The sequence below is a fragment of the Flavobacterium sp. 102 genome, assembly GCF_003634615.1.
In the GTDB taxonomy this organism is placed as follows: Bacteria; Bacteroidota; Bacteroidia; order Flavobacteriales; family Flavobacteriaceae; genus Flavobacterium.
The window spans coordinates 1,268,773-1,499,458 of the sequence record NZ_RBKX01000001.1 but is presented as its reverse complement, the minus strand read 5'-3'; the positions used below and the strand labels follow the sequence as shown (position 1 = coordinate 1,499,458).

The window sequence follows — 230,686 nt, the reverse complement described above, 5'->3', positions numbered from 1 at the left end:
CAAAAGGACATTCACTTTTCTAATGACATCGTTTCAATAGATCATACACAATCCTTGCTTCTTGCATCGGGAAATTTTTTAACAACAGAAATTGTAGGGGCAAATAGTTATAGTTGCCTACTCTTTTTCTTTTCTCAAAAAAACATTAAGGATTTTTTATTGAAATATGGGCATCTATTTAACCCAAATGACTTAAATAAAGCAGCGGCCAGTAGTCCCTATTTCCTTATTGAAAAAGACAATTTTATTATCCATTTTATTAATTCTATTCAACAAATTTATGGCTTGAATCAAACAATCTCTCAAAAGATTCTGGAATTGAAATTTGAGGAAATTATGTTGTATCTCGCTGATAAGTATGGGCAAAGTTTTTTTGTTTATCTAAATTCATTGTTAATCAATGAAAGAGAATTATCTTTTAAAATGGTCATTGAAAAAAATCTGTACACGAGTTTGAATATTGATGAGGTCGCTTTTCTATGCAATATGAGCCTGTCTACTTTTAAGCGAAAATTTATACAAGTATATCAAGAGTCTCCAGGAAAATGGTTTCAACTAAAACGGCTCAACAAAGCCAAAAAATTATTGCTTAATAATAAAGCGACACCATCAGAAATCTATATGGACTTTGGTTATGATAGCTTATCAAATTTTAGCACAGCCTTTAAAAATGAATTTGGATACAGTCCAAAAAACATTATGAAAAATTGACCTTTTTTCATAAGTTTTTGAACTAAATAAAAAAGCCTCACAAGCTTAAATGAGCTAAATTTGTTAAAACAAAATTGGTTTAATTTAAAAATAAAAAGACATGAAAAAATTAGGATTATTAGTTCGACTAGAAGCAAAAGCAGGAAAAGAAAAAGATGTTGAAGAGTTTATTACAGGTGCATTGCCACTTGCTAATGAAGAAGCGGGTACTATTACATGGTATGCGTTCCGTATTGACGCTTCTACATTTGGCATTTTTGACACTTTTTCAGATGAAGAAGGCAGAGAAGCACATCTTGGTGGTAAGATTGCAAAGGCGTTAATGGAAAATGCACCTGAATTGTTGGCTACTGCACCATCTATTGAGAAATTGGACGTTTTAGCGGCTAAATAAATACACCACAATTATTATAAAATGGCTGCCTGTCAAAGTTCTGTAAAGGAATTTGGACAGGTTGCCTTTGTTTACAACACAGCTTGATAATAAATTAAGCGTAGGCTAACGAATAAGCCCAGCACACAACAGCGGGTTCGGAAAATAAAAAGCCTGCTTCAAGTTGAAACAGGCTTCTTTATTAATCCGGAAAAGGTTACCAATCAAAACCGGATTATTTTTTGTTTGTTTTAGTAAGCATCTTTAATAGCAAAGTCGCGGTAAAACTTACAACTGCTCCGAGAACCGCCAATATAATTGTTTTGGCAATGTCTTCAGAATGAAGATTGGGCAAAATGCTCAACAATGTTCCCGCTGCGGTTCCTGTTTTAAGGGAAATGTTAGCTTCCATCGCGCGAACCGTTTTTAGCTTCCGGCAAATCCTTTGCCGCATCGTCAACAGTAATTTGACTCACTGCCGATAAAACGCCACCCGCTACCGCCGTGTAACCAGCAACAGTTACAATCACCGCTGGCAAAGCTACCGGCGCGGTAAGCAATGCGCCGCTAACGGCGAGCATCGCGAGTCCGATGGTGCGAAGCAATTTAAAAAATTTTGGTGTGGGCGCTTGCGCTCTTTCTATGATTTTCATGATGATCAATTTAAGATTGAATAATTAAAACTACTTTCTCATTTTTGTCTAAAGCTTTGTAAATTAAAGTTTTCAAAGTTGTACAAGCCTTTCGTGACATAAGCCCTAAACCGGCTCCCGAAATTTTTGTCACCGGAGCAATGCAGCCATTCAGTTCCTTCAAGGCATTGTTGGCCGGATGAAATAAAATGCCACTTCTGCCAGCCACATTTCTAACTTCAATATGCCATTGATGCTTTTTGCTATACCTTTTGGATAAAAAATATTTCCCTTCAGGAACGCAGGAAACTCTTCTCTCATTCTTTTTCCAGGGCAGCTCAATCGTGTTGCAGATCAGCTTGCCTTCGCATTCGAGTTTTCCATTTGTTCCGTCCGGGAAATAATTCCTTTTCAGGATAAGGACCATTTTACAAGCCGCTTACTTTTACCAATGCCAGCGGGTTAAATGCACCATTTTTCAATGGATACATCGAGCCGTTCACTTCTTGGTAAAACTCAATCCCAAGCGCTAAGAATAGCGGCTTGGTACTCGCAGCTGTAACTTGGTTCGTTTGCGCGACCGCAACGGTCAACGTCGCATCCCAAGGCAGGATTGCAGTTTCCGATGTGGCCACCGTGAAAACCTCATTCTCAAAATCAATCTCGGCACCGCCGGAGATAATTTTGTAATGCGTAGTTCCTGATGGTGCCACGATCATGTTTGCCGGGATAAACGGCGCAATGTCAACCGTGATTTCACCCGAAACCCTGTCGATCGCTCCAACGAACGGCGCATACAAAGTAGTTCCAAGTTTTCCGCGCAGATTGAACTCAAAGCCCAAAAGCAATTCGGCTTCGCCGTCAATCACATTTCTAAGGCCTCTTTCATTCACCAAATCCGCTTGGATCACTTTTACCATTTGCTGCGTCAGCCTGCTTACCATTCTGCTGTCCGCAGAATTAATCAGCAAAGCACGCAGCGCCGTTCTGAGCATCTTGCCGGCCTTTCCGGCTCGCCCGAATTCCGCGCCGTTCTCGCGCGTCCTTTGAAACGCAGGATCGCTCTCAATCCTGCTTTTCTCGATTCCACCTTTCTCGCGCACCAAGTGCCCGTCTGCGGAAGTCTTGTAGAAGGTCATACCACCAATGGTTCCCTTCAGCTTGATTATGCCAGTCTGTCTAGCCATAATTTCTACATTTTACGATTAATACTCACTTTCATTTTCAATCCTCATTTCGATTATCGTTGCAACATAATTTCGACTGATTCGAGAACAAAAGTTGTATTAATGCATCACATAAAAAAGCCACCCATGTACCAGGATTACCAAACCGACAAAATTGGCATCAATCAACAAAAATGGCACAGAAACGAGCCACAATTAACCCGTAATTTGCCCTTGCCGAAGCAATTACAATTTTTCTTATTTTTGGAAAGTTCTTAGAAATGGTTACTAGCGCTTTGAAGAAACTCAAAGCCTAGTCAAAGGTATGGTTAGAGTATGAAAACTATGGGAAGGCGTATATGCATCACCACAAACGACGTAGAACTCGTTACTGGTCAAAGCTACCGCCAAAGTCTTAGACTATTGCATGAGATCGCAAACAGCCTAAATAAAGCCGTAAAGTTTGTTACTATACAAGAATTCTGTAATCACACAGGGTTAAATATTGAACAGGTTGAAAAGACAATATTTGGGTGATGCTGATAAATGCCAAAAGCGGAGAAAATAAACGTCTCCCGAACCTTTGAACGCTTCGCAAACCCATTCATTTTTTAGTGTAGTTCTTGCCATTTCATTTGGATAATACCTTATTAATCAGTAAATTTACACCATAAGATTTAGTGATGTTTGCAGTTCGCTGAGGTGCAAAATCGAGACCCTTAGATTTTAAACTTTTCAATGTATTGATATAGGCGGGATTACAACAACGGTTCGAATCCCTCATCGCCCACAAAGAAAACCGATTAGGAAACTAATCGGTTTTTTTATTTTCAATATGTGACAAAAGCTTGCTTTTAGGCTCAGATTGGAAATAAAAAAACAAGGCTGAGCAGCAGCCGCAGGTTTTCTTTGTTCAGGGCTCCTCAGAATGGGATCTCCGAAGGTAATCCTTCATTGCCTACCGATTTAAAGCGAACTAAAGTTCGCATATCTAACTGCCACAGACAGTCCTCCTCTTAATATCAAATCTGTCACCATTGATGGCTTAGGGTGGACTTTCCCTAGGCTTTCCTATATAGGAGTTATATAGCAGGCGTTAGAATTACGAATTTGAAATTACGAATTACGAAGTATTGCGTGCAGTTTATTTTTCCTGTATTTTTACGATACTTACTTATATACCATGTCTACAGTTATTATTGACCCTGAGTATTTAAAGCAATTAGCCAAATTGGACGCTAGTATACGGGTGCTGAATGTGGAGAAGATTAAACTACTATTTAAAGCACTTGACATAAGCCTCACTGATGCTGATTTTGAACGGCTGATGGCGTGGGAACTTGTGCTTGTTACCGTACCGGATAAACAAATGGCTGTGCAACTTAATAAGCTTGCTGCCTATGTACCCAACCTTAAGTTTACTGTTGACGAGACACAGCCGATATTTACGTTGATGCAAGGGAGTAAAACAAGGCGTGTCTGGAAGGAGCGTTGAACATTAGGTAAGCACGGATTCCTGCGGCAGTCGCTACGCTCGTGTACAAATCCGCGCCATCGGGATTCACTTATTCTAATTACGAGACCGCTGTACTTATGATTCGTATCGTACTGAAATTATACTCCGGCAGTGCTTCGGGTTGGGTATCTTCGTCAGCAAGTATCTCATTTACGTTATCCAAAAACTCGGGTACGTTACTCGGCATCAGTTGTATCGCTAGTTCCATAATATTGGCCAAATCAATATTCGGGTTACCAACGGTCGATGATACATAGGGCTCTTCCGTAAGCAACGCAACGGTGCACAGCTTCATCAAATCTTGCACGGTTCCATATAATGAGGCATAACCTGAAAAATTAACAGTCACCTGCCACACATCTTCTCTTTTTGGATGTGCTTTCATCCCGGCCAACAGCCAATCTGCTTTAGCACGGAGTTGTTCTATTTTGGTTTCCATAGTAATGTTGTTTTAGTTCTGAAATGATATTGGTAGCGTTAAAAATATATTTTCTAAAATGTAATCCTCTCGTTCCTCAGTTTTTTCATTGCTGGGTTGCAATACAGCTTCTCGAATGTGGTCAAGTAAATCGGCCTCTTCATAAGGAACTAAGTCCAAGATTATACCCAATACTCCACTGATGTTAGTTGTTGGTTCCGGAATCCTATTACAACTAGTATCCCCTTCCAAGGCAAGAATACATACTTTCACTATATCAGCAATTAAGAACATCACATCCGAATAGCCAGACAGATTGAGTTGAATAGTATCACGTTTCTTTTTTATATTCTGAGATTCCAGCAATACAAAATGTTTTTCGGCCAGTTGGCGCAATGGTTCAGGCAAATGGTTTATTTTAGTATTCATATCCTAAGTTTTTAAAGTTTCCAATCGATTCAGTTCTGCTATAGCCAATGCTCCGGCTTTCTCCAAAAACCTCTCGCAGTTTTGTAATAAAACCTCAAAATCGTTTTCTTCAACACCAAGCTTAGTCCAGTGAAGCAGCATACTGGCCGGCGCACAAAGCATTTTATAAAGCCGTATGTCATTTTCCGTGTTACAGGCAAACACTTGTTGTGGCAAATCGGTAAAATGCCCACACAACTGCAACAAGTACTTCAATCCAAATTCATTTGGCGTATACCCTAAGAAAACCCTAATAAGTCCAATGGCCATCTGAACGCATGCCGTGTTGAGCAACGCTATTTTGCAAAGCCCTACCTCCGCTTGCGGACTGTCTTTCGCAGCATGAATATTGAATTGCGCTACCGCAACACATTTGTGCCAAAACCGTGTATCTGTTTCCAAATCCCTTTCTGGATTATGGTTAAGTATATAAGGCACATTGGCTTTATCAAGGGCAATCCGCTGTCCGTATCGTAGCACTTGGTCAAAAAAATACTGCTGGCTTTTTTGTTGGGTAGTAAGCTGTGTTACTTTATGGACTAATACCGTTGCAGTGATGGTTTTGTCGGTTCGCATTTTTATTTCATTCATAAGGTGCGAGCCTGTTACCTTCGTGTTTGCGAAAACAAGGATATCATAGTGACTTTTCTTAGTTTCAGGTTGTAAAGTACTGGTGCCACGAGAACCGAAGACATAAATACTGCAAGGCGCAGCAGCTTTCAATAACGTTTCCAATATGAAATCAGTTTCTGAATTTGAGGTGGTTATAGTTCGCATAATTTCTGATTTTTGAAGCAAGTTAGTGCGGCTTCAAACTGTACTAAACCAAAAATGTTGGTATGTTACTAATCTCGTTAGTATTTTACCTTTCTACAACTTCACATTAAAAACATTCGCAAAAAGTCACTATCTGTTATTTTTTTCTTACTTTCGTCTTACCCACTTCACTTCAAATACCACAAAGATTTTAAGCGTTATCATTATTGTAGTCTTCGTCAATAGTCTATAGTTATGCTATTCATTTCAATAAAAATATGAGCAAAAAAAAACCATTTAAATTAAAGAAAAACGAACAAGTATTTTTGGCGTACGCGTTTTTCATTTGTGCTTTAATTTCATTAGCGTCAATTCTGATATTAAAACAAGTTTACAAAGGCACTCCGGCACAAGACCTTGCTACTGTAATTGGCGGTGTATTAGGAACCTCCTTATCATTTTTCGGATCCATACTTGTTTACAAAGCATTAAGGTCGCAGATAAAGGCGAATAAAATAATCAGTGACCAATTTAAAATCCAACAATTCGAATCCAAATTCAATCAAATGTTGCATTTACACAATGAAAATGTAAAAAACTTAAAACTGGAATTGACTGAAATTGAATATGAAGGAGGCGGTGTAGAAAAAAAAGCTATTGAATTAAAGGGAAAAGAAGTATTTGAAATATTGTGCTTGGAAATCGAAGAGCTGTTTAAAACTATTTTACCGCTCAGAATAGACGAAGAATATTCTTTTATGGCTGCCTATGCTATTTTCTTTAACGGGAAATTCACTGATACCGACAAAGACTACATCGCAGCTTTGGAAAACATTAAAATTAGACGATTACTAAACAAAAAACTAGTTGAACCATACATTCTCGAAGGATTTCTTATCCACAAGCAGTTTGTTATCAACTATGAATTAATCCAAGGCCATTCCGAAAAACTGTCTCAATACTTTAGGCATTTGTTCCTTACAGTCAAATTTGTAGCTAATCAAGATGAGGACTTTATTAGTTATGAAGAAAAAAGAGAATATCTCAGAATGTTAAGGGCACAGTTAACCAACTATGAACAGGTTCTTATGTTTTACAATTGGCTATCTGGATTCGGAAAAGAATGGGAAAATGAAACAAATAAGTTTTTTACCGATTACAGAATGATACATAATGTGTTTGGAGTCTTTCTAATTGAAAATGAATATATAAGAGAGAAATACGAAAATTTAAAGACAAAAGATTATAAAAAAATACAACATAAATCTGATGATGATTTATTTGAATCAGAGAGATGGAGGCGATGATTATGATGTCTCCTGATGCTCCATAAAGATAAAAGGTCGAAAATGATTCGCAAAATGCAATGCCAATTAATTTTATTCGAACATCAGTCTCACCCACATCGAAATAAATGCCACAAGCAATTATTTGCTATTTATAGCATACAAATTCATAATCAACTATTTTTATTGCTATTACTATTTAACTCGTAAAATCAATTATGAAAATCAAAAAACTTTACATTGAGAATTTTAGAATCTTAGAGAATTTTACTATTGACTTAGAAGATGAGATATCCTTAATCATTGGAAAAAACAATTCTGGTAAAACTTCCATACTAACTATTTTAGACAAGTTTTTAAATCAACCTGATAGCAATCGATTTAACATAGAAGATTTCAATTTAAACTTTGTTGCAGCGCTAACTGATATAATTGAAGACCCAAATGAACTTATAGAAGAAGATTTCATTAAAAAATTTTGCGGAATAAAATTAAGAATACTTATTGAGTATTTTAATTCAGATAATTTCAGTAAAGTTCAAAAATTAATGTTAGATCTTGACCCTGATAATAATTTTATTGTTTTAGGATTCGACTACTATTTAAATTATGAAAATTACCTAAACTTAAGAAATGATTATAGTATTTTCAAAGCGAAGGAAGTTGGAAAAAAAAGTAAAGCTGGAAGTGCAACACCTCCAAAAAAATACATTGAGAAAACATTTAAAAACTTTTTAAAATTAAATTTTCAAGACTATTTTTTGACTAAACGAAAATCTATCTTCTATGATAGGATTAATGATGATATAATTGAAGAAAATTTCATATCGATTGAAGATGTAAAACTTTCTGATTTAATAAACTTCAAACATATTTCAGCTAAAAGAGATGTAACTAATAAAGAAACAGACAAAACCCTTTCACTACAAACATCAAAAATTTACGAAAAGAAAGAAACAGAAGAAAGTGAAAAAGAAAAAATTGAAGAGTTTCAGGATACTATTATTAATACAGACGATGAATTATCAAAAATATACGAGTCCTTTTTTGGAGACATAATTTCCAAAATTAGAACATTAGGAGGCATTAAGGAAAATGATTCAGTCCTTTCAGTTCTATCAACCTTGCAATCTAAAGAACTTCTCAAGGGCAATACCACTGTATTCTATAAACACGATACTCATGATTTACCAGAACAGTTCAATGGATTGGGATATTTGAATTTAATAAGTATGATTTTTGAAATTGAGATAAAAAAATATGAATTTCAAAAGTCTTTACTGGAAATTCCATCAGAAATAAATCTGTTATTTATTGAAGAGCCCGAAGCTCACACCCATCCCCAGATGCAATATGTTTTTATAAAAAACATCAAAACCATAGTCGGAAATGTAATTGAAAAACAGATAAAAAATTCAGCAGGAACAGACATTACTTTATCAAAAAGTCTACAATGTGTTATCAGTACACATTCCTCACATATTGTTGCAGACAGTAATTTTGATGATATTAAGTATTTAAGAAAAATTGAATCAAATGTCGAATCTAGAAATCTTAAAGAACTTAAGGTATATTATGATAAGGAAGGTAAACACTATCAGTTCTTAAAACAATATTTGACCATTAGCAGGGCAGAAATATTTTTTGCCGACAAAGCTATTTTAATCGAAGGTGATACTGAGAGGATTTTGTTGCCTACAATAATGAAGAAAATAGACATTGAAAATTTAGCATCAGATAAGACAAACAAAAAAATGCCTCTTTTATCTCAAAACATATCAATTATTGAAGTCGGAGCATTTTCGCAAATTTTTGAATTATTTATTGATTTTATAGGAATAAAGTCTTTAATCATTACTGACTTAGACGCTACCAAACTAAAAATGGTAAAAAATAAGAATGGTAAAGATCGATCAGTCCCTGAAGCTTGTAGAGTTTCAGATGGAAATGATTTTTCGAATTCTTCATTAAAATATTTTTTAAAAGGGAAAACACTTTCAGATTTAAAAACGTTACCATTAAATCAAAAATGCCTAATAAAAGATCATACAGGATGGGTTCAAAACGACAACGGAATATTATGTTTAGTTTATCAGACAGAATGTAATGGCTACTTTCCAAGAAGTTTTGAGGACTCTTTTTTTGCTATAACAAACAATTTAGATTTCGTAAAGAAAAAGCTTGGAAGATTTAAAGGAATTAAAAATCCAAGATATTTTGTTGATGCAACAAAGGACATATATGATTTGGCAAATGAATGTATCGATAAGAAAACACACTTTGCTCTTGATATAATTTATAATAGTAATGAAGATTATTCAAATTGGGATATCCCTGAATACATAAAAGAAGGTTTATTATGGCTGAAGGAGAATTAATTAAAACCGAAATAGATGAAATTATTGAGCAAATCGATAATGGTCATAATTTTCTTTTAAGTGGTGGTGCCGGTAGTGGTAAAACTTATACACTTGTGCAAACAATACGAACTATTATTGGTAAGTACCCAACTGAACAAATTGCCTGTATCACTTATACTAACGCAGCAGTTAAGGAAATTGAGGAAAGGATAGATGATAAAAACCTTCATGTATCTACAATTCACGATTTCTTATGGGACAGTATAAAGAACTATCAATATGAGTTAAAAAAAGCATTAGTTGATTTAGCAAACAATCCCGATGTGACCACAATAAATATTATAAATCCCACTATTCAAATGTTTGCTGAAAATGGGATACAATATAAAGAAAATGTCAGTTTAGCAAATGGTATTATTTCTCATGATGAATTATTAATAATTGCTGAGCATTTATTTGAAAAATATATCAAGCTTAATGATATTGTTAAAGATAAATTTAAATTCATTCTGGTAGATGAATATCAGGATACCAATGAATTAGTAATTAAAATATTTTTAAATCATTTTAAAAAAAGTAAAAAAACAAATACTATCGGTTTTTTTGGCGATGCAATGCAATCTATTTATGATAATTCAATAGGAAACTTGGATACATATAAAGGCAATTCAGATGATTTGGTAAGAGAAGTAAAAAAAGAGCAAAATCGTCGTAATCCTTTACTTGTGATTACACTAGCAAATAAACTACGGAATGACGGTTTAACTCAAAAAGAATCGCAAGACCTCTCAGCTCCTAATATGGATACCAATGGTAAAGTAAAACTCGGAAACATAAAATTCATTTATTCATCTGAATATAAATTAGAAGATGTTAGAAATTATCTTGGATGGAATTTCAATAATGCTCCAGAAACAAAAGAACTAAATCTAACTCATAATCTAATTGCAAAACAAGCTCAATTCTCCACTTTAATGAGCATCTATAATGACGATCAAATTCTTGAATATAAACGTATGATTGTTTCACATTTAAAAGATCATACAGATATCGAAATAGAAAATTCGGAAACTTTTGATGACGTAATAAAAAAAACAGGCGTAATTCCCCGCAGTGGCAATATGACAGATTTCATTACCTCAAATGCAGATTTGTTCAAAGAAGCAAAATCGTATTCTTTTAATCTTTTTAAAAAAATTTATCTTGAGAGTGATATACTTACTGATGATAAAAAACAAAATGAAAATGAAGAAAGCAAAAAAGGTTCTAAACGCGATAATCTTTTAAAACATTTATTTAAAATTCAAAATTGCATAAGATTATACAATGAAGGTTTATACAACGATTTTTTAAGAATCACAGACTATAAAATTAATTCGATTAGTGATAAAAGTATTTTAAAACAAAGTATCGAAGAATTAACTATTACAGACTCTAAGACAATAGGAGAAGTTATTGAATTAGCTCATAAATACAATATTGTTTCAAAAGATCAGAGACTCAACGAATTTATAGCAAAAAGGGAGTATGTATATAATAGGGTTTGTAAAGTTAATTACAAAGAATTTTTAAATCTGTTCAACTATTTAGAAGGTTACACGCCATTTTCTACTCAGCACAAAACTAAAGGAAACGAATTCGACAATGTATTAGTTATCCTGGATCGTGGGAATTGGAATAAATACAATTTCGAATATGTTTTTGATGACGGAAGTATTTATAAAAGTTTAGTTGACGGTAGATCAAAAACAAAATCCAAGCTTGACAGTTATCCTAAAATTAAAGAAAGAACACAGAAAATTTTTTATGTCTGTTGTACTAGAGCAAAAGAAAACTTAGCTGTCTTCTTCCATCTCCCGCCTGCTGCTGTCCTAAAAACAGCAGAAGATTGGTTTGGAAAGGACAATCTAATTAATTTGGATAGCCTAACTATTACTTAATCAAAATTGTTATCCAAAGTATATGACAACAAATATTGCAGAACAAATAGCCAATCTTCTGAATGAAAGAAATCAACTCACTATTCAATATACAGCAGACAAAATTTTAGAAAATAGCGAGAATTATGTTTATCTGTTAGAAGAAGAAAAGATAATTGCATGTGCTGAAAGTAAATGTGTTCAATGGTACCAATGGGAAATCTCACATGTATTAGTCGCAAAAGATTATGAAGGCAAAGGATTTGGAAATAAAATTCTTAATGAAGCGGAAATAAAAGCAAAAACCGGAAATGCAAAAATTTTACAATGTACAATCAGGACAAATAATGAAAATAGTATTCGTCTTTTTTCTCGAAATGGTTATGTGCAAGTCAATAGATTTTTTTATCCAAAAAGTGGGAATTGGGTGTATGTATATCAAAAATCAATAAGCCAGAATTGATCAATTTTATTTCTTCAACTGCTCTAATAAAGCAACCTTATCTTTCTCCGCCTGAAGTAATCTTTCATAAAGCTCAACTATTTTGTCAACCGTATTAAAACTTGGTTGAATATTAATTGCATTCAAAGTAGAAGTATCATTACTGGTAAAAGTATTTGAAATAATATTCAAAACAGTTTCCTCATTAAAATTTCTAATTCCTTCAACAGAAACTTCCAAAGCCTCAGCAATTTTCAATAATACTTCCTCCTCCACTTCCTCGCTGTTCTCGATATTGCTTATGGTCTGTTGACTCACGCCTATTGCCATGGCAAGTGCTTCCTGCTTCATCCCTCGGAGTTCACGGATTTTAGAGATTTTGCGGCCGATGTGGTTGGGTTTAACGGAAGTGTTCATGGTTTAAAAGCTTTGAAAGGTTAATATCAAGATTAAAACAAAAATAGTGATTTTTGGTTAGTATAAAGTAAAACAATTTTTATAAGAATTACTATTCAAATCGGAATTATTGTTATTCAAAAATGGATTATTCTACCCTTAGGTTGAGCCTCTTTATGGGGGCTTTATTTGTGGGTTGCGAATATCGAAACGTAGTTGAAGGTCACAAAAGCTCTTCGACTCCCGATAGCTATCGGGATAGTGTGACAGTTGTGCTGACGATTTGGTTTTTGATTAATGAATGTCCTTCGACAAGCTCAGGATGACAGTTGTGCTGACGATTGGGTATACTGTTTCGAGGAGAGTTGAGCCCTTCGGCATCTCGATAGCTATCGGAACAGGATAAAATCAGCTCAGGGTGACGGTTGTGTTATTAATTGTGTTTTGTCAATATCGTCGTAGAGACAAGGATTAAAAAGTTAAATTTGCATTCTCGACCTTGATTATGCTAACAGACACCTTTTTACAACTAGTTAAAAAATACTCCAAAGACCACGAAGTGGCTAATAATCTGTGGTTGGAAATATTTACTAAATATTCTGAATCTAAAAGACACTATCATACTGTTGACCATCTTGAAGCGATGATAACGGACTTAAAAGCAGTGAAGAACAAAATTGAAGATTGGGACACTACCCTATTTGCTGTTTTCTATCACGATATTATTTACAAAGCATCGAGCAGTACTAATGAAGGCGATAGTGCTAAATTAGCCATGAAAAGGCTTTCGGAAATTGGTTATCCCGGCGACAAAATCGCCAAGTGCGCCAATATGATTATTGCCACCAAGCAGCATGAACTTTCGGAGGATAGTGACACCAATTTTCTTATTGATGCGGACTTGACGATACTGGGTAAAAGCGCAGAGGACTACCAAAAATATACCGAACAGATACGAGAGGAATATTCTATTTATCCGGATTTTATGTATACCTCCGGGAGAAAGAAAGCGCTTCAACATTTTCTTCAAATGGAAAGCATATATAAAACTGAATATTTCCAAAGAAAATACGGAATAGAGGCTAAAACAAATATTGAAAATGAACTCCAAAGTTTCAAACAATAATTAAAATCAGACGTTAGAACGTTTACTCTATTATAATAAATACTTATCGTTTGTAACCTTATTTCATAATTAGCATCAAAATTGCAAATCAAAATTTGCAAAACCATGGGTTTTATTTTCCCTTACAAAGTCAAAGTCGTTAAAAAAAGATTCTTAAACGAACGGATTGTCAAACTATCAATCGAGAAACCATACAACTACAATTGCAAGTTCGGTCAGGTAATTGATTTAAGCATTGATGCACCAGAATTCGGATTAGAGGTGGACACTTTTACAATTATAGACGTAAGCGGAAAAACTTTTTTCGATATAATCGTTAAGAGTTGTCCAAATGACAGTAAAATTTCAGATTACCTCAGTATAATAAACACTAATGAAAGCATTTTTATATCCGAAGCATGGGATGCACAGGAATACGAAGGTCCGGGGCTGTTTATAGTGGAAAATATTTTTACAGCACGGGTTTTAAGTGTCCTAAAAAAAATTACTCCGGAATCGACAACCATTTCAAATCACAAACTTTTGTCGTTGAGCGAGACAAAATCAGATGTTTTTTTTGATTTGGAATTAAAAAAAATCTTAGGTACAAATTACAAAAACATTTATGCTGAGAATGGCATAGATTATTATACCTTACTTAAAAGAAGAGTAAAAAATTCAGGTCAAAACATTTACATATGTGGTTCTTATAAATTTGAAAAGAGGATAATCACTGCACTTCTAAATATTGGTTTTACTCACGAACAAATAAATACAGGAAAGTAATGAAGAACAAAAAGTTATATTTATTGGAAGAATCGCAGCAACAACGTAAAGAACTATTAGATAAAACAATAACATTCGGCGAGAATTTCCTCGATAACTTAACACATTTAAAGGCATATAATAAACCCCTAAGTGCTACTGTCAGTACAAATAAAAAATTGTTAATTAATGATAACACTGCTAATATAGAGGAAATTTTATTGCTATTGGAAGAAGAAGTATTGAAACCTGGTTTGAATACCGCTTCCGGAGCTAACATGGGATACATTCCTGGAGGAGGGATTTTCAGTTCTGCGCTCGGTGATTACATAGCCGCTATCTCCAACAAATTTGCAGGAGTATTTTATGCCTCTCCGGGAGCAGTAAACATGGAAAATGAATTAATCAGATGGACAGCAAATCTTGCCGGGTATACTGAAGGTTATGGTGGTAATTTGACTTCAGGGGGAAGTTACGCAAACCTGATAGCACTCTTAACAGCAAAAAGAGCAAAAAATATAAATATCCGAAATGTAGAGAAAACAGTTGTTTACTGTTCGCATCAATCACATCACAGCATACAAAAAGCCATTAATATTATCGGCCTAGAGGACTGTATTATTCGGTACATTAATATTGATTCTGAATTACGTATTGATGTGAAAGAATTGGAAGTACAGATTACAGAGGATTTAAAAATTGGTTTGAATCCTTTTTTAGTTATTGCCAATGCAGGATCAACAGATGCAGGTATGATTGATCCTCTACTTGACATTGGGAAGATCGCAGCGAAACATTCGATATGGTTTCATATAGATGCTGCCTATGGCGGATTTTATCTTATGACAAATAGGGGGAGAAAAAAGTTAAACGGTATTTCAGCCGCAGATTCTATAATCATGGATCCGCATAAGAGCCTATTTCTTCCCTATGGTTCCGGTATAGTTTTAATAAAGGATATCAAACATCTTATTGCAGCCAATCAGTACACTGCTAATTATATGCAGGATGCCGGTGAAGATGGTAATAGCTATTCTCCCTCCATCCTTTCACCCGAACTTAGTAAACATTTCAGAGGATTGAGAATGTGGCTACCATTAAAGCTATATGGCCAAAGTGCATTTAAAGAATATTTAGACGAAAAATTAGACCTTGCAAAATATTTTTATTCTGAGGTAAAAAAAATCGGTTTTGAGGTAGGCCCAAAACCAGATTTATCAGTTGTAATTTTTAGATACGTACCCAGAAATGGTAATGCAGACCATTTTAATCGCTTTATCGTAAAAGAAATACAAAATAATGGAAAGGTTTTTATTTCAAGCACAATCATTAACGGAAACTTTACTTTAAGAGCAGCTATTGTCTCTTTTAGGACTCATAAAACAGAAGTTGACTTTTTGTTAAATATGCTAAGTGAAATAATTAGTTCAGAAGGAGTAACATTGTAATGTGACTAAAGAAGGAATTATTCTAAAAGGACTTAACAATTCCTATTCTTACTCTAACTCCCGCGTCATTTTGTTGCCCATTCACATTTTGAATAATGGGACTCGAAAAAGTCAATGGAAAGCTCCATTGGTCATAACTGAAATTGGCACCCAGATTTAGAAAGCCAAGATAATAACCGGAATCTTGATCTATAATGTCATCTTCTCTTATTTTATCGAGCCATTCACCGTAGTAACCGCCAAAAATTGTCCATCTGTATTTTGTTTCAGTGATTTCATATGGTGAATCTTCAGATATCTGTTCTCCTTTAACTTGTAACTCCTTTATGCTATAGGAGATTGAAATATTTTGGACTGATATATTTCCATAATAATTTCCTTTAAATCCATTGGTGGTAAATTTAAAAGTGCCATTACCTTGAAGAGTGATATTGTTCTCCCATCGCTTTGAAATAAGTAACCCAATCATTGGGTCAAATGAGCCTGAACCGACAACAACAGTAGTATTATCAAAATTCGAACCTTTCTGAATTCCCGTAGGCAATTCGAGACCTCCTTGTAAGGCTAGGTTAAAATTATTTTTAGAATAAGCATTAAATGTGCTCACTACCATTAAATCACCAACACCATTATCATTACCACTATTGGTTTGCAAAAAGACATAAGGGATTAAGGCAGATAAAGTGAGCTTATCAGTAATCCCATAACGAGCTCCCAAAGAATTTACAAAAATACTCTTGAGTGGAGTTTCTTCCTCTTCATGCTTTTCTTGATTTTCAATTGAGTGTGATTTCAAATTGATATTACGGTATTCAGTATAATTTTCAATGATAAACTGTTTTTTTTGAAGTGTTAACTTTCCGTTATTATTACTATTGAAACTCCCTGACGAGCCGGTTGCAGCCCCGGCGCAGCAGGCACATTGACCATTAACATAGTTTACAGAAAAAAAAACAGACATAAGTAATAGTTTATATCTTTTCATAGATTTTAAATTTAGTTGAGAAAAAAAGGTAATAATTTTAAGGTTTTAAAAAGGCCTTTTGTTTATAGAAAGAAAATACTGCCAACACCAGTAATCCGGCCAACGAAAGATATACATACACTGGCGTAATTACTTTGTCCCCTTTTGCATAGGAATGCAACCCCGACAAATAAAAGTTAACCCCAAAATATGTCATCAGTATCGAATAATAAGAGAAAACACTAAACAAAGAAAAGAGCCATTTGCCTTTTAGAATTGGGACTAATCTCATATGGATAACAAAAGCATATATCATTATGCTGATTAATGCCCAGGTTTCCTTAGGATCCCATGCCCAATACCTACCCCAACTTTCATTAGCCCATTGGCCGCCTAAAAAATTACCGATAGTTAGCATAATAAGTCCGACAGTCATTGAGATTTCTGTAATCAGCAGGACTTTTGTTATCGATAGCCCTAATTTATCTTTATTGGAATCATTTAAAAAACACATCATAAGTAATGAAACTATTCCTAGCATCATTGCCAACGTAAAAGGTCCATAGCTTGCCACAATTATAGCTACATGAATCATCAGCCAATAGGAATTTAAAACCGGTTGTAAATTGGCAATAGAAGGATCAAGCCAATTCCAATGAGCAACCATTAGTATCATTGAACAAACAAAAGCAGTTGATGCAATCGTCAAACTTGATTTTTTGCCTAATACTAATCCGAATAACATGGTAGCCCAACTTATGTAAATGATTGTTTCGTAAGCATCGCTCCACGGTGCATGACCCGAAATATACCATCTGCAAATAAGCCCTAAAGTATGTAAGCCAAAAAGTAAAAGAATCAAATAATGCATTACTTTTAGATAAACTCCTAGTGGCTTTGAAGACCTGAAAATGCTGATTATTGAAAAAACAAGCATAAGAATTCCAACATACAGGTACCATTTAAATAGTCCTTTGAATACATCATAATGATTGTAAAGCAATTCAGCACTTATTTTAGAATTAGAGGGTCTAACTTTACTTCCAAACCTTAATTGATATCTTTCAATACTGTGCAACAGTGAGTCAGATTTAGCGTAATTAGTGTCATCGAAAGCCGAGTTTAAAGAACTTAAGTAAAGAGGTATGATATTTTCCACAAAAAGCAAATCTTTACCTTTAATTTTCGAACGCCTAGCGTCAGAGGCTGAAATCCATTTATTATTAGCATCATTTGGAACTGGAAATATATTGAGCACTCGACCACTCAAAAGATTATAATAGATATTAACCCGCTTGTCTGTTTCTATAAAATCCTTCTCATATTGATTGGGTAGTGCGGAACGATAAGAATCTTTAGCTTGATTTGCAAGTTTATACAGTCCACTGTCATCAAAAAAATCTGCTAGAGCCGCAAATTTTTCACCCGCCTCTAAACCAATTAGTTTTCTTAGGCTATCATTATCTTTTTTCAAATATATCAATGGGACATTATACCATACCTTTGGTTGTTGCAAAATCGAAATCACAACCTGGTCAGAGTTCAAGGTGTTATAATGATCATTTTTACTTATCTTCCTTAACAATTCAGACGAATAAGTATTTAAGGGTTTCATTCTCCCAACTTCATCTTGTACAACTAATCTACTGAATAAATCAGCATGCTGGGGAGGAACAGCATAAAAATTTATAATCGAATCCAAGCGTACTTTAATAGCAGCCCTTTCAGAAGTCTTTATTGATTGTCCATGAGATGCTACACTTGATAACAGGAAAAAAAGCATCGTCATAACAAAGCCAATCTTTGAGAGATTCTTAAGTTTTTTTCGGGCAATTCCAAATCTTGATTTCTTATCAAACAATAATAAGATCAATCCTAAATACAACAATGTGTATCCGAAGTAAGTGATGTTAGTCCCTAGACGGTCATGATTTACTGCCAAAACAGTCCCTTTCTCATCGGGGTGGTAAGAAGCCTGAAAAAAACGATAACCATCATAATCTAAAACGTGATTCATATAAATTCTTTCTTTCATTTCTTTATTCTTATCCAAAACAGAAACCTTGCTTTCAAATGAGGAATAACTGTTTAACGTGCCAGGATATTTTTCTGCAACAAAATCATTTAGCCTAATTTTAAAAGGGATCTTAAACTCTCTGCTTCCATAACATAATTTTAGTCTCAAATTATCAAGTATCACAATTTCTGGAACTCCTTTCTTCTTTTCCTTTCCAAACAAAATCACTTTTCTGACAATATCTCCAACTTTGATTTTGAGTTCAAGAGCGTCATTTTCTTCCCTCCTTTCATTTTTCAGATCTGAAATAACATCCAACATTCCTCTCTGTGGTAATTGTGGAACAACAAATTGTATAGTATTAAATTGATAAAGGCTTTTTATACGGAGTAAAGAGTCAACATTGGCAACAATACTACCGCTTGCTCCGGTAGCCATTTCCAAAAAACTACCCGTAACAGGTGCTTTAACCACTAGTTCTCCATTCTTACCTGTTATAAAGTTAATGGCATTGAGCATGGGTTTATTAAAGGTAAACGTAACATTTGATGTCTTAAGAATGTCTCCTTCACGGATAAAGTGATCAACTCTTTCATTATCCATTATCGTGACAATTGCCAGGTATCTCTGTCCATTCTCATCCTGTCTCAAAACTTGTTTTGCATTTACTACAAAACGACTGTAGAAAAGCTCAACTGGTTTACCTTGATGATTAACACGAATACTAAAATCATTGTTACGTTCAGCAAATTGAGATAATAACAATGGTTTATTAATAACAGTCCGCTCTTGTAATCCTTTAGTTTCAATTTCAGCCGTTAAATAAGCTTTGTCAGACACTATTTCTTGTTTACTTTCCCCTTCTCTTAATGAGACTGTTCCCTCAAGTCCAAAATATCTAGTGATAAATGCTCCGGTTATAATAAAAACAAAAGCTAAGTGTAGCATTAAGATTATAATTTTTTCTTTTCTGAATAAGTTAAACCTCAATACATTACCAATAAAGTTCACAACAAACAAAAACAAAATTAACTCGAACCACCATGCATTATATATGATAGTTCTTGCCGTGTTCGTATCATAACTATTCTCGATAAAAGTCCCTGCTGCCATCGAGCAAGCAAATATCAAAAACAAAAGGGACATTAAATACGTGGACGAAAATAGTAAAGCTAGTTTTCTTATCATGAGACTTAATTTGGTGTGAGAAATATTCAGGAATTGAATGTAATACCGTAGAAAGATTTAAAGAGTATAAAAAAATCCCGTGACCAAACAATATGTCATGTCAATCACGGGACCCAATCAAAAACAAGTACTAAGATTAGATAGATTTCAGGTATTCCACTAGATCACTCTTCTGTTGTGAACTAAGCTGTAGATTAAAATGATTGTTGTAGTGATTCACAACATCATTCAAAGTAGCAAATCTTCCATCATGATAATAACCTCCTCTACTTCTGGCAAACAATCCTCTAAGCGGAGTAGTTCTGTACATTCCCGTTGGGGATCTGCTCGCTTCAAAATCATCAATCCCTATCTCGGCAGCTGAATGCAAGTTAAAGCCTGCATCAGTCAAAATTGGTGAAATATGACAAGTAGCACATTGTCCTACACTTTGGAATACAATCTTACCAGCTGCCGCACCGGCTGCATCATAGCTTCCTGCTGGAGGCGTAGGTGCGAGCAACGATAATTGATAGGCTTGTAAGCCAGGTAATTTTGGAGTTATCAAGTCTGGATTGTTCGTAACATTCCCAAAATTATTTTCACTAGCTATAGGAAACTGTGCTGCATTATTTAAACGAGAATCAGAAAAATTACCTTTTCCATGCATTTCTAAATTAGCAACAAATGCATTCCAATAAGTCATATCTCCCCAACCGGTATAAGTTGCTAAATTAACGCCTTGCATCCCGAAAGCAGCAGGGATAAGATTAGCGGCTATAGTACCATCAGGTTTCAATGCTTTACCATCCATAAACAGACCTGCATTAAATTTCCCAGGTCCCCATCCTTGTAAAACAGTCATTACTGTCGCCTCATCTACATGAAGCAAATTAGCTAAAAAAGCAGCATTATCAGTTAATGAAACTATCATTCCTACATTTAAGTCCCTATTTGGCCAACCATCGAGTCTTTTGCCAATCCCGGCTGAAAATGAATCGTCAACCGTTGAATGACACAGTGCACAAGTAATTCCAACTGATGTCATATCTCCGTTAGAATTGAAGTTCCCTTTTAACCCTACCACTGCATCTAATTTTAATAGGGCAAGTGTTGTAGCAGGACTAGTCAAATCAACTTGACCTGCTTGTATGCTTTGAACAAGCTCAGCTGGCAATGCTTCTGAATCAACTTTTAGTCCAACTGCTAGTGCCGTAGCAGGACTTACACCTGAACCATATCCACCATTAGAAGAGCCTTTTATTGCTTTATCTAGGTGCAAAATACCACTCCAAAAGTCTTCATCTCCAAACGTGTCGTGTCTGAAGGTTTCCTTTCCTTCCGTTACCAGTGCCGGATCTAAAGTTTCAGTAATTGTCTCGGTTCTTATCTCTGTCTCTGTACAACTACTACTAAAAACACCCACAAGTACCACCGATAACAGACTGTAGATTCTATTGATTTTCATTTTTTAAATTTTATAAGTTAGCTTTATTTAGTTTTAAATTATCTACTTCACAATAATTTTACCTTTCATTGTTTTATGAAGGTTACAGAAATAGCTTTCATTCTTTGTAATGATTTTACTCCAACTTTGATCTTGGTTTAATGGCTTCGAAGACCATGTTTTTTTTAACTCATCAGTAACATCATGCGGATAAAATTCTTTATTGATCCAAACAACCTTAGATCCTTTTTCAACAACCAATTCAGAAGGCGTAAACTTCATTTTTGAAATGATTACCGTATACACTTTAGGCCCTTTAACCTTTTTTTGAGCACTAACGTTCAAAACGAAAACTGTCATAAAAAGCAAGCATAAAATGCCTCTAAAGTGATTCATTCTGATAGTCATCATTTTGAAAATTTATGTTGTACCATTTCAGCATGAGCCAAATGAGACTCTAAAGCAGGCAAAACCGCCTGTAATAATGACTTCAATTCAACATTCTTAGATTGTGGAATCAAAAGATCTTTTACGGCATTAATAACTGCTTTATGATAAGCAACCTCATTGTCAATATAAGCTTTGTCAAAGTCTTTTCCTTTTTTTGCTTTCAACTCTTTCTTAGTTCCCTCCGAAGCACTCAATAATGACTGACTAACAGCATTGTCTTTGGGGGTAACACCCAATTTTTTCACAAGGGCTACAGCTTGTCCAATAACAGCCTTGTGATCCGTCATCATCAACGTCGCAAACTCTTTAATTTCTTTGTTTTTACTTTTTTCAATTGCTATTTCCGCATAGCTGATATCTATTTGATTAGCGACTACGGCAACTGATGCAATTTCAGGATCTGATAATTGAGGTTGTTTTTGCCCGAACGAATAGGATGACACTAATAAAATCAGTAGTGCTCCAAGTGTTTTTTTAATTGAATTAATTCTTTTCATTTTTGAATAATTTAAAGTTTATAGGCTTTTGATGAAAATTCTAATGCTAGGTTACAAATCTTTTCATTTATTTTTTGGTAATGCTTTACTATGCAACCTGGATTTTTTCTTCAGCAATTCCAAGACTAATTAAATTTTCCTTGACACTATAGTTAAATCCCTCAGGACCGCAGATGTAGAAAAATAATCTTTTATTACCAATTCTAGATTCTAAGAAAGGTCTATCAATTCTGCCATGTAAACATGAATCAGTTACTTCTCTGCTCAAGACATTCAAAAAATTATCGCCCAACAGTCCGGTAAGCTCATTTCTCAATATAATATCCTCTTGCTTTTTATTAGCATAAATCAGAGTATTATTCCCAAGCATATTTGCTTTTGACAAATTTCTTATCATTGGTATAAAAGGAGTGATTCCTGAGCCAGCGGCAATAAACACGCCACTACCTTTATATTCATAAGAGTCCCAAGCCTCAGAAATTATTATTTTGGAATCAAGAGGCATCTCCGAAAGCCAGAACGTCAACCTTTTTTTTTCTGTGTACACTTTAACTATTATTTCAAGAAAGTCGTCTTCATTTGTATTAGTTAAAGTAAATGGGGCAAAGTGCTTAAATGATTCTAAAATATCTATTGACAATTCGATTGCCTGTCCAATCTTGCATTGAAATGTTTTCGGCTTTTCTAATTTCAATTTCAGTACATCGTGCGTTATCCATTCTTTATGGATGATTTTTGAGTCGTAATACATTTTCTGGATTTTTAATTTGTAAATTTGAAAGAGCTCTTTTTTCCCGCTAATCAGATATTAAACGATGTAAATACCAATTCGCAACTGCAAAAAAGCAGAGCCCTTTTATTTTTTTGCATCTGTGAAACTTCGACTTAGATGCATTAAGTGATTTAATAGTTACATTATGTAACCTTGTGTTCCTGATTTGCATCTAATCAAAAAAACAAGAACATCACCATGGAAACAAACAAAACAAAGAAATCGGTACCGCCGTTAACGGACGAAGTTATAATTGAACGAATCCTGCAAGGTGAGACTGAACTATTTGAGATTCTGCTTAGGAGATACAATCAAATACTTTATAGAACCGTAAGAAGTTATTTGAACGATGAGAGTGAAATTGAAGACGTTATGCAGGACACATACATCAACGCATTTCAAAAACTATATCAATTCAATAATAAAGCGTCGTTTTCAACTTGGCTAATACGAATAGGAATTAATGAAGCATTGCAAAAAAACAGAAAACTCAGTAAAGTAAGAATGCGAACGACATCATTAGAAGAAAAAACATATCAATTACCAGACAATACGAGTATGAATCAGGAAAATAAAATTGCACAAACAGAGAAAGCGGGTTTTATTGAAAGAGCATTCGAAAAACTTCCCGAAAAATACCGGCTTGTTTTTATGCTTAATGAAGTGGAAGGAATGAATATCTCCGAAATTTCAGATTGTCTTAAAATAAGTCAAAGCAATGTCAAGGTAAGACTTCACCGCGGACGAACAATGATGAAAGAATCACTCCTTAGTATGGTCAATAAAGCTGAGCTATTTGAATTTGGTAATTCAAGATGCGATAGGATTGTTGCTTACGTAATGGAAACAATTATTAAATTATAAATCAATAAAATAAAATGAAAGTTGTAATTCTAGATGATTATCAGGAAGCTGTAAAAAACTTAAACTGTTACAGACTTTTGGAAGGACATGAAGTGACAGTAGTCCAAGATCTTCACAACATCTCTGCTACCTCTTTCGCAAAACTTAAAGAAGCAGAAGTATTAGTACTAATACGCGAAAGAACAAAAATAACGGAAAACTTTTTATCCAGTTTGCCAAATCTTAAACTAATCAGCCAAACTGGGAAAATTGCAAACCATATCGATATCGAAGCATGTAACAAATATAAAGTGTTGATTGCAGATGGAGTAGGTTCACCGATTGCCCCGGCTGAATTAACTTGGGCACTAATTCTAAATGCCCAAAGAAAAATTCCACAAGCAATTGAAGATATGAAGAACGGTCTGTGGCAAACAAACATTGGGACAACACTAAAAGGCCAAACATTAGGCATATGGGGCTATGGTAAAATTGGCAAGAAAATAGCAACCTACGCAAAAGCTTTCGATATGACTGTGCAAGTTTGGGGTAGTGAAAAGTCTTTGACCAATGCTGAATCCGATGGTTTTATAAAAGCCCAAAGCAAAGAAATATTCTTTAAAACCTCTGATATAGTGTCGCTTAATTTAAGATTAGTACCGGAAACAACCGGCATAGTCAAATTAACAGATTTACAGCAGATGAAAAGTGAATCAATCTTCGTTAATACTAGTCGGGCTGAATTGGTGGAGAAAGACGCTTTAATAAAGGCACTAAAATCAGGAAAACCTGGTTTTGCAGCTTTAGATGTATATGAAGACGAACCTGTTTTCGACAAAGAATTCCCATTATTAAAAATGCCTAATGTAATATGCACGCCTCACTTGGGATATGTCGAAAAAAACGGGTATGAACTATACTTTTCAAAAGCATTTGAAAACATCAATAATTTTGCTAAGGGAAGACCTGAGAATATAATTAATCTTCATATTTTAATGTGAGCTAATGATCATTTGTTCTACTATTGAACTACTCCTTTTGTAACTTTTTGAAATTTTGTAACCTCTACATAGTTTTTTTCATCTAACATCTAAATAATTAAAAACTTAGATAATGGAAGCAAAAATTTCACAAACAATCAGACAAACGTCAGACTTGCTCAGATTGACATATGGTATAGTTCCAATTGTGGCGGGGCTAGATAAATTTTTTAATTTACTCACACATTGGGAGGATTATGTACCTCCAGCATTATCTTCCTCTTTACCTTTCTCTCCACACACACTAATGATATTAGTTGGGATTATAGAAATTGTGGCTGGTCTTATAGTCCTGGCAAGACCAGTTATTGGAGGTTATATAGTTTCAGCATGGCTTGCCCTTATTGGTGTATTATTATTAGCTGGCGGTTCATTCTTTGATGTGGCCGTTCGTGATTTTGTAATGGCTATTGGTGCCTTCTCGTTAACAAGGATAGCAAAGCTTGCCCATAAATACTAGCTATAAAATCTTAAGCTTTCAGGTGAAGTTGGTAACGTCTTTACTTGTTAGCTTATCGTGTTTTATTGTTAATCCTCTTTGAAAAATTAAATTAAAAAAACAGTAACTAGTATAAATAATAATAAATGGGTGACCAGATACTAAAATTAAATATAATGGTTGATAAGAAATTGCATGCTGATATACAGACACCTATGCACGCGGGGGCATTTGATATTAACGATGAGTCAAAAATAGAAATAATTGAAGAATGCTTCTATAAAATCATGCATACTCTCGGGCTCAATCTTGAGGATGATAGTCTAAAAAAAACGCCCCATCGAGTGGCCAAAATGTTTGTCAAAGAGGTATTTAGCGGCTTGAATCCTTCTAACAAGCCTGATATAAAGCTGTTTGAAAATAAATATATGTACAATGAAATGCTTGTTGAAAAAAACATAACACTTCATTCTTATTGTGAACATCATTTTGTCCCTATCATCGGAAAAGTGCATGTTGCTTATATCTCAGGAGGGGAGGTAATCGGTCTTTCTAAAATTAATCGTCTTGTTCAGTTTTATGCCAAAAGGCCACAGGTACAGGAAAGACTTACTAAGCAAATAGCTGATGGGTTGGTGGAAGCGTTAAAGACTGAAAATGTTGCAGTAATTATTGAAGCAGATCACCTTTGTGTAGCCTCTCGCGGAATTAACGATACCAACAGCAGTACTGTTACATCTTGTTTCTATGGCAAGTTCAAAAAGAAATCTGTCAAGTCCGAATTTAAAGCCTCCATTGTATAGTGTTGTCTTGTTCACCAAAAGATATTTCATATTATGAGTGATAAAAAAGCCTTTATAATTACGATATTATGCCTACTTATCTCAATGGTGTTCTGTTATCTTCGCTATCATTCTAGTTAAAACAAATATGACCAACGGCATTTTACAAACAGCTATGCTAAGAAAAACAATAATGACAGCAAGTTCTGTTACCTTGGGAGTGTCTGGTGTGATTTTAAGTTTTGCTCCTGATTTTTTGTGGGAGAGTCAAAATATTAAAGCTACTCCAATTATTTTAGTATTTACGCAGATTCTTGGAGCTTTATATTTTTCATTTGCTGTTCTTAATTGGTTTGTCAAAGGGAGCATGCTGGGCGGAATATACAATCGACCCGTTATCCTTGCAAACTTTACTCATTATCTCGTCGGATTTATATTCTTATTAAAGGGACAAATTTTTCACTCTAATGAAAATTACAAGATCTGCTTATTGGTTTTAATCTATTGTTCGTTTAGCATTTCTTTTGGCATAATGCTTATAACCAATCCTAATCTTGATGAACCTAAGTCTTTTAAACTTCAAAAATAAATAAGTAAACAATTTAAATTTATATTTATGAAAAAAACAGTACTAATTATTACAACCTTTTTATCCGTTACAACTATCAGCGCTCAGGTAACAGAAACTTTCGAGTCACAAACAGACAATGCACTTTCGTTTGCTAGTGATACGAAAACATTCAATCTAGGCGGTGTATTTCATATCGAACATTTGCAGGACTATGGATTAGGCCCTTCAAATTATTATATTGACAATTCAAACTCGTGTGGTACTCCTGGAGTTACTGGCATTATATCTACCAGCGATGGAAATAATGTCCGGTTGAATAGTCTTTGGATGTTTGTTTCTGCTGATTGCATTTACGCAGGTTCAGGAAATATTCTGGTTTCATGGTACCGAAATAATAATCTGGTTTCTTTCATGAGCTATTCTATCACTTCAGTAATTACTGTGAATAATGGATATGTTAAGCTTGATTTTGATGCTGATGGACAAGCCGCTATTGAAGCAGATGAATGGCGCTTTCAGGTACCTGCTTCACTTAATTACATGGCGATAGATGATTTTAAATGGACAGACCCAGCATTACAAACATCCTTTAGCAGTTTTGAGTCATCAGTAATTTATTACCCAAATCCGGTAGCAGAAACCCTCAACATAGATGTTGCTCAGGAATATGAAAGTGTTACCGCTAAAGTGATGAATACATTGGGCCAAGTCTTATATGAAGAAAAGATATTGTCTACAAAAAATATTAAATTGAAGATTAATGGTCAAACTGGTCTTTACTTAATAGAACTAAAAAATAACTTAGGGGAAAAAACTGTCCTTAAAGTTTTTAAATCCTGATTTCAGGAAACTTTTAAGATCCTTCGGCGATCATTTCTAATAATTTGTTATTGATAATCCGAATGCTCCTGCCATTATTAGTTAATAATCGCTGTTTCACAAAAAATCCGATAACCCTGACTACTGTTTCTTCGGTAGTGTCACTATAACGGGCTATGTCCAATTTGGTCATAGTTATAGCTGGTGGGTTATCGTTTTTATACTTTTCGCTCAGAATAAGTAGCACCAATGCTACTTTTGCTCTAGCAGTTTTATGTGATAATGATGAGATAAAATTAACCCATACATTGAATTCATAACTAAGTATCTGAATAAGAATACCAGACAATGTTACTGACTCTTTGATGATACGGAGATATTTTTTTCCTTCATAGATTTCAACTTCACCATCTTCCAAAAAAATTGCACTAACTGGATTTTTTTCATTGCTGAATAGTGTCCTAAATCCAAAAAAATCTCCTTTCGTATATATGTATATAATGCGAATTCTTCCATCAGTGTTTAGTTGTTCAATTTTAATTTTACCCCTTTTGAGCCTGTAAACAAACGATGTTAGACTTCCTTGAGCATAAAGAACTTCTCCTTTATTACATTGCCTTAAAGTTTTGATGGATTCGAGCTTTCCGCCTTCCTCACTTGTAATATTTTCAAATAGTTCATTACTCTTGAAACGATAATTGTAAAGATTGAAACTCATAATTACGAATTATTGGTTGACAAGCATCAACCTGTTGTATTGAAACGAAAACTAAATTTGAAATCAACTTAACCTACTACTCCGTCTATAAAAACAATGATTTATGAAACTCAATTGTAATAATATTTGTGTCCCAATGGATTTCTCTCCTTCAGCACGAAATGCCCTAAGAATGGCGTTCCGGATTGCTGATTTCAATAAAGCCAATTTGTATCTTGTACATATAACAAAACCCAGATACAAAACCCAGTTTTTTAATGTTCGTCGCAAGATAACAGCAATGATAGACCGAACTGCAAAAAGTGTTTTATTAGAAATGGATCCAAATGACCTAAACAAAATAAATAATAACAAACTCCCTTTTACTATAATAGTTCAAATGGGCGCAGTCGGTAGTGGTATCCAAGAAATTGTAATGTTGAACAAAATAGATTTAGTCATTTTAGGCACATCTGGTAAGAACAATATCTTTGGGACGACACACTTTTCCTCATCATTGGAAATAATTAAGCATATAACCTGCTCATTTTTGACAATCCCGGTCGTTTTTAATAAACAAAAAATAGAATCAGTATTGTATCCCTTTGCCAACAATACAAAAATAACAGACTACTTATCTTTTATAAATCCCTTAATAAAAATCGATGACTTATGGATTCATTTTCTTACTGTAAAGGATTATTCCCAGATTGTAGAATTAACCAATGTTTCTTATCAGCTAGATTATGCTATCGACAATTTAAAACTCAAGATTACCGGCATTTATGGTAATGTTCAAGATGGCCTGTCTATTTCTGATAAAATAAAATATCTTGCTGTTGTTTTAAAAGTAGATGTCATAGTAATGTCTTATTCCTTCGTACAATTATTCAATATAATGGATCATACAATACAAAATGATAAAATGAGTGACAATTCATCTTTCCCAATCTTGTGTTTAAATTATTAAAAAATCTAACATAATAACTATGTTTAGCATCACAATCTCAAGTTTTAACTTAGATACAAGACAACTTTTTTTCTGATATTTTCATTCATTAGCATAAGGTTCGAAATCATGTTATGTTCTATAGGTAGTAATGATAAATTTGTTTTACGGTATAATGGCTTAATATAAAAATAATAGTATAGAGCATAGCATGTACTCCTCGACATAGTCTCCATTTCTTTCACAACATTACCATAAAAATCAATTCGTTGATTAATAAGAAGCTCCAAATCAAAATGTTTAACCAATTGGTGCTTTTCAAGATAGAAAATTAACAATCTTATCAAATCGTTTTGAATTCCAGAAAGTTCTATTTTAGAATTATCGAGATAATTCATTATCAACATACAATTGAAAAAAAGTATCTCAAACTTGCCTTCGATACTAGCCCTCTCTATCTTATCCATGACAAGCATACCATTCCATGCAATACAAAAGATGATGACTGCCTCACTTTTTTGGAGAGTTAGTTCAAAAAAGTTAACACCCATGTCTATGTTCACAGGATGCTTCCTCAGATTCATTGTTTTCAACAAGCTTGGATTAACTCCTTTGCTGATAGGATGATTTAAGGTATCATTGATTATCTGTCTAAATATTAGTCTGGAATCTTTATTATCGGCAAAAATCCATTCGTATTGCATACTTTTTTCGCCGGCTATTATAAATTCTACAGATATAATACCTGGGAATTGCACAAGAAAGAAAGCACATACATTTTCAGTCTCCGGAAAAAGTAACATAATCGAATCATCTGTATGAACTTGAACTTCAGCATTAGGATCCAATCTAACTATATGATCAACAAGCTCTCGATATCTTTCAGTTATCGGCTTCTTATTGCTGTTAATTTTCACATTGGATGTAATTTGAGTTAAAATAATATTGTAGCTATCAACTACCTTTTTACAGGATTTCATATTACTGTTTATTTATAAATTTTAGTTTATCAAAAATGCCTTAAAATAGATGTTTGATCCATTATAAACACAAAGATAAAGCCCAAAAATTCAGTGATTTTACAAAAAACAGCCTATTATTTATTCATTCAGGCCAAAAGCATTTATGTTTAGAAATGTTGCCATAAATTTGCCTTAAAGATTGTTTTTTCAAAATTATGAATCGCAATCATTATTAATTATGGGACAAATAACATCGTACGCTTAGGTTCCTTAATGTTCGATAAAAAAGAAATAAATCTCCATTGCAATTGCTCCAATGTACTCAAGATAGATTGTAAGAATTAAAATAGTGGAAATAATGGTGTACAGATTGTTTTTATTTGGCTTATGGTTAAAAAATTTTGAAATCGAAATACAAAATTTATCACAATAAGTTATGGAATTACAACTAAAGGATTTTCCTAAAAAAATACCCCTAGACAGTATTGCTGTAAAAAGTATATACGAAAGCAAAGATTCCGATGGCACCTACAGAATATTCATTGACCGTACACTGCCAAGGGAAATAAAAAAATCTGAAATCACAATAGATGAATGGAATAAACAAGTTGCTCCATCTCCGCGACTTACAAAATGTCTCAAAGAAAAAATTACAGATTTTGACCTTTTTTCCAAGCTATATGTTCTTGAACTATTAGCAAATGAGAAGGAACTTGACCGAATAAGGAAAATAGCAAAACATAAAAAAATCACTCTACTATGCAAGTCGCAAAATCCATCTCGTAATCATGCATTAATTTTAAATAGAGTTTTATTACAATCACTTTAAAATTTAGACAAATGAAAATCAGTTTAAGTAAAAAACTATTGATTGATTTCATGTATGAAACTGAAAATGCTTTTATAATAGTAATATTAAAAAATATAGTAGACATAATTGTCCATTATTCCCAATATTATTATTTTTGTAAAAAAAATTATGTTTTCAAAGGCATGTGAATACGCAATTAAAGCATCAATTTATATTGGGCAGCAGTCGGTATTAAATAGAAAAGTAAGTCTAAAGGAGGTTTCAACAGAAATCGATTCACCATTGGCTTATACTTCCAAAATACTTCAGCAGTTAACAAAGAAGAAAATGATTAACTCAGATAAAGGTCCTACAGGTGGATTTTCGATGGATAGTTTAGCATTGTCATCTTTGAGGTTAAGCGATATTGTTTTAGCAATTGATGGAGACTTGATATATAAAGGTTGTGGTTTAGGTTTAAAAAAATGCAACGAATTAAAACCATGTCCAGTTCATTTTGAATTCAAAGCTATCCGAGAAGAATTAAAAAAAATGTTAGAGAACACTACTATTAAAGAACTTGCCGAAGGAATTGAAACCGGTCTTACCTTTCTAAAAAGATAAAAAAATTTAAAATAATAATGGACATTTTTGTCCACTAAATAAGTAAGTATGAACAACAACATTTTTGACGAATACGGAATTATTATTATATTATTCTTAATTGCCATACCGGTAATAGTTGCATCTATTATTCTTGTAATTAAAGCAAATAATGTTTTAAGAAGATATATAAATAAGAACAAGCAGGAGAAATTTAACAACTATCTACATAACCTAAGCGAGAAGGAAATTAAACTTCTCAAAAAACGTCAAAAAGAAATTGAATTTGAGTTGACTAATAATGAACTCCGCGGAAATTTAAATTCAAATGACAATAAAGGATTACTCAGTAATATAAACAAGTCAGAAGAAATCAGATTTGTAGAGCAGAAAAAAAAGAGCCAGCCCCGTCCATACATTGAACCCAAATTAACAAAACTGATACTTTGGTATCTTGCTTGTGCAACATTTTGGTTAGTAATTGGTACAACTATAGGCGAATACCTGGGTATTAAGTTCGTTGCTCCGGACTTGGATCATAATAGTTGGTTAAGTTTTGGTAGATTACGACCAGTCCATACGAATATGGTCTTCTGGGGCTGGGCTTCTTTAGCAATGATTGGACTTGCCTACTATGTTGTCCCTCGCGTCAGTAATGTCGATATAGCAAGCACAAAAAAAGGATATCAATCATTAATCCTCATAAATGCAGCAGTATTTCTTGGCAGCATTTCCTTAATGAATGGTATAAATAATGGTGGAGGAGAATATCGAGAGTACGTATGGCCAATAATGAGCTTATTCGGCATTGGTATTGTACTTACACTAATAAATTTTTGGAAGACCGTAGCTATAAAAAAAACAAAAGAAATTTACGTTTCAAATTGGTATATTGTAGCATCACTGATGTTTGTACTCGTAATCACATTTGTTGCTTATTGGCCCTCTTGGCAAGATGGTTTGGGGGAAACTATAATTCAAGGGTACTACATGCATCAGGGAGTTGGTATGTGGTTTATGCTCTTTTCCCTTGGCCTTATGTATTACTTCCTGCCACAACAACTTAACAAACCTATTTACTCATATAGCCTTGGTATTTTGGCCTTTTGGTCGCAAATATTATTTTATACGCTCATCGGAACGCATCATTTTATCTTTAGTGCTATACCATGGTGGATGCAGACTATAGCCATCGTGGGTAGTATGGGAATGATAATACCGGTTGTCGCAGGAACTACAAATTTTTTAATGACAATAAATGGGTCTTGGGGCAAACTAAGTACCAGCTATACACTCCCATTCTACGTTATTGGAATTATATTTTATTTTACCGGTTCTTTACAAGGTACCGCTGAGGCTTTCAGATTTACCAACCTGATATGGCATTTCACTGACTTTACTGTAGCACACTCTCACCTAACCATGTACGGTATTATAACTTTCATGTTATGGGCGTTCATCTATACCATCGTACCGCGCCTTACTGGGAATGAACCACCGCAAATTACAGTTGGAGCCCACTTTTGGCTTGCCTTATTAGGCCTCTTATTCTACACATTTCCCTTAATGTACGGAGCAACTATGAGAGGACTATTGTGGTTAGAAGGTAAACCATTTATCGATACTGTATCATTTATGGCTCCATATTGGTTATGGCGGGCAATAGGAGGTTCCCTAATGTGGTTATCTCATATTTTATTTGCCTATAACTTTTATAAAATGGTAAACCCTCAAAATGATTACCGTATTCCGACCTCACCAAGCGAAATATTAAAAGCAAAAGAACGGAAAGAGTATACAGTCGAATAAGTAGTAAACAGCATCCCTATGGAATTATTCAACAATCATAAGAAACTATTTTTAAGTGCTCTAAGCCTTTTTATAATACTGACGCTTATAATGGCAATAATGCCGGCACTTTATAACCAAGAGTACAACGCAATTTTACCAAATGCAGCGCCACCAAGTGATGACGCTATAAAAGGCAAAGAGGTATACATAGCAAATGGTTGTGTGGCTTGTCACACGCAACAAGTACGTAATGTCGACATGGACAATGTTTGGGGTGATCGACCATCAATTGCTGCAGATTATGCTGCAAATAAACGAGCGGATCTATGGCGAAACACGGCAACTCTAATGGGTACAGAACGAACAGGGCCAGATTTAACAAATATTGGTAAACGCCAACCAAGCCTGATGTGGCATCTACTGCATTTATATCAACCACGTGCAACTGTCCAAAAATCAATAATGCCGGCATACCCATGGCTGTTTGAAGAAAAGAAAAGTATAGGCAAAAATGACATAGAGATAATCTTACCTGATAATTTTAATAATAGGACAAAGAGAAAAATAGTAGCCACTAAAGAAGCCCTTCAATTAGTAGCCTACCTCCAAAGTTTAAAACAAACAGAGTTACCAGATGGAAGTCCTACAAATTCATTTCTCTATAAAAAAATAGAAAATAAAAAACCTAAGGAACTTGTAGATACCTCGATGCCAGACGGTGAATCTCTATATGCCAACAATTGTATGAGCTGCCATCAGGCAAATGGTGAGGGACTAAAAGGAGCCTTCCCACCTCTAAAAAATAGTCCGGTAGTCCTTGGCGATAATTTAGAATTATTTGTCACCATAATTATGCAGGGATATGATCCCAGACCTGAGTATGCAACCATGAACGCAGTCGGGACTGATAACAATCTCACGGCTGAAGAAGTAACCGCTATCATTAATCACGAACGAACGAGTTGGGGCAATAATGCAAAAAAAGTAACTATAGAACAAGTAAAAGACATCATTGAAAAGCTAAAACTAATACCTAAAAAATGATACTATGAGAATTCAAATTTCAACAATAATTATTATACTCTTAGTGCAGCAATCCGCGCTGGCTTGTCCCGCTTGTGAAAAGGCGCAACCAAAAATAACTCGTGGAATAACACATGGTGTTGGACCACAAAACAATTGGGATTGGATAATTGTTGCTCTAATAAGTGTAATAACGGTTATAACATTTTTTTACGCTCTTAAATACATTTTTAAGCCGGGTGAAAAAGACGATAAACACATTAAAAAAACGATATTAAACTTGTAACAAAAAAACAAAATGAATGATGACAAAGCCAAAATAATATTGTTTCTAGACAATGACATTCAGCCCATTGCAGAATTTGAAACGCCTATTCAGTTTGAATTAGATACTAATAAGCTGATAGATGGTGATCATATCTTAAAAATCGTAAGTAAATCTTCGACAGGTCGAGAAGGGATTAAGAAAATTAAATTCACTGTTCGCAACGGTCCTTCAATAGCAATTGAAGGGATTAGGGAAAATGAAACCGTAGATGGAGTTATTCCTCTGATGATTAATGCCTATGATAAGGGAGATCAAAAAAAATTCATAATAATTGGAAGTGAAACGCCTCATAGTATTCCAAGTTGGTTGTGGATACTATTAATTGCTTTTATAGCTTGGGCGCTGTATTATTTGATCACAAATTTTAATCTAAACTAAGTAATTTAACTCAAATGAAAAAAGAAATTTTAAACATAAAGGAGATTGTGCTACTAGTTGATTCTTTTTACGCACAGGTACAAAAAGATGACATTCTTTCTGAAATATTTGACCAAAAACTTCATAATTGTTGGCCCGAACATCTTGAAAAAATGTATCGCTTTTGGCAGACAGTTCTTCTCGAAGAGTATACATATAAGGGTAGTCCGTTCCCTCCACATGCTGAACTATCTGTTGATAAAGAACATTTTGATCGTTGGTTAGAATTATTCTGCTCAACAATTGATCTTTTATTTATAGGAGATAAAGCTGAAAAAGCTAAATGGCAGGCAAATCAAATGGCAAAATTATTCCACGCCAAAATTGAGTTCCAAAAAAATAGTGAATCACACTCCTTACATTCAGTAAAGGAGCATAATAAAGAATAGCGTCATTCGCTATTCGTTGACTACTTAACAACAAGAACTAATTGAATAATAATTATAAATTTAAACATTATGAAAATACATATAAACCAAACTGTGGGCCATCTGGTGGCACAAGACTACCGTTTAGCATCCGTTTTTAAATCTCTTGGAATCGACTTTTGTTGTCACGGTAATAAATCTTTAAAAGAGGTTTGTAACGAAAGAAACATTTCATTCGAAATGATTGTTCAACAACTAGAACTAATGCTCCTTCATGAAAAAAAAGAAACAGTTGATTATCAATCTTGGAGTGTAGACCAATTAGTAAATCATATAGAAATTAAGCATCATCGTTATGTTGAAAAGGCCATTTTAGAACTCAAACCCTACCTAAACAAAGTTGTAGAAGTTCATGGAGATAAGCATCCTGAATTATTTGAAATTAAAAATTATTTCAATACTGTTGCTGAAGAACTTTCAAAGCACATGATGAAGGAAGAACTTATGTTATTCCCTTACATCTCTAGACTAGCAAAAGCGATGAAAACAGGAGCATCTGTCGGTAAACCTGCATTTGGAACAGTAAAAAATCCAATAGAAATGATGCAACGCGAACATAGCGATGAGGGAGATCGGTTTAATGAAATTGCAATCTTAACCAATAACTATAATCCTCCACAGGATGCCTGTAATACATTTAAAGTGACCTATGCTTTGCTTAAAGAATTTGAAGAGGATCTTCATCTCCACATTCACTTAGAAAATAACATTCTGTTTCCTAAAACTATTGCTCTGGAGGAAGAATTAAACAGCATACTTCAATGATGATTCAAATAAAAAGAGTATATGATAATAAAGGACCCGATGGATCATATCGGGTCTTAGTCGACCGGATTTGGCCTCGTGCAATAAAAAAAACTGATTTATTCGTAAATGAATGGAACAAAGAAATCACTCCTTCACCAACATTAAGGAAGTGGTTCGACCACAAAGAAGAGAGATTCGCTGAGTTTGCAATCCGCTATCGCCAAGAGCTTTCATCAAAGAGTAGGGAGCTACAACGACTTAGAGAAATTGCCAGAAATCAATCGGTTACATTACTTTTTGGTGCTAAAAGTTATCAAATTAACCATGCCGTAATTTTAAGAAATGTACTCCTTCTAGACCAAGATGAAATTCAAATTAAGTGAGTTTAAGCCCAAAATAGCTTCCATTTGAAACGGTAAAATCTCAGTCACTCCATTTTTCAGTGGTAAGAAATGTAGCAAAAAATTCAGATACAGTAAACTCTTTAAGTACTTTGTCAATCAAATTATGTTTATTTTTTATTTTAACTACCTCCCAAAAGTAAGACTCACTTTTTGGAAAAGGTACTTCTAAACACACTGAATTGAATTGCGAAAAATCTTCGCAGTCTATGATCCCTATTATATAAGCTACTATATCTCTTTCATTGAAATTATCCCGGTACTCTACCCTAACATCATTATTATTCGCAAAGCAGACATTCGAATTACTCGTATATGCAGAAATAAAAGGCAGATTTAATAAAACTTCAAGTCTAGTTACAATTATGTTAGTGCTCATAATAATATTTTAAAGTGTTATCGCTTTACCTTCCAAAACGGATCAGACCAATCTTTGCAAGCATGAGAAAGTTTCGGAGACAAATACTCTCGTTCAAAAAACTCACTTAAACAATAATCAAACTTTAATTCCTTAAAAACATAGTGGTCCTCAAATCGAATCAAATTTTCTAACTCTTCCTCTATCCTATGCAATGATCTTTCAACATCTTTATTGCTTAAAAAAACCCTCTTAATTCGTCTATGTTTAGTTAACATTTTTTTTGTCAATATATGATCATTCCCTAAAACAAAAATTGCTATTCTCAGTTTTCTTTCTAATTGCAAATGTAAAAAATTTGAAAAGTACCAATCCGTGTAATTTTTAATCCTTATAAAGCAAATTTTTTGCCTTAGTCCCTCACGCACTTTCCAACAAAACTGTATGGCTTCGAGATTTTCAATATACAAAAGTTGAAAAAATGTTTCATCAGATATAGCCGTTTTTTTGTCTTTTGTAACCATCATATTTCTTGTTGCTGCGTTTAATTCAGAAACCTAGATTCATCTCTCCGTATGCAATTAAAAAATTGTAAAATTGTAAACAATGTCACTTACTTGCTTTTTGCAATTTGGTTCTCCAGCACTAATAATTTGCTTTCAAGTTCTACTAAAATAGGCATTAATATGGACGAAAACTTGTTTTGTTGGCTAACCACTAATAGCGAAGCTGACTTAAGACCAAGCGGTTTAACAAAAAAATAGTAATATAAAACACCAAAATTACAATTGAAATCATCTTTTACGACATGAACCTGCTCAGTATACATACCAATTCTATGGTTAACCAGCTTTGGAACATCTTTGATTTCTATTAACAAATTTCGAGTTTCAAGGAAGTATAGCAGATAGTTAACAAACATGCTCATTAAGTTAGATTTACTTCTCTTTTTCAATCTTTCAAAAGTGACCATACAAAGAAAAAAAAGTACTTCAAAAGACTCGGCATCATCTAAGCTTTGTTTCTTTTTTATAGCATTAAGGCTCTGGTAAGCCAAGCAATAGGCAGCTGCAGCCCTGTTGTAATTAAAGAATATGTTTTCAAGTTTAACATTGGCTATACTTTTGTTACTTTCATTCAATAATGACAAAATGTGATCTTTTCCAAGATTCCAATCAGTAGAAATTTTATATAAGTCCTCTATGACTTCATTAAATATCAAATGTTGGTCCATGACATCCAAAAAAATCCAATCCTTCCTTTTACTTTTAAAATCATGCACTCCTTTTTGAATAGAAATAAAAATAATTCCACCATACTGGGATAAATTTATTCTAATAGTTCCCCGGATACTTATCCACACAAGATGAACTTCATCTTTAGAACTATCTTCAATTTTCAAGTGTTTATTAATGCGAAGAAATAACCCTATTAATACTTGATTTCGTTTCTTTAGAGTATTTCTCTTTTTTTTGGATAAACCATAGTATGTTATACTAGCTATTGTTAGCAAAAAGATGATATATACAATCTCCATAATATTAATTTTAATATGAAATACTGCTTTTAAAACTCATCAAAAAGGTGAGGGCTGTTTTTTAGATAATGTTAAAATAGTTCTGTTTATATAGGGAAATAGTGCCACCAAGGTTAAGGTTAAGAGTAAGAGTACACATATTCCCTCATAATAATCAATTGCGTACCTTATATGATTTTGTGCTTTTATGGCATCAACTATTAATTTATTTACAGCTTTTGTAGCATACTCTGCACCAACTCCATGATTCATTAAAGCATTTTCATATTTTGAAATAGATTCACTGGTAACACTATTCGCTAGCGATACCTTGTCCTGAAAAGTATTATAGTGCTTACTCTTAGAATACAACTCATAGTAATTCATGAGTCCGATACTGACATAAAAACCTAAACACCTCATAAATAAGCATACACCGGCAGAGGTTACACTCAACTTTTCTGGTACAGATGAAACCATGAATATTATAGAAGGAGTCATTAAAGTACCCACTCCAAGTCCTTGAACCAGCAACGGAATATAAAAACTACTTTCATTTGCCTGCGTTGTAAAAAGGAAAACCATCCAGGCGTGGTAAATAAATAATAGCGTAAACCCGTATATCCAAAGTAAACGTACTGGACGTTGATGTAGGACAAAAACGGCTGAAACTATGACCCCAATTATAAGTCCAACAATATTAAGTAAGGTGATGTAACCAATATGAATTGGATCTAACCTCAAAACATCTTGGAAATAAGTCGTCGTGATTGAAAATGCAAATCGGCAAATGTAAAAGATGAGAATAATTAAGGCACCTATTTTAAAGTTTCTGTACTTAAATACTTCAAGATTCAAATAAGGTCGTTTTAAGCCCAACTGTCTTATAACGAAAAAAAAACTAGAAACTATAATCGCAACTATACTCCAAAAGATTCTTTTATCTTCAAACCAATAGTATTCCTGTCCATAAACCATAACATATCCTATCAAACAAATCGAAATAGCATAAAATAAAAAGCTTGCCCAATCTAACTGATACAATGGAAACTTTACATCAAGCCTCACATTATTCATAAATAATAGTAAGAACAACAAACTGGGCAAATAGGAGAACATGGCACATTTGTATAGAATATTAAAATCAAATGAGTCTACAACATGAGCCGTGACAAAATTGTTGAAAGGAATCATGGCAGCTAACATTCCGAAAAACACAGAGTAACCTATAACCCTTGCTCTTTGGCTTCTTAAACGTGCATATATAAGTGATAAAGACAGGTTTACCGTCATTGTAAAAGCCATCCCCTGTATAAAGCGGAAAACGAACAGGATGCCTACCTCCTTAGTACAGTAACAGATAAAAGAGCTTACAATCTGTATAATGGTAATTATTATAAAGTACTCCTTTGCAGCCAAAAATTTAAAAAAACGTCTTTCCAATGAAAAAAAACTCACATAGCCGGCATAAAACAGAGCAACCGAAAATATAACATCGTAGGTTTCTATGCCGGTATTTCCGGCAGCTGCATTAATATTGACCATAGGCAGAAAGAATAAGACTAAACTAGGCAGCAACACAATAAATAGCGTTATCTTAACTAGCCATTCTGGAACCCAACCTCTAAACAAAAACCCTTTTGGTAACATTTTTATTATTGTTTTTTGGCAATTGATACATTCACATTCATTCCTGCTTTTAGAAAATTAGCTTCTTTTTTCGGGCTGGTAACTTTTATTCTTACTGGCACACGCTGGACGATTTTTACATAATTCCCTGTTGAATTATCAGGAGGAAGTAAAGAAAAACTAGACCCTGTTGCCGGTGAAAAAGAGATAATAACACCTTTAAAAATTTTGTCAGGGTAGGCATCCGCAGTAAATTCAGCACTATCTCCCAGAGTCATCGAACTAATTTGGGTTTCTTTATAATTTGCAACTACCCATTTATCGGTCTCAGCATTTACAATATAAGCCAATACCTGTCCGGCATCAATCATTTGGCCTTTTTCAACAGTCCTTCTACCCATAAATCCATCATAGGATGCAGTCACTACTGTATAAGTTACATCTAGCTTGTGACGGTCTAATAATGCTTTAAGTCTTTTTATTTCTGCCTTCGTTACTATTTCTTGGGCTCGCGCTTCATTTATTTCCAATAAGGAAGCTTGGTAATTATCCTCGGCAGACTCTGTCTGTGCCATAGCAGTACTATAATCGGATTCAACTTCTTCTAATTTTTGTTTAGTTGCCGACTCACTACTAACTAATTTTTTATAGCGTGAGTATTCTAGTTTCTCTTTCTGCAACTCAGCTTTTGCTATATCTATTTTAGACAGGTTAACCTTTGCAGATTTAATGAGCGTTTGAACCTTATTCTGCCAAACGACCAACTGTGCCTTTGCATTCAGCAAGGCTGCTTCTGTCTGTTCTTTTTGAATTATATATTCCTGACTGTCGATAACCAAAATTGTGTCACCTCTTTTTATAGGCTGGTTTTCTTCAAATTTAACTTGCGTAATAAACCCTCCTGCTCTCGCAATAACTGGGTTAATATATTCTTGTACCTGTGCGTCATTTGTCTTTTCATTTTTAGAAATATCAAGAAGTGTTATGACTCCCCAAATGATCAATATCAGCGATATAATGCCAGCAATCCATGCAGTGATTTTTGTAATAAGCTTATCCGTTACAGTGTATGTGTTTTTATTTTTCATTCTTAAAGAGTTCCTAAAATATTTTGAAGTTGATAATATTGAATTTGAGCATTAATCTTTGCCGAGGCAAAACTGAATTTGCTTTGAAGTAATTGTATATCGGCATCCAGCAAATCAGTTATCAATGATGCTTGGTTAAAATAATTTTCTCGAACAATCCTTGCACTTTCCATAGATTGTTCAATATCTGCTTTTGCAACATCTATCCGGAGTAACGATTCCTTAAAACGTAGGTAATTTTCATAAACCTGTTCTCTCATCTTATCATCAGTATGGTGATGCTCTAACTCTTCTTTTTCCAAGTTCAATTTAGCAACCCTTTCTTTCGGTTTATTTACAAATAACTCAGAAAGTGGAATGGATGCCCTTATTCCGAAAATTCCAAGTGTATAATTGCTGGGAGAATAAGGATATAAGAAAATTTGAGGGTTTGCCAAATAAAATTCCCCTGAGAAGCCTATTTTAGGCCTCACATTAGCTTTTATATTTTTTAGTTCTATTTTTTTAAGAGCTACTGTTCTTTCCGAAATATGATAGTCATAGGAATTGTTTTCGGCAATTTCTAGGTAATCATCATATGATTTTAAATCAAATAAAAAAGGATTTAATTCTTCGTATGGGTCAACAATTTCCTGATCCGGCAACCCAATTAGTATATTTAACCTTTGATTAGCAATGGAGATATCATTCTCAATCTTAACAAGTATCATTTTTTGATTGGACAGTTGTAACTCCACTCTAAGCACGTCACTTTTTAGAATAACTCCATGCTTGTAAAGCTCTTTTATTTCAAATAATTGTTTCTCCTGATTGGCAATCTCTTTTACCATTAATTCTTTAAAAATTAAACTTTTTTGTAAATTCAGATAATATACAGAGGCTTGCAATTTAATTTCAGAAACGGTCAATCCTTTTTGTATTTCAGCAATTTCATTTAGGACTTTCTTCTTATCAATTTTTAGATTCAATTTGTTACCATTATAAATGTTTACATAAAAATCCGCACTTAATTTGTAAAGCAAATGAATAACTTCATGTTGGACCGGACTGTGAAAGAGACCGTTTTCATATACAGGTATGTTAGTTGCATACTCATAATTCCCTTTGAAACTTACTTCAGGAAATCGTTCATACTGACTTTCTTTAATTTCTTCTTTACTTACTGCAGCCTCTAGAACACTTAAATTAATTTTTTTACTCGATTCGATAGCCTTTGACCAAGTTTCGCTTATAGAAAGCGGAGTTCCTTGTTCATGCCTTAATAGAGGATTTTGTGAAAAAAGAAGGGCAGATTGAAAGAAAAACAAACAAAATAGTAGATGCCTTTTGTATTGGAAAAACATTATGATTTAATTTTAATGTTGCAAAAGTAAATCCCCGAAATACTTTAAGTTTACGCAAAATAGACTAATACTTAATTAATCCAGCCAATGAAAAAAATCTGACGGAATACTACTTTAAGTTGCTTTAAATTTCTCATAGAAACAAACATAAATTTCAAGATTTAAAAAAATATACCGTCTGATTTTTTGTATATTTGATAGAATCGAATACTTTAAAAACAAACATTAATGAGTCTGATTGCTTCCTTACCCGACATTGATAATTTTTCTTCTTCAGTTTTCGTAATGCACGAAAAGTTTGAAAAGTACATTCCTTATCATAGTCATACCAAAGGTCAACTGTCTTATGTAGAAGGAGGACTTGCCTATTTACAAGTTAATGATAAGCATTATGTAATTCCTGCCCGACATTATTTTTGGGTGCCCAAAGGTTTAACGCACATCTTAAAAATGGGGCATTCAGCAACAGTTTTGAGGTCTTTGTTTTTTTACACTCATGACGATGACAAAGACCCTTTCTACACTGAGGTTGGGATTTATCCAATTAACGACTTATTAATGGAAATGATTAAATATTCGGAAAGTTGGGATGGACACATAGCTCCTGACGACAATAAATATCGTTTTTTATCGGTAATAAAGGATATCTTACCGGAAATAAGCCATAGGACGCTCCCTATTGCTCTTCCTTTTACAGAAAACGAACGAATGATCCCAATTTTGAAATTTTTGAAAAAAAACATTGCAGAAAGTCATTCGTTGGAAAGTATAAGCAAACAATTTGGAATAAGCCCAAGAAGTCTTTCTAGGCTTTTCCAACAGACTTTGGGCACTTCTTTCCTTCAATACATTAAGCTGTTAAGAATAGTAAGAGCTATCGAACTCATGCTTCAGACTGACTTATCGCTTAGTGAAATTGCTTATGCTGTTGGTTATGGTAGTCTACCTTCTTTCAGCAATACTTTTTTCCAACTTACCAATTTCAGGCCTTCAGACTTTAAAAAGAATCTTTAATTTTAAAAAACATAATTTGCCGTAATACAAAGAATTGAGAAAAAAATAGAACTAACTTCATCAATACTAAGTTTTTTTGACTTCATTGTTATAACTAAGGACCTCTTTGGCTTAGCAAATCATTTTCTACCTGACCAATTATACTTTGATTTACGGAAAAATACCTCGTTGTCTGTAAACGGTTTCAATTCTAGTAATAGCTATAATGTAAGCCGCCGAACGCCAATCAATATGACCTTCTTTAACTTTTAATTCTACCTTCTTAAATGCCTCTGTCATTTTTTTCTCCAGCTTAACCATCACCTCATCTAAATGCCATATTTCCCCATTCCTATTCTGCAACCACTCAAAGTAGCTGCCAATAACTCCTCCTGCGTTGCATAATATATCTGGTATAATGGTGATCTCTCTGTTGAGCAAAATAGCTTCTCCTTCAAAATCGGTAGGTCCATTAGCACCCTCCGCTACTAATTCAGCTTTAATTTTGTGGGCATTATTTTTCGTAATTTGATTTCCCATAGCTGCCGGTATAAGAATATTACATTCTAGCCCAAAAAACTCTTCGCTAGGAATTTCTTCAGCTTCTTTATAACCTTTGACTGACCCTTTTCGTGGTTTACAGTGAATATGCAAATTAGCAACATCAATCCCATTCTTACTGTAAAGAGTAGCATGGGCGTCCTGTACACTTATCATTATCGCCCCTTCTTTTGTCAAAAAATGCGATGTCCAATATCCAACATTTCCAAAACCTTGCACGATGAATGTTTTACCATCCAACTTTTCATTTCGGCTTTCATACCATAACTTAATATTTAAGAATACACCAAATCCTGTCGATCTGTCTCTTCCCTCAAGTCCACCCGATCCTACTGGTTTACCGGTTACTATGTGTTTATTTCGAGATCGCTCAGAAGTAGGCTTAGTCGACATATATGTATCTGCAATCCAAGCCATGGTCTGCTCATTAGTATTCACATCTGGTGCAGGTATATCATAGTCCGGACCAATATTGTCTCCCAGTGCGTAAGTAAATCGTCTCGAGATACGCTCCAATTCTAAAAGTGAATACTCTCTTGGGTCCAATTGTATCCCTCCTTTTGCCCCTCCATAAGGCAAACCAACTAAAGAAGTTTTCCAAGTCATCCATATAGCCAACGCTCTAGCATCATCAATATTAAGAGACGGATGGTACCTCAAGCCACCTTTATATGGTCCCAATACATTATTGTGCTGCACTCTATAGCCTGTAAAAATTTTGATGCTACCATTATCAAGTTTAACAGGAAAATGGACAACAATCTCGTTAGTAGTAGCTTCTAATATTTTTCTTATTTCCGGATCTAATTTAATAGTATCGGCACTTTTGGTAAATTGTTGCATAACAGTACTATACATGCTCTTCTTTTCTAGATTACTCATGATTTTAATTAATAATGATTGCTAGTTCTTGTTTTTTTCTCATCTTTTTGGCTCAATACTAATGCTGTTTTTAATTACAATTTTCAGTAATGATATCCTACTACTCAACGGATAATTCCTGAACACGCAATCCTAGCACCTGCATTACCAGAAGGTTGCGAAACATAATCATCGGCATCCTGATGAATGATGAGGCTTTTCCCTAAAATATCTTTAGTGGAATCTCCACAACCAATGCACCATTCAGCAGTATCAACCGAAAGCATAGCATTACCATCTTCGTTCGCTATAAGATTTCCTATATCGCCTTTATGACATGATATAGAGCCCCACTTGCCATGAGGCTTAAAAGTGGGATTCCAATGACCTCCGGCCGAACTGGCATCTGTTGCTGAACAATCCGCTTTTTCATGAATATGTATCCCGTGTGTCCCAGGTTTTAAGCCTTGCATTTTTACATCCAGCGAAACAATCTTATTCAGTTCAGTAAAAATTGCCGTTCCCTTAGCATTACTTGCACTACTTGGTTCCAAATCAATCTTTAGAAGAACCGATTTTGATGATGTATCAACTTTACAGCTCATTACAGTCATTAAAACCAACAAATAATATATTATTCTCTTTTTCATTCCTTAATCACTTTTTTAATTGAAACTAAATTTTCGATAGATGTAATTTCTATAAAATATATACCCTTAGATAAATCAGAAACAGCAACCTGTCCAATTGGATTATAATGTGTGGTGACTAGTTTACCATACATATCATAGATTTTTACCATACGAATTCCAACATTAGAGGTGATAGTAAAACTATTATCCACCGGGTTTGGAGATATTGTGGTGGTTTCTTTTGGCTGTTCTATTTCATCTGTCCCTAAAAAGGCGAAAGGCACATTAAGCAGATATCCTTTGTTATTAGCCCCATGATATGCCAATGTGTAGCTCGCAGTACTCATTCTAGAAAAAGCAAAATCTATATCAGGATTTGCATATACAAAATCATAATCATTTGGATTACCAGTATTAAATGCCCTTGTGGCAATTATGGTTCTTGTTCCTCCGTTAACTGTGTTCGATAACATTGTCCAATCATTGGCATCCTGTGTTGGTGCTATGCCAATACCATTATGTACAGCATCAATTAACGTACTTCCATTATAATAAACAACATCCTGTCCACTCTCCATACCCTGTCCGTTGGCAAATGACCCTATTTGTAGAGCAAACCAGCGATCAGTTGGGCCGGTTAATGTCAGGGTTGCTGTTAAATCAGTGTTATTAAGATCTAATTTGGCCGTCATTCCCGTTAAAAGGTTCACAGTATCAGTTGATTTAGTTTGTGCCTGCAAACCAATTATTGAAAATAACAGATAGTAAAATAATAGTTTTAATTTCATAAGATTATTGTTTAAGTAAATTGATTATCTCCTCATCTTTTGTAAAAACAGCATATTCAAATGGTGTCTTGCCAGTCTTATCTCTGACAGTTTTATCAGCTTCATACTCTAATAATAAACGTATCAGCTTTATGTTCTTAAATTGAACCGCATACATTAATGGCACTACTCCTTGTTCATCTGATAAATTTGGGTTAGCTCGGTAAAGCAGTAATTTTCGGGCTAAGTGATAATTGCCTTTTACAACAACAGCTGCTAACGCAGTCCCACTCGGACTCACATAATTAATATTATTCACTTTTTTCATTAAATATTCAGCCACATCGTTATTCCCTTTGTAGCAGGCAAGTAATAATGGTGTAAAACCATTAGCATTGACTGCATTAATAGTATCTTTATTTTTTTGCATCAACATTTCGATGTCTCTAATAGATCCATTCCGCGCTACATTGAATATGTTTTTGTTGTCTATAGTCTGTCCTACACATGTCGTTGATACAAAAAAGAGTAATAGCATTAGTAGTTTCATAACTTATTGTTTGGTTAAAGTCAAACTATATCTAATAATCACCTTTTCAGCAATCTTATTCCACAGTATTTTTGGTATTTCAATCCCATAATCCTCAGGTTTAGCTTCAAAGCTTCCGGTAAGTAATACGTTATCAGAGGACATAGATACATTGACTATTGTACTCACTTTTTTTGTTTTTCCATGAAGTGTAAGGTCACCAGACAGCTTATAGCTTTTTGCTAATGAAGCAATATTGGAGATGTTAAATCCATCAATTTGCCCAACAAAAGTTGCTCTCGGAAATTTTTCGGACTCTAGATAATTTTCATTAAAATGCTCTTCCATAAGAGCCGATTTAAAATGAAAGCCTTTTATGAGTGCCAGCACCGCTAAATCTCCTTTTAAAATTTCTAGCACCGCTGATGTTTCGCTATTTACAGCTTTAACTTCTTCAAAACTTGAAGCTGAAGCTTCAAACTTCAAGCTCCCACTTTTTGTGATGTACTTCTGACCATATCCCATAGCAGAGAGAAGCATTAACAGTAAAAATGTAACAATTTTATTCATACATAAAGTTTAAAAAATTCATTATTCTACTAATCCATCCGAATTCCATTGGATGATACTATTTATTTTGTTTTGTGGCATACGACCGGTTTGAGGCATCTGGCCGGCTTCTCCATTTTGGCGTTGAATTCGGTCTAACAGATCAGTATTTTGCATGGCATCCTTTACTTCTTCATAAGTGGTAAAAGGTCTGAAAGAGGCAGTACCTCCTGTATGATGGCAACTCGAGCAATAAGTACTAATGATATTTTTAACATGCGAAGTATACGTTATCGGTCCAGTTATGATTTGATTTTCTTGGATATCATCATAAGTTGTCGTTTCACAAGAGCTTACAACAAAGGCAACAATGCATGTAAGTAGAATTTTTTTCATAAGCTAATTTTTAAAATACCCTATATAAATTAAATCCAAAAAAAACTTCTCCTTTTTCCCAGTTACCACTAGCAGCCGTAAGATAACCACTCTCCGTCATTGCCTGTGAATTAGTAAATATCAATTGAAAAATATGTCCACCAGTTTCAACATCTAGTCCAACAGATAAAGGGTTTTGATAATAATCCGGCAAATTGAAATTATTTAGATACTCAAATGTCAAAGACAGCCTTTTAGTAATTTTCATTCGTCCGCCCGCTCCTACAGTAAACTGATTATCGTTTTCAATTATAGGACTGTAAACATTCTTATGGATAAAAGACGAAGCAATTTCTAAGGAAAGTTTTTCAGAAAATTTACGTGATACAAGAATCTGATTTATATAAGTAAGACGGTGTGAAAATTCTAATCCGGGATATTCCTCTTTCCTGAGAAAACTGTTAACGTCCAATGTGTTATATCCAACAATATCGAAAGGAAGCTGGTCTCCTTGTCGCATGACTCTGTACTTCAAACCCGCCTCATATACCTTTAGTAAAGTATGCCGTGACCCACTGACTGAAAGCCAGTCTGTAGCACCATAGACACCTCCTATTTTAGTTGTGGCACCATCAAAACCAAAAAACTCAGAAATACCTCCCCTCACTGAACCAAAGCGATGTGAAACAACAAAATAAAATTCCTGTTTAGCAGGCATCTTTGTGGATTGCAGTGTAACAATCTGTAAACCTTTGAAAGTTGCAGTTGCATAAGATGGCTTCTTAGAGACGGTATCAAATTCAGCCAATAAATCACTTTGGGAATATCCCTGAAGTACAAATAATACCAAAGTAGCTTTTAAAAAAAATTTTATCATGTAGTAAACTCAATTAAACAGAATTCTTCTTTTTTTAGTATTTATTAAAACCTACTTTCTTCAAAATAAAGAAAGGTCATGGTCTTTAGAGGAATTTGTCACACAAAAGGTTACAAAATAATGCTAAGAAGTGGAAAAAATTATAATTTACGATATGAGACTGCCCTTTTTATAAACCTAAATAATTATACCAATTAATAAGTTATTTTAAAAGACAAGTAACCAATATAGAACAATACAAAAAACTATTTTAGCAGATTAAGAATATATTAGGCTATTTCTACTCTAGCTCTAAAAATTATGAATTATAACAATAATACTCTTGTCGGGACTTCTGCAGTAACTTTTTACTAACTCCTATCGCATCACCCGGCTATTCAAAAAAAACATAACTTCACCGCGGTCATAAACAACATTCTTCTTTTCAATTGAAAATCTCCGGTTATCAATATTTCTAATAACTGTCTCGTAAACTGTCTCTATCAGCTAACCGTTTAAATCGGTAATGTTTGAATTGCTTTTATAATTTCTTACTTAATGCTTCAAATTGTAAACTATAAATTGATTTAAAAACTCAATCACTTGATTCGAGAACAAGTCTATATCGCCCACCACCGTTAAAAACTCCACTATGGCCAGTGGCGTTTTTTTATTTTAGGAGCAGACCATTTTGCTTTCTTTCAATACAGCTCCCGCTATCCGCGCTACAAGGTAGCCAGCTCCTATCGGGGCTAATTAGACAAATCAATTTTCTATCACAACAGAAAAGCCACTCAATCGAGTGGCTTTTCTTATTTGTGTACTGCTTATCGTTTCAACGAGAAGTGCGCTTTAAATTGCTTCATGCCGCCTTGCTCCGGATAATCTACCGTAAACCAGTAATCTGTTGAAGGTAACGGTTGTCCGTTGTAGGTTCCGTCCCATCCATCTCCTGCCGAACTGATTTGTTTCAGTAATTTTCCGTAGCGGTCAAAGATGAAGATTTTGGTTTGAGCTGCATAATTAAATAATCCTACTACATTCCAAGTATCATGAATACCATCTCCGTTTGGCGTAAAGTAATGTGGATAATCAATCACCTGAACATCATTGATCATTAATTCCTCACAACTAAAAGCGATTCCGCCTTCAGTATCCCAAACATGGATCACATGATTTCCTAACGACACACCTTCAAAGATATTACTCGTCTGTCTTGGGCCGTCATCCAAACTGTATTCATAAGTGCCCCAGCCTTCCACTGTCACGGTGATGATTTGACTATTGGTAAACGCATTGGTTACGGTATATCCTGCCGTACCTGTCGAAATACTAGCCGGTCCTGATTGTATCACATCAAAACCTAATGAAGTAGTCTCACAAGCCAGCAGACTGTTGCTAATTACTCTAACGGTGTAGCTTCTCGTGGCTCCTGTTGGCGAAGCCGTGTCAACGGTATAAGTTGAACCTGTTGCTCCCGGTATTAACGTCGTGCCCTCATACCACTCAAAGGTATAATCCGCCGGATTTGGAATATTGCTGTTTAGTGTCAGTGGTCTTACTACCAATCCACTGGTAAAGTCAACACAAATCGTCGTCACTCCATTTGGTGTAGTGATAATTGGATTCGGGTAACGCTCTATCTCGATATCGATTGTAGTAAGCGCATAACAGAATGGGGTAATGCTATTGCTGCTGTTCTCTACCTTAACCCAAATTTGGTCAGTATCGGGTTGGGTAATGTAAGCTTGTGCTTCTGCCAAGGTGATGGCATTGATGCCTTGTTCTGCATCGGCTTGGGTGTGATAGTAACTAATCAAGAACACCAATGGGTCTTGTCCGTTTAATATCGCAGTCTCGTACTGGGTTAAATCCAATTGGAACACACCATCATAAGGGTCGGTGTAAGTATCACAACTCGAGAAGCTCTGTGGTCCTGTAGCCTGAGCATATTCCTCTACTGCCAAAGTAAGTACTCCGGTGGCATTAACACAACCTGTAGCATTGTTCACTACTCTGATGTAGATGTTTTGGCTGTCCGGTGTCGTGTTGGTGTAATTGTTTGGTAGCGGAGTTTCTCCGGTATTAGTCAGCGGATTTGCCCCTGCTTGGGTTAAGTAATATGTAATGGTAAAATCAGCCGGGTTTTGAGTGGCTCCCAAAATAGCGGTTGCTAAGATTGGATTGGTCAAATCAAATGCTGCCAGTCCATCAGTATCATTATCACATACCCTGTAAGGTGCCAGTGGCTGCACTACTGTTGGTAAAGGATTAACCGTTAAAGGTTGCTCCACCAGTACAAAACAATGATTGCCAAAAGAATCTATTCTGTTGTTCTCTACTCTTATCCATACACTTTGCTCATTTGGATCAACATCTCCTACTAAAGCTGCTGTTACTGTGGACAGTGGAATTTCATTCTGTGGCACTAAAGCATCGGCTTGGCTGTGGTAATAATGTAGCGTTAAATTAGGGTCGCCATTTAAGATATAAGCCGCATTAACCGTTAAGTCAAATACCTCCATCATATCGCCGGGATTGTTGTCATCACACTTCGCTCCTAAGCTCGGTGGATTCGTGTTTGGCGTTGGGATAGGTAAGACTCTGATGTCTAAAGTCGTTACACTGGAACAACCCGCGGCACTAGTTACCACAACTCCTAATGTTTGAACTGCCGGTGAGGTATTGGTATAAGCCGTTGGTGTAGCAATAGCATTGGCTGGATTGCCTGCCTGCGCCAAAGCATAACTTGGATAATAGGTTACGGTATAACCTGATAAACTTTGGGTAATCATCACATCTCTTATCGTCAAGTCAAAGCTGTGGAATTGGTCATTCGGATTCGCATCATCATCACACAAACTCAGTGGTGTTGGGGTGATGAGTAATAATGGAATATTAACAATAATATCAAATTCGCCAATATTAAAACATCCTGTAGTGTTGTCCTCTACTCTCACCCAAATCGTTTGATTGGTCGTAGCCAAATAACTAGTCGCAGGGATGATTGGAATATCATTTTGTGCGCGTAGCAATGTGGTATGATAAGTGATTGTATAATTACTGGCTGCTAGTGGTTGTTGGGCTAAAACATCAGGGGTTCTTACCGTTAAATCAACTATTGTACTAGCACTTTGATTGTTGTTGTCTGTATCACAAACCACAATATCATCCAAATTAATTGGGGCTATAGGACTTGGGTTTACATTCAATACAATTGGGATAACACTCCAACAACCTGTAAGTGGATCCTCAGCTCTCACATACAAGATTTGGGTAAACGGATTGATATTATCATACAACTGAGTAATGTCAATTGCCGTCACAAGATTGCCTAGCTCAGCATCGCTTAGGGTTTCATAGAAAGTCAATATGTAATTGGCGCCTTGTAAAATATCTGCGGTCAAAGTCGCTAAATCAAAACTCGAAAAGCCATCCTGATTCTCATCACAAATCGTGTAAGGTGCTGTTGGTGGAATCGGTGTTGGTAATGGTACTACTCTAATATCTATCGTAGAGATACTATAACAACCGGTAAGAGTATTGGTAATCACCACGCCTAAAGTCTGAACATAGATAATTTGGTTAGGATACTGCAAATCAGGGTGTGTCTCATTAATCGAAGTACCCGGCACTTGCGCCTGAGCAGCAGCCAAACTTGGATAGAAAGTAACACTCATGCCTTGTTGTCCCAATAATATCGGATCAACTTGGGAAAGTAAATCAAAGGTCTCAAAACCTATCGCGCCGTTGTAATCACACAAAGTATACTGCGGATAATTCGGCTGGGTAGCATTGGGTAATGGATTAACAATCAAATCTAACTCAACAATATCATAACAACCTGTCGCTATAAACTCTACTCGTACAAATAAAGTTTGGCTCCATTGGGTTTGGTTGATGTAATTCGTCACACCAGTGATAGTAGCTGTCTCGTTCTGTGCATCTACAAAAGTTGGATGGAAAGTTACATTCACTAATGATGGGTCAATAGTCCCTAATATCTGCGGCTCAGTCGTTGTCAAGTCAAAAGCCTCATAACCTATTTGTCCCGTGTAATCACACAATTCATAATCATCAGGCTCTGTAGCCTCTGGCGTTGGATCAACAATTAACTGTAATTGAACATAATTAGCACATCCTGTCAAAGTATAAAATACTCTGACATAAATAGTTTGCGTCCATGGATTGATATTCTCGTATGGGCTAGGTTTTGGATTAGCGCCAAGCAGCGCATCAGTCTCAGTTTCATGATAAGTGATGGAAACACCTAGTAGTGGCCATATGCCTCCGGCTATCTCTGTCGAGGCAGATTCTAAATCAAAGAAGCCAAATCCGTCATTGTTTGGATCACAATAATGAAGAGCTTGTGGTGTGATGGCAATTGGTCCTTGGGTTACTCTAAGCAATTGCGTGGTCGTAGCATAACAACCTGTAACATTATCCTCTACTCTGATGTAAACAATTTCGTTATCCGTGCCAATGTAAGTATCTGGAGTAGTTATCGGGCTTGTCGCATTTTGAGCAGCAAGTAAAGTAGTGTAATAAGTCACGGTAACTAGTGAAGTATTACCTGCTGTTACAACCCCTTCATTGATAGTTAAATCAAACTCTGCCTGAGGCGTCGCACCATTACTACATTGGAATATAGGTTCAGGTGTAGTAGCAATTGGCAATGGATTCACCACCAAATTAAACCAACTCACCGCATCACAACCTGTCGCATTATCGCTAATGTTAATCCAAATTTGTTGAGGATTGCCATTGTTAGAATAAGTATTTGCAAGCGGACTAGTTTGCGTTTGAGCATCACCTTGAGTTAAATAATAACTGATCGTTACATTAGTTTGTCCATTGGCAATCTCAATATCCATGCTATTTAAAGTAAATACCTCAATCTCATCACCTGTTGAATTGTAATCACACAATTCGTAATCTGAAATTAAAGGATTGGGTACCGGAACCGGATTAACCGTGATAGTATAAGAACCCGAAGTGGCACAGTTATTTAATGTGGCTGTGATATTGATAGTTGCCGTAACTGATGGTCCATTATTAAAGGCTCCAAAATTTGGAATATTACCCGTTCCTGAAGCCGCTAATCCAATAGAAGGATTACTGTTGGTCCAAGTGAAATTTGCTCCAGCCGGCAAGCTTACAAAAGCATTAGTGGCTACAGTATCACCCGAACAAACTGTTATATTTGAAGGAACATTCGTAATCACCGGTAATGGATTGACCGTAACCACGGCACTTCCACTGAGGTTTTGAAGACAAGCAATGGCACCCGGCAAAGAAACACTTACTAATGCATAAGTACTACTTACCGTTAATATTGGAGTTGTTAGTGATGCTAAACCTGTTCCATCTAAAACAGTAGTCTGATTAGCGCCTCCATCTACAGTATAAGTAACTGTCGCATTCGGAGTACCATTAAAAGAAATCACTGCCGAATTGCTCGAACAGATTGTTATTGTCCCTGATATTGTAGCTGTCGGCAATTGAAGAACCGTTACTGTGGCTATACCTGTTTGTGCTTGACTACAAGGCGGTGTTCCTGACAATGCCACACTTACTAGAGTGTAAACGCTATTCGAAATTAATGCTGGAGTGGTCAAGGTTGCTGAACCTAAACTATTCAAAACTATCGTCTCATTAACACCTCCATTGACAGTATAAGTAACTGTTGCATTAGGTGTCCCGTTAAAGGTAATAACTGCTGTACTTCCTGAACAAATGGTTGTTGTTCCGGAAATGGTTGCCGTTGGAGTTGCACTAATAGTCACAATGGCGGAACCTGTTTGGGCTTGACTACAAGAAGGTACTCCGGAAGTTGCCGCACCAACTAAATCATAAGTAGTATTTGCAATCAAGGCTGGTGTTGTAAAGTTGGCAGCGCCTGTTCCATCCAAAACAATAGTTTGATTACTTCCTCCATTTATAGTGTAAGTTACTGTTGCATTTGGAGTACCACTGAAACTAATGACCGTAGTTGACCCTGAACAAATAGAGGTGGTTCCTGAAATTGTAGCAGTCGGCAGATTAACAACTGTTATTATTGCAGAACCCGTTTGAGATTGACTACAAACCGGTGTTCCTGACGAGGCAACACTTACTAAATCATAAGTACTACTAACCGTTAATGCAGGTGTTGTTAAACTAGCTAAACCACTTCCATCTAAAACTATAGTTTGATTGGCACCACCGTCAACGGTATAAGTAACGGTTGCATTGGGTGTTCCGTTAAAGGAAATAACTGCCGTAGCTCCGGAGCAAATGGTTGTTGTCCCGGAGAGGGTCACTGTTGGCAACGGATTGACAGTAACTGACACCGACTGATTAAGTGGTTGAAAACAAATTGTAGCTCCCGATCCATCCAAAATCCTTACCCCTGTTAAGGTATAAGTTGTATTAGCTGTCGGTGATTGGGTTAAAGTAAAAATCCCTAAAGGGTCTAAAACAGCTGTTTGCGTTACTCCGCCATTAATGGTATAAGAAAAGGTCGCATTGGGAGTTCCTGAAAAAGTAGTCGTAACACTTTCGCCGGCACAGATAGAAGTACTCGAAATACTTACCGAAGCATTGGGCACCAAATTCACTACCAAATCAAATTCCGTTGTACTGGAACAACCGGATACTATATCAGTTACTCTGACATAGATGGTTTGCGGATTGGAAGTATTGGCATAAATATCCGGTAACGGATTTACATTATCAATGGCATTCGCCAGTGTAGTATGAAACGATATGATATTATTTGTAGTATCAGCATTTATGAGTGGTCTAACGGTATCAAGATTATAGATTCCAATATTAGGTGTATTGCTACACGTTAAAACATCAGGGATTGCGTTTGCCGGCGGCGGCGAAGTAAAAGCACCTGTTCCTGTCATCGCTGATCCAATCCATTGTATTTGAAATCCTCCATCACCTGCCGGTCTGTCAATGGCGATATAATAGGATTGTCCAGGCAAAACATTCAACCATCTCACATATCCGTTTCCACTAGCGCCAGGACCAGTTTGCGTGAGCAAAGTTGAGCCGTACATTCCGGTAAGATTGTTGGTCATTCCGGCTTGTTGCGGGTTGGTCGTTGCACATCGAATTGGTGCACCTAACGCACCACAAACCGCATTGGGTCCAAATACCCAAAAATCATAATCAACGGTAACACTAGGATCATCAGGAATCAAATTGAATCCCAAAGTTCCGGCTTGAACAATATTTATCTCTAACCAAATAGAATTACTTTCCAATCCGCCACAGGCATTAATTTCCTGTGTGTTGCCACTGCCACTTGCATTAGAAGTAAAACTTCCGTTTCCACATACAATAATAGCATTGACACAATCATTGGGCTCTATTTGCGCCACGATAGTGTTGGTAAAAACCAAGGCTAAAATCAACTTTAAAACATTCTTCATTAAATCATTGTATTTATGCATAATAGCCAATCCCAAATTTTCGTTGAGATTAGCTATCATTTTCCGAACATTGATATTTTAACTTTTAACCCTTGAACAATGTCCGTAACGTATTTTATTAAAAATCTATTTTTTTATAATCAAGAACTCTGAACGTCTGTTTTGAGCATCTTGTTCTTGCGTACAATTAGTGCCACATTTAACTTTTTGCTCAGTACTTCCAAATCCTTTTCCGGAAATTCGGCCTTGAGAAATTCCTTTTGAGATAAGATACTGAACCGTAGATTGTGCTCTTCTTTCGGATAAATTCAAGTTATAATTCAAGCTTCCTTTTGAGTCTGTATGCGATTTTACAAAAATTACCATCGACGGATTGTCTTGCATCACTTTTACTAATTTATTCAACTCAATCGCACCCTGAGCAGTAATGTTACTCTTATCATATTCAAAATAAATCGGATTGAGAATCACTTCTGTATCCGTAATGATCACTTCCGATGGAACCAGCGCCATCTCAACGGTGGTTTCTCCGGCTTTATCAGCTTTTACTGCTGAAGTTGCCGTTTCAAAATTTTGAGCTGATGCTTGCAATCCGTAACCCAAATTACATTCGATTGGGTAACTTACTTTTCCTTCTGCATTGGTTTTTTCGGTAGCGATTACATTTCCTTTTAAGTCTAAAATAGCCACTGAAACATTCGCTAATGGCGCTTTCGTTTTACTATTGGTTACTAAAACAATCGCTTCTGCTTTACAAATTGGTGCCGCAGAAAATATCGCATCAGTTCCTTTTCTGTTAGAAGAAAAATAACCAACATTCGAATTTTTATTAAAGCTGAAAGAGAAATCATCTTTCTCACTATTTACCGGTTTGCCCAAATTTTGAGCCGGTTTTGGATCATTTAAATTGGCTTTGTAAACATCATAACCACCCAATCCTTGTCTGCCCATAGTGGCAAAATACAGCGTATTGTCTTCAGCGATGAAAGGAAAATTTTCTTTGTCGGCTGTATTTACATTTGGTCCTAAATTTTGAGGTTTGCCATAACCATTGGCTTCTACTGATACTTTCCAGATATCAGATTCTCCTAATCCGCCTGGCATGTTAGAGGCAAAATATAAAGTTTTACCATCTTTACTCAAACTTGGATTGGTAACCGAATAACTTGTACTGTTAAAAGGCAATGCTTCTACATTCGACCATTTACCATCCGTTTTAGTGGCTTTGTAAATTCCTTGTTGACCAATTTGTGTATTGGTATTTTTGTTTTTTTCGTATTGCTTTTCACTGTGACCGTCTCTGGCGAAGAACATGGTGTTTCCGTCAGCACTCAACGTAACCGGACCATCGTGGAAAGGGGTATTCAATTCTCTTACCGGAGTTGGTTCAGAAAAACTTCCGTTCTCACTTCTGGTCGATTGATAGATATCTAAATAAGGTTGGTTGTTCCACTTATCCGTTTTATTGGAACTGTTTCTGGTACTGGCAAAATAAAGGGTATTGTCGTTCGTTAACAAAGCGCCAAAATCACTTTGCCCTTTGCTGTTGATATTGGTATCCGCAACGTCAAATAATTTTGAATTGTTGGCCAAACTCGGGATGTAATTTGGGTTTGCTAAATGTTCTTTTGCTCTTTCATCTTTCGGCATCATTTTAGCAAAAACATCCATTTGTTTATTGGCTTCCTGATATTTTCCTAAAACTTTTAAAGTTTGTGCATATCGGTAATAGGTTTCCGCTTCAGCTTTTCCTTTTGCAGTGGCTTTTGCAAACCATTTTGACGCATTTTCAGAATCAAAAACATTGTAGTAACTCTCTGCCAATTGGGAATAGATGTATTCGTTAGCGCCTTTGCTTTCTGCCAGTCTTTGGTATTCTTCAATGGCGGCAACATACTGGTAACTTTCAAAAAGTTTGTCCGCTTTGACTGTTGCGTTATTTTGCCCGTAACTTGCAGTTAGTAATAATATCAAACTAAAGGTGATATAAGTTTTCTTCATGGTTGGTTTTTTTAGAAAAATCTTGGTGAAACAGAAACTTTTTTAGACAAATTTAAGTCAAATAACAACATAAACTCATGCGAAGCCGGAGCCGTTCCTTTAATATCTGAAATTACATGGTCGTAAGCATAACCAATTCTAATTGATGGCGTAACGGCAACGTTAACCATAGCTCCAAAGGAATCGTCTAAACGATAAGTTCCCCCTATTTCGTATTTATCTAAGAATAAAAAATTAGCCGAACAATCTAAAGACGTCGGTGCTTTGAATGCTGATTTTAGCATAAAAGACGGCTTGAATTTGGTAGTAGCCGACAAATCAAACACATAACCACTGGTTAAAAAGTAGTGTTGGGTATCGCTTCCAAATTGGTATTCCTGTCCGTTACGAGTAATATCAAGATGTTTTCCGTCTAACATATTAGGCACCGACAAAGCAGCATAGTATTTATCGGTATAGAAAAATAATCCGCTCCCAATATTCAATTTGATGTTGCTACTGTTTTCATCAAAAGCAAAATCGCCCGGTTGTTGTGTATAACCGTTTCCGATTTCAGAAAACAAACCGATTTTTTGAAAAGTGGCTCCGGCTTTTAAACCGAAAGCCAACTTACTTTGTCCGCCCATATTAATGGTATAAGAGAAATCTCCAAAGACATTGGTTTCTTCCACCGGACCGATTTTATCTGAAATGGCAGACAAACCCAAGCCCACATTTTTTCCAACCGGACTATGAATGGCAAAAGTTGCTGTTTTTGGCGCGCCTTCTAATCCAACCCATTGTTGACGGTAAAGTAATCCGCCCGAAATATTTTCTTTTGAACCGGCATAAGCAGGATTCATGACATTCATATTATACATGTATTGCGTATAATGTGGATCTTGTTGTGCTTGAACTTCCATTGCGAACAATGATAGTAATGCCAGTACTAAATATCCTTTTTTCATTAGGTGTGTCATTTTTATTTATTAAAGTTTCTCAAGAAACTATCTGTAACTATTTGATTAATACTCTCTGTTGATGTATACCCAACCTGTTTTGTTTGAACCTTCTGTAGTATGAATACTGTAGAAATAAGTTCCATCAGGCAATTCATCACCGCCGTCTGATTGTCCTCTCCATTGGTTGGTATAATTTCCTGAGAAAGAGAACACTTTTGTACCGTAACGGTTGAAAATGATAATATCTTTCACACCATAACCTGTCAAATCAAAAGTATCGTTGACTTGATCATTGTTAGGCGAAATACCTCTTGGAATTATACGACAAGGATTGTTTTCTACGGTGAAATTCATTGTTGAGTCGCATCCGTTTAATGTAACGGTTAAGTTGAATACTAATGGCAATAACAATGATGGATTTTGAGCCATAAACTCGTCTACATTTAATGTAGCATTTGTACCTACTGTAGTCGTTCCTTGCGTCCAAGTATAACTAGCTGCATCAGTATTAAAGCTTGCTTCGATAACACCCAAAGTAAGCATACTGTTTTGACAAGAAGCATCGATTGAGAATGACAAGTCAGATAAGATCGTGATAGTAAAATTGGTTGATCCACCAACATTACAAGTAGCGGTGTCAACAGGAATGGTGTAGGTAATAATATAACTACCCGAATTACTACCTTCAATATTGATTTCACCGGTTGTTGGATTAATAATTAAACCTGCTGTTGAACTGAATGTTCCGCCTGTTGTAAATCCGGTTACCGTTGTTGGTAAAGCATTCGCAGCATTGGCACAAAAAGTAGCATCATAACTGAAGCCTGTAACCGGTGTAATTCCTGCCGAAATAACAATCGTTGCTGTAAATGTTCCTCCGTCTGTACATGTTGCAGTATTGGCCGCAAGCGTATAAGTAATTTGATGAGACCCTAAAGTTAACGAAGTCACAGCTCCGGTCGTTGGGTTAACCGTTACCGAAGTTGAACTGAATGTACCGCCAGTGGTAAAATTGACCGGCAATATCGGTAATGGATTAGCAGTTGCATTGATACAAGCATTGGCATAACTGAAAGTTACATTTGGCGCAGCCAATGGGTTTACAGTGATAACAGCAGCACCTGTTAGTGCTTGACTACAAGCGGCAACTGTTGATGACGTTACACTTACCAACGTATAAGTTGTAGTAGCCGTTAAAGCTGTAGTAGTAATTGTAGCATTACCCGATCCATCTAAAACTATCGTTTGGTTGGCACCACCGTTCACTGTATAAGTTACTGTGGCATTCGCTGTTCCATTAAATGTAATCGTTGCAGTTAATCCGGTACAAATTGTAGTTGTTCCCGAAATAGTTGCGGTTGGTAAAGCTTCAACTGTTACTACAGCTGAACCTGATTGTGTTTGAGAACATGAAGATAATCCTGCGCTGGCAACACTTACTAAGTCATAAGTAAATACTCCGACTGTTGCTGTTGGTACACTGATGGATACACTGTTCCCGGTTGTTGTTGTTAAAGTTTGGTTTGCCCCACCGTTGATAGTATAGGTGAAGGTATAAGGTTCCGCACCATTGGCACCGGTAAAAGTAATCGTTGGATTAGCCGCGTTTTGACAAACAGTTGCCGTTCCGGAAATAGTAGCCGTTGGTAATGCTCCTACTGTAATAACTGCAGTACCGGTTACGATTTGGTTACAAGTTGATGTTCCCGAAGCTACACTTACTAAAGCATAAGTACTATTGGCTGTCAATGCCGGCGTTGTAACTGTTGCAGTTCCCAAACCATTCAAAATGATAGTTTGGTTAGCTCCGCCATCAACAGTATAAGTTACTGTCGCATTTGGAGTTCCGGTAAAAGTGATTACTGTAGTAGCTCCTGAACAAATTGAAGTTGTTCCTGAAATAGTAGCCGTTGGTAAAGCATTTACGGTAACCGTTGCTGTTCCGGTTTGTGGTTGACTACACGCTAAAGTTCCTGAAGCGGTTACACTTACTAAAGTATAAATACTATTTACAGTCAATACAGGCGTTGTAACTGTTGCCGTTCCCGAACCATTCAAGACAATAGTTTGATCAGCTCCACCATCAACAGTGTAAATTACTGTTGCATTTGCGGTTCCATTGAATGTAATAGTCGCTGTTGTGCCTTCACAAATATCGGTATTTCCTGAAATTGTAGCTGTTGGCAATGTCTCAACAGTTACTAAAGCGTTTCCTGTTTGAACTTGACTACAAGGATTAGTTCCTGAAGAAGTAACACTTACTAAATCGTAACTGGCATTGGCTATTAAAACTGCTGTAGTCAATGTTGCAAGACCAGTAGCATCTAAAGTGATTGTTTGGTTTGAACCACCGTTTATGGTATAAGTAACTACTGCGTTTGGTGTTCCATTGAATGTGATTGTTGCTGTTGAACCTTCACAAACTGTTGTTGTGCCTGAAATAGTAGCCGTTGGCAAATCATTCACTTGTACTACAATTTCAGCGCGTGGTCCTTCACATCCGTTAGTATCTACTGCCGCAGCATAGAATACTTGTGAGTTTCCGGCTATAGCGGTACTTGGTGTTGGAGCAATCGCTGTACCAACGCCACCTATTGCTTGCGTATACCAGTTGATTGTATTGCCAGTTGAAACAGTTGCTGTCAATGGAGTAGCTACATCATTCACACAATAAATAGTTGGATTAACTACTTGAGCTGTTTCTGTAGTTCCTTGTTTGGTAATCGTTATTACTCTATCACAGTAAGCAGTTTTCCAATGGAAAATGTAGCTACCGGGAGTTGTAAATCCGGAAACGTTTGTTGCGCCGCTGTTTGGCGTTTCAATAGTTGTAGTTCCGGGATTGTTTGCATCTGCTTCCCAAACTCCTACTCCGTTAGCATCAAAAGCCATACTTGTTGTTGTACAATCTAAAGTAGTATCAGCAGTATCAATCTCGATATCCACATTGGCTTTGAAATTGGCTGCATCTAAAAGATGTCCAATAGCATTTCCTACTGTGCGGAAAATAAAACGTGTTGTGGTTTGTCCACTCGGGATATCATAAGTTCCTTGCACTAAATCCCAGTTTGAACTATTGGCGTTATCTTCTGCAATTACTGTAAACGGTCCTGAAGGTGGTCCGGCAAATAATTGTAAAGTGGTACCATTACCACCAGTTTGTCTTGTTGCACTGGCAAAACTAAAGTCCATCATCGTAATTTGAGACGTATCAAAATCTTTGTACAGCCCTTTGATATTTGGATCGCTCGGATTCCATTCGTCTTCTCCATCTTGCGTTAATTGAAGACATTGTCCACCTTCAAATGGTGTAACGCCTATATTGTTTCCTTCAAGGAAGAACATGGTTCCCCAATCGGTATTGGTTCTCCAACCCGGTATCACTCTTGAATTAAGAATAGTTGAAACTCCAGACACATATTGCATTGGCAACTTCTCAAAACTATAATTAAAGGCATCCATATCACACAAATCTTCTGGTGTAGTCACACAGATATGGAATGTTTTATCGGATACTCCTGGGTCATTTAAAGTCAATCTAATTTTATAAGTTTTTCCAACCACTAGTTCACTTGAATATTTAGCTACAAAAGAATTGTTATTGCTGCATCCTTTTTCAACCATAGACCCATCGGTTTGTACTTCATATAAAGACATCATTATCTGTGGCCAAGCACCAACAAAACCACCGGTATAATATGTTCCCGGAGCGAAGTCGCTTAATTCGATAACATGAACTTTTGAGGTTGCCACAAAATCATACCAAATATCTCCACTATTCACTCCCGAACAAGAAGTTGGAACAGTAGAAGCAGTTGCTGAAATAAAAGAAGCATCTGCTCCCGAAACTTCACAGCTTGATCCGGTATTTACCTGTAAGTGAACTGCATTAGCAGCTTCGTCATTTCTAATAAATACTTTTGGCCCAGACCAGTAACTTTTATCTGAAGGGCCACAAACGGCACGAACCAAATATTCATAAGTACCGTCAGCAGCATTAATAAAATCTGCAGCTGCCGGAGTATAAGATGGTGAATTTACAATAGTTCCTGATTGAGGAATCGTTCCGTTTCCATAAGGCTGAACAAAAACCTCCCATTGGGTTTCTGAACCACCCGGTGTCCATGAGAAAACTCCTTGGTTATTTACAGCCAAATTGGTTGGTTGTGGGCAAGTTACCACACCACAACTGGCAATACCTGTAAACAAAGTTGTATTTACCAATCCTAATCCTAACGGACTGGTCCAAACAATATTATTGGCTTCGTCTCTGATGAAAATTTGCGCTTCTGAATATTGAACGCCACTTCCAAATCCATTCCAATATAAAGAGTACTCAACACCTGTACATAAGAACACAGGGTAATCTAAAACAGCAGGCTGACCAAAACCAGGAAATTCAATTGCTTGCACCTCAACACCATTTTGAATTACACTAACATTATCCGTAACTGTCCCTGTATTTCCATTAGTAACTGAAATAGTATATTGACATACATTAGTATAATCACATTTTGTCAAAATTTCAAATGGACCAACCCATTCGCTTTGTGAAGAATCGCTACATACTGCTCTCACATAATATTGGTACAAAGTTGACGGGGTCAATCCTGTAACCGTGTAGGGATGAGCATTAGCGGTATAAAGATAAGCCGGTAATGTATCTCCTGTTGGTGGTGGTGTACCATAAGGCTGAACTGAAATTTGCCACGAGGTTTCTGCACCGGTAGTTTCCCAATTAACCTCTGCCGAAACATCAAGAATATTTGATGTTGAAACGTTGATTACAGATGGACAAGCCGGAATGTCTTCTACAATTACGTTGTCAATAAAAGTATACTGCCCTCTGTAATTCCATGGATTTGGTGGGAAAAATGGAGTATGAAAACCAATATTAATATTGGTATCTGACGTAATATCTGTCAAGTTAATCACTTTTTCTCTCACAGTAGTACTACTTATAACCTCATGAACAAATGTAATGTCTAAAGGACCTGCCAAAGTTGAATATGCTCCTTGTGATATCGTTACAGTTAATCCATTGATGGCAGTAACTGTTGCGCCGAATGGAATTTGCCAAGCCAAATCAGCCCTGTCTCCTATTCTAACCCCTTCAACAGAAGTTAAAGTTATTGTATTAGAACCCTGAACTATTCCTGTCCCATCTGTAGGACGGACAATATTATTTTCATATAAAATCGTTGAAAACTGATTGGTAGCTACGCCATTTGTGGAAAGTATCACTTTTAAATCCTCTTCAAAATCTCCGTTACTGTATGTTCTATAGTAAAAACGGAGTCTTTGTCCGGCATGTGCTGTAAGGGTTGGTGTAATTAACCAATCATTATTGGCACCATTCATACCGGTAAACAAAGCGGCCATTTGGTTACCAAACATCGGTTGGGCAGTTTGATTAAGATTCCAAGCGTTAGCGTCTGCATTGTTATTATAAATCGTCCAACAAGTTTCTGTTGGTGAATTACTATCAAAAGTTTCGATAAACGGTGTTGGTAAGGCATTACAAGTGGTTCTGAAAGGGAATGGCCCAACCCATTCGCTGCTTTCTGTATCATTACAAACTGCTCTAACATAGTATTCGTAAGCTGTATTTTCTGTTAGCGTTGCTTGGTATGTTGGTATTGCATTTACGGTAACTCCTGAACCAGTTGGAACTCCTGACATTGGTGCCTGAATAACCACTTCCCATTGTGTTTCAGTAGCTCCTGGTGTCCAGGATAAATCCGCAGATGTTGGTGTTATATTAGTTGCTGTTAAACTTGCTGAATTCGGATTAGGACAAGCCGGCGCATCTTCAATTACAAAATCGTCGATTGTTACTAGACCTGTTTGTGTCGGATTAGGCATATTCGGTGGAAGACGGAAGGCAATATAGGTTGTTCCTGCTCCTGTAAATAAAACCGAATCTTCCATAAAACTCTCGTTAGTGAAATCATGTAACGGAATCAAAGTAGTATAAGTAGCAAAATCAGGTGTTGAGGACATCAACACTTCAAAGTTTCCTCTTGGGAATAATGCGATAGGACCTATTGGAGCAGTTACTCTGTATTTAAAACGTAGTCTTTTAGGGCCAACGGCATTCACCGGTACGCTTATTAACCAATCATCATAGGATTGAAAAGGATCAAAAAAAGAAATAGGTTGTGGTCGTATGTTTGCGTCTGTTTCGTTGATTATCCACTCTGCATTGTCATTATTAGCGTTGTTAGTAGACCAACAAAATTTCTTAGTGTTAGGATCAGGGTCATTAAAACTTTCATAATAAGGTGTAGGCTGTTCGATACACAAAGTATTAAATTGAATAGGTCCAACCCAGATACTTTGTTCAGACGCAGAACAATAAGCTCTCATATAGAACTCGTATTGCGTAGACGGATTCAACCCTGTTATAGTAAACGGATTAGTGCTCACGATATTCACAACAGCTCCAGGGACAAATGGTGTTGTTGGTGTACCCGTTCCTAAAGGCTGTGCTACTAATTGCCATTGGGTGTTTTGATAACCATTAGTCCAAGAAATCTCAACTGAATCTGTATCCAATGTTCCCGGAGTTACAACTGGATACGCAGGTTCAGAACAAGCTGGTAAATCTTCGATATAAACATCATCAATATACAACCAGCTTCCGGTTTGTAAAGCACCAGGTGGTACTAACCAAGCAATATTCACATCTCCTGTAATATTTGGTAAAGGCACTATTATTTCAACAAAGTTATACGCAGTAGTGTAAGAAGCTAAAGGAATTATAGTTGTGGTAAAATTTGATGCACCTACTCCTGTTGTAGAAAGTTTCACCTCAAATGAACCTGGTCCACCAGTAGGATTGTCTACAATAAGACCCCAGTTACCATAAATATTGTACTTGAATCGCAGTCTTTTTTGAGTAACGCCGTCAAAATGAAATATTGGTGTCACCAACATATCATTGTTTTCGCCTTCAGTTGAAGTACGTAATTTTGCAACCGGCTCACTAAAGGCATTTGGACCATAATGAAATACATTTAAATCATTGTTTAAATTTAAAGATGTCCAACATGGTTCAGGAATTCCGTTTGTAGTATTAGCATTGGTGAATCCTGTATAATATGGTAATGATAAAACGTTACATTGTGTAGTGAAAGCTCTTGGTGCTGACCAGTCTCCCGGAGTTCCGTTACAAACCGAACGCACATATAAATTGTAAGCCAATCCAGGAGTAAGATTTGACAATGGATTGTTTATGTTGGTATTGGTAGAAATTGTCCCTGTTTGACCGGCAGTAGGTGCCGGTAAAGTTGCCGGTAAGGCAATATATTCCCAAGCACTCACTAAATTTTGAACATTGTCCCATGAAGCTGTTGCTGTAGTTTGCTGTAGATTATCAATAGACAATGATGGTTGAGAAGGTGCCGGACAAGTTGAACCACTAATAGTAAAAGTAAAACAAAGTCCTGCTCCCGGATTAGTATGTTGGTATGGTGATGAGATTACAATAACATAGTTCTGTCCCGCTTGGGCATAAAAATTTGGAATCTGTACCGGCACACCATTAGAAGTAGTGGCAATTGCTGCCAAACAACCTGCTGATGTACCAACACCTACGCAACCATCGAAAATAAAAACACTTGAAAGCGTATTATAACAATTATTACCACCACCACCTGAAGCAGTATTTGCCACTTGTGTAATATTAATTAATCCTGAAGTAGTTGGTGTATAAGAAAGATAAACATGGTTTCCTGACAGTAGATTTCCTGTTTGTCCAATCGGTTGACAACTGAATCCTTGGCTATTTAACTCAACATACGTATTGGCATCGTAAAATTCATCCAAATTGGCACTTAAAACATAAGGCGTTGTTGTTACATCTGAAGGGACGTTTATCGCTGTATTACACGATAATCCAACAGTTGTCGTTGTAAAAGTAAAAGGACCTGCCCATGTACTGTTGGTACTTGCATCACAATTGGTGATAATATAAACATCATAAGTTGTTGAAGGTTCTAAGTCAATTGCATTATAACTATTTCCGGTTGGTGTACCTAATGCGCTATGACCTGCTCCAGTTGGAACAACATCTATTCCGAATTGTGTTGCCGTGGGATGTGTCCATGATATTGCGGCTCCTGATTCTGAAGGAACAATCATTGGTGCCGTTACCGGATCACAACTTGATATTACCCTAACACCATCTACAAACCAACTATCACCACTAGTAGCAGCAACACCGGTTTGATTGGTTACAGCAACAAATGCCAAATAAACCGGAATACCAGAAGGTATGGTTGGTATATTGACTATTTTTTCTTCATAAGTTGTTGGCGCTACATTTAAACTCGCTTCTGTCCAAGTTTGTAAAACCACATTGAAACTAGTTATATCAGGCTGATTCGCAGTTGAAATCCTAAGTTGATAAGTAGCTCCTCTGTTCGTAAAACTACCTTGCTTGGTATAAAAACGAATTTGACCATTGGTAGGTGTCAAAAACTGAGGCGTTATCATAAAATACTCCGCTGTAGTACCTACTGTATTATTAAGTGCTGGATTTACCGTTGCACCACCACTTGACAGATATCCTCCGGTCGGTGTATGAACCCAGTTGTTTGCAGGAGGTGAAACTAAATTACTAGTAACCGCCCAAGTTCCTGGGATACCGCTTTCGAAATGTTCTGTTGTCAATTGACTATAACCAAGATTGGTTACTATCAATAAAAATAGAACTAAAAATCGCTGAAGAAATACTTGGTTAATTAAATAATCTACATTAACATTATTTTTTTGAAAAATACCGTTTACTGGTTTTGGCAATGTAGTTTCAAAAAAGGGATAATTTTTCTGCATTTTGTTAGTTATTAAATTGGTGATGTTAATTCATTTTAAAAATTAATTTTTTGAAAGATGTTCTTCTTAAAATTAATTCGAAATCTTGTTACTCTTTTTGGCTTTTTTTGTCAAAATTTTGCCTTTTCTCTCTGAAAAATGCTCGCTAAAAAAAAATGAAGTATAACAATCTAAATTGGCTATTAGAAATGCTAAAATATTTACATTTTTAAAGCAAAACTGCTTCATTTTTTATCAATAAACGTCATTCTTCAAGGATGAAATCACGACAACACAAAGCCTTTAAACCCTTGACACACAAAAGAAACAGCATGTGATTCACAGTGATTTCAAATTCCTTACACTAAGATACGAAAATAGCAAGAGGGGAAAAATGGTTTTGCTTTGTAATTTACTGAATTTACAAAGTACAATAGGAGAAATTCGGGGGAATTCGGAGGCAAAAATGGAGTGTTAAGCGTCTTTCGCTTTTTTGTTTTGCAACACGTAGATTTGGTTCTTTATGGCTTCAATTTCTTTTCCTTTTCGTTTGATAATTACGTAGAAAAATAAAACAATCAAGACCAAAAGAATGAATAAAAACAACAATAAATAATAGAATTTATTAGACAATTCTGTTCTTTTTGCTTTTAACTCGAGTTCTTTTACCCCTAAAGATTCGCCTACTGAACTTCTTTCACGGTCTTTAATAAGTTTTTGAACATCGATAAATTTGCTTTGATTAATCTTAAATTGATCCCATTGGTTTATAGCCAAATAATTTTCGGACAAACCTTTATAGATTTCTTGATTTAAAATTAAGTCATTCACTTCTGAAGAAAGATCTAAGGCAAGATTTAAGGCTTTTATGGCTTCGAGGTGGTTGCCTTCCAAAGTGTAAACTTTAGCCGAACCTTTGAGTGCAAACGCCTCTAAACTCTTCGCATTTACCTCTTTGGCCAATTTTGCTGATTCTTTAAAACTTTCGAGTGCCAATTTGTTATTATGCATCAAGAGGTAGCAATTTCCTTTGTTGTATATCGCTATACTAACTTTGGAAGCAACGCCTAATTTGTCCTTTGACTTCTTTAACTCGGCTATACCTCTATCCATAAATGCAATGGCAATGGCACAACTCAACTTTTCTTTATAGATAAAACCTCTTACGATGTAATTTTTTCCCAATTCAGCATGAATAGAATCCTTATACGGATACTCTGAGATCAGTTGCTCCGCTTGGTCCAAATATTGAATTGCTTTGTCGTAAACTTTTAATTGATGGTACTGAATTCCCGTTTTATTTATGATATTTATTTTGAGCAATTTATCATTTGACTGGTCTAATAAATCTGAAGCTCTAATCAGATAATCTAGAGATTTTTCATAATCTCTTTTAGCAGAATAGGCATCAGAAATCAACTTATATCCTTTGATTTTATAATCGACATTGTCTGACTGATTGACAATTTGATGTCCTTCTTTGATTACTTTATCAGGATTGACATAAATTTCGTTGGAACCGGCTTTAAGAATGCTATCGAGTTTTTTATAGTTTTGAGCATACGAAGTGGTTGTGGTCAGCAAGCCAACAACAAATCCAATAAACAATACTATAGTCTTCGTGTAAACCATCATTCTTCTAACAGATTGTTCTCTTTTTCTTGATTTAATAACTCTATAAACTTCACCGGAGAAATACCGGTTATGGATTTAAATACTGTAGCAAAACTACTATGTGAAGAAAATCCGCAATTCTCAGCCAAATAACTAATTTTATAATTGATGAAATTGGGATCAGTCTTCAACTTTTCAATGATATAATTGATTCTTAATTTGTTGATATAGGTGTTAAAATTGACGTTATAATGGGTATTGATAATCTCCGAGAGGTATTTTGTATTTGAGTCCAATTGACCCGCCAAAACCGCAAGTGAAATGTCTTTATTGATAAAACGTTTAGAACTTTCAAATCGTTTTAATTTGTTTAAAATCTGCTCTTCGGTTTCTTTTAAAATCACATTTTTTCTTGGTTCTTGCTTTTTATCCGTTATGCTGAAACTGCCAATGAGATTGCTTCTGGTTATTTCAATATAATTGATAATTACATCCAACCCTTTTTTGCGTTGCAATGTCTTTTGCCAAAAAAAGATACAAACGAGTATAATAACCAAGAAAATACCCGAAACTATGTATATTGTATTGAGATAACCGGATTTGTCATCTTCATAGTCCTTTGAATACTCATCCGAAATAAGATTGTAAGCAGTGTTGATGGCTTCTTGTTCTTGGGCTTCAGTTTCTGGCTGGACTTCAAAAAACCGCGTATTGGTCAACTTATAATTGGCCATGTCATTCAAAGCCAAATAACTCAAATTCTGTTGCTGAATAATCTCAACTTGCAAAAAAAGATTACCAAGTCCTTTAGCATAAACCATAGCCTCGTTACTAAGATTTATAACTTTTTGATGGTCTTTTGTAGCCAAATATACTCCGGCCAAACCCTGAAGTGCTTCAATTTTTGAATAGACATTCTCTCCATTCTGATTATTAACTAATGCAATAGCCGATTCGAAATGTTTTTTTGCCTGAACCAAATCACTTTCTTTAAAATACAATTGTCCGAGAGTGATTATATAATTCAGCTCTAAATCTTTATTGTTTTTAAATGTTTTATTTAAAGAAGACTCATGCTTTCTAAGCAAACTTATACCTTTTTCGGCTTTGCCTTCATTCAATAAAAATTGGGCTTTTTCAATGGCAATAGAACCTTCTAAATACAATTTTAACTTACTATCGTGTGTATTTTTAAATTTGTTTTCAAGATTTTCGAGAGATTTTTTGGATTGCTTGTAAAGTGTAAGCTCTCTTAAAAGAACAATTTTTCCAATTTCAATGTCTATTTTCTCTTCTTCTGTCAAGTAGTCCTCATAGTTTTTCTCTTCATACAGAAAATTTAGAGCACTACTAAAATCGCCTTTGACTAAATAAGCTTTAGAAATCAAAAAATTAACTTTGGCCTTTTCTTTATTGCTGGTATTGGTTTTACTAAGTAAGTACTGGGCAATTTTTAATGCTTGATCCGGATTTGAGTTGATTAAATTCTCTATATCATCGGACAAGTAATGTTTGTTTAAAAAAGATTGCGCATTGCTATGTGAATGGAGGAATCCAAATAGCAAAAAGAAATAAAAATATCTATTGGTATGGATAAGATATTTCATGTGTTTTTAAATTAATGTCAAAGTGTCGACCCCCGAATACAGCAAATATATAGAATAATAAAGACAAAAATAATTTTTTGAATTGTTAAAATAAGTTCCCAAAAAAAGAAAACCTAAAATAAAAACAATAAAAAAACCCTCCTCAATAAAATGAGAAGGGTTTAATTTCAAAAAAAAATATAAAAAAAACTTAATCTACTTATTAATCGAATTTAATCTTAATTCTGTTTAATCACTTTAATCATTTTTGAATTACCATCTGATTCAACCCTTACAAAATAAGTTGAAGCCGGCAATGAAGATAAATCAATTTGAACCTGATTTTCGTTGGTATTTCTCTCTTGTATTACTTGTCCCATCATGTTAATTACCGTAATGTTAGTAATCTGACTTGCGTAACTAATATTAACAATACCCGAAGTTGGATTAGGATAGAAACTAAAGCTTGCATCATCAAAACCATTTGTTCCCAATGCAACTGTTACCGTTACTGCCAATGGGGTGCTTGGACATCCTGAAGATAAATTTACTGCATAATAAATTGCGCCATTAGTCAATACTGTAGTATTTGCAAGTGCATTAGTTTGGGTTTGAGCATCTGTTAAAGAACCATACCAAATCACATTTATTGGACTTACCACTAGATCTTCTAAAGTTGCATCATTCAAATCTGAAACCGAAATTGTTTGAGCTGAACTTCCCGTTGGAGTGGCTGCTGAATTGATAGTCAATACTAATGTCTCAGTATTACATCCAACCGTTGAAGTATAAGTTCCACCGGTTGTATAAGTCGAACCATTTACTGACCAAGTGTAAGTATCACAAGCGGAAATAGTCGTTGTATTGGTCGTACTCGGTGTAATAGTCAATACTAATGTTTCGGTATGACATCCAACGGTTGAAGTATAAGTTCCACCCGTTGTATATGTTGAACCATTAACTGACCAAGTGTAAGTATCACAAGCTGAAATAGTAGTTGTGTTGGTTGTACTTGGTGTAATAGTCAATACTAATGTTTCGGTATGACATCCAACAGTTGAAGTATAAGTTCCACCTGTTGTATATGTCGAACCATTTACTGACCAAGTATAAGTATCACAAGCGGAAACAGTCGTTGTGTTGGTTGTACTTGGTGTAATAGTCAACACTAATTCTTCAATAGTACATCCAACGGTTGAAGTATAAGTTCCACCAGTTGTATATGTTGAACCATTAACTGACCAAGTGTAAGTATCACAAGCTGAAATAGTAGTTGTGTTGGTTGTACTTGGTGTAATAGTCAACACTAATTCTTCAATAGTACATCCAACGGTTGAAGTATAAGTTCCACCAGTTGTATAAGTGGTTCCATTTACTGACCAAGTGTAAGTATCACAAGCGGAAATAGTCGTTGTGTTGGTTGATGTTGGATTAACGGTTGCTGTGACAGGAACTCTAGGAGAAGCACAAACTTCAGTAACATCCCAATCAAAGAAGTTGTTGTAACTAGCATCCGGAGTACCATCAAATGTATTTAGTGAACCTGTAATTGCAATTGCACCTGTAGCAGTTGGTGTCGCTGCAGGGAAACTGCTCAACTTTCCTATTACATTGGTAGAGCTTAATCCATTTGTAGCTAATAATCTATAACCTGTTCCGGCTGGAATATCATAATCAAGCACAACTGTATTTGATACAGAAGTAGAAATAGTTCCAGTATTAGTTGCTGGAATAAAAGTCACAGCTGAAGTACCAGGTACTTGAACACCATCCTTAAATAATTTTATGGTAATTGGCGCTCCTGCATCAGCAGCTCCAGCCGTTTGTTTAGGATAAACTTTCACCGAATTTAAACGTACGTTAGTAGAAGCATTAAAGACAAGTCCACTAAATGGTGACGTTTGCGTTGTTGTTCCGGCAAACGCTTTACCTGCTGTATAAGTTGAACTTGATTCTGCAGCCACATAATAAGTAGTCGTAGCAGCAACATTCGGCGAATAAGTTTCGCCCGTTGCTAAAGCAGTACCTCCTGTTGCATTGGCGTACCAATTAATAGTCCCTGAAGCAGTGCTAGCTTCTAAGTTGGCAACACCTGCACCACAAATTGTAACTGGAGTAGTTGAAGTAATCGCATTAGTAAAGGTTACTTCTACCGGTGTAGAATTAACCACAACAGGACCAAAAGGACAAGTTACTGTACAACGATAATAAGTATCCGCTGTTGGAGTTGCTAAATAAGAAGAAGCTGTTGCGCCAGAAATATCTGTGTAATTACTACCTCCATCAGTTGAAGCTTGCCACTGATAAGTAACGCCAGCTCCTGAAACCACATTCTGCAAACTCAAAGCCACCGTTTGTGTACCACATAAAGTGGTTGGTGTTTGAACATTTGAAAATGTCAAAGCGGTTTGAGAAACAGAAGATATTGTTGCCGGTTGAGACAATGTTAATGCCGTACCGCTAATTGCTACCACAGTAGTCCCGGCAGGAATACCACTCCCTGTCACGGTTAAACCTACTGTAATAGCAGTATTAGCAGTTTGTAAAGTTACATTCGCTGAACCAGCAGTTATACCAGTACTGCTCGAATTTTGTAATGTTACCGCTTGAATTATTGTTAAATCAGCAATAGTATTTCCAGGGTTTACTGTTGTACAGTTTGGCATAGTGGCATAAGCAAAGTTACCTGTAAAACTTGCGCCTGGAGTTGCCATAACGGTAGTTATATTATTTGGTGTGCCAGATGCAAATGTTGTAATATCACCAAATACATTGTCATAGATTCCTTCGTCTGTTGGAGCTTGAACAATAATATTATTCGATGCAATAGCACTGTTTCCTAATCTTACATTAAAATCAGCCAAAGTCCCTAATACGCCTACTCTTTCCACTGTCCATCTTGCTGCACTTAAGTTTGAAATATTGGCAGAAGCTGTACCTAAATTGGCATTAAAAGCCTCTACTTTAAAATCAGCACCACCGCCAACTGCTAAAGATATAGGTGAATAAACTCCGTCTTTACCAACAGGATAAAGTGAGAAAAATGTTGAATTTCCACTTGTTGCAATTCCTCTTACCACCGGACCATTGATATAACAAGTGTTACTAAAAGTACCTATTATAGAGCCTGTTTGTGATAAATCTGCTCTACCCACGTGTAAAGGCGTTGCATCTGAAGTATTAATAACTCCTGCATTCATTGTTAATGAAGCCACTCTAAAATTCGGCATAGCTATAGTTACTCCGGGAATGCTTGTATTGTTTACTACTAAAGAAGTAAAATTGGCATAAGCTAAACTATTATTTAAATCATTATAAAAAATTCCGATTCCTGAAATAGTTTGTGGCGTTGTTACGGCCACAGCTGTACCATTCAAAAAATTTGCTAAGTTAACCGAAGTATTTAATTGGAAGTTCGCAACACCATTGTTTTCAACATCGCCACCAAAATAAATTGGAGAGCTAACACCAACAGGTCTTACAAAAGCACTTCCGGATACAATAGTAAATTTATTTTGAACATTTAACGTCCCTAAACTTTTGCCAAACCTGTTAACTGCATCAAGAGAATTGATGGTCAAATTCCCTACAGATAAAACACCACCGCCCGCAGCAAAATTAGTATAAAAACCATTGGTTGTAACCGGTGCTTGATCAGTAGATACACCATCACCTAATTGGATTGTATGATTAAGTCCAGTGGCTTTATGGACTGCTGAACTGTAAACAAAAGCAAAGCTACTAGCATTACTATCATATATTGTTATGGTTGCCGGAGCAACGATGGTTCCAGTTGCTGGCAAAGACAAATCGATTCTTACACCATTAATTGCTGTAATGGTAGTACCCGGTTGGATACCTGTACCGCCAACAATCTGTCCTACTTGTAACAATGGATTAGCTACCGGTAAAATAATAACCGAACTGTTAGGTGAAACACCTGAGAAGTTAATAGCTTCCTGACTTGCAATAGGAGAAGTTGTCAATCCTAACAGAGGTTGAGATAAAGTAACCCCACCAATACCATTCAAATCAAAACCTACGCTAACCACAGTCGTTCCCGCTTGAACTCCATTTCCTGAAATTAGCTGACCTACTGCTAAACTACTTGCATTTGGACTCGAGGTATCTATATTAATCACATAACTACCATCATTCATTGAAGCAAAATTCAAAATTGCCCCTGCTGCAATATCTGCTGTGATTGCTTGTGATAAAACCAAAGTAATAGGAGAATTTGAAAGTTGTCCGGCAGTTACAGAAACAATGGTTGTTCCCGGCGCAATTCCGGTTCCGGTTACAATTTGCCCAACGCCATAAATACCTTTATTACTATTGAAACCTGCCATAAGAATCGTGGTCGCACCTGTAGTAGCTGCTGCGTTGGTTCCTTTGGAAAATGTACCTGAAGCACCATAAGTATTAATCGGATAAGAAGTAACCGAAGTCGCTGTAGTTTGAACAGCATTATTTACCAATGGATCGACGATAGTGATAGTTCCTCCTGTTAAATTAATTGCCGAAGTTTCTATTTTGAACAATGAAACTCCTTGCCCAACACTATTCGCAGCCACACCACCAGCATTACCGTCAACAATAATGTTACCACCAGTATGGTTGAAAGTACTGGTTGATCTGTGGATTACATTTCCATTAACAGTAAGTGTACCACCCGAAACGGTATTGGTACCATTATTAGCAAAAACAGCATTGTTGTTTGAACAACCTACCGTTAAATCTCCTGAAGCATTAACTAAAGTTCCACCTTCGTTAATCGTGACACCCGCTGCATTATTTCCGGTAGAATTAACCGTTACCATATGCCCAGAAGCAATCGTAACGATGTCACTACAGGAAGGAGCACCACTTGGCGACCAAGTTGCAGCATCATTCCAATCGCCTGAAGCATTTGAAATTTTTGTAACCGCACCTTGTAATGAAGAAACGCCAACACCTACGTAAAATGCTGAAGTGGTTAAGTCAGCATCGGCTATACTTTTTCTCACAACAAAAGGGGAATTCGTTCCATTAACGTGTGTTCCGGCAGTTACTGAACCTGAATTCATCACTCTAGAGCTACCATCTAAAGCACTGTAAGCACCAACAGCATACAAACCTAAAGTATAAGTACCTGTACTCACATAAGTACTTCCAGTTTTAGAAATTGTCCAGTTTCCATTGTATCTGTCTGTAATAGTATAAGAACCATCAGCAATTGAAAGACCAGTAGTCATTGTTGTTGCATCAGCATAACTCATTGCTAATTCACCTGCAGTTGTAGCACCAGTGTTAACTAAGAATGCCCATCTGTTTTGTCCTGTTACACTTAAGAACGGGAAAAGCACTGTACTGTTTGGATTATAATCGGTTCCCGGATCAATAACAGTACCCATAGCCGATGTTGTATACCATCTTGAAATTTCACCCCCGATAAAACCATTACCTAAAGTGCAAGTAAAATTACCCGAAGACATTGAAGCAAAGTTTCCGATGTATAATTTATTAGAACCAAGAGCTACTCTGGCATTATTCAATCTAAGAATATTTTTAATTCTAACATTATTAAGTTGCCAATCAACATTAGGAATGGCAGTACTTGTATTACTAATCGTTAATTGATTAATTATACCTGCGGTATTAGTTGTTGTAGTCGAAACTACCGTACCCCCTAAAACACCAGTTCCATCAGAAGTAATTGTTTGAAGTGTAGAACCAAATAAAGTTAGAGATCCTATACCAACACCTGTATTTCCAACTGATACATCTAATCGACCGCTAGAAGCTAAATCAATATTATGACCTACTTTTAATGATTTTCCATTTGTTCCTTGGTACACATTAAATCTAGCTCCTGAGCCACTAATTAATAAATCGTTATTTACTGTAAACTCATCACTTAAAACGCCAAAATCAATTACTGCATTAGATCCGGCTATATATAAATTATTAGCACCTAGGTTTCTATTGTCAATAGTTACAGTGTGACCAGCATTTATTACTACATCATCAGCAGGAGAAGGCACGTAACCTAAATCCCAAGTAGATGGATTTGTAAAATTTCCGCTAGCAACCGAAGCAATCTCATTTCCACCAGCTCTAGATACCACGGAAATATTATCAATAGCAGCAGGTGGGTTTGTTCCTCCACCATTACCATTTGTCCACATAAAAATTAATCTGACAGTAGTCCCTGCAAAATTTGGTGGAATAAATCCAAAAGCCGTTTGTGTAACAGCATTAATACTCCCATAAGTTATAGAAGTTGCTCCTGCAAGAGTTGCCGGAACAGTCGTTTGTAAATCTGTACCAACAGGCGTATAACTGGTTGGCGCAGCAAAAACTTGCCAAGAAGCACCGCTAGTTCCAACCGACTTCCAGTTGAAACTCAAAGCAATATTAGTTTGTCCTACAGGAACAGTAATATCTCTATAAAAGAACACTGTTCTGGCACCGGAAATACCAACATAAGAATTGGTTTCTCCATTGTCAAGCGAAATGTAAGCTGAATTCCCGGCAATGGCTCCGGAATTAACAGCAGTTCCCACTACCCATTTAACCGGACCTACACCATCATTGGCAACAGTCCAACCGTTAGCAGCGAACGTACTGCCTGAGTCAAATGCTCCATCCGAAACCGGAATAAGTTGTGTTTGAGCTTTCATGGTTGTTAATGCGAAGAGTAGCATCAAAACAACTAAAGCAAAACCAATTGAACTTGGTTTCTGTCCAAAGGCTTTTCCGGTCAAAGACGACAAAGAACCTGATGAACTTTTCAAAAAGTAATTTTTAAACATAATTATTTGAATTGGTTAATTTAGAGAAGTAAAAGTATTATGTCGATACTACATAAAAAAAGACAACACTTTCTAATTTAACGAAATTCAAAAGGACTTTATACAAAAACGTTGTCGCTATACAACTAATCATTGGACTTCTAAACAGACAAAAACTCCCCAATTTCTTGGGGAGTTTCATATTATAGATATTTTAAAGTTCAATCTGAAATCATTCCTGTAGAAACTTTAATCAACAATATTCGATGTTTTAATTTCATTATCGATAAATACTTACAAAATCCTTAAAATGTAAGATAAAAATGTAAAAAATATTTTTTAATGGATTACCTATCTTTGAATATGGTCTTGAAGGTTTACCTTTCTATCAGACGGAAATGGAGTTGTGGAATACTCACAGAGTATAAGGATTTTACTTTTTTGTAATTCGATAGAGTTTTCCGCTATCGGTAATAGCATATAATGCACCGTCCTTTCCTTGTGCAACATCTCTAAAACGCTCACCTTCTTCGGTAAGCAGTCTCTCTTCTCCGATTACTTTATTGTTTTGAATAACTAATCGTACAACATGCTGGCTACTCAGTCCTCCAATAAATAGATTATTTTCCCATTCAGGGATTATTTTTCCACTGTAAAATGTCATACCGCTCGGAGAGACAACCGGATCCCAATAATATACCGGCTGCTCCATTCCTTCCATTTGGGTTTTAACTTCTCCAATAGTATTTCCATCATATTCTATTCCATAAGTAATAATGGGCCAACCATAATTTTTCCCTGCAACGATTCGATTCAACTCATCACCTCCGCGAGGACCAAATTCGTTTTCCCATAAATCACCCGTAACCGGATGGAAAGCCAAACCCTGTACATTTCGGTGGCCGTAAGAATACAATTCGGGTCTAGCGTTAGGATTATTTGTAAATGGATTACCTTTTGCTGGCTCACCATTTACCGTTATTCGGATTATTTTACCAAGAGCCGAATTAAGGGATTGGGCTTCAGGTCGAGTTTCCCGATCAGAGCGTTCCCCGGTACTAAAAACCAGATTCCCTGTTTTGTCAAAAAGTATTCTTGAACCATAATGTAAAACGCCTTTATAGGCAGGAGTAGCTCGATAAATAACTTTTGCGTTCTCGATAATACGTTCGTTATTTGACAAACGACCTTTAGCTACCGCTGTAAGGTTACCTTGTGGCGATTTTTCTGAAAATGTCCAATAAACCATTCGGTTTTGAGTAAAGTCAGGATCAATAGTTATGTCTAAAAGCCCGCCTTGCCCACTATCATTTACTTCCGGAATCCCAGTGATTTCCTCACTAACATTACCCGACGCCTCTGCTAGGCGAAGTGTTCCGCCCTTTTCAGTGATTAGCAAACGTCCATCCGGCAGTGGCGCTATTCCCCAAGGCCTTTTTAGCGTATTATCTAAAACTTTGATTTCGATTGGCATTTTGGTCTTTACGCCAACTATACGTGTTTGTCCGGTAAATGCAGGTTTGTATTTGGCATTTGGCGCTTCTGTTTCAACAGGAACACCTTCAAGGGTTTGTACTTGATCCTGCTTTTTATTGCAGGTGGCGAGGAAAAATGATAACGCAATAGTTGTTAGGACAGTTTTCATAACGTTGCAATTAATTTATGTAAAATTAGAATTATCGCTATCACCAAAGTTATATTATTTTCGAAAATTATTGTAGAATAAACAGTAATGTGCTTAAAATAAGATTTGTAGTTTCCAAAAGAGTAGCTTGTTATAAATATTCCAACGTACGTTCTAATGCCATTCCACGGGAACCTTTTATTAGAATTATTTGGTGTTCCAACTTTATTGCCGCTAAATATTTAGCAAAATCTTCAAATGTCGGATAAAAATTCAAATACTTATTCCCTATTGCATTGGCATAAAAATCTTTACCCACAAAATGACAATCAAATGAAACGACTTTATCTAAAAACTCAACAATATATTTATGTTCCGAAAGGCTTTCGTTACCCAACTCATACATATCACCAATCACAATAGTTTTATTAGACTTATCCAATTGGATAAAATTTTCCAAAGCTACTTTCATACTACTCGGATTAGCATTATAAGCATCGAGTATGATTTCGTTAGTTCCTTTGGTTAACAATTGAGAACGATTATTTTCGGGAATATAACTTTCAATTGCTTCTTTAATTTCTGTCGGATTTACTCCAAAATAATGTCCGATAGCTATCGCCGCACTAATATTATTGGCATTGTACAAACCAATCAAATGGGAATTAACATCAACGCCAAGTGATTTTATTTTCACAAAAGGATTAGCCACAATACTTTCAATAGAAACATCGGCTGCTTTATCTTTTTGGCTAAAAGTATATCGCTTAATATCGATTGTCTTACTGTCTTGAATTTCATCATCTAAATTGACAAAAACAGATTTAGCCTTGGATTTTAAATAAGCATACATTTCGCTTTTGCCCTTAATCACGCCTTCTACTCCACCGAAACCTTCTAAATGAGCTTTCCCGAAATTGGTGATAAATCCATAATCAGGTTGTGCTAATTCACATAAAAATTCGATCTCTTTTTGGTGATTGGCACCCATTTCAACAATCCCGATTTCAGTTTCCTTTGTAAAAGACAATAAGGTTAATGGCACTCCAATATGATTATTTAAATTACCAACTGTAGCCACAGTCTTGAATTTTTTAGACAAAACAACATTGATGAGTTCCTTGGTTGTGGTTTTACCATTACTTCCGGTTAAAGCAATTATAGGAAGCTTTAAATAGTTTCTGTGGTATTGCGCTAATTCTTGTAATGATTTCAAACTGTCTTCTACCAATATCGTTCTGCCATCAATATAATAATTACTATTATCAATCATCACATAAGCCGCGCCTTTAGCTAAGGCCTCATTGGCAAAAGTATTGGCATCAAATCGTTCTCCTTTAATGGCCACAAAAAAAGAGTTGGGTTCAATTTTTCGAGTGTCAATAGAAACTTGGGAACACTTTAAAAACAAGTCATGAATTTGCTGAATGGTCATTGGTATGGAATTAAAATAAAAAAGCCCTTAAAAATAGGGCTTTTTTGGTTTTATTCATAAAACTAAAATTAGTTTCTAGGTCTTTTCTTTTTGTCTGCTTTTGGACCAACTCTAGACATGGCACATCTAAAACCGATGTAGTCTGTTGCGATATCTTGTGGGAAGTATCTTCTTTGAGCCGGATCTAACCAATAGGCTCTATCTCTCCAAGAACCACCTTTGTAAACTCTAACATCATCATTAACTAAAGTCGTTCTCTTATTTGACTTGTCATATTTTTTGATCATGTTACCCAAACTGTCGGTAGAAACATTGTGTTGAGGAGAATCATACATTCTTTGGTCGTCTCTCAATTTTCCTTTTTCATCGCCTTCTTCTGAGTTACCAAATTTGAAATATCTTGTTGATTGTTTATCTCCATCACGATAATTTCTGTTGTCAGATTTGTCAAAGTTTTGTCTCAAATAAGTTTCTTTATCATCAACAGGCACTTGTGAAATTTGACCCGGCATATTTCTCGCTACAATTTTTCCGTTTGATAAGGTATCAAAAACTTGAGTTTCAGCAGTAACTAATTCAACTTTACCATCTTCTCCAATTTTGTTTTTCATATAAACGTTACCTCTGTAGTAGTTGAAGTCATTCGCTTCATCATCAACGATAGGTCTGTAAACGTCGGCAACCCATTCGGCAACGTTTCCTGCCATATCATATAATCCAAAATCATTTGGAGGATATGATTTAACTTTGTTCGTGATATCGGCTCCATCATCAGACCATCCTGCGATTCCACCGTAATCTCCTTTTCCTTGTTTGAAGTTAGCCAATTGATCTCCTCTTACTTGTCTTTTACCCGAACGAGTATAAGTTCCAGACCAAGGATATTTCTTTTGACCTTTGTAGGCATTGTATTCTCTTTGACCTACATCAGCAGCAGCGGCATATTCCCACTCAGCTTCAGTTGGTAATCTGTACTCAGGTAAAATTAAACCTGAACTTCTTTGAGCATAAACATTTTTTGGGCTGTTTCCTGCAGTATTTGTAGATCCCGCAGCAGCAGCTTTAGGAGCTTTACCAGCTTTTTGTCCTTTTTGTAAAACAAGATTAGTATCTCCACCTTTCGATGTTGAAGGAGAAGCAAGGTACGCTTCAGTACTGAATACTTTATCAGCCGCCATGTCTGTTACCTTTGAATCTTTCTTCAAATAACGTTGGTCTTCAAGAATTTTTTCGTTTACACGGTCAGTTCTCCAAATAGCAAACTCAGTCGCTTGAATCCAATTCACACCCACTACAGGATATTCAGCATAAGCCGGATGTCTTAAATAGTTATTGGTCATTGTTTCGTTATATCCTAAACGGTTTCTCCATACTAAAGTATCAGGAGAAGCGCCTTCATATATGTTTTTGTAATTTTCTTGGTCTGGTGGGAAAACTGTTTTTAACCAATTTAAGTACTCCATGTACATCATATTGGTTACTTCTGTTTCATCCATGTAGAATGACATAACGTGTTGCTGATTTGGAGTATTGTTCCAATCGTGCATAACATCATCCTGAACTTTACCCATGGTAAATGTTCCACCTTCAACCATTACTAAACCCGGACCAGTTGCTTGTTTTTTAAACTTCGAAGCATACTGAAAACCACCTTTTTTATCGTTGATTTTCCATCCGGTAGCTTTGGAACCACCTTTTGAATCGGATTTTTTACTACAACTAGTAAAACCAATCATTATCACTAATGACAGTAATAATTTTACAGCAATAATTTTGTTTACTTTCATATTTTTAGTAGGTAAAAATTTAGAGGCGCAATATAGGAATTAACCATTAAATCGCAACATCTTTTTTAAATTAATACTAAATTCGTCATTCATTGACGCATTTTATATACAACGCAAAAATAATAGTTTTATTGTATTTTGAACTAAAAAAAATATTTTTTTCCTTTTTAATACTATTTTGTTGAAATTTGCGTTTATTCTATACTATGAAAAAGATTATTACCGTTTTATTGCTATTTGTTACCTTCATAAGTATTTCTCAAGAGCAAGGAAGCGTTACTTTGAATTGGACTGAGAAAAAAGTGTTCTATCAAGGTGACTATTCCTTTAATATTCCACAATTTAATGTTGAAAATTTCCAGTTTGACAGTTACTCAAAAACCCTCAACTATTTACTGACTTTTAATCTCACTAGTGATATTCCAGAAAACGGCATGCAAATCACTAATCTGGTTTTTGAACCTATAGCAGAAAACCAATTGGGTGATTTAGATCCAAAAAACATCCCTACTTCTTTTAAATATAGTTTTAGAACTAATGCAGCCCGTGATCAATTTTATGGAAATTTATCTGTTTCTCCTATTATTAAGGAAGGTAATTCATTTAAAAAATTAATCTCTTTCAATTATTTGGCTCAGCAAAACCAAGCCAACAGAACTATAAACTCATCCAATAATGTAGAAGCCATTCAAAACTCTGTTTTAAGCTCAGGGAATTGGTATCGTTTTTACATTAAAAAATCAGGCGTCTACAAAATCAGCAAGAGCTTCCTTCAAAGTTTAGGCTTAGACACTAATGTTGATCCGAGAAAAATCAAAATTTTTGGCAGTGGCGGCAAAATGTTACCCCTATTAAATTCTGTTGCGTATCCCATAGATTTAGAAGAAAATGCCATTCAATTTATAGGTGAAAGCGATGGTGTTTTTGACAGTCAGGATTATATTCTTTTCTATGCGGATGGATTAGACAATTGGAATGATGATTACAAAACCAATCTGAACATCTACACCGAAAAGGCTTACTTTTATGTCACAACAACCGGTGGAATAGGTAAAAGAATCACTGAAATGGCTCAACCCACCGGAACGGCTAATACCAACATTACCACTTTTGACGATTATCAATTTTACGAAACGGAAAAGATAAATTTCACCCGTTTGGGCAGGCTGTGGTTTGGAGAAGATTTCAACTTCAATAACATACAAGAATTTGATTTCAACTTTCCGAATTTAGTTACCACTGCTCCTATGCAAATATCGGTTCATGCCGGTTCTTCTGCTTTTACGGCTACCAATTTTAAGGTTGAGGCCAACTCTCAATTGGTAGGAAACATCAACATAGGCGCACTTAATGTTGTGAGCAGTGTAAAAATCTTGGAAGGCATTGTAACCAACAATGTAAATATTTCTTCAGAAGACGTGACCATCACAATCACTTATGATAATGGTAGTGTTCCGAGTTCTAAAGGATATTTAGACTTCATCAACATCAAAGCCAAAAGAAACCTTCAAGGCTATGGAAAACAATTTAGATTTCAGTTTGACCAAGCCAATGCTTTGTCCGGGATAGGAGAATATCAACTCTCAAATGCAGCAGGAATAAGTCAGGTTTGGGACATTACTGATATATATAATGTAACCAAAGTTGAAAATGCCAATGCGAGTTCATTTTCGTTCAAATCCGATTTAGGAGAAATCAGAAAATATATTGCCATTGACAACACGGATTTTTATATTCCTTCCAAAGAATCTAAAGCTAAAGTAGACAATCAAAATCTAAAAGGAACCATATTTACCAATGCGCAAGGGCAATTTCAAGATGTTGACTACTTAATCATAACACCCAAAAATCTCAATTCTCAAGCGGAGAAGTTGGCTAATTTCCATAGAAATTATTCCAATTTAAAAGTCAAAGTGGTGAATTTAGAAAACATATATCCCGAATTCTCTTCAGGAAAACAAGATATTGCAGCCATCAGAAACTTTGTCAAATATGTTTATGAAAACGCTTCTTCTTCTGACAATCGCGTTAGATACCTAAATCTCTTCGGTGATGGTTCTTATGATTTTAAAGATCGAATTCCAAATAACACGAACATTGTCCCAACCTACCAAAGCTTGAACAGCTTTACCGAATCAGAATCTTCTTTTACCTCTGATGACTTTTTTGGATTAATGTCACCCAATGAAGGCCGAATGGATTTTGGCACTTTACCTTTAAATGGGCAATTGAGCATTACTCCTAATTACGGTCAACTTGATATTGCTGTAGGCCGAATGATTGTCAGCTCAACACAACAGGCAGAAGAAATGGTAAACAAAATCATCGAATACCATGATATAAAATCTTATGGTAATTGGAGAAACAACTACGTCAGCATTGCCGACGATCCATCAATTGGCAGCAATGGCCAAGCTACTTCAGACAATCAATTACAGTACTTTCAAAACCGATTGACAGATAGAATCACACTGGAAAAACCTTTTATCAATCCTAAAAAAATAATCTTGGACGCGTATGTTCAAGAAACTTCTGCCGGTGGAAAACGCTATCCTAAAGCCCGTGAAGAACTCTTTGCTGCTTTCGAAAAAGGCGCTTTGGTCTTTAATTATTTAGGACATGGCGGTGAAGACGGCTTATCCGAAGAACGCATTTGGGAAAAATCAGACGGACAAAATTTAGCCAATCGATACAAATATCCTTTATTCATAACGATTACTTGTGACTTTTCCAGATTTGACAATCCCTACCGACCAACAGCCGGAGAATACACTTATTGGAACCCAAAAGGCGGTGCTATCGCCATGATAACCACAGTTCGGTCTATTGGACAAACTACTGCTCAATCTTTTAATGATGTTATGGCGCAACAGCTTTTTGCTTACGGAAGCAACAATTATCCTTCTATTGCAGAAGCTTTACGTAGGGCTAAAAACATCAGCCCAAATTCGGCCACTAATATTGTATTCTATCTTGGAGATCCGGCTTTAATGTTGGCTATTGCCAAACCTAAAATAGTGTTGACTGAAGTCAATGACATGCCTATAACGGGACCAATTGACGATCTAAAATCATTGGCCTATGTGAAATTATCCGGACAAGTTTTAGATGAAAACGACAATCCTTTGCCAACTTACAACGGTGAATTATCGGTAAATATTTTCGACAAAAACATTACTGTTAATACACTAAGGAATGACGGCACTAACGCCTATAATCCTAGTGGAACTACACCAGCCCCAGCCACAATGGCTTTTACAGCTTTAGGCGAAACCATTTTCAGAGGAAATGCGTCTGTAAATAATGGCCAATTTGAATTTGGATTTGTTGTACCCAGAGATATTAGAATCCCGGTTGACAATGGAAAAATCAGTTTCTACTCTAAACGAAATCAGATATTACTAGACAAAAGCGGTTACAATACCGATATTAAAATCGGTGGTATTAACACCAATGCTGTAGCCGATAATACCGGCCCAACAGTAAGACTGTACATGAATGATGAAACATTCGTCAATGGTGGAATTACGAATGAATCACCGTTTTTACTGGCTATTTTAGAAGATGAACACGGAATAAATACAGCAAGCGGTATTGGTCACGACATAGTAGGCATTCTTGATGGAGACGAAAGCAAACCGTACATCATGAATGATTATTATGAAACCGAGTTAGACGATTACACCAAAGGAAGGGTTTATTTCCCTTTCCGAAATTTAGCGGTCGGTTTGCATACACTTACTTTCAAAGCTTGGGATGTATACAACAACCCAATCACAGCCGAAATTCAATTCGTAGTAGTGGGCGACGAAACTATTGCACTCGACCATGTTTTGAATTATCCAAATCCGTTTGTGAGCTACACCGAATTTTGGTTTTCTCACAACAGACCTTTTGAACCTTTAGACGTACAAGTACAAGTGATGACTATTACCGGTAAAATTGTTTGGTCTAAAAATCAAACCGTAACCACCGATGGTTTTCTTTGTAGAGAAATTACTTGGGACGGAAAAGATGATTTCGGCGACCGAATTGGAAAAGGGGTTTACGTCTATAAATTGACCGTAAAATCCACTTTATCGAATAAAAAAGCAGAAAAAATAGAAAAACTTGTAATCCTTTAGGAAAATACTATATTTGTTAACTTTTATTAAAATTGAAAATGAAAAAAATTGTAATCCTCTTTATATTATTTACCACAATACCATCTATAAAAGCCCAGCAAGATAGTCGTGTAATCACAACAGGAGTTCCATTTCTATTAGTGGCAGCTGATGCTCGTGCAGCTGGTTTGGCTGACCAAGGAGTAGCCACTTCAGCCGATGCTTTTTCACAACAGTGGAACCCGGCCAAATATGCTTTTTCACTTGACAAACAAGGCTTTACCGCAAGTTACACACCTTACTTAACTGATTTGGTGAATGACATTTCATTAGGCCAAGCCACTTACTACAACAGAATAAACGAAAGAAGTGCTTTTGGGGTGAGTTTACGTTACTTCGGATTAGGAGAAATTGAATTCAGAAGAGAAGCAGAAGATGTTCCGGTAATTGTAAAACCAAACGAATTAGCCTTAGACGGTTCCTACTCTTTGAAACTAAGTGAAAGATTCGCCATGTCGGTTGCAGGTAGATATATCCGTTCTCAATTAAGATTCCCAACCGAATCAGGTGGCGATGCCAAACCAGCCAGTACTTTTGCAGTGGATATTGCCGGTTTTTACCAAAGTGAAGAAACTGCATTGGCCGATTTTAACGGACGCTTGAGATTGGGTTTCAACTTTCAAAACCTAGGACCGAAAATCAATTATGATGCTGGTGCTTCTGATGATGATAGTGCCAACTTCCTTCCGGCCAACATGAGAATTGGTGGTGGTTATGATTTTATTTTTGACGAATACAACAAAGTATCGGTAAGTGTCGAATTAGCCAAACTTTTAGTGCCAACACCACAAAGTGCCGACCTAGATGGTGATGGATTAATCACATCACCTGAAGAATTGGCTTTAAGAGATGAAAACAATGCTGAATACAACAAAGTAAACTGGGTTTCAGGTATCTTCAAGTCATTTGGTGATGCGCCCGGTGGTTTTAGCGAAGAATTACAAGAGTTCACCTACTCTGTAGGTGCTGAATATGTATACCAAGATTCATTTGCAATGCGTTTAGGTTACTTTAATGAAAGCCCGGAAAAAGGGGCTAGAAAATTTTTCTCTCTGGGTGCCGGATTTAAATACAACGTAGTTAAAGTAGATGTATCTTATTTATTCTCTGCTTCGAAAGTGAAAAACCCATTAGAAAACACCCTTCGTTTCTCCTTAACATTTAACTTTGGTGATAAATACGAAGAATATTAGTAGGTAATCAATCATAAGTATAACATCCAAATTTCAAAATAGAAATTTGGATTTTTTTTCCTCAATAATGAAATAACCATTTGAAATAATTCAATCAAAACTGTAAATCCTAATAATGGTTATTCCATTTTCCAATAAAAAATTATTTAATTCGAATGAAAGAAATAAACATCAATACCTCGTTCACCGTTTTTCAGTCTGTCAATGAACTTCCGCAAGATGTACAATCATTAATGCAACAAGCAGTTAAAATCAGAAAAAAAGCGTATGCGCCTTATTCTAAATTCAGAGTAGGTGCTGCATTACTCTTAGATAACGGAAAAATTGTTTTGGGTTCCAATCAGGAAAACGCTGCTTATCCTTCAGGGCTTTGTGCCGAAAGAGTTGCTATTTTTCAAAGCGGCGCCATTTATCCGGATGCCAAAATAATCAAATTAGCGGTTACAGCTGCCTCGGACAACAACGAAACTAAATCTCCAATTCCACCATGTGGTGCTTGTCGCCAATCGATTTCTGAATACGAATTCAAACAAGATTCGCCAATAGAAATCTATTTTATGGGCGAAAGCGGAGAAGTTTACAAATCAGATTCGATTAAAAATTTACTACCGTTAAGTTTCGACAAAAACTTCTTGTAACAAGCAAAAATTACTGCTTTTAAATTTTACTTCTTAAGTGGAATGTTTTACTTTTGCCTTTCGCAAATTTGTGTGTGAGTGAACTATTTTGCGTTGAATAATAATTTAGATCTTAATAACGCTTTAGCAAAAAGAAACAAATGAAAGAAGTAACAAGAGAAGTTTATTTGAAATGGTATGAAGACATGCTGTTTTGGAGAAAGTTTGAAGACAAACTTGCCGCACTCTATATTCAACAAAAAGTTAGAGGATTTCTTCACTTATATAATGGTCAGGAAGCCGTTTTGGCCGGTGCATTGCACGCTATGAACTTAGGCGGAAAAGACAAAATGATTACGGCCTATCGTAATCACGTTCAACCAATCGGAATGGGTGTTGACCCAAAGAAAGTAATGGCGGAACTTTTAGGAAAAGTAACGGGAACTTCCAAAGGAATGGGCGGTTCAATGCACATCTTTTCTAAAGAACACGGATTTTATGGTGGTCATGGTATCGTAGGAGCTCAAATTCCTGTGGGTGCCGGTATGGCTTTCGCCGATAAATATTTTGAAACCGGTGGTGTAACCCTAACCTATTTTGGGGATGGTGCAGCACGTCAAGGTTCATTACACGAAGCTTTCAACATGGCCATGTTATGGAAATTACCGGTAGTATTCATTTGTGAAAACAATGGATATGCGATGGGAACTTCTGTTGAAAGAACAGCTAACCACACCGACATTTGGAAACTGGGTTTAGGGTATGAAATGCCTTGCGGACCAGTCGATGGAATGAACCCGGTAAAAGTAGCCGAAGCCATGCATGAAGCGATGGAAAGAGCGCGTCGTGGAGACGGACCCACTTTCTTAGAAATGAAAACATACCGCTATAGAGGTCACTCTATGTCGGATGCTCAATTATACCGTTCTAAAGACGAAGTGGAAGAATACAAAAAAATTGACCCAATTACCCAAGTATTGGATGTCATCAAAGAGAAAAAGTATGCTACTGAAGCAGAAATTGAAGCGATAGACGAAAGAGTAAAAGATTTAGTAGAAGAGTGTGCCACATTCGCCGAAGAATCTCCTTTCCCGGAAGCGCAACAATTATATGATGTGGTGTACGAACAAGAAAATTATCCTTTCATCCCTCACAGACTATAATTATGGCAACAAAAATCACAATGCCGCGTTTGAGCGACACGATGACGGAAGGAACTGTAGCCACTTGGTTGAAAAAAGTAGGTGACGCAGTTAAAGAAGGCGATATTTTAGCAGAAATCGAAACCGATAAAGCCACCATGGAGTTTGAATCTTTCAACGCCGGTACATTATTATACATAGGAATCAAAGAAGGAGAAACTGCCACAGTTGATTCGCTTTTAGCCATCATCGGTAAAGAAGGCGAAGATATTACAGGATTAATTTCGGGAGGCAATTCAACACCTGCAACTCCTGAGGCAAAAGCAGCAGCCCCGGCTCAAGCTGAAACCCAGCCGACAACCGATAACAGTCAACCGACAACTTTTCCAAAAGGAGTTGTAGTAGTAACAATGCCTCGTCTAAGTGATACGATGACCGAAGGTACCGTAGCCACTTGGTTGAAAAAAGTAGGTGACGAAGTTAAAGAAGGAGACATTTTAGCCGAAATCGAAACTGATAAAGCCACAATGGAATTCGAATCTTTCAACGCCGGTACTTTATTATTCATCGGAATCAATGAAGGACAATCGGCACCAGTTGACAGCGTTTTAGCCATCATCGGTCCGGCAGGAACTGACATCAACGGCATAGCCGAAAATTATAAAAAAGGTGGCGCTGCTTCAGCTGCTACTCCGGTAGCGACTGAACAAGCTACAGCAACGACACCTATTGCCGAAGCAACGCAAACAGCAGATGGCGGAAGAATTTTTGCTTCTCCATTAGCCAAACAAATTGCGAAGGACAAAGGAATCAACTTGTCTCAAGTAAAAGGCTCAGGAGAAAACGGTCGCATCACCAAAAGTGATGTGGAGAATTTCACTCCATCCAATGTTACACCGAGCGCAGTCGAGGTGCAACAACCGACAACTGACAACCGACAACCGACAACTTCTGTACAACCATTTGTTCCGGCCGGAGAAAAGTTCAGCGAAGAAATCAAAAACTCGCAAATGCGTAAAACCATTGCGAAACGTCTTTCGGAATCAATCTTTACTGCGCCACATTTCTATTTGACTATTGAAGTTGGCATGGACGAAGCGATGAAATCTCGTGCCGTTATCAATACCGTTCCGGATACGAAAGTATCATTTAACGATATGGTAGTAAAAGCTTGTGCTATGGCTTTGAAAAAGCACCCACAAGTGAATTCTCAATGGAGAGAAGACGCAATGATCATCAATCACCACGTCAATATTGGCGTAGCCGTAGCTGTTGAAGACGGTTTAGTCGTTCCGGTATTGAACTTTACAGATCAAATGAGTTTAACTCAAATTGGTGCCAGCGTAAGAGACTTAGCCGGTAAAGCCAAAAACAAAAAACTAACACCTGCCGAAATGGACGGAAGTACGTTTACCGTTTCTAACTTAGGAATGTTTGGCATTCAGTCATTCACTTCTATCATCAACCAGCCAAACTCAGCTATACTATCCGTAGGCGCGATAGAAGAAAAACCGGTGGTTAGAAATGGTCAGATTGTAGTGGGCAATACCATGACCTTAACTTTAGCTTGCGACCACAGAACCGTTGACGGTGCTACAGGAGCGCAATTCTTGCAGACATTGAGAATCTTCTTGGAGAATCCGGTAACGATGTTGGCGTAATAATTAAACGTTCAATTATAATTAATAAAACCCGCTCATTTGAGTGGGTTTTTTATTTATCATTATTCTTTGACAATCCTTAATGTCTTTTGACCGGTTTCTCCTTCCACTTTTAGAAAATAGTTTCCGGAAGTTAGAGTGCTTAAATCCATTGTCACATTATTATCACTAAATGATCGCTCCAATATTTTTTGTCCCAAAATAGTATAAATCACTACCGACTTTAAAACCACACCTGAAGATAAAGTCAAACTATTCTTAACCGGATTGGGCGCATATTGGATGGATAAAATATCATTACTGGTTGTTCCCAATATCAACTGTACCGTCACAGGTAATTTTGCTTCACTTTCTATACCGTTAATGGTTTGTGTCGCGTAATAGGTCGTATCATCGACCAACAATGTGCTTAATGGTAAAGGAAGCGCTGTTTCATTTTTATCAGTAGCCGAAGCATACCATTGGACATTGGTTCCATTCACAGCAATATTGGCTAATGTTGCGCCGGGAGCCAATGTTTGGGTAGTTAAGCCTGTTGGCGCAGGGACTTCTGACTCTACTATTGCTACATCTGTTATTATCAACGGATCACAACTATAATTTAATCCTCCTTCACTATCCCAAATAGTAACCACATGTAATCCTAAAGAAACATTTTCAAAAACATTACTCGCTTGTCGGGGACCAATATCCAAACTATACTCATAAATACCATAACCGCTTACAGAAACAATAATACTTTGCACTCCTGATAAATTAATGACATTATAGCCAGCAGGAACCGCTTGAACTATAGCTGCCTGACCGGACTGTATAACAGAAAATGGTGCTGCAGTTGCAGTACATCCTAATGGAGAATTCGATGTTACAGTAACGGAATAATCTCTAGTCGCTCCGGTTAAATCTGGAGTATCTACAATGTAAGTATGGTTATTAACACCCGCAATTAAAGCTCCGTTTTCATACCATTGAAAACTATAAGAAGATGAATTTGCAACTCCACTATCTAATGTCAAAGGGCTAACTACAGTACCGGTCATAAAATCTACACAAATAATATTTACATTATTAACTGTATTAATTACAGGATTAGGGCTAGTCTCTACTTGTATATTTATAGTAGTAAGAGCATAACATCCTGTTGAATTATTTTCAACTCTTACCCAAATAGTCTGTCCATTTGTAGCAACGTAATTTGTGGATGGAATTATAGGAGTAATTCCAGCATCTGCATTTGCTTGAGTGGTAAAATATCTGACAGTATATAAATTAGGATTCTGACCATTTAATATTGCGGGAGCAAACATTGTCAAATTAAGTGCCATAATACCATTATATGGATTCCCGTCAGTGTCACAAGTTGATAATGACTGTGGTCCTGTAGCATGAGTTTTTGGGTTAACAATTATTTGAAATTGACCAAAAGCTACTTCATTAGTATTAACATTTCTAATTCTCACATAAATAGTTTGCGCGGTTGATTGAATATTATAATAAATACTCGGACTTCCTATCCCACCACCTCCAACTTGTGCATCGGTTGAACTTTCATGATATGTAATTTGATAATCTGATGTAACTCCCGTTTGGACGTTCAAGATTACTGTGCTTTGAACTGTCAAATCAAACAGAGCAAATCCGTCATAATCATCATCACACACAGATATATTTGCCAATGTTGGCATTGTAGGAACAGTTAAATCCAGCGCTATAGGATTTGCAACACAAATAGGACACACAAATAATGTCATCAACCAAAAACAAAAATACTTCATAAAAACAGTTTGAAAACCAAATGTATAAAAAACATTTGTAAGACTATACTATATTTAATTAATATTTATCAAAGCTCAAAACATAAAAAAATTATTCTTCACCTATGCTCTCAATTCTTTCATCAAAGAAATTAATCTAATCCACAAACTTCAAAAATCTCCTTAGAAAGATATTTTAAAATAACTTGTTCCATAATCCCGTTAGGGATATAATATCGGTAAAACAATTCCCTAACATAAAAAATCCCGTAGGGATGATATATAGATAACAACGGGTTTCAAGCCGCTACCCAATAAAATCAGTCTCTAACCTCCTTTCAGTACATAGCTCAAAAACTGTTTAACATTATTTTAATATTATGCGCACATACAATGGCAAGCTGTTTGTAAGACGTTCTGTGTGAGATGATTCACAACCAATCTTTAAACAAAATCATTATGAGATCAACTTCAGAAACCAGTTACGGAGCAAGAATCGGTAACGCAGAAAAATTGGTAGCAGCTTTACAGAATTTCGATAACTACCTACCAATTAAACCAGAGTATAGCATAGACAGTTATACAGATTTAATTAATACAACAAAACGTTTGAACAAAACAGTTGCCGAAAAAAAACAAACTTATTCCCTCGCAGTCGAAGAAAGAATTCAAATTTTTGAAAAAAGACCGGGAGCAATAAACAAAATCTTGTCACCAATAAACAGTACCATCAAAGGAATATATGGTCGAACCGGCAAAGAATCCATAGATGTGGCAGGGATTATTGCAAAGATGAGAGGAGCCAATTCAAAAAATACTATTTCAATGAATTCAAATGAAGCCACAGTAAGTCAATCTTATCAATCTTACAATTCAAGAGCCCAGTATTTCTCAGACCTAATCGTTAATCTTACCAATTTTGGTACTAACTATGAACCTGCTAATACTATTTTGGCGGTTCAAAGTTTAAATGACCTCTATAATGAAGCGATTACTTCGAATGCTTTAGTAATGGATACTTATACAAAGTTTGCCCAAAACAACGCATCGCGTATTGACAGTTACTACACACTATCCCAAACTGCAATCAGAATAAAGGACAGTGTCAAAGCACAATACGGAAACAATTCAACAGAGTACCTGCTGATAAAAGGATTAAGAATATAATCCGGTTAAAATTTTATAAAGCCTGATAGTTTTAAAGCTATCAGGCTTTTTTACTTTATAGCAAATTGTCTATGGATAACCATACTAATCATTGGAATAACCAACCTAATCATTAGAACAGCGAGCCTAACCTTTTGAATTGCTAACCTTACCGTTTGAATTATCAACCTAACCATTAGTATAGCAAACCTAACCGTTTAAATTACCAAGCTAACCATTAGTATAGACAACCTATGCCATCATACAACAAGTATTGTCGATAGCAAATAACAATATCCCTGCACAATGTCTCCCTGAGCGCAGTCGAAGGGCTTATAAAACAAAAACATCGTTTAATGAAAAGGTTTCAAAAAAAAGCCTGTCTGCCGGTAGCCAGGGCAGCGGATTAACCCAAGGTGCACGCCGCACCTATAACAAAAAACCCCTCATCGTTAGATGAAGGGTTTTCAAAAAAAGGCGGCGACCCCCGATAGCTATCGTCCCGAAAGCTTTCGGGACCACATAACTGTAGTACCTATAAACAAAAAAGTCCTTTACTTTCGTAAAGGACTCTCTAAAAAAAAGGCGGCGACATACTCTCCCACATAACTGCAGTACCATCTGCGCAATCGGGCTTAACTTCTCTGTTCGGAATGTTCAGCCGTGAGCCCCGACATTTGAAATTAAAAGGAGGAAGCCCAGTGGGCTTCAGGTACGCGAACTTTAGTTCGCCAATAACAATATAAAACAAAAAACCCTATCCAAATAAATGAATAGGGCTTCAAAAAAAAGGCGGCGACATACTCTCCCACATAACTGCAGTACCATCTGCGCAATCGGGCTTAACTTCTCTGTTCGGAATGGGAAGAGGTGAGCCCCGACGCAATAACCACCTTAAGTCGTTTTGCAAGGGTCTCGTTATTAAAACGAGAACAATACATAATATCTTAACATACTGAGATAAAGAAATTTTAATTACCGCGAAGCGGAAATATAAAAGAAAGAAAGTTTCTCCAGCCTCTTGCGAGGCTGGATGACGTACATAAGCTTACGGGTTATTAGTACTACTCGACTATGACATTACTGCCTTTACATCTATAGCCTATCAACGTGGTCATCTCCCACGACCCTTAAAAGAAATCTCATCTTGTGGTGGGTTTCGCGCTTATATGCTTTCAGCGCTTATCCCTTCCCAACGTAGCTACTCTGCGGTGCTCCTGGCGGAACAACAGATACACCAGAGGTTAGTCCAATTCGGTCCTCTCGTACTAGAATCAGATCCACTCAAATTTCTTGCGCCCACAGTAGATAGAGACCGAACTGTCTCACGACGTTCTGAACCCAGCTCGCGTGCCACTTTAATGGGCGAACAGCCCAACCCTTGGGACCTTCTCCAGCCCCAGGATGTGACGAGCCGACATCGAGGTGCCAAACCCCCCCGTCGATATGAGCTCTTGGGGGAGATCAGCCTGTTATCCCCGGCGTACCTTTTATCCTTTGAGCGATGGCCCTTCCATGCGGAACCACCGGATCACTATGCTCTACTTTCGTACCTGATCGACCTGTATGTCTCTCAGTCAAGCTCCCTTATGCCATTGCACTCTACGCACGGTTACCAAGCGTGCTGAGGGAACCTTTAGAAGCCTCCGTTACTCTTTTGGAGGCGACCACCCCAGTCAAACTACCCACCAAGCAATGTCCCCCACATAAGCGGGGTTAGACCTCAGATAAGCAAAGGGTGGTATTTCAACAATGACTCCACAACGCCTAGCGACGCCACTTCATAGTCTCCCACCTATCCTACACATCACTTATCCAAGACCAATACTAAGCTATAGTAAAGGTGCACAGGGTCTTTTCGTCCCACTGCGGGTAATCGGCATCTTCACCGATACTACAATTTCACCGAGCTCATGGCTGAGACAGTGTCCAGATCGTTACACCATTCGTGCAGGTCGGAACTTACCCGACAAGGAATTTCGCTACCTTAGGACCGTTATAGTTACGGCCGCCGTTTACTGGGGCTTCAATTCAATGCTTCTCCGAAGATAACATCTCCTCTTAACCTTCCAGCACCGGGCAGGTGTCAGGCCCTATACTTCATCTTACGATTTGGCAGAGCCCTGTGTTTTTGATAAACAGTCGCCTGGACCTTTTCACTGCGGCCAGCATTGCTGCTGGCGACCTTTCTCCCGAAGTTACAGGTCTATTTTGCCTAATTCCTTAGCCATGAATCTCTCGAGCACCTTAGGATTCTCTCCTCGACTACCTGTGTCGGTTTACGGTACGGGTTCTTATAATCTAAGTTTAGAGGTTTTTCTTGGAAGCCCTTAGGCACACTATCTCTTTGCCCGAAGGCTCCGAGTACTATCGTATTTCCCCAAGCCGCGTGGATTTGCCTGCGCAGCTTATAGGTAGGTACTTCAACGAACTATTCCGTCAGTTCGCGGTGCTTTCATCACTCCGTCACCCCATCACAATTATAAGAAGTACGGGAATATTAACCCGTTGGCCATCGACTGTTCCTTTCGGATTCGCCTTAGGACCCGACTAACCCTCAGCTGATTAGCATAGCTGAGGAAACCTTAGTCTTTCGGTGTGCGGGTTTCTCGCCCGCATTATCGTTACTTATGCCTACATTTTCTTTTCTAACCAGTCCAGCATGCCTTACGACACACCTTCAACCCTGTTAGAATGCTCCCCTACCACTTGACATAGTCAAGTCCATAGCTTCGGTAATATGCTTATGCCCGATTATTATCCATGCTCGTCCGCTCGACTAGTGAGCTGTTACGCACTCTTTAAATGAATGGCTGCTTCCAAGCCAACATCCTAGCTGTCTGGGCAGACAAACCTCGTTTTTTCAACTTAGCATATATTTGGGGACCTTAGCTGATGGTCTGGGTTCTTTCCCTCTCGGACATGGACCTTAGCACCCATGCCCTCACTGTTAGTAAACATTATATAGCATTCGGAGTTTGTCAGGAATTGGTAGGCGGTGAAGCCCCCGCATCCAATCAGTAGCTCTACCTCTATATAACTTTACGACTAACGCTGCACCTAAATGCATTTCGGGGAGTACGAGCTATTTCCGAGTTTGATTGGCCTTTCACCCCTACCCACAGGTCATCCGAAGACTTTTCAACGTCAACCGGTTCGGACCTCCACTATGTGTTACCACAGCTTCATCCTGCCCATGGGTAGATCACACGGTTTCGCGTCTAACACTACTGACTAAAGCGCCCTATTCAGACTCGCTTTCGCTACGGATCCATACCTTAAGTACTTATCCTTGCCAGCAACGTTAACTCGTAGGCTCATTATGCAAAAGGCACGCCGTCACCCCACTAAAGGGCTCCGACCGCTTGTAAGCGTATGGTTTCAGGATCTATTTCACTCCGTTATTCACGGTTCTTTTCACCTTTCCCTCACGGTACTGGTTCACTATCGGTCTCTCAGGAGTATTTAGCCTTAGCGGATGGTCCCGCCAAATTCAGACAGGGTTTCACGTGCCCCGCCCTACTCAGGATACCACTATCCTTATCTTCTCTTACTTATACGGGACTATCACCCTCTGTGGTTAACCTTTCCAGGTTATTCTAATTCAATCCGCAAGAAATGTCGTGGTCCTACAACCCCAAAATTGCCGTAACAACTTTGGTTTGGGCTAATCCGCGTTCGCTCGCCACTACTTACGGAATCACTTTTGTTTTCTTCTCCTCCGCCTACTTAGATGTTTCAGTTCAGCGGGTTTGCTTTCCTTTCGGAATGACATGTCTTCAACATGCCGGGTTGCCCCATTCAGGTATCTACGGATCAATTCGTGTGTGCCAATCCCCGTAGCTTTTCGCAGCTTATCACGCCTTTCTTCGCCTCTGAGAGCCTAGGCATCCCCCATACGCCCTTATTTTGCTTATTGTACTTTTGCTTCTATACATTACTGCATAAAAACGTGTTCTTTCTACTTTTTAAATTTTCTTATCTCAATATGTCAATGAACTTGTGGCGAGTCGCCACTGACAAATAATTATCAGCGTGACTTTAGCCATTGTGGAGAATATCGGAGTCGAACCGATGACCTCCTGCGTGCAAGGCAGGCGCTCTAGCCAGCTGAGCTAATCCCCCGTTTCTCTAGTAGGCAGTGTTCAGTGTTCAGTTTCTCAGTAACCTAAACTACATGCAAACCAGCAGTGAATTTTCAACCTCCAGAATTTCCTTTTATAAACATAAACAGTCTTTGTAATTACCAATTATTAACTATCAATTGTCAATTAAAAAGTAGTCCCGCCCAGACTCGAACTGGGGACCCCTACATTATCAGTGTAGTACTCTAACCAGCTGAGCTACGAGACTCTGTTTTTTTGCTTATTATAATATTTGAACTAACAGCGAGAGTAAAAAATTCTTCCAATTTGAGGACTATCCTCTATATCGTCTCTAGAAAGGAGGTGTTCCAGCCGCACCTTCCGGTACGGCTACCTTGTTACGACTTAGCCCCAGTTACCAGTTTTACCCTAGGCAGCTCCTTACGGTCACCGACTTCAGGTACCCCCAGCTTCCATGGCTTGACGGGCGGTGTGTACAAGGCCCGGGAACGTATTCACCGGATCATGGCTGATATCCGATTACTAGCGATTCCAGCTTCACGGAGTCGAGTTGCAGACTCCGATCCGAACTGAGAACGGTTTTGTAGATTCGCTCCTGGTCACCCAGTGGCTGCTCTCTGTACCGTCCATTGTAGCACGTGTGTAGCCCAAGGCGTAAGGGCCGTGATGATTTGACGTCATCCCCACCTTCCTCACAGTTTACACTGGCAGTCTTGTTAGAGTTCCCGACTTGACTCGCTGGCAACTAACAACAGGGGTTGCGCTCGTTATAGGACTTAACCTGACACCTCACGGCACGAGCTGACGACAACCATGCAGCACCTTGTAAATTGTCCGAAGAAAAAACTGTTTCCAGTCCTGTCAATCTACATTTAAGCCTTGGTAAGGTTCCTCGCGTATCATCGAATTAAACCACATGCTCCACCGCTTGTGCGGGCCCCCGTCAATTCCTTTGAGTTTCATTCTTGCGAACGTACTCCCCAGGTGGGATACTTATCACTTTCGCTTAGCCACTGAACTTGCGCCCAACAGCTAGTATCCATCGTTTACGGCGTGGACTACCAGGGTATCTAATCCTGTTCGCTCCCCACGCTTTCGTCCATCAGCGTCAATCAATTGTTAGTAACCTGCCTTCGCAATTGGTATTCCATGTAATATCTAAGCATTTCACCGCTACACTACATATTCTAGTTACTTCACAATAATTCAAGTCTAACAGTATCAATGGCCGTTTGATCGTTGAGCGACCAGATTTCACCACTGACTTATTAAACCGCCTACGGACCCTTTAAACCCAATGATTCCGGATAACGCTTGGATCCTCCGTATTACCGCGGCTGCTGGCACGGAGTTAGCCGATCCTTATTCTTACGGTACCGTCAAGCTCCGACACGTCGGAGTGTTTCTTCCCGTACAAAAGCAGTTTACACACCATAGATGCGTCTTCCTGCACGCGGCATGGCTGGATCAGGCTTGCGCCCATTGTCCAATATTCCTCACTGCTGCCTCCCGTAGGAGTCTGGTCCGTGTCTCAGTACCAGTGTGGGGGATCTCCCTCTCAGGACCCCTACCTATCGTAGCCATGGTAAGCCGTTACCTTACCATCTAGCTAATAGGACGCATGCCCATCTTTTACCGTTGGAACTTTAATAATTAAATGATGCCATTCAATTATACCATGGGGCATTAATCCAAATTTCTCTGGGCTATTCCCCTGTAAAAGGTAGGTTGCATACGCGTTACGCACCCGTGCGCCGGTCTCTAGTATTGCTACTATACCCCTCGACTTGCATGTGTTAAGCCTGCCGCTAGCGTTCATCCTGAGCCAGGATCAAACTCTTCATCGTATGTTGTTGATAATTTCTTATCGTTTTTTTAGACAAAGGCTAGTCTTTTTCAAATCTTTCGACTCTCTTACTCTCTTTTATTTGTCCTAACATCTCTGTTAGAACGGCTGTCAATTCAATATGTCTATGAACGTTTTCTTCTTATTATATCGCCTCTCTTTCGGTTAGCGGGTGCAAAAGTAAGTAACTTTTTTATTCTGGCAAGCTTTTTTGAAAATATTTTTAAATTTATTTTCTCCCAACTTGTTTCTCCAGCTTTTCAATGAACTCCCTCTCTTGCGGGGTGCAAATATAAAAACTATTTTTCTCCCAATCCAAATAAAAACAACCCTTTTTTGAACTTTTTTTTAACCGTCTGATAACATGAATTTTACAAATGCAGTTCGCCAATAGTTTTATAAATCCCTGACAAACGAACCCAAAAGCCACCCCTTTAGCCCCGATTGAAACGGCGCCGTGCAGAGTGAAAAGCGGGAATTGCCATAACCAACAAAGACCAAACCTTTCGCTACTATTCGAAACGAATGGATTTTGACGGTGTAATTTTGGTGATAATAAAGGAAGGAATTAATAAAACGAGTAGGCAGATGGCTACGGTTCCTATATTTAAGAGCAATATGTAGAATAGATTGATGTCGACAGGCGCTTCGTTGACGTAGTAACTTTCAGGATTGAGTTTGATGATGCCGAAGTATTTTTGCAACAACAAAAATCCGATACCAACGATGTTACCCCAAAGCAATCCTCTTCCAATTAGGTAAGCGGCATTGTAGAGGAATATTTTCCGGACAGTCCAATTGTTGGCGCCGATTGATTTTAGGATTCCGATCATCTGGGTTCGTTCTAAAATCAAAACCAATAGCGCGACTACCATATTAATAGTAGAAACGGCTATCATAACGATTAGAATGACGATGATATTGAAATCGAAAAGTTTGAGCCATTCAAAGATGTAATAGAATTTTTCGACTATGGTTTGGGTATCTAATGTGGATGAAGTTTCTGCGTAGACTTGCTGTCCTTTTTGTTCGATTTGTTTAAAATCGTCGACGAAGACTTCGAAAGAACCGATTTCGTTGGGCTTCCATTTGTTGATTCTCTGAACGTGACGAATATCTCCAATTACATAACTCGCATCGAATTCTTGAAATCCGGAATTGTAAATACCCACTATATTAAAATTTCGCAGGTTATACCCTTCACTATTTTCCTTCATGAAATAAGTCACAAACTTATCATTGAGTTTTAGGCCTAAACGATTGGCTAGATATTGTGAAATCAAAACTTCTTCGTTGAGATTGGCTTTGAAATTGGGCAGTCTGCCTTCGACCAAATATTCTTTAAGATTGGTCATTTCGTAATCTTTGCCGACTCCTTTGAAAATGACGCCTTCGAAAGCGGTTTCTGTTCTTATGATTCCGGCTTTACTGGCGACAGCTTGCACATGAGTGATTCCGTCAACATTTTTAAACTTAGGATAAAAACTTTGGTTAATGGAAATCGGTTTGGTACTAACATCCGAATTGTTGTCGTTGTAACCGGAAATTATAATGTGTCCGTTGAAAGCGGAAACCTTTTGGCGTATTTTTTGTTGCAAACCCATACCGGTAGCGATAGAAATTATCATCATGATCATGCCCAAGGCAATGGCCGTGATAGCTATTTTTATTATTGGCGCAGAAATACTACTTTTATGGTCTTTAGCAGTAATGAGTCGTTTCGCTATAAAATATTCTAATTTCAATGGTATGATTTCAAATTTGGTGTTCAAAAATACAGTTTTATTCTCGGTTTTGCTAATGGTTTCGTGTGGAGCTTCGCAGAAGAAAAAAGAGATAAGGGATAAGGCAGAAGATATTCTTCCTAAAAATGTAAAATTCGAAATTCAAACAGGAGCACAAAACACAAATACTTATTTACCTTTATTAAAAGATAAAAAAGTTGGCATTGTGACCAATCAAACAGGAGTATTAAGTAGCGCTAAAGTTAACCATACTTCAGACCCAAAAAACACAACCATTTCAAGAGAAACTGTTCATCTAGTCGATTACCTTTTGGAACAAAAAATCAACGTCCAAAAAATCTACGCGCCCGAACACGGTTTCCGCGGCACGGCTGATGCAGGCGAATTGATTAAAGATGGAAAAGATACCAAAACCGATTTGCCTATCATTTCCTTATACGGTAACAACAAAAAGCCTAAACCGGAACAATTAGCCGGAATAGATGTTTTGGTTTTTGACTTGCAAGATGTTGGTGCCCGTTTTTATACTTACATATCTTCACTACATTATATAATGGAAACTTGTGCGGAAAACAACATTCCGTTGATTGTTTTGGACAGACCAAATCCGAATGGAAGTATTGTTGACGGACCTATATTAGAAAAAGAAAACACCAGCTTTGTGGGTATGCACCAAATCCCATTACTTCACGGGATGACTATTGGTGAATATGCTAAAATGATTAACGGAGAAAAATGGTTAAAAAATGGAATTCAATGCAACTTGACAGTAATTCCGTGCCTGAATTACAAAAGAGAAATGGCTTATAGTTTACCTGTAAAACCTTCGCCCAACTTGCCGAATGATCAATCTATCAATTTATATGCGAGTTTGTGTTTGTTTGAAGGAACCAATGTAAGTTCGGGACGAGGAACTGAAAAACAGTTTCAGATTTACGGCTCGCCTTTTTTACCAAAAAGCGGTTTTAATTTTACTCCCATTCCAAATTTTGGTGCCAAAGAACCAATGCATAAAGACCAATTGTGTTATGGTGAAGATTTGTCGAAGATTGAAAAAGTGACCCGTTTGGAATTAAAATGGCTCATCAAAGCCTATCAAACGACAACAGATAAAAGTAAATTCTTCAATGATTTCTTTACCAAATTGGCCGGAACCAAAACACTACAACAACAAATTGAAGCCGGAACTTCGGAAAACGACATTCGAAAATCTTGGGAGAAAGGGCTGAATGATTTTAAAGTCATGCGCAAAAAGTATTTGATTTATTAAGGATTTCCTTTTACAATTCTTTTCAAAAATCGAAACAAAAAGTACGGAGTAAAAAAGAATACCAAGAGCAATACAGTTATAATCAGCGACAGCATAAACACTTCAAACATTTGGAAAGCAAATGAATTTGTAGGTTCATCGGCATCTATCCAATAACCAAACAAAGCAGTCGCCAAGGAAAATGCATAAATCAACAGCAAATAAAAAGGGAATTTTTTCATAACAGTCTTTTTTTTTAAAACGAAAAAAAAAGTCCTTTATTATGTTACAACCTCAATATTCGGATTGATTTTTAAAAGCTCCTGAATAAAATCGGCGCGTTCTTTTGGAGAAATCAGCACTTCATCATACTTATTGTACACCACCGCAATTCTGTCTAATGATAACGCCGGCGAACTCAGCGGATTGTTGGTGCTGTAAATTTTCCGAATGGATTTAATATCGATTTTTGTCCACCAAATCTGCAGATTTTCTCCATCGATTTTATATTTGATAGATTTGAACATCAAAAAAACCAAACTCAAAACCCCGAAAGAAACAGAGAACATGACATAGTCTTTGCTCAAAATACCTTCAATCATCGGATAACAGAAGACGATAAAAATGATGATAATCAACCACCAATCGATTTTAGATCTATAAACTTTCATGTCAATACATTATAAAGGTAAACGTTTCTTCATTTCTTCAACAATATTATAAGCCGCAGGACAAATCGCCACATTCTTCAAAGTCAAATCGGAGATTTGTTGGAATTTCTTTCGATCGGTATGTGGAAATTCGCGGCAAGCCTTGGGACGAACGTCATAAATCAGGCAATAGTTTTCATTGTCCAAAAACGTACACGGCACATTTTGCAACACATAATCCTTGTCTTCATCAATCCGCAAATACTGATCGATAAACTGTTGTGGCTTTTGTTTCAAATGTTTCGCAATGCGCTCAATATCGGCCAAAGTAAATAATGGTCCGGTCGTTTTACAACAATTGGCACATTTCAAACAATCGGTTCGCTTAAACTCCGCGTCATGCAAATCCTGCATCACATAATCCAAATTCTTGGGCGTTTTCTTTTTCAGCTTGTCGAAATACTTTTTGTTTTCGATATGCTTATCTTTGGCTAACTTTTGGATTTCGTTTAAGGAAGGTTTCAAACTCATGGTGCAAAATTAAACAACTTTACACAATCCATCTGTAAAAACATTTAAAAACTCAGTCACTCAGCATCTCAGTCACTTAGCAACTCAAAAAAATGACACGAGCGAAGCGACTGCATGAGACCTTAAAAAAATAATAAATAAAACGAATGAAAGATTTATTCGGCCAAGCCATACTCGATTTTCAAACCAACAATTCACCCGAAGATTTGATCACTGAAACCAATATCTCCGAAGCCGATGAAATGAGTGTGGATTATCTTTTCCGCGGCTATAATGACATGCCCAAGTTGGAAAAGAAAGCCTTGCAACTCGCCAAAGGCAAAATCCTCGATGTAGGTTGCGGCGCAGGAAGTCACAGTTTGTACTTACAAGAAAAAGGTTTTGACGTTACCGCTATCGACATTTCACCCAATGCGATTAAAGCTTGCCAACTTCGAGGCGTAAAAAATGCCCGAGTTCAGAATCTGTTGGACGTTGAAAACGACCCGAGCGAAAGCGAACAGGCGAAGCAAAAATTCGACACCATTCTATTATTAATGAACGGCACGGGAATCTTTGGCACTTTAGCCGAAACTTCCAAATATTTGCAGAAATTAAAGTCGCTTTTAAATCCGAATGGACAAATTTTGATTGACAGTTCGGACATCATTTATATGTTTGACGAAGACGAAGACGGTAGCTTTCTCGTTCCTGCCAATGGTTATTATGGCGAACTGACATTTACCGTTTCTTATAAAGGACAAACCGAGGACACTTTTCCTTGGCTCTATCTTGATTACAACACTTTGCAAAATGCCGCTCACGCCAATGGTTTGGAATGTGAATTGGTCATTGAAGGCAAGCATTATGATTATTTGGCTAAGCTGTCACACTAATTCTATAAAAGTTAGAAGCTATTTCCGGCTATTCACTATATCTTTTACACCTGTCAGGTTTTAAAAACCTGACAGGTGTAAAAGGATACCGTTACTATCCGGGCTAGGCTTTATGCTTCTATCAAATTGGTTGTTTTAATAATATCTTCTAATGCTTTGTACAAAACATCCAAATCTTCCTGCGAATTATAAGCATTAATCGAATACCTCAAATAAACATTCCCATTCAAAGGCATCACCGGAATTTGGATTTTGTAATGATCGTATAGTAAATCTTTTAACTCAGTCGGTTTTGAAGTTTTTACCGGAATACTCGCCATTTGGCCTAAAAATTCGGCCGTTATCGGTGCCAAAGGTTGGGTTTTGAGTAAATCACAAAAGCGTTGGTAATTGTCAAAAACGATTTGCTTGCAAGCTTTTGATTTGGCCGCCCAATTGTTTTGCGCCAAGAACTCAATTACTTTTGGCGTACACAAAAAAGCTGAATGATCATTGGTTCCTTGGTATTCGTGATAATCTAGGAATTGACTTTCGCTTGGTGCCAGACTTTCGTAACCCCAACTTACCACCAAAGGTTCAATATCGGCTTGGAATTCTTTTTTCACATAGAGAAACGAACTGCCTTTGGGTGCCAACATCCATTTGTGTAAAGTTCCTGTGTAGAAATCGGGATTCAATGCTGTGATGTTTAAATCAATATGACCCGGAACGTGCGCGCCGTCAACAATCGTGATTAAACCTAATTCTTGGGCTTTGTCACAAATCTCCTGAACCGGAAAAATCAAAGCGGTTGAACTCGAAATATGGTTTAGAAAAACAACTTTAGTGTTGCTGTTATAACCTTTCCAAAACTCTTCAATAATTTGTTCTTTGGAAACTATCGGCAAACTAATATTTTGACGGATATACTTAGCTCCCGATTTTTTACAATAAAAATTCCAAGTTCTGTCCATGGCACCATATTCGTGATTGGTTGCCAAAATCTCATCACCAGGTTGCAATGTCAAACTGCGCATGATGGTGTTTATTGCCACCGTCGGATTGGGTACAAAAAAGAAATCTTCTTGATTACATCCAATAAATTGGGCTAATGGAGCTTTGGCCATTTTGAGATACTCGGGTAATTTTTTCTGAATAAATTGAACCGGATCGGATTCTAACTCGCGTTGAAAGCGTTGGAATTCATCAAAGATGGGCTTCGGGCAAGAACCAAAGGAACCGTGATTTAAAAAGGTAATTGACGGGTCAAGTAAAAATTGTGATTTCATGATAGCATTGCCAGTTCGCTGACACTCGTGTAATAATTATTTGGTAAAAATAAAAAATCCCAAACAGTGTTCGGGATTTTAACTTTAATTTATGTTCTGCTACTATTGCATGTATTTCATCATCAAAGCTTGAATTTCTCCTTGTAAACCCGCCATTGATTCTTGTGATTTTTTGGCAATTACTTCTGCTTTGTCCGCCATTTTTTTTCCTACCGGACTGTTATAAAAAGCCAACATCGCTTTGATATCCTCTTTAGAATACTCTTGCATGTAAATTTCAACTGTTGAGTCATTTACTTTTTTCAATAAAACATCAAATTCTACGACAAAAGCTGCTTGCTTATCTTGAGGAATCATTGCCAGAACTTGCTTTTTAGCTGCATTCATTTGACCTGAAGCACCACTTTTTTCAATAACTGCTGCAACATCTTCTTTTGTTGGTTTGTCTTGAGAAAAACCCAATTGAGACACTAATACAAAAACGACTGCGAATAATAATTTTTTCATTTTTTTTTGATTTATTAATAATTTATAAAAATACTACTTTTCTCGGAATACCATCGGGTATTTTATCTCGATGCTGATAGGCTTACCACCACGTTTGGCTGGCTCCCATTTTGGACATTTTTTCAAAACCCTGATGAATTCCGTTGCTGATTCGACATCAAAAAACTCGGTAATTTTAATGTTTTTAACACTGCCGTCTACATCTACGGTGAAAGCACCAACCATTTTTCCGGCTTTGGTTACTTTAGAATAATCAAATTCTTTTCTGATAAATTTGGTAAACTCCTCGATTCCTCCGCCATTGAATTTGGCTTCAATTCTATCTCCACCGAGATACACTTCATCTTCTCCACCAATTTGGGAGAAACCCATCATTGGTACAAGAACAAACAATAATAATCTAACTGACTTCATCTATAGAGTTTAAGGAATATTTAGATATTTATGGGTTTGCAGTGACACTCTCCATTTTGGATTGTTCATGACATAATCAACGATTAATGGTGTCATTTCTTCTTTTTTACTCCATTCGGGTTGTAGAAAAAGAATCGCATTAGGATTTACTTTGGCTGCTTGCTCTTCTGCAAAAGTGAAGTCATGTTTGTTGTAAATAATCACTTTCAACTCGCTTGCTATTTCATAAGCACCGGCAACGGGTAATTTATTTTTCTTTGGAGACAAACAAAACCAATCCCAAGTTCCCGAAACAGGATAAGCGCCCGAGGTTTCAATATGTACTTTTAGATTTTTGGCTTTTAACTTTTGCGTCAGCAATGTCATGTCCCATGTTAAAGGCTCGCCACCGGTTACGACAACCGTATCGGCATATTTAGCCGCATTGTCAACAATAATATCGGTGTTTGTTGGCGGATGCAATTCCGCATTCCAACTTTCTTTCACATCACACCAATGACAACCTACATCGCAACCGCCAATTCGGATAAAGTAAGCCGCCGTTCCTGTATGATATCCTTCGCCTTGAATGGTATAAAATTCTTCCATTAGCGGAAGCATTTCCCCTTTTTCAACGGCCGATTGTGTTTCTTTTGATAACATTATTTAAAATATAGTGGGCAAAGATAATCAATTTGCTTTGCCAGTTGGTTGTGCTCGTATGAAAATGAGTTAATTTAGCTTTGTCCTGTTCGACCTTTGGCTTCGGGCGAAAATTTAAAAATGAAATAAAAAAAACCGCCTCAATAAGATTGAGACGGTTTTTAAAATTATAATGCTTTGCTTATTTCAATAATTTCAGTGATTCAATAGCATAGTTGTTTGCCGGATCAAGAGCTAACGTTTTATTAAAAAACTCAATCGCTTTTGCTTTATCAGAATTTGCATAATGAGCTGCTATATTATTGTATGATTCAATAAATTTTGCTTTATTTTTAGTCACTTCAGCTTCCCCTTTTGCCGTTACTACATCAATATACTGTTGATAGTAAGTTGCCATCATTTCGTCATTCTCCAATAGCGTATTAGTTCTTGCTCTGAAAATGTAGGCATCTTGAGTAGTTGGTGAGGCGGTGATTACATTGCCAAAAGCAACATCGGCTTTTTGCAAAGCTATCGGATCAGGTTTTACCAAATCTTTTCTGGTGTTATCATAGTATATTGAATTTCCTAGGTAGAAATTATCAATCAAATAATTTTTAGAAGTTGGGTTGGTCACCGCAATTTCAAAAACAGCTGCTGCCGCACCAAATGCCTTTTGATCATATAATTTTTTTCCTAATTCGTTCAATTCATTTGTTGCTAAAGGTTCCATGTCTACTGCTTTTTTGATGTCTTCAATAGCCGACGCTAATAATACCGGGTCTACTGTTTTACCATCTTCGCTGGTTCCTTTTTTTATTTTGGCTTGACCTAAATACAAATAATCACGAGGAATTATTTTGCTTGATGGATTAGAAATGAATTTTTGTAAAGCATCCAAAGCTGCATCAGGATTACCATTTTCGTAAGCAGAATAACCTAAGTATCTTAGAATTCTAGGATTTACACCATCTAGTTCTTTCATCTTATTAGCTTCAACTTCCAAAGCTTTGTAATCTTTAGCCAAGATCAAAAAGTCGGCATGACGCATGCGAGAAGTGATTGAATAATCCGTTAAACTCATGTATTTTTCATAAAACCCTAAAGCTTTTTGAATATTTTCGGTGTAAGTTGACGGTACATTATTGCCCCATAAGTAGTAAGTTTCAGCTAACTCTCTGTAAACCGGACCATAATTAGGGTTGATTCCAATTACTTCATTGTAAGCTTTAACCGCTTCAGTATAAGCTTTGGCTCCTTTTAATAAAACGCCCAATTGCATTTTGGCTCTGATTAATGAACTGTCTGCTTGGTAGGCATTTCTATAGGCTACATATGCTTCGTTTTGTTTTTTCTCACCGTAGTAAGCATCTCCTAATGCCAATTGCACTTGTGGATCTGTTGGATTTGCAGTTGCCGCTTTGGTTAAAACCGTAATAGCACTTGCATAATCTGGCTTATCTGCATTCATATAGGCACGTGCAATATAAATATATTCTTCGGTGTCTTTCTTTTTTAAGTCTTTGGTAACCAAATTGAACTTGGCTTGTGCAGCGGTTTTATTATTAGCATCTAAGTCCATTTGACCCAATCCAATATTATTAAATTTGGCTCCATCACTAGCGCTTAAACCCTTTTGAAAATAGATTGACGCTGAGTCAGCAATGTTTTGTTTTAGGTAAATGTTACCCAAAAGAAAAGCGGCTTTCCCACTAGAAGGTTTGGTTTGTATAACGGATTTCAACAACGATTTTGCTTTCTCAAATTGTTCAGCATCAATAGCTTTCTTCGCTGGCTCTAAATCCTGGGCTTTCGCAACGGTTGTTGCTACTAACGCTAAGCTGAATATTTTAAATTTGTTCATCTTGCAATTTTTAATTATTATCTTTTGTATTATTATTTTTAATCACGATTTTTCTGGTTGGAACACGTTCAGGCACTAATCCTGATTTTAAAATGATGCGTTGTCCTCTTTCTCCACCAAGGAAGGAACCAAATCCCATTCCCAATCCGGAATATCCTTGACAGTTGACGATATACAAATGACGTGCCAAAGGATACTTACCCTGGGCTAGATTGTCTTGTGTTGGAAATACATATTCGTTCGAATCTTTGCCTTTCACGCCTAAAACATTCACTTGATCCACTACTTTTTGAAGATCTAATGGCGGTTGAAAAATCCAATTCATCCCTATAACGCCTATCATTCCATTGTTTTCAGCTACATACTTGATAACCTCTTCATTGGTTTTGAATGAAAACACATTTTTCTGTTTGTCAATTTTCATTCCGGCTATTTCAGACATGAATCTGACAGTGCTCGAATTTGGGTTGTCAAACACTAATCCTTTTATATTTGGCACAGGTTTGCCGCTAATAAAATCAATTATATCCTGCAAAACGACTATGGTATCATTGGCTGTTTTACTTTTAATAAAAGCGACAGCATCTGTGGCAAAAGGCGTAATTCTTGGCGTAATCTTTTTGCTTTCTAGAACCTTAATTTCTTTGGTAGAAAGTGTTCTTGTGAGAACAGCAATTTTGGCTGAATCATTTAGTAATGAATTCAAAATCTCATTTTCAGATTGGGCAACCAAATGCAATTTAGCATTGTATTGTGTTTCAAAAACAGCTTCTTGATCTTCTATTATAGGCAATACAGACTCGTCAACATAAATTGTCGCTTTCCCTTCAAGTATGGTATCCGTCTTGCTATCTGCTTTTTCTTGACAAGAAAACACAAATAATAATGTTAGCAAAAGAAAACCCGTAATAGTTTTTGTTATTTTATTCATCTATTTTATTCATCATCTAAATTATTCAAACGCTTTACCTGTGTTATAAAACGGATAAAACCAAATAATATTATAAGGCAACCTACAATTATTTGAAGGTTATTAGGCAAATTCAATTTTAATTGCTCCCAGAACAGCAAAAGCGATCCTAAAAAACAAAAAGCAATAAAATTCAATAAGCTAATAACGAGAAGAAATCGCCCTTTTAGCGATTTCTTCTTAAAATTATCTATGATTTTTGAAATCATTTATTCGGCTGATTGTATAGAAATCGGTAGCGAGTATAATACCCTAACCTTTTTACCATTCTGTTCACCCGGATTCCATCTCGGACAAGATTTCAATACTCTGATGGCTTCTTTTCCGGTTCCGTAACCAATATCTCTTATTACTTTGATATCTGTTAATGAACCATCCTTTTCTACAACGAAAGTTACGAAAATCTTTCCTTTCAATCCATCCTCTTCAGGAACTTGGAAATTTTTACCAATGAATTTGTAAAATTTCTCTAATCCACCAGGGAAATCAGGTTTTACCTCGATACCCGCTGTGTTGTAGATATTATTATCTTCTTCAACTACACTTGGTCCTGTTCCAACCGGCTCAACAGATAAAGGTGCATCAGGATCTCCTTTAATCGTTTCAGCTCCTAGTTTTTTATCTTTAATTTCTTCAACTTTAGGTGGCTCTTCAACAATCTCTTCTGTTTTAGCCACTACCGGTTTTACAAATTTCACCTGATCCTGTTTTGGAGGCGGTGGAGGCGGTGGTGGAAGATTTTCAGGCGGTTTCTCTTTTGGAGGTAACTTAATGGTGACAATCTTTTGATCCAAAGAAGTGTCTTCAGTACCTTCCGGTATTAAGCTAATGATGAGTGGTGCACTTACGGCTAAACCGAATATAACAGCTCCTATCGCTAGTGAACGCAAAGTAGTTTTGGGGTTTTCTTTACGCAACTCATAAGCACCATAGGCTTTGTTGCGTCCCTCAAAAACGATGTCTATCCACTGTCTTTTTAATAAGTCTAATTTCATATTTTTACTTTTTAAAGATTAGCACAAGACATTACTTGTTCATTTCGTCTACTAGTTTTTGTTCTTCAGGAGTGATGTCATTTACAATCGCATAAGATGGAACCTTGCAAATTGCCATTTCATCCAGTATATCAACTAAATTTCTATATGTTGATTTCTTACTTGGTTTGATAATTACTATCAATCCGTCCCCTTTTTTATAGGTTGGTAAAGTTTGGCAATACTCATTAACAGAAACTACTCTTTTCAAAATTTCTTTGCGCAAACCATTCTTTCCATAAACCGCATTAGTTGGAGCTCCACCCGGTTCAGGTGTCTCTAACAACCCATGAAACCATTTTATTTGGTTGTCTTTTCCCATGATAATAGTCATGGTTCTTTTTTGGTCAACTTTTATATTATCTTTAGGTTCATCCTCTTTATTCTTATCCGGTAAACCCAAATCCATAGATTGTGGTTTTGATAAAGACGTTGTCAACATAAAGAACGTAATCAATAAGAATGCCAAATCCACCATGGCAGTAAGATCCACTTTTGCATTGGACTTTTTACTTCTTACTTTTTTACTGCCTTTTTTGCCACCGCCGTCGCCGGTATTTAATTCAGCCATTTTATATTATTATTAAAATTAATAATCTTTTCCTCTTAAACCAGTAACTAAATTAAAGCTATTGATTTTTTGGTCCTGTAAAATATCCATCACTCTTTTAATCTGAGGATATTCTTCCTTAGCATCACCTTTGATTGCAAATTGAAGTTCTTTAGTAGCACCTTCATTGATATTTGCCAATCTTGCGCCTTGTATCCAATCTTGCAATTGATTGTTGATAGAGTCATGAGGAATACCAGGTTGCACTCCTTTTTTTACTCTATCCGCAGCTTTCATCGCCAGTAATTGCTTTAAACTTTCAATAGGAACACCAAACTCGTCAACAAGTGCGAATTGGGCTTTTTCTTCCTCTGTAAAAGTCAGTTTGTATTTCTGAGCCATATAATCAAGAGCACCCGAACGAATTGCTCTATCTTTCATTCCATAAAACACTTGTTCCTTACCATCGCTTTTCCCGACTGTTAACATCACCAAACCCGTTTCCGGCAATTTAGTCTGAACAGTGGAAGAAGGCGTATCTACCGGTAACGGCTCGGGCATTTTGGCCGTAGCTGTTAAGATAAAAAAGGTAAGCAAAAGGAAAGCCACATCACACATCGCCGTCATGTCGATGGCGCCTGCTGCCTTATGCGATTTTATTTTAGCCATTTATTTACTTGTTTTTAAATTACAATAAGTAGAATACCTAATTACTGAATTATGATTTTAAACTTCCTCTGAATTTTCTGTATGTGTTCACAATAGTTGAACCTGCCTCATCAATTGAGTAAGTTAAAGTATCGATTTTAGAAGTAAAGAAGTTGTAAGTTACAATTGCTAGGGCAGAAGTTGAGATACCGGTTGCAGTATTGATCAAAGCTTCAGAAATACCATTTGCTAATGCCGCTTGGTCAGGAGTACCTGTAGAAGCTAACGCACCAAATGCTTTAATCATCCCTGTTACTGTTCCTAATAATCCGGCAAGTGTTCCAAGAGCTACAAGTGTAGACAAAATAGTCATGTTTTTTTCTAACATTGGCATTTCCAATGAAGTTGCTTCTTCGATTTCTTTGTGAATTGTTTCCGCAGCTTCTTCGCTCGTAAACCCTTCTTTTTTAACCTCTTGATATTTTACTAGAGCTGATTTGATTGCATTAGCAACAGAACCTTGTTGTTTGTCACAAGCATTGATTGCATCATCAATATTTCCAGCTTTAACGCTAGCTTGTACATTTCTCATGAAAGTATCTAAGTTCCCTTTTCCTCCTGCTTTTGAAATAACAAAGAAACGCTCAATTGAAAATACCACTACCATTAATAATAGTCCCATCAAAACCGGAACAATTGGCCCACCTTTATATACCATTGCTAGGTAATTTCCTGGTAGCGGATGACCTGTATTCACGTTGCCTTCAAAGTTAGCACCATTACCCATTATAAACTGCCAAATTAACCATCCAACAAAAATACATGCTACAATGATGATTCCCGACATCATCCCTAAACCATTCGAACCAGATTCTTTTTTAACGTTTGCCATTTTTTTAAATTTTAAAAGTTTTAATAAATTATAAGTTTTAGTTGTTAATAAACTTGATTAGGAGCAAATTTAATTTTTTACTTCAAATAAAAAAACTTTTTTTAATTTTAATAACATATCGTTTTAAATACACTTTTGAGGGTGTTTCTAACATTTAAAACAATCATTAAATAATAAATAAAAATAAGTCTAATTTTCAAGGTTTTAATACACATTTATTATGTATAACGTGAAAAGTATTGAAAATGTATTTTCACTTCCTCCTTTTTCAATAATTTAAATTTATAACTTTTTTATCCCTGAATGAAAACAATTAACATTTCATAAATTTTAAAAATTACATTATTTTGCAATACCTTTATATTTAAATTAATAAAAACCCAAAAAAGTAAATGGCAACAGCATCCGATTTTTCAAAACACATCAATGACGGCTATACCTCAAAAGGCGAAAGTATTATTCTTGGCGGTGCCATTTTAAACGGCGAAGCTTTAGCAGATACTTTTGTAAAAGTGCCCTTAAAAACATTGAACCGTCACGGATTAATTGCCGGCGCTACCGGAACTGGAAAAACCAAAACTATCCAAGTCCTTTCAGAACAATTATCTTCCTTTGGAATTCCTGTTTTGATGATGGACATTAAAGGCGATTTTTCAGGTATTGCTAAAGAAGGCGAAGAAAAACCATTTATTACAGAACGACATACCAAAATAAACATTCCTTACAACACCGCCAGTTTTCCTGTAGAGCTGATGTCGCTATCCCAACAAGATGGCGTGAGATTACGCGCTACCATTTCTGAATTTGGGCCAGTACTGTTCTCAAGAATTCTTGATTTAAATGATACCCAAGCCGGTGTGATGGCTGTTATTTTCAAATATTGTGATGACAAACGAATGCCTTTATTGGATTTAAAAGACATCAAAAAAGTAATCAACTTCATCACTGAAGAAGGCAAAGAAGAAATCACGGAACACTATGGGAAAATCTCGACCTCAACCACTGGGATTATCCTTCGTAAAATCATTGAACTGGAACAACAAGGCGGCGATATTTTCTTTGGAGAATTGTCCTTTGAAATAGACGACTTAATGCGCATTGATGAGAATGGAAAAGGATACATCAATATTATTCGTTTAACCGATATTCAAGACAAACCTAAATTATTCTCAACCTTTATGTTGAGTTTGTTAGCAGAAATCTACCAACAAATGCCTGAAAAAGGCGATGCAGACCAACCGGAATTAGTGATTTTTATTGATGAAGCGCATTTGATTTTTAACGAAGCCAGTGATGCGTTGTTAAACCAAATTGAAACCATCATCAAACTCATCCGTTCCAAAGGCATCGGTGTTTATTTTGTAACCCAAAATCCTATGGATGTCCCGGCGAGTGTTTTGGCTCAATTGGGTTTGAAAATACAGCACGCCTTAAGAGCTTTTACCGCCAATGACAGACAAGCCATCAAACAAACTGCTGAAAATTATCCACTATCAGATTATTATAACACTGCCGAAGTATTGACTTCGCTTGGAATAGGAGAAGCTTTTGTAACGGCGTTAAACGAAAAAGGAGTTCCGACGCCTTTAGCAGCCACGATGATGCGCGCACCGATGAGTCGAATGGATGTTTTGACCGAAAGTGAAATTCAACAAATCAATACCAAATCAAAATTGGTTAGAAAATATTCAGAAGAAATCGATCGCGAAAGCGCTTATGAAATGCTGACCAAAAAAATTGAAGCGGCTAATCAACAAGCAGAAGAAACGCAAGAAAGTCAACAAGAAGAAAAGAGAAAAAGCAGTGAACCCAGTACGGATGAAGTCATTGGTAAATCGGTAACGAAAGTAGTAACCAGCGCCACTTTTATCCGCGGTGTTTTTGGTATCCTAACTAAGCTTTTCAGAAAATAATGAAATCGTTTTTGACCATTGGCTTACTAGTATTATCAAACGTCTTTATGACTTTGGCTTGGTATGGTCATTTAAAATTCAAAGAACTGAAATGGTTTGAAAATGCCGGATTAATCACCATCGTTTTAATCAGTTGGGGATTGGCATTTTTTGAATATTGTTTCCAAGTTCCGGCGAATAAAATAGGGTTTGAAGGCAATGGCGGACCGTTTTCCCTAATGCAATTAAAAGTCATACAAGAAGTCATCACGTTGGTAATCTTTGTGATTTTCTCTTTACTGTTTTTTAAAAATGAAACCTTCCGCTGGAATCACGCCGTTGGGTTTTGCTTTTTGATTTTAGCCGTTTATTTCATATTCAAAAAATAACCCTGAAATCGAAGATTCACGAATACAAACACAACAATATAAAAGAATGAGTAATAAATACTTTATCCAAAAAGCACCTTTTGTCGTGCCGACCACAGATGGCAAACTCATCGAAGAACATCACGGGAATGCGACAACCAATAATGCTGACATTTCAATAGCGCACATGATTGCGCCACCTAAATGGGCCGAACCGTTTCAAACGCCTGAATTTGACGAATACACGTATATCATTACGGGGAAAAAGCAATTTATCATTGAAGATGAAACCGTAATTGTCGAAGCCGGACAATCTATCAAAATTGAAAAAAATACCCGAGTGCAATATTCCAATCCGTTTGATGAACCTTGTGAATACATTGCGATTTGCCAACCGGCTTTTGATTTTAACAAAGTACATCGAGAGGAATAAAAAAATAACAATATCGATGGCAATAATTGAATATTGAAATTGCTATTGAAATCTTATTTCAGTAAATCAATAATTTTGTTTTCAACTTCAGGGCTATTCCAGTTTTCTTCAATATTCGGCATTTGCATTACTTCTTCCATGATTTTGTTTTGAAAATCGCCCAACGCCAACGCTTCGGAATAAGGATGCAAACTAAAAGTCACTCTGCTGTACAAAGGCAACCATTTATCGGGATGTTTGTCGGAGAACCATTTCTCTATTTTCTTTTGTAAAAGAAAGTTTTCATCGGCGGTTTTGGTACTCATTTCGATAAAGTTTCGAAGAGACAATTCAGCAATTGCATCAGCATTCGGCTTTCGTGATTTTTCGTATTCGGAGAAAATCATTCCCCAATCGTCGCCATATTTTGACATCATTTCGCTTAAAACGGTAATGTCTTCAAAACCGGCATTCATTCCTTGTCCGTAAAAAGGAACAATCGCATGAGAAGCATCGCCTATCAAAGCGACTTTATCCTCAAAAGTCCATGGGTAACATTTCATCATCACCAAATAACTCGTTGGGTTTTTGAAGAAATCTTCGACTAAATCTGGAATCACTTCCTTGGTATCCGGAAAATATTGGGCAAAGAAATTAACTAAAGATTCCTTGTCTTTCAATTGCTCAAAAGAATTTTCGCCTTCAAAAGGCATGAACAACGTACAAGTAAAACTGCCGTCTAAATTGGCCAAAGCCATCAACATAAAATTGCCGCGTGGCCAAATGTGTAAAGAGTTTTTATCGACTTTGTGCGTTCCATCGGGATTAGCCGGAATGTGCAATTCTTTGTAGCCGATTTTCATAAACTCTTGTGAGTAATCAAACATGCTTTGGCGCTGCATGCGGTGGCGAATTCTGGAAAAAGCACCATCGGCACCAAAGACTTTGTCATATTTTAACTCAGTCCACTCGCCTCTTTCGGTTTCACCAATGTGCAAAGTTGCGTCTGCTAAGGTGACATCCCAAATTTTATGTTCAAAGAAAAATTCAACGCCTTCGGCTTCTGCCAAATCAATCATTCTGCGGTTTAAAACACCTCTTGACAATGAAAAAATAGCTTCGCCGTCTTTACCATAATATTGATAATTGAGTTTACCGTCTTTTAAATGAATCGCTCTTTTGTCTACCGGAATTCCGATTTTTCGGATTTCATCATCTAAACCAACGTCTTCCATGGCTTTCCAGCCACGAGTTGACATCACCAAATTAATGGAACGACCTGAGAATTCAACCGTTCTAATATCGGGACTACGATCATAAACATGAACATTGTGTCCTTGTCTTTTGAGATAAATTGCCAACAAAGTTCCGACTAAGCCTGAACCAACAACAGCAATTTTTTGAGGATTTTGCATTGAAATTTTATAAACGGTTTTGCAAATTTACTTATTTAAACACAAATTTCACAGATTAACACAGATAAAGCCACCTAAAAAGACAATCTGTTTTTTACTGTTACAATAATTTGTGTTAATCTGTGAAATCTGTGTTTTACTTTTTAGGTTTGAAAACTAATTTAGTCGAAGTCGCTTCAATTTCTTTTTTATTCAACTTCATCTTTCTGAATTTTCCGTTTACAAATAACGCAGCTTGGTCTTTATAATACTTGCTCATTGGGTTGCCTGATTGCCCTGTTGGCAAAACACTCAAACTGTTTTCAATATCTGAAAAGTCGATAATACGTCGTGTTGATGGTCCGCCTTTGACCGGAATTACCGCATCATCGGTGTAAATGAACAATTGGTTATCGATAACTTCATTCGAACCTGCTATCGGAAACGAACCAACATTGAAAAATTTGCTGAACATTTTAACTTTACCAATTGGATGTTGGAAAGTTACTTGGTGCACTTTTCCCCATGTCCACTGCTCCACCTCATTTCCTAATTGTTTTTCCAATGAGGCAATGGCTTCTTTAAACGACTTAGTAAGGACTTCCGATTGGGTTTCTTTTTTCCCTTTTGTATTGATATTGTCCCACCAAGGCGAATTCGCGTTTTGGGTTTGGGCTTCAATCATTTGTTTGACGATATGCGTGCTCAATAATAATTTGAAGTTTTCTTCTCCAAATTCATCTTCCAATGTCGCTTTTAGATAAAAATAGAGCCATTTATTATAAATGGTTGGCGCGATGTCTTCTAAATTATGTGTTGCTTTCCATGTTTGCAAAACATTTAGCGCATCCTTTTCTATTTTTGAAAGTTTAGCCGGATTTATCGGTTTGGTCATATTACCCACTATGGTTTGAGCGGTTGCCGAAGTATTATCGACTATCATTTTAGAAACGTCTTCTTTCGTCCAATCGTTTTTCGGTTTCAATAAACTATCAATTCTCGTTGCTCTGTCTTTGGGTAAATAGTAGCCCGGATACAAATAGCCGTCGATTGGTGAAGGTTGGTTATTCGAACTGTACACATAGTGCCACGGTGGATTTATCGCCTGCGGATTTTTGGTGAAAGCCAGAAACTCTTTCTTGTCATCAATGCCGTTGGCGCCGTTGAGAATAAAGTTGGTGTTGACACTTTTGTCCACTTTATACAATTTCCCGGAAGTTATCCAAGCGATATTGCCTTTGGCATCGCCATACATAATATTCAATCCCGGCGCGTGAATTAATTCGATATTTTTGTGAAAGCTTTCCAGGTTTTTAGCATGTGACAACGCATAAACTGCATCGAGTATTTGGTTTTTTTGTTGGGTATATATCCAATGCATCGCAACAGACTTATCGGTTTTCAAACCGTCTAACAATCCTGTTATAATTGGACCGTGCTTACTGGTTTTTACATTTAGTTTGACATCGATGCTGTCTTTTACTTTGATGGTTTTTTGTTTGTAAGTGTAGTTTTTATAACCTTCCTGCGTTTTGTATTGTTTTGGATTATTCGGATTTTCTGCTTCTTGAAAAAAATCAACATCGTCGTTTTCAAACATCGTTAAACCATAAGCATAATTGTGATTGTGACCTAATAACGGAAAAGGCGTTCCGGCGATGTAATAACCATAGATTTCATAATCCGGACAAACGATGTGTGCTTCGTACCAAGTTCCGGGTTGGGAATGCATAATGTGTGGATCATTGGCCAAAATTACTTTGCCGCTTTTAGTCTTTTCGCCACCAATTACCCAACTGTTGCTACCAATAAAAGCCGGAACCGGAGAAGCTTCGAGCAAATTCGCAACCGATTTTGAGATTTCGCTGTATGCTGCGTATTTTCCTTTAAATGACTTTAGTTGTTGCGTACTTAATTCGCCTTGGATTCCGAAATCTTTTAGATATTCCATTCCAAATCGGTCGCGAATATCGGTCAATAAAGGATCTGTTTTTTGTGCCATCGCAAAGCTAAAAGACATAAATCCGAAAATATTATAAACATCTTTTAAGGTGAAATTTTCTTGTTCAATACCGAGTAATCGGATTTCAATCGGTGTATCTCCTTCGGCAATGTATTGATTGATCCCTTTGAGATAGGCTTGCGCCAGAATATAAGTTGGCGAGTTTTTATCCAATTGCGAGACTGCGGTAGTCGAATTTTCATCGATACCAATTCCTGTAAAGAACTTATCTGTTTTCAAAGCCGCACCTCCAAAAATTTCGGAAAGTCTTCCCGGAGCAATACGTCGCAAGAGTTCCATTTGCCAAAGTCGGTCTTGCGCGTGAACATAACCCAAAGTCGTCATGGCGTCTTTTTGAGTAGCGGCATAAATATGTGGCACACCATAATCGTCAAAGTATACCGTTGTCGATTTTGATATATTTGTTAAGCTAACTTCTCCCTCATATTTGGGTTTTGTAGTTTGAAGATAACCAAAGAAAGCTATTGCTATCACCACTATTAAAATTAAGAGAATGTAGATAAATTTCTTAAAGTATTTCATGATTAAAATGTTTAATAACAAATATAATCAAATTGTTTATGCTATTGAATGAGGGGCAATTTGACTCCCATAACATTTAAAAAAGGACGGTAGTTTACTTAAATTTCAAAACAAAAAACCCAGCCATAGCCGGGTTTTTAATATATAATATATATAAAATTATTTTTTCTTATCATCGATAATGGCTCCGGTTCCTGCGCCTACTCCGGCTCCCGCCAAACCACCAATAATGGCACCTTCGGCTTTTTTCTTACTTATCGCCGCTCCAGTTATGGCGCCAACTCCGGCTCCAATTACGGCTCCTTTAGCAGCACCACTCCATTTTTTTCTTTGAGGTGCAGCAGCTGCAGGTGTCTGCTGATTTACAACCACTACTTGTTTTTCCATTAAAACTTTCTCATTTTCTACTTTCATAGAATCGATGATTCGTTGTTTCTCAGCGACAGCGTTCATAGAATCAATGGTAGTCGTCCGAATATCTGAATCAACCACACCTTGTTTGTCTGTATTTTTACACGAGTTCAAACTTAAAACTCCTACTGTTGCTAAAATCATTACTATACTTCTCATTACATAAAATTTTAAGGTTATGAGGCAAAGTAACAGCAAAAATCAATTAGATGATTTACATGATTTAACGTAAAAGTTATAACATTTGGGTGCTAACTCCTTGGGAAATTAATTTTCTGGCCAACATTCAATCCACTGTTTTTAGCTAAAACGCCACACATATGAAATAACATTCTGGCTCCAACATTGCCATCCCAATCGTCAGTTTCTCCCGGCGCTACTTCGACTAAATCAAAACCTATGATTTCTTTACCGCTTTCGGCTAATTTATTGAACAAATACGTAGCTTGTTCAAACGAAAACCCACCCGGAACCGGAGTTCCTGTATTGGGGCAATACCATGGATACATACCGTCAATGTCAAAACTAACGCAAACTTTTTGCGGCAAGGTTGCTATAATCGCATCACATTGTTGCGCCCATGTTTTACCTTCAAACATTTCCGCTTTTAAATCGGCGTCAGTGTTTATTAACACTCTTCCTTTAGATTGATTCACGACCTCAACTTCCTGTTCACAGAAATCACGAATTCCAACTTGAACTATTTTAGAAATCTGAGGAATTTGCAAAGCGTTATACATAATTGAAGCATGCGAATAAGTAAAGCCTTCGTAAGCAATTCTCAAGTCCATATGCGCATCCAAGTGCAAAATTCCGAAGTTATCATGCATACTGGCTAACGCTTCATAATATCCTAATGGCGTTGAATGATCGCCTCCTAATAGCGCTACTTTTTTACCTTGTTTTGTCCAAAACAAAACTTTTTCTTTTACTTCAGTATGCAAGTCACGACACACTTTGTTGATTTTATCCAAATCAGCTTTCAATGCCGGATAATTCTCGACTGCTTCACCGCTTTCGAGCAATTCAATTATCGGTTGGGCCAATGCTTTGTATTGATCCGAGTTATTTTTCCAATGACTTGGTGCTTCATCTAAATAAATTCCGAGTTTCCATAATTCAGGAAAATCTTGGTGATTTAAATCCACTTGGAAGGAAGCATCTAATATCGCTTCCGGTCCTTCAGAAGCGCCGGCGCCGTAACTTACGGTTACTTCCCAAGGCACAGGAATAATAACAATTTCACTTTGTTCTGCTGAAAAGGGCAATCCAAAAACCGTTGCATCGGCTAAACCGGGTTGGCTTGGATCAAAACTATCTATTATTTGTTGTTTGGTCATTTTACTTTAAGGTTCTAAGACGCAAAGATACTAAGGTTCTGAGGTTTTTACAAGATTTGTTTTTTGAGGCATTTGGATTTTAATTGGCATAAAAAAACCACAACGATTGCTCATTGTGGTTTTAGGTATCTTGAAATAAAACTTATTCTTTAATGAACTTTCTACTTACTTTGGCAGTGTTAAAAGTTACAGTGTAAACTCCTGAAGCCAAATTGGAAACATCAATACTTTGTTCATTTGAAGTAATGGCTTTATTCATGACCAATTGACCAAGGATGTTGTGAATAGATACACTTTCGTTGCTCTCAAATTCTCCTTTTACTGTGATAACATTAGCAGCAGGATTTGGATACATGATAAAATTATTTCTAACATTTTCATTTATGTCAAGGAAAGGTAAAATAGTTAGATTGAAAGTTCTGGAAACAGTTGAACCGCTCGTAGCCACCATAGTTATGGAATAAGTTCCCGGCGCTAAAACTGTTCCGACAACCGGAGATTGTGTTAAACCGGCATCACAACTATTTGTGATTGGATTGGCTAATTCGGCATAACTTGGCAATGTGTAAGTATTTGAAGCACCTGCTTGAACCGTTTGATTAGGAATAGGATTCATTCTTAAAGAAATTGAAGGCATTATATACCCGGCTTCTTCGAATTTTTCTGTCATAAAGGCAACATCTGCACATGGATAGTTCATATCCATAGCCGCAGTTCTTACTGCAATAGCCGCATTTTGTTGGTTTGTATTGCTTGTGGTTAAATCTAAACCATTAAGAAATGCTTTGTCTGTCTTTTCTCTTCCAATTCCATCCCAAATTTTCATTAAAACTGTTCCCCAAATTTGACCATCTGTATGGATTTGGCCCACTAATCCGCCACTGTATGACGCTCCATAATCGGTGGTTCTTCCATTCCAAAAAGTATTGTGTCCATCCCAACCGAAAACCCAGTTGTAATGAGCTGTATTAGAAGCCCATTGATTCAAACTTCTGCTATAAGAAACAGCCCAATAATCTCCTGAACCTTCACTTAAACCGTTAACTTGTGACAATCCACCACCGGTAATCCAATCATGTAATCCGTGTCCTAATTCGTGTAAAACCACATCGGCATCTTCAGCATCATCAACACCACCTTCGCCAAACTGTAATTGTCCATTTGAATAAAATGAATTGTCTTGACTATTGGCACCATGAGGATCAAAGAAAACAACACCAGCATTAGCCGCTTGGTAAGGCAAACATGGAATACCTAAAGTTTCATTGATATAACGCATACTTTTATCAATATGGTAAAAAGCATTTACCGCTTCAAATCCATCTTCAGATCTGGTGAAATTAAAAGTTGAAGTAGCTTGAGTAAAAAGACCTTTGGCAGGAGAACCCAATTCTTTGATTTCAGCATAAGTACTTTTTAGTTTATAAACACCACCTGTCAAATCAATTTGTGGTAATGTAACCGAAGTTCTTGCATTGTTCAACTGCGTAGTTGCTGCATCATTCCCATCAGTATATCCTGCAGCTCCATAAGCTACACCTGCTTGAGAAAGCGGATCAGGATTAAACACCATTCCGCTTCCCGAAACAAAAGCTAAAGGCGCCATTGATACCGGAGGATTGCTCTCTTTTTTGTCGTGTTTGTGTTTGTTATAGTAGTAAGCAATGTCTTTAACACTTAAAACTTCTCCCGTTTGCGCATCCACTATAGTTTCCCAACTTCCTGCTTTAGAAAATGAATCGGTTACAACTCTGTAAACTAATTTAGTTCCGCCAAGCTTATCATATACTACCAATTTGTTTTCTTGGAAAGTAATATCTCCTGAAATCTCCAATGCTTGATTGGAAATGGCAATTGCATTTTCTTTAGTAATGGAAGGTGTTGTATTAATATCAGCGATTGAAGCTTTATACGTTGAAGCCGTGCTTGTAATTTCACCATAAGGAGAAAAATGCACTAATATTTCTGAATCAAAAACAGGCACACCATTTTTCAATTGTTGGAATCGAAGTGTTTCCCCGGCTTGTGTTTTTCTAACAAATCGAAGTGAAAAAGTATCATCAGGATTGATTAGCAATTCTTTTTCATTTTCTTTTATCCATAATCTTGCTTCTGATTCTTTTTCTGAAACTTGGGCATTGCTTGTCGCTATAAAGACAAAAAAAGCAACGATTCCAAAATGTAATTTAGTTTTCATTTCTATTTTTTTTGGTTTGTGGTATAAGTCAATAATATATTGCAAATCAACGAATTGTTTTTTATAAAACCAATATTATTTGGTTAAAATTCCACGTTTTAAGATTTGTCCGAACTCATACATATCTTCATAAGAACAATAAAAAGGAGCTGGTGCCAGGCGGATTACGTTGGGTTCACGCCAATCGGTAATCACCCCGTTTTTCATTAAATAGTCGAACAAACTTCTGCCTTGTCCGTGAAGGAAAACGGACAGTTGACAAGCTCTTTCTTCTTGATTGTTTGGCGTGATGATTTCAAACTCTGTTCCGTCTATGGCTGCGTCAATTTCGTGAAGGATAAATTCTAAGTAAGCTGTCAATTGGTTTCGTTTCTTGATTAGTTTTTCCATACCCACTTCGGCGAACATTTCGGCTGAAGCCAAATAAGGTGCTAAAGACAATATCGGCAAGTTGCTTACTTGCCAACCATCAGCGCCATGAACCGGATCAAATTGCGGTTCCATTTTAAAACGACGCTCTTTATTATGTCCCCACCAACCGGCAAAACGAGGTAAATCGGCATGATGGTGTTTTTCATGCACAAAACATCCCGAAGCATTTCCCGGTCCGGAATTCATGTATTTGTAACTGCACCATGCGGCAAAATCAACATTCCATTCGTGTAATTTTAATTCTATATTTCCGGCGGCGTGTGCCAAATCAAATCCGACGATTGCACCCACTTTGTGTCCGGCTTCGGTGATGGTTTTCATATCGAAAACTTGTCCGGTGTAATAATTCACACCACCGATTAATACTAAGGCTAACTCATCGCCTACTTCATTGATTTTGGCTACAACGTCTTCCAAGCGGATGTTGTGTTCGCCTTCTCTGCGTTTGATTTCAACTATAGCATCTTCGGTTTTGTAACCTCTAAAGTTCACTTGACTTTGGAACATGTATTGGTCGGAAGGAAAGGCTTTCTCTTCGCAAATGATTTTATATCGAGTAGTTGTTGGTTTGTAAAAAGATACCATTAACAAGTGTAAATTCACCGTCAAAGTATTCATTACTGTAATTTCGGAAGGTTTTGCACCAACTATTCCGCTCAACGGATTGGCAAATCTTTCGTGGTAATCCCACCAAGGTTTTTCGGCGTAGAAATGGCCTTCAACGGCTAGATTTCCCCAATCGTTCATGACCTCATCAACATATTTTTTGGTGCGTTTGGGTTGTAATCCCAAAGAGTTCCCAGTAAAATAAATGACGTTTTTGCCATTGTGTTGTGGAAAAATGAACTCATTTCGGTAGTTATTTAATTCGTCTTGCGAATCCAATTGTTGTGCAAATTCGCGGGTATTTTGAAAAGTCATGTGTGTGGTTTAGTTTAATTTCATTCAGTTCGTCCATTTGGCCTCGTGTGAGGTGTAAAAGTAAAAAAAAGGGTTAAGAAAAAAGGGATAAGGAATAAGTTTTAATGTGCAGATGACCTTAGCCCTGATTGCAGTGGAAATCCTTTATAGATTTCCTTTCCGGAAATCTATAAAGATTGTAACGGAAAGCGGGACACAAGCTCCTAAAAGAGCGAACTGGCGAAGCAAATGGCTCCAAAAAAAAATCCCAACATTACTGTTAGGATTTAGTATATAAAACGGTCTTCGACTCCCGAAGCTTCGGGACAGACTTACATTTAGATGATTAACATTGCATCTCCATAAGAGTAGAAACGGTATTTTTCTTTGATGGCTTCTTCGTAAGCTTTTTTCATTAAATCATGACCGCAAAAAGCTGAAACCATCATCAATAAAGTTGATTTTGGCGTATGGAAATTGGTCACCATACAATCGGCGATGCTGAAATCGTAAGGTGGAAAAATGAATTTATTCGTCCAACCTGTGTAAGGATTCATCGTTCTTGCTGAAGAAACCGAACTTTCAATCGCTCTCATCGAAGTAGTTCCGATACAGCATATTTTTTTCTTTTTCACTTTGGCACTGTTGACAATGTCGCAAGCTTCTTGGGAAATGATTAGTTCTTCGGAGTCCATTTTGTGTTTAGACAAATCTTCTACCTCAACCGGATTGAACGTTCCTAAACCAACATGTAAAGTCACCTCGGCAAAGTCAATTCCTTTGATTTCTAATCTTTTCAATAAATGTTTGGAGAAGTGCAAGCCGGCTGTTGGAGCCGCCACTGCGCCTTCTTCTTTGGCATAAATGGTTTGGTAACGCTCGGCATCGTCTTCATTTACTTCGCGGTTGATGTACTTTGGAATCGGCGTTTCTCCTAATTCGGTTAATTTTTTTCTGAATTCGGTGTACGAACCATCGTAAAGGAAACGCAAAGTTCTTCCGCGAGAAGTGGTGTTATCAATAACTTCCGCTACTAATGAATCGTCTTCTCCAAAATATAATTTGTTTCCAATTCTGATTTTACGTGCCGGATCTACTAATACATCCCAAAGACGTTGTTCAGCATTTAGTTCTCTTAATAAGAAAACTTCAATACGCGCGCCGGTTTTTTCTTTGTTTCCGTACATACGCGCCGGAAAAACTTTGGTATTGTTCAAAATCATTACATCGCCATCGTCGAAATAATCGATAATGTCTTTGAATAATTTGTGTTCAATGGTTTTGGTTTTTCGGTTAACGACCATCAATCTTGATTCGTCGCGGTTTTCTACAGGAAATTCAGCTAGTAATTCGGTTGGTAAATTGAATTGAAAGTGAGATAATTTCATTTGAAAGAGTTATAAGTTATGAGTTATGAGTTATGAGTTACCATAATTTTAACTGCGTGCAAATATACTATTGTGAGATAGGCGTTGTCAAGTAAAAAGAGGTTTATTTTTGTAAAAGGTTCTGAGGTGCTAAGTTACTTAGGTTCTAAGGTTTTATTTCAATTCTGAAATGGCAAATCCTATGCTCTTTAAATCTTCCCAAAAGGTCGGATAGGATTTGGAAACGACTTCGGCTTCTTCGATAACCATTGGAACTTTGAGTGCCAATGGTGCAAAAGCCATCGCCATTCGGTGGTCTTGGTAGGTCTTAACAGCAACATTTTCATTTATCGCTACTGATGGTTCCAAAGTTAAACTGTCGTTGGTAACAGACACAATGGCTCCGAGCTTAGTTAATTCCATTTTTAAAGCTTCCAGTCTGTCGGTTTCTTTAATTTTTAGTGTATGCAAACCGGTTAAATGACAACCTATTCCTAACCCGAAGCAAGTAACCGCAATGGTTTGGGCGATGTCTGGAGAGGAATTTAATTGACAATTGACAATTGATAATTGACAATTACCAGCCTTTCTCAAAACTATTGTATTGTTTTCAAAAACTGTTTCTACTCCGAAATATTTATATATTTCTACCAAAGCGCTGTCGCCTTGCAGGCTGTTTTGTTTGTAACTGGAAAGTGTTATTTCAGTTCCAATTTTTGACAACGCTGTAATTGAGTAAAAATAGGATGCTGAAGACCAATCTGATTCAACTACAAGAGATAAGGGATAAGGGATAAGGGATAAGTTTTCAACACTGATTTTATTACCGACGAAAGCCGTTTTTACGCCAATTTCATTGAGTAAAGCTAAAGTCATTTTGATATAAGGAAAAGAAGTGATTTCACCTTCTAAGGTTAGTTCGATTCCGTTTTCTAATTTGGGCGCGATGAGTAAAAGTGCCGAAATATATTGGCTACTGACATTCGCCGGAAGAGAAACTTTCCTTTGTATTAGCTTTTTGCCTTTGATTCTGATTGGCGGAAAACCATCGTTTTCTTCGTAAGTGATTTCGGCTCCGAGTTGTTGTAACGCTTCTACTAAAATCTTGATTGGACGTTCTTTCATTCGGGACGAACCGGTTAAAACCACTTCGCTGTTTTCCTGAATGGCGAAAAAAGCGGTAAGAAAACGCATAGCGGTTCCGGCGTGATGTACATCTACAAGGTTGGAAGCTCGCAATGCTTTAGCCATGACCTCGGAATCATCGGAGTTGGAGGTATTTTCCAAGGTAAGATTTGGATACAAAGCCTTTAGCAGTAATAAACGGTTAGTTTCCGATTTGGAACCGGTAATTTTGATTAAAGATTGCTGATTAACAATTGATGGTTTTAGTTGTAAATCCATTATTTAGAAACAATTTTCAATCCGACTATAGATAAAATTAAAGTTGAAATAAAAAATACGCGCCAAAAAGTAGCGGGTTCTTTGAATACAAGAATCCCAACCAAAACGCTTCCAACAGCGCCAATTCCGGTCCAAACAGCATAAGCGGTTCCGATGGGTAATTCTTTAGTAGCTTTTACCAATAAAAACATGCTAATGGTCAGGCAAACTAAAAATCCCCCGTACCAAAACATTGAAATATTCCCCGAAGTTTCTTTGGCTTTGCCTAAACAAGTGGCAAAACCTACTTCAAACAATCCGGCGATAATTAGTAAAATCCAACTCACTTTATTTTAGTTTTTCGTTGTTCTGATGTCTATCGTGATCGCGATTGGTTTTTAAATCCAGTTTTTTATCAAATGCCGCTTGCAAATCGATTCCAGTTTGGTTCGCCAGGCACAAAACTACAAAAACAACATCGGCCAGTTCTTCGCCAAGGTCTTTATTTTTATCGCTTTCTTTTTCGGATTGTTCTCCGTAGCGACGGGCTATGATTCGGGCTACTTCTCCAACTTCTTCGGTGAGTTGTGCCATATTGGTCAATTCATTAAAATACCGAACACCGTGATTTTTGATCCAGTGGTCTACTTCTTGTTGGGCGTTTTTGATATCCATTTTACATTCTCTTTAAAACGATTTTTTCCGTTTGCTTGTTGATCATTTCTTTGTAGAAGCTTTTCAACGCTTCATAATATTCCGAACCTATAACGGCTTGATTCATGTCAAAGGTATAAAGTAATTGAACTTGATTACCTGTTGTTAAAATATTATATTTCATGCCGGCTAAATTGTCCGGCATTGCTATCGCCTTTGGATCAGGGATTTTTTCTATTGAATAGCCCTCAGGGATTTTGATACTAATATTAAATTTTTGTTGGTGTGGAAATACAAAATCAACCGGATATTTTCTGGTTTCTTGTTTGAATGGATTTTCAGTTAAAGTAAAAAACAACAAAGGTGCAACATACATTTTATCTCCAATAATTTCAACCGAATTACTTGATATAAAAGCATAATTTTCAATGGTGGGTTTTGAAAAATCAGTGGTTTTTTGAACAGTGTATTCTGAAACTTCGAGCCCTTGATAAGTCTTTTCAAGCTTTTCTATTAAGCTTTCCGTAGTATATCCGTCATTTTTTTGTTCGAAAACATAGGCATTGTATTCCCAATATTGGTTTCTGACTTTTCCTAATGCTTCACCTTCGTTGTTAATAGTTACCAAAATATTAGTTGAAGTATGAGAATTTATTTTGGGCATCAAATCAATTTCCTCCGATGTTCCGTCTTTTTTCATCAAAACCCCAAACTGATTCAGAGCTCTGACAGGTATAAAATTAACATTAGAAATTTTGTCCGTAGCATCTAGTAAATAAACTTTGCCTTTTATATTTACTGAGGCAATTACGTAATTAAGGAAAGTTTTATTAGGGAATGCCGCTAAACCATTATCTCTGGTACTTAATAAAATAGGATAAGCTTCTAGCCCGCTTAGTCTGAGCATTGCCGTTAAAATAAGATTGATTTCAGCGACATTACCGGTTCTCTCGTCATACGCTTTATCAATTTCTTTTCTCGGATAATAGCCGTAATTGCCATCCCAATTCATTCTGTTTTTAAGATGATTGAATACTTTATTCATCTTAGTTTCCAGAGAATCTGTTTCTTTTACGATTGTTCTTAAATCGTCAATAAAATATTTGTTTTTCTCTAGCTCGCCACCAAATTCTTTTTGACTATAAATAGATTTGGCTATATCATTCCAAGTCGTTGCGATTGGTTTTGGTTTTTCTTCGGGCATTCTGATAACTTCTAACTCGTGCTTTATTTTACTGTAGTAGTTATTAATATTATTTACATACTCTTCTTCTTGTAATGCTGGAATATTTTGAGCCTTATAAGATGTTTTTACTTGTTTGTAATTCATCGTCATCGTTCTGCTATATTGATCATCAAACGACTGGGAAGCGTTTTCCAAAACGGCATCAGTTTCGATCTCGGCATAACCTGTTTTGATGCCTTTATAGATATAGAATTCAGGGATTTTAGTAGTGTATTCTACTTTGTCTACAGGAATTTCATATTGGTACTGAAAATCGGGTAACTCGGTTAAATTTTCAGTTTTTAGTTGATAATTAAGCTCAATTATGGAACCTACTTTTACATTGGGAAAGGTAATTTTCTTGACATTCCAATTTTCATTGATTCTGTCTTTAAATTTACTTTCTCCTGCTACCTTTACTTTGATGATTTTGTCATTTTCCAGATTATAAGTATAGGCTTTCTTGATTTCCACTGCTTCATCTTCTAAAAACTTATAACCTATGTAGTAAGGAATTTGAAAGTCAGCCCATTTAAGTCCTTTATTTTTATAAATCTTTATTTTCAAAGCTATTTCAGTATAGGAAGTAAATCCTGATTTGCTGGAATACTTGAAATAAGTTCGTCCTTTTTTATATAAAATGGCTGCTGGTGCTGAAGTATCTTTTTCATGTTTGATTTGCTTCAGTTCAGTTTTTGTTACCTCTTCGATACCTAATGATTGAGAATAGACATTGGTAATGACAATCGCAAAAAGAAACAACATCCAATTTCTAAACATGGCTATACTTTTTTAAGCACAATTTTTTCTGTTTGCTTGTTGATCATTTCTTTGTAAAAATTTTTCAACGCTTGATAATATTCCGAACCTATGATGGCTCGGTTGATATCTAAGGTAAATATTACCTGGACTACATTTCCATTATTAGATAAATTATACTTAAAACTTCCCATTTCTTCAGGCATACTAACCGCTTTGGGCTGTGGTAAAGTTTCTACAACATATCCTTCAGGAATGGAGAGATTGATGTTATATTTATCCTGATTTGGATAGACAAAATCTACCGGATATTGGCGGGTTTCTTGTTTAAATGGATTTTCTGTAGTTGCAAAAAACATAAAAGGGGAAACATACATTTTATCGCCAATAATTTCTACTGAATTGGTTGAGGTAAAGCTATAATTTTCTACAATCGGTTTAGATAGGTCGTCTGCATTCAACACTTCATATTCTTCTATTTCTAACCCTTGATGTCTTTTTTCTAACTTTTCAATATAACTTTCCTTGGTGACACCATGGTAATTTACTCTGTAAATAAAGGCATTGTAATCAAAATATTGGTCTCTGATTTTTCCGTTTATATTACCATCGGCACCAATTGTAGCCATTATATTTACAATATCTTTAGAATTGAATGTTGGCATTAAATCTATCTGTGCCGAACTGCCGTTCTTTCTGATGATTCTTCCAAACCAATTCAAATCACGAATTGGCAGAATATTTGGTAACGAGAATTTATTCGTGGCATCCAATAAAACAACTTGATTGTTCAATTCAACACCGGAAATTACATAATCAAAAGCTGCTCTTGAAGGGAAAAGCGAAACGCCGTTAGATCGGGTACTAATCAAAATTGGATTGGCTTCAATTCCGGCATACCTTAACATTGAAGTAAGCATTAAGTTGATTTCGGCCACATTTCCTTTCTTCTCTTGGTAAGCTTTTCTAACGCCATCGTTACAACGATACCCATGCATATCATTCCAATTCATTCTAGACTTCACAAAACTAAATACCGCTATGATTCGCTCTTCTTGAGAAGTAACTCCATTTAAAACAGCATCTAAATCCTTTTCAAAATAACCGGATTTATTGAGTTCAGACCCGAAAGCTTCATTTTCATATATACTTTTTACAATTGTTTCCCAATCGGTAGTAAAGCTTTTAAATGGTTCATTTGGATACTGAACTGACGCCAATTCATGTTTAACTCCGGCTGTGTAATTTTTAATGTTATTTACAAAATCTTCCTCTTTTAAAGCCGGTAAATCTTTAAGAATATATTTTGTGGTTTTTTCTGTAAACTCTAAGGTAGAACTTACTCTTCCGGTAGTTAATCCTTTTGATAAAATTGTATTTGCATCTTCAACATAAGTATAATCAATCTTTCTTACTTTACTTTCATTAATGACTGTTGGAGTAAAATAACCTTTAAGGTGTGAGTTGTATACTTGATACTCGGGAATTTTTGTGGTATATTCAGAATAATTTACGGGTATTCTTTTTTGAAATTCCCAGTCCGGGAAATTAGAAATATAGGGTGAGCGTATCTCGATTTTATATTCAACTATTGAACCTTCTTTAACATTGGGCATAGTAATTTTTTTCAGTATCCAATCATTATTTACTTTCTCCTCAAATTCACCATCGCTATTGAGCTTTGTCTTTTCAATTTTATTATTTACAACATTGTAAGTAAAAGCTTTTGTTATCATTACTTTCTCTTTAGATTTTCCGCCGACAAAATAACCAATGGAATGATTAGCATAACCATATCCTTCCTTTTTATATATTTTGATTTTAGTAGATAACTCCGTAACAATTTCAAAACCGAGATCATGTGAATAATCAAAATAAGTTTTTCCTATGTTAAATAAAATTGCCGCTGGCGCTGAAGTATCACTAGGACATTTTTTTTCATTTAACTCTTCTATGGTAACTTTTCCCAGTTCGTATTTTTGAGAAAAAGTAAATCCGCTAACCAATAATAATAGGGTGACAATTAGTTTTTTCATAATGTTAAACTTTTTTCAGAACGATTTTCTCCGTTTGTTTGTTAATCATTTCTTTGTAGAAACTCTTCAAAGCATCATAATATTCCGAGCCTATAATAGCTTGATTAATATCTAAAACAAATACTATTTGGATTTGATTTCCAGTATTTGAAAGATTGTACTTGAAACTTCCCATTTCTTCAGGCATACTAACCGCTTTAGGCTGTGGTAAAGTTTCTACAACATATCCTTCAGGAATGGTGAGATTGATGTTGTATTTATCTTGGTTTGGATAGACAAAATCTACCGGATACTCGCGAGTTTCTTGTTTAAATGGATTTTCTGTAGTTGCAAAAAACATAAAAGGTGAAACATACATTTTATCGCCAATAATTTCAACTGAATTGGTTGAGGTAAAGCTATAATTTTCCACAATCGGCTTAGACAAGTCGTTTGTATTCAGCACTTCATATTCTTCTATTTCTAACCCTTGATGCCTTTTCTCTAATTTTTCAATATAACTTTCCTTGGCCACACCATGATTATTTATCCTGTAAACAAAGGCATTGTAATCAAGGTATTGATCTCTGATTTTTCCCTTTATGTTACCATCTGCACCAATTGTAGCCATCATATTTATCACGTCTTTAGAATTGAATGTTGGCATTAAGTTAATTTGCGCCGAACTTCCGTTCTTTCTAATGATTCTTCCAAACCAATTCAAATCACGAATTGGCAAAATGTTTGGTAACGAGAATTTATTAGTGGCATCTAATAAAATAACTTGATTATTCAATTCTACACCAGAAATAACATAATCGAAAGCTGTTCTTGAAGGAAACAAAGAAACACCGTTAGAGCGCGTACTAATCAAAATTGGATTGGCTTCAATTCCGGCATACCTTAACATCGAAGTAAGCATTAAGTTGATTTCGGCCACATTTCCTTTTTTCTCTTGATAGGCTTTTTTAACGCCATCGTTACAACTATATCCGTACATATCGTTCCAATTCATTCTTGATTTAACAAAATTGAAAACGACAGCGATTCGCTCTTCTTGAGAGTTGATTCCGCTTAAAATAACATCTAAATCTTTTTCAAAATAACCGGTTTTATTTAATTCTGGTCCGAAATATTCGTTTTCGTATATACTCTTCACCACTGTTTCCCAATCGGTACTGAAGTTTTTAAAAGGCTGATTCGGATACTGAATGGAAGCCAATTCATATTTTATTCCTGCTGTATAATTTTTAATATTATTCACAAACTCTTCATCATTGAGAGCCGGAATATTTTCAAGAACAAATGTTGTTTTGTTTTCGGAATAAGAAATTTGTTCAGAAGAAAATGTGGTCTTTGACACAAGTCCATCACTTCTTTCTTTAGAGGTAAAACTATGTGTTTTAGTCGTTCTATCAGAGGTGATTTTTGGCGCTAAATAACCTCTATTCATAGTGTTATAGATAAAATATTCCGGAATAATTGTTTTTAATTCTGAGTACACCACCGGAATACTACTTTGAAAATACCATTCATCGATTGAATTAAGTCTTTCTGATTCCAACTGGGCTTCATACTCAATAACAGAACCTTCTTTTACATTGGGTAAAGTAATCTTTTTTCTTGCCCAAAATTCATTCACTTTTTCTTCGAATTCTCCGTCACTTTTCAATTTTGATTTTTCGATTTTACCATTAACTAAATTATAGGTGGCTGCATTTGAAAAATTCAATTTATCTTTTCCATTGCTACCAACATAATAACCAATACTTTGATTGGCCCATTCGTATCCTTCTTTTTTGTAAATCTTAATTTTAATTTTATATGTCTTGATAACCGTAAAGCCGTTGGTTTCAGAATACATAAATTTTACATCACAATTTTTAATTAAATAAGCGGCAACTGCAGATGAATCTATTGGCGACACTTTTTCATTTAATTCATCAATGGTTACTTTTCCTAATTCTTTCTTTTGAGCAAAAATAATTCCGCTAAGTAATAATAAGGTAATAGCAATAATTTTTTTCATGGTGTTAAGCTTTGGTGATGACAATTTTTGAATTATCGTTTTTGGCTAAGGTTTCTCTGAATTTTCTATAACTTTCATATTTTGATTTGTCATAAAAGCCCTTTTTGAGAACCATTTTTCTTTTGCATATAATTTTGTTAGCGGTTTCGGCTATGAACTCAATTTTATAATACCCAAATTCGGTATCAAGTGTAATTCCATCCGGTTTGGCTTCAATTACAAATCCGTCAGGAATAGTGATTTCAATTTCGGCCTCATTGGTGTAACCTCTATCCACTTGAAACGGAAACTCTCTTGTTCGGTATCTTTTGGGCACATACGAATTTTGGTCAAAAGCATTCAAAGCAAACAATAATTTCCCACCTGAGTTTTGGGCATAACCTTCTGCTACCAACTCTAAATCTTCAATAAATTCAATAGTCTCAGGATTGTTACTAAAACTGATTTTCTTAACTGTCAAGTTATTAATATTACTAAATTCTTCCTTGTAATTTTTGATTTGGTCTTCTTTACTCATGCGCTCTTTACTGTACGAACTGTCATAACGCAATGCCTTAGAAATGATTTTTACTTTACCTGAAAGATTTCCTTCGGCACTGATTTGATAAGAACCTTTTGTAATTTGCAAATTATCGGCTTCGTTGAAAGTCTTGGTTTTAACAATTTCTCCACCTTCAGGTTTGATAAGCAATACATTTCTATCATCGGTAAAATCACCTTGAAAGCCAAATGGAAGAATTTGGCTTGTGCATTCCAACCAAAGCAATCCTTTGTCAGTTGGTAAGGTCAAAATCACGTGATTTCCTTGTATGGAGGCAAAATCCTCTTGTAAATCTCGAGTCTGATCACTTCCGGCATAAACCACCGTATAATAAGACGGAACTCCGACCGATTTGAGTAAGGAACGTGTATAATTCGTCAACGCTTTACAATCGCCATAACCCAGTTTGTCAACATCTTTAGCTAACATTGGCTTCCATCCGCCAATCCCAACTTGCACACTCACATACCTAGTTTTTTCCTGAACGAATTTATAGATGAGTTTTGCGATTTCGACCGGATTTTTTTCGTTCCCAATAAGTTCCTTTATCTTTAATTGAGTGGCTTCCGGAATCTCCTCAGTATCGGCCAATAGTGAATTATAATACCATTTTCCAAATTCGCCCCAATTAACAGCAATTCCTTCAACATTTTCCAAGGCAAACTTTTCCAAGGCAAAATAAACTACAGGAAATACTTCATTATAACTCGGACTTAGCTCTTCTCTTTTTTTGGCCACCAAATTTTTGGCAGAATAACTGACAGATGTTGGTGTTTCACTTTTCTCAATGGGATATTGATTAGTGAAATTAACCTCTTTCGTTTTAAGGTGCAATTCGGGTTTGAAAGTAATTACTAAGGAAGTATTTTGTGTACTTATCAAATAACCATCCAGTGGCGTCCATGAAGGAATAAAAGCTGTGTTTGCCGTCTCAATCTCTGATTCAAAAACCATAGTAAACGGATAAGTAATTGGAGTATAATCAAGATATAAAGCTCGGTTATCGTTAAAAATTGAAACGCCATCTGCCACACTGGTATCCTTAAAATCTTTTCTTTTGTAAGATTTCAATTCTTTTCCAAACTGATCATAAGCTGTGGCTTCGATTTTGGTTATTCGGCTATTTTTGTCATAATACTCCATCAAATCAAGACTATTCAACCCTAATTCGTTTAAAACCGTAATTATCTTGATTGATTTAAAAGTCATTGATTTTTGAGACGCAATATTAATATTCAACTGATTTGAACGCACAACAGCATTCGCATTTTGCTTCAAACTATCGGGAATGGTAAGGATTGAATATTCTAATTTTTGTGCGGAAACAAAAAAGGAAAAAAACAGGAAAAAATAGGGGAAGATTTTGAATTTCATCGACACAGAATTTGGTCAAATATAGAAAAATTATGTTTTTATTTATAATCTTATTCCTTATTTTTTGTGTCGATAATTAAAGTAACCGGTCCGTCATTTAAAAGTAAAACTTTCATGTCGGCGCCAAATTGTCCGGTTTGGACTTTCTTATCCAACTCGGCTTCCATTTGAACAATAAAACTTTCGTATAACGGAATAGCAACATCAGGTTTAGAAGCCTTAATGTAAGACGGCCGATTGCCTTTTTTGGTCAAGGCATGTAATGTAAATTGGCTCACAATAATCATTTCGCCATTGATGTCTTTTAAAGATAGGTTCATGACGTGGTTTTCATCTCCAAATATTCTGAGATTGGCAATTTTCGCGGTCAGCCAATTAATATCTTCGAAATTGTCTTCGTCTTCAAAACCAACCAACACTAACAATCCTTGTTGGATGTCGGCTACAATTTGACCTTCTATGGATACGGAAGCTTGGGAAACTCGTTGAATTACGGCTTTCATCTAAATAAAAATTTACTAAATACTGCGACTGTAAACTGAATATTACTTCCGGGTTTCATCACTGGCAATTCGGTCATCATTGTAAATATCAGAACGATAATGTTCATCATCACCTTCGAGTATTTTGAGATAACTATTGTAGCGTGACCAGGCAATTTTATTGTCTTCTAAAGCTTGTTTCACAGCGCAATGCGGTTCTTCTTTGTGCAAACAATTGTTGAATTTACACTGTTCTTTTAGCTTAAAAAACTCCGGAAAATAATCACTAATTTCTGATGGTTCCATATCAACGATTCCGAAACCTTTAATTCCGGGCGTATCTATGATTTTGGCATCAAAAGACAGATCATACATTTCGGCAAAAGTGGTGGTGTGTTGCCCTTGTTTGCTTTGTTCGGAAATGTGTTTGGTTTTCAAATTCAAATTGGGTTCCAAAGCATTGACCAAAGTTGATTTCCCAACACCCGAATGTCCCGAGAACATACTGACTTTTCCGGTCATCATCGATTTCAATTCGTCGATTCCTTTTTTCTCAATAGCAGAAGCACGCAAACACTTGTATCCAATTTCAGAATAGATGTATTGCAAATACAATTGCTCATCACGCATAGCTTCATCATAGGTATCAATCTTATTAAAGACTAAAACCGCTTCAATGCCATAAGCTTCGGCCGTAACCAAAAATCTATCTATAAAACTAGTCGTTGTTGGTGGATTATTAATGGTAATCAGCAAAAAAACAATATCAATATTGGAAGCGATAATATGCGTTTGCTTCGACAAATTCACCGATTTTCGGACGATATAATTCTTTCGCTCGTGAATGTTGTGAATGGTTCCCGTAATGTCATCTGACGTATCATCTAACTCAAAATCGACGATGTCGCCAACCGCAATCGGATTGGTACTTTTGATGCCTTTCATGCGAAACTTTCCTTTGATTCGACATTCATAGAACGTAGCATCTTCGGCTTTGACAGTGTACCAACTTCCGGTAGATTTATATACGAGTCCGGTCATTTTTTGAATTTAGGATTCAGCAAAGGTAAAAAAAGGAAACCGTTATTGTATTCAAAAAAAATCAAATAAAAAAAGGCTGCGATAATTTCACAGCCTTTACATTTTTAATCTTCTAGAATCATGCGTCCTAGTTTATCTTGTTTCCTTCTGGAAGAATATATAATAAACTCTTTCTGATTCTTTCTGTAGTAAACTCCCGGACGGATAACTAACTCGGCTTTTACCACTTCTTCAGGATCCTTTCTGGTAATTTGACCTTTATCGTCAAAAATGAAAAGCGCCGGAACTGCGTTGTTATAATTGCCTAATGATTTAATCTCTTCAATATCGGTAACGCCTTTGTTCTTCACATTATCATTGAACAGGATGTTTAAAACACCATTTTTGTAAATCGGAATAGCACCCAAATATTCTGGTCCTTTACCCATTTGCGCTAATGGAATGGCAATTGCACCACCAACCGCAAAATTTCCGTTTCCACCACCGAAACCAAATGCGAATGACATAGTGGTCACAGAAGCTGATTGTTCTTTTGGTAACACATTACTCCAATCTAACGAACCATCCGGTTTTAAACATGTAATGATGATTTCATTTTTGGTATAAGTTACCGGAGTGAAGGCTAATGGTCCGATTCCTGAACTTTGCCCAACGTAAACAAACTGCAATTCAGACAATACGATGATTCCACCATCGTTTTTCTCAATAAGCGTTGTGATGTTATATAATGGTTTTACATCTCTTCCTTTTTTGGCTTTTCTTTCACCTAATAATTTAACTTTGGTGGCATAATCAAACTCGTTGAATTTTAAGTTGTCATTTGCATTGGTAGCCAAATTAATAGTCGCGTTATAAACTCCTTTTAATTCTTTATTGGCTTTACCATTATCGCGAACGCTTGAGTAAAAACCAACCAATTGTAATGTGTTTTTGTTGGTTGACAACATCTTACAGTTGATGATTTCTTTCCCTTTGATGTTGATGTCTATAACTTCTTTAGTGTAGTTATTGGCTCTTTTGAACGCATGAATTTGGAATTTCTCAATTTGCTCTTTCTTTTTTGAATCTCTGTAACTTTCGTTGATTACCAAAAAGACATCATCTTGAAAATTCAATTCAAAATCAGAAATGGTAAACTCATAATCTTTTTTGCTGTCGTCAAATTTCACTTTTTCTTCACTGGTGAAAAGGGTTGCCAATTTGTCGTCGAACAATTTAACTTCATATTTAATCGCATCTTCTTTAGGAAACCGTGAAGTATGCATGATTAACAATGCGCCTTCATCCGGAGATTGTTTGAAATAAAACCCGCCACGCTCTGATTTTTTGGCTACTTCAGAATTGAATAAGGTAACGGTTGATTTGCTAATGATGCCTTTTTCAGAAATCTCGGCACCAATTAAGTTGAATATTTTTTCTTTTTTATTGAAAACACTTCCAATCGCATAAAGTTTTCCGTTTAATAAAAAGATATCTTCAAAATCGACTTCTTTATCGCTGATTTGAGGGATAACGATTGGGTTCGACGAAATTAATTTCATCGTTTTAGATTCAAATATTTTCAAGAAATAATCTTCCTTTTCTTTGAATCCAAGGGCGTAAATTTTGGTGTCAGTTTCACCGATAATTTTTACGATTTTTTGTTTGTCTTCCGGCAATTCTTCACCATAAGTCATGTTGATTTTATCAATTTTGTTTTGTGCATTCAAGCTTATGCAACTGCAAACAAAAAAGATAAAACCTAAAAAGGTTTGTTTCATTTTGGTTGGTTTAAAAATTAGAGATTGTTTTTATTGTTGCGCAATGATACAAAAAAAACCTACCAATAAATCAGTAGGTTTCATTTTTTAACTTAAATAGACATTAGCTATTAATCACTTTTTCTTGGTGTGTAATACTTTCTTGGTGAATGGCTTTGAAAATCTTCAAGATAAACTCTTCGCTCAGGCCTTTTTCTTCTCCGTCTAGAATCATTTTCCCCAGAATTTCATTCCAACGTTTGTTCTGCAAAACCGCTACATTTTTCTCTTTTTTCAAGGCTCCGATTTTATCGGCAACTTTCATTCTTTTGCCTAAAATCTCTAATAATTTTCCATCATATTCATCAATATCCACACGAAACCTTGCCAAACGACTGTTGTATTCATCAGCATCATCGGTTTCTTTACGAATCCTCAAATCCTCAAAAATTTGTTTTAAAACGGTTGGCGTAACTTGTTGTGCCGCATCACTCCAAGCGTTGTCTGGATCGATATGGGTTTCAATAATCAATCCGTCATAATTCAAATCCAATGCTTGTTGCGAGACTTCCTGAATCATATCGCGTCTTCCGGTAATGTGTGAAGGATCACAAATTAAGGGTAAATCAGGAAAACGATTTTGCAATTCAATCGCCAATTGCCATTCCGGAATGTTTCTGTATTTTGTTTTTTCGTAAGTCGAAAAGCCTCTGTGTATTACGCCTAACTTTTTGATTCCGGCATTGTACAAACGTTCCACACCGCCAATCCACAAAGCCAAATCGGGATTCACCGGATTTTTAACCAAAACGATTTTATCCGTTCCTTCCAACGCATCGGCAATTTCCTGAACCGCAAATGGGTTTACAGTAGTTCTGGCACCAATCCACAGCACATCGATATCATGTTCTAAAGCCAATTTCACATGCGCAGCATTAGCGACTTCAGTGGCCATTAACAATCCTGTTTCGGCTTTGGCTTTTTGCAACCATTTCAAACCAATGGCACCAACGCCTTCAAATCCGCCCGGACGTGTTCGTGGTTTCCAAATTCCGGCGCGATAAATTGAAACGTCTGAGTTTTTCAATTCGTGAGCGATTTTCAAGACTTGTTCTTCGGTTTCGGCACTACATGGTCCGGCAATTACCAACGGGTGACTTAATTTAAAATCATCCAACCATTTTCTATTTTCTGTTGTTATATTCATAGCTTTTTGTTTAGAGCCAAAAGCCATTAGGCATTAGGCAATAGTTTATTTTATTTATTTTTATTTCTATTGGCTCATGGCTATTGCCTTTTGCCTAAAATTAATTCTTTTCTTTTAAAATCTTGCAATTGTCTCTTGTATTTTTTCTTCGGTAACACAAAGTGAAAATCGGATATAACCTTCTCCATTGCTGCCAAAAATAATTCCAGGCGTGATGAAAATGTGCTTTTCGATTAAAACTTGATCAATGAAATCTTCTGCTGAAATTCCGTGAGGTAATTTGGCCCAAACGAATAAGCCAACACTGTTTTTATCGAAAGTACAATGCAGTTTTTCCGCCAATTGGAAAATTAGATTTCTACGTTTGGTGTAAATTTCGTTTTGCTTCTCGAACCAATCTTTCCCGAGTTTCAATGCTTCAATCGCGCCTTTTTGAATCCCGTAAAACATCCCGCTGTCCATATTGCTTTTGACTTTCAAAACCGCATCAATTAATGTAGCATTCCCTAAAACCATTCCGACACGCCAACCGGCCATATTGTAGGTTTTAGATAAGGAATTCAATTCTAAAGCCACTTCTTTTGCGCCATCAACTTGTAAAATGGAGAATGGATTTTCGTTTAAAACAAAGCTATACGGATTGTCATTGACTATTAAAATGTGGTGCTTTTTGCCAAAAGCAATCAGTTTTTCAAACAATTCCACTGTTCCGTTCGCTCCGGTGGGCATGTGCGGATAAGAAACCCACATCAGCTTGACTTTCGACAAATCTTGCTTTTCTAATTGTTCAAAATCGGGTTGCCAATCATTCTCTTCCTTCAAGTCATAACAGATGGCTTTCGCCTGCACCAATTCGGCTACCGAAGCATAGGTCGGATAACCCGGATTCGGAATCAGCACTTCGTCGCCTTCATTTAAAAAAGCCAAGGAAATATGCATAATCCCTTCTTTGGAACCCATTAGCGGGAGAATCTCAGTATTGAAATTTAACGCAACGCCAAACTGATTCGCGTAAAAATCAGCCATGCCTTGTCGCAATTCGGGCAAACCTTGATAGCTTTGGTATTCATGGGCTTTGTCGTCAAACATGGCTTGACTCATGGCGTCAATTACGGTTATATCAGGCGCCAAATCAGGACTACCGATGCCCATATTGATGACCGGTTTTCCTTCGGCCATGAGTTGACGAACTTCACGCAATTTTCTGGAGAAATAATATTCTTGAACGCTGTTTAGTCTGTTAGCTGTTGTGATCATAATCTTCCGTTTTTGTATTCACCCAACACTTTGAAATGCGTGGTCATTAGGGCTAAAATATTTTTGGCTTTTTCGTAATGTTTGTACTTCTCAAAAATGACGTCGACAAAAAAAGAATATTGAAAAGGTGTTTCGATAATCGGCATCGATTGGATTTTGGTCAGATTGAGTTTACAGTTGTTCATTACATTTAATACTGTCGCCAAACTCCCGGCGGTATCATCGAGTTCAAATTTGACAGACGCTTTGTTAATCTGTTCTTTTGGCCATTCTTTATTGGTGGTTTTTACAATCACAAAGCGGGTTTTGTTGCTTTGAATCGTATGAATTCCGGCGGCGAGTATTTCCAAGTCATATAATTGGGCCGCAATCGGAGCAGCAACGGCGCCAATCCCGGTGAGTTTTTGCTCCTGAATTCTGCGTGCGGTTTCAGCAGTATCGCCACTTTCGACCAATTTAATGTGCGGATATTGGCTAAAAAAAACAGCGCATTGCAACAACGCAATCGGGTGCGAATGGACTTCTTTAATGTCTGCTATTTTTTGGCCTTTCAAAACCATTAGATTCATGTGAATGTCGAGATAATGTTCGCCAATAATGTGCAAATTGTTTCGGTCAATCAAAGCATAATTGGGAATAATCGAACCAGCGATAGAATTTTCCAACGCCATCACGCCTTTGTGCGCTTGGTTATTGACCAAACTTTTAACCAAATCATCAAATGACATGCATTCGTCTAAATCATACTCTTGCTGAAAAAACGACTGAGCAACTTGGTGGTGAAAAGAACCTTTAATACCTTGAATAGCGATTTTTGTTTCCATATCATCAAAAAAAAATCCCAACTCTCGTTGGGATTTATATTATTGTTGTTTTTAAAATTTAGTTTTTCACATAACACAATACCAATCCCTTTTTCTGTCCGAAGAAGAAATAAAAGAAATAGTTATAAAAGGTGTTAAATTGTCTCATAGCATTGTTCTGTTTGGCTAATGTAAAAAATTAAAATTTAGTTTCTACAAAAATGTAGTGAAAAATTTACGACAACGTTTTAGCTAATCAGAACACATGAATTGTAATCCTGATTTTAAGAAGCTATTTTTTCAAATGCGATGTAATTAACTAATTCTCCCTTATTGTTGAACTTTGGATAAGCTTGGATTTCACACCAATAAGTTGACCCATCTTTTTTATAATTCACCACTATTTCTTTAAAAGGCAGTTGACTTTTGATTGCTGTTCTTATGGTATCTCGACTTTCTTGCGTTGTTAATTTTCCTTGGAACATTTTGGGTGATTTCCCGATTACTTCGTGTGGATGATAGCCATTCATATGATAAATACCTTGCGTCGCAAAAACAATTTCCTGATTGGCATTGGTGATAATAATTTCGCGTTTTGCTTGATAAACTACTTCACTAAAATTTTCTTTTTTCTTCCAATGATTTTGAAAAGAATTATAGTTATTTATTTCCAAATCATGGCTTGCAAATATATCCCAAGCAATAAGCGGAACAGGAACTATCCTTAGTTTGTTGTAGTATTTAGCCAAAGCTATTTCATATTGTTCTGTCATTATTATTCATTTTTTAAGTTCGAGAAAATGAATAATAAACAATTCTTCATTAGCTAAACGAAGAAATATTCGGCTCAAGCACATCTCGTGATGCTCAAACTAAATCAATGATGTGTATCTGACTTATTCCTAATTTACAGGAAAACACAGTTGCACGACAGTCCAAGATTCTGACTTGGTTCCACATTAGAATAACTCAATTATTCCTAAATTGATTTTATTATGAAAACAAATATACACAATTGTGCAAAACCTAAAACACCATTCTTCACGTTATATAAATGTGCGTTTCTTTTTCCTTTAATTAATTATTACATTTGCTTCAAATAGTATGTTATGTCGATAGAAGTTCAAAATATTTCCAAAAGTTACGGTGCACAAAAAGCATTGGACAACATTTCATTTTCCATTAAAAAAGGAGAAATCGTTGGTTTTCTTGGGCCGAATGGCGCCGGAAAATCTACGTTGATGAAAATTTTGACGACTTATATCAATGCCGATGAAGGTTCGGCTGCCGTAAATGGCAATGATGTTAATAACGCACAAATCTTAGTGCAAAAATCGGTTGGCTATTTACCCGAACACAATCCGTTGTACTTAGACTTATACGTTCGTGAATATTTGGCTTTCAATGCCGATGTGTATAAGGTCGCCAAATCGCGTATCGAAGAAGTAATAGAATTAACCGGTTTAACGCCGGAAAGTCATAAAAAAATAGGACAATTGTCTAAAGGTTTTCGCCAACGTGTTGGTTTAGCGACTGCGCTTTTACACAATCCGGACGTGTTGATTTTGGACGAACCGACTACTGGTCTTGACCCAAATCAATTGGTGGAAATCAGAAATGTGATTAAGAATGTCGGTAAAGATAAAACGGTTTTTCTTTCAACACACATTATGCAAGAAGTGGAAGCCATTTGTGACCGCGTAATCATCATTGACCACGGCAAAATCGTAACCGATAAAAAGCTGGACAAATTGGTTTCTGAAGAAAAAGAGCAAATCATCGAAGTCGAATTTGACAAGGCAATTGACCCCAATTTATTGGCCAATTTAGCCAACATCAAAACGTATAAAAACACCAATGACAATCTTTGGTTACTGACTTTCAACACGGAAGAAGACATGCGTCCGAAAATATTCGACTTTGCGCATGACAACGGGTTGAAAACACTACAAATTAGTTTGAAAAGCAAGAATTTGGAGCAAATCTTTAGGGAGAAAACTAAGAAAAAGAGTAATTAGTAACTAGTGATTAGTTTTATGATAGTCGCTAAGCATTTCAAGTTATATGCCGTTTTATGAAATCGAAACTACGAACAAGTACTGTTTTAATTTGCGTACTTACAACCCTATTTTTTGGTTGTATTTCACTTTCATTTTTTAGAGATTCATCAACATCTTGGAATCAAAATTCCTTACTTGGAAGTATGACTTCTGTGTTATTTTTAGTATTTATTTTTTCAATATATAGATTTGGAAATATTGTAGAGATAAATTTAAGAGATGAAATTCTCATTGTTAGAAAACCTTTCATCTTCAAAAAAATGATTTACAAATTTTCGGACATAATTGGTTTTAGTTTTAGTAGTTATCATGCACGAGGAATTTCGTATAGAGCAATAAAAATTAAAGCTTTGGATAACACTTTTTTTATTTCTGATTTTGAAACAAAGAACTTTAATGATTTAGAAGTTATACTCTTAAATAAATTTCAGTTACTAGACCAAAATAGTAAGATTATAGATAATGAAAGGCGTGAATTAGAAATTCAGAAAAGAGAACATCAAAAACAAAATCAAGCTAAAGAGATTACAACTTTGTTAAGATATGCGAAAATTCTGGGTGGATTTATGGTTTTAGTAACTGTTTGGGATTTAGTTAATCGAGGGATAAATACCCAAAAAATGATTTGGACAATATTCTGCTTAGCTTTTATATGCTATGTATATTATAAATCTCGAAGTATAAATAAAAACATTTAGTAACAACTTCTTGGCTTGGGCTATTCACTAATTACTAATCACTTTTCTATCAAGGATAAATCACATTGCCTTGGTACAATTCTTCCACATCAACAACCGGCGGCACATTTTTTAAGATAATATTTCCGGTGCTGTTCATGGTGCCAATAATACTTTGAATAGGTCTTACTGTCATATCGTTAGAACCACGGTGAAAGACTTTTATATTTTGAGCAATTAGATTCTCAGCTTCTATTCTTCCGTCTCCGAAATAAAAATTAAACTCCGCCAAATTGGTTTGTCCCGAAAGATAAAATCGAGACACATTATTGTTCGCGATGTACAAATAATCATTGTTCACATTCAGAATAAAATCTCCGGTTCCGGCACCGCTTTCACCATCACCATCTTTATCCATCGCTATAAAAGCTATACTTGGGAAAGTCAAAACGCCATTCGAACTGATATTTCTATCCGTTTTTGAATATACTTCTTCCAAAGTTGGCGTGGTCACCAAAATCTTTGTCATACCATAAGAGCGAACCCAATTGCAACTGGCGTCGTCTTTAAAAATCAGTTGGTCACCATTTTGCTTGACTTCCACATTATCGATGAAATTTTCGCCGGCCACAATTTGTACTTTGTATTCCGTTCCTTGCGTAATGACAACTTCAATACCGCGGTAGACTTTTATCTTTTTGAATGGCTGAACCGCTATTTCTTTGGTAATTGTCGCGCCCGAACTCTCAATACAATCACTCGGTTTTTCACAAGCGTTGAACAGCCAAAACAAAATTATCAATACCGAAAACTTTTTCATACTGTCTGTTTTTTAAATTCTATATCCAATGCCAATTTCTAAAGCTTCTGCCAAAAACAAATGCGTTTTAAGCGAAAAAACACCAAAAAACTTATCCGAAAAACGATATTTCATCCCAACCCTATCATAAATCGCAATATCCTTTTTAAAAGGTTGATAAGCGTAATAGCCTAATTGTGCTTCGATTGAAATTTTATTGATGATTAATTCATGTCCAATGAAAATCCCAACTCTCTTGTAATCCGTATCAGAACTGATATTGTCTTCCGGATAGGCAACGGAGTAATAATTAATGTACTCTTCAATTGATTTGGTCAAAAACAATTCGGCGCCCAATTGTAAAGCCGACTTTCTATTGATACGCTTATCTGCATAAAAACCAATGTGGTAAAAAGGATACTGACCACTATTGATAATCGGACTTTCATTGATTCCGGTTCGAAACACAAAGTTGTATCGAATGGGTTCTTTATACTTTTTTGGGACAGTAGTCGTATCAACTTGGCGTTGAAAATCCTTCGAAAAATTATAATTCACCCCAAGATTCAGCAAGTAAGTATTAATACCGCTGTTGGGCGATACAATTCTTCCATTAGAATAATGAACAAATAAAAGTCCCGCCTGCAAACTAATATTATCAAACAAAGACGGCGTAGTATAGGTCAATCCGAAATTGGTGTTGGCCATCAATCGATTTCCGAAAGCTTTATTCTTACTGTTGTCAACTTTGTCATACGGATTGGTAGTGTAGGCAATTCCTTGTGACAATCTAAATTGCAATCGTCTTTTCCAGAAGTGAAAATTGTAAAAAACGCCTGTGGCATAATTCTGTCCTAACGGCTGACTTTTAAAATCCTGGTACAAAAAATAGCCTCCATAATCCGGATAATTATACGCTCGATGCCATTCTTTAGAACCATCAGTTTTTTTGATAACACTCAACATAAAACCTTGCGGATGACCGTTAACCAAATGATGCATGTCTTCCGTATGAGGTAAAATATTGCCCCTTAAAATAGAAGCTTCAACCGCAAAAGGATTGGTATTTTGACCAAATCCAGAAAAGGCTAACAGTAAAAAAAGCAGGTAAGTTTTCTTCATCCTAAAATTTAAAACGCACAAATATAACGGAATATATTTAATAGAATACCTAATTGTCATTTGCTGCGCCAGTTCGCTGTGCTCGTGCCGACTTTAGGAGAAATCAGGAGCGAAAAGTTCGGGCATTTTTGTTGGCCATATTCCCGCTGTCCATGCTACACGGTAGCTATTGCCATCGGGGCTAAATAGGATTGGTCTTTTGTAAAATCAGTTTAAAAAACTTCTTTTGCAATCGCCTTAATATTTTCTGCTTTTCCCATCGAATAGTAATGCAACACCGGAATTCCGGCAGCAACGAGTTCCTTACTTTGAGCAGTACACCATTCGATTCCTATTTGTTTTACTTCATCATTGTCTTTCGCTTTTACAACTGCCATAATCAAATCATCAGGCAATTCTAAACTAAATCGGTGCGGAATTAAATTCAATTGCTTCTTAGTCGCAATAGGTTTCAATCCCGGAATAATCGGAACCGTAATTCCGGCAGCGCGACATTTATCCACAAAATCGAAGAATTTTTTATTGTCAAAAAACATTTGCGTAATGATATATTCCGCGCCGTTTTTGATTTTTTGTTTTAAGAAATGAATATCACTGTCCAAACTCGGTGCTTCCATATGCTTCTCAGGATAACCGGCCACACCGATACAAAAATTAGTTTTGGCCGAATTTTTCAAATCTTCATCCAAGTAAATGCCATTATTCAAATTGCTGATTTGCGTCACCAATTCGGTCGCATATTCATTACCTTCTTTCTCCGGATGGAAATAAGTTTCCGTTTTCAAAGCATCACCGCGAAGTGCCACAACGTTGTCAATTCCAAGAAAATCCAAGTCAATCAACAAGTTCTCGGTATCTTCTTTGGTAAAACCACCACACAATATATGCGGAATCGCATCCACATTGTATTTGTTCTGAATTCCGGCACAAATCCCAACCGTTCCCGGACGCTTTTTGACCACTTTCTTTTGCAACAAACCGCTTGGCAATTCTTTGTACTCATATTCCTCACGATGGTAAGTCACATCAATAAACGGCGGATTGAACTCCATCAACGGGTCAATACTGTCAAAAATAGACTGAATATTTTGCCCTTTCAAAGGCGGTAAAATCTCGAAAGAAAACAGGGGTTTTCCGTTCGCGTTTTGGATATGTTGGGTAACTTTCATTTATGTTGTCTGTTATCTGTTGTCTGTTATCTGTTTTCCATTTTAACTGAAAAGTAACAACCGACAACTGTTGTTAATCTGCTATATTTGGACTTAACCACTTTGTGGCGATTTCAGTTGAAATTCCACGGCGTTTGGCATAGTCAATTACTTGATCTTCTTTTATTTTTCCAAGTCCGAAATACTTGCTTTCCGGATTGGCAAAATAATAGCCCGAAACCGAAGAAGCTGGCCACATTGCCATGCTTTCCGTCAGCTTCACACCTATTGCTTGCTCGACCTTTAAAAGTTTCCAAATCGTGGGTTTCTCCAAATGATCCGGACATGCAGGATAACCCGGCGCGGGACGAATGCCTTTGTATTCTTCGTCAATCAAATCCTGATTCGATAAAGATTCGTCGGAAGCGTAGCCCCAAATTTCTTTACGGACTTTTAAATGTAAATATTCTGCGAATGCTTCGGCCAATCTATCGCCTAAGGCTTTTACTAAAATCGAGTTGTAATCGTCTAATTGTTTTTCAAATTCGGCTGCTTTTTCGTCTACGCCAAATCCGGTAGTAACACAAAAACAACCGATATAATCTTGCTTTCCACTGTCTTTTGGCGCTACAAAATCAGCTAACGCGATATTTGGTGCACCGACTGTTTTTTGAGATTGTTGTCTTAACGTCAAGAATTTTACTAACTCTTTTCCGCTTTCCTCTAAAACCTGAATATCGTCATCATTGACTTGGTTTGCCGGATAAATGCCCAAAATTCCTTTCGCAGTTAACCATTTTTCCGAAACGATTTGGTTTAACATTTTTTGTGCATCTTCAAATAATGAAGTCGCTTGTTCGCCAACTACTTCATCGGTTAAAATCGCAGGATATTTTCCGAACAATTCCCACGAACTGAAAAATGGCGTCCAGTCAATAAAATTAACCAGTTGTGACAATTCAACTTCAACGGTTTTGGTTCCGATAAAATTCGGTTTCACCGGCGTAAAATTGTTCCAATCCAATTGTAATTTATTCTTTCTGGCGTCTTCAATCGAATGGTAATTTTTGTCTCTACTTCTATTCAAATAACCTTCACGCAATTTGTCATATTCGGCACGAACCGTTTTGGCGTATTCCACTTTGGTTTCCGCCTGAAGCAAATTACTCGCTACCGTTACCGCACGCGACGCATCGTTCACATGCACTACAGTTTCTTTGTATTCCGGTGCTATTTTTACAGCAGTATGCGCTCGCGAAGTGGTTGCACCGCCAATCATGACCGGAATTTTGATGTTGAGTTTGTCCATTTCTTTGGCGAGATATACCATTTCGTCTAATGATGGCGTAATCAATCCGCTCAAACCAATGATATCTACTTTTTCACGAACAGCAGCTTCAATGATTTTTTCCGGTGGCACCATAACCCCTAAATCGATAATTTCAAAGTTGTTGCAACCCAAAACTACCGCTACTATATTTTTACCAATATCGTGCACATCTCCTTTTACGGTTGCCATCAAGACTTTTCCGGCGGAAGAAGATTTTCCGTCTTTCGAAGCTTCTATATAAGGTAGCAAATACGCTACGGCTTTTTTCATTACGCGCGCCGATTTGACCACTTGTGGCAAAAACATTTTTCCGCTTCCGAATAAATCGCCTACGACATTCATTCCCGCCATCAAATTGATTTCGATGACTTCAATTGGTTTTGTGGCCAATTGGCGAGCTTCTTCTACATCTATTTCTATAAATTCGTCTATTCCTTTGACTAACGAATGGGTTAATCGGTCTTGAACCGAGCCGCTTCGCCATTCTTGAACGGCTTTCTCGTTGGTTTTAAAATCGCCTTTGTAACTCTCGGCTAAATCAAGTAATCTTTCCGTCGCATCTTCTCTTCTGTTCAATAAAACATCTTCCACATGTTCTAACAAAATTGGGTCGATTTCATCGTAAATCTCGAGCATCTCCGGATTTACAATACCCATCGTCATGCCGTTTTTAATCGCATGGTATAAAAATGCGGAATGCATCGCTTCACGTACTTTGTCATTCCCGCGAAACGAAAACGAAACATTACTCACACCACCTGAAACGCCGGCATACGGTAAGTTTTCACGAATCCATTTGGTTGCTCTGAAGAAATCTAAAGCGTTTAATTTGTGCTCTTCCATTCCGGTGGCGACCGGGAAAATATTGGGATCGAAGATGATGTCTTCTGCCGGAAAATGGACTTCATCGACTAAAATACTATACGAGCGTTTACAGATTTCGATACGTCTTTCATAAGTGTCGGCTTGCCCATCTTCGTCAAAAGCCATTACGATTACAGCGGCGCCATATCTTTTAATCAATTTGGCATGGTGAATGAAAGCCTCTTTCCCTTCTTTTAGTGAAATCGAATTCACGACTCCTTTTCCTTGCACGACTTTCAAACCGGCTTCGATGATTTCCCATTTAGAGCTGTCAATCATTACCGGAACTCGGGCAATATCGGGTTCCGCGGCGATTAGATTTAGGAATTTGGTCATGGCATAAACACCATCCAACATGCCTTCGTCCATATTGACGTCGATGATTTGCGCGCCTCCTTCAACTTGATCCCTTGCTACTGAAAGTGCTTCGTTGTAATTTTCTTCTTTGATTAAGCGAAGGAATTTACGCGAACCGGTTACGTTGGTTCGTTCGCCTACGTTGATGAAATTACTTTCAGGCGTAACGATTAACGGTTCTAATCCGGATAATTTTAGATATTTTGTTGCTGACATTTTATTTGTTTGAACACTGATTATCACAAATCCACACAGATTAAATTGGTGATAATCTGACAAATCTGTGTTAACTTTTATTAAACTAATTGATTTTCATCAATTCTTCTTGGTTTGAATTGTGAGGCAACATCAGCAATGGCTTTGATGTGTTCTGGTGTGGTACCACAACAACCGCCAATGATGTTGACTAAATTATCTTGTAAATATTCTTTAATTAAGGCTTGCATTTCGGCGGCTGTTTGGTCGTATTGCCCGAAAGCATTCGGTAAACCGGCATTTGGATGTGCCGAAATATTTAAACTTGTATTGTGTGCAAGTCTTTTCAAGTATGGTTTTAATTGGTCGGCTCCGAGTGCGCAATTGAATCCGATTGACAATAAAGGAATATGGGAAATAGAAATCAAAAAGGCTTCTACCGTTTGTCCTGATAAAGTTCTTCCTGACACATCGGTAATCGTCCCTGAAACCATCACCGGAATATCGAGATTGCGTTCTTCTTTTACTTCTTCTATGGCGAATAAAGCAGCTTTGGCGTTTAGTGTGTCGAAGATGGTTTCTACCAATAAAACATCACAACCGCCATCAATCAAGGCTTCCACTTGTTGTTTGTAAGCGATGCGTAAATCGTCAAAAGTTACGGCTCGAAATCCGGGATCATTAACATCCGGTGACATAGAAGCGGTTCTGTTGGTTGGCCCGATAGAACCGGCTACAAAACGTGGTCTGTCTGTGAATTCGTCAGCGACTTCTCGGGCGATTCTGGCGGATTCGTAGTTGAGTTCGTAAACCAAATCTTCTAAGTGATAATCGGCCATACCGATGGTGGTTCCTGAGAATGTATTGGTTTCAACAATATCGGCACCGGCTTGAAAATACAGGCGGTGGACTTGCTTTACAGCTTCGGGTTGCGTGATGGAAAGCAAATCGTTGTTGCCTTTTAGCGGATGTGGGAAATCTTTGAAACGCTCGCCACGGAAATCTTCTTCTGAGAAGTTGTTGCGTTGCAGCATGGTTCCCATCGCACCGTCTAGGACAAGGATTCTTTCTTTGATGGCTTGTTGTATTTTTGACATACTTGTTATTTTAACCGCATAGTCCGCAGAGTCATTCGACAAGCTCAGGATGACAACGCAGCGTTCGCAAAGGTTTTTGTTTGCAATAATTTTACAAAAATGGATAACTAATTAGCCCCGATTGACGCAACTGCCATGCAGTGCAAAAAGCGGGAAAATGGACCGCAACAATGCGCAAGCCATTCGCTCGTAAAAAAATATAGTATGTTATCGTGAAAGTGAGAAGAATTCTCGGGGTTATCTGCTCCCAATAAATTGAGATAGAATGTAGCACCTTCTTTTGGCAAAGGGTTGCTAAGCTTTCGACGGGTCTATTCCCTCCAGCTTTCGTGATAACGAACAATAAGTTTATGAACGGTGCAAAGTAATGACATAGAATTGGTTTTTGCAACAGTTTTAAAAAAATAAAAACCTACAACGTTTTCGTGCTGTAGGTTTTCTTGGTTAAAGGTTGATTAGTTAATTTTTAAGCCGGTTATAACCAAACCGCTTCTTTAATTTTAATTTTCTCGGCTACTTTGAGAATGTCGGTAAGAACGCCACGAGCGGTAACCTGTTTTCCGGCTCCCGCTCCTTGAATGACAATAGGAATTTCGCCATAGGATTTGGTATAAATTTCAATTAGATTGTCGGTACCTTTTAATTGGCCTAAAGGAGAACTTTTAGGAACTGAGATTAGTTTCACTTCTAATTGTTTGGTTATGACATCCAATTCGCCCACATAACGCAAAGCATGCTCATCGGCTTGTGTGATTTTGGCAATTTGGAACGGTTTGTCAAACAATGATTTGTTTACAGAATACTCAGATTTAGGACTTTTTTCATTTAAATTAGGGAGCAAAAGAGATTCTATTTTGATATCAGTAAATTCAAACTCTTGCCCTATTTCGCGCGCTAGAATTAATAATTTTCGGGCGACATCGCTTCCGGATAAGTCTTCACGCGAATCCGGTTCGGTGTAGCCTTTTTTCTCTGCCTCAAGTAAGATTTTGGAAAACGGCAATTCTTCTGAAGAAAATCGGTTAAAAATATAACTCAATGAACCGGAGAATACGCCACGGATTTTGGTAATTTTTTCGCCTGAAAAGTATAAGTCATTTATCGTTTGCACAACGGGCAATCCGGCGCCGACATTGGTTTCGTATAAAAATGTTTTGTCATACTTTTTTAAATTTCTTCTCAGTTCTTTGTAGAAATCGAAATGTAACGTATTGGCTTTTTTATTGGCGGCAACGATGTTAAAACCGTTTTGAATTAACGGAATATAATTTTTGATGATGTCTTGACTGGCTGTTGCATCAACGGCAATTAGGTTTTCCAATTGTTGTTCCTGAACGTATTCGATGATGTCTTCAATTCTGAACGGAATGGCGGATTGGGCAAAATTGGCTTCCCACTGGTTTTTCAGTCCGTCTTTTTCGAAGAAAGCTAAAGTAGAATTAGTGATGATTGGAAATCTGAGGTCGATGTTCCTTTTTTCGAGGAAGAACTTTTGACTCTCGATGACTTGGTTGACTAAAGTGCTACCGACGTTGCCGATACCAAAAAGGACTATATTGATTCTAAGCACTGACATAATTTTGTTGTTTTTGTTTGTTAAAAATAGGCCCTAAAATTTGGGCTAATTGTTCGTATTCGATTAAAAACGCATCGTGTCCGTGAATGGAATTGATTTCATGGTAAAACACATTTTCTTTGATTGGTTTTAAAGTTTCAACCGTTTCGCGGTTCTCATCAGGAATAAAAAAGTAGTCTGTGTCTACGGCGACTACGTGAATGTTCCCTTGAATTTCTTTGGCTATCAGCAAAAAATCATTTCGGTCACGAGTAATATCATTTGTTTTAAGCAAATGGTTCATCAATTTGTAAGCCGATAGCCGAAAGCGGTTTTTGAGTTTGATGCCGTGATTGGCCAGCCAATTTTCGATTTGAAAAACCGAGGAACCATTGAATTTATTTCTTTGAAAGCGTTGGTTAATTGATTGCGGTGTTCGGTACAACAACATGGCGTGCAATCTGGCGTCCGCAATGGGATCATCTGAGTTATTGAGAATTTGGTCTTGGATTAAAACATTGGCAATAACCCAATCCGTGGCTTTCCAATCGGTGGCAATCGGAATTAGATTTTGGACAGCATTTGGTTTCAAAACTGCCATTTCCCAAGCTATTGCTCCGCCTAAACTTCCACCTATAACTGCGAAAACATCGTTTATTTTGAGAAACGACAAGCCTTCCCAAAAAATTTTGGCGACATCGAGAATGGTGAAATCTTTGTAATTTGAAATCAAGTTTCCAAAATTGTCATCATAACCATTTCCGGGGATATTGAAAGCAATTACGGTGAAATAATGGGTATCGATGATTTTATCTGTTCCGATTAAATCATTCCACCAGCCGTTTTCTCCGGTAACATTGGAGTTTCCTGTCAAAGCGTGATTCACAATCACAACCGGTGCTAAGCCAATGGGTTGACCAAAAGTTTGATAGAATAACGGAAGATAAGGTCGTTGCTTTCCGTTTTCTAAATCAAAATTAAACAAGTCTATTTTTTCTAATTTTTTCATGTTGCTTTTTTTAACTGCTTTTTAAAAGACTGCCTTCAACCTAAACTTTGAAGACAGTCTTAACAAACAAACAAAACCACCCGAGGCGCTACCGAATTGTATGGAGCACAGCGGAATAAAACCAATGGTTTTTCTTTTTACAGCACAGTTGCTGTTGGTTCATATTCTTTAACCAACACCACTGAAACCGGAGTTGAATTGATCAAATTATCCTGAACCGGGCAACGATTCTCAACCGTAATTAACCAATCTTTTAATTGGCCCAAAGTGGCATCAGTTGTTGGTTTTACTGTTACTTCAATAGATTTAAATCCCGCTCTTTCATCGCTAATTTTCCCTTGGTATTTGTCTAAACTTAAGGTTCCCGAGATTTCAACTTGAAGTGATTTTAAATCGATGCCTTGTTCTTTGGCGACCAATTTTCCGACAGCATTGATGCAACCGGCATAACCGGCCAAAATGTATTCTATCGGACTTGGCCCTTCCAGTTCAGGAAATTGATCATTTTTACTAATTCGGATGTCGAAGTTTTGGGCTTTGACTACGAATTGGTTACTGTTTTTGGCATAGCCTAGTACGTTTACGGTTTTTGTGCTCATGTTGTTATACGGTTTGTGGGGTTTTAATTTTTACGAATGCTTCTTTCAAATCGGCTTTCAAATCGTCGATGTTTTCTAAACCAACGGACAAACGGATTAAGTCTTTGGTTACACCGGTTGATTCTTGCTCAGCGTCAGATAATTGCTGATGTGTTGTGCTTGCCGGATGAATAATTAATGATTTTGTATCGCCTATGTTGGCCAACAAAGAGAATAATTTGGTTTCATCGGCTACTTTTTTCGCTGCTTCGAATCCGCCTTTTAAACCAAAAGTTACGATTCCACTTTTGCCTTCCGGTAAATATTCATCAGCCAAAGCTTTGTATTTGGAAGTTTCCAACCCCGGATAATTTACCCAAGCCACTTCATCTTGTTTTTGCAACCATTGGGCTAAAGCCAAAGCATTTTCACTGTGTTTTTTGATTCTGATTTCCAAAGTTTCTAACCCTTGAATCGTTTGAAATGCGTTGAACGGACTTAAAGCTGCCCCAAAATCGCGCAAACCTTCGATTCTTACTTTGGCAATAAATGACGCTGCGCCTAAAGCTTCGTAGTATTTCAAACCATGATAGCCGGCAGATGGTTCAGTGAATTCAGGGAATTTCCCATTGCTCCAGTCGAAGTTTCCGGCATCGATGATTACGCCACCTAAAGAAGTTCCGTTTCCGGTTATGTATTTGGTTAACGAGTGGATGACAATATCGGCACCATATTGAATTGGGTTTAACAAATAAGGCGTAGCGACAGTATTATCAACAATGAAAGGTACTTTGAAGGCTTTGGCTTCTTTAGATATTGCTTTCAAATCGAGTACGTCTAATTTTGGGTTCCCTAAACTTTCTGCGAAAAATGCTCTCGTGTTTTCTTGTGCGGCTTTGGTAAAGTTTTCAGGGTTTGACGGATCAACGAAGGTGGTGGTGATGCCTAATCTTGGTAAAGTAACATTCAACAAGTTGTACGTTCCGCCGTAAAGACTATTCGAAGCTACGATATGGTCACCTGCTTTGAGCAAAACCAACAAACTGGTGGCGATAGCGGACGTTCCTGAAGCAGTAACGACTGCCCCGATTCCGCCTTCGAGTGCGGCCAAGCGTTGTTCCAAAATGTCGTTGGTTGGATTATTCAAACGGGTGTAGATGAATCCGGCTTCAGCTAGGCCAAACAAGTTGGCGGCGTGGTCTGAATTGTTGAATACATACGAAGTCGTTTGGTAGATTGGAACAGCTCTGGTTCCTGCATTTTTAGTAACGTCGTGTCCTGCGTGCAATGCGTTGGTTGCGAATTTTTGTGTGCTCATGATTTAGATATTTAGATTATTAGATATTTAGATTATTAATTTTTGGAAATAAAAAAAGTCCTTTTGGATGGCTTACCAAAAGGACTTCTAGAGTATAAATATAAACTTCGATTACGTCTTTCGCTTTTGGTAACAAGGTATGTCAATACAACAACACATCATCATGTGCATCATGCGGTTGTTCATCATCATATTTTTTGTTGTTACTTTCATTGTTACTTCGTTTTGTTTTGAGATAGCCCTTCTCCAGAAACTTCGGGAGCGCTCAGGGTGACAATTTGTTTTAAATAAAAAACCCCTGCGGTTAGCAGAGGTTTGATTGTATATATTTTAAAAATTTAAAATTATGCAATATGAGTCCTCTGCGGAAATTTCCACATCATGCGACACATATGACAAATAATAAATTTCATTTTCTTGTTGTTAATTGATGTGGCAAACTTCTGAATGTTTTTTCAATTGACCAAACAAAAATTGAAAATTTAACATTTGGCATTTGTTTATATATATTTAAATACTACGTATTTAGAATTTTGGAATAATCATAAAAAAAATAAAAAAAGCAAAATAGTTTTTTGTATTCTAAATAGTCTTTATACATTTGCAACCGAAAAATGAGAGGAAAAATTTGAACTGATTGCAACCTCGTAAAAAAAATGCTAAAGCAGAAACTCTCCTTTAGCTTTCGTAGCAATCACCTCTTTTTTAACTAAAATTAATATTAAACTAAAATATAGTTATGGCTTATTTATTTACGTCGGAGTCAGTGAGTGAAGGACATCCGGACAAAGTTGCAGACCAAATTAGTGATGCGTTAATCGACAACTTTTTAGCCTTTGATGCTGAGTCAAAAGTAGCTTGTGAAACGTTGGTTACGACCGGTCAGGTAATCTTAGCGGGAGAAGTAAAATCGAGCACTTACCTTGATGTACAACAAATTGCCAGAGAAGTAATTCGTAAAATTGGTTACACCAAAAGTGAATACATGTTTGAAGCCGATTCTTGTGGTGTTTTATCAGCCATTCACGAGCAATCTGCCGACATCAATCAAGGTGTTGACAGAGCCAGTAAAGAAGAGCAAGGCGCCGGTGACCAAGGAATGATGTTTGGCTATGCTACAAACGAAACAGAGAATTACATGCCTTTGGCTTTGGATTTATCTCACGCTTTGTTAATTGAATTGGCTAACTTAAGAAGAGAGAACAACGAAATCACTTATTTACGTCCGGATGCTAAATCGCAAGTGACTTTAGAGTATTCTGATGACAACAAACCGGTTAGAATTGATGCGATTGTAATTTCGACACAACACGATGATTTTGCTGATGAAGCTACGATGTTGGCTAAAATTAAAAGCGATTTGATTTCGATTTTGATTCCGAGAATTAAAGCCAAATACCCACAATACGCTCATTTATTCAATGACAATATTACTTACCACATCAACCCAACCGGAAAATTCGTTATTGGCGGACCACACGGAGATACCGGTTTGACCGGAAGAAAAATTATCGTGGATACTTATGGTGGAAAAGGGGCTCACGGTGGTGGTGCATTCTCCGGAAAAGACCCTTCAAAAGTAGACCGTTCTGCAGCTTATGCCACCCGTCATATTGCTAAAAACTTAGTGGCTGCCGGATTGTGTGAGGAGATTTTAGTACAGGTTTCTTATGCGATTGGCGTAGCAAAACCAACTTCTATCAACGTGAATACTTATGGCACTTCGAAAGTGAATTTAACTGACGGAGAAATCAGCAAAGTGGTTGAAGGTATTTTTGATATGAGACCTTACTTTATTGAGCAACGTTTGAAATTGAGAAATCCAATTTACAGCGAAACTGCCGCTTACGGACACATGGGAAGAACACCTGAAACAGTTACTAAAACTTTCCAATTGCCAAATGGTTCGCCAAAAACAGTAACCGTTGAATTGTTTACTTGGGAGAAATTAGACTTTGTAGATAAGGTAAAATCGGCTTTCGGGATTTAATTTTAACCGCAAAGTACGCAAAGAAAAACCCTAACTCTCTTGATGAAAGTTAGGGTTTTTTATTTTTTAGCCCCGATGGGAACGGCATCCTTTTGTTTTGTACTTCGACATCCCGATAGCTATCGGGACAGCATGACAAAACAAAAGATACAGTGGACAGCGGGATGAGCTACAAATTATATCTCAAACTAAAAATGATATACCTAGGTTGCACTCTGTACTGGGAATTTCGAGTAGAGAATTGGGAGAAGCTGTCGTCATTTAACGAAGTCGTATTCAATAAATTCGTGGCGGCGACTTTGTATTCCCAATGACTGGCTTTCGTTTTTTGATAGGTCAAACTTGCTGATAAAAAGTCGTATTCTTGGTCAACCGTTTTGGCTTTGTTGTAGTAATGAAAAAATTCATATTCACTCACAAAAGAAAAACTTTTCAAGAAGAAATAATCTAATTTAATGGATGGACTATCGGTGTAAAAATTATCATTCGGATATTGGTTTACTGCATAAGAATAAGCCAATTCAATATTGGGCATATTTTTAAAATTAGTGGAAGCACTAAAACGATAGTTCTGGGTGAAGCTTTCGGTATCAACAACATTTTCAGCTGAATTTATTGGGTTTACCTGAATGTTATAGAACTTACTCCAATTTAAATTGGCACTTACATTCGCTTTATAATACTTTAAAAAGGAACGTCCGTAACGCACATTGACCGAAAAGTTTTCGTCACCAAAAGGCGAATTAAACGGCGAACCTATTTGATTTACGCCTTCAAATAATGCTCTGGTTTTGATGGCATCATTGGTTTTGGAATAGTTTAAGTAACCACCGAAGTTTTCAAAATTGAACATATTAAACTTTTGATACGATAAAGTATGACTTTGAACCTCTGAATTGTTCAAATCACGATTTCCGGAAAACAAATTGCTATAACTGTTGAAAATGGTTCCCAATGTGTAATTATTGATATTGGTGAAATTATTGGTGATTCCGAAATTATAGGTCAAGGTTTCCGATTTCTTAATTTGGTAAATCATTTGGAAATCGGGTAATAAACGAAATATTTCCTGATTGACAGCGGTGCCTAATTGGGTGTTCGTCAAATCAAATCGGTGTAAAGTAACACCTGGCGTAAACGTAAATTTACCGCTTAACCATTTGAAATGAAACCCTAAAAAAGTATCATTGAAACGGTAGCTCACGTCGTTGTTGTTTTCTGCAGCGGTTAAATTGTTCGTTGTTCCGTCATCCAAACGCTGAAAAATGGAAGAATTTAAACTTTGGTATACATACGAATTGGCGAACGTGAAATTCAAGTTTGTCTTTGGCGTCAATACGTAATAGTAATCCAAACGGCTGTCGAATTTATTGGTTTTGATAAATCGGCTTTGCGTGAGGTCGTTTCGGTTTTGATTTTCGTTATAACCTAAAAAATCAAACGGTTGAAACTCCAAATTGGCATTGTACAACGGATCTTCATTTTGGTATAAATACTGACTTTCGAAAGCAAAAATGTGCTTATCTGTTGGCGTATAATAAAAACTCAAGTTCTGGTTAATGTTTATCGGATCTTGTTTTTTAGAAGTAAAAACACTTTCATCAGTATTAACCCCTGAAACGTAATTAAACACCTGACGATTGAGTTCGTTGTTTTCTCTTTGTGCCGAAATTCGGTTTAGAATGTCGTAATCCAATTGAAATTTGGCATTGGGTTTATAAGTGGCGCTAAACTTAAATAAGCCTAAATTATTTTTCTGACTTCCGGCGTCGTCTCTAACTTCAGAGGAAGATACGTTGGTGGTATTGGGTTGCAAAATGTTAACTGTAGAATTGGTTTCGGTATCAACCAAGGTAGAAGTACCAATAATAAATCCGCTTAAACTCCAGCTTTTGGATGGATTATAAGAGAAATTGGTGGCGCCAAAATGCGATTCGATTTCCTTAACGCGATTGTCTTGAAAAAAGCTTATTCCAAGAGAATTGCTTCCAACATTGATGCTTCCGCCGCCTTTGCCCATAATGTTTCTAAAACCACCACTAAACCTAAAATAATCCTGAATGGTGAAAGCTTGCTGTCCAACATTATTACTGTTTCCCATAATGTTAATACTGTATTTTGGACTATAGTAAAAAGCTTTTGGCGCAACGACATATCGTGTATCCTCGTGGCCAACACCAATTCCGGCAGTCATGTCACCAAACCAAAAGTTTTTCTTCCCTGCTTTCAATTTGATATTCATGGCCAAATTATCTTGGTTATTTTCTACGCCTTTCATGATGGAATTTTCATTGTAATTGCGTAGAATCTGAACTTTATCAATGGCATCAGCGGGAATGTTTTTTACGCCTAATTTAGTGTCTCCATCAAAAAAATCTTTGCCTTCCACCATCAATTTGGTTACCGATTTTCCTTCGACTTTTACTTGACCTTCGGCATCCACCTCAACTCCGGGTAATTTTTTCAAAACATCTTCCAGTTTTCTTTCGGTTCCGGTTTTAAAAGAATCAGCGTTGTAAACAATCGTATCGCCTTTGATAGAAACCGGCATTTCACGTACGATTTCAACACCGTCTAATTCGATTCCACCGCTTTCCATAGTAATGTTTTGGGTAATATTAACAGCTTGAGTAGCCACTGTAATTTCTTTGTTTTGCATGCCCAAATAACTCAACTTAATAATATAAGTGGTGTTCGTTTTCAGGTTCAGCAAAAATTTCCCTTTATCATTGGTAATGGCATAGGCATCCATCGCTTTGGTCGCTTGGTTCATCGCCATGACATTGGCCATTTCCAAAGGTGCTTTGGTATTGTCTTGTATTGTCCCTTCGAATCGAATGGTTTGGGCAAAAGAAATTGTTGAAGTAAAAAGAAATACAAATAGTACTATTTTTTTCATTGTTTTGGCTTGGATAATTAATGGATTAATGTTGGAAAATAATGACGCCATCTTCATTTTTCATGCTATCCTCTTTTTTCTTCCGAATTTCATCAAACTTCTTTTGGGTGACTTTTTCTCCTGTATTAGGCACTTTGATTTTCGCTTTTTCTTTATTGCTTAAAGTGACTTTGGAACAAAGAAGTATATTCGTTCCGTCATTAACTTCTAGTATCAATCCGGGTAAACCCCAATAATTATCGGGACCAAAACTTACCGGAATTTCAGGGGTATACCAAACGGTAACGACTTTGTCTTCCGGCTTGCTCATTTTGAAAAGAGCTGGTTTTTTTTCTTCTCTTTTCAAGAAATCTTCATAGTCTTGGGTTTGTTTTTCACTCACCGGAATAACCAACTCGGCTTTAAAACAATTGTAGTCACCAATTTTTTTCGTTTCATCGATTAACTTCCAATCCGGTTGGACAAGAGGTTCAACGATTAAGAACTCTTTGCCAAAGATTTCCTCTTCAACAACGCTGTTTTTTTCTTTGATATTAAGGTATTTACTTCCTGCGCTTGAAAAGCTCATTGAAACTGAAATGCCATCTGAATTAGATTCTGGTTTATCTAATTTCTTCTCTTCTTCGTAAAGACTTTCAGCTTTATTAAAAGTAAGCGAGAATTGCTTTTCGGAAGCTCTTTTCATAGCTTCTTGAATCGCTTTTTCTAATTCTGGGTCAATTGGTTCTTTGGTTTTTGACTCCACTTTTTCGGTTTTTTTCTTGGCAATTCTTTTCGAAAAATATTCCGCTTTTCCCTGAAAATCTTGTGCTTTTGCCAAAAAACTCATCAATAAAAAAGAAGAAATAAGTATAACTTTAGTCATTATAAATTTGATTATTGATTGATTATCGGTTCATTCTCATTTGGAAACCGCCACGTCCATTGTTCATCTCTTGCATTTCTTCCATCTTTTTGACTACGATTTCATCATATTCTTTTTGAGACACTTCTTTTCCGTTGTTTGGTGCTTTGATTTCTGTTTTTTCTTTTGGATTTAAAACAATTTTGGAACAAAGAATAGTTGTTTTTCCGTCATTCACTTCTAATATTAATCCCGGTAAACCCCAATAACCTTCAGGACCTTGACTTACCGGAATTTCCGGTGTATACCAAGCGGTCACCGTAATTTCTTTAGGAAGTTCTATTTGATCCATGAAGTTGGTTTTTGTTTCTTCTTTGGCTTTATCCTCTTTTTTTTCTTCTTTTTTAGGTCTGAAGTTTCTAAAATCGGTTTTGCTCGCCGGAATGACGGCTGTCGCTTTGAAACAATTATAGCCGCCAATCACTCTGGTGTCACCACTCATTTGCCAGTTGTAAGTTTTCAAAGAATCTTTTACCAAAAACTCTTTTCCCATGAACTCTTTATCGACCTTATACGTTTTTTCTTTTACGTTTTTGTAATAGGTTCCGCCGCCGCCCATAAAAGACGACATCATTCTCATTCCGCCGCCACCTTGTCCCGGAGCATCAAGTTTTTCTTCTTCTTTATAGACAGAAGCTGATTTGTCAAAGTTTAGAAAAAACGTCTTTTCAAACATCTTCTTCATACGCTCTTCAATCATTTTCTGCATTTCGGGTGTAATTTCTTTGTTGCCTTCAAAACGAGACTTGAAATCGGCAGTGCTGGTTTTTGATTCGTAAACCGCCATACCTTGGAAATCTTTTTGAGCATGTGTAGCTAAATAAGAGAAAACAAAAAACGAAGCGAATACTATTTTTTTCATGACTTAAATTTTTGATAGAACAAATATGACGAATGCTTTCTAATTCTGTTACCAATCTTATGTTAAAATATTGGGTTAGACCAGACGAAATTAATTTGGTTTACCGTAAATTAGCCTTATGATGAAAAATACCATTTATCTTATATTACTAGTGATTTCCGCTTATGGTTTTGGCCAAAATCCGAAACTCGAGACAACCGCTATTAGTTCCGAAACAGTAGAAGATAAAATCTACATTGGTTTTGATGGTTTGGGTAACAATTACTACCTCAAAAACAATGTCTTTATCAAACAAGATCAGTCTCAAACATGGGAATATAAGAATGTGGCATTGGGCAAAATCACCTCGGTTGATTATGTCAATCCATTAAAAATTGTAGTCTTTTACGAAGATTTCAATACGATAATTATGCTCGATAATCAATTGAATGAAATTCAGAAACTCAATCTCTTTGAAATTGACAATACTATTTCCGCTTCTAAAATAGGCATGGCGTCGCAAAATCAATTTTGGATTTACAATGCTTTGACACAACAAGTTCTCCTATTTGACTACTTGAAAAATATTTCCAAAAACATTGGCAATCCAATTCCTGAAAACATCAAATACACCCAAAGCGATTTCAATAATTTTTATTGGATTGATGAAATCAACAATTGGTATGCTATCGATATCTTCGGCAAAGTAACTTTACTAGCTAATATTCCGCCTTTTGAAAAAATCCAAATCATTGATCGTGAAAAATTATTGTTTTTAAAGGACAACACGCTCTACTGCTTGAACAATCAATCGAAAACGGTTTTCGAAATCGACATTGTTGAGAAATCGTTCCAAAATTTTTACTACAAAGACCAAATTTTAGCTATTTTTACCAACCAACAAATTAAGAATTTTAAAATAAAACTACCATAATGCACATAGCAGTAGCAGGAAATATAGGAGCAGGAAAGACCACATTAACCCGATTTTTAGCCAAACATTTTAAATGGGAACCTCATTTTGAAGACGTAGTTGACAATCCGTATTTGGATGATTTTTACCACCAAATGGAACGCTGGTCCTTCAACTTGCAAATTTATTTCTTGAATTCGCGTTTTCGCCAAGTGTTGCAAATTCGCGAAAGCGGCAAAAACATCATTCAAGACAGAACGATTTACGAAGACGCACATATTTTTGCGCCCAACTTACACGCTATGGGTTTGATGACCAACAGAGATTTTCAAAACTATACTGATCTTTTTGAACTGATGGAAGGTTTGGTTGGTTCGCCTGATCTATTGATTTATTTAAGAAGTTCGATTCCCAATTTGGTTTCCCAAATTCACAAACGTGGTCGTGATTACGAAAACACCATTTCGATTGACTATTTGAGCCGATTGAACGAACGCTACGAAGCTTGGATTACGACTTACGACAAAGGAAAACTATTGATTATTGATGTAGACAATGTTGATTTTGTCAACAATCCGGAAGATTTAGGTATGATTATCAACCGAATTGACGCAGAAATTAACGGTTTGTTTTAAAAAAAAGGAGCGAAAGGTTCGGGCATTTTTGTTATCCATATTCCCGCCCTACGTTTTATTCCGAATAATCGGGATGTCACTCCTGTCGGGGCTAAATAAGTTTTGTCTTTTGCAAAATCAGTTTTTCATAACGTCAAACAAGCTCTTAACCTGAATGGCTTTGACCGGTTTAGATAATTTAATTATCACTTTCTGACCCGGCAAAATATCAAAATAATTATCACTGAAAAAAGTTTCCTCCGAAGCTGACAAATACACATTTTTGACCAACACATCAGAAAATATTTCATAAGTCAGTTCATTACGCTTTGTAATTTGGAGGTTAGGGTTGGTCAATTGCAAATCTTTAGGCTTTACAAAATAGAAAAGGGAACTCGCTGATTTATTTTCAGCATTAAACGAAACAGAAAGCACTGCTTTTTTCAAATCAAACCTTTCTAAATCATCTTTAGAAATTTCAAAATGAACCAAATTTGAGCTTCCCGGAATAACTCCAGTATTTTTTGCAGACCAAAGTTTTTTACCATTAAAATCGCGCAAAACTACATCAAATTGACCTTCAAACGGTTTCAAATCATCATTGACAATATAAGCTTTATAGCTACTTTCTTCTTCCTTAATTGAAATCAAAACATTTTCAAAACTCCGCTTCGCCTCATATTGAAACGCTTTCCAACGACCATAATAATCCACCGAACTCCACGAAGTCACCGGCCAACAATCATTCAATTGCCAAAACAATGTTCCCATACATTTTCGATCCGTTCGATGCGCTTCAATCGCCATTTTCATGCCTTCGGCTTGTAACAATTGGGAAACATAAATATAATCTTCAAAGCTCGTTGGCACTTGGTAATCACGCGCCATATAATCGTTGATGGTTTTGTAACCGGTTGGATGTTTTTGGTGATTTTTAATCGCTTCCGAATCGAAGTTCAGTTCGTCACTTTTGGCGAAAGCCTGAAACGTTTTAATATCCGGCATGCTTTGAAAACCATATTCGCTCATGAAACGCCCAACTTTCTGACGATACATTTCAAAAGGTTCATTGCCCCACCAAACACCCCAATAATGCGAATCACCACTGAGTAAACTTTCTTGTCGCCCCCAACCAATTGATGGTGATGATGGCCAATAACGGTTTTCATTCTTGGGTAATAAACTGTCTAACGTTTGCGGAATCAATTCGTGAAATAATTTTTGGTAATCATTCCAAATTTGGATGGAATCTTGCTCCGAATAATTATACTGCTTTTGCCAACCCCAATTGTGCCAGCCTTCATCATTTTCATTATTGCCGCACCAAAGCGCAATACTCGGATGGTTTTGCAAACGGGTTACATTGTCGATGACTTCCTGTTTTACATTCTCCAAAAAGGCTTCATCGCCGGGATACATCGCGCAAGCAAACATAAAATCCTGCCAAACTAAAATACCGTTTTTATCACATTCTTCATAAAAACTATCTTCGGCATAAACACCGCCGCCCCAAACTCGTAGCATATTCATATTGGCATCAACAGCATTTTTGACGATAGATTTGTAAACCGAATCGGTAGCTCGTGGTAAAAAACTATCGGGCGGAATATAATTGGCTCCTTTCATAAATACCGGCTGACCATTGAGTTTGAAATAAAAACTTTTGCCAATTGCGTCTTTTTCTTGCACTAATTCAATGGTTCGCAAGCCTATGTTTAGTTTTCTGCTGTCAATGGTTTGATTGTTATTGGTTAAACTAATTTCAAAAGGATACAAATGCGCTTTGCCTAAACCGTTACTCCACCAAAGCTTTGGGTTATTGATTTCATAAGTTAGCGACAAATTATTTTTGCCTTTTATGAGGTTAACCAATTCGGTCTTATCATTGATATTTAATTCGTATTGAGCTTCATTGACACTATTCAATTCGATTTCAAATTCAACTTTCGCCAAGTCATCATTGGTCAAATCCTGATTGATTTTGATATTGGTTATGGTCGCATTGTTCCAAAAATGAAGCGCTGCTTTCTTATAAATTCCAGCAGTGACGAATCTTGGTCCCCAATCCCAGCCGAAATGGTATTGCGCTTTTCGGGTGAAAATTTTTTCATCTCCGGGGAGAGTATAACTAAGTTTCTTAGCTTCTTCTTTTCCTTTTTTTACGGCGGAAGCAAACGTAATTTTAAGTTGGTTTTGCCCAACTTTTAGCATCTTTTTCACGTCAACTTTCCAAGTTCGGAACATGTTGTTTGCCGAAAGGATTTGGGTTCCGTTTAAAGTTACTTCAGCAAAAGTATCCAAACCGTCGAATTGCAAAATAGTATTTTGATGATTTAGTTCTTCTTTTGAAATGGCAAAAGTCGTTTGGTATTGCCAATCTTCGTTTTCAATCCATTGCAGTTGCTTTTCATTGGCTCCAAAAAATGGATCCGGAATGATTTGGTTCGCCAATAAATCGGTGTGAACTGTTCCCGGAACTTTAGCCGGAAGCCAATTCGTATCGTTTACTTTTCTGAAAATCCATTGCTCCGAACTTAAATTACGCTCACTATTTTGTGACCAAAGAAACATTGGCAACAAAAAAATAATCAGACATTTCAACAACAAAGTTCTCATCTCAATTTAGCTTTTAACGCAAGTATTTCTTTGGGATTAGGTGTTTCACTTCCGTTAGTGATGGCTGAAGAATGATAGAAAATAGCTTTGGTGTTTTGTTGAAGATTTTCAATATTATTTGAGCGTAAACCTCCGCCAGGCATGATAATAATTCTATTATTAGCTACTTTCACCAATTCGGCTAGAAAATCCATTCCTTCTGTTACATTTTGGGCTTGACCCGAAGTCAGAATGGTTGTAAAACCGCAGTCGATGGTTTGTTCCAAGGCTTCAAAAGCATCCATTACTTCGTCAAAAGCGCGGTGAAAGGTGCATGGAAATGGCTTGGCCAAATCGACTAAAATTTTATTCTGTTCCAAATTAACAGTACTATCTTCATTTAAAATCCCGAAAACAAAACCGTCCGCTTTTAATTCTTTTAAAGCCAAAATATCCAATTGCATTTGTTTGAATTCTTCATCAGAATAGATAAAGTTTCCACCTCGCGGTCGAATCATGACATACAAATCGATGCTTAAATTTTCTCTGGCTTGTCTTATAGTTTCAAAATCAGGTGTTGTTCCGCCAACTTCAAATCCGTCACAAAGCTCAACTCTATCAGCACCATTTTCTTGAGCGACTAGGGCTGATTTTATGTTGAAACAAGCGATTTCTAATTTTCTATTAGAGGATATTGATTTTTTGGCCACAGATTATACTGATTGAACGGATTAAAACAGATTTATTAGGATAATTATTTTAAAAAGTAGTCAGCGTCAACCAACTTGTTTCCGGAATTGTCATTGACAGCATAATTAAATCCGCCTTGAATACAATAGGCCCCGTAATTCCCTTGTTTGTCGAGCGCGATGAAACCTACTTGAATGTCTTTGAGGTTTTTGTTTCTGTTTTTGGTCAGTTTTACAATGCGCGAAACTGCTTCTTCACAAGCTTGTCGTGGTGATTTTCCTTGTCGCATCAACTCGACTACCAAATGACAGCCGGCGATACGAATTACTTCTTCGCCATGACCGGTTGCTGTAGCTGCACCAATTTCATTATCGACATACAACCCGGCTCCGATTATTGGTGAATCGCCAACTCTACCATGCATTTTAAAAGCCATTCCGCTCGTTGTGCATGCACCTGAAAGATTACCGTGGCTGTCTAACGCAATCATGCCAATCGTATCGTGATTTTCAATATTGGCTATCGGTTTGTATTGACTGGTTTTGAGCCATTCCTTCCATTCTTTTTTGGAGTCTTCAACTAAGAGATTTTCTTTTTTGAATCCTTGCGACAACGCAAATTGCAAAGCACCATCGCCTACCAACATCACATGCGGCGTTTTTTCCATCACAGCACGTGCGACAGAAATAGGATGCTTAATGTGTTCCAAAGCCGCTACCGAACCAATATTCGAAAACTCGTCCATAATACAAGCATCGAGGGTCACTTTTCCGTCTCGGTCAGGTCTTCCGCCGTAGCCGACGCTTCTTTCTTTGGGATCGGCTTCAGGAATTTTTACACCGGCTTCGACTGCATCTAAAGCTCGTCCGTTATTTTTTAGAATTTCCCATGCAGCACCATTGGCTTGTACGCCGAAATTCCACGTTGAAATGACGATGGGCTTGTTGATTTTGCCCTTTGGCTTTGCCGAATTTTCCTCTTTTGATGTAAAAGAATTTAAAGCTAAAGCCACTGAACCGACTGCGGCCGTTTTGATAAAATTTCTTCGATTTGACATGACTTATTCTACTGTTATTTCATCTGCAAAAAGCCACGCTTTATTTCCTGCTCCAGGTTGACCGTCGGGAATTGTACCGAAGTTTTCGACTGTAACTTTCACAAATTGAATATTTTTTTTATCGCAATCTACGGTGATTTGACCGTTGCATTTTTGAATTTCTTCTAACGAAAAAGTTTTAACTTCCTCAAATTTCATCAGATCTTCCGAAACCCAAAATGTTATTTTTTTGGGGAAATAAATCCATGACGAAGGACTGCTCAATAGTCCGATTTCCATACGATTGATTTTTTGTTTGTTCCCTAAATCGATAGTAGCTATTAAATCGGTTCCGGAAAACCCAAGCCAATGTTGACCAAATTTGGCTTTATCGCCTTTGATGCCGTCCACCAAAGTAAATCCGCCGCCTTTGGTGTAATTTCCGTTAGGTTGATTTTGCAGCGAAACCAAACAACTTGTGGCTTTATGAATGTGGAATTGTTGTTCAGTTATATTGCTTTTGGCAGTACCTTTTTCAAAATAAATCGCTTTAATAGTTTGCGATTTGGCAATTTCTAACGGTTGACTGTATACTTTAGACTGATTTGTCGGCTGAGCTCCATCGGTTGTATAGTTAATCCCAATGGGCGATTGATTGGTTTTCAATAAATACAAAACACCTTTTCCGCCGGGTTTAGGCATTACTTCGGCTGTAACTTCAAAAATTGCTCTACTATAATTGATTGCTTTTTTATCTAAAATAGAAAAATGTTGAATCATGCGGTTTTGAAAATCGGCATACTTTTCCGGATTTGAGGTTCCCCAAAGCACTTCGGATAACGCCATCATTCTGGGAAAAATCATGTATTCTACATGTTTGGGAGTTTCAATATACTCTGTCCACACATTGGCTTGCGCTCCAAGAATGTATTTCGCTTCTTCGGTTGACAATTCCTTTGGCGTAGGATTAAACGAATACACTTTTTCGACCGGTGTGTAACCGCCAAAAGCTAACGGTTCATTTTTAGGGTCGCCTTGGTAATGGTCGAAATAGCAATGAGAACCGGGCGACATTACAACGTAGTGTTTTTGTTTTGCCGCTGCGATTCCGCCTTCGGTACCTCGCCAACTCATTACGGCTGCATTGGGTGCCAAACCGCCTTCTAGAATTTCGTCCCAACCAATAATTTTTCTTCCTTTGGCATTGACAAATTTTTCAATTCTTTGGATAAAATAACTTTGTAGTTCGTGTTCGTCATTTAGTCGTTCCGTTTTCATTAAGTTTTGGCAATGTGGACAGTTTTTCCAACGTATTTTCGGGCATTCATCGCCACCAATGTGAATGTATTGGGATGGAAATAAAGCGATGACTTCAGTTAAAATGTTTTCCAAAAAGGTGAACGTTTCTTCTTTAGGACAAAACACATCATCTAAAACGCCCCATTGTTTGCCTACTTCAAATGGCCCGCCGGTACACGAATATTGCGGATAAGCGGCCAAAGCGGCTACGGCATGCCCGGGCATTTCGATTTCGGGAACTACTGTAATGTGACGTTGTTGAGCATAAGCCACGACTTCTTTGATCTGGTCTTGCGTATAAAAACCGCCATAGCGTTTGTCATCATACCTTTGTTCGTTGTAATGCCCAATCATAGAACCGTTTCGCCAAGCTCCAACTTCAGTGAGTTTTGGATATTGTTTGATTTCGATGCGCCAACCTTGGTCATCTGTTAAGTGCCAATGAAAGGTGTTGAACTTGTACATCGCTAAATAATCGATATACTTTTTGACAAAATCTACGGAGAAAAAATGTCGGGCGCAATCGAGGTGCATGCCGCGCCAAGTGTATTTGGGTTCATCATGGATATTTAAACACGGTAAAACAAAAGTTTCTTTTTTATCGAGTGGGATTAACTGAAGTAAGGTTTGGATTGCGGCAAAAGCACCTTGGTTAAACGAAGCTGTTATAATTAGTTCTTTTGGTGAAATACTTATATTATATCTTTCCTTGCTCCAATAAGGATCAATAGGGTGCATTTGTTTCAAAATGATTTTAGAATCTGCTTTTGATGCTGTAACAATCTTTAATTGTAAACCTGTTTGTTGTTGAATTGCTTTTTGCAAATATTGCGCTTCAAATGAGTCTTCATCTGCCACAATCAGGGTTTCCTTTTTTAGGCTGAAATTGCCATCCTTAATTTGCATTGTTTTTGGTTGCGGAATCAAAGGCAATGAATTTTGCGAAAAGGCAATATTGAAAAACAGCAGGAAAAAGAAAGTGAATTTGGAAGTCATGAAAATTGTGTTTGTCTTGGCTAATTTAAACAAAAAAGACAAAAAAAATGCCTCACTAAAGTGAGGCATTTTTATATTTTGAGTAAAAGAAAAATTATTTCTTTTTAAATTCTTCAATTTTAGCTGAAACTTCAACATCAGTTCCTTCGAAAGTTTCGGTTGTAGCAGTACCATTAATTGTTTTGGTTACAGTTGCTTTTACTTTACCGTTAACGTTTACTTTTTCGATAGAAATTTCATTTGAAACTGTTTCGGTTACTGCTTGCTTTACTGCCATGTGTTCACAGGTAGCGTTTGTACAACCTTTAGCAACACACTCTTCTTTTGACATTGAAATACATTTTCCTTCAGCAACACAACAAGTAGCTGCTTTTTCAGTTGCAGCACCAGCTTCATGACCACCTAAGATTGGAGCGATTACCAATCCAATCAAACAAGTTAATTTGATTAAGATGTTCATCGATGGACCCGAAGTATCTTTAAATGGATCACCCACAGTATCTCCGGTTACAGCCGCTTTGTGAGCATCAGAACCTTTATATGTCATTTCTCCGTTGATTTCAACACCCGCTTCGAAAGATTTTTTAGCATTATCCCAAGCACCACCGGCGTTGTTTTGGAACACAGCCCAAAGTACACCAGAAACAGTAACTCCGGCCATATAACCACCTAACATTTCAGCGATTAATTGGTTGTTATCAGCATAAACTAATTTACCTAATAATACAATTGCAATTGGGAAACCTATAGTTAAAACACCTGGCAACATCATTTCTCTTAAAGCCGCTTTAGTAGAAATCTCAACACATTTACCATATTCAGGTTTTCCTGTACCTTCCATGATACCCGGAATTTCTTTAAACTGACGACGTACTTCATATACCATGTCCATCGCAGCTTTACCTACCGAATTCATTGCCAAAGCAGAGAACACAACCGGAATCATACCTCCAACGAATAACATCGCTAATACAGGCGCTTTGAAGATATTGATACCATCAATTCCTGTGAAAGTCACATACGCCGCAAATAAAGCCAATGATGTTAACGCCGCAGAAGCGATAGCAAATCCTTTTCCTGTTGCAGCAGTAGTGTTACCTACTGAATCCAAGATGTCTGTTCTAGTTCTAACTTCTTTTGGTAATTCACTCATTTCAGCAATACCACCAGCATTGTCAGAGATTGGTCCGAAGGCGTCGATTGCCAACTGCATAGCCGTTGTAGCCATCATCGCTGAAGCCGCTAAAGCCACACCGTAGAAACCTGCAAAAGCATAAGAAGCCCAAATAGCACCGGCGAATAATAATACGGTTGGGAAGGTTGAAATCATACCAGTCGCTAAACCAGCGATTACGTTAGTTCCTGCACCAGTTGAAGATTTTTGTACAATAGCCAAAACCGGTTTTGTACCTAAACCTGTGTAGTATTCTGTTACAGAAGAAATAACTCCACCCACTACTAATCCAACGATTGTAGCGTAGAATACTCTCATTGAAGAGATTTGTTGTGCGCCTTCTCCGAAGAATTCCATAGTCATTACTTCAGGCAACATATATTGTACTAAGAAGAAACATGAAATAGCGGTTAAAACAATAGAAACCCAGTTTCCAACGTTTAACGCACCTTGTACTTGTTTTTCTTTAGCGTCATCACTTGATATTTTTACTAACATCGTTCCGATGATAGAGAATAAGATTCCGAAACCTGCGATTGCCATTGGCAATAAAATTGGACCAATACCACCGAAAGCGTCTTCGATTTTTCCGCCCATATCTTTGATTACGTAGTTCCCTAAAACCATAGCAGCTAAAACCGTTGCTACATAAGAACCGAATAAATCGGCACCCATTCCGGCAACGTCACCAACGTTGTCACCAACGTTATCTGCAATAGTAGCAGGATTTCTTGGATCATCTTCAGGAATACCAGCTTCAACTTTACCTACTAAGTCAGCACCAACGTCAGCCGCTTTGGTATAAATACCGCCACCAACACGAGCAAACAAAGCAATAGATTCTGCTCCAAGAGAGAAACCGGCTAATGTTTCCAAAACAATAGTCATGTCATCTGTAGATGTCCATACGCCATTCATAAAGAAGTGAAAGAAAACTATAAAGAAGGCCGTTAAACCTAAAACGGCTAAACCGGCAACTCCTAATCCCATTACTGTTCCACCACCGAAAGAAACTTTCAAAGCTTGCGGCAAACTTGTACGAGCAGCTTGAGTCGTTCTTACGTTAGTTTTAGTAGCGATTTTCATTCCCATATTTCCGGCTAATGCCGAAAAGAAAGCTCCGAAAATAAAGGCTATTACAATTAACATATGCGTTTTAACACCTGGAATAAAAGTAATTCCGGCTAAAACAACACTGGCAATAACTACGAAAACAGCCAATAATCTGTATTCTGCTTTAAGGAAAGCCAAGGCACCTTCATAAATATAATCTGATATCTCTTTCATTTTGCCATCACCTGCATCTTGTTTTAAAACCCAAGACCTTTTGATAGCCATAAAAGCTAATCCAATTAATGCCATTACTATCGGCACATAAATCATCATTGATTCCATAAATATAATTTTTGTTATAAATTTTATCGGTCGCAAAAGTAACAAAACTTTAACAAATAAAAACAATATAATTCGGGAATATTAGTTCAATTGATATACACGTATTTAAAGTAAATTATTGCTCACTAAATCAAAAAAACTATTTTTGAGAAATATTTAAATCCAAATGGCGATTAAAACCCTTTCTATCTTAATTCCTGCCTACAACGAAGGTCCAACTATTTATAGAATATTGGACAAAATAAAAGCCGTTTCACTGATTAATGCTATTGAAAAAGAAGTCATTATTGTGAATGATTGCAGTACGGATAACACGTTTGAAAGCGTTCAAACTTATATCCAAACCTATCCCGAGTTCAACATTGTTCTTTTGGAACATTCCAAAAACAAAGGGAAAGGCGCGGCATTACACACCGGAATTGAAAAAGCCACCGGAGAAGTAATTGTCATTCAAGACGCCGATTTGGAATACGATCCGCAAGAATACAATATCCTTTTAAAACCTATAGTCGATGAAGTTGCCGATGTGGTTTACGGCAGTCGCTTTATGGGCGGAAAACCGCATCGCATTTTGTTCTTTTGGCACAGTATAGGAAATAAATTTTTGACTTTTTTGAGCAATATGTTTTCCAATTTGAACTTAACCGACATGGAAACTTGCTATAAAATGTTTCGTGCCGATGTTTTAAAATCGATTACACTCGAAGAAAAACGATTTGGTTTTGAGCCGGAAGTAACTCAGAAAGTTGCACGCATTCCCAAAATCAGAATCTATGAAGTTGGAATTAGTTATTACGGAAGGACTTTTGAAGAAGGAAAAAAAATCAGTTGGCGAGACGGTTTTCATGCCATTTATTGTATTTTGAAGTACGGGATTTTCAAATAAAGCTAGACGATAAACTTGCGGTTTCGCTTGACCAAATAATGATGCCAAAGGAAGAAAGTCGCCATACTGCGGTAAGGTTTCCAATTTTCAGCCAACAAAATCATCGCTTCTTTATCTTGACAACCATACAATTCTTTAATGGTATTGACCACCGCAATATCGCCTATCGGAAGGATATCCGGCGATTGCAACGAGAACATTAGATAGACATCAATCGTCCAATTGCCGATGCCTTTAATTTTAATTAATTCACTTCTGACTTCGTCCGGCTGTTTTTGAGAAAGCGTTTCTAACACTAAGGTTTTGTCTAAAATGGCTTCCGCCAAAGCTTTTAAATAAATCGTCTTTTGCCGACTGACACCACAATTTCGAAGTATTTCTTCCAAAGTTGAAATTATGGTTTTCGGAGCAACATCGCCTAAAGTATTTTCGATTTTCACATAACAAGCACGCGCCGATTCTATTGAAACTTGCTGTTCTAAAATAAGTTTGCACAACGTTTGAAAACCTTCCGGTCTCGATGGAATATAGGGATTGCCGTATTGTTGGTGCAATTTTTGAAAAACTTCATCATTCTCTACCAAATAAGCTATCGCTTCCATTTTTAAAAATAGAACCCGAACGACCCTTTGATGGTAAAATTATCGGTATCCGGTAAATCTCTGTAATTGGCTCTCCAAGCAAAATCCAACCGGAAAACTTTGAAAATGTTTCCAATACCGGCGCTGTATTCCCAGTATGGCTTTTCAGGTGCTTTGTAGATTAATCCCGAAGCATTGATAGCTCTGTTTTCATCGGAAACTGTTCCGTAAACACCTCTTACTCCAACTATCTCGCGAAGATTTAATTTTCTCAAAGCCGGAATTCTGGAGAATATCTTACCGTTAAAGTTGTGTTCCCATTGGAAAGTCGCATATTCATCGGCTACAAATTCGTAAAAATTCAAGTTACTGAAAGTATTTTGTATGATAAAATACGTTTGGTTCCCAGGCACAACACTCATCAATCCAAGTGGAATTTGACCAAAAGTTTTTCCTAATTCCATAGTGAAATTGGAACGACCCAAAGGACCAATAATAACAGGTTGTTTGTAATATAATTGCACTTTTTGATAGTCAAAATCACTATCAATTAACCCTTTAAATCCTTGACTGTAGTTGATAAAAAAGCGACTGTATGGACTATCTACTTCACGTCTTTCGACACCATAACCGATGGTTTTTCGCTTAGGGGTGTACTCTACTTGAAGGTTTATCTCGGATTGTTTTACTTCACTTGCGGTAGAAGTAAAAGTATCATCGGTAAAATAATTCAAACTAAAAGTATCCGAAGCCGATTCCAAGGTTCGGTAGGAAAATCCGAGTTGGAATGTCAAGTTTTTCACCGGCTCAATTTCGGCAGCCAAAGTACTTAAATTGATATTGGTCAGCTTTCCATTGGCACCGGTTGTAAACAATCCGGAAGAAGCATAACTTCTACCCAAAACATCATTGGTACTGGTTAAGCTCGCTCCAATCTGTTCTACATCTCGCCTATTACCACCGGAAAGGATGATTCGGTTTTTCTTATCAACCATCCATTTCCCTGACAAGCCGTATTTGAATTTGTTATCTTCAAATCCGTAAGCCGTATAACCTTGCAAACGCCAAGGATCATTTGGCCCAAAATAAGTTCGGCCGCCGGTTCTTAAACGCCAACCTTCTACTTCGTTAAATCCTACCGTAGAAAAAATCGGTCCGTAATCAAAATTACCCCATTGGATATAGCCGCTTCCCAAGATTGAAACCAGATTGTACATCTGTTTGAAACGTTTAACGGTTTTCAGAGTATCAATCATTTTATAGATAGCGACCTCATCTTTGTTGAGCCTTTCAAAACGATTTTCTTCCCAAAATTCATCGGTTTTACTGTACACTTCATTGTCAATAAAATTCACTTCTTCTTTGTAGAATTTCTCCGGTTTCTTTTCATCGAATTTGAAGTTTCTGTACAATGTAGTTCGCTTTCCGTAAACTCCTTTAGATTCTTCTTTTTTACGCAAAGCAAAATCCGACATCATATAATCTCGCGTTGGCAAGAAAACAGAATCGTTCAATACTTCAAATTCTTGTTCGATATAAATATCTTTTACCCAGTTGATATTGGCACTTTTGGTTACCGCCATATTGATGGTTTTGATGGCAAAAGTGGAATCATTTACCCAAAAATCTCCTTTGAAAGTCAGTTCGTTTTTACGTCTGGGATAAAATACAATATTATAACACCATTTGTTGTCAATGAAAGCCGTATCGGTCAAAACATAGTTATAAACGTCAATTCCGGTCCGCGATAACGGACTGGTAAAACTCTTATCGAAGAAATTCAAATAGTTGTCGTAAATATCAAAATCATTGTACAAATCTTTGATAAACATGTTCACACCATCGCCATTTCCTAAACCGGAGTTTTTATTGGCTTTTAAAACTTCTCTGGATTTCTTGGTTTCATTATCGCCATAAAAATCTGAAATCGATTCGTTGATGAAAATTGGCAAATAGGTTTTCCCGGTAACGCTTGAAGTATCAATATTTTTGAATACAAACTCCATTCCTTTGAAAATTTTCTTTTTCATAAAGGCGCTATCGATGGTGTTCATATCAAACTCAACCTTTTCATATTTTTCGAATTGGTATTGTTTGAACATTTTTAACCCGTTTTTTCTTCTGCGTTCCCAAATTTTTCGCAAAATATCTAAGGCAGGATTGTTCTTTTTGGAAGTTTTTCCGGCAAATATTTTGACTTCTTTCAAAGCATTGCCTTCTTTAAGGATCACCTTAAAGTCATAGTTTACTAATTTGGGTAACGGCACTTCTTTGTCGGGAAACCCAACAAATGAAACTATTATCGCCGTGAAATTATCAGGAGATTCGATGTAAAATCTTCCATCTTCATTGGAAACTACACCGGTTTGAGAGCCTTTAAAAACAATGTTGGCGTAAGGAACCGGCTGGTTCGTATTGTCGAGAACGATACCGCTCACTTTGGTTTGAGCAGAAAGACCATTTGCAAAAGCAAAAAGGAAAACAAATAGCGTAAATATCTTTTTCATTGGCAAAAAAAAACTTCATCTTTTTATTCGGATGAAGTTTCAAATATAAGTATTTTGATTATTAGATTTTTAGACTTCTTAGAATTTTAGATTTTTTTCTGACAATCTAAAGATCTAACAATCTATTTGTAAGTTACTTTTTTTACAGCTTTGATAACATCTTCTGCATTTGGCAACCATTCTTTTAACAAGGTCGGAGAATAAGGCGCCGGTGTGTCTGCTGTTGTGATTCTTTGGATTGGCGCATCTAAATAATCGAACGCTCTTTCCTGAACCATATACGTAATTTCAGAAGCCACACTGGCAAATGGCCAAGCTTCTTCCAATACTACCAATCGATTTGTTTTTTTAACCGAATTGATAATCGCATCGTAATCCATTGGACGAACCGTTCTTAAGTCGATGATTTCACAAGAGATGCCTTCTTTGGCTAATTCGTCAGCAGCAATAAATGCTTCTTTGATGATTTTACCAAAAGAAACAATCGTTACATCTGTTCCTTCTCTTTTAATATCGGCTACTCCTAATGGAATCGTGTATTCTTCTTCCGGCACTTCACCTTTGTCACCATACATTTGCTCTGATTCCATAAAAATTACCGGATCATTATCACGAATGGCGGCTTTCAACAAACCTTTAGCATCATAAACAGTTGATGGAACAACCACTTTCAATCCCGGAGTGTTGGCAAACCAGTTTTCAAAAGCTTGTGAGTGCGTGGCACCTAATTGTCCGGCTGAAGCCGTTGGACCACGAAATACCATCGGCATTGGAAATTGTCCGGCCGACATTTGACGCATTTTAGCTGCGTTGTTGATGATTTGGTCAATTCCAACTAACGAGAAGTTAAAAGTCATGTATTCTACAATCGGACGACAGCCGTTCATCGCTGAACCAACTGCAATTCCGGCAAAGCCAAGTTCTGCAATAGGTGTATCGATTACTCTTTTTGGCCCGAATTCGTCTAACATTCCTTTAGAAGCTTTGTAAGCACCATTGTATTCGGCTACTTCTTCACCCATTAAATATACTGATTCGTCGCGACGCATTTCTTCACTCATTGCTTCGGCAATCGCTTCTCTAAATTGTATAGTTCTCATATGAAAATTACTTTGTATCTATTTTGGAAAGCAAAAGTAAAAATTAAAAACGATAAAAATATTTTTTGGCGGGAATTTATACTTTGTTCAGATAAAAAAAGTGCCGGTTTTTAACGAAAACGATGTAAATTTAAAATAGAGCATTTATTCAAAAAAGTACTCTAAACTAAATCGTGTAAAAAGATTCCCGGAATTGAAGGTTTTATAGTCGCTGATTTTAGTGTAATTTACATTAAAAGGTGTATTTTCAATTTCGAAAGTTATTGTTCCATCACCTAAATCAGTAGAAAACGTTTCCATACTATTTGGAGTGCAATTCCTTGCGTTAATGTTATTGATTGCATTGGTCTGTAAGTGAGATAACATCATAAAAGTTTTTCTCCCATAAGTTGCTTCTGTGGCTAAGGCAAGCGGATTTACTTGATTCGTGTAAGTATACACATTCGTAGGATATACAGCAGTTGTTCCGTCCGGAAACACATTAATAGATTGCTCGTTAATAAGATTGTTATTCGAATCATAAATACTCACAACCCTATCGATATTTTCATTGGCAATCGTTTGATCCTCAAAAAAAGTGCGATTATTATTTTGGTCCAACACTATTTTTAAATTGGCGATAGTGGAATACGTTGCGCCTCCATCAGTACTTCGATTCCATTGTGAAAAAATAGTATCGGCAGTATGCGTAAACGTATGCTTTTGAACGGTTGTAATTTGATTGGAAGCATCAAAGGAATTTTGTCTCATTTCAATCAAATCACCTGAAGAGTTGTATAGGTAATTTGACTGCGAAGTCATGCTGGCATTGGTATGATTTGAAATAGATGCGAGTTTCCCATTGGAGTAAGCATACACCGAATTAGCCGTTTGTGATGTTGCTAATACAGTCGATACCGAACTCACTATTTTATTTTCCGCTAATTCATACTCAATGGTTCTTATGACGTTTCCGGACAAATCGTAATTCTTTTGAATATAATGCGAAATAGCGATTTGATTTTCTTGGTCTACAGTAGTTTCTTCCTCGTTACAAGAGAATAAGAAAAAAGAAAAAAACAATACTAGGCAACAGTTTTTTGTTTTCATAAGGCGATTAAGTTTAAAGGTTATACTTCTATAGACTTACAATTATGAAAAGGTTGCTTTTCATGACTAAAATACTTTCAATCATTCCTCCATTCATTTACCATAGCTACGAAAACGATTGAAATTTGAAAAAATATTATGCATGCATATAAAAATTAGAAATATATTTTATACTTTTACGCTTTGAAAAATTCACTTAATAGACACAACAATGAAAATATTAGTTTGCATCAGTCATGTGCCTGATACTACTTCAAAAATCAACTTCGTTAACGGTGATTCTGAATTTGATACCAATGGTGTTCAATTCGTAATCAATCCCAATGACGAGTTCGGATTAACCAGAGCCATCTGGTTCCAAGAACAACAAGGCGCTAATGTGACGGTTGTCAATGTTGGCGGACCGGATACTGAACCAACTCTAAGAAAAGCATTAGCCATCGGTGCCAATGAAGCCATTCGTGTAAATGCAACGCCTACTGACGGATTTTTTGTAGCAAAGCAATTGACCGAAGTGGTAAAAACCGGCGGTTACGATTTGGTAATCTGCGGAAAAGAATCTTTGGATTACAACGGTGGAATGGTTCCCGGAATGTTAGCCGGTTTGTTAGACTACAACTTTGTAAACTCTTGCACCGAACTGAAAATTGACGGAAACGCAGCCAAAGCAGCTCGCGAAATCGACGGTGGAAAAGAAACCATTGCAGCAACTTTACCTTTAGTGATTGGTGGCCAAAAAGGATTAGTAGAAGAAAAAGACCTTCGAATTCCAAATATGCGTGGTATCATGACTGCCAGAACCAAAGTATTGACAGTTTTAGAGCCCATTGGCGCAAACGTTAATACCAAAGCAGTAAAATTTGAAAAACCGGCACCAAAATCAGCCGTGAAATTATTTGCTGCAGACGATTTGGACGGATTGGTAAATGCACTACACAACGAAGCGAAAGTAATTTAATTACGAATTAAAAATTACGAATTACGAATTCTAAACTTAAAAATCATGTCATTATTAATATATGCAGAATCAGTAGACGGAAAATTCAAAAAAGTTGCCTTTGAATTGGCGTCGTATGCCAAAAAAGTAGCCGAATCATTAGGAACAACCGTAACCGCTGTAACAGTGAACGCCGGAAATGTTTCCGATTTATCCAAATATGGTGTAGACAAAGTGTTAAAAGTATCTAACGACAAGTTAGCCAACTTTAACGCAAAAGCTTACGCCGACGTAGTAAAACAAGCCGCTCAAAAAGAAGGTGCAAAAGTAATTTTATTGTCATCAACCACCGACAGTTTATACATGGCGCCATTGGTAGCCGTTGGTTTAGACGCCGGGTTTGCTTCTAATGTGGTTGGATTGCCTTTGAGCACTTCGCCTTTCCAAGTCAAAAGAAATGCTTTCTCAAACAAAGCGTTTAACATCACCGAAATATCCACTGACGTTAAAGTATTAAGCTTAGCTAAAAACTCTTACGGTTTGGTAGAAAGCGCGGCTTCAGCTGCCGAAGAAGATTTCGCGCCAAGTTTAAACGAAGCCGATTTCAACGTAAAAGTAGAATCCGTAGAAAAATCATCCGGAAAAGTAACCATCGCCGATGCTGACATCGTAGTTTCCGGAGGTCGTGGTTTAAAAGGTCCGGAAAACTGGAATTTAATTGAAGATTTAGCCGCTGTTCTTGGCGCTGCAACCGCTTGTTCGAAACCAGTATCTGATTTAGGTTGGAGACCTCATAGCGAGCACGTTGGGCAAACCGGAAAACCGGTAGCGACCAATTTGTATATCGCCGTGGGAATTTCGGGAGCAATTCAACACATTGCCGGAATCAATTCTTCTAAAGTAAAAGTAGTCATCAACACCGATGCCGAAGCGCCTTTCTTCAAAGTGGCTGATTACGGAATCGTTGGCGATGCTTTCGACATCTTGCCTCGTTTGACTCAAAAACTAAAAGAGTTCAAAGCTCAAAACACATAAACCTTTATTAATTCATTTCAAGAGTCGTCGAAATATAAAATTTTCAACGACTCTTTTTTTTTGTGGTTTCCATTTTTAGAAGCGAAAAGTTTTTGTTACTTTGCACACCATATTCCTGCCATCCGTTGCAATCTTTTTTCAAAAGGATTTGCACTCCTGTCAGGGCTAAGCGGGAAGCCATTTTTGTAATTGTAAACATAAAGTTTGGGCACTTCGTACTCAATACTTGATACTAAAAAATAATGAGTTTAGTAAAACTAACCATAAAAGGAATTTCTTATAGTCAAACACAAAACGGAGCCTATGCTCTGATTTTAAATGAAGTCGACGGCGAGAGAAAATTACCTATTGTCATTGGCGCTTTCGAAGCACAATCCATTGCTATTGCCTTGGAAAAAGAAATCAAACCGCCTAGACCTTTAACCCATGATTTATTCAAAAGTTTTGCCGACCGATTTGATATTGTTGTCAAACAAGTGATTATTCACAAATTAGTTGATGGTGTTTTTTACTCGAGTATCATTTGCGAACGCGACAAAATAGAGGAAATTATCGATGCCCGAACTTCAGATGCTATTGCTTTAGCACTGCGATTCAACGCACCGATTTTTACCTATAAAAACATTCTGGACAAAGCCGGAATTTACCTCAACACGAATCCAACCGATATCGAAAATCAAAACATTGAAGACGAAGGCGTTCTATCAACCCCGGAAACTTTCGGATTGGACAACGAAGGCAAAGCTGGCGATTTGTATGTTAGCATGAGTCTTTCGGAACTACACGAAGCTTTGGAGAAAGCCGTTCAGGACGAAGATTATGAGAAAGCAGCGAAGATAAGAGACGAAATTTCGAAGAGAGAAAGTTAAAACTATTTTGAATGTTGAATGCTAAATGGTTTAGCTAAAGCATAAGACTAATAAATCTTTTGAATTAATTTATCATTCAACATTCAACATTTATAATAATTTTATGAAGCAATACCATGATTTAGTGCAACACGTTTTGGAAAACGGTTGCCAAAAAGGAGACAGAACCGGAACGGGAACCAAAAGTGTTTTTGGCTACCAAATGCGATTTGATTTGAATGAAGGTTTCCCGATGGTAACAACCAAAAAATTACATTTAAAATCCATTGTTTATGAATTGCTATGGTTTTTGAAAGGCGACACCAATATTGAGTATCTCAAAGAAAACGGTGTGAAAATTTGGGACGAATGGGCTGATGAAAATGGCGATTTAGGTCCGGTTTACGGTCACCAATGGCGCAATTGGAACAGCGAAGAAATCGACCAAATCGCAGAGTTAATCGAGACTTTAAAAAATAACCCAAACAGCAGACGCATGTTGGTTTCCGCCTGGAATCCATCGGTTTTGCCGGACACTTCTAAATCATTTGCCGAGAATGTTGCCAATGGCAAAGCGGCTTTACCACCATGTCATGCATTCTTTCAGTTTTATGTAGCTGACGGCAAATTGTCTTGTCAGTTGTACCAAAGAAGTGCTGATATTTTCTTAGGTGTTCCGTTTAACATTGCTTCTTATGCTTTGTTTACGATGATGATTGCTCAAGTTTGTGAGTTACAGGTTGGAGAATTCATCCACACTTTTGGCGATGCTCACATTTACAACAACCATTTCGAGCAAGTGGAGTTGCAATTGTCACGCGAACCAAGACCATTACCCAAAATGATTTTAAACCCTGAAGTAAAAAATATTTTCGACTTTACTTTTGAAGACTTTACTTTAGTGGATTATGATCCGCATCCGCATATTAAAGGTGCTGTGGCAGTGTAAATAAATCAGAATTCATTTATATTTTTTTTATATATTTGAGGTAAATTAAATGCTATTAATCAATCTCTTATGAAAATATCACACTGCTTTTTCGTTGCCTTGTCTCTTTTCAATTTAAACATTGCCAAAGCGCAAAATGAAATAACTGAATCAGAAATTGCGTTAAGAAGTCATCTCGAATTTGAAGCATTGAAAGACGGAGTGTCTTTTGGTAACGGCACCGGTACGTTTTTTATCTTGGATTTAAGTGAAGACAAAAGCGACAATGGTTATTCGGTTATTTTAATTGAAAAATCGATTATCAAAAATGCTACAGAAATTAAACTGTATTTCAAAAAAACAGAGGGTATTGCACCCTATACTATGACCATCCCAAACAATAACACTTATGTTATCGAATCTGACAAAGACTCAAACTTCGCCGCTATTCCCTTAGGGCAATTAAGAACGGAATATAACGCACAAAAAAATCTGGTTGAGCCTCTTTTTTATCCTGAAGATTTTCTCGCTAAAATTTATCCCGGTTCTGAGGAAAAAGACCTTTCGGAAATTAAAAGAATCATGCGTATTCCAATTCCGAAAAAAACAGAGCAAACTCGTTATAAACTAAAAAATCCGCCTCGATAACCGAAACGGATTTTACTTCTAACCAAAACTAAAACCTATAGTGCTAACACACTATTTTCTGCTCCGGCAAATTCGTTATAAGCATAACTGTCTGCCTCAGGATCGTTTACATACGAACCATCCACTAAATATTTAAACTCGAAAGAGTTGTCTTTTGGTAAATCAAAAGTAGCTTTGAAAGTTCCGTTTTTCAATTTTGATAATTCACCTTCCGATGGATTCCAGTTGTTAAAATCTCCTACTACTGCTGCTGTATTTGCTTCTTTTGCCTCGATTGAAAAGGTAACTTTAACAACCGGTTTTGTTTTTATAACTTGTTTCTTGATAGCCATAACTAATTCATTTATAGATTACTGAAGCAAAGTAAAGCGATTTTTTTATAGGTTTTACAAGTCTAATTATTTTTATGACATTGCTAAAAACATAGCCAATTTAAAAGAAGATTTACAATTAATAGACCCTTAAATTTTACATCTTTGATTAAGAAATCGGTTTCGTAATACATTATCTCAAAATGATATTTTAACATTTTAAAAATAAATTCTACCTTTAAGGCACAAATTTCGGCTGTATGGAAAATAATCAACACGAATTATATGAATATGCGAGAGACAGAATCAAACAAAAAAAGCGTTTGTTTGTACATTTTATTGTTCTGGCTATTAGCAGTCTGTTTTTATTTGTAGCCAATCATTGGTTGAACTTTCACGATGAAACCAATTGGTGGATTTGGATTGTGACCGTTTGGTCTTGTATTTTTATTTTCCATATCATTAAAGTACTCATTACAGATAGCTTTATGAATAAAAACTGGGAAAGAGCACAAATAGACAAGCTAATGCTCAAACAAACCAAGAAAATCGAAAAACTGAAAAACGACTTGGAGAATTCAAACCCAACACCATAATGATTACACTCATAGCCGCTGTAGCGGAAAACAATGCGCTTGGCAAAGACAATCAATTACTTTGGCATTTGCCAGAGGATTTCAAAAGATTCAAAGCGTTGACTTCTGGACATTATATCATTATGGGCAGAAAGACTTTTGAAAGTTTTCCAAAACCATTACCCAATAGAACGCATGTTGTTATTTCACGCCAAAAAAACTACCAACCCGAAGGTTGCATTGTAGTTGATTCCTTGGAAAAAGCCATTGAAGTTTGTCCCAAAGAAGAAGACGTTTTTGTGATCGGTGGCGGCCAAATATACAAACAATCTATAGCTTTAGCAGATAAAGTTGACATTACTCGCGTGCATCATTCCTTTGAAGCTGACACTTATTTTCCGGAGATTAAGTTAGACGAATGGCAATTGGTTTTTTCGGAGTTCCATCCAAAAGACGAGCGACACCAATTCGATTTTACTTTCCAAACCTTTGTTCGAAAATAATATTCCGTTCCACAATTCTTAAAGAAAATGATAAGTTTTAGGGCAATTAAAATATTGGCTTATATTTGTCACCCGAGTTTCGTCTTTAAAAGCGAGACGAACTGAACGTAGTTAAAAATTCGAGAATGTCAAAGCAAATTACACCTTATAAAGAATCAACTTTAGGTAAAAAAGAACAAGTCACCCAAATGTTTGATACCATTTCTGGAGAATATGACGGTTTGAACAGGGTCATTTCGATGGGAATTGATGTCAAATGGAGAAAGAAAGTAATTGAATTGGTCAAAGCCAAAAATCCTGAAATTGCCCTTGACATTGCCACCGGAACAGGAGATTTAGCGATTATGATGGCCGAATCAACGGCTGCTAAGAAAATTATCGGTTTAGATTTATCGGTTGGTATGCTGGAAGTAGGTAAGAAAAAAATTCTCGACAAAAACTTGTCAGACAAAATAGAAATGGTCGTTGGAGACAGCGAAAACATTCCTTATCCTGACAATTATTTTGACGCCATTACGGTTTCTTTTGGTATCAGAAATTTTGAAACTTTAGAAAAAGGTTTGGCTGAAATTTACAGGGTTTTAAAACCCAACGGCATTTTTGTGATTTTAGAAACTTCGGTACCAACGAAATTTCCATTCAAGCAAGGATATGGTTTTTATACCAAATTTATTCTTCCGTTAATCGGAAAACTATTTTCAAAAGACAACAAGGCTTATGGTTATCTGTCAGAATCAGCCGCTAATTTTCCTTTTGGCGAAGCCTTAAACAATATTTTGCGAAAAATTTCGTTTATAGATTGTAAAGCCATGCCACAAACGTTTGGAGTAGCGACCATTTATACCGCCACAAAAAAATAAAAAACTGAGTTGTCAGCATTATAATGAAGAAATTAATTGTCCTTTTTATCCTATTTAACCTTACTGCGCAAGCGCAATTTGGAAAAGGTACTTTTGCCAAAGACCCTATTGTTAACTTAGAGAATTTTGACAAGCAAAGAGTCTATTGGGGTTACTTTTTAGGTTTTAGTACCTTCGATTTCAAAACCGATTACAAAGTACCCGGACAAGATATTAACGTAAAAGGCAATAGTGGTTTTAATGTTGGATTGGTTGGCGTGTTGAGATTGCACGAATATGTAGAATTGCGTTTCGAACCGGGATTGTATTATGCCAGCCGAACATTGACTTACTCAGGATTCACCGACGAGAGAGATGCTTTAAGAGAAGTAAAAGCCACTTATATTGACTTTCCTTTAATGTTAAAGTTTTCTTCTTTGCGAACCGGAAACATTAGGCCTTACTTACTTGGCGGCGTTGGAAGCACGTTAAATTTATCGAGTAATTCCAAATCAAAAGACGACAACTCGGAGCAAAAATTCAGGGTAAAACCTTGGACACAAAACTACACTGTTGGTTTTGGTATTGATTTATACTTTGAATACTTCAAATTTTCGCCTTCTATCAGAGGTGTATTCGGATTTAATGATGAGTTAATCCGCGATGACGACCCGAATAGTCCGTGGACAGGAAACGTGGAGTCTTTGAAAACCCGTGCGGTTTTAATCAACTTTACTTTCCACTAGTCAGTTATCCGTTCTCTGTTGTCGGTTAAAAAAGTTATTGGTTCCTTCTGAATTCGCTTAAAAATATAGCCGTTGCTGTAGCTACATTCAAACTTTCGGTTTGTTGCACATCTCCAAATCTCGGAATTGCGATTCTGTTTTTGATGCTTTTTTCTAAAGTTGGAGAAATTCCATTGGCTTCATTACCAAAAATTAAAACGCAGTCTGCTGGTAAAGTTTCTTTGTAAATATTCTTTCCATCCATGAACGTCCCGAAAACCGGAAGCGAAGTATGGGAAACAAATTCATTCAAATCCACATAACTTACATTGACTCTTGTAATCGAACCCATCGTTGCCTGAATTACCTTTGGGTTGTAGACATCGACAGTTTCATTGGAACAAACCAATTGTTTAACACCAAACCAGTCACAAAGTCGGATAATCGTACCTAAATTTCCCGGATCGCGAATATCATCTAAAGCGACAATTAACCCTTTCTCTTCGATTTTGGCAACTTTCGGGATTTTGAAAATAGCGAGGCAAGAACTCGGTGAAGTTAAGACCGAAATTCTTTTCATTTCAGCCTCATTAATCCCTGTTTTTTGCGACGAATTAATCTTTTCAAAAATAGCTTCTGTAACGAATAAATGTTCCAAAACTATATTTGATAATAACAATTCCTGTATTACTTTTACACCTTCGGCTATAAACAATTGATGCTCGTTTCGGTATTTTTTATGTTGAAGACTGGTAATTAATTTTATTTGGTTTTTACTAACCATAAAATACTGTATTTTTGAATTAAATATTTCACACCACTTGAAAAAGAGTATCGCAAAAATATCACTATTTATTCTAATTGGGCTAATTATCTTTGGTTGTGACTCTACAAAAAGAGTTCCTGATGGGAAGAGACTACTCACCAAAAATGACATTTACGTTGATGACAAAAAAGACAATGGTGAAGACATTACCAATCAGTTGTATCAAAAACAAAACAGCTCTATTTTAGGATATCGTCTTCGCTTGAACCTTTATAATTTGGCAAAGCCAAAATCAGATTCGTTGTTCAAGGACAAAATGATTAAAAATCCGAAACGTTATTACCGCAAAGCCAAATGGCTTTCTAAAAAACAAGTCAAACGTTTAGGAGAATCTTTCTTATATTCAGGTCTGGACGATTTTTTGAGAAAAACAGGAGAAGCGCCAGTAGTATTAGACACCTCAAGTACCCGAAAATCAATTCGCCGATTGAAATCCTATTATTATAATCGCGGTTATTTTGATGTAACAGCCAAATATAAAATTGACAGCGTCGACCAGAAAAAAGTCAAGCTCAAATATGACATCAATACCGGAAAGCCTTATATTATTGATAGTATTAGCGCTAATATTTCGAGCAAACCTTTGGATTCCATTTACGAGTTGCGAAAAAGAAATTCATTTATCAAAACCGGTCAACGATATGAAACGAGTAATTTTAACGAAGAAAAGAAACGCATCACCGAAGACTTTAGAAACAATGGTGCTTTTCGCTTCCAACAAAATTATGTCAACTTTGATATTGATACCATCGGTAAAAAGCACAAGCCTAATGTTTATTTAAACATTGATGATGAAAGTATCAGAACAGAAGACAGTATCACTACAAAACCTTTTGAACTGTACAAAATCAGTAAAGTAAATATTTTCACTGATCACAGTCCAACCAATCCCAATGCGGCTATTCAAGATAGCGTAACCTACAACGACATCAATTTATACAGTGTCAACAAATTAAAATACCGTCCAAAAGCACTTACTGATGGTATTTTTGTAACGAAAGGCAATTATTTTTCAGATTTCAGAACCTCGGTAACTTCCAGATATTTGAGTAATCTGAAAGTGTTTAATTATCCTTTGATTCAATATGTAGAAGATCCAACGCAAAAAAACAGTTTGATTGCCAACGTATATTTGACCCCGAGAAAAAAATATACATTTGGATTTTCCACGGATTTTACACATTCCAACATTCAGGATTTTGGGATAACCGGAAATACCTTCTTAGGTATTCGTAATGTATTCAATGGTGCCGAAACGTTTGAAATTGGGTTTAGAGGCAATATTGGTTCGTCTAAAGATTTGGCCAATCCAAACAATACTTTCTTCAATATTTCCGAAATCGGAGTGGACGCCAAGTTGAATTTCCCTCGTATCTTTTTGCCTTTCAAAACAGACAAAATCATTCCGAAAACAATGATTCCTTATACCACTTTGAGTGTAGGTTATTCTAAACAAACGAATATCGGATTAGACAAACAAAACTTTACAAGTTCACTCAGCTACAATTGGACGCCTAAAAGAAACACCACATTCAAATTTGATTTAATCAACATACAGTTCGTTAAAAATTTAAATCCGTCTAACTACTTTAACATTTACAAATCTTCATACAACACGGTTAACGAAATAGCACAAAGTTATCCAACCGTAAATCCGGCGCATTTTGAAGATGGAAATCTCAGAATCGAAGACGGTGTTTTGTCGTTCTTTGATGATGTTGGTGACGGACTTGTACCGGTAACTTTAGCGGATGCCAAATCGTTATTGAGTATCGTAGAAAGGAGAGCAAGATTGATTGAGAACAACTTAATTTTTGCTTCGAATGTTACTTTTACCAAAACATCCAAAAAAGATTTATTCGACAACGAGTTTTATGCCATCAAAGCCAAAGTAGAATCTGCCGGTAATGTACTGGCATTAATCGCAAAAGCTTCGGAGCAATTAAAAAATCAAAATGGCGCCAATACCTTTTTGGACGTCGAATTTTCTCAATACATCAAAACCGAATTTGAGTACATCAAACATTGGGATTTGAGTCGAAAAAAAGTGGTGGCTGTTAAAGCTTTTGGAGGCATAGCGATTCCTTACGGAAATTCGGATGACGTTCCTTTTTCACGAAGTTACTTTGCCGGCGGGACGAATGATATCAGAGCTTGGCAATCTTATAGTTTAGGACCTGGCGCAAGTGGTAGCTTTTTAGATTTTAATGAAGCGAATATGAAACTGACTTTTAGTGCTGAATTTAGATTTAACATTTTTCAAAAATTAAACGGCGCGCTCTTTACTGATGTGGGTAATATTTGGAATGTATTGGACAATACTGAAGAAGAAGATTATATTTTTAACGGATTAAAATCACTCGAAAATATAGCGGTCGGTACCGGATTCGGATTCCGATACGACTTCAATTTCTTCATCATTCGATTGGATTTAGGATTTAAAACCTATAACCCGGCATTGGAAGAAAATGAAAGATGGTTCAGAGAAATACGTTTTAACAAATCAGTTCTAAATATTGGAATAAATTATCCTTTCTAAAATTAGAAATTATTATTTTTGTAACCTTAACTTAAAAACGACACAAAACAATGGCTCACAATATCAAACCAGGAGTTGCAACCGGAGATGAAGTACAAGCGATTTTCAACTATGCTAAAGAAAAAGGATTCGCACTTCCCGCGGTAAACGTAATAGGTTCGAGTACTATCAATGGCGTTTTAGAAACGGCCGCTAAATTAAACGCACCCGTGATTATTCAATTTTCCAATGGTGGCGCACAGTTTAATGCCGGAAAAGGATTGTCAAATGTTGGCGAAAAAGCAGCCATTGCCGGTGGAATTGCCGGAGCCAAACACATTCATACTTTAGCGGAAGCTTATGGCGCGACTGTGATTCTTCATACTGACCATTGTGCCAAAAAATTATTGCCTTGGATTGACGGTTTGCTTGATGCTTCTGAAAAACATTTCGCAGAAACCGGAAAACCATTATACTCTTCACACATGATTGATTTATCTGAAGAGCCTATCGAAGAAAACATCGAAATCTGTAAAGAATACTTAGCTCGTATGAGCAAAATGGGTATGACTTTGGAAATCGAATTAGGCATTACCGGTGGTGAAGAAGATGGTGTTGACAATTCAGATGTGGATAGCTCAAAATTATACACCCAACCTGATGAAGTAGCTTACGCTTATGAAGAGTTGATGAAAATCTCTCCTAAATTCACTATCGCTGCAGCTTTTGGAAACGTACATGGTGTTTACAAACCGGGCAACGTAAAATTGACGCCTAAAATCTTGAAAAACTCTCAAGATTATGTTCAAAATAAATTCAGCACCGGAACAAATCCGGTTGACTTTGTTTTCCATGGTGGTTCAGGTTCGACTTTGGAAGAAATCAGAGAAGCGATTTCTTATGGGGTAATCAAAATGAACATTGATACCGACTTACAATTTGCTTTCACCGAAGGCATCAGAGATTATATGACTTCAAAAATTGATTATTTAAGAACCCAAATCGGAAGTCCAGAAGGCGCTGATTCACCTAACAAAAAACACTATGATCCAAGAAAATGGATTCGTGAAGGTGAAGTAACTTTCAACACGAGATTAGAGCAAGCATTTGCTGACTTAAATAACGTAAACACATTATAATTAACAATTGATAATTGACAATTAATAATTATCAATTATCCATTATCCATTAAAATTATGGCTTGGTTTAAAAGAACAGAAAAAGGGATTACCACCGCAACAGAAGATAAGAAAGACGTTCCTAAAGGACTTTGGTACAAATCGCCTACCGGAAAAATTATTGACCAAGACGAATTGGCTAGAAATCTATGGGTAAGTCCGGAAGATGACTTCCACGTAAGAATTGGCAGTAAAGAATACTTCGAAATTTTGTTTGACAATAATGAATTCAAAGAGTTAGATGCCAAAATGACTTCTAAAGATCCTTTGAATTTTGTGGATACCAAAAAATATGCTGACCGATTAAAAGACGCTATCGACAAGACAGGATTGAAGGATGCTGTTAGAACGGGCGTCGGAAAATCAAAAGGTAAAGACTTGGTCGTTTGTTGTATGGACTTTGCCTTTATCGGAGGTTCAATGGGTGCTGTTGTAGGTGAAAAAATTGCTCGAGGTATTGATTATTCCATCAAAAACAAAATCCCTTTTGTAATGATATCTAAATCGGGTGGTGCTCGTATGATGGAAGCGGCTTATTCTTTAATGCAATTGGCCAAAACTTCCGCAAAATTAGCCCAATTGGCCGAAGCTAAAATCCCATACATTTCATTGTGTACTGATCCAACTACCGGAGGAACAACAGCTTCTTATGCGATGTTAGGCGACATCAATATCTCTGAACCTGGTGCTTTGATTGGATTTGCCGGACCAAGAGTTGTTCGTGATACAACCGGAAAAGATTTACCGGAAGGTTTTCAAACGGCTGAATTCGTTTTAGATCACGGTTTCCTTGATTTTATCGCACCAAGAAAAGAACTGAAAGACAAAATCAACTTATATATCGATTTGATTTTGAATCAGGAGATAAGATAATAACTTCTAAAGAAGTAAAAAATAAAGGCACAAAAAATATATTTTGTGCCTTTTTTATGCTTTATATTTGATTTACAGGAAACTGAAAACTGCAATTGAACTGTGAACACTCATCTATTGCCCACTTCTTATCGCTTCCACCGGATCTAATTTAGAGGCTGAAATAGCTGGTAAAATTCCGGAAATTAATCCAACCACTGCCGATAAGCCGGTTCCGATGATTATATTGTTAAAGCCCAATATGAATTCAAATTCCAGCACATTGGTCATCAGCATGGCTAAAAGCCAAACAATAAGCAAACCAATCATTCCACCAATCAAACAAAGTATAATCGCTTCAAATAAGAACTGCAATAGGATAAACTTGTTTTTGGCACCCAATGATTTCTGAATTCCGATTAAACTGGTTCGTTCTTTTACCGAAACAAACATGATATTGGCAATTCCAAATCCGCCTACCAAAAACGACAAAACACTGATTAGAATTCCACCAACCCTTACTTGCCCGATAGCACCATCAATCAAATCAGCAAATCCGGAAAGCACACTGATAAAAAAGTTGTCAATATCGCCTTGTTTTACGCCTCTAAAATTGCGTAGTTTTTGAGTAATTTCACCTTTTAACGCTTCAATATCAATATCTTTTTCCGGTTTTATGATAATAATAGCTGACACTTTTGGGTTGTTATCACCATAAATTCTTCTCAAAAAATTAGAAGGTAAAAAAGCAGATGCATCATCGCCTCCACCAACACCGATAGCGGATTCACCTTTCTTTTTGGTGACACCAATTATGGTAAATTCTTGTCCATACATACGAATCGATTTCCCAAGCGGATCAACAGCTCCAAAAAGTGACTCAGCAATATCGTGTCCTAAAACCACCACTTGTTTCCCTGAATTGGACTCTGACTCGTTGAAAAATCGTCCTGAAGAAAATTCCATTCTTTGAATATCCGTAAACTCAGAAGTAACCGGAACCATATTTACATTGTCAACTGTATTGGCTTCAAATTTTAAGGTTTGGTTTAAAGTAAAATATTGGAAACAAACGTCTTCCACATTATTCAAAGAACTTTTTAAATACTGGTATTCATCGTAACTTACTTTTGGAAATTGGTCGCGTTTCCATCTCGGAATATCAGTTGGACCAAAAGACATGCTTGTTAAATAAATGGTGTTTTTATCTAACGAACTTAAATCCGCTTTTATTTTTCGATCTAAAGAATCTACTGCTGCTAAAACCGCAATGATGGAAAATATTCCAATGGTAACGCCTAATAAGGAAAGCATCGTACGCAATTTATTGTTTCGCAAAGCATTCATGGCAAAGGCAAAACTTTCTTTTAGCAGTCTTAGGTAGAGTAACATTTATCGCTGATTTTAGTCATGGTAAATTTCAATAAAAATATTGAAAATCCCTATTGTTTTGTACACAGACTTATTTGTGTCAAAAAACAAAATATTGTTACAATTCTTGCTTGAATTTTGCCATTAAAAAAACTACTTTTGTCCCCTTAAACACAACTACACAATGAGCACACAAAAAACAATCCAATCAGCCTTAATTTCAGTCTTTTCAAAAGAGGGTTTAGAGCCAATTGTTCGAAAACTACATGAACAAAATGTAACCCTTTATTCAACGGGCGGAACCGAAGAATTCATCAACAAATTAGGAATTCCTGTGGTTCCTGTAGAAGAAATCACTTCGTTCCCTGAAATTTTGGGCGGAAGAGTAAAAACATTACATCCAAAAATTTTTGGCGGCATCTTAAATCGTCAAGACAATTCTTCGGATGTAGAACAAATGAAGGAGTTTGACATTCCTCAAATTGACTTAGTGATTGTAGATTTATACCCATTTGAAAAAACGGTAGCTTCAGGAGCAAGTGAAGCAGATATTATAGAAAAAATTGACATTGGCGGTATTTCGTTAATTCGCGCTGCCGCGAAAAATTTCAAAGACACCGTAATTGTAGCTTCGGTAAACGAATATGCTCTTTTGTTGGATTTGATATCGACTCAAAATGGCGCTACGACATTGGAACAAAGAAAAATGATGGCCTCAAAAGCATTTCATGTTTCTTCAAATTATGACAGTGCTATTTTCAATTATTTCAATACAGATGAAACGATTTTTAAAGCCAGTATTGATAACGGACAAGTATTGCGTTATGGAGAAAATCCACATCAAAAAGGATTTTTCTTTGGCGAATTTGACCAAATGTTCACCAAATTACACGGTAAAGAATTGTCATACAACAATTTACTAGATGTTGATGCTGCGGTAAACTTAATATTAGAATTCAAAGAAAACGAACCAACCTTTGCCATCTTAAAACACAATAATGCTTGCGGATTGGCCACAAGAAGTACCATAAAAGAAGCTTATTTGGCGGCGCTGGCCGGTGATCCAACTTCTGCTTTTGGCGGTGTATTGATTGCTAATCACAAAATCGATTTGGCAACAGCCAATGAAATCAACAGCTTATTCTGCGAAGTTGTAATCGCGCCAAGTTATGATGACGAAGCCATTGTCATTTTATCTGAAAAGAAAAACAGAATTCTTTTAGTGCAACATGATGTAGCATTGCCAAACCGTCAAGTGAGAACCTGTTTGAACGGTTTATTAGTACAAGACAGAAACAACATTACGGACAATAAAACACACCTAAATTACGTTACTACTACAAAGCCTAGTGAACAAGAAATCGATGATTTATTATTTGCTTCAAAAATTTGTAAAAATACCAAATCAAACACGATTGTATTTGCAAAAAACAGTACATTAGTAGCATCGGGAACCGGTCAAACTTCGCGAGTAGATGCTTTGAAACAAGCAATTGAAAAAGCAAACACTTTTGGATTTGATTTGAACGGTGCTGTAATGGCAAGTGATGCATTTTTCCCTTTTCCGGATTGTGTAGAAATTGCTCACAACGCAGGAATTACGGCGGTTATTCAACCCGGCGGTTCGATAAAAGATGAGTTGAGCATTAATTTTTGCAACGAAAATAAAGTTGCGATGGTATTTACAGGCACACGTCATTTTAAACATTAATTTGTTTAACTTTGTGCGTTAAAATTTTATATAAACGTTTAAACCCTTAAAAGACTTATGGGATTTTTTGATTTCATGACCGAGGATATAGCAATTGACCTTGGTACAGCAAACACACTGATAATTCACAATGACAAAGTTGTAATTGATAGCCCCTCAATTGTAGCTCGTGACCGAATATCAGGTAAAATCATAGCGGTTGGTAAAGAAGCCAATATGATGCAGGGTAAAACCCATGAAAACATCAAGACCATTCGTCCTTTGAAAGATGGGGTTATTGCTGATTTTGATGCATCTGAAAAAATGATCAGTATGTTCATCAAAAGCATTCCGGCTCTAAAGAAAAAAATGTTTACTCCGGCACTTCGCATGGTCGTTTGTATCCCTTCGGGTATTACCGAAGTAGAAATGCGTGCTGTAAAAGAATCGTGTGAGCGCGTAAACGGAAAAGAAGTATACTTAATCCACGAACCAATGGCCGCAGCCATTGGTATCGGTATCGATATTATGCAACCCAAAGGAAACATGATTGTTGATATTGGTGGTGGAACAACTGAAATTGCAGTTATTGCTTTAGGCGGAATAGTTTGTGACAAATCGGTTAAAATTGCCGGTGACGTTTTTACCAATGATATCGTTTACTACATGAGAACCCAACACAATTTATTCGTTGGGGAAAGCACTGCTGAGAAAATCAAAATTACTATTGGAGCGGCTACGGATGATTTAGAAACACCACCGGATGACATGTCGGTACAAGGTCGTGACTTATTGACCGGAAAACCAAAACAAGTTGAAGTATCCTATAGAGAAATCGCCAAAGCCTTAGACAAATCCATCCAACGTATCGAAGATGCAATTATGGAAACCTTATCACAAACACCACCGGAATTAGCTGCCGATATTTATAATACAGGTATTTATCTTGCTGGTGGAGGTTCGATGCTGAGAGGTTTGGACAAACGTATTTCTCAAAAAACAGATTTACCGGTTTACATTGCTGAAGATCCATTAAGAGCGGTAGTTCGCGGTACTGGAATGGCGCTTAAAAATATTCCGAAATTCAGAAGCATACTTATAAAATAGTATAGGTTGTGAAAATACCGGACACTGAATACTGAACACTGAATACTAGAAAAAGATGCAGCAAATTTTTAATTTTATACTTAAAAACAGTAATCGCTTACTGTTTTTGCTGCTTTTGGTAATATCCCTTTCTTTAACGATTCAATCGCATTCGTATCACAAAAGTAAGGTGATTAGCTCGGCTAATTTCTTTACCGGCGGAATTTATGAAAAGGTCAACAACATCGACGAATATTTTCATTTGAAATCTCAAAACGATGAATTGGCCCAAGAAAATGCCCGTTTGAAATCGCTTTTGTTTAATCAAAAAGACACCACTAAATTACCGCAAATTGACACAATCAAAGGCGTTAAGAAAACAGACATTATCGTTTCCAAAGTCATTCGCAATTCTTACAGTGTACACGAAAACTATCTGACCATCAACAACGGTTCAGCTTCCGGAATTAAACCTAACATGGGCGTGATTAACAGCGCCGGTATTATCGGAATTGTAGAAAACACCTCTAAAAACTATTCGACTATCATTAGTATTCTGAATGTCAAATCTCAAATCAATGCTAAAATCAAAAAATCGAATCACTTTGGTTCTTTAGTTTGGAACGGAAAAAGCACAGGGTTTGTTCAACTGATTGACGTCCCAAGATTGGCAGGTGTTCGCAAAGGTGATACCATTGTAACCGGTGGACAATCGATTATTTTCCCGGAAAATATTGGCATTGGCACTATCGACAATGTTTACGTTGACGACGAAACAAATTATTATACCCTAAACATCAAATTGTTTAATGATATGACCAATTTAGGCCATGTGTATATCATTAAAAACAAAGATGCAGAAGAAATTTCTACTTTAGAAAATAAAGGCAAAAAAAATGAATAGTGCGTTGTTAGGAAATATCGCTCGCTTTATCTTGTTGCTTGCAGCACAAGTTTTGATATTCAATAGAATTGACCTGTTTGGGTTTATCAATCCGTTTCCTTATGTTTTATTCATTATCCTTTTTCCTGTAAACGGAAACAAAACCGGACTTTTAATGGCGAGTTTCTTTTTGGGGATTTTGATGGATATGTTTTGTAATTCCGGCGGAGTGCATGCGGCCGCTTGTATCATGTTAGCTTATTTCAGACCGGCTATTTTTAAATTTTCCTTCGGATTGAGTTACGAATATCAAACCGTCAAACTGAACGATGTTTTAACACCTGAGCGCTTTTCATTTATATTAATAGCCGTTGTTTTGCATCACATCATATTGTTTGTATTGGAAGTGTTTAAACTAAGCTTTCTTTGGGACATTTTATTACGCACGGTTTTAAGCACTATTTTTACTCTAATCACTTGTATTATTATCATCTACATCATTAAGCCAAGTAAGCGATGAGAAAAGTTTTGTTGCCCACAATCATTTTTATTGTTGCTATTTTATTGGTAATAAGATTATTTTATCTACAAGTAATTGATGATACTTTAAAATTAAAGTCCGACAATAATGCCATAAAAAAATTATATGAATATCCCGAAAGAGGTTATATCTACGATAGAAACAATAAACTTTTAGTAGCCAACCAACCCTCTTATGACATCATGGTAATTCCAAAAGACGTCAAAGATTTAGACACCACTGAATTTTGTTCTTTACTCAATATTACCAAAGAAGATTTTATAAAAAAAATTGAGAAAGCCAAGGTATACAGTCCTCGCCTTCCGTCGGTATTTTTAGCACAGTTGAACAAAAAAGAATATGCCGCCTTTCAGGAAATGCAAAGAAAGTTTATCGGGTTTTATATTCAAAAGCGTTCTTTGAGAGATTACCAAGTAGCTTTTGGAGCCAATGTTTTTGGCTTTATCACCCAAGTAAATGAAGGTATCATTGCCAAAAATAAATACTATAATAGTGGAGATTTAATTGGAAGACAAGGTGTTGAAGAGAGTTACGAAGACATTTTACGCGGGATAAAAGGGATAAAATACATTCAAAAAGACAAATACAATCGTGACATTGGTTCCTATAAAGAAGGCCGATTTGATACGATTGCCGTACAAGGAAAAGACATTACGCTAACCCTTGATGCCGAATTGCAAAAATATGGCGAAGAATTAATGATTAACAAACGTGGCGGAATCGTGGCAATTGAACCCAGCACAGGTGAGATTTTAGCCTTAGTTACAGCACCATCTTATGATCCTGCGATTTTGGTTGGAAGACAACGTTCCAAAAATTACACCATGCTTTATCATGATTCTATTGCCAAACCATTATATGACCGCGGACTTTTAGCAGAATACACACCCGGTTCTCCATTTAAAATCTTAACAGGATTAGTAGCCTTACAAGAAGAGGTAATCGATGAGAATACCAGTTTTGTTTGTCACCATGGTTTTAGTTATGCTCCGGGAAGATTTATGAGATGCCATGATTCAGGAGTATCTGTTTTGCACAATGGAATATACAATTCGTGCAACACTTACTTTGCCAGCATTTACATGAAAACCATCAATAAATTCCAAAGCGCTCCTGCTGGTGTTGATGCTTGGAGCAAACATTTAAAAAGTTTTGGGTTAGGACAATTTATGGGTTACGACTTACCAACCGGTAAAAAAGGAAGTCTTCCCACTTCTAAAACCTATAAAAAAATGTATCCCGGCTGGGGTTGGTCTAGTAAAACTATTGTTTCCAATGCCATTGGTCAAGGAGAAGTTTTGATGACGCCAATTCAATTGGCTAATATGATTGCGACGGTGGCCAATAGAGGTTTTTATTATACACCTCATATCATCAAAAAGATTAAAGGTGGTCAAATTGATAAAAAATTCACAACAAAGCACGTAACTACCATTGATAAAAAATATTTTGAACCAATGATTAGCGGTTTATTTGATGTTTACAATCTTGGAACTGCGCATGGGTTGAACGTGGAAGGCATTGACATCTGTGGGAAAACCGGAACGGCTGAAAATTACACCAAAATAAATGGTAAAAGAGTCAAGCTTCAAGACCACTCTATTTTTGTTGCTTTTGCACCAAAAGACAATCCAAAGATTGCGATAGCTGTATTTGTAGAAAATGGCTATTGGGGTTCGCGTTGGGCTGGTCCTATCACAAGTTTGATGATTGAGAAATACATCAAAAGAAAAATTACCCGAAAAGATTTAGAGAAACGAATGTTAGAAGGAAGTCTTCAAGCGGAATACAACAAGTACATTGTTAATCCGATTATTGACACTTTAATCAATAAGAGTATTAAAGCTCCGGTAAAAGCTGCCGTTAAAGACACCAATGAAATTAAAAAGAGTACATCTCCACAATAATTTCAACCAAAAATGAAAAATCAAAGTGTAACAAATAATTTAGATTGGATAAGTATCGTCATCTATATTGTCTTAGTGATAATGGGTTGGCTGAATATTTATTCGTCTTCCTTGTCTTCTATAGAACAAGAAACTTCGATTTTTGATTTTAGTCAGATTTACGGGAAGCAGTTTTTGTTTATCCTTTTTTCGATTCCTATGATTTTCGTGGTACTTTCGGTAGATGCCAAGTTCTATGAAAAATATTCCAGTATCATTTTTGCCGTTGCCTTATTGTCCTTGGCCGGATTGTTTCTCTTTGGAAAAACCATCGCCGGACAACGTTGTTGGTATGGCATAGGAAGTTTTACACTTCAACCTTCAGAGTTTGCCAAAGCCGCTACCTCGTTGGCTTTAGCCAAATATTTGAGCGACGTACAAGTCAATTTAAAAGACTTTAATCGTCAGATACAAGCACTAATTATTATTTTTCTTCCCGTAATGCTCATCTTGCCACAACCCGATCCCGGGAGTGCTCTGATTTATACGGTTTTCATTTTAGTGCTTTATCGCGAAGGATTGCCGGCATGGTATGTTTGGACCGGTTTTATAGCCATCTTATTATTTGTTTTAGCTTTAGTCATTAAACCTTTAGCACTAATTGGAATTGCGTTGGCTGTTATCCTTTTTATTTACTATAGAAGCCGAATAATAGACCGAAATTGGATTTTGAGTGCAATCATTTTAGTAGGCGTATCCGGATATGTTTTTTCTGTAGATTATGTCTTTGAAAATGTATTCAAGCAGCACCACCGCGACCGTTTTAATATTCTCTTAGGGAAAGAAGTTGATATGAAAGGCGTTGGATATAATACTAATCAGTCCGAGATTGCTATTGGTTCCGGTGGTTGGTTTGGAAAAGGATATCTGGAAGGAACGCAAACCAAAGGAGGATTCGTACCCGAACAACACACCGATTATATCTTCACCACCGTTGGCGAAGAATGGGGATTCACCGGTTCGCTATTTGTCATTGCCTTATTTGTCATCCTGATCACACGTATCATTTATCTCGCTGAACGGCAAAAGACCAAGTTTAGTCGGGTCTATGGTTATTGTGTTGCCGGAATTTTATTTATCCATTTCTTCGTAAACATTGCTATGGTTGTTGGGGTTTTTCCAACCATCGGAGTACCATTGCCTTTCTTCTCTTATGGCGGTTCCGGTCTATGGGGATTCACTATTTTGCTTTTCATCTTCCTCAAGATGGATGCTAATAAAGTAAATGAATGGTAATTGCGGAATGGTTTTTGTAACTTTGAGATTACACTAAATAGTCCAAGTCATGAAAACAAAATTAACTTTATTATCCTTACTCTCTTTTTGCTGCAGCTTTTCATTAACTGCCCAAGTAGCCACTGATTCGGTTTACAGGCCTACAGACTCCATTGCTTTAAAACAAGTTGAATTGGTGAAGGCCAAAGAGCAAGCCGCTGCAACTTTATCCCCTGAACAAGCAGCCGCCATTAAGAAAGCAGCTTTAGCAAAAGAAAAAGAGGCTGAAAAAATGAAAAAAGCAGCTGAAAAACAAGCCAAAGCTTTAGACAAAGAGCAAAGAAAACTGGAGAAAGAGCAAAAACAATTCGCCAAAGAACAAAAGAAAATTGCTTCAGGAGAAAAATCTTTAATCAAAACAAAAGAAAAAATTAATAAAGAGACAAAGAATCTCGAAAAACTAAAAGCCAAGCTAGAGAAAAGTAAACGAAAAGGGAAAATTTCTGAGATTGATATCGAAAAAGAAAACATCAAAATCAGTAAAAAATTAATCAAAATTCAAGAGTTACAGGATGACCTTGATAAAACAGAAAAGAAAGTAAATAAACTCAGAAACTAAAAAAAGCCTCCAAATTGGAGGCTTTTTTATTATATAAATTCAATTAAGATTTAACTACTTTGTCCTTTTTCAATTTAGAAGACAAACCTTTGTTGTTTTCAGATTGCAAGTCATTTAAAATGTGAATCGCTTCTTCTATATAAATATCTTTTGACAAGCTTTCATGCCATCTGTCTCTTTTCTCTTTAAGTACAGGATCATTTTTCATGCTTTCCACTTCATAAGGAAGCGAATTAAAGTCGAAAGCATTTTTGTAATCTACAATAGGTTTGTACTTTTTATTCTTTTCTTCCAAAGATTTTTGCTCCGCTTTGAATTTATCTATGTTCAAACTATAAACGTTCTCTTTGTTTCTCTCGTCTAACCATTTGGCATTGTCATCAATCAATTGCAATTGCGGGTTATTTTGCATTCTGTTTTTGCTTTTAGATATGGTCAAATCAAAATTGTTTTGCTTGTCCCAAATTTTATAATCGGCAGCATCAATTTTGTCCCAAGGCATAGCATTTTCGATATCTCTTTCACCCATTTTTAGATAAGAATATCTGTCTGGAATAGCAATGTCGCTCTTTACGCCTTCTAGCTGAGTTGAACCACCATTAATTCTATAGAATTTCTGAGTTGTGGTTTTTAAGGCTCCTAAATCACCATAAGTACTACCGCGAACAAACTGATTCAAATCGATTACATTTTGAACTGTTCCCTTACCATAAGACTGCTTGCTTCCAATGACAACGCCGCGTTTGTAATCTTGAATTGCTGCTGCTAAAATTTCAGAAGCCGAAGCCGAAAACTCATTAATCATCACTACTAACGGTCCGTCCCATTGTACTTTTGCATCTCTGTCATACAACACTTCTTTTTTACCGGCAGCCGATTTGATTTGTACAATCGGACCTTGCTCAATAAATAATCCGGCAATATCAACAACGGTTTTCAAAGAACCGCCACCATTATCTCTAACGTCCATTACAATCCCTTGTACACCTTCTTTTTTCAATCTTTCTACTTCAATGGCCACGTCTTTCCCGGCGTCACGACTATTTACATCTTCAAAATCAATATAGAATTTTGGCAAATAAATGATGCCGTATTTGAAACCATCTTTTTCAACAACACTTGATTTCACATAGGTTTCTTCAATTTCCACTTCATCTCTGATGATGGTAATTACTTTTATGGTTCCGTCTGTTTTCTTAACGGTCAAACGAACTTCAGTTCCTTTTGGTCCTTTGATTTTTTTCACCACATCATCCAAACGCATGCCGACTACATCCACCGGTTCTCCATCGGCTTGTGCTACTTTTAAAATAACATCACCTGATTCTAATTCTTTTCCTCTCCAAGCCGGACCGCCTGAAATCAATTCAGAAATCTCAGTGAAGTCATTCTTCTTTTGCAAACGAGCACCGATTCCTTCTAACTTTCCGCTCATACTTAAATCGAATCGCTCTTTTTCATTTGGACCAAAATAAGAAGTGTGCGGGTCAAAACGAGAAGCAATGGCATTTACATAAACTGAAAACCAATCTTCGCGATCTAAATCTTTAATGAAATTGAAATTGTCATTCAAAGAACTCAAAGTGCTTTCACGCGTTTCTTTTTCTAATTGTTCGTATGTTTTTGGCGCTTCCGATTGTTTTTTCTTAGCATTCTCCACAAATTTATTTTCCAATTCAGGCGTTATTCTTTCACCTAAACTTTCTTTGTATTCTTTGAGTCTTTCTTCGATTGATTTTTTAGAATCTTTGGCATAATCCTCTTGCAGTTTTTGCTTTTCAACCAATGAAGACAAAGCTGATAATTTAACTTGCAAACGCCATCTTTCCTTTAATTCTTTAACCGATTTTGCATAAGGCATAACTTCATAATCTGCATTGAAACTCTCGTCTTTTTTATAGTCAAAAGGTTTTTCTAAAGCTTCTTTATAGTAGCTTTTACTTTCCTCTATACGCTTCATTAATCGAGTGTAAGTCAAGTCGAAAAACGTTAGTTCTTTGTTTAAAATCTCATCATCGATTTGCGTTTCATATTTGGCAAATTCATCAATATCCGATTGCAAAAAGAATCGCTTTGACGGATCTAAAGCATTCAAATAATCCTTGTAAACACCTTTTGAAAAGGTATCGTCAACAGTCGCCGGATCGTAATGTCCTTTTTCTATGACAAAAGCCAATAATTCAATTAATAACTTATCTTTTTCTGGGTCTGATTCTTTCTTACTCGGGAATAAACTAAACCCCAATAAGGCCACTGATAGTGTCAAAACTATCAATAGTGCTTTATAATTTCTTTTCATAAACTGCATTATAACATTCATTAATTATTGGTCTAAATTAAACAAAAAACCATGCCAAGGATTTACTGATCAGATAATTTTTTGTTAAAAATCATTTCATTCATTCACTTAAGAATCGCAATTGGTTCAAAGTTATAAAAATTTGTATCGCTGTAAAGCCTTAAAATGGTTAATTTTGCCTTAATAACAAGACAGTCAAAAACTGTGCTAAAAACCGGAAATTAAAAACATGATTACCAAACCTACTATTTTAGTTACCAATGACGATGGCATTAATGCTCCGGGAATTCGCTCTCTGATTGCCGTTATGGCTGAAATTGGCGACGTAATTGTTGTTGCTCCTGACAGTCCGCAAAGCGCCATGGGTCATGCCATTACCATCAACAGTACTTTGTATTTAAATAAAATTTCTGCCGAAAACGCAGCGATTTTGGAATATGCTTGCTCCGGAACACCGGTGGATTGTGTAAAATTGGCAGTTAATGAAATTTTGAAAAAGAAACCTGACTTGTGCGTGTCAGGCGTTAATCACGGCTCTAACTCTTCTATCAATGTGATTTATTCGGGAACTATGAGTGCAGCAGTTGAAGCAGGCATTGAAGGTATTCCGGCAATTGGATTCTCTTTATTAGATTATGACTGGAACGCCGATTTTGAAACCATCAAACCATTTATCAAGAAAATTGCTTTAGAAGTTTTGACCAAAAAACTACCGGAAGGTACGGTTTTAAACGTCAACTTCCCGAAATTGAAATATGATGATATCAAAGGCATCAAAATTTGTCGCCAAGCGAAAGCCATTTGGATGGAAAAATTTGACAAAAGACAAACCCCTTACGGCAAAGATTATTATTGGTTAAGCGGCGAATTTGTCAATTTAGATAAAGGCGAAGATACCGATGAATGGGCTTTGTCGAAAGGCTATATTTCCGTAGTTCCGGTTCAGTTTGATTTGACGGCGCATCATGCCATTCAACAATTAAATTCTTGGGATTTATAAAATATCACGAATGACACGAGCGTAGCGACTGCATTTTTACCAATAGAAAATAAACACGCAAAAAATGAAATACTACATCATTGCCGGCGAAGCTTCGGGCGATTTGCATGGATCCAATTTGATGAAAGCGCTTTATAAAGAAGATGAATCTGCCGAGATTCGTTTTTGGGGTGGCGATTTGATGCAAAGTGTCGGAGGTACTTTGGTTAAACACTACAAAGAATTAGCCTTTATGGGATTTGCTGAAGTAGTAATGAATCTGAAAACCATACTAAATAACATAAAATTTTGTAAAGCCGATATCGAAAAATTTAATCCAGATGTGATTATTTTTATAGATTATCCGGGATTTAATATGCGAATTGCCAAATGGGCGAAAGAACGCGGTATCAAAACCCATTACTATATTGCGCCACAAATTTGGGCCTGGAAAGAAAACCGAATCAAAGCGGTTAAAAGAGATTTCGACAAACTATTTGTAATTCTGCCTTTTGAAAAAGATTTCTTTGAAGTCAAACACCATTTCAAGGTTGATTTTGTTGGGCATCCTTTGATAGATGCCATTCACAACCGTGTAAAAACTGACGAAGTTACTTTTAGAAAAGACAATAATCTCGATGACAAACCTATTATAGCCATCCTGCCCGGAAGTCGCAAGCAAGAGATTTCAAAAATGCTCAGCGTCATGCTTAGCATTGTGAATGATTTTAGCGATTACCAATTTGTGATTGCCGGTGCGCCTAGCCAGGATTATCATTTTTACGAACAGTTTTTGACCAATAAAAATGTCAAATTCATTTCGAATAAAACGTATGATTTGTTGAGTGTTGCCAAAGCAGCGTTGGTAACCTCAGGAACGGCGACTTTGGAAACAGCCTTGTTTAAAGTACCAGAAGTAGTTTGTTATAAAGGTGGTTTTATTTCGTACCAAATTGCCAAAAGAATCATCACCTTAAAATACATTTCTTTGGTGAATTTAATCATGGACGAAGAAGTGGTGACCGAGTTAATTCAGGACAAATTCAATACAAAAAATCTAAAAAAAGAGCTTTCTAAGTTACTTAACGAAGAACACCGAAAATCACTTTTGGAAAAATACAACCAATTGGAAACCAAATTAGGAGGTATTGGTGCCAGTGAAAAAACTGCTAAATTTATCATAAATGATTTGAAGTAGTTTTGATTCCAAACTCTATTTTTTACTTTTGTAAAAACACTTTTATTTGAAAAACATAGTCTATATATCGCTTATCTTACTTTTGTTTACCGCTTGTAAACCTACGTCTAACATTGTAACTTCAAAGGAAGTTGCAGTTAAAAAAGGACTTTATACCGAACCAAAAAACCTTGCTGTTTCAGAAATGAAGAGTGCTGAAAAGAAAAAGAAAAACCAAAACAAGGATATTACACAGAAGCAAAATACCTCCAAAAAAACCGGCGGCGTTAACCATAAAAATGATGAAGATATTGTCATCGAAAGCGAAGATGCGAGTTATTTAATCAAGCAACTTATCAATAGTGCTTCGGACAATTTAGGGGTTAACTATCGTCCCGGCGGCACAACAAAATCCGGTTTTGATTGTTCAGGCTTGGTTTATTCAACTTTTAAAAAATTTGACATTACTTTACCGCGTTCGTCTCATGAAATGGCTACTGTTGGCACTAAAGTTGACTTATCAGATGCCAAAAAAGGCGACCTGATTTTCTTCATCAATCGTGGGCGAAGAATCAACCACGTTGGTATGGTCGTTGAAGTCAGCCATGATGAAGTTAAATTTATTCACTCTTCTACCCAAAGTGGCGTAATCATTTCTTCCACTAAAGAACCTTATTACAATAGAACTTTCGTACAAATAAATCGTGTTTTAATGTAATTTTCTTTCATATTTTAAAAATTTCATGTAATTTAGTTACATGAAAATCTTACAATTTCCATTAGCAAGAGTTGCGTTAACTTTTATTCTAGGCATAATTTTCTATCAAAAGTACCAACCTGAGCCGTTTTTGGTGTTTATAAGTCTTTTGATTGGAATTCTATTTTTATTGTTTTTTCATTTTTTATCTAAAAAAAAACCGATTTACCAATTCATTTTTGGGACTTTAACTTTACTGATTTCATTCAATATTGGCATTTCGACTTGTCTTTTTCACAAAGAAACTTTACGCCAAAATCATTATCTCAATCAGATTGAAGATGATTCATTTCATGAAATCAAACTTGTAGTTCACGAAAAATTAAAAAGTACTCCCAAAAATTCCCGTTATGTCTCGGTAATACATACCATTGACAACCGACAAAGTTTTGGAAAAATCATTCTCAATATTAGAAAACCTAATCAGATTGAAGATTTCCCAATTGGCAGCCATGTCAAAGTTACAGGCAGTATTTATAAAAGCAAAAATCCATTTAACCCTAATCAGTTTGACTATGGTAAGTATTTGGAAAATCAAGAGATTTATGCACAAGTTTATATTGATGAAAAACAAATGACAATTGGTAAATTCGAGTCAACGCTTTGGTCAGGTTTTTCTAATTTTCGCACTAAAATCATTCAAAATCTGAAAACTTCTCGTTTTAAAACTGAAGAACTTAATATAATGATTGCTTTTTTATTAGGGCAACAACAAGACATTTCACCGGAAGTTTTGAAAGATTACCAATTGGCCGGCGCTGTCCACATTTTATCTGTTTCCGGACTTCATGTTGGTTTCATTTTACTGTTTGTTACTTTTCTTTTGAAGCCAATGGCGAATACCAAAAGAAATGCTGTAATCAAACTTATTATTATTCTTTTATCGCTATGGAGTTATGGGATTTTAGCCGGATTAGCGCCTTCGGTAGTGCGTTCTGTGACTATGTTCTCCTTTGTAGCTGTTGGGAATCATTTCAGAAGAACCGTAAATAATTTTCATACGTTATTAGTATCTATGCTATTAATTCTCCTTTGGAAACCTTCATTTTTGTTTGATATTGGATTTCAGCTGAGTTATTTGGCCTTGTTTTTTATTCTTTGGTTACAACCTTTACTATCTGAAATTTGGCAACCAAAATATAAAATCACCCAATACATTTGGGACATCGTAACGGTTTCATTTGCGGCACAAATTGGCACCATGCCTTTAAGCCTATACTATTTTCATCAATTCCCCGGATTGTTTTTTGTAACCAATATCATCGTGCTGCCTTTACTCGGAATTATAATGATTGTAGGTTTGATCGCCATCATAACAGCTTGTTTCGGAAAAGTCTCTTTTCTTGTGGTGAAACCCTTGGAATTCCTGATAGAACTTCAGAACCATATTATTAATTGGATAGCTTCTTTTGAGGATTTTGTCCTCAGCAATATTTCGTTTACCACTGCAATGCTTTGGGTTTCCTATGTAATGATTATCGCTATAATAGTTTGGTTAAAAAAACCTGAATTCAAAAGATTGTCAATAGCTTTACTGAGCACTATAGCATTACAAATTGTTTATATTGACACTAAATTCAAAACAAACAACGTGAAAGAATTGATTGTTTTCAATACAAAAAAGAGCACTATTATTACCCAAAGGCAAAATAGATTTGTGACAGTTTACAGCAATGATAGCATTTTGAATTCCTTGGAAAGCAATCTTTCTATTCAATCGTATTTGGTTGGCAACTTTTGTGAAGCCAAAGAAAAAAAGAAACTACAAAATGTATTCTATTTCAAAAACAAAAGAATAATGTTGATTGACAGTTATGCCGTTTATTCAGAGAAAATAAAACCCGATGTTTTAATCATTACCCATTCGCCAAAGCTCAATTTTGAACGCTTACTCACAGTATATAAACCCAAAGAAATTGTTGTAGATGGCTCGAATTTTAAAAGCTATGTAAGACTTTGGGAATCGACTTGCCGAAAAGAAAAAATCCCTTTTCACTATACTAATGAAAAGGGATTCTATAAAATTTAATGCTGATTAGTTATGCTTTTTTTGGTGCTAATATTTGTTTGGCACCTTCTAACCAAGGTGTTGGTCCACCGGCAACATAACCTGTACTTCCTAATTGTTCTAAGTTTATTTTTCCGTCTTTTTTAGTAGCATTAACAAACCAAACTGTTGGATAACCTCTTACCCCTAAAGCTTGTTGCAACTCCATGTTTTGTTTTTGAATCTCGGGTTGTTGTGCAGTTCTTCTAGGAAAATCTAATTCAACTAAAACAACATTGTCTTTGGCCCATTTAGCAAACTCAGGTGTTTTTAAAACTTCTTTTTGCAAACGGATACACCAACCACACCAGTCACTTCCGGTAAAAAATAACATTAATGGCTTTTTAGATTTTTTTGAAATTTCCATGGCTTTATTGATATCGGTTTGCCAGGTTAATTCTTGCGCTTGTATCGTTAATGACCCTAAAACCAGGAATAACGTAAGGATTAATTTTTTCATGTGTTATTATTTTTTTTACAAATATAAACAAAAACAGTACCAAAAACTGTCGGCTATTTTACATCTTGCCTTAATTTTTCCCTCAGAAAATGAAATTAATGACATCAATAAACCAAATATTAAAGTTATGGAATTAATTAATTCCTTTTTCTTTCATCACTTTATTTAATTTTTTCACCAAAGCAAACATCAATAAAGTAGCAAACATCAGCAAACCGAAATTCACCCAAAAAAAGTCTGCTTTATCATCGTAAGTATCCCACATACTGGCCAAAACGCCACTCAATTTGTTTCCGATAGAAGTTGATAAAAACCAACCGCCCATCATCAAGGCAGTAATATTTTTTGGGGATAACTTAGAAACAACGGATAATCCCATTGGACTGAGGAAAAGTTCTCCAATAGTAATTACGCCATAATTAGCGACCAACCACCAAACGGAAACTTTCTCGCTTCCATTGTTACCAATATGAACCGCAGCGACCATTACTAAAACAGATAAGGCTGAAATTAATAATCCGAAAGCAATTTTTGTTGGTGTACTCGGCTCTTTTTTTCTACTTCGCAAATAGGTAAAAAAGGCGACTATCAATGGCGTCAAAATAATTACCCAACCCGGATTGATGGACTGACTCAAATTGGTGGCCCAAATACTGATTTTGTTTCCTTCTTCAGGTTTCTTTTCTTCTTTTACGTTTCTGAAATAAATTGGATAATCAACTACCTTTTTTACTTCTCCATTCTCTTTTTGAAGACGGAATCCGGAATCATACAACTCTGTAGAATCCTTTTTATATTCGACTTCTTTAGATAATTTTAAACCGTTAAAAACTGTTTGCGTTGTACCTGTGATTTCTCTGTCGGTATAACGGTCAGCCCAAGTATTTAGTGCAGAACCATTCAATTTGAATACTGCCCAAAATAAAATCACCACCGCAAAAATGGCCAACAAAGCACCGATGGGTCTTTTGTCTTCGGCTTTGGCTTTGAAATACAAACTTCCGTAAAAGAAAATCACCGGAATACAAGCGAAGATAAACGCATCGGTACTATCCGAACCAAAGATGGAGCTATCCGGATTGGCCTCTGTAAGTACTCCTTTTAAAAACCAACCAATTACTCCAAAGATTACCGATGGCACCAAAATAAACAACACTATTTTATAGAAAGGCATATCACCTTCTTGAATCCCCTTTTTCTCGGTTTTATCTCCGTAATGTTTGGTTCCCATTAAGAATACCACAACACCGATAAGCATTCCGACACCGGCAGCCATAAAAGCGTATTGCCAACCTAATACTATTTGCAAAGCGGCTCCAAAGAAATTACAGATAAAAGCACCGACATTGATTCCCATGTAGAAAATGTTGTAACCTTCGTCTTTCTTGTCTTTGTATTGCTCGTCGTTGTAAAAATTCCCTAAAAGTGTAGAAATATTGGGCTTAAAGAATCCGTTTCCAACAATAACCAAAGTCATAGCGACATAAAGCATAGTAATGTCATGAATTCCCATCAGCATATATCCGGCACCCATCATCAAACCTCCAATCACAATTGATTTTTTATAACCGAAATAACGATCGGCAACCAAGCCTCCAATAAAAGGTGTTAAGAATACCAAAGCGATAAAAGTGCCATACAAATCAGACGCTTCTTTCTCGGTCATGGCAAAACCTGCCTCAACATCTTTAAGATACAAGGTAAAAATACCAATCATTAAATAGTATCCGAATCGTTCCCACATTTCGGATAAAAACAAATAAGGCAGCGCTTTAGGGTGACTTTTCCACATAATTTCTTAATTTAAAAAACAAACCTACAAGGGTTTCTTGTAGGTTTGAAAGATATAAAAAATATTTTTAATCTGTGATTATCTCACGCCGTGCATCATTTTTTTGATTACCGGTGTCAATAAGAATAAAATAATAGAAGCAATTCCACAAAGCACTACAAACACCATAAAGAATTCATACAAACTAGTAATTTCAAAGCCTGCAAATGATGGATAATGATCAGTAATTTGGTTTTCCGCCAATAATTTAGTTTGCTCTGCAGTTGGTATGACTGACTTGTCTAAAACACCTTGCAAATCAATCCCTAATTCAGACGCTTTTTTGAATTTATCTCCTGTTGCTGGTAGAATTGAGCCTAAAGTTCCGGATAAAGCATATCCGGCAGCACTCGAAATAAAGAAAACACCATAGGCTAATGAAGCAAAACGCTTTGGCGCTAATTTACCAACCAAAGACAATCCGATTGGAGATAAACACAACTCAGCAAATGTTTGGATTAAATATAACAAAATCAACCATTTGATGGCTAATAACCCTGAGTTCCCCAAATCTTTTACATTATTGGCTATGATAAAATAACTCAATGCAATTAAAAGCAATCCTATCGATTGTTTCACTGTTGAAAGCGGCTCTCTATTTTTGGCTCTTAACTTGTCCCAAAGCACGCTGAAAGGGAAAGCGAAGATTACAACGAATAAACCGTTAAAAATCTGAACCATTGATGGTGGCATATTCCAACCAAACATATTTCTGTCGGTTTGGTTGTCAGCAATGAATGTTAACGACGAACCTGCTTGTTCGAAAGCCGCCCAAAAGAAAATGATAAAGAACGACATAATGTAAATTACCCAAATACGTTGGGTTTCTACTTTGGTCAATGTACTATCTAACAATATTAAAGTGGCAAGTGAAACGCCACTAGCATAAATAAATGGATAAATGTAGATTTTTACCACATTTTCACCTTCAGTAAAATAATTAAAAATAAAGAAGACAACTGCAAAAACAGCAAGTGCAGTAACAATTGACTTCATAGAAAACACCGCTTTTTGTGATTCGCCTTCTTCATAATCTCCTGCATCATTTCCTGATGGAATACCACCAATTGGTTTGCCTTCCGGTGTAACTACATATTTATTTTTCAAGAAAAAGAAAATAGCCGTTCCAATAATCATCGCTATCGATGCTGCCAAGAATCCCCATTTGAAAGCATGAACATCTCTGATACCGCCCGGATCTTTTACATCTCCAATAAGCGGACAGATAAACTGACCTAAAAATGCTCCAATGTTTATTCCCATGTAGAAAATAGTAAAAGCCGTATCCAATTTTGATTTTTCTTGTTTTGGGTATAAACTTCCCACCATTGAAGAAATATTTGGTTTGAAAAATCCATTACCAAAAACAATTACACCTAAGGCTGTCCACATTAAGGTATTTGCTAAACCTAAATTGGTACTAAAAACGCTGGCGCTAAAAAACAGCATCAATTGTCCAATCGCCATCATGGCACCTCCAAGCATAATACAATTTCTATTTCCGAAAAAACGGTCAGAAATAAAGCCTCCTAACATTGGTGTCAAATAACAAAGCCCAAGAAATCCTCCATAAATAATCGAAGCTTCTTCTTCTTTCATCATCAATGAATTCACCATAAATAAGGTTAGAATTGCTCGCATTCCGTAGAAGTTGAACCTTTCCCACATCTCGGTTCCGAATAATACCCAAAGTCCTTTTGGATGTCCTGTTTTTACTGTAGCTTCACTCATAAAATTGGTTTTAGTATGTATTGATTAGTTATAAATTCTCTTTGATAAAATTCGTCATTTTGTTGTACAATTGGATTCTGGTTTTGCCACCATAAATTCCATGATTTTTGTCGGGATAAATCGCCCAGTCAAATTGTTTGTTGGCTTGCACCAAGGCTTCAATCATTTGCATCGTGTTTTGAACATGTACATTGTCATCAGCGGTTCCGTGAATTAAAAGGAATTTTCCCTTCAATTTGTTTACATGATTAATAGGTGAATTATCATCATAACCACTGGCGTTTTCTTGTGGTGTTTGCAGATATCTTTCAGTGTAAATGCTATCATAGAATCTCCAATTGGTTACCGGAGCCACCGCAATCGCCATTTTGAAAACATCAGCACCTTTAAAAAGACAGTTGCTACTCATAAATCCGCCATAAGACCAGCCAAAGATACCGATTCTGGCTTTATCTACATAAGTATAATTTCCGATGACTTTTGCGGCATCGATTTGGTCTTCAACTTCAAATTTACCTAATTCTTTTTGGGTACATTTCTTGAAATTAGCGCCTTTAAAACCGGTTCCTCTTCCGTCTACACAAGCTACAATATAGCCTTGTTGCGCCAACATCATAAACCACATGTCGTTGGTGTCTAACCAATTATTAGCCACTTCCTGCGAACCGGGACCGGAATATTGAAACATAAAAACCGGATATTTTTTTGAGGCGTCAAAATCTTTGGGTTTGATCATCCAAGCATTTAACTTGTGCCCTTTTTCGGTAGTTAACTCGAAGAATTCTTTATTTGGTAAATCGTATTTTTTAAGTTTTTCGGCTAACGCTTTGTTATCAACAATCGATTGAATTTGTTTTCCGTCTTTAGAACTGTTCAAAGTATAAGCTGTTGGTTGGGTCGCGCTCGAATAGGTATTGATAAAATACTCAAAATTCGGACTGAAAGTCGCAGCATTCGTTCCTACTTGTTGTGATAATTTTACTTTATTTTTTCCGTCTAACCCAATTCGGTATACATCTCTCACAATTGAACCATTCTCAACCGATTGATAGAAAACTGTTTTTGTTTTTTCATCAAAACCATAATAAGACGTGACTTCCCAATTGCCTTTGGTCACTTGGTTTTTCAACTTACCGGTTTTGTCATACAAATAAATGTGATTGTAACCGTCTTTTTCGGATGTCCAGATAAAACTATTATCTTTTAAGAATGTTAGGTTGTCGGTTACATCTACATAAGCTTTGTCTTTTTCGTTCAAAACTACTTTCGCAGTTCCGGTAGTTCCGTCAATAAAAAGCAAGTCTAAATTATCTTGGTGACGGTTTAAGACTTGGGCCGAAAGAACATTGGCATCATTAGTCCATTTCATTCTGGCGATGTAGAAATCATTGTAATTACCTAAATTGATAGTTTTTGAAGCAGCCGAAGTCACATCGTAAACATATAAAGAAACTAAAGCATTCTTCTCGCCTGCTTTTGGGTATTTGAAGGTTTCCACCGTTGGATACAAATCTTTTTTGAAAACATTCATTGAAAACTCAGGGACTTCGCTTTCGTCAAAACGGATGTATGCCAGTTTTTTCCCATCGGCACTCCAATCATAAGCTCTCACGAAAGCAAATTCTTCTTCGTAAACCCAATCCGTGATACCATTAATGACACTGTTTTTCTTTCCGTCTGTCGTAACCTGAGTAACTTTTGCGGAAGCGATATCATAAATAAAAAGGTTGTTGGTTTTGGCGAAACCTATTTTAGCACCGTCAGGAGAAAAAGTTGGTTCTTGAACTTGTTCCAAGACTTTGGTTAGTTTTTGGGTCTCTAAATTGTAAAGGAAATAATCTGCGGTAAAGGAGTGACGAAAAATTGGGTTAGTATTATTAGCAATCAACAATTGCTTTTCGTCTTTGCTGAAAACGTAGCTGTCAATACCGTTGGCTAATTCTGAGAAGTTCTTAGTGTCAATTAAAGTATTGATTTTTTTTAGGGTTGCAAAATCATATAAATCGATTTGCATAGTTCTCGTGTTTCTGTCAAAGTTGAGCACGGTGTATTGGTTGGTATTTTTCATGGCAATGAGTTCGTCCATGCCTTGAGCTCTGAATGCTCCTGTGTAAATTTCTTCTACACTTATTTTTTGTTGTGCCGATACTGAAAAGCACGATAATAGGAACAGTACAACTGCTTGTTTTAATTTCATTGTAAAGATTGATTATAAAAGAGGTCAATTTTAGTGAAAAAATTAGAAACTACCTCATATTTTTATGTTAAATGCAGTTTCAGATGGGTTTTTGACTTGTAGAATTATCGAAAACAAAAAACCCCGATAATTTCTTATCGAGGTTTTGTGGTGGTATCTCCAGCCCCGAAGCTTAGGGGAAACCAGTGACATATGGATTAAAAATTATTTTTTGAAATAATATCTATCAAGATTTCTGGATTAACAATGATTTTTTCAATGAAGATTTTACTTTTCATTTTCTTTATAAATTTCTCAAGTCTAAAAGCTTGATCTTTTGAAATACATTCAAACAATAAAACAACTTTCCAGTCTCCAGCTATTTTAGTAAAAGAGCCATCATATGAGTGATTATTATGTTTCAATAACCTATTATCTATATCATTAGTTTCTCCGACATAGAATTTATTGGCTGAAGCGGAATAAAGTACATAAAGAAAATGCATATTGTAAAAATAACAAAAAACCCCGATAATTTCTTATCGAGGTTTTGTGGTGGTATCTCCAGGAATCGAACCAGGGACACATGGATTTTCAGTCCATTGCTCTACCAACTGAGCTAAGATACCTTGCTTTAGCTACGCCCCTTTCGGCTGTATGCCTTGGGTGTTGCGGGTGCAAATATAGAACGATTTTTAATTTATCCAAAACAAATAATAAAAAAAATCTATTCGTACCTTAGCCTCATTAAAAATCGATGTATGCTATTAGCCATAGATGTTGGAAATACTCGTATCAAAACAGCTGTATTTGAAGACAATACTCTTTTAGAGGTTTTTGTTTTTGACAAAAAAGAAATGATTGAAAAACTTGAATTTATTTTAGAACAATATTCGAAAATTAAGTCAATTGTTGTTGCTTCTGTTGGAAATATCGACAAATCGGTCTTTTTGACTTTTGAAAAAACCACTTCAATTCATTTTATTTCTCATCAAAGTCAATTTCCCTTTGATAATTTATACAGTACTCCAAAAACACTTGGCATTGACCGATTGGTTTTAGCTACAGGCGCTACTTTGCAATTTCCCAATCAAAACCGATTGGTAATTGATGCCGGCACTTGTATTACTTATGATTTTGTCGATGAATACAATCAATATTTGGGAGGTGCTATTTCTCCCGGTATTCGTTTGCGTTATGAATCGTTACACCAATTCACGGCGAAGTTACCCTTATTAACAAAAGCCTATCCGGAATATGTAATCGGAAATTCGACAGAAGAATCTATACATTCAGGCATTGTCAATGGCGTGACTCTTGAAATTGATGGCTTTATCGAACAGTATAAAGCGCAATACGCTAAATTTATCATAATTTTAACGGGTGGCGATGCAGAATTTTTGGCTAAACGATTAAAAAATACCATATTTGCCAATTCAAATTTTCTGTTGGAAAGTTTGAACCAAACTTTTCAATACAATCAAAAATGATTAAAAAAATTGCAGTAAGCCTTTGTTTACTTTTTTCATTCTCTGCCTTAGCTCAAGAGGGAACTTCTTCCCCGTATTCTTTTTACGGAATTGGTGATATTAAATTTAAAGGAACCATTGACACTCGCTCTATGGGTGGTGTTTCTGTTTTTCCTGACAGCATTCACTTAAATCTACAAAATCCGGCCCAATTAGCGAGTCTAAAATTGACCGTTTTTGCTCTTGGCGGTACTTACGCAAACACGACATCTAAAACAGAAACCCAAGAAGCAAAAGCCCGTAGAACTGCTTTTGATTACCTAGCCATTGGAATTCCGGTTGGGAAATTAGGATTTGGATTTGGTTTGATTCCTTATTCTTCTGTTGGATACAAAATCCAAACTTTGTCGGATGACGCAACTCCAATCTATTCAAGATACAGTGGTATAGGTGGTGTAAATAAAGTATTTGTTGGCGCAGGTTATCAATTGACAAAAAAAATCAACATTGGTGCAGACATCCAATATAACTTTGGTACTATTGAAACAACCAATTTAAGATACCAAAGTGATATCCAATATGGCACCAGAGAAATTAACACTTCAGAAGTAAGCGGATTTAATGCAAACTTCGGAGCAACTTATCAAACAAAAATAAACAGTAAATTCTCCTTTTTCAGCAGTCTAACCTATACCCCCGAATCGGAATTAAGATTGGGTAATGGGCGCACCATTGACATCATACAATTTTCCGGCTCAGGAAGTATCAACGTTATTGAAAGAGAAGAAGTTGAAGGCATTGGCGACACTAAAATTAAATTACCTTCAAAATTAGCTCTTGGCTCAGGTTTTGGCCAAGTAAAAAAATGGCTGATTGGTGGAGAAGTAACCTTTTTGAACACCAGTGTCACGTCAAATCGATTTACAGATATTGAAGGTGCTTCATTCGAAAATGCTACTCGATATAGCTTAGGCGGTTATTTTATTCCTAACTTTAACTCTTATTCAAGTTATTTTAAAAGAATTACTTACCGTGGTGGGTTGCGATATGAAAATACAGGCTTGGTCATTCAAGGTAAATCCATTACTGATACTGCTGTAAATGTTGGTTTCGGCCTTCCGTTAGGTGGTAGTTTTTCCAAAATTAACATCGGATTGGAAATGGGTAAAAGAGGTACTACTTATTACAACTTGGTAGAAGAAAATTATTTTAATATCAGCGTTGGGTTATCATTAAGTGACAGGTGGTTTGTGAAGCGTAAAATTGACTAAAAATTTCATTATGAAAGCATTTTTTTCTCTAATTGCTATCTTGTTCATTACCAATAGCAATGCTCAAAAGTTTGACTGTTCATCAACAATTACAACTTACCAAGAACTTTTCCAGGCGAGGAATATTGCAGATGCCTATGACACTTGGAGTTTGGTGAGAAAAAATTGCCCAAAACAAAGCGAAATCGTTTATACTGACGGAATCCTTATTCTACAATACAAAATCGATAATGCTGCTAATGCTGAAGAGAAAGAATCTTTGGTACGCGACCTGATGAAATTGTATGACCAATACAACAAAAATTTTCCGTCAACGACAACCGATTTTGAAGTCTACAAAGCGATGGCTTTACACGACAATAAGATGGAAGCAACAGACGAGATTTTAAGTTTACTCGACAACGCTTTTTCAAGAGCCTCAGACAGCATTACCAATGCGAATGCCATTTATACTTATTTCAGTTTGTGCCATGAAAAATACAAAGCCGGAAATCAAAAGTTTAATGCCGAATTGGTTTTGGACAAATACACCTTGGTTAATGCCATGCTTTCCAATTTACAGAATACAAATCCGGATAAAGCCAATGAATACAGAACAGCCCAACGCGGCATCAATTCTTTGGCAAAAGATTTAACAACCTGCGATAATTTGGCCACTTACTATGAAAATAAATACCAATTGAATTCAGACAATAACGATTGGATTTTAGGTGCTTTAACAAATCTTGGTGACAAGTGTAGCGCAAAACCGATTTTCAACAAAATGGCTCAAATTTTTTATGCCACCAAAGCTACTTCTCAATCGGCTTACTTTATGGCCTTAAACTCCTTAAAGCAAAAGAATTTTGAAGAAGCCATAAAGTTTTATACCCAATCCGCAGATTTAGAAGCCAATCCACAGGCAAGAGCAAAAATATATTACACTTTAGCCACCGGATTATTATTTGGTGACAAAGCCAAGTCTAAAGAAAGTTTGAATAAAGCTTTACAATATGACCCAACTTTGGGAAGTGCTTATTTGTTTTTAGCAGAACTCTACGCTAATGTTGCTGACGAATGTGGAAAAACTGATTTTGAAAAAAAAGCCATTAAGTATTTAGCTTTACAAACCGCTAAAAAAGCTATTGTAGCCGAGCCGAAAATGAAAGCTGCCGCTGACAAAATTGTAGAAAGATTAGCTTCAAAATCTCCTTCTCAAGCCGAGATTAACAAAGAAAAAATGAATGGAAAATCGTTGACCATCGGATGTTGGATTAACGAAACCATCACTTTCCCTGCTAAATAATGAAACGCACTCTCCAAAATAGTATTCCGCTTTTAGCCCTATTGTTTTGCTTGATGGTTGCTTCATGTGAAAGTAATTTCAAAGACGTTCAAAAAATGAGTGTTTCCGAATTTACTCCAAGCGGTGATGCAGATTCCATCAATTTAAAATATACCGATTCAGGTCGGATTACGGCCAATTTAATCAGCCCGAAAATGCTCGATTATGCCACAGTGGAATTCCCTTATACCGAATTTCCTAAAGGCATGCATTTGACTTTGTTTGACAAAAACGGAAAACAAACCCTAATCGATGCCAATTATGCCGTTTCGCACAAGGCGACTAATATCATTGACCTGCAAGGCAATGTAAGAATCTCAAGCCAAAACGGAGATTTGCTGGAAACAGAACAATTGTATTACGACCAAAAAAACGAATGGTTTTTTACCGAAAAAAAGTTTAAATTTACTTCTCCAAAAGGCGTTTCTTATGGCGAAGGAATCGATTTTAGCAAAGACTTTAAAAAAGTAAACTCACAAAAAATATCTGGACAAGTCCAATCATCAGAATAACTATGAACTATTTAAGATTTACACAATACGCTTACTTACTAGCCGGATTACTATTTGCCGTTGACGCCTTTATCAGTTGGAAAGATGGAGAAAACTTTATCATCAGCGCACTATTTGCCGCTGTTTGTGTGTTTACGTTTTTCTTTAGAAGAAGGTTTGCCCGAAAATTTGCGGAGCGCAATAAAAAACCTTAATTCATGGAAATCGGAATCATCATCATATGTTTGATACTTTCCGCATTTTTTTCAGGGATGGAAATCGCTTTTGTTTCCTCCAATAAAATTTATCTTGAGATTGAAAAAAAACAAGATAATTTCATTTCCAAAATCCTTACCAAGCTAACAGAAAAACCTTCAAAATTCATTGCCAGCATGTTGGTAGGCAATAATGTTACCATGGTGATTTACGGATTCTTCATGGGCGATTTGCTAATGCGGTGGTTCAAAACTTTAGGTTATCAATTCTCCGATTTATCCAATTTGTTATTACAAACGCTTATTTCTACGCTGATTGTTTTAATGACTTCTGAGTTTTTGCCGAAAGTGTTTTTCCAAATTTACGCCAATAGTTTTCTGAAATTTTTCGCTTTGCCGGCTTATTTCTTCTACCGATTGTTTTACTATATTTCTTCTTTTATGATTTGGATTTCAGATTATATTCTGAAGAAATTTTTCAAAACTGAAGGTGACCAAATAACACTTTCTTTTAGCAAAATAGAATTGGGCAATTATATTTCGGAACAAATGAATTCCGTGCAAGACCACGAAACCGTAGATTCAGAAATACAAATTTTCCAAAATGCCTTAGAGTTTTCAGGTGTTAAAGCCCGAGATATTATGACACCGCGAACTGAATTAGTAGCCGTTAATTTGCACAGTTCTGTCGTCGATTTAAGAGAACTTTTTATAGAAACCGGTTATTCTAAGATCTTAGTTTACATTAATACTTTGGATGATATCGTTGGTTATGTCCATTCTTTTGAACTTTTTAAAAAACCCAGAACCATCAAATCGGTTATGATTCCGGTAGAATTTGTACCTGAAACTATTTTTATTAAAGATGTTCTTAATTTACTTACAAAAAAGCGAAAAAGCGTAGCCGTTGTTCTTGATGAATATGGTGGAACTTCTGGGATTATAACTACCGAAGACATCGTTGAAGAGCTCTTTGGCGAGATTGAAGACGAACACGATTCAGACGAAGCTTTAATCGAAGAACAACTTGACCAAGCTACTTATTTGTTTTCCACAAGGTTAGATGTAGAATATCTTAATGAAACTTATAAATTAAACATACCCGAAAGTGATTCTTATGGCACTTTGGGTGGATTTATAGTTGATTTTTCGAAAGAGATTCCACAAAAAGGAGATCAAATCACCATTGAAAACTTCCAATTTACCATCGAAGAAGCAACGAATAAGAAAATCGAATTGGTCAAAATGATAGTATTCGATTAGTTTCTGCAAAAAAATTAAAAAATAGTTGAAATTATAACTAAGTGAGTATTATTATTTCACAGATAATTGTATTTTCGCAAACTGAATTAAAAATTAACAAGATTAGAAATGGCAATTTTATCAAAAATTAGAAATCGCTCAGGCTTACTTTTAATACTTATTGGCTTTGCATTATTGGCTTTTGTCGTGCAAGATTTATTTAGCAACGGATTTAAAAGCATCTCAAAAGACGTGGGAAGCGTTAATGGAAAAGATATTGCTTATGAAGACTTTAGAGTAAAAGTAGCAAACGCTGAAAAAAACGGACAAAATGGTCAACAAGTGACTGCTTTGCAAGCTTCAAACCAAGTTTGGAATCAAGAAGTAAGCATTGCTTTACTTACAGCTGAGTTTGAAAAATTAGGTTTGCGCGTTGGCGAAAAACACATCGTTGAAGTATTCAAAGCAGATCCTAATATTGGACAAAACCCAGCGTTTTTAGATGCCACTGGTAAATTTGACGTAAAGAAATTCAAAGATTACTTCAAGTCTAATCCGGAAGGAATTCAAATCTTGAAAGAAAGAGAAAAAGATGCAGAATTAAATGCAAAATACCAAATTTACAATTCATTAGTAAAAGGTGGTTTATACACGACTGAAGCTGAAGGTAAATTTAAATATGAAGCAGAAATGAACAAAGTATCTTTTGACTTTGTTACTGTTCCTTTCTCAAGCATTAAAGACAGTGATGTTAAAATTACTGACGAAGAGATTTTGGCTTACATGAAAACTAAGGAGAAAAAATTCAAATCAGAGGAAACTCGCGAATTGGATTATGTTCTTATTCAAGAAAAACCATCTGCTGAAGATGAAGCAGAAGTTAAAAACAAAATTAATTCGTTATTGACTAGTCGTGTTGAATTCAAAGACGGCAAAAACGATACCATTCCAAGTTTCCAATCGGCTACTAATGTAGCGGATTATGTAAACCAAAATTCTGATATTCCTTTCGACTCAACTTATATTGCCAAACAAGATTTACCGGCTGAACACGCAGATAAATTATTTGCATTGGCTACAGGTGAAGTTTACGGACCATATATGTTTAGCAACTACTACTGTATTTCTAAAGCTTTAGGAAGAAAAGCAGGCGCTAAATCAAAAGCAAGTCATATCTTAATTAGTTGGGAAGGAACTCAAGTGCCAAACAAAAAAGAGAAAAGAACTAAAGAAGAAGCAAAAGCTAAAGCAGAAGGCTTATTGGCTCAAGCTTTGGCCAATCCATCTATGTTTATGATTTTGGCGATGTCTAATTCTGATGATTCATCAGCACAACAAGGTGGTGATTTAGGGTATTTTGCTCCAGGCGCCATGGTAAAACCGTTTAATGATTTCGTTTTCAATAATCCGGTTGGAAAAATTGGCTTAGTAGAAACAGAATTTGGTTACCACATTATCAGCGTTACCGATAAACAAGACGCAATCAGATTGGCTACTATTGCTGAAAAAATTGAGCCATCTGAATCTACAAATGACAAAATCTATACGCAAGCTACTAAATTTGAAATGGATGCTGCCAATAAAGATTTCGCTGCTTTAGCCAAAGAAGCTAAATTAACGGTTAACCCATCTGTAAGAGTAAAACCTATCGATGAGAACTTTGGCCAAATCAGCAACCAAAGACAAATCGTTAAATGGGCATTTGCCGGTGACACCAATATTGGTGATGTAAAACGTTTTGAAATTGCTAATGTTGGTCATGTAATTGCCAAATTGAAAAAAGTAACTGAAAAAGGATTAATGTCTGTTGAAGAAGCCAGACCACAAGTGGAAGGTCTTTTGAAAAACAAAAAGAAAGCTGAAATGATTAAAGCGAAAATGACCGGAAGTTCATTAGCCGCTATTGCAGCTTCAAACAAAGTAACGGTTATGAATGCCGTTGATTTAACGCTTGAAAACGCAGCAGTTCCGGGCGCCGGATTTGAACCAAAAGTGGTTGGAACCGCTTTCTCTTCAAAAGCAGGTCAGGTTTCAAAAACTATCGAGGGTAATTCAGGTGTTTATGTATTGGTAACTAAAACAGTTGCTAAAGCACCAGCGCTTCCAAAATATACAGACTATGTGAATAAATTAAAACCACAAGCTGTTGGCAACGCCGGAAGATTTATGCAAGCCTTGAAAAATGATGCAGACATCCAAGACAACAGAGCTGATTTCTATTAATCGAAAATAACAATTACAAAAAACCCTGAAGCTAAACTTCAGGGTTTTTTTATTATAATATCATTTCGTGATAAGGAATAACAATCTCAAAACCTCTTTCTTTAAAGTAATCGGTCGGATCTTCTTTGGAAATACTCAAGACAAAATCGCCGCCCCAAGCGCCTAGACTTTTGACAACGCCATTAAAGTCATGAAACAGTACTTCTTTTACAGTAGCCAATTCTAAAATGTTGCTCAATTCAATTTCGTGTTGTGCTAAAGCCAAAGCAAAAGTTTTGGGTTGATCAGCTTCAACTACAATTTTTGTTAAATCATTTATAACCGGAATCGTTTTTCTAATATCGACTTGATTGCTGTAATAAGATGCAATCGCATTTTTGCTATTCTGCTTTTTATTCAGATAAACAAAGAAGATTTTATCCGTAAAATCGGGATTGAAATCTACAATTTCCACAATCGGTTTGTCGTTGACAATTTGGTACAAAATTCCGGAGTTATTTTGAGCGCAAGCAATATCGTAACCACTACCGCCAAAACTCCTTTTCAGCAGCTCAAAGGCATCAATTTGCAACCATTGAGCAATATTATTGATTAATGTAGAAGATGTCCCTAAACCCCATAATTTGGGAAAAGTTAATTCGGTCGTAATATTGTATCCTTTTGAAGTTGTTATAAAATCAGAATTCATCAAATAAGCTTCGTGCAAAATTTCGATTAAAGTGTTTTTAACGCTTTTGTCATCATCATTACGCTCTTTTCTAACGATCGAGGCAAATGGAATATTGTCTTCAAACCAAATGCTTTTATCACTGTCGTAACTCGTCCATTGGATGATGTTGTCTTCCGCTTCTTCTATGATTAGATTTTGACCGTATTTGGTAGGCAACGCAAAAGCCTTGGCACCATCAAGCACCACATATTCCCCTGTGATGAGTAATTTTCCGTTGCTATAAAATTTTTTTATCAAGAGACTATTTTCTTAGATTTTGAATCAATTCCACTACAGCAGAATGCGTCACGGTATTGTTTTCGAAATGCTTTGCGATTGCTTTTCGTTCATCTGTAGTCGCTTCGAATTGGTTCAAAATATTATTCAAATGCATTTTCATGTGACCTTCCTGAATTCCGGTAGTTGTTAATGAGCGCAGTGCCGCAAAGTTTTGTGCCAATCCCGTAACGGCTACAACCTGCATCAATTCTTGCGCAGAAGGTTTGCCCAAGATTTCCAAAGCCATTTTAACCAATGGATGTAAAGAAGTTAATCCGCCAACCGTTCCTAAAGCCAAAGGGATTTCCATCCAAAAAGTGAAAATACCGTTTTCGATTTTGGCATGTGACAAACTCGAATATTGTCCATTTCTGGAAGCATAAGCATGAACACCGGCTTCGACTGCTCTGAAATCATTTCCGGTGGCCAAAACCACTGCATCAACACCATTCATGATGCCTTTGTTGTGCGTCACGGCACGGAAAGGTTCGATTTCGGCGATGCGAACGGCTTGCACAAATTTCTCGGCAAACTCTTGTGGGTTTTCGATTTTCTTTTCGGCTAAATCATCTACTTTACAGGAAACTTCGGCACGAACAATACAATTAGGAACAAAGTTGGACAAAATGCTCATCACGACAGTAATGCTTTTTTCGGCTTCATCAAACTCGGAATAATTTTGAGCTTCTTCTTTTAAAGTTTTGGCCAATTGTTCTAAACACGAATTGATAAAATTCGCGCCCATGCTGTCTTTGGTTTCAAACGTTGCATGGAGTTGATAATAATGCTTTAATTCGGAAGTTTTATCTCTGAGTTCCAATCCTAAAATACCGCCGCCACGCTTTTGCATGTTTTTGGTAATGCTTTCGGTGGAATCGATTAAAGTTGCTTTAACTGAATTGAAAAATGATTGCAGTTTAGCGGAATCGCCTTTGAACAAAAAGTGAACTTGTCCAATCTTTTCTGTATTCAAAACGGTCGCTTTAAATCCGCCACGCGTGCTCCAAAACTTAGCTGATTTGGCTGCGGCAGCTACAACCGAACTTTCTTCAATCACCATGGGTACCGAATAATATTTCCCATTGATAAGGAAATTAGGCGCTATGCCCATCGGCAAATAGAAATTGGTAATCGTATTTTCTATAAACTCATCATGCAATTGTTGGAGTTTGTCATCATTGTTCCAATATTGTTTGATGGTTCTAATCGCTTCGGTTGGATTAGTGAAATATTCATTCGCAATCCAATTGATTTTTTCTTCTTTGGACAATTTGGAAAAACCGGCAACTGCATTATTCATATACGATGATAAAAGTTAAGTGGCTACAAAGATAAGTGATAGCGATTGAATTTGTTATCCAAAAACCAGTGGAAATTATTAGGGTTTTGGTTCCGAAGATATGGGTTTAGGCACATCGCCTTCGTATTCAGTTTCTTGTAAGTCTTCGGTTTGTTTGCCTAATTTGACTTTCGGATTGTCTTGCGTTCCGGTGACTTTAATCGGAATGCCCAGAATACCGAATGGCGGTAAACCCAAACGCATTTTGATATTCAGATTGCCGTCAAAACTGGTTTGCCCTTCAATTCTTGGGCGGAAACCGGCGACTTTGAATTTGAAACGTTCGATATTGATAATGTTGTTCTTAATAGTCGTTTTGATATCAACTTGCGATACATCCGGATTTTTGATGGCGTCTTTGCCTGTTTTTTTACTGACAGCGCCAAACATTTTAAATCCTTTCATTTTGACTTTCTTCACCGATAAAGTTCCGGCTCCGGTTAAAGACGGATAAATTGGTTGCATATTGGCATCGAGAATTCCGGCCACTTTGTAATCTAACGAAACAATTCCTTCGGCACTTTCAGCGGCGGAAGCCATTTCCTTGAACATTTTCACTTCGTTGTAAGCGCGTTTGATATCGAATTCTTTGGCCAAAATTTTAAAATCAAAGAAAGCTTTTTCAGCCGATTGACTTCCGTAAACCAAATCCATTTTGACATTGGAACCAATCAAATCAAAACCGGATTGTTTGAGTTCCAATTGACCTTTGTTGATTTTCATGTTGCCTTTCAGATGGTCAATCGCCAAACCATCAAAATTGATTTTGTTCGCTGTAGCGTTAAATTGCAAGTCGAAATTAGCCGGAATGACTATAACTCCGGCTGGCGTTGCACTGGTTTCCGTATTTTCGACAGTATCCCTAACCGTAGTTGTTTGCGCCATGAATTCATCAACATTGATGTAGTTCGCATGCAATTGAAAGTTGCCTTTTAAAATGGCTTTATCAGTCAGTACAAAATCAATTACGTTTTGCAAATAACCATTCATTTTAAAATCGGACTGACCATAAGCCGCTATGAAATCATTGAAATTCATTTTGTCTTGGTTAAACACAAACGTTCCTTCTTTGATCACAAACGGTTTTGGTAAATATCCTGAAGTGGTTTTGATATTTTTCAGCATTAAAGTGCCGCTATTTTGCAACTTATTGTATCGGCCGTTCATAGCATCTTCTTGCGAACCTTTGAAAGCGACATCGGCATTGACATAACCTTCAACATCGAGTCCTTTTTGGGAGAAAACTTTGTAGATTTTGCCTAAATCTAATTCACCTTTGGCTTTGATATCGTAGATGATATTTGCAAAATTCTGCAATTTAGCATTGACAAAAATTGGTTTGCCTTCAAACTCAAAAGACGCCGGCATGATGTTGATACTCAAATCTTCGAGCGACCCTTTTTTGTCTAAAATTGTGGCGACTAAATTGATATTTTTAATTGGATTTGGGTAATAATCCGTTTTTACATAACCATTCTTGAAATTGATTTTACCATCGGTTACGGGAATCTTGTTGTTCTTTTTGTCGTAAACACCATTGGATTTGATGTCCATATTTAAGACACCGCGCAAATCCATATTTTCCAATCCGAAGGCTTTGTCCATTTGGGCCAAATCGATTTTGGAATAGATTCTCGCACTGACATTTGGCGTCGATAAACCTTCTGTTTTGATTATCGCTTTGACATAATCTTTATCGACATTGAAAAAGATCGAATCGATATTCACTCTCAATTTTTCGGTGTCCAATGAAGGTAATTTGGTATCGAAATTCAAGAAGATATTCGATACCGGAAACGGCGCATCTTTGTATTCAATTAAACCGTCACGGATTTTCATATTGAAAGCCACATCGGGTTTTTGATTTTTGGAAGCAATGTATTTTCCTTTTAGCGTAAAAGACAAATCGGCTCTTCCTTTGACTTTGGTTTTATCGAGCCAAGTAACATAAGCCGGTGGCAATGCGGTAAAGAAATCATTCAACTTACTGTCTTCTGATTTGATATTGAAATCCATATCGTAGCCATTACTCAAGAAGTCAAACTTACCGTTGAATTCTACCGGAAGTTTGTTGATTTTTAAGTTGTTTTGTTGGAAGACAAACGCCAAGGAATTGGTGTTGATTTTGGTAATCAAATCGGCTTTTACCTTTTTATTTTTTAAATATTGTTCACCGTCGTAAGTAAAGTCGAAATCTTCAATTTCGGCTTCGGTATAAATATCAAAAATAGCTTTGTCTAAATCACCGTTTCCAATGTAATTAAACCCATTGGCATCGATTAAAATTTTAGTCGATTGGTCATCATAAACCAAATGACTGTCTTCGATGGCGATTTTATCTAAGCGAAGTGAAGTGTTGCTGGTGGTGTCTTTTGGCTTTGTTTCGGGTTCGGCTATATAAACGTTATAATTGGCTTCCCCTTTGGCATTGACCTTTACATTGATTAGCGCATTGGACACATAAATCTTATCAATCGTAACACTTTTGTCAAAAATAAGAGAACCAATATCGATTCCGAATGATACTTCATTGGCAGAAATCAGCGTTTCTTTTTGGTATGGTGCAGAGCCTTTTAAAGAAAAATCAGTTAATGTTAAAGTCAATGACGGAAAATGATTGAAGAACGAGAGATTGGCTTCTTTAAAATCGAGTTCGCCGTTAAGTTTTTTATTGGCAAAGGCTTTTACCTCTTCGGCAATTTTTCCGGGAAAAAGAATAGGTATCAAAAACATCAATAAGATTATCGAACCCAAAGTGATTCCTGTAATCTTTAAAATCCTGACTATGATTGGTTTTGATGGCTTTTTCATGGGTCAAAAATACAAAGGGTAAAAGAGACAAAAAAATTTATGATGAAAATTTTTATAAAAAACAAAAGCCACGCTTTAAAAACGTGGCTTCTGCAAAATAATTATATAACTAATCTAACCTTATTGTTTGATGACTTTCATGGTTTTTGAATTGTTATTTAGGTCGATTGCTTTCACTAAATAAACC

The 230,686-nt window shown here is 36.5% G+C and carries 183 protein-coding genes, 3 tRNA genes, 3 rRNA genes and 1 riboswitch (2 of these 190 running past the window's edge); of the genes, 74 read left to right on the top strand and 115 right to left on the bottom strand.

Going from position 1 to position 230,686, the window contains the following annotated elements; genetic code table 11:
• Window positions 1–711 carry the 3' portion of an AraC family transcriptional regulator gene (locus C8C84_RS06580; RefSeq protein ID WP_233549749.1) on the top strand. 150 nt of this gene lie to the left of the window's left edge, so 711 of the gene's 861 nt are visible here — the last part of the coding sequence; the start codon falls outside the window, past its left edge; the stop codon is at window positions 709–711.
• A gap of 100 nt (window positions 712–811) precedes the next feature.
• Entirely contained in the window at window positions 812–1,105 is a 294-nt protein-coding gene (locus C8C84_RS06575; RefSeq protein WP_121312776.1) for a putative quinol monooxygenase, read from the top strand.
• Between the two features lie 214 nt (window positions 1,106–1,319).
• Here the strand turns inward: C8C84_RS06575 and C8C84_RS17110 are convergent, their stop codons facing one another.
• From C8C84_RS17110 to C8C84_RS06560, 4 genes are read right to left on the bottom strand one after another with little or no spacing between them, the layout of a single operon-like run.
• Window positions 1,320–1,496, bottom strand: coding sequence for a hypothetical protein (locus C8C84_RS17110; protein WP_199717101.1), 177 nt, complete (start codon window positions 1,494–1,496; stop codon window positions 1,320–1,322).
• A complete protein-coding gene (locus C8C84_RS06570; protein ID WP_121312775.1) occupies window positions 1,486–1,737 on the bottom strand; it encodes a hypothetical protein in 252 nt (83 codons plus the stop codon). The genes C8C84_RS17110 and C8C84_RS06570 overlap by 11 nt, the downstream gene beginning before the upstream one ends.
• A 10-nt stretch (window positions 1,738–1,747) precedes the next feature.
• The gene (locus C8C84_RS06565; protein WP_121312774.1) at window positions 1,748–2,143 is read right to left on the bottom strand and encodes a DUF5675 family protein; all 396 of its coding nucleotides are present in this window, start codon (window positions 2,141–2,143) and stop codon (window positions 1,748–1,750) included.
• A 1-nt stretch (window position 2,144) separates the two neighbouring features.
• On the bottom strand, window positions 2,145–2,903 hold the full coding sequence (locus tag C8C84_RS06560; protein WP_121312773.1) for a hypothetical protein: 759 nt from the start codon (window positions 2,901–2,903) through the stop codon (window positions 2,145–2,147).
• Window positions 2,904–4,065: 1,162 nt separating this feature from the next.
• On the opposite strand from C8C84_RS06560, the gene C8C84_RS06550 reads away from it, so the two are divergent.
• Window positions 4,066–4,377: a hypothetical protein gene (locus C8C84_RS06550; protein WP_121312772.1), complete on the top strand. Its 312-nt coding sequence runs from the start codon at window positions 4,066–4,068 to the stop codon at window positions 4,375–4,377.
• Between the two features lie 79 nt (window positions 4,378–4,456).
• Here C8C84_RS06550 and C8C84_RS06545 read toward each other — a convergent pair whose 3' ends face one another.
• The 3 genes from C8C84_RS06545 to C8C84_RS06535 are packed head-to-tail and all read right to left on the bottom strand — an operon-like array spanning window position 4,457 to window position 6,061.
• The gene (locus tag C8C84_RS06545; RefSeq protein WP_121312771.1) at window positions 4,457–4,837 is read right to left on the bottom strand and encodes a hypothetical protein; all 381 of its coding nucleotides are present in this window, start codon (window positions 4,835–4,837) and stop codon (window positions 4,457–4,459) included.
• A gap of 12 nt (window positions 4,838–4,849) precedes the next feature.
• Complete coding sequence (locus C8C84_RS06540) at window positions 4,850–5,245, bottom strand: hypothetical protein (RefSeq protein WP_121312770.1); 396 nt, start codon at window positions 5,243–5,245, stop codon at window positions 4,850–4,852.
• Between the two features lie 3 nt (window positions 5,246–5,248).
• On the bottom strand, window positions 5,249–6,061 hold the full coding sequence (locus C8C84_RS06535; RefSeq protein ID WP_121312769.1) for a hypothetical protein: 813 nt from the start codon (window positions 6,059–6,061) through the stop codon (window positions 5,249–5,251).
• A 257-nt stretch (window positions 6,062–6,318) separates the two neighbouring features.
• Here C8C84_RS06535 and C8C84_RS06530 point away from each other — a divergent pair, with 257 nt between their 5' ends.
• The 4 genes from C8C84_RS06530 to C8C84_RS06515 all read left to right on the top strand — a co-directional run bounded on the left by C8C84_RS06530 (window position 6,319) and on the right by C8C84_RS06515 (window position 12,068).
• Window positions 6,319–7,347, top strand: a complete 1,029-nt coding sequence (locus tag C8C84_RS06530) for a putative phage abortive infection protein (RefSeq protein WP_121312768.1) — start codon at window positions 6,319–6,321, stop codon at window positions 7,345–7,347.
• A gap of 197 nt (window positions 7,348–7,544) precedes the next feature.
• Complete coding sequence (locus tag C8C84_RS06525; RefSeq protein WP_121312767.1) at window positions 7,545–9,704, top strand: ATP-dependent endonuclease; 2,160 nt, start codon at window positions 7,545–7,547, stop codon at window positions 9,702–9,704.
• A complete protein-coding gene (locus C8C84_RS06520) occupies window positions 9,686–11,626 on the top strand; it encodes a UvrD-helicase domain-containing protein (protein WP_121312766.1) in 1,941 nt (646 codons plus the stop codon). Before C8C84_RS06525 ends, C8C84_RS06520 begins: the two co-directional genes overlap by 19 nt.
• 22 nt (window positions 11,627–11,648) lie before the next feature.
• Window positions 11,649–12,068, top strand: coding sequence for a GNAT family N-acetyltransferase (locus C8C84_RS06515; protein ID WP_121312765.1), 420 nt, complete (start codon window positions 11,649–11,651; stop codon window positions 12,066–12,068).
• Between the two features lie 6 nt (window positions 12,069–12,074).
• Here C8C84_RS06515 and C8C84_RS06510 read toward each other — a convergent pair whose 3' ends face one another.
• On the bottom strand, window positions 12,075–12,464 hold the full coding sequence (locus tag C8C84_RS06510; protein WP_121312764.1) for a helix-turn-helix transcriptional regulator: 390 nt from the start codon (window positions 12,462–12,464) through the stop codon (window positions 12,075–12,077).
• A gap of 484 nt (window positions 12,465–12,948) precedes the next feature.
• Between C8C84_RS06510 and C8C84_RS06505 the strand changes: the two genes are divergently transcribed.
• From C8C84_RS06505 to C8C84_RS06495, 3 genes are all read left to right on the top strand, one after another.
• On the top strand, window positions 12,949–13,569 hold the full coding sequence (locus tag C8C84_RS06505) for a hypothetical protein (RefSeq protein ID WP_121312763.1): 621 nt from the start codon (window positions 12,949–12,951) through the stop codon (window positions 13,567–13,569).
• A gap of 105 nt (window positions 13,570–13,674) precedes the next feature.
• Window positions 13,675–14,334 (top strand): hypothetical protein, encoded by a 660-nt coding sequence (locus C8C84_RS06500; RefSeq protein WP_147406818.1) that lies wholly within the window; start codon window positions 13,675–13,677, stop codon window positions 14,332–14,334.
• Window positions 14,334–15,761 (top strand): aminotransferase class V-fold PLP-dependent enzyme, encoded by a 1,428-nt coding sequence (locus C8C84_RS06495; RefSeq protein WP_121312761.1) that lies wholly within the window; start codon window positions 14,334–14,336, stop codon window positions 15,759–15,761. The genes C8C84_RS06500 and C8C84_RS06495 overlap by 1 nt, the downstream gene beginning before the upstream one ends.
• Before the next feature lie 22 nt (window positions 15,762–15,783).
• On the opposite strand, the gene C8C84_RS06490 is transcribed toward C8C84_RS06495, so the two are convergent.
• The 6 genes from C8C84_RS06490 to C8C84_RS06465 all read right to left on the bottom strand — a co-directional run bounded on the left by C8C84_RS06490 (window position 15,784) and on the right by C8C84_RS06465 (window position 23,054).
• Window positions 15,784–16,746 carry a transporter gene (locus tag C8C84_RS06490; protein WP_121312760.1) on the bottom strand — a complete coding sequence of 321 codons (963 nt, stop codon included), beginning with the start codon at window positions 16,744–16,746 and terminating at the stop codon, window positions 15,784–15,786.
• Between the two features lie 37 nt (window positions 16,747–16,783).
• Complete coding sequence (gene ccsA, locus C8C84_RS06485; protein WP_233549747.1) at window positions 16,784–19,690, bottom strand: cytochrome c biogenesis protein; 2,907 nt, start codon at window positions 19,688–19,690, stop codon at window positions 16,784–16,786.
• 376 nt (window positions 19,691–20,066) lie between these two features.
• Window positions 20,067–21,377, bottom strand: coding sequence for a hypothetical protein (locus C8C84_RS06480; protein WP_121312758.1), 1,311 nt, complete (start codon window positions 21,375–21,377; stop codon window positions 20,067–20,069).
• Window positions 21,378–21,419: 42 nt separating this feature from the next.
• Window positions 21,420–21,767 carry a plastocyanin/azurin family copper-binding protein gene (locus C8C84_RS06475; protein WP_233549741.1) on the bottom strand — a complete coding sequence of 116 codons (348 nt, stop codon included), beginning with the start codon at window positions 21,765–21,767 and terminating at the stop codon, window positions 21,420–21,422.
• On the bottom strand, window positions 21,764–22,303 hold the full coding sequence (locus C8C84_RS06470) for a DUF4142 domain-containing protein (protein ID WP_121312757.1): 540 nt from the start codon (window positions 22,301–22,303) through the stop codon (window positions 21,764–21,766). Before C8C84_RS06470 ends, C8C84_RS06475 begins: the two co-directional genes overlap by 4 nt.
• Window positions 22,304–22,391: 88 nt before the next feature.
• The gene (locus C8C84_RS06465; RefSeq protein ID WP_121312756.1) at window positions 22,392–23,054 is read right to left on the bottom strand and encodes an FAD-binding oxidoreductase; all 663 of its coding nucleotides are present in this window, start codon (window positions 23,052–23,054) and stop codon (window positions 22,392–22,394) included.
• 219 nt (window positions 23,055–23,273) lie between these two features.
• Here C8C84_RS06465 and C8C84_RS06460 point away from each other — a divergent pair, with 219 nt between their 5' ends.
• The 6 genes from C8C84_RS06460 to C8C84_RS06435 all read left to right on the top strand — a co-directional run bounded on the left by C8C84_RS06460 (window position 23,274) and on the right by C8C84_RS06435 (window position 27,590).
• Window positions 23,274–23,939, top strand: coding sequence for an RNA polymerase sigma factor (locus tag C8C84_RS06460; RefSeq protein ID WP_121312755.1), 666 nt, complete (start codon window positions 23,274–23,276; stop codon window positions 23,937–23,939).
• Between the two features lie 14 nt (window positions 23,940–23,953).
• Window positions 23,954–24,919, top strand: a complete 966-nt coding sequence (locus C8C84_RS06455; protein ID WP_121312754.1) for a D-2-hydroxyacid dehydrogenase family protein — start codon at window positions 23,954–23,956, stop codon at window positions 24,917–24,919.
• A gap of 112 nt (window positions 24,920–25,031) precedes the next feature.
• Entirely contained in the window at window positions 25,032–25,418 is a 387-nt protein-coding gene (locus tag C8C84_RS06450; protein WP_121312753.1) for a hypothetical protein, read from the top strand.
• A gap of 125 nt (window positions 25,419–25,543) precedes the next feature.
• The gene (gene folE / locus C8C84_RS06445; RefSeq protein ID WP_121312752.1) at window positions 25,544–26,200 is read left to right on the top strand and encodes a GTP cyclohydrolase I FolE; all 657 of its coding nucleotides are present in this window, start codon (window positions 25,544–25,546) and stop codon (window positions 26,198–26,200) included.
• A gap of 127 nt (window positions 26,201–26,327) precedes the next feature.
• Window positions 26,328–26,768 (top strand): hypothetical protein, encoded by a 441-nt coding sequence (locus C8C84_RS06440; RefSeq protein WP_121312751.1) that lies wholly within the window; start codon window positions 26,328–26,330, stop codon window positions 26,766–26,768.
• Window positions 26,769–26,795: 27 nt separating this feature from the next.
• Window positions 26,796–27,590: a T9SS type A sorting domain-containing protein gene (locus tag C8C84_RS06435; protein WP_121312750.1), complete on the top strand. Its 795-nt coding sequence runs from the start codon at window positions 26,796–26,798 to the stop codon at window positions 27,588–27,590.
• A 13-nt stretch (window positions 27,591–27,603) separates the two neighbouring features.
• Here C8C84_RS06435 and C8C84_RS06430 read toward each other — a convergent pair whose 3' ends face one another.
• Window positions 27,604–28,287 (bottom strand): Crp/Fnr family transcriptional regulator, encoded by a 684-nt coding sequence (locus tag C8C84_RS06430; RefSeq protein WP_121312749.1) that lies wholly within the window; start codon window positions 28,285–28,287, stop codon window positions 27,604–27,606.
• Window positions 28,288–28,390: 103 nt separating this feature from the next.
• On the opposite strand from C8C84_RS06430, the gene C8C84_RS06425 reads away from it, so the two are divergent.
• Window positions 28,391–29,236, top strand: a complete 846-nt coding sequence (locus C8C84_RS06425; RefSeq protein WP_121312748.1) for a universal stress protein — start codon at window positions 28,391–28,393, stop codon at window positions 29,234–29,236.
• Between the two features lie 44 nt (window positions 29,237–29,280).
• Here C8C84_RS06425 and C8C84_RS06420 read toward each other — a convergent pair whose 3' ends face one another.
• Complete coding sequence (locus tag C8C84_RS06420) at window positions 29,281–30,195, bottom strand: hypothetical protein (RefSeq protein ID WP_121312747.1); 915 nt, start codon at window positions 30,193–30,195, stop codon at window positions 29,281–29,283.
• Window positions 30,196–30,613: 418 nt separating this feature from the next.
• Here C8C84_RS06420 and C8C84_RS06415 point away from each other — a divergent pair, with 418 nt between their 5' ends.
• From C8C84_RS06415 to C8C84_RS06375, 9 genes are all read left to right on the top strand, one after another.
• Window positions 30,614–31,006, top strand: coding sequence for a DUF488 domain-containing protein (locus tag C8C84_RS06415; protein ID WP_121312746.1), 393 nt, complete (start codon window positions 30,614–30,616; stop codon window positions 31,004–31,006).
• A gap of 150 nt (window positions 31,007–31,156) precedes the next feature.
• Window positions 31,157–31,591, top strand: a complete 435-nt coding sequence (locus C8C84_RS06410; protein ID WP_121312745.1) for an Rrf2 family transcriptional regulator — start codon at window positions 31,157–31,159, stop codon at window positions 31,589–31,591.
• A 48-nt stretch (window positions 31,592–31,639) separates the two neighbouring features.
• Entirely contained in the window at window positions 31,640–33,379 is a 1,740-nt protein-coding gene (locus C8C84_RS06405; protein WP_121312744.1) for a cbb3-type cytochrome c oxidase subunit I, read from the top strand.
• A gap of 18 nt (window positions 33,380–33,397) precedes the next feature.
• Window positions 33,398–34,405: a cbb3-type cytochrome c oxidase subunit II gene (locus C8C84_RS06400; protein WP_121312743.1), complete on the top strand. Its 1,008-nt coding sequence runs from the start codon at window positions 33,398–33,400 to the stop codon at window positions 34,403–34,405.
• A 4-nt stretch (window positions 34,406–34,409) separates the two neighbouring features.
• Window positions 34,410–34,670, top strand: coding sequence for a hypothetical protein (locus tag C8C84_RS06395; RefSeq protein WP_121312742.1), 261 nt, complete (start codon window positions 34,410–34,412; stop codon window positions 34,668–34,670).
• 12 nt (window positions 34,671–34,682) lie between these two features.
• Window positions 34,683–35,090 carry a cytochrome C gene (locus tag C8C84_RS06390; RefSeq protein ID WP_121312741.1) on the top strand — a complete coding sequence of 136 codons (408 nt, stop codon included), beginning with the start codon at window positions 34,683–34,685 and terminating at the stop codon, window positions 35,088–35,090.
• 14 nt (window positions 35,091–35,104) lie between these two features.
• Entirely contained in the window at window positions 35,105–35,518 is a 414-nt protein-coding gene (locus C8C84_RS06385) for a group III truncated hemoglobin (RefSeq protein ID WP_121312740.1), read from the top strand.
• A 69-nt stretch (window positions 35,519–35,587) separates the two neighbouring features.
• Window positions 35,588–36,322, top strand: a complete 735-nt coding sequence (gene ric / locus C8C84_RS06380; protein WP_121312739.1) for an iron-sulfur cluster repair di-iron protein — start codon at window positions 35,588–35,590, stop codon at window positions 36,320–36,322.
• Window positions 36,319–36,687 (top strand): DUF488 domain-containing protein, encoded by a 369-nt coding sequence (locus tag C8C84_RS06375; protein ID WP_121312738.1) that lies wholly within the window; start codon window positions 36,319–36,321, stop codon window positions 36,685–36,687. Before ric ends, C8C84_RS06375 begins: the two co-directional genes overlap by 4 nt.
• A gap of 40 nt (window positions 36,688–36,727) precedes the next feature.
• On the opposite strand, the gene C8C84_RS06370 is transcribed toward C8C84_RS06375, so the two are convergent.
• The 6 genes from C8C84_RS06370 to C8C84_RS06345 all read right to left on the bottom strand — a co-directional run bounded on the left by C8C84_RS06370 (window position 36,728) and on the right by C8C84_RS06345 (window position 42,639).
• Complete coding sequence (locus C8C84_RS06370) at window positions 36,728–37,084, bottom strand: hypothetical protein (RefSeq protein WP_121312737.1); 357 nt, start codon at window positions 37,082–37,084, stop codon at window positions 36,728–36,730.
• Between the two features lie 17 nt (window positions 37,085–37,101).
• Complete coding sequence (locus tag C8C84_RS06365) at window positions 37,102–37,590, bottom strand: hypothetical protein (protein WP_121312736.1); 489 nt, start codon at window positions 37,588–37,590, stop codon at window positions 37,102–37,104.
• A gap of 86 nt (window positions 37,591–37,676) precedes the next feature.
• Window positions 37,677–38,600, bottom strand: coding sequence for a hypothetical protein (locus C8C84_RS06360; RefSeq protein WP_121312735.1), 924 nt, complete (start codon window positions 38,598–38,600; stop codon window positions 37,677–37,679).
• 39 nt (window positions 38,601–38,639) lie between these two features.
• Complete coding sequence (locus C8C84_RS06355) at window positions 38,640–40,229, bottom strand: MFS transporter (protein WP_121312734.1); 1,590 nt, start codon at window positions 40,227–40,229, stop codon at window positions 38,640–38,642.
• 5 nt (window positions 40,230–40,234) lie between these two features.
• Complete coding sequence (locus tag C8C84_RS06350) at window positions 40,235–41,296, bottom strand: HlyD family secretion protein (RefSeq protein ID WP_121312733.1); 1,062 nt, start codon at window positions 41,294–41,296, stop codon at window positions 40,235–40,237.
• A gap of 2 nt (window positions 41,297–41,298) precedes the next feature.
• The gene (locus C8C84_RS06345) at window positions 41,299–42,639 is read right to left on the bottom strand and encodes a TolC family protein (RefSeq protein ID WP_121312732.1); all 1,341 of its coding nucleotides are present in this window, start codon (window positions 42,637–42,639) and stop codon (window positions 41,299–41,301) included.
• A gap of 228 nt (window positions 42,640–42,867) precedes the next feature.
• Between C8C84_RS06345 and C8C84_RS06340 the strand changes: the two genes are divergently transcribed.
• Window positions 42,868–43,653, top strand: coding sequence for an AraC family transcriptional regulator (locus C8C84_RS06340; RefSeq protein ID WP_121312731.1), 786 nt, complete (start codon window positions 42,868–42,870; stop codon window positions 43,651–43,653).
• A gap of 150 nt (window positions 43,654–43,803) precedes the next feature.
• Here the strand turns inward: C8C84_RS06340 and C8C84_RS06335 are convergent, their stop codons facing one another.
• The 17 genes from C8C84_RS06335 to gldJ all read right to left on the bottom strand — a co-directional run bounded on the left by C8C84_RS06335 (window position 43,804) and on the right by gldJ (window position 82,764).
• Window positions 43,804–45,075 (bottom strand): Glu/Leu/Phe/Val dehydrogenase, encoded by a 1,272-nt coding sequence (locus C8C84_RS06335; protein WP_121312730.1) that lies wholly within the window; start codon window positions 45,073–45,075, stop codon window positions 43,804–43,806.
• 104 nt (window positions 45,076–45,179) lie between these two features.
• On the bottom strand, window positions 45,180–45,704 hold the full coding sequence (locus C8C84_RS06330; protein ID WP_121312729.1) for a superoxide dismutase family protein: 525 nt from the start codon (window positions 45,702–45,704) through the stop codon (window positions 45,180–45,182).
• On the bottom strand, window positions 45,701–46,474 hold the full coding sequence (locus C8C84_RS06325) for a T9SS type A sorting domain-containing protein (protein WP_121312728.1): 774 nt from the start codon (window positions 46,472–46,474) through the stop codon (window positions 45,701–45,703). The genes C8C84_RS06330 and C8C84_RS06325 overlap by 4 nt, the downstream gene beginning before the upstream one ends.
• Window positions 46,475–46,478: 4 nt before the next feature.
• Entirely contained in the window at window positions 46,479–47,003 is a 525-nt protein-coding gene (locus tag C8C84_RS06320) for an ankyrin repeat domain-containing protein (RefSeq protein WP_233549739.1), read from the bottom strand.
• A gap of 3 nt (window positions 47,004–47,006) precedes the next feature.
• Window positions 47,007–47,552: a YceI family protein gene (locus C8C84_RS06315; RefSeq protein WP_121312727.1), complete on the bottom strand. Its 546-nt coding sequence runs from the start codon at window positions 47,550–47,552 to the stop codon at window positions 47,007–47,009.
• Window positions 47,553–47,573: 21 nt separating this feature from the next.
• The gene (locus C8C84_RS06310) at window positions 47,574–47,927 is read right to left on the bottom strand and encodes a cytochrome c (protein ID WP_121312726.1); all 354 of its coding nucleotides are present in this window, start codon (window positions 47,925–47,927) and stop codon (window positions 47,574–47,576) included.
• A gap of 10 nt (window positions 47,928–47,937) precedes the next feature.
• On the bottom strand, window positions 47,938–48,783 hold the full coding sequence (locus C8C84_RS06305; RefSeq protein ID WP_121312725.1) for a DUF5777 family beta-barrel protein: 846 nt from the start codon (window positions 48,781–48,783) through the stop codon (window positions 47,938–47,940).
• Between the two features lie 806 nt (window positions 48,784–49,589).
• Window positions 49,590–56,246 carry a T9SS type B sorting domain-containing protein gene (locus C8C84_RS06300; RefSeq protein WP_121312724.1) on the bottom strand — a complete coding sequence of 2,219 codons (6,657 nt, stop codon included), beginning with the start codon at window positions 56,244–56,246 and terminating at the stop codon, window positions 49,590–49,592.
• A 66-nt stretch (window positions 56,247–56,312) separates the two neighbouring features.
• Complete coding sequence (locus C8C84_RS17275; protein ID WP_121312723.1) at window positions 56,313–58,187, bottom strand: OmpA family protein; 1,875 nt, start codon at window positions 58,185–58,187, stop codon at window positions 56,313–56,315.
• Window positions 58,188–58,198: 11 nt separating this feature from the next.
• Window positions 58,199–59,134 carry a type IX secretion system membrane protein PorP/SprF gene (locus C8C84_RS06290; protein WP_121312722.1) on the bottom strand — a complete coding sequence of 312 codons (936 nt, stop codon included), beginning with the start codon at window positions 59,132–59,134 and terminating at the stop codon, window positions 58,199–58,201.
• Between the two features lie 57 nt (window positions 59,135–59,191).
• Window positions 59,192–67,966, bottom strand: a complete 8,775-nt coding sequence (locus tag C8C84_RS06285) for a choice-of-anchor J domain-containing protein (RefSeq protein WP_121312721.1) — start codon at window positions 67,964–67,966, stop codon at window positions 59,192–59,194.
• A gap of 453 nt (window positions 67,967–68,419) precedes the next feature.
• Window positions 68,420–69,580, bottom strand: a complete 1,161-nt coding sequence (locus tag C8C84_RS06280) for a tetratricopeptide repeat protein (RefSeq protein WP_121312720.1) — start codon at window positions 69,578–69,580, stop codon at window positions 68,420–68,422.
• Window positions 69,577–71,166: a tetratricopeptide repeat protein gene (locus C8C84_RS06275; RefSeq protein ID WP_121312719.1), complete on the bottom strand. Its 1,590-nt coding sequence runs from the start codon at window positions 71,164–71,166 to the stop codon at window positions 69,577–69,579. The genes C8C84_RS06280 and C8C84_RS06275 overlap by 4 nt, the downstream gene beginning before the upstream one ends.
• Before the next feature lie 218 nt (window positions 71,167–71,384).
• Window positions 71,385–77,921, bottom strand: a complete 6,537-nt coding sequence (locus C8C84_RS06270) for a T9SS type A sorting domain-containing protein (protein WP_158592549.1) — start codon at window positions 77,919–77,921, stop codon at window positions 71,385–71,387.
• A gap of 430 nt (window positions 77,922–78,351) precedes the next feature.
• Window positions 78,352–79,563: a PQQ-dependent sugar dehydrogenase gene (locus tag C8C84_RS06265; protein ID WP_121312717.1), complete on the bottom strand. Its 1,212-nt coding sequence runs from the start codon at window positions 79,561–79,563 to the stop codon at window positions 78,352–78,354.
• A gap of 130 nt (window positions 79,564–79,693) precedes the next feature.
• The gene (murF, locus tag C8C84_RS06260; protein ID WP_121312716.1) at window positions 79,694–80,977 is read right to left on the bottom strand and encodes a UDP-N-acetylmuramoyl-tripeptide--D-alanyl-D-alanine ligase; all 1,284 of its coding nucleotides are present in this window, start codon (window positions 80,975–80,977) and stop codon (window positions 79,694–79,696) included.
• Between the two features lie 68 nt (window positions 80,978–81,045).
• A complete protein-coding gene (gldJ, locus tag C8C84_RS06255) occupies window positions 81,046–82,764 on the bottom strand; it encodes a gliding motility lipoprotein GldJ (RefSeq protein ID WP_121312715.1) in 1,719 nt (572 codons plus the stop codon).
• A gap of 206 nt (window positions 82,765–82,970) precedes the next feature.
• Here gldJ and porU point away from each other — a divergent pair, with 206 nt between their 5' ends.
• From porU to C8C84_RS06230, 5 genes are all read left to right on the top strand, one after another.
• Window positions 82,971–86,888, top strand: coding sequence for a type IX secretion system sortase PorU (porU, locus tag C8C84_RS06250; RefSeq protein WP_121312714.1), 3,918 nt, complete (start codon window positions 82,971–82,973; stop codon window positions 86,886–86,888).
• Window positions 86,889–86,926: 38 nt separating this feature from the next.
• On the top strand, window positions 86,927–88,120 hold the full coding sequence (gene porV, locus C8C84_RS06245; RefSeq protein ID WP_121312713.1) for a type IX secretion system outer membrane channel protein PorV: 1,194 nt from the start codon (window positions 86,927–86,929) through the stop codon (window positions 88,118–88,120).
• A gap of 155 nt (window positions 88,121–88,275) precedes the next feature.
• The gene (gene cdd / locus C8C84_RS06240; protein WP_121312712.1) at window positions 88,276–88,758 is read left to right on the top strand and encodes a cytidine deaminase; all 483 of its coding nucleotides are present in this window, start codon (window positions 88,276–88,278) and stop codon (window positions 88,756–88,758) included.
• A gap of 140 nt (window positions 88,759–88,898) precedes the next feature.
• Window positions 88,899–89,900: a pyruvate dehydrogenase (acetyl-transferring) E1 component subunit alpha gene (gene pdhA / locus C8C84_RS06235; RefSeq protein ID WP_121312711.1), complete on the top strand. Its 1,002-nt coding sequence runs from the start codon at window positions 88,899–88,901 to the stop codon at window positions 89,898–89,900.
• A gap of 2 nt (window positions 89,901–89,902) precedes the next feature.
• Window positions 89,903–91,540, top strand: coding sequence for a 2-oxo acid dehydrogenase subunit E2 (locus C8C84_RS06230; RefSeq protein ID WP_121312710.1), 1,638 nt, complete (start codon window positions 89,903–89,905; stop codon window positions 91,538–91,540).
• A 62-nt stretch (window positions 91,541–91,602) separates the two neighbouring features.
• Here C8C84_RS06230 and C8C84_RS06225 read toward each other — a convergent pair whose 3' ends face one another.
• Window positions 91,603–93,315 (bottom strand): T9SS type A sorting domain-containing protein, encoded by a 1,713-nt coding sequence (locus C8C84_RS06225; protein ID WP_121312709.1) that lies wholly within the window; start codon window positions 93,313–93,315, stop codon window positions 91,603–91,605.
• A 438-nt stretch (window positions 93,316–93,753) separates the two neighbouring features.
• Here C8C84_RS06225 and C8C84_RS06220 point away from each other — a divergent pair, with 438 nt between their 5' ends.
• A complete protein-coding gene (locus C8C84_RS06220; RefSeq protein ID WP_147406817.1) occupies window positions 93,754–94,461 on the top strand; it encodes a hypothetical protein in 708 nt (235 codons plus the stop codon).
• A 766-nt stretch (window positions 94,462–95,227) separates the two neighbouring features.
• Here C8C84_RS06220 and rrf read toward each other — a convergent pair.
• The 6 genes from rrf to C8C84_RS06190 all read right to left on the bottom strand — a co-directional run bounded on the left by rrf (window position 95,228) and on the right by C8C84_RS06190 (window position 102,137).
• Window positions 95,228–95,337: ribosomal RNA gene (rrf, locus tag C8C84_RS06215) — 5S ribosomal RNA — on the bottom strand.
• A gap of 141 nt (window positions 95,338–95,478) precedes the next feature.
• Window positions 95,479–98,359, bottom strand: a 23S ribosomal RNA gene (locus C8C84_RS06210).
• Between the two features lie 132 nt (window positions 98,360–98,491).
• Window positions 98,492–98,565: transfer RNA gene (locus C8C84_RS06205), tRNA-Ala, on the bottom strand.
• A gap of 154 nt (window positions 98,566–98,719) precedes the next feature.
• Window positions 98,720–98,793: transfer RNA gene (locus C8C84_RS06200), tRNA-Ile, on the bottom strand.
• A gap of 88 nt (window positions 98,794–98,881) precedes the next feature.
• Window positions 98,882–100,393: ribosomal RNA gene (locus C8C84_RS06195) — 16S ribosomal RNA — on the bottom strand.
• The 16S, 23S and 5S rRNA genes sit together here with 2 tRNA genes alongside, the layout of an rRNA operon.
• A gap of 511 nt (window positions 100,394–100,904) precedes the next feature.
• The gene (locus tag C8C84_RS06190) at window positions 100,905–102,137 is read right to left on the bottom strand and encodes an ABC transporter permease (protein ID WP_121314990.1); all 1,233 of its coding nucleotides are present in this window, start codon (window positions 102,135–102,137) and stop codon (window positions 100,905–100,907) included.
• Window positions 102,138–102,141: 4 nt separating this feature from the next.
• Here C8C84_RS06190 and C8C84_RS06185 point away from each other — a divergent pair, with 4 nt between their 5' ends.
• Window positions 102,142–103,407 carry an exo-beta-N-acetylmuramidase NamZ domain-containing protein gene (locus tag C8C84_RS06185; protein ID WP_121312707.1) on the top strand — a complete coding sequence of 422 codons (1,266 nt, stop codon included), beginning with the start codon at window positions 102,142–102,144 and terminating at the stop codon, window positions 103,405–103,407.
• On the opposite strand, the gene C8C84_RS06180 is transcribed toward C8C84_RS06185, so the two are convergent.
• From C8C84_RS06180 to C8C84_RS06170, 3 genes are read right to left on the bottom strand one after another with little or no spacing between them, the layout of a single operon-like run.
• Window positions 103,404–103,628 carry a hypothetical protein gene (locus C8C84_RS06180; RefSeq protein ID WP_121312706.1) on the bottom strand — a complete coding sequence of 75 codons (225 nt, stop codon included), beginning with the start codon at window positions 103,626–103,628 and terminating at the stop codon, window positions 103,404–103,406. The genes C8C84_RS06185 and C8C84_RS06180 overlap by 4 nt on opposite strands.
• A gap of 39 nt (window positions 103,629–103,667) precedes the next feature.
• Window positions 103,668–104,057 (bottom strand): PH domain-containing protein, encoded by a 390-nt coding sequence (locus C8C84_RS06175; protein WP_121312705.1) that lies wholly within the window; start codon window positions 104,055–104,057, stop codon window positions 103,668–103,670.
• A gap of 9 nt (window positions 104,058–104,066) precedes the next feature.
• Window positions 104,067–104,567: a YkgJ family cysteine cluster protein gene (locus C8C84_RS06170; RefSeq protein WP_370453640.1), complete on the bottom strand. Its 501-nt coding sequence runs from the start codon at window positions 104,565–104,567 to the stop codon at window positions 104,067–104,069.
• 146 nt (window positions 104,568–104,713) lie between these two features.
• Here C8C84_RS06170 and C8C84_RS06165 point away from each other — a divergent pair, with 146 nt between their 5' ends.
• Window positions 104,714–105,442, top strand: coding sequence for a bifunctional 2-polyprenyl-6-hydroxyphenol methylase/3-demethylubiquinol 3-O-methyltransferase UbiG (locus tag C8C84_RS06165; protein ID WP_121312704.1), 729 nt, complete (start codon window positions 104,714–104,716; stop codon window positions 105,440–105,442).
• Window positions 105,443–105,552: 110 nt separating this feature from the next.
• Here the strand turns inward: C8C84_RS06165 and C8C84_RS06160 are convergent, their stop codons facing one another.
• From C8C84_RS06160 to C8C84_RS06110, 10 genes are all read right to left on the bottom strand, one after another.
• Window positions 105,553–106,710: an aminotransferase class V-fold PLP-dependent enzyme gene (locus tag C8C84_RS06160; RefSeq protein ID WP_121312703.1), complete on the bottom strand. Its 1,158-nt coding sequence runs from the start codon at window positions 106,708–106,710 to the stop codon at window positions 105,553–105,555.
• Window positions 106,711–106,812: 102 nt separating this feature from the next.
• The gene (locus C8C84_RS06155; protein ID WP_121312702.1) at window positions 106,813–107,217 is read right to left on the bottom strand and encodes a DUF2059 domain-containing protein; all 405 of its coding nucleotides are present in this window, start codon (window positions 107,215–107,217) and stop codon (window positions 106,813–106,815) included.
• Between the two features lie 33 nt (window positions 107,218–107,250).
• Window positions 107,251–107,631 carry an energy transducer TonB gene (locus C8C84_RS06150; RefSeq protein ID WP_121312701.1) on the bottom strand — a complete coding sequence of 127 codons (381 nt, stop codon included), beginning with the start codon at window positions 107,629–107,631 and terminating at the stop codon, window positions 107,251–107,253.
• 9 nt (window positions 107,632–107,640) lie between these two features.
• Window positions 107,641–108,273, bottom strand: coding sequence for a 7-carboxy-7-deazaguanine synthase QueE (locus tag C8C84_RS06145; protein ID WP_121312700.1), 633 nt, complete (start codon window positions 108,271–108,273; stop codon window positions 107,641–107,643).
• Window positions 108,274–108,454: 181 nt separating this feature from the next.
• Window positions 108,455–110,116 carry a tetratricopeptide repeat protein gene (locus C8C84_RS06140; protein WP_121312699.1) on the bottom strand — a complete coding sequence of 554 codons (1,662 nt, stop codon included), beginning with the start codon at window positions 110,114–110,116 and terminating at the stop codon, window positions 108,455–108,457.
• Window positions 110,117–110,126: 10 nt separating this feature from the next.
• Window positions 110,127–111,047, bottom strand: coding sequence for a PstS family phosphate ABC transporter substrate-binding protein (locus C8C84_RS06135; RefSeq protein WP_121312698.1), 921 nt, complete (start codon window positions 111,045–111,047; stop codon window positions 110,127–110,129).
• 248 nt (window positions 111,048–111,295) lie between these two features.
• Window positions 111,296–112,081: an energy transducer TonB gene (locus C8C84_RS06125; RefSeq protein WP_121312696.1), complete on the bottom strand. Its 786-nt coding sequence runs from the start codon at window positions 112,079–112,081 to the stop codon at window positions 111,296–111,298.
• Window positions 112,082–112,112: 31 nt separating this feature from the next.
• The gene (locus C8C84_RS06120; protein WP_121312695.1) at window positions 112,113–112,691 is read right to left on the bottom strand and encodes a biopolymer transporter ExbD; all 579 of its coding nucleotides are present in this window, start codon (window positions 112,689–112,691) and stop codon (window positions 112,113–112,115) included.
• A gap of 18 nt (window positions 112,692–112,709) precedes the next feature.
• Window positions 112,710–113,339, bottom strand: a complete 630-nt coding sequence (locus tag C8C84_RS06115; protein WP_121312694.1) for a biopolymer transporter ExbD — start codon at window positions 113,337–113,339, stop codon at window positions 112,710–112,712.
• A 49-nt stretch (window positions 113,340–113,388) separates the two neighbouring features.
• A complete protein-coding gene (locus C8C84_RS06110; protein ID WP_121312693.1) occupies window positions 113,389–114,210 on the bottom strand; it encodes a MotA/TolQ/ExbB proton channel family protein in 822 nt (273 codons plus the stop codon).
• Between the two features lie 392 nt (window positions 114,211–114,602).
• Between C8C84_RS06110 and C8C84_RS06105 the strand changes: the two genes are divergently transcribed.
• The 3 genes from C8C84_RS06105 to C8C84_RS06095 are packed head-to-tail and all read left to right on the top strand — an operon-like array spanning window position 114,603 to window position 116,903.
• Complete coding sequence (locus C8C84_RS06105; RefSeq protein WP_121312692.1) at window positions 114,603–116,123, top strand: helicase HerA-like domain-containing protein; 1,521 nt, start codon at window positions 114,603–114,605, stop codon at window positions 116,121–116,123.
• On the top strand, window positions 116,123–116,491 hold the full coding sequence (locus tag C8C84_RS06100) for a DMT family protein (RefSeq protein WP_121312691.1): 369 nt from the start codon (window positions 116,123–116,125) through the stop codon (window positions 116,489–116,491). The genes C8C84_RS06105 and C8C84_RS06100 overlap by 1 nt, the downstream gene beginning before the upstream one ends.
• 46 nt (window positions 116,492–116,537) lie before the next feature.
• The gene (locus C8C84_RS06095) at window positions 116,538–116,903 is read left to right on the top strand and encodes a cupin domain-containing protein (RefSeq protein WP_121312690.1); all 366 of its coding nucleotides are present in this window, start codon (window positions 116,538–116,540) and stop codon (window positions 116,901–116,903) included.
• Window positions 116,904–116,956: 53 nt separating this feature from the next.
• Here the strand turns inward: C8C84_RS06095 and C8C84_RS06090 are convergent, their stop codons facing one another.
• The 21 genes from C8C84_RS06090 to C8C84_RS05990 all read right to left on the bottom strand — a co-directional run bounded on the left by C8C84_RS06090 (window position 116,957) and on the right by C8C84_RS05990 (window position 144,750).
• On the bottom strand, window positions 116,957–118,297 hold the full coding sequence (locus C8C84_RS06090; RefSeq protein WP_121312689.1) for an NAD(P)/FAD-dependent oxidoreductase: 1,341 nt from the start codon (window positions 118,295–118,297) through the stop codon (window positions 116,957–116,959).
• Window positions 118,298–118,433: 136 nt separating this feature from the next.
• Entirely contained in the window at window positions 118,434–120,821 is a 2,388-nt protein-coding gene (locus C8C84_RS06085; RefSeq protein ID WP_121312688.1) for a penicillin acylase family protein, read from the bottom strand.
• 159 nt (window positions 120,822–120,980) lie between these two features.
• Entirely contained in the window at window positions 120,981–121,391 is a 411-nt protein-coding gene (locus C8C84_RS06080) for a glycine zipper family protein (protein WP_121312687.1), read from the bottom strand.
• Between the two features lie 92 nt (window positions 121,392–121,483).
• Window positions 121,484–122,572 carry an agmatinase family protein gene (locus C8C84_RS06075; protein ID WP_121312686.1) on the bottom strand — a complete coding sequence of 363 codons (1,089 nt, stop codon included), beginning with the start codon at window positions 122,570–122,572 and terminating at the stop codon, window positions 121,484–121,486.
• 142 nt (window positions 122,573–122,714) lie between these two features.
• Window positions 122,715–124,769, bottom strand: coding sequence for a T9SS type A sorting domain-containing protein (locus C8C84_RS06070; protein ID WP_147406816.1), 2,055 nt, complete (start codon window positions 124,767–124,769; stop codon window positions 122,715–122,717).
• A gap of 75 nt (window positions 124,770–124,844) precedes the next feature.
• Window positions 124,845–126,122: a kynureninase gene (gene kynU, locus C8C84_RS06065; protein ID WP_121312684.1), complete on the bottom strand. Its 1,278-nt coding sequence runs from the start codon at window positions 126,120–126,122 to the stop codon at window positions 124,845–124,847.
• Window positions 126,123–126,439: 317 nt separating this feature from the next.
• Window positions 126,440–127,489 carry a tRNA preQ1(34) S-adenosylmethionine ribosyltransferase-isomerase QueA gene (gene queA, locus C8C84_RS06060; protein WP_121312683.1) on the bottom strand — a complete coding sequence of 350 codons (1,050 nt, stop codon included), beginning with the start codon at window positions 127,487–127,489 and terminating at the stop codon, window positions 126,440–126,442.
• 153 nt (window positions 127,490–127,642) lie between these two features.
• Window positions 127,643–128,872, bottom strand: coding sequence for a 3-phosphoshikimate 1-carboxyvinyltransferase (locus tag C8C84_RS06055; RefSeq protein ID WP_121312682.1), 1,230 nt, complete (start codon window positions 128,870–128,872; stop codon window positions 127,643–127,645).
• Window positions 128,872–129,198, bottom strand: a complete 327-nt coding sequence (locus C8C84_RS06050) for a multidrug efflux SMR transporter (protein WP_121312681.1) — start codon at window positions 129,196–129,198, stop codon at window positions 128,872–128,874. The genes C8C84_RS06055 and C8C84_RS06050 overlap by 1 nt, the downstream gene beginning before the upstream one ends.
• Window position 129,199: 1 nt before the next feature.
• Complete coding sequence (locus tag C8C84_RS06045; protein ID WP_121312680.1) at window positions 129,200–129,526, bottom strand: nucleotide pyrophosphohydrolase; 327 nt, start codon at window positions 129,524–129,526, stop codon at window positions 129,200–129,202.
• A 1-nt stretch (window position 129,527) separates the two neighbouring features.
• Window positions 129,528–131,510 carry a DUF3857 domain-containing protein gene (locus C8C84_RS06040; protein ID WP_121312679.1) on the bottom strand — a complete coding sequence of 661 codons (1,983 nt, stop codon included), beginning with the start codon at window positions 131,508–131,510 and terminating at the stop codon, window positions 129,528–129,530.
• Between the two features lie 2 nt (window positions 131,511–131,512).
• Window positions 131,513–133,525 (bottom strand): DUF3857 domain-containing protein, encoded by a 2,013-nt coding sequence (locus tag C8C84_RS06035; protein ID WP_121312678.1) that lies wholly within the window; start codon window positions 133,523–133,525, stop codon window positions 131,513–131,515.
• Window positions 133,526–133,529: 4 nt separating this feature from the next.
• Window positions 133,530–135,533, bottom strand: a complete 2,004-nt coding sequence (locus C8C84_RS06030; RefSeq protein WP_121312677.1) for a DUF3857 domain-containing protein — start codon at window positions 135,531–135,533, stop codon at window positions 133,530–133,532.
• Window positions 135,534–135,537: 4 nt separating this feature from the next.
• A complete protein-coding gene (locus C8C84_RS06025; RefSeq protein WP_121312676.1) occupies window positions 135,538–137,448 on the bottom strand; it encodes a DUF3857 domain-containing protein in 1,911 nt (636 codons plus the stop codon).
• A 50-nt stretch (window positions 137,449–137,498) separates the two neighbouring features.
• Window positions 137,499–137,951 carry a D-aminoacyl-tRNA deacylase gene (gene dtd, locus C8C84_RS06020; RefSeq protein WP_121312675.1) on the bottom strand — a complete coding sequence of 151 codons (453 nt, stop codon included), beginning with the start codon at window positions 137,949–137,951 and terminating at the stop codon, window positions 137,499–137,501.
• 42 nt (window positions 137,952–137,993) lie between these two features.
• Window positions 137,994–138,971, bottom strand: coding sequence for a ribosome small subunit-dependent GTPase A (gene rsgA / locus C8C84_RS06015; RefSeq protein ID WP_121312674.1), 978 nt, complete (start codon window positions 138,969–138,971; stop codon window positions 137,994–137,996).
• A gap of 104 nt (window positions 138,972–139,075) precedes the next feature.
• Window positions 139,076–140,731 carry a hypothetical protein gene (locus tag C8C84_RS06010; protein WP_147406815.1) on the bottom strand — a complete coding sequence of 552 codons (1,656 nt, stop codon included), beginning with the start codon at window positions 140,729–140,731 and terminating at the stop codon, window positions 139,076–139,078.
• Window positions 140,732–140,834: 103 nt separating this feature from the next.
• Window positions 140,835–141,917, bottom strand: coding sequence for a bifunctional 3-deoxy-7-phosphoheptulonate synthase/chorismate mutase type II (locus tag C8C84_RS06005; RefSeq protein WP_121314988.1), 1,083 nt, complete (start codon window positions 141,915–141,917; stop codon window positions 140,835–140,837).
• Window positions 141,918–142,031: 114 nt separating this feature from the next.
• On the bottom strand, window positions 142,032–143,174 hold the full coding sequence (locus tag C8C84_RS06000; RefSeq protein ID WP_121312672.1) for a pyridoxal phosphate-dependent aminotransferase: 1,143 nt from the start codon (window positions 143,172–143,174) through the stop codon (window positions 142,032–142,034).
• Entirely contained in the window at window positions 143,171–143,998 is an 828-nt protein-coding gene (locus tag C8C84_RS05995) for a prephenate dehydratase (protein WP_121312671.1), read from the bottom strand. The genes C8C84_RS06000 and C8C84_RS05995 overlap by 4 nt, the downstream gene beginning before the upstream one ends.
• Window positions 143,999–144,261: 263 nt before the next feature.
• Window positions 144,262–144,750 (bottom strand): PAS domain-containing protein, encoded by a 489-nt coding sequence (locus C8C84_RS05990; RefSeq protein WP_121312670.1) that lies wholly within the window; start codon window positions 144,748–144,750, stop codon window positions 144,262–144,264.
• 336 nt (window positions 144,751–145,086) lie between these two features.
• On the opposite strand from C8C84_RS05990, the gene gldA reads away from it, so the two are divergent.
• Together gldA and C8C84_RS05980 are read left to right on the top strand one after the other, a co-directional pair.
• Complete coding sequence (gene gldA / locus C8C84_RS05985) at window positions 145,087–145,995, top strand: gliding motility-associated ABC transporter ATP-binding subunit GldA (RefSeq protein WP_121312669.1); 909 nt, start codon at window positions 145,087–145,089, stop codon at window positions 145,993–145,995.
• A 56-nt stretch (window positions 145,996–146,051) separates the two neighbouring features.
• The gene (locus C8C84_RS05980; protein WP_121312668.1) at window positions 146,052–146,735 is read left to right on the top strand and encodes a hypothetical protein; all 684 of its coding nucleotides are present in this window, start codon (window positions 146,052–146,054) and stop codon (window positions 146,733–146,735) included.
• A 49-nt stretch (window positions 146,736–146,784) separates the two neighbouring features.
• Here C8C84_RS05980 and C8C84_RS05975 read toward each other — a convergent pair whose 3' ends face one another.
• From C8C84_RS05975 to C8C84_RS05935, 9 genes are all read right to left on the bottom strand, one after another.
• A complete protein-coding gene (locus C8C84_RS05975; RefSeq protein ID WP_121312667.1) occupies window positions 146,785–147,534 on the bottom strand; it encodes a head GIN domain-containing protein in 750 nt (249 codons plus the stop codon).
• Window positions 147,535–147,546: 12 nt separating this feature from the next.
• Window positions 147,547–148,635, bottom strand: a complete 1,089-nt coding sequence (locus C8C84_RS05970) for an acyloxyacyl hydrolase (protein ID WP_158592548.1) — start codon at window positions 148,633–148,635, stop codon at window positions 147,547–147,549.
• Between the two features lie 212 nt (window positions 148,636–148,847).
• Window positions 148,848–149,804, bottom strand: coding sequence for a methylenetetrahydrofolate reductase [NAD(P)H] (metF, locus tag C8C84_RS05965; protein ID WP_121312665.1), 957 nt, complete (start codon window positions 149,802–149,804; stop codon window positions 148,848–148,850).
• A gap of 73 nt (window positions 149,805–149,877) precedes the next feature.
• A complete protein-coding gene (gene metH / locus C8C84_RS05960; protein WP_121312664.1) occupies window positions 149,878–152,550 on the bottom strand; it encodes a methionine synthase in 2,673 nt (890 codons plus the stop codon).
• A gap of 80 nt (window positions 152,551–152,630) precedes the next feature.
• The gene (locus tag C8C84_RS05955; RefSeq protein WP_121314987.1) at window positions 152,631–153,626 is read right to left on the bottom strand and encodes a homocysteine S-methyltransferase family protein; all 996 of its coding nucleotides are present in this window, start codon (window positions 153,624–153,626) and stop codon (window positions 152,631–152,633) included.
• 234 nt (window positions 153,627–153,860) lie between these two features.
• Window positions 153,861–153,965, bottom strand: a riboswitch (SAM riboswitch).
• Between the two features lie 136 nt (window positions 153,966–154,101).
• A complete protein-coding gene (locus C8C84_RS05950) occupies window positions 154,102–155,202 on the bottom strand; it encodes an aspartate kinase (RefSeq protein ID WP_121312663.1) in 1,101 nt (366 codons plus the stop codon).
• Window positions 155,189–156,190, bottom strand: coding sequence for an alpha/beta fold hydrolase (locus C8C84_RS05945; protein WP_121312662.1), 1,002 nt, complete (start codon window positions 156,188–156,190; stop codon window positions 155,189–155,191). Before C8C84_RS05945 ends, C8C84_RS05950 begins: the two co-directional genes overlap by 14 nt.
• Before the next feature lie 137 nt (window positions 156,191–156,327).
• Window positions 156,328–156,789 carry an OsmC family protein gene (locus tag C8C84_RS05940; RefSeq protein WP_121312661.1) on the bottom strand — a complete coding sequence of 154 codons (462 nt, stop codon included), beginning with the start codon at window positions 156,787–156,789 and terminating at the stop codon, window positions 156,328–156,330.
• Between the two features lie 4 nt (window positions 156,790–156,793).
• A complete protein-coding gene (locus C8C84_RS05935) occupies window positions 156,794–158,086 on the bottom strand; it encodes an O-acetylhomoserine aminocarboxypropyltransferase/cysteine synthase family protein (RefSeq protein ID WP_121312660.1) in 1,293 nt (430 codons plus the stop codon).
• Window positions 158,087–158,825: 739 nt separating this feature from the next.
• On the opposite strand from C8C84_RS05935, the gene metK reads away from it, so the two are divergent.
• Window positions 158,826–160,076, top strand: a complete 1,251-nt coding sequence (gene metK / locus C8C84_RS05930; RefSeq protein ID WP_121312659.1) for a methionine adenosyltransferase — start codon at window positions 158,826–158,828, stop codon at window positions 160,074–160,076.
• 169 nt (window positions 160,077–160,245) lie between these two features.
• Here metK and C8C84_RS05925 read toward each other — a convergent pair whose 3' ends face one another.
• From C8C84_RS05925 to C8C84_RS05915, 3 genes are read right to left on the bottom strand one after another with little or no spacing between them, the layout of a single operon-like run.
• Window positions 160,246–162,975 carry a carboxypeptidase-like regulatory domain-containing protein gene (locus tag C8C84_RS05925; RefSeq protein ID WP_121314986.1) on the bottom strand — a complete coding sequence of 910 codons (2,730 nt, stop codon included), beginning with the start codon at window positions 162,973–162,975 and terminating at the stop codon, window positions 160,246–160,248.
• Between the two features lie 25 nt (window positions 162,976–163,000).
• Complete coding sequence (locus C8C84_RS05920; protein WP_121312658.1) at window positions 163,001–163,840, bottom strand: GLPGLI family protein; 840 nt, start codon at window positions 163,838–163,840, stop codon at window positions 163,001–163,003.
• 22 nt (window positions 163,841–163,862) lie between these two features.
• Window positions 163,863–164,741: a GLPGLI family protein gene (locus C8C84_RS05915; RefSeq protein WP_121312657.1), complete on the bottom strand. Its 879-nt coding sequence runs from the start codon at window positions 164,739–164,741 to the stop codon at window positions 163,863–163,865.
• A 118-nt stretch (window positions 164,742–164,859) separates the two neighbouring features.
• Between C8C84_RS05915 and C8C84_RS05910 the strand changes: the two genes are divergently transcribed.
• A complete protein-coding gene (locus C8C84_RS05910; protein ID WP_233549737.1) occupies window positions 164,860–165,654 on the top strand; it encodes a hypothetical protein in 795 nt (264 codons plus the stop codon).
• On the top strand, window positions 165,654–166,268 hold the full coding sequence (locus tag C8C84_RS05905; protein WP_121312655.1) for a deoxynucleoside kinase: 615 nt from the start codon (window positions 165,654–165,656) through the stop codon (window positions 166,266–166,268). The genes C8C84_RS05910 and C8C84_RS05905 overlap by 1 nt, the downstream gene beginning before the upstream one ends.
• Before the next feature lie 117 nt (window positions 166,269–166,385).
• On the opposite strand, the gene C8C84_RS05900 is transcribed toward C8C84_RS05905, so the two are convergent.
• The 5 genes from C8C84_RS05900 to C8C84_RS05880 all read right to left on the bottom strand — a co-directional run bounded on the left by C8C84_RS05900 (window position 166,386) and on the right by C8C84_RS05880 (window position 175,432).
• Complete coding sequence (locus C8C84_RS05900) at window positions 166,386–168,863, bottom strand: glycoside hydrolase family 2 protein (protein ID WP_233549735.1); 2,478 nt, start codon at window positions 168,861–168,863, stop codon at window positions 166,386–166,388.
• Window positions 168,860–169,552, bottom strand: coding sequence for a copper homeostasis protein CutC (locus C8C84_RS05895; RefSeq protein WP_233549733.1), 693 nt, complete (start codon window positions 169,550–169,552; stop codon window positions 168,860–168,862). Before C8C84_RS05895 ends, C8C84_RS05900 begins: the two co-directional genes overlap by 4 nt.
• A gap of 44 nt (window positions 169,553–169,596) precedes the next feature.
• Window positions 169,597–170,589 (bottom strand): isoaspartyl peptidase/L-asparaginase family protein, encoded by a 993-nt coding sequence (locus C8C84_RS05890; RefSeq protein WP_121312654.1) that lies wholly within the window; start codon window positions 170,587–170,589, stop codon window positions 169,597–169,599.
• A 3-nt stretch (window positions 170,590–170,592) separates the two neighbouring features.
• Window positions 170,593–172,863, bottom strand: a complete 2,271-nt coding sequence (locus C8C84_RS05885) for a beta-N-acetylhexosaminidase (protein ID WP_121314983.1) — start codon at window positions 172,861–172,863, stop codon at window positions 170,593–170,595.
• A 94-nt stretch (window positions 172,864–172,957) separates the two neighbouring features.
• Entirely contained in the window at window positions 172,958–175,432 is a 2,475-nt protein-coding gene (locus C8C84_RS05880; protein ID WP_121312653.1) for a sodium-translocating pyrophosphatase, read from the bottom strand.
• A 166-nt stretch (window positions 175,433–175,598) separates the two neighbouring features.
• Between C8C84_RS05880 and C8C84_RS05875 the strand changes: the two genes are divergently transcribed.
• Complete coding sequence (locus C8C84_RS05875; protein ID WP_121312652.1) at window positions 175,599–176,318, top strand: glycosyltransferase family 2 protein; 720 nt, start codon at window positions 175,599–175,601, stop codon at window positions 176,316–176,318.
• A gap of 2 nt (window positions 176,319–176,320) precedes the next feature.
• Here C8C84_RS05875 and C8C84_RS05870 read toward each other — a convergent pair whose 3' ends face one another.
• From C8C84_RS05870 to C8C84_RS05855, 4 genes are all read right to left on the bottom strand, one after another.
• Window positions 176,321–176,920: a DNA-3-methyladenine glycosylase gene (locus C8C84_RS05870; RefSeq protein ID WP_121312651.1), complete on the bottom strand. Its 600-nt coding sequence runs from the start codon at window positions 176,918–176,920 to the stop codon at window positions 176,321–176,323.
• Window positions 176,921–176,922: 2 nt separating this feature from the next.
• Window positions 176,923–179,406 (bottom strand): DUF5686 and carboxypeptidase-like regulatory domain-containing protein, encoded by a 2,484-nt coding sequence (locus C8C84_RS05865; RefSeq protein WP_121312650.1) that lies wholly within the window; start codon window positions 179,404–179,406, stop codon window positions 176,923–176,925.
• A gap of 122 nt (window positions 179,407–179,528) precedes the next feature.
• Entirely contained in the window at window positions 179,529–180,506 is a 978-nt protein-coding gene (locus C8C84_RS05860; RefSeq protein ID WP_121312649.1) for a pyruvate dehydrogenase complex E1 component subunit beta, read from the bottom strand.
• Between the two features lie 144 nt (window positions 180,507–180,650).
• Complete coding sequence (locus C8C84_RS05855) at window positions 180,651–181,595, bottom strand: hypothetical protein (protein WP_121312648.1); 945 nt, start codon at window positions 181,593–181,595, stop codon at window positions 180,651–180,653.
• A 211-nt stretch (window positions 181,596–181,806) separates the two neighbouring features.
• On the opposite strand from C8C84_RS05855, the gene C8C84_RS05850 reads away from it, so the two are divergent.
• The 5 genes from C8C84_RS05850 (at window position 181,807) to C8C84_RS05830 (ending at window position 185,991) form a co-directional block, all read left to right on the top strand.
• Window positions 181,807–182,553, top strand: a complete 747-nt coding sequence (locus tag C8C84_RS05850) for an electron transfer flavoprotein subunit beta/FixA family protein (RefSeq protein WP_121312647.1) — start codon at window positions 181,807–181,809, stop codon at window positions 182,551–182,553.
• A 45-nt stretch (window positions 182,554–182,598) separates the two neighbouring features.
• The gene (locus C8C84_RS05845) at window positions 182,599–183,567 is read left to right on the top strand and encodes an electron transfer flavoprotein subunit alpha/FixB family protein (protein WP_121312646.1); all 969 of its coding nucleotides are present in this window, start codon (window positions 182,599–182,601) and stop codon (window positions 183,565–183,567) included.
• A 242-nt stretch (window positions 183,568–183,809) separates the two neighbouring features.
• On the top strand, window positions 183,810–184,436 hold the full coding sequence (locus tag C8C84_RS05840) for a bifunctional nuclease family protein (protein ID WP_121312645.1): 627 nt from the start codon (window positions 183,810–183,812) through the stop codon (window positions 184,434–184,436).
• A 103-nt stretch (window positions 184,437–184,539) separates the two neighbouring features.
• On the top strand, window positions 184,540–185,364 hold the full coding sequence (locus tag C8C84_RS05835) for a thymidylate synthase (protein WP_121312644.1): 825 nt from the start codon (window positions 184,540–184,542) through the stop codon (window positions 185,362–185,364).
• A gap of 69 nt (window positions 185,365–185,433) precedes the next feature.
• Entirely contained in the window at window positions 185,434–185,991 is a 558-nt protein-coding gene (locus tag C8C84_RS05830; protein WP_121312643.1) for a hypothetical protein, read from the top strand.
• A 35-nt stretch (window positions 185,992–186,026) separates the two neighbouring features.
• Here the strand turns inward: C8C84_RS05830 and C8C84_RS05825 are convergent, their stop codons facing one another.
• Entirely contained in the window at window positions 186,027–186,323 is a 297-nt protein-coding gene (locus C8C84_RS05825; RefSeq protein ID WP_121312642.1) for an isoamylase early set domain-containing protein, read from the bottom strand.
• Between the two features lie 239 nt (window positions 186,324–186,562).
• Here C8C84_RS05825 and C8C84_RS05820 point away from each other — a divergent pair, with 239 nt between their 5' ends.
• The 4 genes from C8C84_RS05820 to C8C84_RS05805 all read left to right on the top strand — a co-directional run bounded on the left by C8C84_RS05820 (window position 186,563) and on the right by C8C84_RS05805 (window position 188,965).
• Window positions 186,563–186,898, top strand: a complete 336-nt coding sequence (locus C8C84_RS05820; protein ID WP_121312641.1) for a 2TM domain-containing protein — start codon at window positions 186,563–186,565, stop codon at window positions 186,896–186,898.
• On the top strand, window positions 186,898–187,380 hold the full coding sequence (locus C8C84_RS05815; RefSeq protein WP_121312640.1) for a dihydrofolate reductase: 483 nt from the start codon (window positions 186,898–186,900) through the stop codon (window positions 187,378–187,380). The genes C8C84_RS05820 and C8C84_RS05815 overlap by 1 nt, the downstream gene beginning before the upstream one ends.
• A gap of 125 nt (window positions 187,381–187,505) precedes the next feature.
• Window positions 187,506–188,240, top strand: a complete 735-nt coding sequence (ubiE, locus tag C8C84_RS05810) for a bifunctional demethylmenaquinone methyltransferase/2-methoxy-6-polyprenyl-1,4-benzoquinol methylase UbiE (protein WP_121312639.1) — start codon at window positions 187,506–187,508, stop codon at window positions 188,238–188,240.
• Between the two features lie 23 nt (window positions 188,241–188,263).
• Window positions 188,264–188,965, top strand: a complete 702-nt coding sequence (locus tag C8C84_RS05805) for a porin family protein (protein ID WP_121312638.1) — start codon at window positions 188,264–188,266, stop codon at window positions 188,963–188,965.
• A 34-nt stretch (window positions 188,966–188,999) separates the two neighbouring features.
• On the opposite strand, the gene C8C84_RS05800 is transcribed toward C8C84_RS05805, so the two are convergent.
• Window positions 189,000–189,728 carry an RNA methyltransferase gene (locus tag C8C84_RS05800; RefSeq protein ID WP_121312637.1) on the bottom strand — a complete coding sequence of 243 codons (729 nt, stop codon included), beginning with the start codon at window positions 189,726–189,728 and terminating at the stop codon, window positions 189,000–189,002.
• A gap of 37 nt (window positions 189,729–189,765) precedes the next feature.
• Here C8C84_RS05800 and C8C84_RS05795 point away from each other — a divergent pair, with 37 nt between their 5' ends.
• Genes C8C84_RS05795 through accD form a run of 3 tightly spaced genes read left to right on the top strand, consistent with a single transcriptional unit; the run spans window position 189,766 to window position 194,339 of the window.
• Window positions 189,766–192,309 (top strand): BamA/TamA family outer membrane protein, encoded by a 2,544-nt coding sequence (locus C8C84_RS05795; RefSeq protein WP_121312636.1) that lies wholly within the window; start codon window positions 189,766–189,768, stop codon window positions 192,307–192,309.
• A gap of 50 nt (window positions 192,310–192,359) precedes the next feature.
• Window positions 192,360–193,427: a class II fructose-bisphosphate aldolase gene (gene fbaA / locus C8C84_RS05790; protein WP_121312635.1), complete on the top strand. Its 1,068-nt coding sequence runs from the start codon at window positions 192,360–192,362 to the stop codon at window positions 193,425–193,427.
• Window positions 193,428–193,484: 57 nt separating this feature from the next.
• Window positions 193,485–194,339 carry an acetyl-CoA carboxylase, carboxyltransferase subunit beta gene (gene accD, locus C8C84_RS05785; RefSeq protein WP_121312634.1) on the top strand — a complete coding sequence of 285 codons (855 nt, stop codon included), beginning with the start codon at window positions 193,485–193,487 and terminating at the stop codon, window positions 194,337–194,339.
• A 114-nt stretch (window positions 194,340–194,453) separates the two neighbouring features.
• On the opposite strand, the gene C8C84_RS05780 is transcribed toward accD, so the two are convergent.
• Window positions 194,454–195,710, bottom strand: coding sequence for an ABC transporter permease (locus C8C84_RS05780; RefSeq protein WP_121312633.1), 1,257 nt, complete (start codon window positions 195,708–195,710; stop codon window positions 194,454–194,456).
• Between the two features lie 163 nt (window positions 195,711–195,873).
• On the opposite strand from C8C84_RS05780, the gene purH reads away from it, so the two are divergent.
• The 7 genes from purH to C8C84_RS05745 are packed head-to-tail and all read left to right on the top strand — an operon-like array spanning window position 195,874 to window position 203,669.
• Window positions 195,874–197,400: a bifunctional phosphoribosylaminoimidazolecarboxamide formyltransferase/IMP cyclohydrolase gene (gene purH, locus C8C84_RS05775; RefSeq protein ID WP_121312632.1), complete on the top strand. Its 1,527-nt coding sequence runs from the start codon at window positions 195,874–195,876 to the stop codon at window positions 197,398–197,400.
• A 57-nt stretch (window positions 197,401–197,457) separates the two neighbouring features.
• Window positions 197,458–198,486: a rod shape-determining protein gene (locus tag C8C84_RS05770; RefSeq protein ID WP_121312631.1), complete on the top strand. Its 1,029-nt coding sequence runs from the start codon at window positions 197,458–197,460 to the stop codon at window positions 198,484–198,486.
• A 55-nt stretch (window positions 198,487–198,541) separates the two neighbouring features.
• Entirely contained in the window at window positions 198,542–199,369 is an 828-nt protein-coding gene (gene mreC, locus C8C84_RS05765; protein WP_121312630.1) for a rod shape-determining protein MreC, read from the top strand.
• Window positions 199,362–199,868, top strand: coding sequence for a rod shape-determining protein MreD (locus tag C8C84_RS05760; protein WP_121312629.1), 507 nt, complete (start codon window positions 199,362–199,364; stop codon window positions 199,866–199,868). The genes mreC and C8C84_RS05760 overlap by 8 nt, the downstream gene beginning before the upstream one ends.
• Complete coding sequence (gene mrdA / locus C8C84_RS05755; RefSeq protein ID WP_121312628.1) at window positions 199,865–201,796, top strand: penicillin-binding protein 2; 1,932 nt, start codon at window positions 199,865–199,867, stop codon at window positions 201,794–201,796. The genes C8C84_RS05760 and mrdA overlap by 4 nt, the downstream gene beginning before the upstream one ends.
• Before the next feature lie 12 nt (window positions 201,797–201,808).
• On the top strand, window positions 201,809–203,071 hold the full coding sequence (gene rodA, locus C8C84_RS05750) for a rod shape-determining protein RodA (protein ID WP_121312627.1): 1,263 nt from the start codon (window positions 201,809–201,811) through the stop codon (window positions 203,069–203,071).
• A gap of 49 nt (window positions 203,072–203,120) precedes the next feature.
• Window positions 203,121–203,669 carry a hypothetical protein gene (locus tag C8C84_RS05745; protein ID WP_121312626.1) on the top strand — a complete coding sequence of 183 codons (549 nt, stop codon included), beginning with the start codon at window positions 203,121–203,123 and terminating at the stop codon, window positions 203,667–203,669.
• A gap of 43 nt (window positions 203,670–203,712) precedes the next feature.
• Here the strand turns inward: C8C84_RS05745 and C8C84_RS05740 are convergent, their stop codons facing one another.
• Window positions 203,713–205,989, bottom strand: a complete 2,277-nt coding sequence (locus tag C8C84_RS05740) for a carboxy terminal-processing peptidase (RefSeq protein WP_121312625.1) — start codon at window positions 205,987–205,989, stop codon at window positions 203,713–203,715.
• A 208-nt stretch (window positions 205,990–206,197) separates the two neighbouring features.
• Between C8C84_RS05740 and surE the strand changes: the two genes are divergently transcribed.
• The 4 genes from surE (at window position 206,198) to C8C84_RS05720 (ending at window position 210,910) form a co-directional block, all read left to right on the top strand.
• The gene (surE, locus tag C8C84_RS05735; RefSeq protein WP_199717099.1) at window positions 206,198–206,968 is read left to right on the top strand and encodes a 5'/3'-nucleotidase SurE; all 771 of its coding nucleotides are present in this window, start codon (window positions 206,198–206,200) and stop codon (window positions 206,966–206,968) included.
• 64 nt (window positions 206,969–207,032) lie between these two features.
• Complete coding sequence (gene lpxB, locus C8C84_RS05730) at window positions 207,033–208,145, top strand: lipid-A-disaccharide synthase (protein WP_121312624.1); 1,113 nt, start codon at window positions 207,033–207,035, stop codon at window positions 208,143–208,145.
• Window positions 208,146–208,191: 46 nt separating this feature from the next.
• On the top strand, window positions 208,192–208,842 hold the full coding sequence (locus tag C8C84_RS05725; protein WP_233549731.1) for a C40 family peptidase: 651 nt from the start codon (window positions 208,192–208,194) through the stop codon (window positions 208,840–208,842).
• A 40-nt stretch (window positions 208,843–208,882) separates the two neighbouring features.
• Window positions 208,883–210,910: a ComEC/Rec2 family competence protein gene (locus C8C84_RS05720; protein WP_121312623.1), complete on the top strand. Its 2,028-nt coding sequence runs from the start codon at window positions 208,883–208,885 to the stop codon at window positions 210,908–210,910.
• A gap of 10 nt (window positions 210,911–210,920) precedes the next feature.
• Here the strand turns inward: C8C84_RS05720 and C8C84_RS05715 are convergent, their stop codons facing one another.
• The 6 genes from C8C84_RS05715 to C8C84_RS05690 all read right to left on the bottom strand — a co-directional run bounded on the left by C8C84_RS05715 (window position 210,921) and on the right by C8C84_RS05690 (window position 217,755).
• Window positions 210,921–211,388, bottom strand: a complete 468-nt coding sequence (locus C8C84_RS05715) for a thioredoxin family protein (RefSeq protein WP_121312622.1) — start codon at window positions 211,386–211,388, stop codon at window positions 210,921–210,923.
• Between the two features lie 133 nt (window positions 211,389–211,521).
• Window positions 211,522–213,180 carry a peptide MFS transporter gene (locus tag C8C84_RS05710; RefSeq protein ID WP_121312621.1) on the bottom strand — a complete coding sequence of 553 codons (1,659 nt, stop codon included), beginning with the start codon at window positions 213,178–213,180 and terminating at the stop codon, window positions 211,522–211,524.
• 78 nt (window positions 213,181–213,258) lie between these two features.
• Complete coding sequence (locus C8C84_RS05705; protein WP_121312620.1) at window positions 213,259–214,950, bottom strand: peptide MFS transporter; 1,692 nt, start codon at window positions 214,948–214,950, stop codon at window positions 213,259–213,261.
• A gap of 28 nt (window positions 214,951–214,978) precedes the next feature.
• Window positions 214,979–217,147: a S9 family peptidase gene (locus C8C84_RS05700; protein ID WP_121312619.1), complete on the bottom strand. Its 2,169-nt coding sequence runs from the start codon at window positions 217,145–217,147 to the stop codon at window positions 214,979–214,981.
• 197 nt (window positions 217,148–217,344) lie between these two features.
• A complete protein-coding gene (locus C8C84_RS05695; RefSeq protein ID WP_121312618.1) occupies window positions 217,345–217,632 on the bottom strand; it encodes a GIY-YIG nuclease family protein in 288 nt (95 codons plus the stop codon).
• Window positions 217,633–217,679: 47 nt separating this feature from the next.
• Window positions 217,680–217,755: transfer RNA gene (locus tag C8C84_RS05690), tRNA-Phe, on the bottom strand.
• A 132-nt stretch (window positions 217,756–217,887) separates the two neighbouring features.
• Here C8C84_RS05690 and C8C84_RS05685 point away from each other — a divergent pair.
• From C8C84_RS05685 to C8C84_RS05655, 7 genes are all read left to right on the top strand, one after another.
• The gene (locus tag C8C84_RS05685) at window positions 217,888–218,616 is read left to right on the top strand and encodes a type III pantothenate kinase (protein ID WP_121312617.1); all 729 of its coding nucleotides are present in this window, start codon (window positions 217,888–217,890) and stop codon (window positions 218,614–218,616) included.
• Window positions 218,613–219,866, top strand: coding sequence for a hypothetical protein (locus C8C84_RS05680; RefSeq protein ID WP_121312616.1), 1,254 nt, complete (start codon window positions 218,613–218,615; stop codon window positions 219,864–219,866). The genes C8C84_RS05685 and C8C84_RS05680 overlap by 4 nt, the downstream gene beginning before the upstream one ends.
• Before the next feature lie 10 nt (window positions 219,867–219,876).
• Window positions 219,877–221,151 (top strand): lipopolysaccharide assembly protein LapB, encoded by a 1,275-nt coding sequence (locus C8C84_RS05675; RefSeq protein WP_121312615.1) that lies wholly within the window; start codon window positions 219,877–219,879, stop codon window positions 221,149–221,151.
• Window positions 221,151–221,702 (top strand): LPS export ABC transporter periplasmic protein LptC, encoded by a 552-nt coding sequence (gene lptC / locus C8C84_RS05670; RefSeq protein ID WP_121312614.1) that lies wholly within the window; start codon window positions 221,151–221,153, stop codon window positions 221,700–221,702. Before C8C84_RS05675 ends, lptC begins: the two co-directional genes overlap by 1 nt.
• Before the next feature lie 2 nt (window positions 221,703–221,704).
• Window positions 221,705–221,896 (top strand): hypothetical protein, encoded by a 192-nt coding sequence (locus tag C8C84_RS05665; protein WP_121312613.1) that lies wholly within the window; start codon window positions 221,705–221,707, stop codon window positions 221,894–221,896.
• A 3-nt stretch (window positions 221,897–221,899) separates the two neighbouring features.
• The gene (locus tag C8C84_RS05660) at window positions 221,900–223,159 is read left to right on the top strand and encodes a hemolysin family protein (protein WP_121312612.1); all 1,260 of its coding nucleotides are present in this window, start codon (window positions 221,900–221,902) and stop codon (window positions 223,157–223,159) included.
• Window positions 223,160–223,267: 108 nt separating this feature from the next.
• Window positions 223,268–225,361, top strand: a complete 2,094-nt coding sequence (locus tag C8C84_RS05655) for a peptidylprolyl isomerase (RefSeq protein WP_121312611.1) — start codon at window positions 223,268–223,270, stop codon at window positions 225,359–225,361.
• Between the two features lie 52 nt (window positions 225,362–225,413).
• On the opposite strand, the gene C8C84_RS05650 is transcribed toward C8C84_RS05655, so the two are convergent.
• The 4 genes from C8C84_RS05650 to C8C84_RS05635 form a co-directional block, all read right to left on the bottom strand.
• Window positions 225,414–226,328, bottom strand: a complete 915-nt coding sequence (locus C8C84_RS05650; RefSeq protein ID WP_121312610.1) for a GYDIA family GHMP kinase — start codon at window positions 226,326–226,328, stop codon at window positions 225,414–225,416.
• 4 nt (window positions 226,329–226,332) lie between these two features.
• Window positions 226,333–227,649 (bottom strand): hydroxymethylglutaryl-CoA reductase, degradative, encoded by a 1,317-nt coding sequence (locus C8C84_RS05645; protein WP_121312609.1) that lies wholly within the window; start codon window positions 227,647–227,649, stop codon window positions 226,333–226,335.
• Between the two features lie 78 nt (window positions 227,650–227,727).
• Window positions 227,728–230,499: an AsmA family protein gene (locus C8C84_RS05640; RefSeq protein ID WP_121312608.1), complete on the bottom strand. Its 2,772-nt coding sequence runs from the start codon at window positions 230,497–230,499 to the stop codon at window positions 227,728–227,730.
• Window positions 230,500–230,619: 120 nt separating this feature from the next.
• A protein-coding gene (locus C8C84_RS05635; protein WP_121312607.1) for an alpha-amylase family glycosyl hydrolase crosses the window boundary here: on the bottom strand, window positions 230,620–230,686 show its 3' portion. Its footprint extends 2,822 nt past the window's final position; 67 of the gene's 2,889 nt are visible here — the last part of the coding sequence; its start codon lies off the right edge, out of view — the gene reads right to left on this strand; the stop codon is at window positions 230,620–230,622.

What these genes read in the sequence shown, in the direction of transcription:
- C8C84_RS06575 (WP_121312776.1), top strand. Translation starts at nt 812, where the DNA reads ATGAAAAAATTAGGATTATTAGTTCGACTAGAAGCAAAAGCAGGAAAA.
- C8C84_RS17110 (WP_199717101.1), bottom strand. Translation starts at nt 1,496, where the DNA reads ATGGAAGCTAACATTTCCCTTAAAACAGGAACCGCAGCGGGAACATTG.
- C8C84_RS06570 (WP_121312775.1), bottom strand. Translation starts at nt 1,737, where the DNA reads ATGAAAATCATAGAAAGAGCGCAAGCGCCCACACCAAAATTTTTTAAA.
- C8C84_RS06565 (WP_121312774.1), bottom strand. Translation starts at nt 2,143, where the DNA reads ATGGTCCTTATCCTGAAAAGGAATTATTTCCCGGACGGAACAAATGGA.
- C8C84_RS06560 (WP_121312773.1), bottom strand. Translation starts at nt 2,903, where the DNA reads ATGGCTAGACAGACTGGCATAATCAAGCTGAAGGGAACCATTGGTGGT.
- C8C84_RS06550 (WP_121312772.1), top strand. Translation starts at nt 4,066, where the DNA reads ATGTCTACAGTTATTATTGACCCTGAGTATTTAAAGCAATTAGCCAAA.
- C8C84_RS06545 (WP_121312771.1), bottom strand. Translation starts at nt 4,837, where the DNA reads ATGGAAACCAAAATAGAACAACTCCGTGCTAAAGCAGATTGGCTGTTG.
- C8C84_RS06540 (WP_121312770.1), bottom strand. Translation starts at nt 5,245, where the DNA reads ATGAATACTAAAATAAACCATTTGCCTGAACCATTGCGCCAACTGGCC.
- C8C84_RS06535 (WP_121312769.1), bottom strand. Translation starts at nt 6,061, where the DNA reads ATGCGAACTATAACCACCTCAAATTCAGAAACTGATTTCATATTGGAA.
- C8C84_RS06530 (WP_121312768.1), top strand. Translation starts at nt 6,319, where the DNA reads ATGAGCAAAAAAAAACCATTTAAATTAAAGAAAAACGAACAAGTATTT.
- C8C84_RS06525 (WP_121312767.1), top strand. Translation starts at nt 7,545, where the DNA reads ATGAAAATCAAAAAACTTTACATTGAGAATTTTAGAATCTTAGAGAAT.
- C8C84_RS06520 (WP_121312766.1), top strand. Translation starts at nt 9,686, where the DNA reads ATGGCTGAAGGAGAATTAATTAAAACCGAAATAGATGAAATTATTGAG.
- C8C84_RS06515 (WP_121312765.1), top strand. Translation starts at nt 11,649, where the DNA reads ATGACAACAAATATTGCAGAACAAATAGCCAATCTTCTGAATGAAAGA.
- C8C84_RS06510 (WP_121312764.1), bottom strand. Translation starts at nt 12,464, where the DNA reads ATGAACACTTCCGTTAAACCCAACCACATCGGCCGCAAAATCTCTAAA.
- C8C84_RS06505 (WP_121312763.1), top strand. Translation starts at nt 12,949, where the DNA reads ATGCTAACAGACACCTTTTTACAACTAGTTAAAAAATACTCCAAAGAC.
- C8C84_RS06500 (WP_147406818.1), top strand. Translation starts at nt 13,675, where the DNA reads ATGGGTTTTATTTTCCCTTACAAAGTCAAAGTCGTTAAAAAAAGATTC.
- C8C84_RS06495 (WP_121312761.1), top strand. Translation starts at nt 14,334, where the DNA reads ATGAAGAACAAAAAGTTATATTTATTGGAAGAATCGCAGCAACAACGT.
- C8C84_RS06490 (WP_121312760.1), bottom strand. Translation starts at nt 16,746, where the DNA reads ATGAAAAGATATAAACTATTACTTATGTCTGTTTTTTTTTCTGTAAAC.
- ccsA (WP_233549747.1), bottom strand. Translation starts at nt 19,690, where the DNA reads ATGCTACACTTAGCTTTTGTTTTTATTATAACCGGAGCATTTATCACT.
- C8C84_RS06480 (WP_121312758.1), bottom strand. Translation starts at nt 21,377, where the DNA reads ATGAAAATCAATAGAATCTACAGTCTGTTATCGGTGGTACTTGTGGGT.
- C8C84_RS06475 (WP_233549741.1), bottom strand. Translation starts at nt 21,767, where the DNA reads ATGATGACTATCAGAATGAATCACTTTAGAGGCATTTTATGCTTGCTT.
- C8C84_RS06470 (WP_121312757.1), bottom strand. Translation starts at nt 22,303, where the DNA reads ATGAAAAGAATTAATTCAATTAAAAAAACACTTGGAGCACTACTGATT.
- C8C84_RS06465 (WP_121312756.1), bottom strand. Translation starts at nt 23,054, where the DNA reads ATGTATTACGACTCAAAAATCATCCATAAAGAATGGATAACGCACGAT.
- C8C84_RS06460 (WP_121312755.1), top strand. Translation starts at nt 23,274, where the DNA reads ATGGAAACAAACAAAACAAAGAAATCGGTACCGCCGTTAACGGACGAA.
- C8C84_RS06455 (WP_121312754.1), top strand. Translation starts at nt 23,954, where the DNA reads ATGAAAGTTGTAATTCTAGATGATTATCAGGAAGCTGTAAAAAACTTA.
- C8C84_RS06450 (WP_121312753.1), top strand. Translation starts at nt 25,032, where the DNA reads ATGGAAGCAAAAATTTCACAAACAATCAGACAAACGTCAGACTTGCTC.
- folE (WP_121312752.1), top strand. Translation starts at nt 25,544, where the DNA reads ATGGGTGACCAGATACTAAAATTAAATATAATGGTTGATAAGAAATTG.
- C8C84_RS06440 (WP_121312751.1), top strand. Translation starts at nt 26,328, where the DNA reads ATGACCAACGGCATTTTACAAACAGCTATGCTAAGAAAAACAATAATG.
- C8C84_RS06435 (WP_121312750.1), top strand. Translation starts at nt 26,796, where the DNA reads ATGAAAAAAACAGTACTAATTATTACAACCTTTTTATCCGTTACAACT.
- C8C84_RS06430 (WP_121312749.1), bottom strand. Translation starts at nt 28,287, where the DNA reads ATGAGTTTCAATCTTTACAATTATCGTTTCAAGAGTAATGAACTATTT.
- C8C84_RS06425 (WP_121312748.1), top strand. Translation starts at nt 28,391, where the DNA reads ATGAAACTCAATTGTAATAATATTTGTGTCCCAATGGATTTCTCTCCT.
- C8C84_RS06420 (WP_121312747.1), bottom strand. Translation starts at nt 30,195, where the DNA reads ATGAAATCCTGTAAAAAGGTAGTTGATAGCTACAATATTATTTTAACT.
- C8C84_RS06415 (WP_121312746.1), top strand. Translation starts at nt 30,614, where the DNA reads ATGGAATTACAACTAAAGGATTTTCCTAAAAAAATACCCCTAGACAGT.
- C8C84_RS06410 (WP_121312745.1), top strand. Translation starts at nt 31,157, where the DNA reads ATGTTTTCAAAGGCATGTGAATACGCAATTAAAGCATCAATTTATATT.
- C8C84_RS06405 (WP_121312744.1), top strand. Translation starts at nt 31,640, where the DNA reads ATGAACAACAACATTTTTGACGAATACGGAATTATTATTATATTATTC.
- C8C84_RS06400 (WP_121312743.1), top strand. Translation starts at nt 33,398, where the DNA reads ATGGAATTATTCAACAATCATAAGAAACTATTTTTAAGTGCTCTAAGC.
- C8C84_RS06395 (WP_121312742.1), top strand. Translation starts at nt 34,410, where the DNA reads ATGAGAATTCAAATTTCAACAATAATTATTATACTCTTAGTGCAGCAA.
- C8C84_RS06390 (WP_121312741.1), top strand. Translation starts at nt 34,683, where the DNA reads ATGAATGATGACAAAGCCAAAATAATATTGTTTCTAGACAATGACATT.
- C8C84_RS06385 (WP_121312740.1), top strand. Translation starts at nt 35,105, where the DNA reads ATGAAAAAAGAAATTTTAAACATAAAGGAGATTGTGCTACTAGTTGAT.
- ric (WP_121312739.1), top strand. Translation starts at nt 35,588, where the DNA reads ATGAAAATACATATAAACCAAACTGTGGGCCATCTGGTGGCACAAGAC.
- C8C84_RS06375 (WP_121312738.1), top strand. Translation starts at nt 36,319, where the DNA reads ATGATGATTCAAATAAAAAGAGTATATGATAATAAAGGACCCGATGGA.
- C8C84_RS06370 (WP_121312737.1), bottom strand. Translation starts at nt 37,084, where the DNA reads ATGAGCACTAACATAATTGTAACTAGACTTGAAGTTTTATTAAATCTG.
- C8C84_RS06365 (WP_121312736.1), bottom strand. Translation starts at nt 37,590, where the DNA reads ATGATGGTTACAAAAGACAAAAAAACGGCTATATCTGATGAAACATTT.
- C8C84_RS06360 (WP_121312735.1), bottom strand. Translation starts at nt 38,600, where the DNA reads ATGGAGATTGTATATATCATCTTTTTGCTAACAATAGCTAGTATAACA.
- C8C84_RS06355 (WP_121312734.1), bottom strand. Translation starts at nt 40,229, where the DNA reads ATGTTACCAAAAGGGTTTTTGTTTAGAGGTTGGGTTCCAGAATGGCTA.
- C8C84_RS06350 (WP_121312733.1), bottom strand. Translation starts at nt 41,296, where the DNA reads ATGAAAAATAAAAACACATACACTGTAACGGATAAGCTTATTACAAAA.
- C8C84_RS06345 (WP_121312732.1), bottom strand. Translation starts at nt 42,639, where the DNA reads ATGTTTTTCCAATACAAAAGGCATCTACTATTTTGTTTGTTTTTCTTT.
- C8C84_RS06340 (WP_121312731.1), top strand. Translation starts at nt 42,868, where the DNA reads ATGAGTCTGATTGCTTCCTTACCCGACATTGATAATTTTTCTTCTTCA.
- C8C84_RS06335 (WP_121312730.1), bottom strand. Translation starts at nt 45,075, where the DNA reads ATGAGTAATCTAGAAAAGAAGAGCATGTATAGTACTGTTATGCAACAA.
- C8C84_RS06330 (WP_121312729.1), bottom strand. Translation starts at nt 45,704, where the DNA reads ATGAAAAAGAGAATAATATATTATTTGTTGGTTTTAATGACTGTAATG.
- C8C84_RS06325 (WP_121312728.1), bottom strand. Translation starts at nt 46,474, where the DNA reads ATGAAATTAAAACTATTATTTTACTATCTGTTATTTTCAATAATTGGT.
- C8C84_RS06320 (WP_233549739.1), bottom strand. Translation starts at nt 47,003, where the DNA reads ATGAAACTACTAATGCTATTACTCTTTTTTGTATCAACGACATGTGTA.
- C8C84_RS06315 (WP_121312727.1), bottom strand. Translation starts at nt 47,552, where the DNA reads ATGAATAAAATTGTTACATTTTTACTGTTAATGCTTCTCTCTGCTATG.
- C8C84_RS06310 (WP_121312726.1), bottom strand. Translation starts at nt 47,927, where the DNA reads ATGAAAAAAATTCTACTTACATGCATTGTTGCCTTTGTTGTAAGCTCT.
- C8C84_RS06305 (WP_121312725.1), bottom strand. Translation starts at nt 48,783, where the DNA reads ATGATAAAATTTTTTTTAAAAGCTACTTTGGTATTATTTGTACTTCAG.
- C8C84_RS06300 (WP_121312724.1), bottom strand. Translation starts at nt 56,246, where the DNA reads ATGATAGCTAATCTCAACGAAAATTTGGGATTGGCTATTATGCATAAA.
- C8C84_RS17275 (WP_121312723.1), bottom strand. Translation starts at nt 58,187, where the DNA reads ATGAAGAAAACTTATATCACCTTTAGTTTGATATTATTACTAACTGCA.
- C8C84_RS06290 (WP_121312722.1), bottom strand. Translation starts at nt 59,134, where the DNA reads ATGAAAAAAGGATATTTAGTACTGGCATTACTATCATTGTTCGCAATG.
- C8C84_RS06285 (WP_121312721.1), bottom strand. Translation starts at nt 67,966, where the DNA reads ATGCAGAAAAATTATCCCTTTTTTGAAACTACATTGCCAAAACCAGTA.
- C8C84_RS06280 (WP_121312720.1), bottom strand. Translation starts at nt 69,580, where the DNA reads ATGATGGTTTACACGAAGACTATAGTATTGTTTATTGGATTTGTTGTT.
- C8C84_RS06275 (WP_121312719.1), bottom strand. Translation starts at nt 71,166, where the DNA reads ATGAAATATCTTATCCATACCAATAGATATTTTTATTTCTTTTTGCTA.
- C8C84_RS06265 (WP_121312717.1), bottom strand. Translation starts at nt 79,563, where the DNA reads ATGAAAACTGTCCTAACAACTATTGCGTTATCATTTTTCCTCGCCACC.
- murF (WP_121312716.1), bottom strand. Translation starts at nt 80,977, where the DNA reads ATGACCATTCAGCAAATTCATGACTTGTTTTTAAAGTGTTCCCAAGTT.
- gldJ (WP_121312715.1), bottom strand. Translation starts at nt 82,764, where the DNA reads ATGAAAGTAAACAAAATTATTGCTGTAAAATTATTACTGTCATTAGTG.
- porU (WP_121312714.1), top strand. Translation starts at nt 82,971, where the DNA reads ATGAAAAAGATTATTACCGTTTTATTGCTATTTGTTACCTTCATAAGT.
- porV (WP_121312713.1), top strand. Translation starts at nt 86,927, where the DNA reads ATGAAAAAAATTGTAATCCTCTTTATATTATTTACCACAATACCATCT.
- cdd (WP_121312712.1), top strand. Translation starts at nt 88,276, where the DNA reads ATGAAAGAAATAAACATCAATACCTCGTTCACCGTTTTTCAGTCTGTC.
- pdhA (WP_121312711.1), top strand. Translation starts at nt 88,899, where the DNA reads ATGAAAGAAGTAACAAGAGAAGTTTATTTGAAATGGTATGAAGACATG.
- C8C84_RS06230 (WP_121312710.1), top strand. Translation starts at nt 89,903, where the DNA reads ATGGCAACAAAAATCACAATGCCGCGTTTGAGCGACACGATGACGGAA.
- C8C84_RS06225 (WP_121312709.1), bottom strand. Translation starts at nt 93,315, where the DNA reads ATGAAGTATTTTTGTTTTTGGTTGATGACATTATTTGTGTGTCCTATT.
- C8C84_RS06220 (WP_147406817.1), top strand. Translation starts at nt 93,754, where the DNA reads ATGAGATCAACTTCAGAAACCAGTTACGGAGCAAGAATCGGTAACGCA.
- C8C84_RS06185 (WP_121312707.1), top strand. Translation starts at nt 102,142, where the DNA reads ATGATTTCAAATTTGGTGTTCAAAAATACAGTTTTATTCTCGGTTTTG.
- C8C84_RS06180 (WP_121312706.1), bottom strand. Translation starts at nt 103,628, where the DNA reads ATGAAAAAATTCCCTTTTTATTTGCTGTTGATTTATGCATTTTCCTTG.
- C8C84_RS06175 (WP_121312705.1), bottom strand. Translation starts at nt 104,057, where the DNA reads ATGAAAGTTTATAGATCTAAAATCGATTGGTGGTTGATTATCATCATT.
- C8C84_RS06170 (WP_370453640.1), bottom strand. Translation starts at nt 104,567, where the DNA reads ATGAGTTTGAAACCTTCCTTAAACGAAATCCAAAAGTTAGCCAAAGAT.
- C8C84_RS06165 (WP_121312704.1), top strand. Translation starts at nt 104,714, where the DNA reads ATGAAAGATTTATTCGGCCAAGCCATACTCGATTTTCAAACCAACAAT.
- C8C84_RS06160 (WP_121312703.1), bottom strand. Translation starts at nt 106,710, where the DNA reads ATGAAATCACAATTTTTACTTGACCCGTCAATTACCTTTTTAAATCAC.
- C8C84_RS06155 (WP_121312702.1), bottom strand. Translation starts at nt 107,217, where the DNA reads ATGAAAAAATTATTATTCGCAGTCGTTTTTGTATTAGTGTCTCAATTG.
- C8C84_RS06150 (WP_121312701.1), bottom strand. Translation starts at nt 107,631, where the DNA reads ATGAAGTCAGTTAGATTATTATTGTTTGTTCTTGTACCAATGATGGGT.
- C8C84_RS06145 (WP_121312700.1), bottom strand. Translation starts at nt 108,273, where the DNA reads ATGTTATCAAAAGAAACACAATCGGCCGTTGAAAAAGGGGAAATGCTT.
- C8C84_RS06140 (WP_121312699.1), bottom strand. Translation starts at nt 110,116, where the DNA reads ATGAACAAATTTAAAATATTCAGCTTAGCGTTAGTAGCAACAACCGTT.
- C8C84_RS06135 (WP_121312698.1), bottom strand. Translation starts at nt 111,047, where the DNA reads ATGAATAAAATAACAAAAACTATTACGGGTTTTCTTTTGCTAACATTA.
- C8C84_RS06125 (WP_121312696.1), bottom strand. Translation starts at nt 112,081, where the DNA reads ATGAAATTAGACTTATTAAAAAGACAGTGGATAGACATCGTTTTTGAG.
- C8C84_RS06120 (WP_121312695.1), bottom strand. Translation starts at nt 112,691, where the DNA reads ATGGCTGAATTAAATACCGGCGACGGCGGTGGCAAAAAAGGCAGTAAA.
- C8C84_RS06115 (WP_121312694.1), bottom strand. Translation starts at nt 113,339, where the DNA reads ATGGCTAAAATAAAATCGCATAAGGCAGCAGGCGCCATCGACATGACG.
- C8C84_RS06110 (WP_121312693.1), bottom strand. Translation starts at nt 114,210, where the DNA reads ATGGCAAACGTTAAAAAAGAATCTGGTTCGAATGGTTTAGGGATGATG.
- C8C84_RS06105 (WP_121312692.1), top strand. Translation starts at nt 114,603, where the DNA reads ATGGCAACAGCATCCGATTTTTCAAAACACATCAATGACGGCTATACC.
- C8C84_RS06100 (WP_121312691.1), top strand. Translation starts at nt 116,123, where the DNA reads ATGAAATCGTTTTTGACCATTGGCTTACTAGTATTATCAAACGTCTTT.
- C8C84_RS06095 (WP_121312690.1), top strand. Translation starts at nt 116,538, where the DNA reads ATGAGTAATAAATACTTTATCCAAAAAGCACCTTTTGTCGTGCCGACC.
- C8C84_RS06090 (WP_121312689.1), bottom strand. Translation starts at nt 118,297, where the DNA reads ATGCAAAATCCTCAAAAAATTGCTGTTGTTGGTTCAGGCTTAGTCGGA.
- C8C84_RS06085 (WP_121312688.1), bottom strand. Translation starts at nt 120,821, where the DNA reads ATGAAATACTTTAAGAAATTTATCTACATTCTCTTAATTTTAATAGTG.
- C8C84_RS06080 (WP_121312687.1), bottom strand. Translation starts at nt 121,391, where the DNA reads ATGAGAAGTATAGTAATGATTTTAGCAACAGTAGGAGTTTTAAGTTTG.
- C8C84_RS06075 (WP_121312686.1), bottom strand. Translation starts at nt 122,572, where the DNA reads ATGACCAAACAACAAATAATAGATAGTTTTGATCCAAGCCAACCCGGT.
- C8C84_RS06070 (WP_147406816.1), bottom strand. Translation starts at nt 124,769, where the DNA reads ATGAAAACTAAATTACATTTTGGAATCGTTGCTTTTTTTGTCTTTATA.
- kynU (WP_121312684.1), bottom strand. Translation starts at nt 126,122, where the DNA reads ATGACTTTTCAAAATACCCGCGAATTTGCACAACAATTGGATTCGCAA.
- queA (WP_121312683.1), bottom strand. Translation starts at nt 127,489, where the DNA reads ATGAAATTATCTCACTTTCAATTCAATTTACCAACCGAATTACTAGCT.
- C8C84_RS06055 (WP_121312682.1), bottom strand. Translation starts at nt 128,872, where the DNA reads ATGGATTTACAACTAAAACCATCAATTGTTAATCAGCAATCTTTAATC.
- C8C84_RS06045 (WP_121312680.1), bottom strand. Translation starts at nt 129,526, where the DNA reads ATGGATATCAAAAACGCCCAACAAGAAGTAGACCACTGGATCAAAAAT.
- C8C84_RS06040 (WP_121312679.1), bottom strand. Translation starts at nt 131,510, where the DNA reads ATGTTTAGAAATTGGATGTTGTTTCTTTTTGCGATTGTCATTACCAAT.
- C8C84_RS06035 (WP_121312678.1), bottom strand. Translation starts at nt 133,525, where the DNA reads ATGAAAAAACTAATTGTCACCCTATTATTATTGGTTAGCGGATTTACT.
- C8C84_RS06030 (WP_121312677.1), bottom strand. Translation starts at nt 135,533, where the DNA reads ATGAAAAAAATTATTGCTATTACCTTATTATTACTTAGCGGAATTATT.
- C8C84_RS06025 (WP_121312676.1), bottom strand. Translation starts at nt 137,448, where the DNA reads ATGAAATTCAAAATCTTCCCCTATTTTTTCCTGTTTTTTTCCTTTTTT.
- dtd (WP_121312675.1), bottom strand. Translation starts at nt 137,951, where the DNA reads ATGAAAGCCGTAATTCAACGAGTTTCCCAAGCTTCCGTATCCATAGAA.
- rsgA (WP_121312674.1), bottom strand. Translation starts at nt 138,971, where the DNA reads ATGACCGGACTCGTATATAAATCTACCGGAAGTTGGTACACTGTCAAA.
- C8C84_RS06010 (WP_147406815.1), bottom strand. Translation starts at nt 140,731, where the DNA reads ATGAAACAAACCTTTTTAGGTTTTATCTTTTTTGTTTGCAGTTGCATA.
- C8C84_RS06005 (WP_121314988.1), bottom strand. Translation starts at nt 141,917, where the DNA reads ATGAATATAACAACAGAAAATAGAAAATGGTTGGATGATTTTAAATTA.
- C8C84_RS06000 (WP_121312672.1), bottom strand. Translation starts at nt 143,174, where the DNA reads ATGATCACAACAGCTAACAGACTAAACAGCGTTCAAGAATATTATTTC.
- C8C84_RS05995 (WP_121312671.1), bottom strand. Translation starts at nt 143,998, where the DNA reads ATGGAAACAAAAATCGCTATTCAAGGTATTAAAGGTTCTTTTCACCAC.
- C8C84_RS05990 (WP_121312670.1), bottom strand. Translation starts at nt 144,750, where the DNA reads ATGACAGAACAATATGAAATAGCTTTGGCTAAATACTACAACAAACTA.
- gldA (WP_121312669.1), top strand. Translation starts at nt 145,087, where the DNA reads ATGTCGATAGAAGTTCAAAATATTTCCAAAAGTTACGGTGCACAAAAA.
- C8C84_RS05980 (WP_121312668.1), top strand. Translation starts at nt 146,052, where the DNA reads ATGAAATCGAAACTACGAACAAGTACTGTTTTAATTTGCGTACTTACA.
- C8C84_RS05975 (WP_121312667.1), bottom strand. Translation starts at nt 147,534, where the DNA reads ATGAAAAAGTTTTCGGTATTGATAATTTTGTTTTGGCTGTTCAACGCT.
- C8C84_RS05970 (WP_158592548.1), bottom strand. Translation starts at nt 148,635, where the DNA reads ATGAAGAAAACTTACCTGCTTTTTTTACTGTTAGCCTTTTCTGGATTT.
- metF (WP_121312665.1), bottom strand. Translation starts at nt 149,804, where the DNA reads ATGAAAGTTACCCAACATATCCAAAACGCGAACGGAAAACCCCTGTTT.
- metH (WP_121312664.1), bottom strand. Translation starts at nt 152,550, where the DNA reads ATGTCAGCAACAAAATATCTAAAATTATCCGGATTAGAACCGTTAATC.
- C8C84_RS05955 (WP_121314987.1), bottom strand. Translation starts at nt 153,626, where the DNA reads ATGTCAAAAATACAACAAGCCATCAAAGAAAGAATCCTTGTCCTAGAC.
- C8C84_RS05950 (WP_121312663.1), bottom strand. Translation starts at nt 155,202, where the DNA reads ATGTCAGTGCTTAGAATCAATATAGTCCTTTTTGGTATCGGCAACGTC.
- C8C84_RS05945 (WP_121312662.1), bottom strand. Translation starts at nt 156,190, where the DNA reads ATGAAAAAATTAGAAAAAATAGACTTGTTTAATTTTGATTTAGAAAAC.
- C8C84_RS05940 (WP_121312661.1), bottom strand. Translation starts at nt 156,789, where the DNA reads ATGAGCACAAAAACCGTAAACGTACTAGGCTATGCCAAAAACAGTAAC.
- C8C84_RS05935 (WP_121312660.1), bottom strand. Translation starts at nt 158,086, where the DNA reads ATGAGCACACAAAAATTCGCAACCAACGCATTGCACGCAGGACACGAC.
- metK (WP_121312659.1), top strand. Translation starts at nt 158,826, where the DNA reads ATGGCTTATTTATTTACGTCGGAGTCAGTGAGTGAAGGACATCCGGAC.
- C8C84_RS05925 (WP_121314986.1), bottom strand. Translation starts at nt 162,975, where the DNA reads ATGAAAAAAATAGTACTATTTGTATTTCTTTTTACTTCAACAATTTCT.
- C8C84_RS05920 (WP_121312658.1), bottom strand. Translation starts at nt 163,840, where the DNA reads ATGACTAAAGTTATACTTATTTCTTCTTTTTTATTGATGAGTTTTTTG.
- C8C84_RS05915 (WP_121312657.1), bottom strand. Translation starts at nt 164,741, where the DNA reads ATGAAAAAAATAGTATTCGCTTCGTTTTTTGTTTTCTCTTATTTAGCT.
- C8C84_RS05910 (WP_233549737.1), top strand. Translation starts at nt 164,860, where the DNA reads ATGATGAAAAATACCATTTATCTTATATTACTAGTGATTTCCGCTTAT.
- C8C84_RS05905 (WP_121312655.1), top strand. Translation starts at nt 165,654, where the DNA reads ATGCACATAGCAGTAGCAGGAAATATAGGAGCAGGAAAGACCACATTA.
- C8C84_RS05900 (WP_233549735.1), bottom strand. Translation starts at nt 168,863, where the DNA reads ATGAGAACTTTGTTGTTGAAATGTCTGATTATTTTTTTGTTGCCAATG.
- C8C84_RS05890 (WP_121312654.1), bottom strand. Translation starts at nt 170,589, where the DNA reads ATGTCAAATCGAAGAAATTTTATCAAAACGGCCGCAGTCGGTTCAGTG.
- C8C84_RS05885 (WP_121314983.1), bottom strand. Translation starts at nt 172,863, where the DNA reads ATGACTTCCAAATTCACTTTCTTTTTCCTGCTGTTTTTCAATATTGCC.
- C8C84_RS05880 (WP_121312653.1), bottom strand. Translation starts at nt 175,432, where the DNA reads ATGGAATCAATGATGATTTATGTGCCGATAGTAATGGCATTAATTGGA.
- C8C84_RS05875 (WP_121312652.1), top strand. Translation starts at nt 175,599, where the DNA reads ATGGCGATTAAAACCCTTTCTATCTTAATTCCTGCCTACAACGAAGGT.
- C8C84_RS05870 (WP_121312651.1), bottom strand. Translation starts at nt 176,920, where the DNA reads ATGGAAGCGATAGCTTATTTGGTAGAGAATGATGAAGTTTTTCAAAAA.
- C8C84_RS05865 (WP_121312650.1), bottom strand. Translation starts at nt 179,406, where the DNA reads ATGAAAAAGATATTTACGCTATTTGTTTTCCTTTTTGCTTTTGCAAAT.
- C8C84_RS05860 (WP_121312649.1), bottom strand. Translation starts at nt 180,506, where the DNA reads ATGAGAACTATACAATTTAGAGAAGCGATTGCCGAAGCAATGAGTGAA.
- C8C84_RS05855 (WP_121312648.1), bottom strand. Translation starts at nt 181,595, where the DNA reads ATGAAAACAAAAAACTGTTGCCTAGTATTGTTTTTTTCTTTTTTCTTA.
- C8C84_RS05850 (WP_121312647.1), top strand. Translation starts at nt 181,807, where the DNA reads ATGAAAATATTAGTTTGCATCAGTCATGTGCCTGATACTACTTCAAAA.
- C8C84_RS05845 (WP_121312646.1), top strand. Translation starts at nt 182,599, where the DNA reads ATGTCATTATTAATATATGCAGAATCAGTAGACGGAAAATTCAAAAAA.
- C8C84_RS05840 (WP_121312645.1), top strand. Translation starts at nt 183,810, where the DNA reads ATGAGTTTAGTAAAACTAACCATAAAAGGAATTTCTTATAGTCAAACA.
- C8C84_RS05835 (WP_121312644.1), top strand. Translation starts at nt 184,540, where the DNA reads ATGAAGCAATACCATGATTTAGTGCAACACGTTTTGGAAAACGGTTGC.
- C8C84_RS05830 (WP_121312643.1), top strand. Translation starts at nt 185,434, where the DNA reads ATGAAAATATCACACTGCTTTTTCGTTGCCTTGTCTCTTTTCAATTTA.
- C8C84_RS05825 (WP_121312642.1), bottom strand. Translation starts at nt 186,323, where the DNA reads ATGGCTATCAAGAAACAAGTTATAAAAACAAAACCGGTTGTTAAAGTT.
- C8C84_RS05820 (WP_121312641.1), top strand. Translation starts at nt 186,563, where the DNA reads ATGGAAAATAATCAACACGAATTATATGAATATGCGAGAGACAGAATC.
- C8C84_RS05815 (WP_121312640.1), top strand. Translation starts at nt 186,898, where the DNA reads ATGATTACACTCATAGCCGCTGTAGCGGAAAACAATGCGCTTGGCAAA.
- ubiE (WP_121312639.1), top strand. Translation starts at nt 187,506, where the DNA reads ATGTCAAAGCAAATTACACCTTATAAAGAATCAACTTTAGGTAAAAAA.
- C8C84_RS05805 (WP_121312638.1), top strand. Translation starts at nt 188,264, where the DNA reads ATGAAGAAATTAATTGTCCTTTTTATCCTATTTAACCTTACTGCGCAA.
- C8C84_RS05800 (WP_121312637.1), bottom strand. Translation starts at nt 189,728, where the DNA reads ATGGTTAGTAAAAACCAAATAAAATTAATTACCAGTCTTCAACATAAA.
- fbaA (WP_121312635.1), top strand. Translation starts at nt 192,360, where the DNA reads ATGGCTCACAATATCAAACCAGGAGTTGCAACCGGAGATGAAGTACAA.
- accD (WP_121312634.1), top strand. Translation starts at nt 193,485, where the DNA reads ATGGCTTGGTTTAAAAGAACAGAAAAAGGGATTACCACCGCAACAGAA.
- C8C84_RS05780 (WP_121312633.1), bottom strand. Translation starts at nt 195,710, where the DNA reads ATGTTACTCTACCTAAGACTGCTAAAAGAAAGTTTTGCCTTTGCCATG.
- purH (WP_121312632.1), top strand. Translation starts at nt 195,874, where the DNA reads ATGAGCACACAAAAAACAATCCAATCAGCCTTAATTTCAGTCTTTTCA.
- C8C84_RS05770 (WP_121312631.1), top strand. Translation starts at nt 197,458, where the DNA reads ATGGGATTTTTTGATTTCATGACCGAGGATATAGCAATTGACCTTGGT.
- mreC (WP_121312630.1), top strand. Translation starts at nt 198,542, where the DNA reads ATGCAGCAAATTTTTAATTTTATACTTAAAAACAGTAATCGCTTACTG.
- C8C84_RS05760 (WP_121312629.1), top strand. Translation starts at nt 199,362, where the DNA reads ATGAATAGTGCGTTGTTAGGAAATATCGCTCGCTTTATCTTGTTGCTT.
- mrdA (WP_121312628.1), top strand. Translation starts at nt 199,865, where the DNA reads ATGAGAAAAGTTTTGTTGCCCACAATCATTTTTATTGTTGCTATTTTA.
- rodA (WP_121312627.1), top strand. Translation starts at nt 201,809, where the DNA reads ATGAAAAATCAAAGTGTAACAAATAATTTAGATTGGATAAGTATCGTC.
- C8C84_RS05745 (WP_121312626.1), top strand. Translation starts at nt 203,121, where the DNA reads ATGAAAACAAAATTAACTTTATTATCCTTACTCTCTTTTTGCTGCAGC.
- C8C84_RS05740 (WP_121312625.1), bottom strand. Translation starts at nt 205,989, where the DNA reads ATGAATGTTATAATGCAGTTTATGAAAAGAAATTATAAAGCACTATTG.
- surE (WP_199717099.1), top strand. Translation starts at nt 206,198, where the DNA reads ATGATTACCAAACCTACTATTTTAGTTACCAATGACGATGGCATTAAT.
- lpxB (WP_121312624.1), top strand. Translation starts at nt 207,033, where the DNA reads ATGAAATACTACATCATTGCCGGCGAAGCTTCGGGCGATTTGCATGGA.
- C8C84_RS05720 (WP_121312623.1), top strand. Translation starts at nt 208,883, where the DNA reads ATGAAAATCTTACAATTTCCATTAGCAAGAGTTGCGTTAACTTTTATT.
- C8C84_RS05715 (WP_121312622.1), bottom strand. Translation starts at nt 211,388, where the DNA reads ATGAAAAAATTAATCCTTACGTTATTCCTGGTTTTAGGGTCATTAACG.
- C8C84_RS05710 (WP_121312621.1), bottom strand. Translation starts at nt 213,180, where the DNA reads ATGTGGAAAAGTCACCCTAAAGCGCTGCCTTATTTGTTTTTATCCGAA.
- C8C84_RS05705 (WP_121312620.1), bottom strand. Translation starts at nt 214,950, where the DNA reads ATGAGTGAAGCTACAGTAAAAACAGGACATCCAAAAGGACTTTGGGTA.
- C8C84_RS05700 (WP_121312619.1), bottom strand. Translation starts at nt 217,147, where the DNA reads ATGAAATTAAAACAAGCAGTTGTACTGTTCCTATTATCGTGCTTTTCA.
- C8C84_RS05695 (WP_121312618.1), bottom strand. Translation starts at nt 217,632, where the DNA reads ATGCATTTTCTTTATGTACTTTATTCCGCTTCAGCCAATAAATTCTAT.
- C8C84_RS05685 (WP_121312617.1), top strand. Translation starts at nt 217,888, where the DNA reads ATGCTATTAGCCATAGATGTTGGAAATACTCGTATCAAAACAGCTGTA.
- C8C84_RS05680 (WP_121312616.1), top strand. Translation starts at nt 218,613, where the DNA reads ATGATTAAAAAAATTGCAGTAAGCCTTTGTTTACTTTTTTCATTCTCT.
- C8C84_RS05675 (WP_121312615.1), top strand. Translation starts at nt 219,877, where the DNA reads ATGAAAGCATTTTTTTCTCTAATTGCTATCTTGTTCATTACCAATAGC.
- lptC (WP_121312614.1), top strand. Translation starts at nt 221,151, where the DNA reads ATGAAACGCACTCTCCAAAATAGTATTCCGCTTTTAGCCCTATTGTTT.
- C8C84_RS05665 (WP_121312613.1), top strand. Translation starts at nt 221,705, where the DNA reads ATGAACTATTTAAGATTTACACAATACGCTTACTTACTAGCCGGATTA.
- C8C84_RS05660 (WP_121312612.1), top strand. Translation starts at nt 221,900, where the DNA reads ATGGAAATCGGAATCATCATCATATGTTTGATACTTTCCGCATTTTTT.
- C8C84_RS05655 (WP_121312611.1), top strand. Translation starts at nt 223,268, where the DNA reads ATGGCAATTTTATCAAAAATTAGAAATCGCTCAGGCTTACTTTTAATA.
- C8C84_RS05645 (WP_121312609.1), bottom strand. Translation starts at nt 227,649, where the DNA reads ATGAATAATGCAGTTGCCGGTTTTTCCAAATTGTCCAAAGAAGAAAAA.
- C8C84_RS05640 (WP_121312608.1), bottom strand. Translation starts at nt 230,499, where the DNA reads ATGAAAAAGCCATCAAAACCAATCATAGTCAGGATTTTAAAGATTACA.